We start from the raw sequence: 230686 nt of genomic DNA, 5'->3' as shown, positions 1-230686 counted from the left end.
GACCGGGCATTGGAGGTCCAGGGTCACCTTGCGGTCCGAGGTGCGCATCGCCTGCCGATTCCCGATTTGATCATTTCGGCGACCGCCGAGGTGCACGGGGCGACCGTCCTGCATGTGGACAGCGATTATCAGACGATTGCGGAGATAACCGGTCAGCCGCATCGGCGACTGGAAACGAGCTGATCCGACCAACCCGCTCGCCGTCCCGTGGTACTGGGAACTGCCGGTCCGCCGACCGAACTGATGGCGCTGCTCGGCGCACTAACAATCCTCGACGAAAGCCTTCACATAGCCCACTGATTGGTAGGCGTAGTCGTAGGCCCAGCGCGGGACGGGCAGGTGGGGGCGGGGGTCGGTGAAGAGAAGTCCTCCGTCCCAACACTTCTGCAGGATGTAGCGGGCTCGCGAGATGTGTGGAGTGAAGGTGACGACGATGACTCGGCGCCAATGGTGGCTTCGGGCGAGGCGGGCCAGTTCGCGGCCTTCGCCACGTGTGGTGCGCGGAGCCGGATCGAAGCAGAGGACCTCGAAGCTGTAGCCGCCATGGCAGATGCGATTCAGCATCGCGCTGTTGGTGTAAGGATTCGAGAACACGACTCGCGGCGCGTACCCCTCCCGCGCCAGGCGCAGGCCGAGTTGTTCGCGACCATCGTGCGCGCCACCCAGGACGAGAACGGCGTCCGCCCGGGCGGGCAGGTCGACGTGCGGGCGTACGTAGACCGGCCAGAGCGCGACCACGGCGACGACGAGCGCCGAGCCGGCGCCGAGCAGGGGCCAGGCCCACCGATGACGTCGCACCATGCCGATGTTAGCCCGGCGCCGGAACTATCCACCGAGGTCAACGATTCGGGGACACCGATGTCGCCGCATGTACATCTGCTGTTGCCCGGACCCTTGCCTCGGTGACGTGGCGCGGCCATCGGCGGGGCTTACCAATCGATCATGCGATGCACAGTCTTCGGAACCGGGTACCTCGGGGCTACGCACGCGGCGTGCATGGCTGAACTCGGGCACGATGTCATCGGGGTGGACGTGGACCCGGGCAAGGTCGCGAAGCTGTCCGACGGCGTGGTGCCGTTCTACGAGCCCGGACTAGGGGATGTGCTGCGCCGCAACCTCGACGCGGGCCGGTTGCGGTTCACCACCTCCTACGCCGAGGCCGCCGCGCACGCGCAGGTGCATTTCCTCGGCGTCGGCACCCCGCAGAAGAAGGGCGAGTACGCGGCCGACTTGAAATACGTCCACGCCGTGGTGGATACGCTGGCTCCGCTGCTGCAGCGCCCCTCGGTGATCGTCGGCAAGTCGACGGTTCCGGTCGGCACGGCCGCCGCGCTGGGCGAGCGCGCCCGCGCGCTGAGTTCCACCGATGTCGAGGTGGCGTGGAATCCGGAGTTCCTGCGGGAAGGCTTCGCGGTCAAGGACACCCTGCGCCCGGATCGGCTGGTGCTGGGCGTGGACCGGGACCGCGCTACCGCCGGGTGGGTCGAACAACTGGTGCGCGAGATCTACGCGGACCTGCTCGCCGCCGAGGTCCCCTTCCTGCTGACCGATCTGGCCACCGCGGAATTGGTCAAGGTTTCCGCGAACGCCTTTCTGGCGACGAAGATTTCGTTCATCAACGCGGTGTCGGAGGTGTGCGAGGCGACCGGAGCCGACGTGACCATGCTGGCCGACGCCCTGGGTTACGACGCACGCATCGGTCGCCGCTTCCTCAACGCGGGCTTGGGTTTCGGGGGCGGATGCCTGCCCAAGGATATCCGAGCGTTCATGGCCCGCTCGGGCGAACTCGGCGCCGACCATGCCGTGGCCTTCCTCCGCGAGGTGGACAACATCAACATGCGCCGCCGCACCAAAGTGGTCGACATGGCCGCTCGCGCCTGCGGCGGGTCCCTGCTCGGCGCCAATGTCGCGGTGCTCGGCGCGGCGTTCAAACCGGAATCCGACGATGTCCGCGATTCCCCCGCGTTGAATGTGGCGGGCATGATCCAGCTGCACGGCGCGGTCGTGACCGTGTACGACCCTAAGGCACTGGAGAACTCGCGCCGGGTGTTCCCGACGCTGAACTACGCGACCTCGATCGCCGAGGCGTGCGAACGCGCCGACGTCGTGTTGGTTCTCACCGAGTGGGACGAGTTCACCGCGCTGCGCCCCCAGGACCTCGGCCGGGTGGTACGCGCTCGCTCGATCATCGATGGCCGGAACTGTCTCGATCGTGCCGCCTGGAGAGACGCCGGATGGGTGTACGCGGGACTCGGCACACCGTAGAGTTGCGGTGCGAGACGGACCATTAGCAGACAGATGACCAGTCCGCCTCGAGCGCAGCTGATCGCCGGCGGTAGGGTCCGTCCAGCAGGCCTGCTCCGCCACGGATGGCGCGGGCTCGCATGTCGCGAAGAGTTAACAAGATGGGCAGCTGATGAGTTCGGTACTGGGAGTTTCGGTGGGCGCCGGCGCTGTCCGTATGGCGCGACCGCACGCCGGTAACCCCCAGGGGCATGTCTCCCCGCGTTCTTTCGACCTGCAGACCATTCCGGTTACCGGCCAGAGCGTGGAAGAACTGGCGGCCGAGGCGATCGGCGTCACCCTGGAAGCCACACCGGGAATCGGCGCCACCGCGATCACCTATCGCAGTGAGCAGCATGCCCGCGCCATCCACGCGGCCATGGCGCGTCAGCAGCTGACCAACTACGAACTCGTGCCGGAGGTCGTCGCCGCGCTGGAATTCGCGCAGGCTACCGGCGATATCCGCGGAATCTCCTCGCTGGTCGTCTACGACCTGGGCAGCTCGGGCCTGTCGGTGAGTGTGGTCGACACACAGACCCGCGAAATCCGGTACAGCGAACGCACCAGTGACATCAGCGGCGATTATCTCGATTCACTGATTCGCGAGCAGCAGCTCACGTCCGGCCGGATCGCGCACCCGCCGAATGCCGCGGGCCTGGCCGAGCTGGATGCGCTCTGCCGAGAAGCAAAGGAGCAGCTGAGCACCAACACGGCGGTCGCGCTGCCCAGCGAGCAGGGCCTGGTTCTGCTGGCGCAGGAGAACTTCGAGTCGCTGATCATGTTGGCGATCGAGTCGTCGGCGCGGATGGCGCGCGACGTGATCGTGCGCTCGGATCGCCCGGCGCACGGAGTGCTCGCGATCGGCGGCTGCGCCCGGATTCCCTTGGTCGCCAAGGTGCTCGACCGCTGGATGGGCGTGCCCGTCATCGTGCCGGACAGCCCGGAGACCGTGATGGCCCGGGGCGCCGCGCTCCTGGCTCGGCCGGTCCGCAACAATGCCGCCGCCGCGAGCCCGAGGCTGGATGACGAATTGTCGCCGGCCTGGTTATCCGCTCCGGCTCAGCGCGGCAGACGCGAGATCAGCGGCGCCGTGTTGACGGTCAGCGCGCTCGCCGTGGTCGCCGCGATCGGGCTCGGCCTCGGCTACGGGCCGCAGGTACTGGAACGCGATTCGCACACCAGCGAGGGTTCACCGTCGCTGTCACCGACCACCATGCCGCGCACGACGATTCTCGATCCGCAGATCGCGGTCGCGCCGGGCACGACCGAACCCGCCGCGCACGAATCCGTCGCCGCACCGCCGCCGAACCGGCGACAGACTACGAGCGAGGCGCCGCCGGCGCCCGGTCCGAACACCATTGTGGTGCCTGGCCTTCCGCCGATCGTGGTCCCCACTATCCCGCCGGAGGTCTTCCCCTTCCCGCCGCCGCCGCCGCGCTGAATCGGCATCGGCATCGGCATCGGCTGAATCGAAACCGGCCTGAATCGAAACCGGCCTGAATCGACACAGACGGGCACACCTCGACTGCTCCATCGCCCTCGTGGCGGTGCGCCCGATGTCCACGGCTGTGCACCGAGATTGCGGTCGCCCGGCAGCTCGACTCAAATCCGCGCGTGCCGGGCGTGGCGCGCCCGCGGCGGCGGGCTCGGCTCCTTCGCGCCGAACGGGCGGGCGAGCAGCACCGCGATGCCGGTGGTCAGTGGCACCGAGAGCGCCAGTGCGATGCCGCCCACCGCGGAGCGCGCGATCTCGATCGCGACCGCGTCACCGGTCAGCACATCGCGAATCGACCGCCCCGCCACGCTGAACAGCAGCAGCAGCGGCAGTGCCCCACCGGCGTAGGCGAGCACCAGCGTGTAGACGGTACTGGCGATATGGTCGCGTCCCACCCGCATGGCGGCGGTGAAAACTTGGCGCCGCGAGGCGGATTCGTCGATGGCGGCCAGCTCGAACGCGGCCGACGCCTGAGTGATGGTGACGTCGTTGAGCACACCGAGCGATCCGATGATGAACCCGGCCAGCAGCAACCCGGTGATGCTGACGTGCTCGAGGTAGGTGGCGACGTTGGTGTTCTGTTCTTCGGAAAGCCCGGTCAGCTTCGTCAACTCGATCGTCAGCCAGGACAGCGCCGCGGCGAGCAGCATCGCGGTCAGCGTGCCGAGCAACGCCGAACTGGTGCGCAGGTTCACCCCGTGCGCCAGATACAGCACGGCGTACAGGATCAAGGAGCCGGCGACCAGCGCGACCGGGATCGCGGGTTTGCCGTCCAGCAAGGCGGGCAGCAGGAACAGCACCAGCACCGCGAAGGCGAACACCAGGCCCAGCAGCGCGCGCACGCCGCGCCAGCGCGCCACGGCGATGATCACGACCACGAAGGCCACGACGATCAGCGTGAGCGGCAGCCCGCGGGAGTAGTCCTCGAACGAGTACAGCGGAGTTCCACTGGGATCGGTCTGGCGGACCACCCGGATCTCGTCGCCCGCGCGCAGATCGGGTTGTCCTGGGCCGGGTGCGATCTCGAACAGCGTGCGGTTGCCCTTGTGCGGCCCGGACTCGATCGCGATCACACTGCGCTGGCAGATGTAGGCGTCGTTGCGCGGCGGCTCGGGCTTCTCGGGGAACACCTTGCCCTGCGACAGGCTGCCGCACGGACCGATGTCCTGCATCACCACGGTGCCCGCTTCGGTCTGCACCGCACCGCCACCCGCGTTCTGCATCGGTAGCGGGATATCCACGTGCTGCTCGCTCGGCCACAGGGCGATCGCCCCGATGACGATGGCGACGCCGATCACAGTGAGTAACCCGATGACCACGCGCGCAGCCGTGGCGCCGATCGCGATCGGTCCCGAGTGATCGTGGTGATGGTGGTGGTCGCTCACCGCGCTCCTATGTCAGACGTGTTGGTACCCGGGGCGAGCCTAAAGGATTTCATTTTCAAGATCCGGTCGGCGGCCGACGATACGCAGACCAAGCGATCCGATCGGAAGGAACACGGGATTTTAGAAGGGGCGGCGGAGAGCAGGGGGATGTCTCCGCCGCCCGCAGGTCGGCGGCCTAGGGGGGTAGGCGGCCGAACCTGAGGCCGGATATGCCCAGGGGGGGTAGGCAATCCGGCCGGGCACTCTGTGGTGCCGGGGACCACTGTACACAAAAGTCCTTCTTTTGCGCTAGATGGTCGCCAAAACTGGCAAATATGCGTACCTACGGTTTGTTTACCAGGTCGAAGCAGGGCGGCCATCACGCCAGGCCCTACTGGCGGTAGCTGGCAAGGAAGTTGCCGAAGCGTTCGATCGCGACCGCGAGATCCCGCGCCCACGGCAGCGTCACGATCCGCAGATGGTCGTGGTCGGGCCAGTTGAACCCGGTCCCCTGCACCATCAGGATCTTTTCCTGGAGCAGCAGATCCAGGATCAGTTTCGAGTCGTCGTGGATCTCGTACACATTCGGATCCAATTTGGGGAACGCGTACAGCGCGCCCTTCGGCTTCACACAGGACACACCCGGGATCATGTTCAGCCGCTCCCAGGCCACATCGCGCTGCTCGAGCAGCCTGCCGCCCGGCAGGATCAGTTCCTCGATGCTCTGATGTCCGCCGAGGGCGACCTGAATCGCGTGTTGCGCAGGCACATTCGGACACAGCCGCGACGAGGCGAGCAGGTCGATACCCTCCAGGAAGCCGGCCGCGTGCTCCTTGGGGCCGGTGATCGCCAGCCAGCCCGACCGATAGCCCGCGACCCGATAGGCCTTGGACAGCCCGTTGAAGGTGAGGCACAGCAGATCGGGCGCCATGGTCGCCAACGAGATGTGCTTGGCGTCGTCATAAAGGATCTTGTCGTAGATCTCGTCGGCGAGCAGCAACAGCTGATGTTTGCGCGCCAGATCGGCCACCTGCTGCAGCACCTCGGCGGAGTACACCGCGCCGGTCGGGTTGTTCGGGTTGATCACCAGCAGCGCCTTGGTCTTGTCGGTGATCTTCGATTCGATATCGGCGATATCCGGCTGCCAGCCGTTGGCCTCGTCGCACAGATAGTGCACCGGGGTGCCGCCCGCCAGGCTGGTCATCGCGGTCCACAGCGGGTAGTCCGGCGCCGGGATCAGCACCTCGTCGCCGTTGTCCAGCAGCGCCTGCATGGTGATGGTGATCAGCTCGGAGACGCCGTTGCCGAGGTAGACGTAGTTCACGTCGAGTTCGGGGAAGCCGGGCACCAGTTCGTAGCGGGTCACGATCGCGCGCCGCGCCGACAGGATCCCCTTGGATTCGGAGTAGCCCTGGGCGTACGGGAGCGCGGCGATGATGTCGCGCATGATCACATCCGGAGCCTCGAACCCGAACGGAGCGGGGTTGCCGATATTGAGCTTGAGGATGCGATGGCCCTCGGCCTCCAGCCGTGCCGCATGCGCGTGTACCGGTCCACGGATCTCGTAGACGACGTTCTGCAGCTTCGTGGACTGCTCCAGAACACGCGGGGGGCGGTGCGGATGATGGCTAGGACTCACCCGTCCCATGGTGCCATCCGTCGCAACTGGATAAATCGCCTGTCCGAGTGCGCGTCGGGCGGCCCCGGCCGCGACGGCGGCTCCAGCCCGTTTCGGTGTGACGCGCCATACATCAACCCGGGTTGCCCGGCGGGATGCCCTTGGCCGCGGTGGAGCCGCAGAACTCCTCGATCCGCTCGTCCAAGCGCCGCGCTTCCATCGCGTCCTTGAAGGCCGGTGCCGCCATCCGTCTGCGCACACCGTTCAACCGTTCCTCGAGTTGCGCGATGCGCTTGTCCTCGTCGAGGCCGAGTACCGGATGCAGTGCCTCGGCCGCCCCGTCCAGACTGCCGTTGATCAGGTGAGCGGCCGCGCAGTCCACCCTCGCCAACGACTCCGCGCCATAGGAGCGCTGCTCGGCGGGCCCCTTCGCATACAGCTCGATGGCCCGCTGGGTGGCACTCAGCGCGGCCTGCGCCTGACCGAGGTGGATGTAGGTGGCCCCCGCGTAGTAATTGGCCTTCGCATCGTTGAAACCGAAGACGCCTCCCACCTCGTCGTGCAGCGCGTCGGTCGTGCCGATCTCGGCGGCATCGGCGGCGGCCCGGACGCATCGATCGGTGTCGGCGCCGCTGCCCAGCGAGGACCAGATCCGCGCCTCGATATTGAGTAGTCGCACCTGCGCGGTCGCCGACTCGGCGAACTCCTGCCCGCTGCGCGCGAGCTGGACCGCCCGGCGGGGGCGTTGCGACCAGTACTCGATCAGCGCGTGCATGCCGCGGGTCCAGGCACGAAGTCCGTTGTGTCCGCAGAGTTCCGCGTAGGCCCACGCCGCCCGCACCTGTTCGCCCGCGGCGTCGTAATGACCGAGATCGGTGCTCGCGTTGGCGAGCAGGCCCGAGAGGGTGCCCGCCAGCAGATAGAGATGGCTGGTATCGCGGGGCCGCTGATGGCCCTCCAGCAGCCGGTACACCCGGCGTCGCACCCGCAACATCTCCACCATCATCGGGACCGGCGGGATATGCACGTAATCGTTCGCGATGCGCGTGACATCCGCGTCGAGTTGTTCCAGCGTGGTCGCACCGACATTGGTGCTCTCGGCCTGGCCGGCGTGCTCGCTGGCCTCGTGGGCAGCCGCCATGATCAGATCCCTCTCCGAAATCGCTGCTAGCGCCGCACCTCTCAGCGCACCGGCGTCTATGAGAGCCAGCAGGTCCGCGTCGCTGCGGTACGGGCTCGGCGCCGAGGCGTCGCGCCGCGCATCGAAACCCGGCGAGCAGCTTCGACCTGTCACCAGCTGATCGATCACCGGCTGATCGATCAGGGCCGCGAACCGCGCCCGCACCACTTCGTCGGACCTGGCCAAAGACGTATCCAGAGCGGCCTGATTGATCGGTCGCGGATGGACCCGGACGCCCCCGGCCTCCCACTTGGACACCAGGCGTTCGTGTACTCCGAGATGGGCGGCGAATTCCCTGAGGCTCATCCGCTTGGCATCGCGAAGGGCTCGGGTCTCTCTACCTGACCAATGCCTGACCACGGTGTCATCCCTTCCGCACGGATTCACTCCAGAGTACGAGGGGTTTGTGAGCAGAGCCACAGTTGAAATGCGGCCTCTATCAAAGGCAGCGGAAAGGCAGCAGAAGGTGGGCGCGAAGGCGATGCCGAATCACCAGGCGGGACGGGACCATTGAGGGGAAGGCAAGGAGTTCGTCGTGAATGTCGAGAAGCTCAGGACCGTGGACGATTGGGTGGCGTTCTATCGGCACGAGCTCGGGCTACCGGTCACCGAGCGTGGTGGCTTCGTGATGCTGCCGGTCACCGGGCGGGTCTGCGTCGTTCACCTGCCGACCGCACGCGCCGAAAAGGTGCGCGCCGCACTGGAACAACAGGGTATGAGGGGTCCCATGTTGGCCAGACAGATCCGATGGAGCTTCCTCGCCGAACCGGACAGCCGACCGGGGCCGCAGCTGCTCGAGGTGCTCAATCGGCTGGATATCGGCCTGCCCGCCGTCGGCAGTGCCGTGATGTTACCGACCGGCCTAGGCCGCTGGACCCGGGAAGGGTGCTTCTGGGTCAGTGCGCCGAGCCGCGGTGACACGCTTCCGCCGCTGACCGTCATCCTCACTTCGGCGCTGGCGGCGGGAGCGGGCGGCGGGGACTGATCACCTCCGCGATCAGTTCCCGCTGCCGCCGCCGAAACAGGTTCCCGCGCAGTCGATGAGGCGCAGGCGGCCCTGGCTCAGCGTGTTTCGGCGGCGTCGACCGCCGCAGCCGGAATCGGGAAGTTGAGGTAGGACCGCGAGGGTGTCGGCCCGCGCTGGCCCTGATATTTCGAACCCGCGACGGCGCTGCCGTACGGATGCTCGGCCGGGCTGGTCAGCCGGAGCAGGCAGAGCTGGCCGATCTTCATGCCGGGCCACAGTGTGATCGGCAGATTGGCGACGTTGGACAGCTCCAGCGTGATGTGACCGCTGAAACCGGGGTCGATGAAACCGGCGGTTGAATGGGTCAGCAAGCCGAGCCTGCCCAGACTCGATTTGCCCTCCAACCGACCGGCCAGGTCGTCCGGCAGCGTGCACACCTCGAGCGTGGAGCCGAGCACGAACTCGCCGGGATGCAGCACGAACGGTTCCCCTTCGTCCGGCTCGACCAGGCTGGTCAGTTCGTCCTGCCGTTGCGCGGGGTCGATGTGGGTGTAGCGGGTGTTGTTGAACACCCGGAACATCCGGTCCAGGCGCACGTCGATACTCGACGGCTGGATCAGGTTCGCCAGCAGTGGCTCGACGCCGAGACGCCCAGCGGCGATCTCCGCACGGATGTCACGATCGGAAAGCAGCACGCCGACGAGCGTAGCGTCTGCTCGTCCTGGCACTTCAGCCCGGCGACATCGGCGCGATGGTCGAGGCTTCCGGCGGTGCGAGGCCCCCGTTAACCTCCAGCGTCCGCAGTGGCACCGTGGAGGGGTGACCTCCCGACGGATTTTCACCGCAACTGGGGTGCTCACTGTGTTACTGATGGTGTGCACCGCCGCTCTCACCGTGGTCGCGCTCGGCGACGATGGGCACGGCGGAATCGACCGAACCATCACCGCCTGGGCCATCGCACACCGCGACGGGGTGCTGACGCCGATCGCGGTAACGGTGAGCGTGCTGAGCGGCACCGTGGCCATGACGACACTGGCTACCCTGACCTGCCTCGGTCTCGGCCTGCGACGACGTTGGTCCGCGGCGGTGCTGGTCGCGGGTGCGGGCCTCGGGGCCGTACTCCTGGTCCGCATCGGCAAAAGCCTGGTCGGCCGGGCTCGCCCACCCGTCGAGGACCACCTCATGCCGGTGACCGGCCTGTCCTATCCATCCGGGCACAGCGTCGGCTCGTTCGTCGTGATCAGCGTCGTCGCGGCGGTCGCCCTGCCCAGCCTGCGCCGACCCGCGCTGCGCATCCTCACCGTGACCGCAGCCGCGGTCTTCATCGTCGCGGTGGGCTTGTCCCGCATCTACCTGGGCGTTCACTGGGCCACCGACATCCTGGGCGGATGGTGTGTCAGCGCCCTCTGGGTCATCGCCTGCCTGACCGTTTACCGCATCCGAGTTCCGATTACCGCCGCAGGCGCGACGAGCACCGATGACGTGCGGCATTCGGTTTCGACGCCCGGCGATCACTCCGCCGACATGGGGAGCGCTGCCTGATCCTCTGCCTGATGGTCTACCGCACGGACCGTCCCCGCGGGCGCGAGGAGCGCACCCAGTGCGCGGGCGATGGCCACGCGCCGCTGCTATGGTCCACGCGGGCGCGAGAAGCGCACTGGTCGCCGCTCATCCGATTCATGCTCGACAAATTTCGCCCGTCGGCGCGGGCAGCGCAGCCGGTATGTTCCCTCCACGATCAGCACGATGCCGGTCAGCGTCGGAGACTTGTCGGTACCACCGACGAGCCGGACGCTATCCGTTACTGATCTGCGCTGTCCCGGTTCCCTCGTCCGGCTGTTCAGCGAACATTTCCACAAGAGCCGAGGCTGTGAAGGCCACCGCCCGATCATCGTCGCGGGCCAATTGCTGCAGCATGTCCAGCGCGATGCTCCCTGGCAGCTCGCCGAGCGCCTGAGTCAGGCGTACCCGCACCGCCGAGTTCGCGCTGTGTGCGGTGAGCTCGTGGATGAGCGCATTCATGATCCGGTCTGTCCACCTCGTGTCCCGCGCCAATGTTCCCAAAAGCTCGGCTGCCTCGACATCGTTCGGGCCCTCGACCACCGTGCCGACAAGCGCCGGCACGGCCCGGGTCTCGCCCCGGGCAGCGAGTGCCAGAGCAGCGTGTCTGCGTACCGTCGGGTCCGCGTCTTCGAGCGCGTCGGTGAGCGCCGCGGTCGCCTCGTCGCCTGGTAGCTCGGCGAGCGCCGCGACCGCACGCCGCCGGACTTCGACGACGTCCGAGCTCATGCCGGATGCCACGCTCGCCACACCGTCGCCGCTGGCGCGCGCGAGGGCCCATCGCAGGGCCCCGGCAACGTTCGGATCGGATTCGGCGAGGACGGCCTGCGCCAACAGCTCGACGGGCGCCGGCACGTCCTCGGCCGGGGCCAGGATGGCCTGCTGCCGCCGGGCGGCATTCGGCGAACCGAGTCCGTGCAGGAGCTCGACGATGCGCAGGACGTCTTGCCAGCCGGAGGGCTCAGCCGCATCGACCGTGCGGAGCCGCTCGAGGAGTTCCCGCTCCCGGTTCAGTCGCTGTTCGGTCTTGCGAATGAGGTCGCCGACCAGGTTGGCCGGGGTGAATCCGGGATCTTCGAGAGCACGTCTGATTTGGCTGAGTGACAGTCCCAGGGAACGCAGCCCCTCCACGTGAAAAATTTGTCGGATATCCGCCAGGGAGTATTCCCGGTAGCCACCGACGGTGCGGCCGGTCGGCCGTACCAGCCCGAGGGCTTCGTAGTGCCTGAGCATCCGGGCACTCACCCCCGAGCGGCGCGCCACCTCGCCGATCAGCACGCAGCCGGCTCCTGGTCCGGACCGAGCGCGACGACCCGTCTCGCCGCATCGACGGCCAGGTCGAATCCGGCGTCGGGGTCGCGCAGGAGCCGCTGCGTGGCACCGGCATGCGCGCGCACCGCCGGATCGTGACTGGCCATCGCCGTCCGCAGGACGGGGTCGACGACATCGCCGAGCGCGACAAGGGCGCGGCTCAAACTCAGCTGTACCTCCCGGTCGCCGCGGCTGAATTGCCTGGCCAGTTCCGCGGCCAGCCCGTCCTTCTCGCCCTCCGGCACGAGAACCACGGCCGCACGCCAGGCACTGCGCGCGACCTCGTCGTCCGCGTCGTGCAGCAACGCCCGCGTGATCGCCGACCACGCGCTCTTATCCCCGATCTTGGACAGGGTGTGCAACGCTTGGCTGCGCGCCTGAGCGTGCTCGGAACGGAGTTCGGCGCGGAGTTTCGCAACCGTGATCCCCGACGGGAAACGGGTCAGCGCCCACGTGAGCATGTCGCGCACAAAGAAGTCCGGCTCGATCCCGCACCGTTCGATCAACGCATCGACGAAACCGGGCTCGGGACGCGTGCCGGCCTCCAGGGCCGCCGCGAGGCGCGTCGACGAGTTCGCCGCGGCCAACGCGGCGAGTAGTCGCGTGTGCTGTTCATTCCTGTGTGTCGAGTTGATGGGAACCACCTCCGACAGCCAGTGAAGACGTTGTCACAGTGACAATGTCAAGTGCGCGGGCGAAACGCCATGGACGGGGGCGTACCCCACGGATCGGCCGAGATCGGCGCTGTGCCACAGTCCTCGGTTGATCCACGCGCGTAGGGGACGGAGTACACAGTTGCTGATCGTGATACCGACACGAGTGTTGGGATTCATCGAAATCAGGGTCTGGGCCTTGTTTCTCGGAATCACCGCAGCCATCTTGCTGTTCGTCAACGTTCCGCATGTCCTCGACCCGGAGGGTGGCACCGCGGCCCCCACCTGTGACGGACAAACCATGTCCCAAGGCGATTTCTGTCGGGCAGCCGGGGGTCCGCGAGGTCTCAGTTACGACGAAATGCATTAGCGGGACAAGGACAACAACCACGACACAGCTGTTATATGGACCATCGCCGGCACGGGCGGGGTAGCTGTCGCGCTCCTGTTCCTCGTGCCGGTGCGGAGCCGGAAATCGGCGGCCCGCTCGGGCAAGAGGCGGACCTCTGCCCGGACGGGGCGCACAGCACGGCCGCCACGGAATCGGTGAGCATGCAGCGCTGCTGGTCGGACGAACCGCCCGATAGCCTCAATCTTTCGCGTGGCCGAGGTGCTGACCTAACCGGGCTTGCGGCCGTTTACGTCACAAGCTCAGACCTCCGACGGCTGATGGCCCCCGTTATCCGTGTACGCCTCTTCGCGGAAGAACCCGAGTGCGCGCATGACCGGGAAGTCGTTGAACGAGAACAGACAGGCGTCATCGGACCGGCTCGCGTTCGCGTGCTCATGCCAGGCCCAGGAGGGCACGCAGAAAATATCGCCCTCGGTCCACTCGAACCGCTGGCCATTGATGACAGAGGTGCCGCTGCCCTTGGCCACGGTGTAGATCTTCGAGCCGACCTGCCGATGCGCGAGAGTCGCCTCACCCGCGCGTAGCAACTGCATGTGCGCGCTCATCGTGGGCATGACCGATCCGCCGGTCAGCGGGTTGCTGTATTCCATGATGATGCCGTCGTACGGCGAGCCGTCGGTCACCTTCGCGGCGTTGAGCAGAGCTTCGTAGGTGGTTGCCCAGGGGTAGGCCAGCAGCGGCGAGTGGTTTTTGCTCCAGGTATCGCCGAAGGGCCGCAACTGCCCGGCACCGTAGATCGACAGGGACGAGTTCACCATCCCTTCCTGCTTCTGGTACACGTCCGGGTGGACTTCGTAGAACGGCGCGTCCAGGGCGTTGACCAAAGGGATGTCCAGGCCGTCTTGCCAGATGACCGGGCCGGACGACTCCTCGCCCCCGTTGCCGTGCTCGTGCCAGGTCCAGTTCGGTGTGATCGCGAAGTCCCGCGGGCCGACCTCGAGCTTCTGGCCGTCGACGATTGTCCACGCGCCGGTTCCCTCGAGGACGAACCGCAGTGCGGCGGCCTGGTGGCGGTGCGCGGTCATCGCCTCGCCCGGCGCCATGACCTGCAGACCGGTGTACAGGAACCCGACCGTCGCGGCGATATCGCGCCGCTGGGGATTGTAGAGAGCGACCACGCGCCGGCCGGCGTCATCGCCACTGACCAGTCCGAGCGCCTCCAGCACCAACGGGCGCAGATCCTGGTAGCGCCAGTGCATCGGGATCGACTGGGGCTGGGGATACCACGGCTCGATCTTGTTGGCGATCGTCCACAGCGCACCGGCCTCGAGCTCTTCGAGACGCTTGTAATAGGCACGCAGTTCAGCGGTATCGCGCACCCGCGCCCGGCCGAGGACATCATCACTCGGATTCATTTCTCGCTCCTTGCACATCGGAGATTCGATCGCCGGACGCCGGAGCCTGCGCTTCGGATGGCCGACGCATCAGATCACTGCTTCTCGAGCAGTTCGCGCAGGCGAGCAGCCGCCTCCGCATGGAAACCCTCGACGGTGCTCAACAGGTGAGCTTCGAGGGCTTGATAGGCCTCGACCGGGTCGCGGGCGAGGCACCGGTCGAGGATCAACTCGTGCTCGCGCCGGCGGTACTCGACCTGGACCGGGTCGGCCAGCGCCCCAGCCCGGTACCGCTCGCTGTTATGCCAGGTAGGTCCGATCGACCGGAACAGCCACGGCGAGCCTGCCGCTCGGTAGACGGTGAAGTGGAAGTCTTCGTGGGCCTTCCGAGCACCGGCTTGATCATCGAGGCGAAGGGCCAGCTGCTGGGCGTCGAGCGCCTCGCGAGCCGTGCGAGCGGTGTCCGTGTCGAAATTCTGGGCGGCCTGCTTGACCAAGGCGCCCTCGAGCACGATTCGGGTGAGGTAGGTATCGATGAGATCCTCGTCGGTCAACGACCGCACGCGCGCACCACGATGCGGTTCCACCTCGATGATTCCGGTGGCCTCCAGCTGGCGGATAGCCTCGCGGACGGGCATCATGCTCATCCCCAGGTCCTTCGCCAAGTGCTGGAGGGGCAGTGCGGCGCCGGCGGGAATCGAGCCGTCGAGGATGGCCGACAGGATCGCGTTGTACGCCTGGTCGGTCGTGGTGGTCCGGGCGGGTGCACGCAGTGGGCGCGTCTGCATCAGTAACTTCCGTTCAGCAACTCTCCGGCGTCGGGTACCACCGGCTTCAGATCGAGAGCCTTCAGGATCTCGTATGTGGTGGCGACGGCGGCGGAGACCACTGGTTTACCGATCCGATCCTGGACGGCCTGGATCGCGGCGAGTGAGGGCATCTGGACGCACGCCGACAGGATCACCACGTCGGCGGCACTGTGGTCGAGCCGGTCGACGACGGCGTCGAGAGCCATCGGATCCTGGCTGCCCACCTCGAGGTTGTCCGGGATCTCGAGCGCGATGTGGTCGGTGATCGTGTAGCCCTCGTTGCGGATGTAGCCGACGACCTGCTCGGTCAGCGGTTTCAGATAAGGCGCGATGAGCGCCGCGCTGCGGGCTCCGAGTGTGCCGAGCGCGTTGACCAGAGCGCCGGCGCTGGTGACCACGGGGGCCGACGAGCCGTTCTCCCGGGCCCGGCCGGCCAGCCGTTCCTGTGAGACGCAGTGGTAGCCGTGCCCGCGCGACATGATCGCGACCAGACACGCATACGCGAACACTCCCACATCGGCGTCGGCGAGCTCTGCCGCGCAGCGGTCGGACTCGTCGTCCATGGCCGCCAGCTCCTCGCTGGTCACCGACTTCATCCGCATCCGCGAAGAGTGGAACGTGAACCGATCCGGCTCGATGCGCTCGCGGGCGCGCAGCATCGCGGGAATCTCGGTCTCCATGGTGATGTTGGAGCTCGGGACGATCAGTCCGACGCGGTGAACCTGACCGGACATCGTCAGACCGCCTCGACCGGGTTGGACAGCGTGCCGATGCCCTGGATGCGTGCCTCGACGAGGTCACCCGGCTGCAGGAACTGTGGCGGATTCTGGGCCGCGCCCACACCTTGCGGTGAGCCGGTGGCGATGACATCGCCCGGCTCCAGGGTGACCCCCGAGGTGATGTCCTCGATCAGCTGCGGGATCGGGAACAGCATCTGCTTGCTGTTGCCGCTCTGCTTCTGCTCCCCGTTGACGAACAGGGCCAGGTCGAGCGTGTGCGGGTCGGGCAGCTCGTCGGTGGTGACGACGATCGGGCCCAAAGGCGCGTAGCTGTCCTGGCCTTTCGAGAAGAACCACTGCCCGGAGCGGCGCTGGTCGCGCGCGCTGATGTCGTTGAGAATGGTGTATCCGAAGACGTAGCGGTACGCGTCATCGCGGTCGACCGATCGCGCGGTCGAGCCGATCACCACAGCGAGCTCGCACTCCCAGTCCAGTTGCGCGGTCAACCGGGCGTTGTGCCGGATCGGCTCGCCGGGCCCCACGACGGCCGTGCCCGGCTTGCTGAACAGCACCGGACGCTCGGGGAGCTGCTCGTCGGTGTCCAGTGAGCGGCTCGATTCCTCGACATGCTCGACGTAGTTCAGCCCGACGCCGATCACCTTGCCGGGACGCAGGGGTGCGCGCAGTTCGATATCGGCCAGCGCGTAGGTGGTGCCCTCCGGCCACGACGTCCGGCCGCTGACGGACTCGCGTACGCGGTCGAGAACTTCGGGACCCGCCTCGATGAGCGCCCGCAGGTCGCCGGGCACGTCGAGTTCTCCGCTCAGCGCGGACCGAAGGTCGACCACGGCCGTGTCATCGTCGATGACCAGGCCGAGCCGGGAATCGGCGCCGGGGGCGGGTGTGAAGCTGGCAAAACGCATCGCTGCTCCTGAAGGATGGGTTGGTCGGGCCGAGTTCAGCTGAGGTCGAATTCGGCAGTGGGCGGCCGAGTCTCCGGTTCGTGGCCGGGGTCGGGCGTGAACACCAGGCCGGTTTTCGGCCGGCGGTCGAGGTGCAACTGGAGCACGTCGAAACGGTTGTAGTGGCCGATGATGTCGTGCATCTGCTTGGGTTGGATGCAGCGCCGGAGATCGATCTCCGCGTAGACGATGCCTTCCTCGTCGATCAGCGGCTCGCTGAGCAGCCGACCGTCCGGCCCGAAGATCCCACTGAAAGCACTGTGCTTGCGCTGCAATAGCTTTCGCGACTCGTCGTCGTGGGCCACGATGTCCACGATCTCCTCGCTGATCGCCGCACAGGACACGATCGAGAAGATTTTGCCCTCGAACGAGTGCGCGGCCGAGCGGACCTTGATCGCCTCGACCATGTCGTAATCGGCGGGCGCGACCGGCAATGCGATGTAGTTGGCTACGTGCACGGTCTCGCCCTGCGCGAGCAATGCGAAGCGGGCCAGCGTATTGGTGTTCTCGCCGCAGGCCAACGCCCCCAGCCGGCCGAGCTCGGTGTCGTACACGCGGAGGGACTGACCGTCACCGCCCGCCCAGGTGAGCTTCTCCGCCCAGGTCGGAACGAGCTTGCGGTGCACACCCAGCAGCGTGCCGTCGGAGCCGATGAACACCACGGAGTTGTAGAGCGTTCCCATCGAGTAAGGGTCACGCTCGTTGACGCCGATCACGACGGTGCACCCGGCGCGCCGCGCGGCCGCGCAGAGTTGGTCGATTTCCGGGCCCGGCACATCGATCGCGGCATCGAACAACCGCTCGAACCAGGGGCTTCCCTGGATCGGCGACATCGTCCAGTTCCAGTAGGGATAGCCCGGCACGAAGACTTCCGGAAAGGCCACCAGTTCGGCCCCCTCCGCGGCAGCCTCCGCGATCAGGGCACACGCTTTGGCCACGGTCGCAGCGGTTTCCAGGAACACCGGCGACGCCTGCACCGCGGCTGCGCGGAACCTCGGATAGTCCACGATGTTCGTCCTTTGCTCCGGCAGCATTGATCAAATCTCGTATGAAGATTACACTATCATTCGATTTGATCAAATTGCCATCTCAGGGGTGTTTCCGCAGCAGGTGGCCCCTGTTGGAAGGGAGGCGCGAGTGGAATCGAGCGTCGAGGCAGGGCGTTGCCCCGTGGAGCACAACTTCGACCCGATCAGTCCCGGGTATGTCGAAGACCCTTACCAGTACGTCGCGCAGTTCCGCGACCGCAACGACGTCTTCTTCGCACCACAGATCGGCTTCTATGTCGTGACCCGGTATGAGGACGTCGAGTCGGTCTTCCTGGACCCGGAGACTTTTTCCGCGAAGAATGTCCAGGACCCGCTGTCGCCGGTCGCGCCTCGGGCGGCGGAGATCATGAAGCGCCGATTCGGTTTGCAGCCCGCGACCTCGAACTGCGACCCACCCCGGCACACCTACATCCGTAAACACCTGACGCGAGCCTTCTCGCCGCGCCGGACCCGCGAGCTCGTACCCCGCATCCACGAGGTGGCCACCCAGCTGATCGACACCTTCGCCGCCGACGGGCAGGCGGACTTGGTCGGGCAGTACGCTTTCCCGCTACCGGCCTACACGATCTTCACGATGCTGGGCTTCCCGAACTCCGACGCCGAGATGCTCAAAAGCTGGTGCGGCGACAAGCTCGAGTTCGTCCACGGCCGGGCCAGCGAGGAGCATCAGGTCGCCGCCGCCGAGGCCATGTGCCTGTTCTGGGAGTACTGCGTCGATTTCGTCGCCCACCGCAAGCAGCACCCCGCCGATGACTTCACCAGCGATCTGATCGCGCAGCAGACCGGCGAGCCGGACCAGTTGACCGACGGTGAGATCGCCACGCTCCTGTTCCAGCTCGCGTTCGCAGGCCATGAGACCTCCACGAATCTCACCGTGAACCTGCTGCGCCGGGCTCTGGAAGACGGCGACGCCTGGCGTCGTCTGGTAGCCGACCACGCGATGATTCCCGCGGCGATCGAGGAGGCACTGCGCTTCGACTCCTCGGTAATAGCGTGGCGCCGGACCGCGACGCGGGACGTGGAACTCGGCGGCGTCACCGTGCCGGCGGGCTCGCGCCTGCTGCTGTCGTTGGCCTCGGCCAATCACGATCCGCGACGCTTCCCTGACCCCGAGCGCTTCGACATCACTCGGGAGGACGCGCACCGGCACTTGTCGATGGGACGCGGCATCCACTACTGCGTCGGCGCAACCCTGGGCAAGCTCGAGACCGCGATCATGGCCGAACATCTCGCCGAACGCCTGCCCGGGCTCCGCCTGCGGACGCACGAACCACTGCGGTTCCCGACCAATGCCAGCTTCCGAGGGCCGCGCGCACTTCCGGTCGAATGGGACCGATAACGCACGCAGCTAGAGGCCGGTGTTCCTGGCGAGCGCTGCTGCACCCTGAGCTGTATTTTCAGCGATTGCTCGGCCGGTCCGCCGAGGGGAGCCACCACCTCCGTGGTCGGTAGCGCGCCGATGTTCACCGCCGCTACGCGGAGCGGCGGGCGCCGGCGCGGCAGGACGCCGTGCTGGCGCTGAAGACCACGAACCATGATCTGCCCGGCACGTCCGAAGAAGTGAGCGAGCTTTCGGAGCTATGTGGCCCGATCCGGACTCCGGATCAACGGAGTTGACCGACAGAGCGCCTGGTCTGATAGAGTCGCGGACGCGCATAGCGCAGTGCCGATGTAGTTCAATGGTAGAACTTCTGCTTCCCAAGCAGACAGCGCGGGTTCGATTCCCGTCATCGGCTCTCCCACAGAAACAGGCCCTGACCAGCGCGGAGCTAGTTGGGGCCTGTTCTCGTTCTCGGCGTCAGCCAGCCTGAATGTCACGAGTTGTCACAACCTCACCCAAAGTCTTAGCCGCCTCTCCAAGCGCGTCGACCTGGGAATGGGTGTAGATCTTCGCCGTAATGCTCGCGTCGGCGTGACCCAGCCACGCGGCGATCACCGCAGCTGGATTCACGACGGTTGCCTGCTTTGGAAGGTGGCATATGGGCACAAACGGCACTGTGCGGGAGTGGGACCCCGAGCAGGGATGGGGAGTAATCGATTCCGTGGAGACTCCCGGGGGTTGCTGGACATCGTGGACAGTGCTTCCCGGCTCAGGCTGGCGGAATTTAGCTGCTGGGCAATCAGTGAAATTCGAGTGGCAGCGGGCCGACCAGGATGGATTCGGTTTCCGTGCCACCCGAGTGTGGGATGTCGAAGTCGGGACCGCCTCCAGCGCGGCGGCGACTCGACGGGGCTGTGCAACGTCCCAAGCTTGGGATATAGGTGCAGACGAGTCTGTCACTGAGGTCGGAGATGAACTGTAAGACAGTGCACCGGTCAGCGGCGCGTGGCTGCTGACACGACCTCTGTTGCCCCGGGAGACCAAAATGTTGCGGGTCTCCCCGGGCACAACAGGGGCCAGATCGGCTGCGCTGCTTTGGAGTAGGAGTCGGCGGGTGCGTGATCTCGTATCGCTGTCGGATCGTTCAGACGAGTTCGCCGGCAACGATCTCCGCGAGAGTGATGCGCCAAACCCGTTGCAGCGAATGGAAAACACCCGTCATGGACTCATGCGGCCGTTATATCCAACGCGACCGGCAACTGGCGCAGGCCAGCGGCCTCGGTGAGCTGCGCGGGCCGGGCTGCCCGGCCTCAGGCCGCGCCATTGCTTGGCTCCGTATGCAACCGGCGGAAGCGGCTGCCGTGGAAGACCAGCGGGTCCACGTCGGCGCGGGTGGCGATGCGGTGGACGCGGAGGATGACGACGGCGTGGTCGCCGGCGGGGACGTTGGCTTCCTGGACACCCTCGATCCAGGCGGAGGCGCCGTCGATGAATACGGCGTCACCGGAACCGCGGTGCAGTTGGATATCGCGGAAGCGGTCGCCCTCGCGGGCGCCGAGTGAGCGGGCGGCGGCCTGCTGGTCGGTGCCGAGCAGGCTCAGGCCGAGGTGGCTTGCGGCGGCGAGCTTGGGCCAGGTCGCCGAGGAATTCTGCACGCAGAACGAGACCAGCGGCGGGTCGAGCGATACCGGAACGAACGTGCTGACCGCCAGGCCCTGGGGGGTGCCGTCGATGTCGGCGCATACGGCGACGACGCCGCTGGGAAAGTTGGCGAACGCGCGGCGCAGGCTGGTGCCGTCGGCCGGAAGTTCGAAGAGGTCATGCATGGCTGGCAGCTTTCGAGCTATGAGTCAGTGCCTGGGCGACCGAACGCCACCGCCCACTGTACCGCCGATGAGGCCGTCCTCGGCGAATGTGCGGTCGGATCGATGGCGGCCTGGCAGCGCCGCAGTGGCGCTGCCAGCCCGTGCACCGGTGAAGTACCTTCGAACCGAAGCACTCGATCTCCTGCTGGAAGTGGAGGAAGCCGCCGAAGATCAGGGCGACGCCGAGCTGCTCCTTGGCGACGATCCGCTCATCGACCTGCGCGGGCGTGCCGATCAGCTGGGCGCGCAAGCCGTCGTTGTACTGCACCTGGTCGATGTCGCCGGTGACCGATCCCCCGCTGCCATTGGGCACCCAGTAGGCGAACTGGACCTGCTCGGCGGTCTTCTCCGTGGTCATTGCTGCTCCATGAGTTGCGGGCATAGCCGTTGGATCGGAGCCGGACGCCGCGCATGCGTCCAGCGCTCATTCACTCCAGCATCACGCCCTGGTCAGGACGAGGGTTTGAATCTCTGCGATCGGATCAGGCGTCACTGAGCGCGTTCGAACAGGCCGAACGAGCGGAACGGGATACGGATTGCTGCGATGTCACGCGGGGATGATGCGGTCGCTCGGAGAGTGTTTCGATCAACGAGAACCAATGGCGGTCGGTGAATCGGCCGGCACGTATTGTTCCACCCATGTCATTTGTCGTCGCCGACCTGACCGGAGACCGCACCGAGCAGTACCGCCAGCTCACCGCACAGGCCGCGGCGCTGGTGGCGGGCGAGACCGACCGCATCGCCAATGCGGCCAATCTTTCCGCATTGGTGTTCCATGCGCTGCCCGCGGTGAATTGGGTGGGTTTCTATTTCTACGACGGCGACGAACTGGTTGTCGGGCCCTTTCAGGGCAAACCCGCATGCGTGCGCATCGCACTGGGCAGAGGCGTGTGCGGCACCGCGGCACAAACGCGGAAAACTCAGCTCGTGCCGGACGTGCACGCTTTTGCCGGGCATATCGCCTGCGACGCCGACACGCGTTCGGAAATTGTCGTCCCGCTGGTCCGAGAAGGCGAACTCATCGGAGTATTCGACCTCGACAGCCCCCAACCGGGGCGGTTCGACGAAGTCGACCGTGCCGGACTGGAGTCGGTTGCCGAGATATTTCTTTCCGTCGCCGACGGTGGCGCGGTGTAGCTGAAGGCAGCTACCGAGACCATTGAGCGCTTGTGGCCGGGCCGTGAACTCAACGTGGTTGCGATGCTGACATGCACTCGCCGGCGATGCGGCCGCTGGCGGAGCGCGCCTTGTCCGCGTCTTCTTTGCTCATCCCCAGCGTTTCCTGATTGGGAGCCTTCGAGTCGTACTCGTCGCTGACCATGATCCGCAGCCCGGCCTGTGAAATACCCTGCTCGACAAAGACTTTCGCGGCACAGTCGGCCAGTTGCTTGTTCTTGAGGCCTTTGTCCTGCAGCGATTGAGCGAGTTCGGCTTGCGTTATCGTGGGCGCCGCCGTGTCCTTGTCGCTGCCGCATGCCGCGAGCATCGGCAGCGCGATCAGCGCCGCGGCGATCATGCAGATCCGCACCTGACTCCTCTTCCTCGACTGGCCGCCGTCCGCGGCGTGGCAACCATAATGCCCTGCGGCGCTCCGCGATAGTCGTACCCGAGAATCAGCGCCGGATAGCTTGCCGGACAACGACTTACACGAATATTTCAGTCACAGGTCCATAGCCGCCCGCAGCGCGGTGTCGAGCCGCTCCAAGGTATCGGCATCCACCATGTCGACCCGCTCGGCCAGCCATCCACGAAAGATGCGCCCGATGTTGCCCGCGTGCACCCAGCCGTGTTCCTGCACCGGAACCGCAAGGATGTCCTGCGGGTCCTGCTCGATCACCTCGGCGGCGATCAGCCACGGACGCGGCGATTCATTGATGCCGTCACTGCTGATCAGCACGACCGTTCGGCGGCGCGGCGAACCATGCGGGTTGTAGATCCACAGTTCACCCCGACGCACGCATCGCCTCCTCGGCGGCCGCCAACTCGGCCGCGTCCGCCGCGGCCTCGGCGGTCACATCCGACACGGGACCGACGCCGGCTCGCACGGCTTCGCGCCGCGCGGCCTTCGAGATCCACGCCGAGGGCGACATACCCGCGCGGGCCGCCGCCTGCTCGGCGTACGACCAAGCGGCTTCGTCCAGCGAAAGAGTCACCTTACGGGTTGCCATACCAATTATCGTACCGGCGGTGCCGCGACCGGCGCCACGTCCGTTTCCCGGCAGGCGCCATGCTTGCCGGGTCACGGTATGGCGCACGGCTCGCCCGATTCGAACTGACGGCAGCTGACCGTTGTTAGGGTTGGCGCACGGCCGACGACGAACCGAGGTGACGGGCATGGCGACGTGGCATCACCACCGGGTCGGCGCGGGGGAACCGCTCGTGCTGCTGCACGGAGTAGGCGCCCGGTGGCAGATGTGGGAGCCGGTCGTCGACATCCTCGCCGCGTCGTACGACGTGATCGCGGTCGATCTGCCGGGATTCGGTAGGTCGAACCCGCTCGCGCACACCACGGTCGACAGTCTCACCGAGGCCCTCGCCGAATTCCTCGCCGCGCAAGGAATCGATCGCCCGCATTTGGCCGGCAATTCGATGGGCGGCCTGATCGCGCTGAATTCGGGGGCGCGCGGTCTGGCGCGATCGGTCACCGCATTCTCGCCGATCGGCTTCTGGGGTACCGCGGGTCGCGTGTGGTGCCAGCAGTCGCTGGGCAAGTCACAGGCGCTGGCACGCCTGGCCCGGCCCACCCTGCCTTTCGTGCTCGGACACGCCGCGGGCCGAATCCTGTTCCTCTCGCTGATCTTCGGCAAGCCCCGGGCCTTGGACGCGCAGGTGGCGCTGGAGACGGCCATCGGCGCGGTCGAGGCGACCGCATTCGACGAAGCGCTCGCCTCGTTCTCGGACGCACGGCTGCACGAAATCGGAGCTCTCACCGAAATTCCAGTGACGATCGCCTGGGGCAGTCGCGACATCTTGCTCACCTACGCCACCCAGAGCCGCCGGGCGCGGCGCGCGCTGCCGCGTGCCGAGCACGTCACCTTGCGCGGCAGTGGGCACAGTCCGTTCTTCGATGACCCGGCCGCCTGCGCACAAGTCCTCGCCGAGACGATCGCCCGCGCGCGGTAAGCACTCAACGTGGAGCACAACAGCCGGACCGTCGATTTAGTTAGCTGAATGATTGCTACAGCAATAGCAACGGCTCGGCCATCCGGAAGTGCGCGCGATCATCCGATCAGGCAATGGGCCCAGATACGGCAACATTTGCAGCTTATAGCAATAAGCTAGCAATCAAAGCTTCGGCCGCCCGCTTACCGGCCCGGACGTCGCCGTCGCGGCCGCCGAGCGACATCTCCAGAAGGCTCGGAGCACCGAGGTGCAGCTTCACGACGGAAGGCCAGACCCAGCCTCACCGATTCAGCAAAGACAGTCAGCAATCTAACAGCTATGTCGCTGAAAGCTAACCAGTCAGAGACGGAAGCACCGCACCATCCGGTCCCGCTGCTACGATTTGCACGATTTGCCAGCCAGTCGAACTAGCGGTGCGAGGCACACTGCGAAGGAGTCTGTGCATCGCGGGACGTCTGTGTTTCGCACCGCTCCCGGCAAGAAACCGGAGGGCTCACAGACCTTGATCAAGACCGCATCCATGCTACTTTCCGCGCTGGCGGGTGTCTCGGCCCTGCTCGTCCCGGCGTCCGCCCCCGCCGTCGCCAACCCGAACGCCATCAATCCGATTCCGGTGCTCAACGGCACCACCGGACTGCCCAATCTGGCCGGCCGCACCAGGGCGGTCTTCCAAGTAACGGGCATGGCAAGTCCGAACAACACCCAGGACTACAACGTCCTCGGGACCGATCTCGGGATCATGTGGGACAACGGGCAGGGCGAAATGCTCACCGCATTCGGCGACACCGCCGGCCTCGGTTTGCCGAATCTGCTCGCGGGCAGCATGTGGGCCTGGCGCAGCAATATCCTCGTGCGCAGCCACACCAAGGATCCGGCCGAGGGAATCTATTTCGACAGCGTGGTTCGCGACGTATTCGGCCAAGCGCGTGATCTGATCCCGAGCCCGAAGATTCCCTTCCTGGAGATCAGCCGCATTCCCACGGCGGCCATCTCGGCGGCAGGCGCGCAGTACATGAGCTTGATGTCCGTGCGGAGCTGGGACGACGTCGGCCGGTGGAGCACCAATTTCTCGGGGTTGGCCGTCTCCGGCGACAACGGCGAGACCTGGGCGGAACTGCCGGAAACCCGGCGCCCGAACGAAGGCGGCAACGTCAACTTCCAGATGAACGCGTTCCTCGCCGATGGCGGATACGTCTACGAATACGGCACCCGGTCCGGGCGCAACAACACCGCTTATGTGGCTCGCGTCCGGGAGCGGGACGTCGCGAACCTCGGCGACTACGAATATTGGGACGGCGGCGGTTGGCGTAAGAATGACGTGAATGCCGCGGCCCCCATCATGTGGGGCGTCAGCGAACTGTCGGTGATGTACAACTCTTATCTCGGACAGTTCATTTCGCTCACCACCGACCCGTTCAATTCCGTGGTGATGCGCCGCGCGCCCTCGCCGGCCGGCCCGTGGAGCGAACCCGAAGTGCTGATCGACACGCGGGAGTTGCCCACCGCGTACGCGCCATCGATCTTTCCCTACCAGACCGGGCGCGATCTGTACTTCCTCACGACGGTGCACAGCCAATACAACGTCGTGCTGATGCGCACGACCCTGTAGCGCGCGGATTACCGATCCAACGCGGCTCGACCTCAACCGTGGTTGAGGCATGAGGCTGAACCGCGTTGGATCGTTCACGTTTCAGGGAGGCTCCATGAGCCTGATCCACATCCGTGAGACCACACCGGTGCACTGGTTCGGTGTTTGATTCATCGCGCCGGTGACGTTGTGTGTCGGCAACAGGAAGCCGCCGATCGCGGATCGATAGACTCGCACTATGGATGCGGCCGATTGGGACGAGCGCTATGCGCAAACGGAATTGGTCTGGGGCGCACCGCCGAACAACACCGTGGTGGAGCATGTCTACGGATTGGAGCGTCGAACACCGCTGCAATCGGTCACACCCGACGGCGAGCCTCCGGAGTTTCCCCGCGCGCTCGATCTGGCGTGCGGGGAGGGTCGCAACGCCCTCTGGTTGGCCACGCACGGTTGGCAGGTACACGCCGTCGACTACTCCCAGGTGGGCATCGATAAGGGCCGCACCGTGGCCTCGCGTCTGTCCCGCTCGGTCCGCGGTCGCATCACCTGGCAGTGCGCCGACGTCACCGATCTGGACGCGGCGGGTATCCCGGGGCCGTTCGAGCTGGTGCTGATGGTTTTCCTGCACCTGCCCGCCGAGCAACGGCGCGCAGTGGTTCGTCAAGCGGCCGGTTTGCTGGTGCCCGAAGGCACCCTGCTCGTCCTCGGCCATGACACCACCAACCTCACCAACGGCTGCGGCGGGCCGCAGGACCCCGGCATCCTCTTCACCCCGGACGATATCGTCGCCGACCTGGGCCCGGTCATCGCCGCCCACGGCATCCGGGTGCGCATCGCCGACCGCGTATATCGCCCAACCGAAACTCGCGACGCCATCGATGCGCTGGTCATCGCGACCCGACCGGCCGAATGAGATAGCCGGGCAGGATGAGGCTCAGGACCAGCGCTGCAACCACGGCGTTACGGTCTCGGCGATGAGATCGAATCCGGCGCGGAAAGCGTGGGGTTGACCAGGGATGACCCGCACTTCGGCGGCATCGGCGGGATCCGGGATGCCGAACGGGTCGTTGGCGCCGTTGACGACCACCACGTCGATGTTTCCCGGGGCGAGCAGCTCGTCCCTGCGGGAGTTCTCCGGCTTGCCCGGTGGGTGCAGCGGGAACGAGAGCGCGAGGACGCCGCGAGCCCGGGCCGCGACGGCGGTGCGGCAGGCGACCCGCGCCCCGTTGCTGCGGCCACCCTGGATCAGTGGAATGCGCTTGCGGCCGCGTAGTCGAGCGACAATCTCGAGCCACGCTTCGTCTTGCTTGACCACCGAACCCGGCGCGCGGCGCCCGGCGACCCGATAGGGCTGCACCACCCGCGCCACTGCGCCACCCAGCCGAAGCGCCGAATCACGTACCACGAGAAGGTCTTTCGCGTCCACGCCGCCACCCGCACCATGCGTGAGCAGCAGCAGGAACGCGGGCCGGCGCGGCTGTTCGAGTTCGACCTCAGCCGGTCCAGCACTCGTCTCGATACGCATCGTGCCTATTCTTCCGTGCCGGCGGTAACACCCGAATAACAAGCCTAGGGCGATGCGTATCCGGGTTTCGATCCAGCGCGACCGCATCGGCTCGACCACTGGTTTCGAGCGAAACGACACCTAGGTCGAACAAGCACGACACGCCGATCAAACACTGTAAAACACATCACACTGTCAGCCTTTGCGCCTTCTATTACCAGTCGGTAACATTGCAGTAAGTTACCTACCAGTAGCATGCGGCAAACCGGCACGACTACGCGGTGGAGCGAGCAACGGGGCAGGCACGGCACCAACCGGCCGCACCTCAACGGAGAGTGAGTTACCGACAATGGGTCACTACAAGAGCAACGTCCGCGACCTGGAGTTCAACCTCTTCGAGGTCCTTGGCCTCGGTTCCGTCCTGGACAGCGGCGCCTATGGCGATCTCGACGCGGACACCGTCAAAGAAATGCTCAACGAAGTACGTCGCCTCGCCGAGGGCCCGCTCGGTGCGTCGTTCGCCGACGCCGACCGCAACCCGCCGGTCTTCGACCCCGCGACGCACACGGTGACGCTGCCCGAATCCTTCAAGAAGAGCTACCGGACGCTGCAGGACGGCGGCTGGGACAAGCTGGGCGTCGCCGAGGAGCTCGGCGGCCTGCCCATCCCACGCGCGGCCTATTGGGCCATCGCGGAACTGATCCTGGGTGCCCAACCGGCCGCCTTCATGTACGCCGCCGGCCCCGGCTTCGCGAACATCTTCCACGACAACGCCACCGAAGAACAGCAGGGCTGGGCGAAGATCGCCGCCGAACAGGGTTGGGGCGCCACCATGGTGCTCACCGAACCCGACGCCGGTTCCGATGTCGGCGCCGGTCGCACCAAGGCGATCCGGCAAGAAGACGGCTCCTGGCACATCGAGGGCGTGAAGCGCTTCATCACCTCGGGTGACTCCGACGACCTGTTCCCGAACATCATGCACCTGGTGCTGGCCCGCCCCGAGGGCGCGGGACCGGGCACCAAGGGCCTGTCGCTGTTCTTCGTGCCGAAGTTCCACTTCGACCACGAGACCGGTGAACTCGGCGAACGCAACGGCGCCTTCGTCACCGGCGTCGAGCACAAGATGGGCCTGAAGGTCTCGGCCACCTGTGAGGTCACCTTCGGCGGCCACGGCATTCCGGCCAAGGGCTGGTTGGTCGGCGAGGTGCACAACGGCATCGCGCAGATGTTCGACATCATCGAGCACGCCCGCATGATGGTGGGCACCAAGGCCATCGCGACCCTGTCGACCGGATACCTGAACGCGCGTGACTACGCCAAGGAACGCGTGCAGGGCGCCGACCTGACCCGGATGACCGACAAGGCCGCGCCGCGCGTAACCATCACCCACCACCCGGACGTGCGGCGCTCGCTGGCCACCCAGAAGGCATATGCCGAGGGCCTGCGCGCGGTCTACCTCTACACCGCCGCGCACCAGAACGCCGACGTGGCACAGCATGTTTCCGGTGCGGATGCCGACCTGGCCGCCCGCGTCAACGATTTGCTGCTGCCGGTCGTCAAGGGCGTCGGCTCCGAGCGGGCCTACCAGTACCTGACCGAGTCTCTGCAAACACTGGGTGGCTCCGGCTTCCTGCAGGACTACCCGATCGAGCAGTACATCCGGGACGCGAAGATCGACTCGCTGTACGAGGGCACCACCGCCATCCAGGCGCAGGACTTCTTCTTCCGCAAGATCGCCCGCGACCGCGGCGTCGCGCTGGCCCACGTGGCCGGCCAGGTGCGCGAGTTCATCGACACCGAAGCCGGCAACGGCCGCCTCAAGCCGGAGCGCAAGCTGCTGGCCACCGCGCTGGAGGACGTGCAGGCCATGGCCGCCACGCTCACCGGCCACCTGATGGGTGCTCAGGAGCAGCCGAGCGAGCTGTACAAGATCGGCCTCGGTTCGGTGCGCTTCCTGCTCGCGGTGGGCGACCTGCTCATCGGCTGGCAACTGCTGCGCCAGGCGCAGATCGCCATCGCGGCGCTCGACAACGGCGCAACCGCGGCCGACCAGGCCTTCTACCAGGGCAAGATCGCCGTCGCGCAGTTCTTCGCACGCAACATCCTGCCGGAGCTGACCGCCACCCGCACGGTGCTGTCCAACCTGGACAACGACATCATGGAGCTGGACGAAGCAGCCTTCTGAGCGAAGGCGAGACGACACGACGGCTTGGAGATCATTTCCGGGCCGTCCATCGTCTAGGTTGTCGATTCGTGACATCCGATCACCGATCGACGCCGATAGTGTCCGGTAGATTTCGTGCTCCCGGGAGGCAGCAGGAACCCCCCGGTTCCCATAGTTCGGCGCGGAAGGTATCGGCAGAGGTGCCCGAGGTGATGCGCGACGCGACTGGCATCGGCGCCTACTTGCGCGAACGGCGGCTCGCCGCTGGATTGACGCCCACACACCTGGCCCGACGCGCCCAGCTCAGCGAGTCGGTGCTGGACCAAGTCGAGACGGGTGCGCTTGCGCCGAGTTACCCGCAGCTCGAGCAGCTCTTCGACGCGCTCGACGTGCCGATGGGGTACCGCCGGCACATCGTCGTGCTGACCTTGCCGAATTTCTTCCGGGCCGGCTACGGACCTGGCCCCGGAGTGCCGACTACCGACGACCTGGACGACCTGCACAGCCTTCCCGACCCCGCTTGCTATCGGCGGATGCCGACGCAGGATCTGGTGGCGGCGAACTCCGCCTATGAACGGACTTTTCCCGGAGCCGTCGCCCGGTCGAACATGCTGGAGTGGATGTTCCTGGACCCGGCCGCCAAGCGGGTGCTCGTGGAGTGGGCCGTCGAGGCGCATCTGCTGGTCGACGCATTCCGCATCCTGTCCCCACTCGCACCGCGTGAGCGCGTCGAGGAGATCGCCGAGCGATGCCGCCGCTCGCCCGATTGGGACCGCATGTGGACCACCGAGGTGTGCGCCACCGACATCTCGCGCGGCCGACTGCTGGTGCGCGACCTCGCCACCCGCCGGGTCCGCACGATGAGCATGCGCGTGTACAGTCCCGAGCTCCCCGAACGGCCCTGGTGGCTTTACCGGCTGGTGACGATCAGCCGAACGCACGGCGCGCATACGCCGCGGTAGGCGACATCGCGGCGGCGAACCGGCAGAATGACCGCAGACTGCGTCCCAGACGAAGGGAATTGCCCGGATGACTCGATCGCTGTCCGCACTCGCCGGTGCCGGTGCGCTAGCCGCGGTCCTGACGCTCGCCGCCGCCGCGCCCGTTGGGGCCGACCCCAACAACGTCATACCGATCCCGGCCCTCAACGGCATCCACGGACTGCCGAGCCTGCCCGGCCCGACCAAGGCCGTTTTCCAGGTGACCGGCATGGACAGCCCGAACCGCACCGACAATGCCAACGTGCTCGGCACCGATCTCGGCATCATGTGGGACGACGGCAACGGCCGGATGATCACCGCCTTCGGCGACAGCGCGGGCCTGGGCGTGCCCAACCTGCTTGCCGGCAGCATCTGGGCTTGGACCAGCAACGTGCTGTTCCGCAGTTCGAATCACGATCCGGCCAACGGCATCATCTTCGATGACGTAATACCGAATCCCCTGCCCAGCCCCAAGATTCCCGGCATCGAGATCAGTTTGATTCCCACGGCGGGCATCTCGGTGGGCGGCGTGCAGTACATGAGCATGATGTCGGTCCGCGAATGGGGCGACCACGGCAAATGGCGCACCAATTTCTCCACTCTGGCTGCCTCGCACGACGGCGGCACCACATGGACGCCGCTCACCACCACCCGCCGCGCCAATGTAGACGGCCACGAGAACTTCCAGCAGAACGCCTTCTTGAAGGCGGGCGGCTACGTCTACCGTTACGGCACCCCTGCTGGCCGCAACAATCCCGGATTCGTCTCGCGCGCAAAAGAATCCGATATCGCGAATATCGACGCGTATGAATACTGGGACGGCAAAGCGTGGAAGCCCGCCGACGCCAAGATCGCGGCGCCCATCGTCGGCGGCGTGGGCGAACTGTCGGTGATGTGGAACGACTACCTCGGTCAGTTCGTCATGCTCACCACCGATCCATCCAACAGCGTCGTGATGCGCACCGCGGCCGCCCCCGAAGGACCGTGGAGCGAACCCCGGGTCCTCATAGATGCCGGCGCCCTGCCCACCGCCTACGCACCGATGATCTTCCCCTACCAAACCGGCCGCGACCTCTACTTCCTGGTCACCCAGCACACCCAGTACAACGTATTGCTGATGCGAACCCCGTTGTGACGGTGCGCAATACAACAAGGTGAGCCCGGCCCTTTCGATATCGACAGCTTCACCCCGGATCTGATGCTTACGGTGCGGCGGCGTCCATCCGCAGGACGACGCGCCCCACGTTGCGTCGTTCCTCGATCGAGGCGATGGCCTCGTCGAGGTGATCGACCGCGAATACCGTGTGATGCGGCCGGATCACACCGTCTGCCAGCAACTTCCACAGCTGAGACCGATACGACTCGATCAACTCCGGCTGCGTTCGGGCCAGCAGCCCCATCGAGAAGCCGGTGACCGTCTTCAGGTCCACGAGCAGGCTGCCGACCTCGACCGAGCCGCCACCGGCGCTGTAGACCACCAGCCGGCCCCGCGGAGCCAATGCCTCGACCGCGCGCGGCACCAGCGAGCCGCCGACACCGTCCACGATGACGTCGAACCGCTCGTCCCACCGATCGTCGTACGCCACCACGGCATCCGCACCGCACTCCCGCACGAACTCGGCCTTGTCCACTGCGCCGACCGCACCGACAACACGCATGCCGCCCAGTGCTCGTGCGATCTGCACCCCCAGATGACCGGATCCGCTGGCGGCTGCTGTGATGAGCACCGAGCGCCCTGCGATGCTGCCACCTGAACGCACAGCCCCCATCGCCACCAGGCCACCGCGGACCAGTGCGAGACCGTCGGCGGCATCGACGTCGGCAGGCAGTTCGGTGACCAGGGCCGGTGCGGCTAGCACATACTCGGCGTAGACACCTTCGAACACGACACCGCCGACCCGCTTGCCCAGCCATGTGCCAGGGACGTCCGGGCCGATATCGACCACGGTGCCCACCATCTCGCCGCCTGGTTCGGATGCGTTGCCCGCCCGCAGCATCCGCACCAGACCGAGGTGGACTCCGACCAACTGTGTGCGCACCAACAGCTGCCCGGGCCCGGGCACCGGGCGCTGGACCTCGACTGGTTCCGGACGGCCGGAGAAACGAAACTTGCGCACTGAGCACGCCTTTCGGGGGTTGATGCCGGAATGCTTCCGGCGAGAACTGGTTATTCGTCGGGCGGAGATGCCGTCCGGCCTGGGACGACATCTCCGCCTGCTCTTGCTCGCGGCCCGCACCGAGGGGTCGCTCAACAGCTGTTTCGCGGCAGCATCTCACCCTCTCTTCAAAAATCTTATAACGGACGTAAGATTATTATCGGTGTAGTTTATATGTCAATTGGATATTTACAATGGTGGTACGTTCTGATAGTGAGTACCGAGCCCCTCGGCCTGCGAGAGAGCAAGAAGCGCGAGACCCGGCAGGCGATCTCCGATCACGCGACCAGATTGTTCATCGAGCGCGGATTCGAGGCGACGACCATCGCCGAGATCGCCGCGATAGCACGGGTCGCCAAGAAGACTGTGACGAACTACTTTCCGCGCAAAGACGATCTGGCGCTGGACATCCATCAGGACTTCGTCTCCTCGCTCGCCGACATTGTGACCGCCCGCATGCCCGGCGAGTCGGCACTGTCGGCCCTACGCAACGGATTCATCTCCGCAGCACAGCGGTTCGACGCACTGGCCGGATTCTCCGGACCTGGTTTCTGCCGCATGATCGCCGACAGCCCAACACTGGTAGCCCGGCTGCGGGAGCTCCACGAACTGCGTGAGCAGGCGCTCGCCGACGTGCTGCCCGGCGACGACATCACCCGCCGTGCCGCCGCTGCCCAACTCGGTGCCGCCCACCGTCTGCTGTTCCAGCGCATCCAGGAACTCACACTTCGGGGGCAGTCACGCAAGCGCATCGTAGCTACCGTGACCAACGAGGCAAACCAGGTTTTCGATCTGCTCGAGCCCGCCCTCGGCGACTACGCGATCGCCTGACGAATTACATTCCCCGTCTTGCGCTCCTGAACGAAGCCCGCGACATCATCGACAACGCGGCAGCCACGCACCTGCCCAGCTACGTCGGCGACCCGGCGCTGCTCCCGGCTCGGCCGCACTGCGCGAACTCGACGACACGATCGCCGGGCACGAGCTGGGCTGATCAGTCGTCCTCGCCGGATGCATCAGGGTCGCGCAGCGGCCGGTGGTCACGCGGTCGGCAGGAATGCGCACCGTGATATCAGCTGCTGGAAGTCGGAACGTGCCAGCCGAGGACCACTGATCGCACGGCCGCCGGGATCACCACGTCGATGTACGCCGAGGGTAGGGTCCCGTCGAGTTCGAACGTGACGAATCCGTGCAGGGTCGCCCAGACCGCGACCGCGATGCGGTTCACCTCTGCGGTCGAGTACCGGGAGACGTGTACGCGGCTGATCGTATCGACGAGTGGTGCCGCCGGGTCTTGGTCGCTCGGGGCACCGCTGGGAGTGTAGGTCGTGCCGCCGCCGAAGATCACCGCGTAAGAATGCCGCTCGTCGAGGGCCCACCGCCGATAGGCCGACGCCATCGCCAGCAGGTCGGCGAGCGGGTCGTCACCCGCGGGTACCGCGGCTAGAACCTCGAACAGCTGCGCCGCCACGCGCCGGCGCACGGCGGCGAGCAGACCGTCCCGGCTTCCGAACAACGTGTAGATCGAGGTGGTCGAAGCGGTTGCGGCAGCGGCGACTTCGCGCATCGACAAGCGATCCGGCGAGCGGTCGCGCAGCAGATTCGTCGCAGCGCTGATGAGGCGTTCGCGCGTGGCGTCGTCGTTGGTCGGCGGGCGTCCCATGGAGACACAGCCTACCCGGCATGTAACACTGTTTCAGAACAATGTTCTGAAACAGAGGGGATCCTGGTGACGTTCGTTCGACAGAGCTTGCGAGTGTTACGGACCACTGCCATCCACGTCACGGCCGTACTGGCATTGGTCGTGGCGTTTCTGGCTGTCGTGGTACTGACCGGCGGGGCTGGGCGTGGATGGGCGGCATGGACCGTCACTGCCATGATCGGCGCGGCCACTGCCGGACTGCTGGCGGCCCGTCACCGTCGGCGCTCCGCCGTGCACGTGCTGATTCAGACGAGTCTGGCCTGCGCACTCACCGCCAGCGCCTGCGTACCAACCGTTCCGACGAGCTGGCAGTATCCTCCAGACCTGACCGGAGTTTCGAGCGAGCGTTGGACGCTGGCGACGGGCAGCCGTGTCGCTGTATATCACTACGCACCGCCGGCGGGCGTCGCGCGTCACGGTCTACCGCTGCTGTATCTCAACGGCGGTCCCGTCCGCAGCATCGCCCTGATCGACCACACGTTTCTGCGGCGGCTGGCGGGCGATGGCTACGACGTCTACGCCTACGAGCAGGCAGGCGGCGGACGAAGCGATCCGCTGCCCATTCGCGACTACACCATCGACCGCTCGGTGCGCGACCTCACCGCGGTGCTGGAGCACATCCCCGGCAGGCGCGCCGACGTGATCGGGTTCTCCGCCGGGGCGGTGATCCTCACGCGGGCCCTGGCCGACGCCGCGAGCGCGGCATTCATCCATAAAGCAGTAATCGTGGAGCCGGGACCGATGGACGGACCCACAGCGCACCTGGCCGGCTGGACCGGAAGCGTTACGGCCGCCGGGATTGCTCCCCCACCCGGCGGCTTACGCTCGGTCTCCATGCCGCGCTATGCGGTTGCCTTCGGGCTGCTGCGGCTAAAGCTGCTGTCTCCCCAGGATCAGATGGTCGGCCAGGCCGAAGCGGTCAACGCCTTCCAGGCCGCCGATCTCGGCAGCGACACGGCAAACAGCTACTGCGCGAAGGATGCCCAGCGCATCCCGGTCGAGGACAGCGCCGCGAACTTCTCGTTCAACCCGGCTGCCAGCCTCCGCATCCAGGACACGATCATCCACTCACCGTCGATCGCTCCGCAACTGCGCGTATCCGAGGTACCAGCGATGCTGGTGATAGCCCAATGTTCGCACCAATTGCGCCAATGGGCGACAGCCATCCTGGCGTCCGATCCCGCGATTACCCGGACCCAATACATCACCGGCGTCGGCCATCACATCTGGAACGGCCTCGACGACAACAACGATCGCGCAGCATCGGTTATCACCGCGTTCCTCGACGACGAGCCGGCACCGCTTCCCAACTACCCCACGGCCGCAGACATTCCGGCCTTCCTCGGCGAACACCAGTAGAGCAGGTCCGGCGGCCAGGGAACACCGTGGGCGGCTGGTGTCGTCAGCCAGCTTGACGCCGGATCAGCGAGTCGACCGTCGGCACGCGGCTGGTGCCGGACCCGTGGTGTGTCTGCGGTCGGACTGCGTCGCGGGGGACGCGGGTGACCTTGGCGGCCTGGGTCTCGATGGCGACTTTTGATGGCTCGCAGCTCGAGGGTGGCCGACCGCCTATAAGCACCCTTGAAGGAATCAGCACGAAAAGTGATATCAGTAGAAAATTCCGCTATCGTTGATATCGAACGAAGGAGATGATATCGCATGAAGAACGTGGTGGTGCGTAATCTGAGCGACGAAGTACATCGAGCGATCCGCCAACGCGCGGCTATGCACGGCCGCAGCGCCGAGGCCGAGATACGAGCGATCCTCACAGACGCTGTGCAACCACCCGAACGAGTCAAACTCGGCTCGATGCTCACAGCCATCGGCCGCGAGATCGCGCTGACCGTCGAAGAACACGCCCTGCTCGACAACCGCGACCGTATCCCAGCCGAGCCCATGGAGTTCGATTAGTGATCGTCCTGGACACCAACGTCATCAGCGAACCTCTGCGCCCGGCCCCCGACGCGCGAGTAGCCGACTGGCTCGACGCCCAGAACATCGAAACCCTGTACCTGAGCGCCATCACCGTCGGCGAGCTGCGCTACGGCGCGGCCAGCATGCCCGCGGGCCGCCGCCGCACCGAACTCCTCGAGCAGCTGGAGGGCCGCATACTGCCGCTGTTCACCGGACGCATCCTGCCGTACGACCTGGACGCCACCACGCAGTACGCGCATCTCATGTCCACCGCACGCGCCGCCGGACTGGCCATCGCCACCGCCGACGGCATGATCGCCGCCACGGCCGCCGCCGCAGGCTTCATCGTCGCCACCCACGACACCACGCCGTTCGAGGCCGCCGCAGTGCCCATCATCGACCCATGGCAATGACTCCGACCGCAGCGGTTGTCACATGCACACAGAGGTGATTTCACCGACTTTCATTCGGTGCGGCGGTATTCGAAGTGGGTGAGGACGAGGGCGGCCTTGACGATGGTGCCGCTCTTCTCGGGGCTGCGGGTGAAATGTCGCCGGGCGGGCCAGCAGCCGGTGAGGATGGCGAAGCTGCGTTCGCAGAGGCAGCGTAGCCCGCGCAGCAGCGTGCTGTAGGTGCAGTAGTCCGCTTCGGTGGAAATTTCGCTACTGCTCGGCGTCAGCGAGACTGATCATCAGTCGCCCACCGGATCGACGTGCGCATCGGGTTCAGGGCGGTGCAGGGCGACGGCGTAGCAGATCGCGGCCATGGCGGCGAGGCCGGCGGCGACGATCAGGGCGGCGGCCATGATCACACCCACCCGTCGGTGTCCGGCCATTCGGCGCGCGCGACTGCCTGCTCCTCGAGCAGATCCGCGTACTCCTCAGCGGTGTACAGGAACCCGTCGTCCCCGACGACCGCCCCGAAGCCGTCGATGAAAGACTCCCAGTAGCCGATCATCCGCACACACTCGATGTGTACCGCAGGGCCGCCAGGAAAAGACGGCATCCTCCATGCCCGCCGTGCAGAGTCATGACGAACCGTGCGTGCTGGAGACCACTGATGTAGGTCTCGTCGCACTTCTGCAGCCGCCACCGATTCAGCTCGTAGGTTTGGGCTACCGCGTTCACCGGACGGCCCTCGCGGGAACGCAGCGCTTTGTGGCGATGAGTACATCCATGGCGGCGCACTTGGCCGCACAGCTGCCAGCGTCGCAGTCGATGAGATCCTGCATCACCTGATGCGCCTGCTGGACGCTGTAGCAGGTGATTGGTTCCGGATGGCAACCACCGAGATGGCCCATGAGAGCGGGCAACCAGACAAAGATCAGGACAAGCATGAAAGCAGTTGCTGCGACGGCGATCAGAATTCCGGGCATCTCCTCTACCCCCTGCGCGTGTGTTCCGTAGTGGTTTGATGCCACCCAGCGAGGAGGTTCGAGTCACTGCGCGAGGCGGCACTTGAAACGTAAAGCCGGTCCCTGAAGTCACGGGGGGACAAGGTGTCCCCCTTTTGAGGAATCTCGCTTACCCTTGTCAGAGCAGGGACGCAGCGAAGGGCCAACCATGGACGACGAAATCATCGGCGCGCGCATCCGCCGATTCCGCGGAAAACGACTGACACAGAAGCAACTCGCTGAGCATGCCGAAGTAAGCCACGACCTGATCAAGAAGCTCGAGCGGGGAGCCCGTCAAGGCGCGAGCATCGCCAGCCTGCAGAAGATCGCACGAGCTCTCGACATCGACATTGCCGATCTGGTCGGTAAGCGGTATGGAATCCCGTCCAGCGACCCGCATGCCGGAGTGGTTGCCATCAGGCGCGCACTAACAGCGGTCGATGACCTGACCGGCGACGAGCGGGACGACCTGCCGATTGCTATCAGCGAGGCCAGGCGCGCAGTGGACTATGCGTGGGGCGCTTACTGGAACGGCCGCTATGAAGTGCTCGCAGGTGTGCTCCCGTCCGGCATCTCTCAGTTACGGGCAACCGCGCACGTAGCTCAGGCCGCAGACGTAGCGCCGGCGCACGAGTTGCTGGCACGCATGTACTGGGTGACAGGGTGCACGCTCGTGCACATGGGGCAGGCCGATCCGGCGTTCACCGCGATCCGAAGCGCATTGTCGGCAGCGGAACACGGGAATGACCCACTGCTATTGGCGACTCTGCGGGGCTCCGTGGCGTGGCAGCTGCTCGTCCAGGGCCGCTACGAAGAGTCGCACAAAGTCGCGTTGAAGGCCGCGGCGAGCGTAGAGCCGGTCGGGGATGCGTCGACTTCGGAGCTGTCGGTGTACGGGTCCTTGATGTTGCAGACCGCAACGGCGGCCGGCCGGGGGCAGAAGACCAGAGAGGCACTGGATCTCGCTGGCGCTGCTGGTGAAGTGGCGGAGCGCTTGGGATCGGACACCAAGGATTACGAGTGCAACTTCGGCCCGTCGCAGGTGGTGATGCAAACAGTCGACATCAATGTCTCGTCGGAGCGGTATCCCGAAGCGCTGAAGGCGGCGCAGGCGATGCCGAACCGTGGGGCTGGTCTCACGCAGGTGAGCCAGGCCCGGCATTTGCTGGATCAGGCCGCGGCGCTGAACCGGATTGGGCAGCATCAGAAAGCACTGGACATGCTGCTTGCCGCGGAGCGGATCGGCGGCCCGGAGTGGACGATGTACCAGTCGCTGCTGAAGCAGGTCGTCGCCGAGCTGCTGGAAAAGGAGCGCCCCAACGCGTTGCGCGGACTCGCCCAGCGCGTCGGCGTCCGTTGATCCACGAGTTCCCACCCTTGATGCGGATAGTAGCGGCCGAGCCCGGCCCAACGAACACCGAAACGTGGTGGATACGCTCTAACCTGCGGAAACGAAGGAGGGTCACATGCACGACCCCCGGGGTGAAGCACCGGTAGGCATACGAATCAAGTGGCTGCGCGAGCGCGCGGGCATGTCGCGGCCCGTGCTGGCGGGATTGGTGGGCCGATCGGCGGAGTGGCTCAAAGCCGTTGAGTCCGGACGCCTTCAGACTCCGAAACTTCCGACGTTGTTGCGGATCGCGCAAGCGCTCGAGGTGAAGGATCTTGCTGAGCTGACCGGGAACGGTGCCGCTGTATCGGTGGCGGTGTTCGCCGGGCGGCAGCATGAGGCGCTGTCCGAGGTGCGTCAGGCGCTCACCGACTACCGGATCGCGGGAAATGCCCGCCCGACCAGAGTGGAACATCTGGCCATCCGCCTGGATCAGGCGTGGAAGATCCGGCATACCAGCCCCGACCACCGCACCCAACTCGGCGCCCTGCTGCCTGGCCTGATCCGGGACGCGCAGCAGGCCGCCCGGGTTACCGGCCCCGACCGCCGGGAGGCACGACGCATCCTCGCGGGGGTCTACCAACTGGCGGATTTCTTCGTCGCCTACCAGCCCGCTCCGGAACTGGTGTGGTTGGTCGCGGACCGGGCGATGCACGAAGGCTTCGAAGCCGACGACCCATACGTAATCGCATGCAGCACATGGGCGATGGTGCAGGCCCTTCGGGACTCCGGCCGCTGGGAGGAAGCGATCGCGCTGGTCCGGGATGCGCTGAAGCAACTCGAGCCTTACCTGGAGCGGGATGAAACCCCAGACGATTGGCGGGGCATCGCGGGCGCCCTGGAGGCGGAGGAGGCATACGTGCACGCTCGCCGCGGCCGCCACGGTGATGCGTGGCAGCACTGGGAGACCGCCGACGAGATGGCCCGCAACCTCGGCCCTGGATACCGGCATGTACAGACATCGTTCTCGATACCGGTGATGCAGGCGCACGCTACGACGCTGGGCGTGGAGTTGCGGCGGTCGGCGGAAGCCTTGCGGGCCGTACGGGATTTGGATGCGGAAACGATCGCGTCAGTGCCGCGCAGATCCCGCCACTACATCGAGGTCGCGCGCGCCTACACGCAGCATCGGGACCCTGGGGCGGCGCTCGCGATGCTGGAGAGGTCGGAGCAAACGGCGCCGGAGACGATCCGGTACAACGGGTTCGCCCGGGAGATGATCCACGACCTGGTGCGGCATCCGCCCACAGGTATGAGCCGAGATGTGCGGGATTTGTCCCGCCGCATCGGCGTCCCGGTGTAGCAGAGCCACAAAGGCCGCCCTGGACTCGCTCGCGGGCGGACCTTCAGCGGTGTGATGGATCTGGCCCCGCCATGAGCGCCTCTCCACGTACCGAGCGGAGCCGGAGCTGCCGGTCGTGTGGAGCGCCGTGTTGCGGCAGATCGTTTGACCTGAACTGGTGTTGAGGTTCTAGCTTTGGGGCCATGATCAACACGCAAGCGTCGGCGAAAACGATTCTGGTGACCGGCGCGACTGGCAACATCGGCAGAGCACTGCTGACACAGCTGGCTGAGCATCGCGAGGTCCGCGTTCGTGCGGCGACCCGGAACGCAACCTCAGCCCGGCTGCCCGAAGGGGTCGAGCCGTTCCAGGCCGACCTGCAGGATACGGACTCGCTGCGGCCCGCAATCGAAGGGGCCACCGCGTTGTTCCTGGTGTCGCGCGTCGGGGACGATGCCGCCATCCTGTCGTCAGCCCAGCGTGCGGGCGTCGAGCATGTCGTGCTGGTGTCCTCCATCACCGTGCAAACGCATCCCCATCTGGGGCCGGCGCAGGAGAACGCCGCTGTGGAACAACTGGTCGAGACCAGCGGCATGGACTGGACCATCTTGCGCCCCACCCAGTTCGCGTCCAACGCCTTGTGGTGGGCGGACTCGATTCGTGAACGCGGTGGTGTGGAGATCCCCTTCGCCGAGGTCGGTCTGCCCACCGTTCATCCTGGTGATATCGCGCGCGTAGCCCGTGCGGCATTGACCGAACCCGGGCATCGAGGCCGCGAATACGCCCTGACCGGACCTGAACTCATAACTGCTCGCCAGCAGGTCGAAACCATCGCTTCGGTCCTCGGACGTCCGCTCTCGGTGACCGAGATCAGCCGTGCGCAAGCGCGCGAACGGATGATTGCGGGTATGGGATCACAAGCAGCCGACGCGCTTCTCGATGTCACGGGCGGTGACATCAACGACGAGCTGCTGGCGGTTCGCGACACAGTCGCTCAGGTAACCCGGTTCCCGGCTCAGACGTTCCGCGACTGGGTTTCCCAGAACATTTCCGCGTTCCGATAGGTCGAAGAATGTCCCTGCTGCCGCTTCAGCTCACTCACACTTCACGACCGGGATCGGGTCGTATTTCACCGTCCGGGTTCTGCGAGTGACTTCGCGGCCGGTCTTGCGTTCGGTGATGACGCGGGTGTCGGAGATGGTGAACCCGGGGGCGCCTTCGGAGGCGATGCAGTCCTTGCCCTTTGGCAAAGTGATGGTGTTGGGTTCGGTCGGTTTGGTTTTTTCGCCGGTGATGGATTCGACGTCGACGGTCTTGGTGCCCCACAGGCGGACGGTGATCTCGGCATCGGTCGCGAAAGTTTCGATGTAGATACCGGTTTGGGTGTTGTTGCGGAATTTCAGGTCGATCGCACCGTCGAAAACGGTGGCTTCGCGGGCGGCGGGGTAGCGGGAGATGTAATAGCTGTGCTCGGTGTGGCCCGCATCCTCGAGACCGGCGAAATATGCCGCGTTGTAGAGCGTGGTGGCGAACTGGCTGATACCGCCGCCGACGGCGGTGCTGGGACGGCCGTGATCGATGATGCCGGACTCCACGTATCCTTCGGCGGTGCCGCGCGGACCGGTGAAATCGTTGAGCGAGAACGTTTCTCCGGGCTTAACGATCGCGCCGTTGACTTTTCCGGCTACGGTGCGGATGTTGATGCCGGAGGGGCCGCTGAAGCCACCGGTGGTGAATGACCCGACAGCCTCGGTTACGCCGAGCCCCTGCGCGGCCTCGGTGGTCAGCTTCGGGTCGACGCGTTCGTAGATCGCCTGGCCCGTCCGGTCGCCCGAAGCGACCAGCAGGGCGGTGAACTGCTCGAGCGTCTTCGGCCAGTTGATCTTGTCGCCGACCACGGCGGGAACAACGGACGGCTTGCCGCCGGACACCGCGAACGTCGCGTCCTTCGGTTCGACCTCCGAGGCAGCCAGTTGCGGTGCGAGCAGACCGATCGCGGCGTCCTGGTTCACCGACACGGCCAGACCGCCTCGTTCATCGGGGGCAAAGGTCAGAACGGAGGCGATCTGCTCGGGATCGAGCCTGGCCGCGGCGCCCTTGCCCGCGAACGAGATCGGAGCGCCTACGGCGGGTTGCGCGATCTCGCGGAAGGCTTTGTCGACGGCCTCCGGACGCACCTTCAGCGGCGCGGGAACGACGGGGAGATCCACTGTCGTGCCAGTCGCCCACCGGTCGACCAGTTCCGTACGCGCGGCGGCGACGTCCAGCTCCCGGCCCGGCACGGGCGCGACCGCGACGGGTCTCGCCTTGTCGAAGGTGATGGTGCCTTCGACCGAGGGGCGGTCGTGCACCCGCAGTTCGGACAGCTGGCGATCGAGGGACGGCGCATCGATCGCGCTGACGATCGGTACGTCGCGGGTGGTGAAGAACGAGGCGAGACGGGTGAACGGATTGATCGGCTGGGAGCCGATCCGCGACCAAGTGGCGTCCCAGTCGACGGCCAGCCCGGCGGCGCTCGGCACGATGCGGGTCTGCACGTCGCCGATGCGCAGCGGCAGTTCCCGGCTCGCTCGCGGCTCGAGTTCGGTCCGCAGGGCGGCATCGGCGGCGGACTTGTCCTTGCCTCCGATGTCGACGCCCGCGACGACGGTGCCGCGTGGCACCTCGCCCGAGGACAGCGCCAAGTCCAGCGCGTATCCCAGGCCCGCGATGGCGAGCACCGCGCCGACCGCGATGCCCACCCGGCGGGCCACGGCGACATCCGGACGCTTCGGCAACCGGATGGCAATCGGGCGGCGCCCGGGTACCCTACGCGGCGGCGGAGGCAACGGCCGCCTACGGTTGGTGTGGATCGGCGCGGTGGGCAGCGCATCGCCGCGCCAACCGGCCGATCGGTCTGATTCCTGGGGTCGATCCGCCCCGAGGAGCTGACGCCCTCCGACTTCGCCACCCGTGTGTGGGCCGCGGTCTCCGGCGCTCGGCTGGCTCGTCACGAACCGTCCTCCACGTTCGATTGAATTGTGGACTCGCACGACACGAGTCCACACCCACGATAGTGGCCCCTACCGACAGCGATCGGCACAGCGCGGAGAGCAGCACATCCCGCGCGTAGAGCCCGGTACAGCACACAAAGAGGCCCGCACAGTTGCCGGGTCGGGGGTCTGGCAACTGTGCGGAGCCGTCCTGTTTATCGACAGGCCGCGCGAGGCGTTACACGCGCCGGCGGACGTGATCGAACCCAGGCGGGAGAATCGCAGGAAACGACCCCGCCGCAAGACTTCGCATACGAGGAGATGGATGGCATGCAGCTGGGAATGATCGGCCTGGGCCGAATGGGCGCCAACATCGTGCGCCGGATCGTCGCGGACGGGCACACTGCCGTCGGGTACGAACGTCACCCCCAGCACGTCGACGAACTGCGCGCCGAGCTCGGGGACACCTTCCAGGGCAGCACCGACCTCGCGGAGTTCGTGCGCATACTCCAGCGCCCGCGCGTGGTCTGGGTGATGATCCCAGCGGGCGCGACCAGCGCGGTGATCGACCAGGTGGCCGAACTGCTCGAGCCCGGCGACATCGTCATCGACGGCGGCAACAGCCGCTACCACGAGGACCTCGAGCGCGCCGAGCGGCTGCGACCCAAAGGCATCCACTACCTGGATATCGGCACCTCAGGTGGGGTATTCGGCCGGTCCCGCGGCTACTGCCTGATGATCGGCGGCGAGGCGGAGCAGGTGAAGTACCTCGACCCACTGCTGAAATCCATCGCGCCAGGCCTGGCGGCCGCCGAGCGGACGCCGGGACGCACCGGGGAGCCCTCGACGGCCGAACTCGGCTATCTGCACTGTGGACCGGCGGGCGCGGGCCACTTCGTGAAAATGGTGCACAACGGCATCGAGTACGGGGCGATGGCGGCTTACGCCGAAGGGTTGAACGTCCTGGCCAAGGCCAACTACGGCGCCGAGCACGCGGGCGGGTTCTCCGCGGAGGAGACGCCGCTGGAACACCCCGAGTACTACCGCTACGACCTCGACGTGCCCGAGATCACAGAAGTATGGCGCCGGGGGTCGGTGGTCGCCTCCTGGTTGCTGGATCTCACGGCAGCCGCGCTGTACGCGGACCCGAACCTGGACTCCTACAGCGGTCGGGTATCCGATTCCGGCGAAGGCCGGTGGACGGTCGATGCCGCGATCGACACCGGCGTGCCCGTGCCCGTGCTGGCCTCGGCCCTGTTCGCGCGATTCTCCTCGCGAGGAGAATCGCTATACGCGGACAAGGTGCTCTCGGCGATGCGGAAAGCCTTCGGCGGGCATCTCGAACTGCCCGGTCAGTAGCCCACAAACCCCATCGGTGGCACGACACTAGCCGGGAGGGTCGGCCCATGCATCGATGCCTCATGATCAAGCGGCCACAATTCCGCCAGTTTCTCGTTCACCGGGGCCGCCATGCCCAGCCTCACGTGACGCGCCGCTGGATATCGTCGGCAACGAGGACTTTCTTCACCTACCGGACTCTGTCTTGTTGACACGCTTGGCGCTGGTGAGTTTTTTGCTCGACTTCTTGGTCGAGTAAATGCGACCCGATCCGGTCCGAGTCGGGCTGATCCGACCCGATCCGGCTGCCTTGATAGTGATGTGACTACCCGCCATGGCGACAATTTGCCTTTCCGAAGCGGGCACTGGGCGTATCTTGGCGAGCGGGGTCGCAGCTGCGGGCCCTTCGATGAAGCGCTCTGCGATGAGCGACGCCAGAACGGCGAGCGGATCGACATCGGTCCGACCCGACACTGCGCTTTCGATGACTTCTCGCAGCCATGCTCCGTAGAGACCGCTTCGCCGGCCAGGTCGATGAGAACGGCCGCCGGCTGGTGGTGCGTAAAGGGTTTCACGCCGAGCGGGAGGTGCTGACCGCCGCCGGTGCGGTCACGGTGAAAGCACCGCGGGTCAATGACAGGCGCACCGATATGGAAACGGGTGAGCGGCAACATTTTTCCTCGGCGATCCTGCCGGCATGGGCGCGCAAGTCCACGAAGATGACCGAGGTGCTGCAGGTGATCTTTCACGAACCGCAGGATCACCTCCGGGTCTGGCCGAGCTCCGACGCGAAATACGCACTCGCATAGTGCAATACCGCATTGAGCCGCTCTAGCTCGGCCACCCGCTTACTGCTTGTTCTCCTCGACCATGTCGGTCGTCGGCCGATCGCTCCGCTCGCCAGCGTCGGCCTCCGCCTGGCGAATTCAGTTCCACAACGTCTCATGATCACACCCAGCTACTGGGCCACCTTCCGAGTCGTCGGCTTGGGATCCGACTCCCGCTACAGCCTGACGGCCCGAGCCCTCAGCTTCTCGGGATACTTCTTCGGTGCAGGCACCGATGAACTCCTTCTGGTCCTATCGGACCACGGATTGGAGCTCTCCGTGAAAACGGAAGAACCTCACCGCGACCCATACACGCCACAGGATGTGTTGGCCGATAACCTCCGATATCGGGCAACCATCGCTAGGATCGGGCGACCTGCCGGACCCAGTTCCGGCGCGGAGCGTTCGATTCCTGGTTATCGGCAACTCAGGAGACGGTGGCGGGGATCGATTCGCTCCGAAGACGTCGCCGAAGAGGAGCGGTCCTGTGCTAGACAAGGAGCCACAGCGGCTTGAAATGGGAAAATTCCTGCGGAGTCGCCGTGAGCGGATTGATCCATCTACGGTAGGTCTACCTGCCGGTCGACGGCGCCGCACTGCCGGACTGCGTCGGGAGGACGTCGCTATTCTGGCTGGTCTGAGCCCGACCTGGTACACCTACATCGAGCAGGGGCGTGACATCAACCCATCGTCCGAGGTGCTCGACAGCCTCGCCCAAGTGCTACAACTCAGCGAGGGCGAACGCAGCTATCTGCACCTACTTTCCTGTGGGCGGCTACCGCCCCCGAGTCCGGTAGTGCGCCAACCATCTCACGAGAAGCTTCTGTGGGAGATTGTCTGGGCATTCGATTCTCGCTGTCCGGTCTATGCCGTGACCTGCAGTGCTGACGTATTGGCCTGGAACGATGCGGCCGAAAAATGCTACACCAACTTCGCGAAGCTTCCTGATCAGCAGCGCAACATCGCCTGGTGGATGTTCACAGAACCGGAAGCACGCGAGCGTTTCGTGGACTGGGAGGGAGCTGCCCGCAACCTGGTGGGGCGATTGCGTACCATGGCGGCGAAGGGTCTCGACAATGAACGGCTGACGTACCTGGTCAACGAATTGTCCGACCTCAGTCCCGAATTCAGGGCGTGGTGGTCTGAATATCCGGTCAGCAGTCACGATCCCGATATCGTGCGGTTCCGTCATTCAGTGTTGGGCGTGCAGGCCAGGCGGCTGGTCGCGGTTTCGCCGAATGTGATGGGTAACGAAGTTGTGGTTTTGCATTTACCCACTAGCGACGGTGCGGGCGCCCTGCGATTCCCCTCTTATCGTGGAAGCCGGACCATAGGGTAAGGGCCTGATGGCGGAGTAAGTTCGATCCGGAGTTCGGTGAGGGTGCGGTACGGGAGACCGGGCGGCCGATCGCGCAGGCCGCAGGACGCCATGATGGAAGGGGTCATCTTACCAGTCAGCGTGTTGAGATCTTGAAGCAAGTTTTTTTGCTGGCGTTTGGCACCCGTTGTGGGACAATCACGTTCGCCAGTCGCGGGACCACCGACAGCAGATGATCCACTGAGAGAACATGTTCCTGATCCGCTGCGCAAACCGATCATTGCGACGACTGTCGGCCGCCCGGTATTGTTGAATGCCGCGTGAAGGGGCAACGTGAAGCCATCACAGGGAAAGGTCTAGTAACTTGGTATAGACCGGTCAGAACGCCAGTTCCTGGTGAGTCGACGGCTCCACTTCCACTTCCTCTGCCTGCTCAGCAGACCCAGCCGAGGTGAGGACGAGCAGTGGGCTTCCTGCCCGACTATCCTCAGTACCACTACGAAAGCTGCCTGACTATACGGCAGTTTCGGCGCCTGTTGCCATGGCGGCGTAGAGGCCGCCGGGGGCTGCGATGAGCGTGTTGTGGTCCCCGATCTCGGCGATGCCGCCGTTGCTCAAGACGACGATGGTGTCCGCCCGTCGGATGGTGGACAGCCGATGCGTGACGGTGATGGTGGTGATGCCGGCGTGCACGAGATTGTTGGCGATGGTGGTTTCGGTGATGGTGTCCAGGGCGCTGGTGGCTTCATCGAGGATGAGGATGGCAGGCTGGCCAGCGAGGGCTCGGGCAAGGGCGAGGCGTTGGCGCTGACCGCCGGAAAGCGTCGAGCCGTTTTCGGAGATGATGGTCTCGTAGCCCATAGGCATCGTGGCGATGTCACGTTCGAGGTCGGCAAGCTGGGCGGCGCGACGGACCTCGGCGAATGACAGGTCGGGATTGCCGAAGGCGATGTTTCGGCGGATGGTGCCGTTGAAGACAACGACCTCCTGAGGAACGACGCCACACTGGCGGCGGACAGTTCCCAGGTCCAAGTCGCGCAGGTCGTGCCCGTCGAGCAGGACCCGGCCCTCGCTGGGTGGGTAGAAGCCGAGGATCATTTTGACCAGAGTGGATTTGCCGCTGCCAGAGGGGCCGACGAATGCGACCCGGGCTCCGGCGGGAATGGTGAGGGTGATGTGTCGCAGGGCCCACGAGCTTGCGCCGGGGTGACGTAGACCAACGTTGTGCAGGTCGATATGGCCGGTCAGGGTGGGGGCGGGTCGGCACGTTGCCGGAGCCTGTTCGACCGTGGTGGTCAAGATGGTGGCCAGCCGGCGCAGGTGGCCCTGTACGCCCTGAAGCTGTTGGACGGTGACCGCAAGCCGGGTCAGTGGCTGAGAGAGGTTCGCGGCGAGCGCGACGAGGCCGATCATGGCGCCGACGGAGTAAGTACCGGAGAGGGCCTGCCATCCGGCAAGTAGGGGCAGTACGAGGGTGGATGCGTCGGCGACGGCGGTGGCGGCGACCGATAGCACAGCGGTGAGCCGGGCCCGTCGCATGCCGGTGGTGAGCTGGCGTTCGTACAGGGAATGCCAGCGACTGAACGCCCACGCTTCGCTACCAGCGGCCTTGACTGAGTCGATGCCGCGCAGCGCCTCGGCCGCAAAGCCACTGGTCTTCCCGCCCTCGGCGAGCTCGGTAACGGTAAGCTGGGTGATCCGACGGGCAGGTATGACGACGAGCAGGATCTGCACAACCCCGAACCCGGCCGCGGCCAGCCCAAACGCCGGGGATGCTGCGAACAGCACCGCTGCGTAGACGACGACAAGGATGCCGTCGAGCGCCCCGCTCAACGTGTTCTGTGTGAGCACCATCCGCATCTGGCTGTTTGCCGCCAGCCTGCTCTGCAGGTCACCGACGGAGTGTCTCTCGAAAAAACTGTAGGGCAGCCGGAGCAGATGGTCGAAAAATGAGGTGGACAGGGTGCGGTCGACCTCATTTTGTATGTCGACCAGCAGCAGGCCACGCACCAGGCTCACTAGTGAGCGGCAGAGGAGGACCAGCCCCACGCCGACCGCGATGACCTGTAAGGTGACGCGCTGCCCGGTCGGCACGACTTGGTCGACAATAATCGTGATCACCCACGGCCCGATCACCCCGAGGCCGATAAGCAGCAGAGACGCCAGCACGACCTTGGTGATCAGGGGGCCGATACCGGGCGCGCGCAGCACCCGCTTTGCCATGATCCAACCGGGGCTAGCCGGGCGAGCCCCGCCGGGGCGGAATTCCGGCCCCGGGGCCATGGGCAGGGCCACACCGGTGAAGTTCTCGTCCAGCTCCTGCCTCTCGACGAAGATTCGGCCACGAGCCGGGTCCACGATCACTGCGTCTGCGCCGCGGAACCGTTCCAGCACGACGAAATGGTTGAATCCCCAGAACAGGATTGCCGGCCGGCCTATCTGGGCGAGGTCGTCAAGCTGCTCCACCCGGCACGGAGTGACCCGCAGGCCATAGCTGCGGGCAGCGGTCGCGACCGACAATGCGCTCGCCCCGTCCCGGCCAACGAAACATAGTTTCGCGCACTCCTCGACCGTGGCCCGGCGGCCGAAATAGCCCAACACCATGGCCAGGCAGGCCGCCCCGCACTCGGTCATCGTATCGGAGATCAACACCGGCACCTGACGCCGTGGCCGGATCCGCACCGACCGGTGCCGCGTACTCTCGTCGCTCACACCCTTCACCCATCGTTCGATTTCTCATTTGTGACGGCTGGTGCTGTCCACGCCACCACCGCCCACCGACAGCTACGAGCCGGCCATCCGACCGGCGGACTCGACAAGCTGCATCAGTGACCGTTCGCCCACATAGCCCTTGGCGGTCAGCACCACGGTCCCGCCACCGGCACCGGCACCGACGCCACGGCCGGCCGACATTGAAACACCGGCGCTCTGCGCAAACATGCCGCGCGCCGGTAGGTCCGCCGCCTCGGCTAGCGCCGGGTATACGGCCACCAGCTGCGACGCGGTCAGCACCGCCCCGTCACCTGACACTGTGACCCCAACCATGCCTGTGCGGCCAGCGGCGGGCACCTGCACTGTCGTCCCCCGGCGCACCGACTCTTTCGCGCTCTCCGGAAACACGGCCACGACCTCGTCCGGCCGTGCACCGTCAGCCAGATCAACCAGCAGTACCGGCACTCTGGCGATAACCGGCACCTTGACCAGTACGGAAAACACACCCAGCATCGCCAGGCAAACCAGACACGCCGCGACGATCACCGGCCACCACCGCTTCGGAAGCGCGCCGTCGGGCGCGCGTGCGGCGAGGGCAGGATCGCCGCCCCACGACTCGTAATACGCAAGCGCCGACTGCCGGAACAGCCAATGATTCAACTGCTCGAAAACCGATGAGCCGCCTGGCGCGGGCCCTAGCGCATCAGGACCGTCTGTCACCGCGAATCCCTTCTTTTGCACAAGTGCCTTGATTCCGTCAAATAGACCCGCGATTGTTGCATGCGATAGCTGGACGCGTTACCAGCGAAATTGTGATCGATGGATAAATGTCGAACCGAACAAGTAATCAGCCTCAACTGCGGCACGCGCCGGGCTTCATATCTGACGCAGTCTGCAACGACGAGACTACGGCTTCGCCCGGGCGGCTGTAAGAGGCGAGTATTCTCCTTTTACAGCCGCCCGGGCGCCACGGCCTCGGTGCTGTGGTCTACCGAGCGCCTCGAATTAACACCAGGGTCCCCCATGGGGTTTCCCGTCGCACCCGTCAATGGGCCCGCCGCCACCGCGGATTGCGGCCAGCTCGTTGTCGGTGAGAACTCGCACCGATGCGGGTGCCGCCGCCGAGGTGTCCACCTGGGTGTACTCCTGGATGCCCTCGTCACGCATTGCGTTTCTCCTTCGTTCTTGTCTCCGCCGACTAGCGAAGAACCAATACGCATTTGAATATGGCACGACGCACAAGTCCGCGGAAGACAGCACTTATGCGGCATTCCCGGAATCTGCATCCGCAATACCTTCAGTGGGGAATGCCGCAGTGTCCAACCTGGTACTACTGCTACCGGCATCGGCAGCGGCCGGTTGACCCGCCCTCGAGGTCTACAGTTCGCCGTCAACGACCATCAATTTGCCAATCGCAGCAAGAAAGGCCTCCGCGGGTCCGGAATTTGTAGTCCCCGCCGTATGCCTCCACCCAGGGAGGTTCGGGATCTACCATCGTGGCGGTAGGAAACCGGCAGGTAAGCGAAAGGCGTGGTGAACGCACGGTGAGCAAGAAACCGAATGGTAAGACGAATCCGCTCGCGGCGGCGGAGCGCGCCGACCGCAACCGCAAGATTCTCATCCAGGCGGGTGTGGCCGCCATGCTGATCGGGCTCATCGCGGCGATCGGCATCGGTATCGCGGTGAAAAACGCCGACAAGAACGATCTGGGCCCCACCCCGTCCATCGCCGCCACGGCGAGCGGGCTACCCAACGGCGCCACCGCGACCGTCACCGACAACGGTGCGGTCCGGATCGGCAAGCCCGATGCCAAGGTGACCGTCCGCGTCGTCGCCGACCTGCAGTGCCCGGCCTGCAAGGCGTTCGAGGCCGCCAATGCCCAGGCCATCAAGAATGCCGTCGACAACGGCACCGCCATCGTCGAGTACAATATCATCTCGTTCCTGAACGAGGCCTCCACCACGAAGTACTCCTCACGCGCGGCCAATGCGGCGTACTGCGTCGCCGAGGCGGATCCGTCGAAGTACGTGGGCTGGTTGGTCACCATGTACGAGCAGCAGCCCGGCGAGGGCAGTGCGGGTCTGACCGATGACCAGCTGATCGATATCGCGAAGAGCGCCGGCGTGCCGGATTCGGTCGGGCAGTGCATCAAGGACAACAACTACAACGAGTACATCGGGGCCAAGACCGAGGATGTGCAGAACAGCGGAGTCCAGACGACACCGACGATCTTCGTCAATGGCACCCAGGTGAAAAACCAGGACATCGGCTTGCCGAACGGTCAGTTCAAGTCCGACGCGATGGCAGCGGTCATCGCGGCCGCGGCGGCCAAGTGAACAACACCGTCGCTCGCCTGGGTGCTGCTGGTCGGTGGGCTCGCCTCGGTCACGCTGACCATCGAGCGGTTCAAGTTGTTCATCGATCCGAACTACCGGCCCTCGTGCAGCATCAACCCGATCCTGTCCTGTGGCAGTGTGATGACCACCGAACGGGCCGCCGTATTCGGCTTTCCCAATCCGATCATCGGCATCGTCGGCTTCTCGGTGGTGGTCAACCTCGCGGTGCTCGCTGTCGCCAACGTGCGTTTTCCGCGCAGGGTATTCCGCGCCAGTCTCGCGTTGGATGATGCTCCAGCGGTGAAGTTGAAGGCCAGGAGGCGTGGTGGGGTTGTCGGTCGTGCGGGATCTGCGCGAGATGCGTGCGCCAGCGGGCCCGGAGGAGATCGAGCGGTTCGAGACCGACCTGCTCGCAGGGTTTGTCCTCGCCCGTTGCGCGGCGGGCTTGTCCGACAACATGATTCGCTCGGACGTCAGCTACCGTCCACAGCAATGGAAGCTTCGACGGGTGAACACACCACGGCACGGATCGACTGTGTGACGATCGACTCGCAGGACCCGACTCGACTCGCCGACTTCTGGGGACGACTGCTCGGCTATGTTCGCTTGGAGAACTTCACCGCCTCGATACGCATTGGTCCACCCGATTGCCGTGGGCCGGTGTTGCTATTCGCCCACCACGAGCCGCTCCCGGTGTCGAAGAATCGACTGCACTTCGACCATGCCTGAGACTGCGTCACAAAACGCCGAACCGCCCGCCGACCGCCGGCATGCGCAAGATTTGCTGAAACCGCATGCACCATACGCGCCAGCGTGCCCCGCAAAACTCACCACCCAACAGCGGCTCAGGCAACAGGTTGTGGTCGCACGATGCAGCCGTACATGGACTACGGATTCATGGCCTTGCTGCGCGCGGATTGAGTGGGCTGCGTGATCGCGGCATCCAGCGACCAGCGGCCGGGTCCGGCCCACAGCAGGAAGATCAGTCCGAGCAGCATCGCGAAATCGGTGCGGGCGTCGTGGGCCATGCCCCAGAAACCCTGCACGCCTTGGAAACCGCCGGGGCGCAGCTCACGCAGCTTGGTCAGCGCGATCGCCAGACTGATATCGATCAGCAGCGGCACCGCCGCCAACCGGGTTAGCAGACCGACGATAATCAAGGCACCGCAGGCGATTTCGACAACGCCGTCGAGATTGGCGAAAAACGTCGCCGCCGGTATCCCGATCTTGTCGAAGCGGCCTGGCCCCAGCTTGTCCGGGTACAGGAACTTCTGGATCCCCTCGCTGAGGAACACCAGGCCCACCGCCACCCGGATGCAGATCACCGACGCCGGGCCGTCCGCGCCGAGCATCCGCGGCCACGACCACCGTCGCGTTTCCACCATCGGCACTCGTCTCCCAGATATCGTCGCCCGATACGGCAACCGAGCGTACCGGCGAGTGCGCCGGTAGGGGGTCGTCTCCGCACCGCTTCGCTCGGACATCCGACCGGTATACGTACGACAGCGCGATCAGCACACATGGCTGGGCGAATGGACGGATTTCGGTACAACGGCGAAGCCGCACTTCTCGTGGCCGCGGCTTCGAGCCGCTTGCGCAGGCCGCGGCACGCGCGCGCAACTGGTGGGACCTTGCGGACGCAGGGCCGGGTTCGCTGCGCTCAGCTCGAAAAGAGGGTAGCCGGAGCGGAATTCCGGTCCGGCTACCCTCGCGTGGGCGACCGCCGTCAGCGCTCCAGGATGGCGACCACGCCCTGGCCGCCCGCGGCGCAGATAGAGATCAGCGTGCGGCCGGAACCCTGTTGCGCCAACTGCTTCGCGGCGGCGGCGACGATGCGGCCGCCGGTGGCGGCGAACGGGTGACCCGCGGCGAGCGACGAGCCGTTGACGTTGAGTTTGCTGCGGTCGATCGAGCCGAGGGCACCGTCGAGGCCGAGGCGCTCCTTGCAGTAGGCGTCGGACTCCCAGGCGGCCAGGGTGGCCAGCACCACCGAGGCGAAGGCTTCGTGGATCTCGTAGTAGTCGAAGTCCTGCAGGGTCAGGCCGTTGCGGGCGAGTAGGCGCGGAACCGCGTAGGTGGGCGCCATCAGCAGGCCGTCGGGGCCGTGGATGTAGTCGACGGCGGCGACCTCGCTGTCGACCAGGTGCGCCAGCAGCGGCAGCTTGCGCTCGGCGGCCCATTCCTCGCTGGACAGCAGCACCGCGGAGGCGCCGTCGGTCAGCGGGGTGGAGTTGCCCGCGGTCATGGTCGCCCCGCCCGCCTTGACACCGAAGACCGGCTTCAGCGTGGCCAGCTTCTCGATCGAGGAGTTCGGCCGCAGATTGTCGTCCCGGGTCAGACCCAGGAACGGCGTGATCAGGTCGTCGAAGAAACCGCGGTCGTAGGCGGCCGCCATATTCTTGTGCGACAGGTAGGCCAGCTCGTCCTGCGCCTCGCGCGGGATGCCGAACTCCTTGGCGGTGATGGCGGCGTGCTCACCCATCGACAACCCGGTGCGCGGCTCTGCGTTGCGGGGGATCTCGATGCCGAGCATGCTCGGTCGCAGCTGGCTGACCAGCTTCACGCGGTCCATGGTGGTCTTGGCGCGGTTGGCGTCGAGCATCCACTCGCGCAGGCTTTCGCTGACGCCGATCGGGGCGTCGGAGGTGGTGTCGACGCCGCCGCCGACCCCTGCCTCGATGCGACCCGCGGCGATCGCGTCGCCGACGGTGACGATCGCCTGGAGGCCGGTGCCGCACGCCAACTGCAGATCGTGCGCGGGGGTGTAGGGGCTGAGTTTGCTGCCGAGCACGCTTTCCCGGATCAGGCTGTGCTCGCCGACGCGCTTGAGCACTGCGCCGCCGGCGACCATGCCCAGCCGTTCGCCCTGCAGGCCGAAACGGCTGACCAGTCCATCCAGCGCGGCGGTGAACATGTCCTGGTTGGATGCGTGTGCGTACGCCTTGTCCGAGCGGGCGAACGGAATCCGGTTGCCGCCCACGATCGCGACCGGGCGGGTGGCTCTGCCGGTCGGGGCGGTGCTCTTGGACGAACTGACTGTGCTGGTCACTCGAGTCTCCAAGGTCTCGTGGATGGGTGTCCCGGCGGCCCGGTTCAGCGTGGCGGCTTCCACGCGGATCGGCGCACGTCGCGGTTGTTTACAACAAACTTACTCTGGAGTAAGTTTGTTGTCGACACATACCCCGCAATAGTGCGCTAGCAGGCCACGCCGGGGCGACCTCCAATCCGAGAGAAAGAACTCAGAAAAGGTGGGAATAGTGGCAGCCAGCAAGAGCAGAGCCAGCAAGAGCAAGGGTGCTCCCAATCTCTACGGATCGTTCGTCCACTCCGCTCCCGGCGCGTTCCTGGCCGGCAAGCTCGGTCTGCCGCGGCCGGAGATCCTGCGCCGCTACGTCAAGGGGCAGTCGCCGCTGCCGGGTCCGGTGCTGATCGGCGGCAAGGGCCGCCTCGCCGAGCCGGTTCGCGCACTGCTGTCGGACTACACCTTCGCCGACGCGCTCAGCGCCGAAACCAAGTACGGCGCACTGGTTTTCGATGCCACCGGCATCGGCACCATCGAAGATCTCACTCAGCTGTTCGAGTTCTTCCAGCCCGCCATGCGCAGTATCGCTCCGTCCGGGCGCGTCGTGGTCATCGCGACCACGCCCGAGTTGGCCGCCGGCGTGGAAGAGCAGATCGCGCAGCGCGCGCTGGAGGGCTTCACCCGCTCGCTGGCCAAGGAATTGCGGCGCGGCGCGACTGCCCAGCTGGTGTACCTGCATCCGGAGGCTCCGGCGGCCGCGACCGGCCTCGAATCGACGCTGCGCTTCCTGCTCTCGGCCAAGTCGGCGTTCGTCGACGGCCAGGTCATTCGCGTCGGCAAGGACGACGCCACCGCCCCCGCCGACTGGGACCGCCCGCTGGCGGGCAAGGTCGCCGTGGTCACCGGCGCGGCGCGCGGGATCGGCGCGACCATCGCCGAGGTATTCGCCCGCGATGGCGCCCAGGTGATCGTGGCCGACATCCCGGCGGCGGGCGAGGCGCTGTCGCGGACCGCGAACAAGGTCGGCGGCACCGCACTCGCGCTCGACGTGACCGCTCCCGACGCCGCCGAGAAACTGGCCGAATTCGCCACCCAGCGCTTCGGCGGCATCGACATCATCGTGCACAATGCCGGCATCACCCGCGACAAGCTGCTGGCGAACATGGACGAGGGGCGCTGGAACGCGGTGCTCACCGTGAATCTCGCTGCACCGCACCGCATTACCGAAGGCCTGGTGGCCCGTGGCGCGCTGAAAGCGGGCGGTCGCGTGATCGACGTGTCCTCGATCGCGGGCATCGCGGGCAACCGCGGACAGACCAACTACGGCGCGTCCAAGGCGGGCGTCATCGGCATGGTCGCGGCCGAGGCGCCGAAGCTGGCCGAGCAGAACATCACCATCAACGCCGTCGCGCCCGGTTTCATCGAGACCGCGATGACCGCGGCCATCCCACTGGCCACGCGTGAGGCGGGCCGGCTGATGAGTTCGTTGCAGCAGGGCGGCCGGACCGTCGACGTCGCCGAGACCATCGCCTACTTCGCGAGCCCGGCCTCGAACGCGGTGACCGGCAACGTCGTTCGGGTCTGCGGGCAGAGCCTGATCGGCGCATGATGGCCCACGGCGCAGCGGCGGGGGAACAGACCCAGGTGATCGCGCTCACCGAACTGCCGAACAACAACCGCCTGTTCGCCGAAGCGGCGCTCGGCGCGGTGCCACTGCTGGCGGCGCGCAAGCCGACCCTGCCGGACCGGATCGTTCGACTCGACGGTCTGCGGGTCGACCCGGATCACCTGGCCGCCTATTGCCGGGCGACCGGTCTGCGATTCGGTGACGCGTTGCCGCTGACCTACCCGTTCATCCTCACCTTCCCGCTTGCCATGCAATTGGTCGTGGCACGGGACTTCCCATTCGTCGCGGTGGGCGCGGTGCACGCACAGAATGTCATCGAACGCACGCGCGACATCTCGGTGAGCGAGCCGCTGGACATCAGCACGCACATCGAGAATCTGCGCGAGCATCCGAAGGGTCTGCTCGTCGACGCGATCAGCGAGGTGCGGGTGGGGCGTGAGCTGGTGTGGCGCCAGGTCACCACGTTCCTGCACCTGCAGCGCACCTCGCTGTCGGGCGAGGCGAAGGAGGAGCCGAAGCCGGACGAGGTGCCGCCCCCGCCGCTGCGCACATTGCGGGCGGACCAGAAGACGATCACCCGGTACGCGGCCGCGTCCGGAGACCACAATCCGATTCACACGTCCGCCTTGGGCGCCAAGGTATTCGGATTCCCGAGGTCGATCGCGCACGGCATGTGGTCGGCGGCGACGATCCTCGGCTCGGTCGAGGGCCGCGTTCCGGAGCAGACCACGTATTCGGTCAAGTTCGGCAAGCCGATTCTGCTGCCCGCCACCGTGAACGTGTATGCCGACCAGGTCGTAGGCGGGTGGGATCTGGCGCTGCGCCACCCGACGAAGGGGTATCCGTACCTGACCGCGTCCCTTCGCTGAGCGATCCGCCAGCCGCATCCCGGTTTTCGCGAATCAGGATGCGGCATTGCGCATTTCAGCGGTTCCAGCGCGACGGTCTGCTATCGGGCAGCCCGTGCGGGCCGTGGAGTTAGGGCGGAACCGGGCGGACAGCAAGCAGTTGGCCGCCGCGATTGCGGTGACGGCGTCCCTGGTCAGCAGTCGCAGCCGCAGTCACAATCGCAGCAGCCGCAGTCACCGCAATCGCAGCAGCCACAATCGCAGTTGCCACAATCACAGCAATCATCACATTCGCAATTCTTGATCCAGGCGTCTTTACGTTCACCGGTGCAGGGCTGGGTGTGATCGGCGCAGCATGCGTACCCGGTGCAGTAGGCGCCCAGGATGAGCGCGAGGGATTCACCCAGGCCGGGGCGGCGGGTGGGCGGACGGTGACCGGTTCCGCGTACATGGGCGCGGACGTCGGCATGCGGCAGTCGGTCGGTTTCCCGCGATACCGCGCAGGTGTGTGCGACAAGAGCCCCGACGCCGGTGCCGAGCCCGCGCAGCACCGAGGTCAGTGGGTCCAGCAGCATCCAGCGCACGGTCGGCACCCGGCTCAGTTCGGCTGCGGCGACGGCCGCGCGCAGGCTCGAATTCGATTGCCGCAGTAGGTCGTAGGCCTCGGGCATCGTGGTTCCGGTAGCGGCTAGCGGGTTGAACCGGCCCCTGGCGGAGTCGTCCTCATAATCGGCCACCGCGTCGGCCAGGTGTGCGATTCTGCCGAATTGCCAACCCGCCTCGCGCAATGCCTCTATATTGTCCGGGCGGTCGGCCAGCACGGCCGTGTGGGCGAAGAATTCCGCCGCGCAGAGCTGGGTGGGCGCGGTCAGCCGGTCGAGTGGGTCGGCGGATGGCGCCATTGCCGAGCGCCAATACGGTGACGCGGCAAGCGAGTCGGGCACGAACCCGCTCGGGCGCGCCACGGGCATGGTCGAACTGCTCACGGCTACAAGCTCTTTCGCGTCGCGTTCCAGTCGCACCTGAGCCTCGAGGGCAGCGACGAGTGGTTCGACCTCGAAACCGATTCGCTCCGCGCTCGCGCGCGCCTGCGCCGCCCACTGCGTGGCGGCCTTCGCCAGCGGCCTGCGAGCGAACGGGCCGACCTCGCCGTCGTCCACGTGGTCCCGAATCTTGGCCGCCGCCAAGAGCAACGAGGCGGTGGTAGCCAGCTGCACGCCGGGTGAGTCCGCAGTGGCCACCGACGCACGCCGCATTCCACGCAGCGGGCACGGCGCCGCCGTGGTGCGCGCCGCGGAACCGGACTGCGCCTCGGTGAGCATGTTCAGCACCAGTGCGTCCTTGTTGGTGGTGGCGCGGGCGAGCTGTCCGTGCCCATCCCGCAGCCCGAGACACAACCCGCACAGGTGCGCGCGCCACGCGTCCGCATCGATTCCGTACTTCTGAGCGCCGTGCGCACACGGCCTGAGCAACCCGAACACTTCCGCCCCGTTTCTCCCGGCTCGATGGATGGAGCCGGTCCGCATTAGTCGAACTCAGGCACTTTGGCAGGAGGGCGGCGCGGAAGCAACCGGGCTGGGCGAAACCCGGGCTAATCGGTCTTCTTACGGCCTGCCAGACCGCGCCACGCGAGGTCGTCCAGGAGGTTGACGGCTTCGGCGACCTCGATCCGTCCGCTGGCCAACCGGTCGGCAATCGCCTCGCCCGCGCCGATCACGGCGACCGCGACGACATCGAAGTTCGTTCCCGGCTCGGCGTGCTTGGCGCTGGACTCCAGCAGCTTGGCGGTCAATTCGATGACGCGCTCGCGCGCGTTCTCGATCTCCGACGCGAACGTCTGCTGGCCGATGGCCTGCCGGTAGAGCACCTGCCAGGAGCGGCGATTGCGGTCGACGAAACCGAGGAACCCCTCCAGTGCGGTACGGACCTGCTCATGCGGTGACAACAACGGGTTGCCCGCCGGGGCCACGGATTCGATGAAGCGCAACCCCTCGCGCTGGATGCAGGCGCGGAACAGTTCGTCCTTGGAGCCGTAGTACAGGTACAGCATCGGCTTCGAGATCTTGGCCTCGGCGGCGATCGCGTCCATCGACGTGTCGTGGAAGCCTTTGCGCGAGAAGATCTCCACCGCGGCATCGAGCATTTGCTGCTCGCGTACTGCCCGCGGAAGCCTCTTCGTTCCGCCCGCCATCCACACTCCTACCACCGGTGAAACTCACATCTTACTCCAAGGTAAGTTCCGGCGGTCCGATTTGCTCGCGATGCGCCCGGCTCGCCCGCGCCTCAGCAGTGCGGCAACGCACCCTTGAAAGCGGCCAGCCGCAGCACCGACGCGTCCACCTGCGCCATCGGCAGGCGCCCGGCCGCGACCGCCTGCTCCAACCGGTCGAGCACCTGCCCCACCGCGTCGGTGGTGATCCACAGGGCGCTGTCGGCCCCGGCGACCAGCGCGGCCTCAACCGCGTCCTCAATCGACATCCGGCTGGTGATGGCTGCCATTCCACCCAGATCGTCGGTGAAGATCGGTCCCTGGAACGGCGCGGCGCCGTAGCCACGGCCCTCGCGCAGCAGCGCCATCGCCTCGGGACTGATGCTGGCCGGCACATTCGGGGTGGTCAGGCCGGGCACGTCCAGGTGGCCGACCATGACGCCGGCACCGGAATCGATCAGCTGCCGGAACGGCACCAGGTCCACGGTCTGCAGCTGCGCCAGCGGCGGGGTACGCACCGCGCCGGTGTGCGAGTCACCGGAGCCGGATCCGTGACCGGGGAAGTGCTTCATCACCGTTCCGACGCCGACTTCCCGCATGGCCCGGATGTAGGCGTCCGCGTACCGGGTGACCACAGCGGGGTCATCGGAGAAGGAGCGGTCACCGATGACCGAGTCGTCGGGTTGGGAGCTGACGTCGACATCAGGGGCGAAGTCCACCGTCACGCCGAGGTCCTTCAGTGCGCGTCCCCTGGTCAGCGTCGCGCTGTAGAACTGCTCAGGGGTCATGGTCTGCGCCGTCACCCGCGCGGACGGCGCCGCCCCGATCAGGTCGCGAACCCGCGAGACCCGGCCGCCCTCCTCATCGATGGTCACTATCAGTGGCACCTTGGCCGCCTGCTTGACCTCAGCGATCTCGCCTGACGCGAGCAGCGCCTGCTCGGTCCAGCCGCCCACGAAGATGCCGCCGATCTGTTCGTTGCGCACCACGTTCGTCGCGTCGGCCGCCCCGGTAACGCCAACCGTCAGCAACTGGGCCAGTTTCTGGCGGGTGCTGAACTGCGCGAGGTATCCGGCAGCGCAATCCGGTGGCGCCTGCGACGTGACCGGAACCGCGACACTCGTGGCATTCGGTGCGGTGGTGGTCGCGGTGCCCGGTGGCGCCGACTGGGAGGAACCGCTGCTGGAGCAGGCGGTCGCGATGGTGGCGAGAACGGCGAGGACGAGCAGAGGCGTCTTCCGCATAGGGATCAACCGTACTCGCCGCGGCGTGGACGACCACAACCGCTCGATCCGAATCTCGCCGGCAGCGCCTGCGACGATCGGCTCCAACCGCGGCGCTGGTGCGTTCGTACAGGTCAGAACGGTGTCCAGACGCGGATTACGGGAGGCCGAGCGGGGTAGTCTCGGGGTGTCACCGTGCGTGGCGTCTCAGGAGGTCACCGTGCCCTGCGATCTGATGCTCATCGCCTACGACGGCTCCGAGAACGCGAAGCGGGCCATCGAATACGCCGGGCGGTTCCTCAACGCGAATCGAGCCGTCGTGCTGACCGCGTGGGAGCCGATGGTGCGTCAGGCCGCCCGCCTGGCCGGACTGTCGGGTGTCATGCAACCGGAATGGCTGCCCGACGACGAGATCGAGGACATCGCCTACGCCGACGCCCGAGCCATCAATGCCGAGGGACTGCTGCTGGCCGAGCTGGCCGGCCTGAACGCCGAGGCGCGCACCGCCGAATGCGGCACGACCATCTGGAACGCCATCGTCGACTGTGCCGACGAGCTCGACGTAGACATCATCGTCGCGGGCACTCGCGGCGCCACCGGTATCCGCGCGCTGCTGCACAGCAGCGTCGCCGACGCCGTTCTCAAGCATTGCCACCGCCCCGTCCTGCTCGTCCCGCCCGGCAAGAATCCCTGACCCGCCACTGGTGAGATTTGGATCGCTCGACAGCGATCGGACCGAATGGCGGGGATTAGGTTGGGTGCCATGGATGGGTTCCTGCTTGCTCGGGCCGACGGGGTTGTTCGGGGGTACGGGAGCCGAGCCGTCTTCGATGACGCGCGGCAGGCGGCGGCGGCGCTACGTAATGGCAGCGCCGAACTGGTCGTGGGTGCGCTGCCCTTCGATCCGCGCAGGCCCGCCGCCTTGACCGTGCCCGAGCGGGCCGAGCACACGGCAGGACCGTGGCGGCCCGCTGCGCTGCCGGATCTGCCCGCGGTCCGGGTGGTGGCCGAAATACCCAGCTCAGCAGAACATGTTGCGCGCGTGACGAAACTGGTCGAGCAGCTCAACGATCCCGCGCAGTCGCTGCGCAAGGTCGTCGCGGCGCGGTCGGTGCTGGCGGAGGCGGAATACCCGCTCGACCCGGAACTGGTCGCGGGACATCTGCTGACCAGACATCCGCACGCGAACGTGTTCGCCGTCGACCTGACGCCCGCGGGGCGCGCCGGGGCGACGCTGGTCGGGGCCACACCGGAAGTGCTGATCGCCCGGGAGGGCGACACCGTGACGCTGCGGCCGCTGGCGGGCACCCTGCCGCGGCTGCCCGAGCCGCAGGCCGACGCCGCGCAGGCCCGAGAACTGCTGGCCAGCACCAAGAACCGCGCGGAGCACGCGTTCGTGATCGACTGGATCAGGGAGCGCCTCGCCCCGATCTGCGCCGAGCTGTCCATTCCGGACAGCCCGGAACTGATCAGCACGCATGAGGTGTGGCACCTGGCGACGCCGATCACCGGACGCCTGCGTGACACCACGATCACCGCGCTCGACCTGGCTTTGCTGCTGCACCCGACGCCCGCGGTCTGCGGCACGCCGACCGCGCTCGCCCTGGACACCATCACGCACCTCGAGGAAGACCGCGGGTTCTACGGCGGAGCCGTCGGCTGGTGCGACGCGCACGGCGACGGCAGCTGGCTGGTCGCGATCCGCAGCGCGGAGCTCTCCGCGGATGGTCGCACGCTGCACGCGTACGCGGGCGGCGGCATCGTCGCGGCGTCCGACCCGCAGGCGGAGCTGGCGGAGACCACCGCGAAGCTGCGCACCCTGCTCGGCGCGCTGCACTGCGCCCTACCCGCACACTGATCGCCGTGATCGCGGTCGGCTGTGCGCGGCGGTCACTGCTGGTCCAGCGTTCTCGGTGCCGATCCAGTGGACACGTCGTCGGGGATTGCGCGGCCTGAGCACAGAGGAACACCGGACGCCCTGCTAGGTTGGCCAGAACGTGCCCGCCTCGACGTATTGGAGTGCCGCGATGAAGTTTGCTGTCCCTGGTGTCGCGAGTGCGGTCGCGGGCGCTGTGCTGGGCGTCATCGGTGTGCTGCTCATCACCATGGCCGTGCAGCAGAACACGCGACCCGAGATCGATCGCAGCGGCGACAAAGACTCCTCGCTGCTGAACAACGTTGAGTACGGCAGCCGCTGACCCGCTGACCTCCCCCGCACCGGCCGACTCGCGTGGATCCTCCGCGGCGCCCGGGCAGCAGAGCACCGCGCCGCTCGGTAGAGGCTGGTTCGCCGCGACGGTCGTCGCGGCCTTCCTGCTGACTTTCACGCAGGCGCCCGGACGCACGGTCGCCGACACGAAATACGACCTGGCCCAGAATCCGCTCGGCTTCCTGGCACGCGCGAGCCATCTGTGGAGTAGCCAGGCACCCATGGGCCAGGTGCAGAACCAGGCCTACGGATACTTCTTTCCGCACGGCGCGTTCTTCTCGCTGGGCCAGGTGCTGGGCGTGCCCGCCTGGGCGACCCAGCGGATCTGGTGGGCGTTGCTGCTGCTGGCCGGATTCTGGGGAATCGTCCGGCTGTGCGAGACGCTCGGCATCGGCACGCGCGGGTCGCGCGTGGTCGCGGCGATCGCGTTCACGTTGGCACCGCGAGTGCTGACCACGCTCGGCTCGATCTCCTCGGAGACACTGCCGATGATGCTGGCCCCGTGGGTACTGCTCGCACCAGCCGCCCTCGGCATCGCACCGCGGGAAAGGCGGCGCAGCGCCGCCACATCGCCCGCCGGCAGCGCGTTTGCCCTGGCCCTGATGGGTTCGGTCAATGCGGTGGCGACCGTGGCCGCGTTCCTGCCCGCGCTGCTGTGGTGGGGCTGCTACCGACCGAACCGGCGCTGGTGGCGCTTCACCGTCGTGTGGATTCCCCTGCTCGTCCTCGCGACATTCTGGTGGGCGGTGCCGCTGCTGCTGCTCGGCAAGGTGAGTCCGCCGTTCCTGGACTACATCGAATCCTCGGGCGTGACCACGCAGTGGGCCTCGCTCGGCGAGGTGCTGCGCGGTACCGACAGCTGGACGCCGTTCGTCTCGCCGGAACGCATCGCGGGTGCGGTGCTGGTGACCCAGCCGGCGGCGGTACTGGCGACCGGCCTGGTCGCGGCGGCCGGCATGGCGGGCCTGGCCCTGCGGTCCATGCCGTATCGAGGCAGGCTCGCACTGATTCTGTGCGTCGGGCTGGTCGGCATCTGCGCGGGTTTCGTAGGCGAACTGAGCGGGCCGTTCGCCGAGTCGGTGCGCGTCTTCCTGGATTCCGGCGGCGCTGCGCTGCGCAACGTGCACAAGCTGGAGCCGCTGATCCGCCTGCCGCTCGCGCTCGGGCTGGCTCAGCTGCTGGCTCGGGTGCCACTGCCGGCGTCGGTGCCGATGCCGGTCTGGCGCGGCGCGTTCGCCCATCCGGAGCGCAATCGGGCGGTCGCGGTCGCGGCGCTGATTCTGACCGCGCTGGCCCTGTCCACGTCGCTGGCCTGGACCGGCAAACTCGCGCCGCGCGGCGCCTACGACCGAGTGCCCGCGTACTGGCAGCAGACCGCGGACTGGCTGCGGCACAATGCCGCCGACACCCGCGCCTTGGTGGTGCCCGGCGCCCCGTTCGGCAGCCAGATCTGGGGGCTGACCCGCGACGAACCACTCCAAGCGCTGGCCGAGACGCCCTGGGCCATTCGCGACGCGGTCCCGCTCAACCCGCCTGGCACCATCCGAGCGATGGATTCGGTGCAGCGGCTGATCGCGGACGGCAGGCCCTCGACCGGGCTGGCGCCGACACTCGCCGCACAGGGCATCGGCATCGTGGTGCTGCGCAACGACCTGGACCCGGAAACGTCGCGCTCGACCCGGCCGATGCTGGCCCACCAAGCACTCGACGGCTCGCCGGGGCTGCGTAAGGTCGCCGAGTTCGGCGCGCCGATCGAATCGCTCGTGATTGCCGACGGCCTGGTAGCCGACGGCGATCTGCGCCCGCCGTACCCCGCGATCGAGATATACCGGGTGGACACCCGGGGTACGGGAACGCCCGCCGAGGTGCGCGGCGGCACCGGCGCACCGGAAGCGTTCCCCGGCGCGTACACCGTCCCACTCGGCGACGTTCCGGTCGTGCAGGGCGGCCCGGAAGTACTCGAACGTTTGCACCGCGACAATGCGGCCGGGACGCCCACACTGCTGGCCGCCGACGCGATTCGAGCCGGTCTGCCGATCGTCCCGGTGACGGTCACCGACACCCCGATGGATCGCGAAGCCGATTTCGGCCGGGTGGACAACCATAATTCGGCGCTGCGCGCTCCCGACGACGCGCGCCGTACGCACAACCTGGTCTCCGACTACCCGGTGCCCGGCGCCGAGCTGGTGCGCGGCGAATGGTCGGGTGCGACGATCACCGCGTCCAGTTCGGCCGCGGACGCCACCCAGCTCGGCGGCGCGGCACCGGGAAGTTCGACCGCCGCCGCCGTCGACGGCGATCCCGCCACCGCGTGGATCAGCAACGGCACCGAACGCGCGCTCGGCCAGTGGCTTCGGCTCGACCTCGATCGGCCGGTCAAGGCCGGGCAGCTGAACCTGACCACCAGCTCGGCCGCGATCGGCGACCCGGTCAAGTGGATCGAGGTGCGCACCGCCAACGGCACCGTCTCGGTCCGGGTGACCGAACCCGGTGCGCCGGTTTCGGTTTCGCTGCCCGCGGGTACGACCGACTGGCTGACCATCACCGCCATTCGCACCGAAGGGGGTTCCAGCGGAGGGCAATTCGGCATCAGCGAGCTCGCCCTGACCGACTACTCCGAACGTGACGCGCCGGTCCGCGTCGACATCCGTCATCGGACGGTGTTGCCGCCACCCCCGGTGGGCACGCCGGTGCGCGGGTGGGATCTGGGCCAGGAATTCCCCGGTCGCAGCGCCTGTTTCGACGCGCCTGACCGGGTGCGGTGCAGCAAGGGCCTGGCGTTGGCGCCGGAGGAACCGGGAACGTTCCAGCGCACACTCGTCGCCCCGGAGGCGATGACGGTCCGTCCGGATCTGACCGTCCGGACCAGGCAGGGGCCCGCACTGGAAGCGCTGCTGACTGATCGCGACCGCCCGGTGGCCAGAGGCAAGGCCGACGTGGGCGACCTGCGCGGGGCCGCCTTCGCCGCGACCGATGGCGATCCGCGCACGAGCTGGACCGCGCCGGAGGACTCGGTCCGCGATCCGACCGCAGGCAGGCCGACACTGACGCTCGAGCTGCCCGAACCCGCGCTGGTGACCGGTTTGGCGCTGACCCCATCGCTCGGCGGCCTGCCCGCGGCGCCGACGTCCGTGACGGTGAATCTCGGCGATGGCCCGCAGGTGCGGGAGCTGGACGAAACCGAGCCGGGCCGGCCGGTGCGCATCGATGTGCATCCCACTGTGACCGACCGGATCGAGCTCAGTATGCGCACCTGGCGACCGGTGCTGGATCAGACCGCGCTCGGATTCGCGCAGACCCAACCGCCGGGTCTGGCGGAGGTGACGGTGCTCGGACCGGATTACCCCGAGCCGGCGCCGCTGGACCGCGAGCTCACCGTCCCGTGCGGCTCGGGTCCGACGATCGAGGTCGGCGGCCGGGTCCTGCCCACCACCGTCACCGCCACGGTCGGCGAATTGCGTTCCGGCGCACCGGTTTCCGCTCGTATCTGCACCGAATCAGACCAGTCGCCGGGCGAGTTCGCACTGCCACAGGGCCGGGTCGACGTATCGGCCGGGCCGACGGATCTGTTCGTCGTGGACCGTTTGCGCTTGGACCGCGTCGGGACAAACGCATCCACAGCACCCCGGTCGGATGCGGGAACACGGCTGCTGGTGCTGCCCCTGAGCACCAACGTCGGCTGGCAGGCAACCACCGCGGCGGGGCGGGTCCTCGAACCGGTCGTGGTCGACGGCTGGAAGCAAGCCTGGCTGCTGCCCGCTGACGCCACCGGCCCGATCACCATCTCGTTCCCGGTCGACCGCTGGTACCGCCTCGGCATCTTCGGCGGCCTGCTGTTGCTCGTGCCGCTCGCCGCGCTCGCCATCCCGCGTCGCGACCGCAAAACCGAGAACGGCGGCGCCCAGCAAGCCAGCTCTGATTCGAAAAATACTGCTGCACAACAGATTTCGCACGAAAAATCGGCGCCGAGCGCTTGGGGCAGGAGATGGATGGGCGCGGTCGGGTTGACCGGCGCGACCACGATCATCGCGGGCCCGCTAGGCGCCGCCGCTACCATCCTCGCCTTGGCCGCAACGCATTTCAGGCCGCGCGTGGCTCCCAAAGCACTCGTCGTGACCGCGGGAGTGGGCACCGTGCTGTCCGCCGCCGCGCTGTCCACCGGCCCGTGGCGCTCGCCCGACGGATATATGGGCGGGTCGCTGCTGGTGCAACTGCCGGCGCTGCTCGCGATCATCGCAGTCGGGGTCGCGGCACTGCCCACGCGCGGAGAAGATCAGCAACGCACGGGGCGGTCAACCGGCTCCGGGGACGACACCGCCCGCCGACCGACCTGCTGACGACTACCGCAACACACTGCGCCACCACCTGCTGGACATGCACCGGCAACTGGACGGCTGACCCCGCTTCCCGCCGCTCAGGGCTGTGCGTCGCGCCGCACCGCATCCCGCTTGCGGACCCAGCGCCGCACCGGCTCCTCGACCAGCGCGTAGCTGGCTGCGGCGACCGGAAGGGTGATGGCGATCGTGAGGACCAGGACGTAGCCGAAGTCCCCGGAGAACGGCAGGATGCCGAACACAGGGAACACGATCGTCAGCACCGCGAGGTGCCAGATGAAGATGCCGTAGGACCAGCGCCCTAGTGTCGCGGCGACCGGCGATTCCAGCCAGCGGTGCGCCCGTGCCGCCGGGTCTCGCAGCACCAATGGCGCGAGCAAGGTGAACCCGATGATCGCGCCCAAGCCCATCTTCACCACGTACTGCCAGGGCTCGGCTCGCGTCAGCCCCGCGGGACCGGCCAGATCGGTGGCGGCGAGCAGGAACGCGACCGTCGCCACCATCCACATCAGCGGCTGGTTCGCCGCGATCTTCCACCACCGCGACAGCCGCACGCTCTGTTCGGCGAGTTCGGCGAGCAGCATTCCCGCGGCGAACCACGGCACATAACCGGGCAGCCAGTTGTCGGCATGGATGGCGTCCGGCGTCGGGACCGGAAGGAAGTTCCAGCAGAGACTGATCAGTGCCACGGCGAGCAGTACCGGGGCCCGCAAACGTGCCACCCCGCCGCGCAATCGAACCAGTGCGAAGGCCAGCAACGGCAACACCAGATAGAAGGCGACCTCAACCGAAAGGCTCCACATCTGGGTCAGCCCATCGGTCAAGGTCAGCGGCACGAAAACCTGTAGCAGCGCGAGATTCGACACCCACACGCGCAGGCCCGCGGTCCCCGCCGCACCGGGCAGCAGCACCAAGACGGCGCAGACCACAACCCAGTAGGCGGGCAAGATGCGCGCTGCGCGGTGTCGCAGGTAGTAGCCGGTCGGCGGGGCACTGTCGAGCCCACGTGCCGCCGCGGCGTGTGGGCGCCAGAGCAGGAATCCGGACAGCGCGAAGAACACCGCGACCGCCATGTCGAACCGTCCCCACACCCGCCCGATAACCGGAGTGCCCGAGGCTCCGGTCTGGAAGGCGACGTGCGTCAGCAGGACGCCGAGCGCGGCCATTGCGCGCATACCTTCCAGCGCGGGAACGAACGCCCGCGGGCGGATGCGTTCGGTCGCGGGTGCGGTGGTAGGCAGCGTCGCGGTCATCGGGTTCCAGTCTGCCTTGCCGATACCCAGTTGGTAACCAGGCGTTTCGGATCCCGCGCTGGACTCGTGCGATTTCTCGGCCGTTTCGAGCCTCGACGCCGCATAGTACGACATCGGACTGTTAGTGTCGGGGCTCATGAGTGCCGCGGGCCGCCTGTGGGCTCGCCGGAACGACCCTGTGTTCGACGACGAGGAGAGTTTGCATGGCACTGAGTGCCGGTACCAGAAGGACGGTGGCCTGCCTGCTCGTGGGTCTCGGCGCGTTGCTGATCGTCGCCGCGCTGATGATACCGACCTACACCGTCGGCAAACTGGCGAAGACTCCCCTCGATCTCGAAATCACTACGATAGCGACGAATCAACCAGGTGAGGACAGTCTGGTACTCGACTCCAAGTCGCTGACGGCGCCGGAGGGTTCGGCCAAAGTCGACACCAACGTCCCGCTGGTCTCGCAACGGTTCCTCACCGTCGAGGAACCGGCCGACGCCGAGAAGATGACGGTGCAGGCGGGCCAGACGCTGCGGCGTATCGATAAGCAGGGCGACACCGGCCTGCTCACCGCCGCCATCGACCGGGTCACCATCGACCGGGTGACCGGCATGCCGATCGATACCGAACCCAACGGCTCCATCGCGGTCACCACCACCAAGCAAGGCGAGAGCATCGCCGACCCGGTGCAGCACACCGGCCTGCAATACCGGTTCCCGATCGGCACCGAGAAGAAGACCTACCCTTACTTCGATCTCAACGTGCGCAAGACCTTCGACGCCAACTTCATCGAAGAGACCGAGATCAACAGCATGAAGGTCTACCACTTCCAGATGTCGGTGCCCGCCACCAGCCTGTGGGACGTGGTGCAGGCGCCGACCAACCGGCTGAGCCTGCCCGCCGCCAAGTGGGGCGTCGAAGGCGGCGACTCGCCGGTGACCATGACCCGGTACTACACCAACACCCGTGACCTGTGGGTCGAGCCGCAAACCGGCACGGTGGTCAAGGGCGGCGAGCAACTGCACCTGTACTACTCGCGCACCGCGGACAAGCCCGAGGTCACCGCGCTGAAGTCGCACATCGTGTTCGATGAGAACACCGTCGAGTCGCAGATCGCGGTAGCCAAGAAGAACATCGACAAGCTGTCGCTGTACGGCCGGATCCTGCCGATCGTCCTCGGCGTCCTCGGCGTGATCGCGCTGATCGCCGGTGTATTCCTGGGTGTCCGCGGTGGGTCGGCCCCGGTGCCCGCGCGCTCCGGCGGCGCCCCGGGGCGGCGTCCGAGCGGCGGCGCCGCACCCCGGCGTGTGGGTGGTCACGGCGCCGACGACGCGCCCACCGAGCAGATCCGGATCCAGAAGCAGCCCTGATCCGGCTGAGCACAATTCGGCTCCTCCGCTCTGCGCGGGGGAGCCGAATTCATTCGTGGGACTCAGGCGCCGGCGTCGGCGAGCGGATACGCGATGGGGTGGCGCGGTTGGTACAGCAGTATCGTGCCCGCGCCCGGGACGCGCAGCCCCACGCAGCGACCGAAGCCCCGATCAGCGGGCTCGCCGTCGAAGTGCGCTCCGCGCGAGGTGATTATCTCAGAAGCCAGCCGGTGGTCACCGTAGACGACACGGGTGGGCATGACCGTGGGCGGTGGTCCATCAGCCGACCGGGCGCAGCGGCTCCGGCCGTGTCGTACTGTCGGCCGCGCGCAAGACGATGATGGCGACCAGCAGGGTGGTCGTGGCCGCAACGGACACGGCCGTGGTGATCAGCGCCGGGATCGAGCGCGCCAAAGCCAGCATCAGCGTGACTTCGACCGCCAGCCCGAGCCAGGTGAGCAGCGCGAGCGAGGTGCGGTCGACGGCGATGGCCGACAGCACAGCGCCTTGCAGCACCGCCAGCACTGCTCCGTGCAGCGCGAACAGCCACAGCAGGCCCTGGATCGGGGCATAGTCCTGGCCCGCGAGCAGGGGAGCCAGCGGGGCGGCGACCACGGCCCCGAGCACCGCGACGAAACCGATGCCGCTGAGCACGGCCAGAGCGGCGCGGATCGCGCCCGCCGAATGCGTCGGCTGCGCCATCCGCGGATACAGCACAACCCCCACCGCCTGCGGCAGCCAGAACGCGATCTTGGTGGCGATGGTGCCGAGCGCGTAGCGGCTGGCGGCCACGTCGTCGAGCACGATCCGGACCACGATCAGATCCGCCGACGACAACGCCATCAGCGCCGCTTGCACTTGGGCCGCCCGCAGCACCGGAAACACTCCCATACCCACGGCAACCTCGCCCGTCTCGATTCCGGGACGCGACGTCGTGGACGGTGAACCGGCCACCACCCGGCCCAATAGGGCCGCCACCGCGATACCGCAGGCAGCGGCCCACAGCGCGAGCGTGGCGCCGCCGCCCAGCGCCATGACCACGAGCGCCGGCGTGACCCGGGCGATCCCCGCGACCCCGAGTACCGTCCCCAGCGCCCGAAACCGCTTGCTGCCCTGCAGAACCCCTTGCTCACCGGCCAGCAGCACCAGCGCCGGCGCGGCGCCCAGCGCCGCCGCGGTGGCGACGACACCGACGTTCAGCGTGCGGGCTACCAGCGGCACCAATACCGCCGCCACCACCGCGACGATCAGCGCGCACCGCCACTGCAAGCCACGCAACGCCGCGACGCGCGCGCCGCGAACCAACTCCCGAGCCACCACGTTCTGCAGGGCCAGCGCGGGCACCGCGCACAGCAGTTGCGCCGCGAGCAGACTCGCGAACTCGCTGTACCCACTGACCCCCAGCCACCGTCCAGCCAGCAGTTGCAACAGATACCCGGCCACGTTGGCGGTCATCGCCCCGGCCGTGACCCAGGTCAGATCCGCCACCGCAAGGAACCGACGGACAGTAGGCACGTTCCCCCGCCTCTCCGGGTATTCAGGCCGTACCAGTCGGGTGACGGAAGTGTGCGCTCAGGTCCTGCGTTGGTTCCACCCACGTTTTGGCGTACCCGGCGAGTTACCCAGGCGCTCACGAAGTCGGTTGTCATGTTGTCGCAAGCCACTCGTCGGCGCGAGAGCGACTGCCGCTCGATAACGCCCGACACACGATACCGCGTGACCTCGGCGTCCTGGTAGTTCGGCGTCCTGGTAGTTCGGCGTCCTGGCAGTTCGGCTCGAGCCGATCGAGGTCTCACCGATCCGCCACGAGAAGCGTCCGACCAGCATGCGGCAGACGCCGATTCGGGCCCGATCCGCAGCCGAACCACCGTCCTGAGCACGGCGAGATCGGCACAAACCTGCCGTGTGAAGCGCAAACCAGGCGCGATCGTCGCCGCTCGGGTCCGCTGCGGCGGCGTTCGGGACGTACAGTGCTCAGGCGTGGGTGCGAGCCATCGGGATCGAGTGCTGGCCGCGGGATACAGCGCGGCTGGGGCGCTGCTCGTGGCCGGGCCGCTGCTGGGGCCGGGATACCTGCTGTTGCGGGATGCGGTCAGCACGCCGCGCAGCTATCGGACCGACTCGGCGCTCGGGTTGGGTGACGCGGCGCCGCGGGCGGTGCCGCAGGACGCGTTGCTGGCCGTGCTTTCGACGTTCGTCGACGGCGGGCTGCTGGTCAAGGCGATTCTGGTCGTCGCGCTGTGGGCCGCGGCCTACGGGGCGGCAACGCTCGCGCGGGAGCTGCTGCACGCCTCGCTGGGGCCGCAACTGGTCGCCGCGACCGTCGCGCTGTGGAACCCCTACGTGGCCGAGCGCCTACTCCAGGGGCACTGGAGCCTGCTGACAGGCTATGCCGCGCTCCCGTGGACAGCGCTGGCCGCCTATCACCTCCGAACGACGGCCACCGCGCGACGACATCGGCGAATGCGGTCGAACTTCCTGGTAGAGGCCTCGAGCGCCACGACGGGATCACCGGAGGCCGAGCCGTCCGAGACCGCCGCCCGAGTCCAACCACCGCTGGTTACGCTCGGCACCTCCGCTCGACTCGGCGCAGTCGTGCCGAGCGACACCACCAGGCCCCGCACGCCGGCCGGACCGACCGCCCGAGCGGAACCGCCGCTGGGCACACCCGCCTGCGATCGCCACAGCGAAGCCGCGCCGGTGGATATCGAGCAGCGACCCCGCAGCTGCGCATCGAACCGCAGGTCGGACAAAAGCCCGTGGCATCAGCGCATCGTCGCAGCGGCATCGAACGGGCAGGTCCCGACCCTGTCCGCCTGGGCGGCCCTGGCCGGATCACTCGCCGCCGCGGGCCTCACACCGACCGGAGCGCTGCTGGCGGGCGCGACCGCCTTCGCTCTGGTCCATCGACGTCAACTCACCGCGACGCTCGTGCTCTGGCTGGCCGCCTCCGCGCCATGGCTCGCCGCGACGGCGCTGTCCGGCGCCGCTACCGAGCCGTCCGATCCCGCGGGCATCGCGGCCTTCGCCGCGCGTGCGGAGCCCGGTCTCGGCACGCTGGGCAGCCTGGCCGGGCTCGGCGGAATCTGGAACGCCGAGGCGGTGCCGGATTCGCGCACCACACCGCTGGCCGCGCTCGGCACCCTGGCGCTGCTGGCGATCGTCGCGCTGGGTGTGCGTGCGGTGGCCACCAGCGGCTGTGATCTGGACAACCGCGATCTGGACAACCGCCACGTCCGCCGGGCTCTGCTGGTGCTCGCGGCGGTCGCGATCCTGTTCCCCGCCCTCGGCGCGACGGGCGGGGGTATGCACGCAATGGAATGGCTGGTCGCCCACGTGCCCGGCGCGGGTCTGCTGCGAGACACCCAGAAATACGCGGCCCTGGCCATGCCCGCCTATGCCCTCTGCGCGGCGGCGGGATGCACGGTGACGGCCCGGCTGCTTACTTCCGCACGCCGCAGCGCCTCCGCGGCCCGTCCCGCGACTGCGCCCGCAGCGGTGACGACCACGATCGCCACAGCATTCGTGGCGCTTCTCGTACTGCCGCTCTACGACCTCGCCTGGGGCGCCGGTGGAGCTGTCCGCCCGTCGCACTATCCCGCCGGTTGGCAGCAGGTCGCCGAACGGATCGACGGCCCGGGCGACATCGCGGTGCTGCCCGGCGGGATGTTCCGCAAGTTCCGCTACAGCGGTGCCGCCCCGGTTCTCGACCCGGCGCCGCGCATGCTGCCCAACGACGTTCTGCAGACCGGCGAGCTGCCCGTGCGTGGACGTACCGTGTCCGGCGAAGGCACCCGCGCACGGGAAGTGGAGACCCTGCTGCTCGCGGGCGGTTCCGCCGCAGACCTGGCCCGTCTCGGAGTGGGCTGGGTCCTCGTCGAACGAACCACTCCCGGGCCGCTCGGCGAATCCGCCTCGGCCCTCGCCCGAGTGGAACGGGTCTACGAGGACGCCGACCTCGCGCTGTATCGCGTGCCCGGTGTCATCGAGCGCGGCCGGCCGACGACCACGGATCGCTCCGTCGCCGCCGCGGCCCACGTGCTGTGGGGAACGCTCCTCGTCGCGGGCCCACTCACCGCCCTCGGCACACGAGCCCGATCCCAGCGCAGACCGCGGAACTGACGCACGTCGCCGGCGCTCGCTGTCACGCCGCCCTCAGCGCGTCCAGCCTGCGCCGCGTCGCCCCCAGCGCCATCTGCTGCGCGGCGATACGGTCGAGCTCGTTGCGGAGGGCGGGGGCACATGTCGACGCTGACGCCGTGCTCGCCGGTGCGCACACAGTCCAGGTACCGCCGGATGGCAGCGGCGTTCAGTCCCGCTCCGAGCATGACCCGGATCTGCGCGACCACGGCGACGGCGGACTCGTCGTAATGCCGGTACCCGTTCGCGTCACGCTCCGGCACCAGCAGCCCTTTGTCCTCGTAGTGCCGCAGGGCGCGCGCACTCACCCCGGTGCGGGCCACTTCCTCGCCGACAACGGCATCACCGAACTCTCCCTGGTCCTGGATGTACTCCGGGCAGAGCCCTACGCGAGACGGGCCGCTTCGGCATGAGGATGCCGGCTACCGCGCCGAGCCGGCGGGCGCCTCGGCCCGCGCGAGCGGCAACAGTTCACCCCACCGTCCGTGGCGCGATCAACCCGCTCGTATGCTCGGCTCCGGCAGCCGCGGCCAGCACTTCGTAGACCCCGTTTCCGGTCTGCTCCCAAGAGAATTCGCGGGCGCGGGCGCGGGCCTTCTCCCCCATGACCGTGCGGGCGCCCGGGTCGTCCAGCAGCTCGCCGACGGCATCGGACAATTGCGCGACATCGTCCACCAGGATGCCGGTGGCGCCGTCGACGATGGAATCGGTGAGCCCGCGCGAACTGCGATAGCCGACGGTCGGCACGCCGTGCTGGGCCGCCTCGATCACCGCCAGGCCCCAACCCTCCTTGCGCGAAGGCAGCACGTGCACCCATGCGCGGGAAAGCAGTTCGTGTTTGCGACGTTCGTCCACGTGGCCGTGGAAGGTGACGGCGTCGGCGATGCCGAGCGCGCTTGCGCTGTGCCGCAGGTTGTCCGCCCACCAACCGTCGCCGATCACGTCGAGCCGCAGCCCCGGAATGCGGGCGCGAAGCCGGGCGACGGCGGCGAGCGCGTCCTCGATTTGCTTGTGCGGCACCAGGCGGGAGAGCACCACGACGGTCGGCACATCATTGCGGGTTTGCGCGGCACCCGTCGGCGCGTCGGCTGGAACCGGTTCAGCTCCGTTGCGGACCACCGCGATTCGTGAACGGTCTACACCGAGCGTGGCCAATTCCTCGGCCGAAGGCAACGAGACGGTCAGATATTGATTGTCTCGGTGCACACGCGGCGACAGCCGGGACTCGATCCACCAGCCGATCCGGCCGACCAGCCGGCCGGCTACCGGCCACTGCTCACGGTGGCCGTGGTGCACCAGCACCACCGAGGGTGCCCGGGTGACGACCGCGGCGAAGAACGGGATGCCGTTCTGGGTATCGATCACCGCGTCCGGGCGCACGCCACGCAGTGGGCCGAGGCCGACCCGCGCGAGCAGGAGAGCGGCCAGCGCCCGCGGATACACGGTGTAGCGTCCGCCCGCCCGGCTGACGTCGATGCCGTTGACGCGTTCGCGCCGCGCCGCGCCCGGATAGCGGGCGGTGCGCAGGGTGACCTTGACCCCGCGTGCCGCGAGCTGCCCGCCGACCTGCTCGAGATACCGCTCGCTGCCGCCGCCCTGCGGGTGCCCGGTGTCACGCCAGCAGAGCAGGAGGACTTCGCGCACGGTGAAGCTTCTCTCGGTCAGTAGTAGTCCCGGCAGTAGTGGTCCCGGTGGGATCGTCGGATGTCGCGCTACACCCTAGCCGAGCACCCGCGCAATATGGCGACGATCAGGGTTGTGCGAAACTCGGCGCCGTGCTCAAAGCCGAAACAACGCCCGTGCGCAACGACTCGACCAGGTTCGCCCGGCGGGCCACGTTGCGCCGGTCGCTGCGACTGCTCGGCAGTTTCCGGTTCGAGCAGACCGATCCGGCGCTGTTCTACGGCGGCCTGGCCGCCGACAGCGCGGCCATGATCGCTGATTTCTACGCCGATCTTACCGGCCGATCGCTGGACGGCGCGACGATTCTCGATGTCGGCGGCGGACCGGGCTACTTCGCGGACGAGTTCGTCCGCACTGGAGCGCGCTACATCCCGGTGGAGCCGGATCCGTCGGAAATGCACGCGGCGGGACTTTCGGTGGCCGGCGCGGTTCGCGGGTCCGGGATGGCGTTGCCGTTGCGCGACAGCGCCGTCGACATCTGCTTCTCGTCGAACGTCGCCGAGCACGTGGCGAAGCCGTGGGTGATGGCCGACGAGATGGTGCGAGTGACCCGGCCCGGTGGACTGATCGTGCTGTCGTACACGGTGTGGCACGGCCCGTTCGGCGGACACGAGACCGGGCCGTGGCACTACCTCGGCGGTGCCTACGCCGCGCGCCGGTATCGGCGCAAGCACGGGCGGGAACCGAAGAACCGGTTCGGCACGTCGCTGTTCGCGGTGCGCGCCGCGGACGGACTGCGTTGGGCGGCAAGCACTCCAGCCGAGGTTCACACGGTGTTCCCGCGCTACCACCCGCGCTGGGCATGGTGGCTCGTGCGGATACCAGTGGTGCGGGAGTTACTCGTGAGCAATCTGGTCGTTGTGGCAACCAAAAGTTAGCTGACCTAAGACTCCAGCCATCCGCGACGCCAGTTCCGCTTGCCGCACGACGCGTGCACGGGCTCACCCCACGGGGACTCCCGGATCGCCAACCCGACCGTCTCGAGCGTGGTCAAACCGACCAGGTCGGCTAGCATTCCTACCGCGGCGACGGCCTCGGCGGCCTGGATAGCCGCGGTCGCCTGCTCGATCGTGAGGGTGCGGCCGGGTAGGAACGAGACCACCCAGCCGCCGCTGCCGACACTCTTCGCCTGATGCTCGGTTTGGTCACTGGTCATCAGCGACCGGCCGATCACTTGCACCGCCATGACTCGGACTCCCCAGTTTGCGGAATCGGTGGGTGAATAGAGCGAGCTGATCTGTCGCTCCAGCATGACCTTTCCAGCAACAGAACGCAATAGTGCGTTTTACGAAAAGCGAACCGAGAGGTACGAATTCACCTCGACCAGCGCGCCGGGCAGCGGGAAAATCAGGCCGGACGGCAGACAGGAATGGCATAAAACTGTAACGTGTTCTCATGCACTACGACAGCCTGTTCATCGGCGGCCATTGGACCGCGCCGGCCACCGCCGAGCGCGTCCAGGTCGTCTCGCCGGTCACGGTCGAACCGGTGGGCAGTGTCCCCGCGGTGAGCCGGGTCGACGTCGACGCCGCGGTCGCCGCGGCCAGGCATGCCTTCGACCACGGCCCGTGGCCCGCCACATCGCCGCAGGAGCGGGCCGCGGTGCTCACCAGAGCCGCACGACTGATCGAGCAGCATTCCGCCGATCTACTCGCCGCGTTGACCGCCGAGGTCGGCGCGCCGCAGCTGATCGCCATGACGTTGAACCAGATCCCCGCGGTCGCGGCTGTGGACGCTTGCGCGGCCCTGGCCGCGTCGTTCCCGTGGCGCGAGACGCGGGTCGGCGGATTCGGCACCACGCGGGTGACCCGTGAGCCACGCGGCGTCGTCGCGGCGGTGACCGCGTGGAACGTCCCGCTGTTCCTCGCGGCCAACAAGCTGGCTCCCGCCCTGCTGGCCGGTTGCACCGTGGTGCTGAAGCCCGCCCCGCTGACCCCGATCACAGCCAATCTGCTGGCGGACATCTTCACCGAGGCCGGAGTGCCCGAAGGCGTGCTGTCGGTGCTGCCTGCCGAGCCCGACGCGGCCGAGTACCTCGTCTCGCACCCGGGCGTGGACAAGGTGACCTTCACCGGAAGCACCGCGGTGGGCAAGCGGATCGGCGCGATCGCCGCCGGACAGCTCAAGAGCGTCTCGCTCGAACTGGGCGGCAAGTCCGCGGCAATTCTGTTGCCCGACATGGATATCGCGACCAGTATCCCGGTTCTCGCGTTCTCCGGCCTGATGAACAGCGGGCAGGGCTGCGTCGCGCAGACGCGTATTCTCGCCCCGCGCAGCCGGTACGACGAGATCCTGGAAGCGCTGGTCGAGCACGTGCGGACGATGAAGGTGGGCGACCCGATCGACCCGAGCGTGCAGTTGGGCCCGCTGATCTCCGAACGCCAGCGCGATCGGGTGGAGGGATACATCGCCAAGGGCAAGGCCGAAGGGGCACGGCTGGTGCTCGGCGGCGGCCGGCCCGAGGGTCTGGATCGCGGCTGGTTCGTCGAGCCCACGATCTTCGCCGACGTGGACAACAAGTCCACTATCGCTCAGGAAGAGATCTTCGGTCCGGTGCTGTCGGTCATCCCGTACGAGACCGAGGACGAGGCCGTCGCCATCGCCAACGACTCGATCTACGGCCTCGCGGGTTCGGTGTGGACCACCGACATCGAGCACGGCGCCGAGATCGCCGCACGGGTGCGCACCGGCACCTATGCGATCAATTGGTATGCGTTCGACCCGAGTTCGCCGTTCGGCGGCTACAAAGCTTCCGGGCTCGGACGGGAGAACGGCCCGGAGGGGCTCGATTCATTTTGCGAGCAGAAATCGCTGCTGATGCCGCTCGGCTGGACCGGATGATCAGTCGGGCGGCATGACCACCCGGAGTACGGGCGCGCGGTCGCCGTACAGCGAGTGTGGCGCGTCGACGATCTCTACCCGCCACCCTGGCGGCAGTACCGACCGCAGCCGTCCCGCGACCCGGCGCAGCGGGGTGCTGGCGGTCGCCAACTCGAATCCGGCACCCAACGGGGTGATGGACGCCGTTCTCTTCAGATCGGCCTTCAAATCGGCCATGCTCCAACCGCCTCTCTCGCGCCTCGATCCCGCCGTCCGCCGCGGGTATCGCGGGTCCGACGCCGATAGGGAAGTAGGTCAGTCGATCAGTTAACCGCTGGTTTTCAGGCTGGTGTGCGCAGCGGGAAGAATACGTCGAGCATAAGCGATGACACCGGGGATCTCTCCCGAAAAGGACTTACCCTTTTGCGCGAGTCGATAAACTTACTGTCGCGGGTTGATTCACAATCCTGGGTACGGCGCTCGCGGACCACGCTGACACGCTGCGCGCCAATGCCTTCCGGTACACATCCGATCCGACCGCACCGCAACATGATTCGCGCCCACCCGACGCAGAGCCGCAGTGACCGATTGAATGACCGACGATCTGCGAGCGGGACGGCACTTGTCGCATGCAGGTGGACCCGCGGGCCGGAGACGCTTCCGAATCCCGCCTTCACCGCGGCGACTTCAACGGGCAAACGAGTAGCTTCTAGTAGAAGAGCGCGTGCGGGCAAGGCATCTCTTGTGGACGCGTTCGCGGCCCCTCGGCCGAATCGTGACTCCGGCCTCCCGCAGTACCTTGGCCACCTGTTCCGCACGGGCACGTGCCCCGCACTGGGAGTCGAGCCTGCACCGCAGTTGTGGCGCCACCGCGAAGCCCCCTCGGGATGCGGAAAGTTCTTGGCGCACAAGCAAAACGCCCGCACCATCGGACAGATGGTGCGGGCGATGCCACTTTCGGTGCAGGGTCAGCTCAGACGCTGCTTCAGCGCCTCGAACTCGTCGCGCACGCCGGAAGGCAGCTTGTCGCCCACGAACTCGAACCACTCTTCGATCAGCGGAATCTCTTTGCGCCACTCCTCGACATTCACCGCGAGCGCCTCGTCGACGTCGTCGGTGTCGACGTCCAGACCATCCAGATCGAGCTGCGCGGCGGTCGGCACATTGCCGATCGCGGTTGCCTCCGCTTCGGCGGAACCCTCGATGCGGCCGATGATCCACTCCAGCACGCGAGAGTTCTCCCCGAAGCCCGGCCACAGGAAGCGGCCGTCGGCGCCGCGGCGGAACCAGTTGACGTAGAAGATCTTCGGCAGCTTGGCGGCGTCGGCGTTCTTGCCCACGTTGATCCAGTGGCCCAGGTAGTCACCGACGTGGTAGCCCATGAACGGAAGCATCGCCATCGGGTCGCGGCGCACCGTGCCGACCTTGCCTTCGGCCGCGGCGGTCTGCTCGGAGGACAGCGTCGCGCCCATGAACACGCCGTGCTGCCAGTCGAAGGATTCGGTGACCAGCGGAACCGTGGTCTTGCGGCGGCCGCCGAACAGGATCGCCGAAATCGGCACACCCTGCGGGTCGTCCCATTCGGGGGCCAGGATCGGGCATTGCGCCATCGGCGTGCAGTAGCGCGAGTTCGGATGGGCGGCCAGCGTCTCGGTCTCCCGCAGGTACCAGTCGTTGCCCTTCCAGTCGATCAAGTGATCGGGCTCGCCCTCCAGGCCCTCCCACCACACGTCGTTGTGGTCGGTCAGCGCGACATTGGTGTAGACGGTGTTGCCCGCATCCATGGTGGCCATCGCGTTGGGGTTCGAGCTGCGGTTGGTGCCCGGCGCGACGCCGAAGAAGCCGTACTCCGGGTTCACCGCGTAGAGGCGGCCATCCTCGCCGAAGCGCATCCAGGCGATGTCGTCACCCAGGGTCTCGGCGCGCCAGCCCGGCACGGTCGGCTGGATCATCGCGAGGTTGGTCTTGCCGCAGGCGCTCGGGAACGCGGCCGCGACGTAGTAGGCCTTGTTCTCCGGGGAGATCAGCTTGAGGATCAGCATGTGCTCGGCCAGCCAGCCCTCATCGTGGGCCATCGCCGAGGCGATCCGCAGCGAGTAGCACTTCTTGCCGAGCAACGCGTTGCCGCCGTAGCCGGAGCCGTAGCTCCAGATCTCGCGGTCCTCGGGGAAATGGGTGATGTACTTGGTGTCGTTGCACGGCCAGGGCACGTCGGCCTGGCCCTCGGCCAGCGGCGCGCCCACGGAGTGCAGCGCCTTCACGAACGGCCGGTCGGCACCCAGCTTGTCCAGCGCGGCGGCACCCATCCGGGTCATCACGCGCATCGACACGACGACGTATTCGGAGTCGGTGATCTCCACGCCCAGCTTCGGGTCGTCGGCGCCGAGCGGACCCATGCAGAACGGCACCACATACATGGTGCGTCCGCGCATCGATCCGCGGTACAGCTCGGTCATCGTGGCGCGCATCTCGGCGGGGTCGACCCAGTTGTTGGTCGGACCCGCGTCGGCCTCGGTCTTCGAACAGATGAACGTGCGGGACTCCACCCGGGCCACGTCGGAGGGGTCGGAGAGGGCGAGGAAGGAGTTCGGCTTCTTCTTCTCATCCAGCCGCTGGAACGTTCCCGCGGCGACGAGCTGCTCGGTCAGCCGGTCCCACTCCGCGTCCGAGCCGTCCGCCCACACCACGCGATCCGGCTGGGTGAGTTCGGCGACTTCTTGTACCCAGGCGAGCAGTTCGCTGTGCTCGGTCGGCGCCGTGCCGTCGGATCCACGAAGACCAGGAATGGTCGCTGACGTCATGAAAACTCTCCTGAGATGGGCGGCCGCTCGATGCTTCGCCGCCTGGCCCAAGGCCCATGACCAGCGCGAACGCACCCAGCGCCACCGTTGGCGGGAAGGCGCCCGCTCCGGCCGGTCGATAGCGCAACCCAGCCGGGCGGCAGATCAGGCCTCAGCGGACGCCCTAAGTTCCTGCATAGAGGTTAACGCCATGTGACCACTGGTACGGCATCGGGTTCATCACTGTGTACCCGATCGGCCGCTCGTTTCCACAGGTGAGATCCAGCGATCGAGGATCCGGATATCTCGCTCGCACGCGGCGAGCCGCCCCGGCTGTTCGGCCACCAGTCGGCGCAGCTTCACCTCCAGTTCGGCGACCCGACGATCGGTGTCGATCATTCGCGCAGTGCTTGCCTGCACCACGCGGTCGGCCAAGATGGTCTCGGTTTCCACGAGCGCGATCGCCACTCGCTGCTCGAGCTGGGCTTTCACATTGACCAGGGCGTCAGCCAGCCACTGCCGCAGGTGCGCCCGATCGGCCAACTGCCCGCGGGCACGCACCACCCAGGCGGCGGCGCCACCACCGAGGAGCAGGGCGACCGGGAAGCTCGCGACCTCGAGTGCGGGCACCAGCGACAGCGGAGCAACCAGCAGCCGACCGAGGCCGACACCCGCCGAAGCACCGAGCGCGATCATCAGGTGATCTTCGACACCCCGGTGTCTCGGCTCCGGATCCGGACCCACCCGCGGAGCCGGATCCCGCCGCCGCGGTGACCGGTCCGCGCCCTCGATTCGCCCACCGAGTTCGGCCACGCGATGGTCGATGGCGTGGTCGACAGCGCCGGTCAACTCGATCACGGCCTGCTGGAGCCGGTCGGGGTAGCCGCGCAGATCGGCGCGGCGCATTCGATCCAACTCGGCGCGAGCGCCGGTGTGCACTGCGCGAATCCGCGCGCCGAGATCGGTCATCAGGTCCACTCGGACCAGCTGCAACTGGCCGCGCAGGGTGGACATCGCGGCGGCCCGGCCGCCGTCGCGACCGGCGAGCAACACCGCGCGTTCCTCGCGGAGCCGGGTCGGTTCGACACCCGAGCGCAGCGCCGCCACCTGCTCGAACACTCGCCGACGCGAATCGACCATGACTCGCTCGGTGACCGCCGCCAACCGGTCACCGGCCCGCTCGGCGACGCCCGAGCCCGCCGCGGTCAGCTGTACGTGCAGCGCGCCGAGCCCGGAGCGATCCAGCAACCCCGTGTCCCCCGCCGTGCGGGCTGCCGCCGCCAGCCGAGCCGAGACCGGCAGGATGTCCAGATCGACGACGCCCTCCGCGGCCAGCAGGGCCAGATTCCGCGCCCGCACCGCACGCCAGTCCCGGTGGGCATGGATGCCGTTCAAAGCCAGCAGCACGCGCGTCCCGTCCGTGCGCATCCTGCCGATCGCCGCCAGCAGGTCCGCGCCGATGGTGGTGCCCGCGTCGAGCAGAACCAGCGCCAGCGCCGACGGCGCGGACGGGGAGGTCGTCTCCACGACCGCACTCGCGTCGGCGATCGGCTCGGACAGCATGACTCGCGGTTCGAACCGGGCCAGCTCGGTCCGCAGCAGGGTGGTGTTGACATCGTCGGGACCGATCACCGTGACCGCCGTCGCGGCGCTGGAGCCCTGCACCGCACGCAACAGCGCCGAACCCTGTGGATTCCATCGCGTCACCACCGCCTCGACCTCAGGCGACAGGGGGACCACGAGTGCGGAGGTCACTGCGGGTTCACCGTCGGCCGACGCGCCGGTGCCGGATGTTCGGCCGCCTGCGCTCGCGGCGCCCGACGCCGGACCTGCCGTGCCGGAAGTGGCCGTCAGCGCTCTCGCCGAGGACGAACCAGGCGTGCCGGCGCGGGTCGCGGGGCTGTTCGTCGGTGATCGCGAGGGCTCAGAGTCCGGCACTGCTCATCCGTTCCCATAGCCGGACGTATCCGTTGTGCACGCGCAGGGCAGCGCGGCGGGCCGCCGGGGGCATGTCGCTGGTGACGACGGCGCGCCACCGGGCGGCGCGGGTCATCGCGTCATCGGCGTCCGAGGGCGCCGCAGCGGGATACCCCGCGGCCAGGTGGGTGACCTCTGGTCGCGCCAAGCCCGCACAGAGCCCGAGCCACAGCGCATCGTCACCGTAGAGATATGCCTCCAAGAGGTCGCGGGCACGGCCGCCCTGCTCGGGGACCGCGCGGGCGGCGAGCCGGGCCAGTTCGTCCAGGAACTCGCCGCCGCGTAGCGCGGAAACCTGCTCGTAGCGGCGGTGCAGCAGCCGGTGCAGTGCGTCGATACCGCTCGCGGCATGCAGGATCTGCAGCAGCGCCTGCGGCGCGAGTTCCCGATCGTGGCGCAGCGCGGTGCAGGCGCAGACCACGCCGTAGAGGTCCCAGCGCTGCAACAACTGCTCGCGCGCGGCGACATCCGGGCCCGGCGCGACGAACAGATCCGGCGACAGCACCAGCGCGGGGTCCGCCTCGGTGGCGAGCTTGCGCAATACGGCCAGGTCCGCGTCGGTCATCGAGCCCGCCCTGGTGCGCGCCGCCAGCGACGCGACCACCGGAACAACCGGAACCCGCAGCTGCCTGCCGTATTGTTCGGCCGCCGTGACCGCGTCGCCCCAGCGGGAGCCGATCGCGTCGGCCTTGTTCAACGCCACGACCGTGTGCGCCGGCGGCAGTGTGGCCAAGACCCTGCGGTCGGCGGATGTCGGCGCGGCGGACAGCACGTAGACGACGATGTCGGCGTCGAGTTCCGGATCGGGCGCCCCCGGCTCGTCCACGGGATCGGTCTCCACCGCGGACATGAGCGCGAGCGCGTGCAGCACCGTGGTCCGTCCCGCGTGCGCACGTCCGGTCACCTGGATCCGCGGCGGTTTGCGCCAGGCGCTGACCGCCGCCGCGGCGGCGTAGCCGATCTGCGGGTCCCGCCCAGCGCCGAAACGCAGTTCGGCGAGCAGCTTGTCGAGCTGATCATGGTCGGGCGCGGGTACGCCCCGCCCACGCAGTGGCCCATCGGATTCGGCGGCTGTCGGCATACTGCACCCCCTTGCTCGGTGCGCAATTCTGTCAGAAGTCCGGTCACCGGACCGGCTCGACCGTTCAGCCGCCGCGCAAGGACATGGTCACGGTCCGCCCCCGCCCGGTTCGACGGTGTATTTCGCGACGACGGTCAGCACCTTCAACATTTCGGCCGGCGCGCCGATCTCGCAATGCGCCCCGGCAGGCGGCTTCGCCTGCGTTCGGCCGCCCCAGATCCCAGCGGGGACATCATCGGCGGTCAGGTAACGAACCCAGCTGACGAATGCGGATGAACGAACGCGGCTGACCAAAACTTCCGGTCCGCTCATGCCGGGAATTCCAGGAATCCGGTCTGTCATCCAGGGGTTTCCAGACTCGTCACCGCTCATATACCCTTCTATGGTTGGCGTCGTTATCAAAACGCGACTTTTGTATAACGCTTCGGATTCAGGCCTATCAACGCTGAGGAGGTGTCATGACCGCGGAAGTCTTCAGCGCCGCCGCCCCAGACCCCGACTGCTCCGGAGACCGCAAGCCCTTGCTGCCGAGCGCGGACCCGTTCCACCGGCCGCCGAAGGGATTCGCGGCCAAGGCACCCGGCACCATCCTGCGCAGCAGGAAGATCGAAGTGGCACTGTTCGGACTCGTCCCACAGCGAGTCTCGGCCTGGCAGCTGCTGTACCGCAGCTGTGACCTGCACGGCGCCCCGGAGGCGGCGATCACCACGGTCCTGCTTCCGGCCGGCGCGCAGCCGGATGAGCAGCGACCACTGCTGGCCTTCCAGACCGCGATGGACGCGGTGACCGAGAAATGTTCGCCGTCCTACGCGCTGCGCCACGGCGCCCGTGCGCTCGGCTCGATCACCCAGGTCGAATGGCTGCTGGTCGCGAATGCGCTGCGGCGCGGCTGGGCGGTCAGCATCGCCGACCACGAGGGCCCGCACGGAAACTTCGGCGCCCCGCGCGAACCCGGCTACCGCGCGCTCGACGGCATCCGCGCCGCGCTGCGATTCGCCCCGCTCGGCCTCGGCCCCGACACCCGGGTCGCGGTGTGGGGCTACTCCGGCGGCGGCATGGCCAGCTCGTGGGCGGTCGAGATGGCACCCACCTACGCCCCGGAACTCGATATCGTCGGTGCGGTGCTCGGCGCTCCGGTCGGCGACCCCCGCCAGATATTCGACCGGCTCAACGGCAGCGCCTACGCGGGCCTGCCCGCGATCGTGATAGCCGCCCTGCGCCGGCTGTATCCCGCGCTGAGCAAGCTGATCGACCATGAGCTCAGCCCCGAAGGCCACCGGTTCGTGGTGCACGCGGAGAACGCGACACCGGCCGGCGCGGTCATCGGGCTCGCCCACAAGAAAATGGACGACTTCCTCAGCCGCCCGCTCGCCGAGGTACTCGACACGCCGGAACTGACCGCGATGTTCGATGATCTGCGCCTCGGCAACGCGACCCCGGGCTGCCCACTGCTCGTGGTGCAGCCGGTGCACGATCAAATCATCCACGTCGCTGCCGTCGACGGCCAAGTGGAGCGGTACCGCCGCGGCGGAGCGGCCGTCACCTACGTGCGTGACCGGCTCAGCGAACACCTCTCGCTACTGCCGCTGTCGACTCCGATCAGCCTGGACTGGCTGGCCGACCGGTTCGCCGGGCAACCGGTGAGCGACGTCGGCGACACGACGGTGTGGTCGGTCGCGGCTTCGCCGTCGGGCGTGCGGGGCCTGCTGGAGATGGCGGTGACCGCCGCCAAGGTCGCGCTCGGCCGTCCGCTGCGCCAGCAGCAACCGATCGTGTCCCGGATCGCGCCCGCGCGCGCCGCTTGACCTCCCGCTCAGCGGCCCGTGCACAACCGCCTGCCGCGCGGATCGGCGGATGCTGGACAATGGACTCCGTGAACGACGCCGCCAACCATACTGCCGAGTCAGTTCCGGGCCCGCCGTCCACAGTTTCGGCGGCGGCCGAAAGCGGACCTCGGCCCAAGACCGGCTCCCGCCTCTACCCCAGAGTCACGAGCTTCCGGTCGCGCAGGGGCGCGCTGACCGCGACCCAGCAGCAATCCTGGGACCGGATGTGGCCGACGATCGGCCGCGAGGTCGCCGACGAGCGGCTGGACGCGACCGCCTGGTTCGGCCGTGACGCGCCGCTGGTCATCGAAATCGGCTGCGGCACCGGCACGGCGACCGCCGCCATGGCGCAAGCCGAACCGCAGCTGAACCTGATCGGCATCGAGGTCTATCAGCCCGGCCTCGCGCAGCTGGTGCAGCGCGTCGAGCGCGAAGGTATCGAGAACATCCGGCTGCTGCGCGGCGACGCGGTCGACGTCCTGGAGAGCATGATTGCTCCCGAGTCGCTGACCGGCGTCCGAGTGTTCTTTCCCGACCCGTGGCCCAAGGCGCGCCATCACAAGCGGCGGCTGCTGCAACCCGCGACGTTGGCACTGATCGCCAGCCGGCTCCAGCCGGGCGGTGTCTTGCACGTCGCCACCGACCACGCCGACTACGCCGAGCACATTCATCAGGTCGGCATGGCAGAGCCGCTGCTCAAAGGGTTGAACGAGACCACGGGCGGCGACAGCGCACAGCATCGGGCGACCGCGCCGATCGGGTTCGAACGGCCGGTCACGAAATTCGAAGGCAAGGCGCATCGCGCCGGTAGCGCCATCACGGAGCTCATATGGGGGAAGATCGACCGATGAGCGTCAGTGAGATGGCCCATGAGGTGGTCGATGTTGCCGCAGAGGTGCACGGCAGCGGAGTCGAAGGCCTGGGCGGTGCAGCGGCGGACGTGCGCCGGGTCTTGCTGGTCTGGGACGCCCCCAACCTCGACATGGGCCTCGGCGCCATCCTGGGCGGGCGGCCGACCGCTGCCTACCGCCCGCGTTTCGACGCCCTCGGCCGCTGGCTGCTGGCCAGAACCGCCGCGTTGTCGGTGGGCAGCGGGCGCCGCATCGAACCGGAGGCGACCGTCTTCACGAACATCGCGCCCGGTACCGCCGACGTGGTGCGGCCGTGGGTCGAGGCGCTGCGCAACGTCGGGTACGCGGTCTTCGCCAAACCCAAGATCGACGACGACTCCGATGTCGACGCCGACATGCTGGCGCATATCGCGCTACGCAGCCGTGGCGCGGGCTTGGCCGGCATCATGGTCGCGTCGGCCGACGGCCAGGCCTTCCGCGAACCGCTGGAAGAACTCGCCGCCAAGGGCATACCGGTGCAAGTGCTCGGCTTCCGCGAGCACGCGAGTTGGGCCGTCACATCGGATACCCTCGAATTCATCGACCTCGAGGACATCCCGGGCGTATTCCGTGAACCACTGCCCCGGGTCAGCCTCGAATCGCTGCCCGACGAGGGTGCCTGGCTGCAGCCGTTCCGGCCGCTGTCGGCACTGCTCACCTCTCGCCCCGCGCAAGGAGTCGCTTAGTGTTCACACGCTGGGGCGATCTGGTTTACCGTCTGCGCTTCGCCGTCGTCGGCGTCGTGGCCGCGGCCCTGTTGGCATTGGGCTATTACGGCCTCGGCGTGGAGGACCGTCTCAGCTCCGGTGGGTTCGACGATCCCACGTCCCAGTCCACTCAGGCGGCGCGGCTGGCCGACTCCTCCTTCGGACGCGACCACAGCAGCGATGTGCTGGTGCTGTACGCCGCGCCCGCGGGCAAGACCATCGATGACCCGGAGTTCAAGCAAAAGATCCTCGACAACCTCAACCGGCTGCCCGAGGAATATCCGAACGAGATCACCAAGGTCAACGGCGCCTACTGGCAGACCAAGACCGGACCGGCGCAGCCTTCGCTGTTCGGGTCGAAGGACAAGAAGTACACCTTCGCCGCGATAGCCATCCGAGGCGATAACGACACCGATATGGTGCGCAACTACCGGAAGGTGCGGGACTCCTTCAATATTCCGGGTATCGACGTCCAGGTCGCCGGATTGCAGGCCGTCGCGGGCACTCTCAACGACACCATCGCCCACGACGCCAAGCGCATGGAACTCATCGCTTTCCCGGCCGTCGCGGTTCTGCTGTTCTTCATCTTCGGCGGCCTTGTCGCAGCCGGAATGCCGCTGGTCGTCGGCGGCCTGACGGTCATCGGCGCCAACGGCATCATCATGTTGCTGACCAGATTCACCGAGGTGAGCTCGTTCGTCGGGAACATCGTCAGCATGATCGGCCTGGGCTTGGCCATCGACTACGGCCTGTTCATCGTCAGCCGCTTCCGGGAAGAAATCGCCGAAGGCTATGACACCGGGTCCGCCGTGCGCCGATCGGTGATGACCGCGGGGCGCACCGTCGTGTTCTCCGCGACCATGATCGTCGCCAGTCTGTCGGGCCTGCTGCTTTTCCCGCAGGCCTTCCTGAAATCGATCGCCTACGGCGCTATCGCGACAGTCACGCTCGCCGCGCTGACCTCCATCACCATTCTGCCCGCCATGCTGGGCATTCTCGGCAAGCGCGTGGACTGGTTGGGGCTCAAGCAATTCCGCAAAACGAAAACCGCCGAAGAGGTGGAGAACGGCTTGTGGGGCCGCTCCACTCGCTGGGTCATGCGGCATCCGCTCAAGATCGCCATCCCGATCGCGATCGGCCTGCTGCTGCTCATCATTCCGGTGAAAAATCTGACCTTCGGCGGTATCAACGAACGCTACCTGCCGCCGGATAACCCGACCCGGCTCGCGCAGCAGCACTTCGACGAAATCTTCCCGCTGCGCAAGACCGACCCGATCAATCTGGTATTCGTCTCGGCCAACAGCGACAACGTCGGCAAGGTGTGGAAAGAGGCCAACAGCGCGCCGGGAATCACCGGGCAGTTCGGTGTGCCATCTCGGTCCACCACCGACCCGAATGTCTACAAGACCAGCGCAACGCTGTCCGATTCGGAGAACTACAACCCGACCATCGACTATCTGCGGTCGCTGGAATTGCCCGATGACGTGCAGATGTACGTCGGCGGCACGCCCGCGATAACCAGGGACAGCATCGACGCACTGCTCGATCGCATGCCGATGATGATCGCGCTGGTGCTGTTCATCACCACGCTGCTGATGTTCCTCACCTTCGGCTCGCTGGTATTGCCCATCAAGGCCGCGCTGATGAGCGCCCTCGGCCTCGGCGCCACACTCGGCATCCTGACCTGGATCTTCATCGACGGTCACGGCGCGACACTGTTGAACTTCACCCCGCAACCGATTATGTCGCCGATCCTGGTGCTGATCATCGCGGTGGTGTACGGCCTGTCGATCGACTACGAGGTATTCCTGCTCTCGCGCATGGTGGAGGCGCGCGCTCAGGGCGCCTCCACCACCGAGTCCGTGCGGATCGGCACCGCGCAGACCGGCCGCATCATCACCGCCGCCGCACTCATCCTGCTGGTGGTGATCGGCGCGTTCGCGTTCTCCGATCTGGTGATGATGCAGTATCTGGCGTACGGCATGGTCGCCGCGCTGCTGATCGATGCGACCATCCTGCGGATGCTGCTGGTGCCCGCCACTATGAAGTTGCTGGGCGACGACTGCTGGTGGGCGCCGGCCTGGATGAAGCGCATCCAGCAGCGGGTCGGCCTCGGCGAGCCGATTCTCGATGACGAGCGCCCCGGCGGCGGCGATCTCGTCGACCTGGTCAAGGCCACGCCGATCACCGATCCGGTGACCATGCAGATCCCCGCGGTGGCCGCGGCCAACAAGGTGCCCCGCAGGCGCAAGCCGCGCACGGTCGCCGAAATCGAGGCCGAGGCGCCCACGCGGCGGCTGGACCGCACGCCGCCGCCATCCCCCGCACCGCGGACAGCCCCGGCGCCCGCACCGCACGATCCCACCAGGGGCCGTCATACCGCGGCGACGGAATCCGCGGCACGGCAGGGTGATCCGATCCCGCCACGGCGGATCTCGCAAGTCCCGCAGGCGACACACTTCGCGCCGCCTATGCCGGACCGGGCCGATCCGCAGCCGATGTCCGAGCGGACCTATGACGCCGCCGGTCCGCGACCGGCTTCCTCCGCTGACACGCCGCGGGAACCGAACAGGCCGGACGCCCGCACACCCTCGTTGTCCCTCCCGGAGCAAAACCCACGTCCCATCGTCCCATCGGTCACACCCCCGCCTCGCCCGGTCCCGTCGCCGCAAGCGCAGCCGTTGCCGGGAGTCACGCAGGACCCGGCCGTAGATTTTCCGCAGCACACCGCCACCCCGCCCGAAACTCGGCCGCCATCGTGGGAGACCGGTGGTCCCGCGCATCGCGCACCGGAGACCGGACCGGCTTCCGAACCGGATAACGGCCCGGACACCACCACCCGCAGCAGCATCGAGAACTGGATGGCCGAACTCCGCTCCTCCCGTCGTCAGAGCGCGTGGCCGGCCGAGGGCCGCCACCATGACAACGAGGGCCGCACGGTCAGCGTGAACGAACTGCTTCGTCGCCGCGAACGTGAGTGACCAGCGGTAATTCGGTCAGTCGCGCGGTCGAAGCAAGACTTCAGCGTCGTCCGGGGGCTGCCGCATCACCGGCGTCGCTGTTTGTTCCGGAGTCGGCGAAGGCGCGGGCGTAGCGGGTTCCGGCCAGCAGCAGCAGGATGCCGACGATCAGGAACGCGGCGACGCGGACGAGGCCGTCCAGGGTCGCCAGGTCGAAGAGGAACAGTTTGGCCAAAGCGGCCGCGGTGACCAGCAACCCGGATCCGAGGGCGAGTTTGGCTACCGCGGGTGCGCCGGCGAGCCTGCGCAATCCGAACAGGAGGGCGCCGGTGGCGCCCGCCATCCACAGGATGGTCGCGACGCTGTGGCCGATGAGGAATCCGTTCCTGGCACCGGTCTCGATGCCGATGGACACCGTGGCCGCGGTCACCGCGTAGAGTCCCGCGACGCTTGCGGCGACCCACTGCGCCTCGCCCGCTGCCGCCATGCCGGGCAGCCGGCGTGCGCACCACAGGGCCACCGCGACCACGCCGAGGGCGAGCACCGCGCCGAGCACGGTCGCCGAGCCCAAATTCGCCGCCGAACGATCCTGCGAGACAAGAACTGTCGGACCCGCTACCTGAAGTAGGGTGAATCCGCCGAGTACCGCGAAAGCCGCTCCGATGCCTGCCGCGATTCGGGACCGCTGGCCGCCGGCCACCCCCAGAGAAACCAGCGCCACCACGAGAAGAGCGATCGGCAGCGTCTTCGGATCGGACACGCCGACACACGCCTCGAGCAAGGCAATCGAGCCCGCCACCGCCGCGACCACCGCGGTGTGGCCCGGAATCCTCAGGTGCGCACCGAGTTTCGGCATGATCGGCAGCGCGGCGACGAGCAGGAGGACCGCGGCGGTGACCGACGCCACCAACGTGACAGTAATCCGTTGCTCGTACATTCCGGGCGCGATCAGCATCGGGACCAGTGCCGCCGCCATCGTCAGCGAGGCGGTGAGGTCCGTGGGTCGATGCCGGACGATGATGAGCGTCCCGGCGAGCCCGGCCAGCGCGACCGCGGCTGCGGCGACGAGCAACCAAGCCCGCTCCCCCATCGTCGGAGTACCGGCCAGCGCGCCCACGAGAAAGACGAAGGTCGCCAATCCCGCGGGCAGCGTCCGCGCCACGTGCAGATACGGCCAGTCGCGCGGCAATTGAACCGGTACACAGGCCACCTGCAACACGATCAAGAACGCCAACAGCACCAGCCGAGTGGTGAGCACCGGTGACAGCGCCGCCGCGGCGAGCACCACCAGCACGGCCAACGGCTGCGACCGCCACCGCATCGCAAGGCCGACGCCTGCGGCGGCGACCCCGAAGGCGACCGCGAGTCCCAGCACCGGATGCAGCCAGTGGTAGATCGTCGTCAGCGCGACCACGTCGAGGTAAGCGCCAGCGATGCCGGTGGCGGCCAACGCGATACCGCCGACCCGTCCACCGGTCCGTCCGAAGACGCGCACGCCCGCGCCTACCAGTGCCACCGAGAACACACCGCCCCCGACAACCCTCGGCACCGGCCCGAAGAATCCCGCCTGCGCGGCCAGCACCAGCAACATCGCGACGCCGATCAGCGTCACGGCGACCCCCGCCACTGCCAGAATCCGGCTGATCACCCCGTCACGCTGCCACCATGGCGTACGAGGCACTCGCGGCCCGGCCGCGCGCGGCGGAACTGGCGGACGTGGCGGCACCGGCCCCCGCACGGTCGGTGCCCACGGCGCGCCCGCACCCGGTGACGGGGCGAAGCGCGACACGTAGGCGGGCTGCGGCGAGGGGACCGGTGCACCGGTCATCGGCGAATGGCCGGGCCAGGGCGGTGTCGCTGGTGGTACCGACGGCATCGACGCACTCGGGGTCGCCGGAGCCACGCGGCCCGATTCCGCGGACCCACCAGCCACGAAAGCCGCGGGACTTGTCGCACCCGACACACCTTCGGCCGCACCGCTGATCGCGTCCGATACCGGCGCCCTGGTAGACCGATCCGACGCCGGATCGCCTGTCGCGCGCGGCGCCGAAACCCGCTGATTTGGTTCATCAGGCCCGCCGGAAGCCGGAGCGCCGAGCGCCGAACCTCTTTGCGCCGGGTCCCCAGGCCACCCGGGCGCCCACTCCTGGCCGGCGCGCGTCTTCGGAGCACCCGCCGAGCCGGGTGCCGCGCGTCCCGGCTCACCGGTAACCCCCTGACCTGCGGCATAGTCTGCCGCAACCTGCTCGCGCAACAGGTCCAGGTCGTGCCCGAGCACCCCCAGCCGCGTCCCCAGGGTGGTGAACTCGCGGGAGATCCGCGCGAGCAGCGCCGGATCGATAACGGTAGTCATGACTTCATGCTGGTTCCCGCCAACCGCGCGAGCATGAGTAGTAACCCCTGTAGACGGCGGAGATCTACCTGATCATCAGCCACCGCGCCGTTCGCGTCGGCTCAGCGCGCCATCAACCGGCGCCATTGCGCCAGAAAAGGATGCTTGGCGGTTACCGAACCCAACCTCATCCGGCCGCGCACCACCACATGCAGCGGGCCGAGCGGAGGTCCGGTGCGGACCTTGTTGTTCACGCTCGAACCGATCAGCTCCAGCGCGTTCAGATCGACGGTGGCCTCGGCGGGCACGATCAGCGTGACCGAACCGCAGTAGTCGTCGACGTTCACCTCGACCACCTGGGTCGACATGATCGCCTCGGTGAAGTCCAGGGTTACACCGGACATCCAGTTGTTCAGATACAGCCTCGGCACCACCTGCCACGGGCCACGCCGATTCACCGCCGACATGCGCGCGCGGATCACGTCGCCCGCCGTGTTCGAGCCAGGAACCGGAGGGGCGGGCTTGCCGAACGCCGGCGAGGAGTTCACGAAGCTCGCCCGCGCAGCGGTGGGCTGACCGGCCAGGCGGACGCCGGGCAGGTCGACGAGCACAGCGTTCAGTTCGCCGCGGGTCTTCGCGGCGAGCGCGGTGTCCATCCGCTCGGTGAACTCACCGAGCGACAGCATGCCCAGGCCGACCGCACGCTGTAGCAGTTGACCGACGTGTTCGCGCTCCGCGTCCGATACGCGCAGTTCCCGGTCACCCACCGCGCCGCCGGCGCCGACCACATTGGATACCGATTCGGGGCCGCCCATGTCGTCGAGGTTACCGAGCATCCGAACCCGGGCACATCAGGGCGATCCCCGATTCCGGCCCCTATTCCGGCTTCGCCACCACCGCGTTACTCGAGCCCCTGTTCGATGGCGTAGCGGGTCAATTCGACCCGGTTCGCCAGCTGCAGTTTGCGCAGCGTTGCCTGTACGTGATTCTCCACCGTGCGATGGCTCAGGCCAAGGCGCGCCGCGATCTGCTTGGCGGACAGTCCTTTCGCCACCATCCGCAGTACCTCGGTCTCTCGCTCGGTGAGCGCCGGGTGATGCGCCGCGTCAGGCTCCGCCGGCGCGGTCGCCATGCGGCGGTACTCGCCGAGTACCAGACCCGCCAGGCCGGGGGTGAAAACGGCCTGACCGGCGGCGGTGGCCCGAACAGCGTCGATCAGCTCCGCCACCGACGCGCTCTTGACCAGATATCCCGAGGCCCCGGCCTTGATCGCGTCCAGCACGTCGTCGCGCTCGGCCGACGCCGAGAGCACCAGCACCCGGGTCCGCGGGGAAACGCGCAGCACCTCGGCCGTGGCCTGCGCTCCGTTGCCATCGGGCAGCCGCATGTCCATCAGCGCCACGTCCGGTCGCACCGCCGCGGCTCGCCTGGTCGCCGCGCCGACACCGTCGGCCGTGGCCGTCACATCGAACCCGGCCTCGGTGAGATCACGGGAGACGCCGTCGCGCCACATCGGGTGATCGTCCACCACCATCACCGAAATGCTTTGGGCCGCCTGGTCGGTCATCCGCTCGTCTCCACTCATGCCTGTGCCGCACCGGCACTCGGCTCCGGCACGGGCGAATCCTCGGCTGCGACGATCATTCGCTCGCTCATCTCGGCACCCGGAATTCCCATTCGGTGCCGAACCCGACGCCACCGTCGATCTCGGTGAGCAGATCCGCGCTGCCGCCGAGCGCCGCGATCCGCCCGACGATCGACCGCGACACGCCCATCCGCCCTTCGGCTTCCGCCTCGGCCAACCGGCCCGGCGGGATGCCGACACCATCGTCGCGCACACTGACCACCAGCTCGTCGCCGGTGTCCTCCAGCAGGACATACGCTTTCGCATCCGGCCCGGCATGCAGCTGCGCGTTGGACAACGCGGTGGCCACGGCCGCCGCGATCTCGTTTGCCATCCAACGCCCGACCGGCACCGGATCACCCGGTGCCGACACCGAAACCTTCGGCGTGGACTGGGCAACCAGCAGTGGCCGCAGGTCCACCTCGGCTCCGCCTTCGTCCCCGTGATCGGCCTGGGCGGAGATCAGCACCCGTAGCGCCACCTCCTGCTCGCCGGCGCGCCGAGCCAGTTCCGCGGCGGGACCGCCGATCTCACTGCCCCGGCGGGTGATGTAGCTGAGCACCTGCAGCACGCCATCGTGCACCTCGCGGGAAAGCCGTTCGCGCTCTTCGGTGGCCGCGGTCAGGCGCACCGCGCGTTCGAGTTGATCTTGGGCGCGGCGCGCGGTATCGGCGGCCAGCCCCAAAGCCAGGCCCACCGAGACGAGCACCGGCACTGTCGCATCCGTCCATACGTCCTGGCCCCACTGGTCGCGCACGGTCAGCGACACCGCGGCGATCAGCGCGCCGGACAGCACGCCCGCGATCGGTCCGCGCAGGATCGCCGCCCCGATCACCGCATTGGTGGCCCACAGCGTGGTCGGCAGCGTCTGGTGTCCGTGATACCAGCCGTAGTCGGCGACCAACCTGGTGGCCGCCATCAACCCGATCACCACCAGGTGATCGCCGATCACCACCCACGTGCGCAACCGCGCGACGTCAGGCAACCGCCACTGCGACAGCATGATCGCCGAAGCCCCCGACCACACGGCCATCAGCGCGATGAGCACCCAGCTCAACCGCTGGTTGGTGTAGTACGGCACCGAGGCGATCTGCTGACCTACCGCGTACAGCAGCGTGACCAGCCGCAGCGCCTGGGCGGCTCGCCACAGCGGCGTGGTCGCCACATCGGCCGAGCGCAGCTCAGGAGTGTGCCGCGCCGTCATCGGAAGCCGCGCGCTGATCGGATGCCGCCCGCTCCTCGGAAGCCGCGCGCCCATCGGACGCCTCGGAAGCCGCGCGCTCCTCGGACGCTGCGATCCGCTGCGTCGCCGGCGGCTCGGTGCCGGTCGGTTCCGCGGTTTGCTGCTCCGCCGCGGTCGGCTCGACCGCGGGCTGCCCGGTGGCTTTGCGCTCCCCGAGCTGCCTGCGCGCCGCCTCGACCAGCGTCGCCGTCACGTCGAACCGGTTCGGATCGGGTCGATCCGGCTCGGCCGAATACAGCCGGCGATGGTCCTCGCCGGTGCGCAGTTCGTCGAACAGCTCCTCGGGACCTTCGAGCAGCGACCGGATCGCCGTGTTCATCACCGCGACGAACGGCACCGCGAGCAGACCGCCCGCGATCCCACCGATCACCACACCGGCGGTGATGGCCAGCACCACTGCGAGGGGATGGATGCTCACCGCCCGGCCGAGCAGCAGCGGTTGCAGCACATGGCCCTCGAGCTGCATCACCGCGATGATGATGCCGAGCACGATCAGGGCCGTGACGAGCCCCTTGGTCACCAGCGCGATGAAGACCGCGATGAATCCGGCGAGAAACGCGCCGATGATCGGGATGAACGCGCCGATGAACACCAGCGAGGCCAGCGGAAGCGCCAGCGGCACGCCGAGGATCGCCAATCCGGCGCCGATGCCGATGGCGTCCACCGCGGCGACCACCACTGTCGCACGCACGAAGCCGACCAGCGTGCCGAACCCGAGTCGCCCCGCGGTACGCACCCGCTCGCGATGCTGCGTCGGCACGATCCTGGTGACGAACTCCCAGATCTGGTCGCCGCCGTAGAGGAAGAAGATCAGGATGAACAGGGTCAGGAAAGTGCCGGTGAGCAACTCGCCGATCACGGTCGCGGTGGTGAGCGCCCCACTGGTCAAGCTGGTCTGATTGGACTGGATGGACTTGACGATGGCGTCGCCCGCGTTGCGGATCTGTTCGTTGCTCAGGTGCAGTCGCCCATTGATCAGCCAGTCCTGGATCTGATGGATGCTGTCGGTGAATTTGTCGGACAGCTGTGGCACACCGGCGACGAACTGTTCGACAACGAACGTCATGATGCCCGCGACCACGCCGAGCGACCCGACCAGTGCGACGAAGACGCCCACCGAGCGCGGCACACCCGATCGCTGCATCCAGTCGACCAGCGGTGCGAGCAGCGCTGCCGCGAGCAGCGCGATCGCGAGCGGAATGACCACCGTCGCCAATTTCTGCACGATGGCCGTGAGCGCGATCGCGACCGCGAACAGCACCAGCAGCCGCCACCCCCACTCCGCCGCGACTCGCACGATCGGGTGCACTGTCTCCGCAGCGGGCTGCGACAGGCTGATCTTCCGCTCTCGACTTGACTTCGCCTCGGTCACCTCCGTGAGCCTAACCGGCATGGCCGGACCCTGTCCGCGATCGGCGGCTGCGCGGCCGGGACCAGCGCCGCAGCAGTCGGCACCCGGACATGCCGCCGTATCGAAACGCTAGATTGGTCTCGTGTCGGCGCCCTTGGAAGCAAATCCAGTCACAGTACGTCCATGGCTGGACGCGCGCCCCCTGGGGAAAACATGACTGCTGGACGCGATCCCTTGGAAGCGGTCAAACAGACCATGCGAACGCGCTGGCCGCTGTACCTGACATCGATGCTGGCGGCGAACGCTTTCGGCGCGGTTCTGGTATGGGCGTTCATCCAGTACGGCCTGCCCGCCCCGGAGGGTGCGCCGTCCGGTATCCGGCGCACCGGCCTGCTGATCCCGGCCCTGGTCTTCCTGACCGGCGGCGTGCTCAGCGTGGTTGCTTCCGCTCTGATGTTGCGCCCGGTGATGCGCTGGCAGATGCGCGGCGGACCGCCCAGCCGGCAAGAGCAGATGGCCACGCTGCACGCCCCGCTGCGCCAGGCGATTGTGCATCTTGCGCTGTGGCTGATCGGCGGGGCCGTCCTCGCCGCGCAGATCATCGCCGACACCCCCGCGCTGGCCGGTGCGATCACCATTACCGAATGCATGGCCGCGACCATCGTCTTCGGCTTCACCTACATGCTGGGCGAACGCATCCTGCGTCCGGTCGCGGCGCAGGCCCTGGCCGAGGGGATCTTCGACCACACCCTGACCCCCGGCGTCGGCACCAGAATGGCCATGACCTGGGGCATGGGCACCTTCGCGCCCACCATCGCCATCGTGCTGCTGTGCGTCACCCAGATCTCCTCGGACGTGAAGTTCTCCGCTCAGTCCCTGGCCATTTCCATCCTGCTGTTGTGCGGCGTAGTGATCATGCAGGCGCTGGCGCTGTCCATGCTCGCCGGCGCCAGCATCTCCGACCCGGTGCGCCAGCTCAGTCAGGCGATCGATCAGGTGCAGGCCGGCGCGCGCGACGTGCAGGTCGAAGTTTTCGACGGCAGCGAGATCGGGCTGCTGCAGGTCGGCTTCAACCGGATGATGGAGGAGGCCGCCAAGCGCCGCCAGCTGCAAGAGCTGTTCGGCCAGCACGTCGGCGAGGACGTGGCCCAGCGGGCGCTGGACTACGGCACCGAACTCGGTGGCGAGACCCGGTTCGTCGCGGTGCTGTTCGTCGACATGGTCGGCTCGACGGCGACCGCGGCCGAGCGCCCGCCCACCGAGGTGGTGAGCCTGCTCAACGAGTTCTTCCGCATCGTGGTCGACGTGATCGACCGGCACCACGGTTTCGTCAACAAGTTCGTCGGCGATGAAGCGCTGGCCATCTTCGGCGCGCCGCTCGACCGCCCCGACGCGCCGACCGCGGCGCTGGCCGCCGCCCGAGAACTGCGCGAGACCCTGCGCGAAGTGCCCGGGCTCGATATCGGAATCGGTGTTTCGGCGGGCCTGGCCGTCGCGGGAAATATCGGGGCCGCGAACCGTTTCGAATACACCGTGATCGGAGACCCGGTCAACGAAGCCGCTCGGCTGACCGAACTGGCCAAAGAACGGCCCGGTCGGACACTCGCCTCGGGCAGCGCGCTGTATTTCGCCGAGGAAAGCGAGCAGGAGCAGTGGGAAACCGGCGACGAGGTGCAGCTGCGCGGCAGACGCAAGAAAACGCTCCTGGCCTGGCCACGGGCCGACGCGACCGCGGATATCGATGTCGCAACGGCGCGTTCGCTAGGCTGACCGCGTGACGGCCAACGGGGAACTCGCAGGAGAACCTGCGCCGCCGTCCACATCGGATTCCCGCCGCGGCAAATTCTGGTGGCTGAAATGGGTGCTCGGAGCCGCCCTGCTGGCCTTGCTGATCGCCGAGGGCGTGTATCTCTGGCCGCGCCTGCACGAGTCCTGGCGCAAACTCACCGACATTCACTGGGGGTGGCTCGCGGCCGCGATCTGGCTGCAGGCCGTTTCCATGAGCGGGTTCGCCAGGGTGCAGAAACAGCTGCTCAACGCCGGCGGCGTCGGCGTGAGCCAGCGGAAATCCGTCGCGGTCGTCTACGGCGCGACCGCGATGTCGGTCACCCTGCCCGCAGGCCAAGTGTTCTCCACCGCGTTCACCTATCGGCAGACCAGGCGCTGGGGCGCGAGTCCGATCGTCGCGTCCTGGCAGCTGGTGTTCTCCGGCGTGGTCGCCGCGGTGGGACTGGCGCTGCTCGGCGTCGGCGGCACGCTGCTGGTGGGCGGGAACATCGGCCCGCTGAAGCTGATCCTCTCGCTGGTCGCCGTCGTCGCGCTGGTGTGGGCGGGCAATCAGGTCTCGCGCAATCCCGGTTCGCTCGAAGCACTGCTGCGCAGACAGCTCGCGCTGGTCAACCGGCTGCGCAAACGCCCGCCGGACCAGGGCGCGAACAAGCTCGGCGACTTGATCGAGCAACTGGAGTCGGTGGATCTCGGCAAACGCGACGGCGCCCTGGTCGTGGTATGGGCGCTGGTCCACCGCTTCGCCGATGTGGCCTGTCTCGGTGCGGCCTGTTACGCGGTCGGCGCCGATCCGCGTACCGCGGGTCTGCTGCTCGCCTTCGCGGTCGGCAAGGCGGTCGGGTCCATCCCGTTCGCGCCCGGCGGCATCGTCTACGTCGACGCGACGCTGATCTATGGCCTCACTGTGGCCGCTGGCCTGCCCGCCGCGCAGGCGGTCGCCGCGGCGTTCGTCTACCGGGTGGTGAGCTTCCTGCTGGTCGCCATCGCCGGGTGGATCGTGTTCCTGTTCCTGTTCCGGACACCGCAGGCAGAAGACGCGCAGTTCGAGAAGGAATTCGAGCAGCGGCGGTTGTGAGCCGCTGTTGGTGGCCCCACTACGCTTGCCCGCGTGAGGAAACTGCTACCGCTGGTCACGGATGTGTTGCTCGTCATCGTCTTCTGCGCGATCGGCAGGCGCAGCCACGACGAAGCGGTGCTCGCCGGTCTCCTGCGGACCCTGTGGCCGTTCGCCACCGGACTCGCGGTGGGCTGGCTCGTCGTCGGGTTCAGTCGATGGTGGCGCCCGGCCGACGCCGGGGCGGGGTTGGACGGTGCCGGGGCGGGGTTCGATCGTGCCGGGGCGGGGTTCGACGGTGCCGGGGCGGGGTTCGACGGTACGGCCCTGTGGCCCTCCGGAGTCGTGGTGTGGGTCAGCACTCTCGTCGGCGGCATGCTGCTGCGCGTGGTCAGCGGTCAGGGGACCGCGGTCAGTTTCGTCCTGGTCGCCGGCGTGGTGCTCGCGCTGTTCCTGCTCGGCTGGCGCGCGGCGTTGCCGGCCGTGAGCCGATCACGGTTCCGGCGTCGCGAGCGCCTGTAGCATCCTGGCCGCCATCCGCGCGGTCGCATCCCCGCTGTCCACGTCTTTGATGTGGATGGCGAAGACCAGATCACCCATGGACCCGATCAACCAGCCGTCCCGGCCCGCGGTCGCGGCGAATGCGTTGACATCCCGGTAGCGGCGCACGCTCGCCAGGTCCGGTGCGTTCGTGGCGTCGCGCAGCATGCCACGCAGCCGATCGGTGGTCTCCGGCGACAGCGGTGTGAGGTGCGCATCGGTGGTGCTCGGCCGAGCGACCTCGATCATCGGCGGCGGCACCGAGCCGCGCGCGATCGTGGCCGCCGCGATCGCCATGCCGAATGGGCTGGCCAGCACCGCGTCCGAACCGCCGCCCTGGAGCACCTGCTCGGCGCTGCGGCCCGCGATGGCCAGCCGCCCGGTCACCTCGTCCAGACCGGGCACCTTGAAGTCGATGCCGACCCCGAGGGCAGTCGCCGCCTCGGCCGCGTCCTGCACCGAAACATCCTGCGGCGCTTTCTTTTTCGCTACCGCCGCGACCATGCGGAACAGGTCCATGGCGCCACCGACCGGATACAACCCGGTGAACGCCACCGGACCATGTTCACTGGCGTAGCTGTTGTCCGCGGCCGCGACCACGGCACCGCTGGACGGCTGGATCGCCACGATCGAGGCGGGTGTCCCCACGCTGACCACCGCGTCCTCGGCAGCGCGCTGCAAGCGCTGGTCCAGCGTGCCCGCGATATCCGGTCCCGGCGGACCCTGCTGGCCGGCGAGCTGCGTGATGAACCGCCCGTCCTGCTCGAAAAGCTGGACACCCCAGCCGGAGTGCGCCTCCTGGCTATCGTGCTGCACCTTGCGCAACGCATCCAGCATCGGCGACCAGACCCTGCGGTCGGCGGAGATCAACCGTGGCTGCTTCTCCATGACCACGCCGGGAATCGGCGCCATCCGCGGCTCCAGAATGGCGAAATCACCCTCGCGCAAGTTCACCGCGATGACCGGTTTGCCCTGCGAGGTGGCCAGCTGCTGCATCAGCGACGGTCCGGTGATCAGCGGCGCGACCGGCTCGATGGCCTTGGCCAAGGCGTCGGTCGAGGCGACTGGGTCGGGCATCTTCGCGGGGTCGAGCTTGATGACGTTGATGATCTGCTCGGTCATCAGCGGCTCACCGACGATGTCGTTGACCCGGGGGGCGGGCGACGGCAGGGTCTGCACCAACCGGACGCCGCGGTTGTGCGCCAGCTGCGGCATGACGATCGCGGGCTCCCAGGAGATCCGCCAACCGATGGCCAGCTTGCGCACGTTGCCCTGCAGGCTGTAGTTCCAGGTCTTCCGCTCGCCGAAGCTCCACTCGACGTCCATGCTGAAGATCGCCGACTGCGCGTCCAGACCGATGAACTGGGTCTTGCGGTAGTCGGCCTTACCGGGCTGGAGTCCAGCAAACATTTGCTTCAGCGTTGCTGAAGCCGCCGTGGGGTACGACGTCAGGTCCGCCGCTTTGGCGTAATCCTGGTCGTCGAGCAGATCGGTGAAGCGCTCTACGACTACCTCGGCTTCGCTCTGCTTCTCGTGTATCCCACACGACGCGATCGCGAGCGCGAGCGATGCCACCCCCATGAGTGCCATTGCGGCGCGAGCGCGAAAGCGGCGGGATCCCCACACGTCCATGTCGCCCACTCTTCACTCTTGTCACTCCAGTAACAAGACCACCGTACCCGAAAAAGACCAGACCGGGATGCCTCCGTAGCTCGGACGTTACCCATGCTCAGCATCCCAATTGTGCCCCGAGATATCGCATCTCGGGGGGCCTTCCATGATCATCGTCCAGCCGCACGGAGGCAACCGGCGCCGCTACCGTACCGACCCCCACGAAAACTTGCGCGGTTACTGCCGTACTGGACGTTTCGAATCAATAAATACCCCCTGGCGCCCCGGTCGAATCCGCCGACCCCCCTGTTCGCACAGAGCAAAACTCACCTGGTCATTTGCGGCGTAATCTTGTAATCAATGAAAGTGACGCACCACAGTAAGTAGGTGACCCACCATGAGAAACACCCACCGGGGCCGCGGTTTCGGACGGCCGGGCGGCTGGCAGCAGGCCGACCTGCCGGATCCGGCGGACGCGCCCGACTGGTTCGCCGGAAGATTGCCAAGCGACTGGTTCACCGGTGCGCCGGTGCTCGAGATCGACCGGGACGAGATCGTCGTCATCGGTGAGCTGCCGGTCCCGCAGCCGGCGAAGCCGCAGACCGACGATGCCGACGCGCAGACCGAGGAGGTGCCGCGCGCGACCAAAGAGGGCGCCGTGGCCCGGTTCCGTGAGTCCACCCGCCCGGCTCGCATGCAGATCGCGAACGAAGCGCAGCACCGCTACCAGCGCAGCGTCGCCTGGGGCGTGTCGGTGGACGGGGAGCGGATCATGTTCACCCACCTGGCCGTTCCCGTCATGACCCGGCTGCGCCAGCCGGAACGCAAGGTACTCGACACCCTGGTCGACGCGGGCGTGGCCCGTTCCCGCGCCGACGCGCTGGCCTGGACGGTGAAACTGGCGGGCAAGCACGCGGAAGCCTGGCTGGAGGAACTGCGCGGCGCGATGCGCAAGGTCGAGGATCTGCGTTCGGAAGGACCGCAGGGGCTGTAGCCTGCTCCGGCCGGGTCCGGCGGGCGCGGTATCTTGCCTGCATGGCTGCCACCGTCGGCGCGACGCCGGGCCCGATCCTCGTACTCAACGGCCCGAATCTGAACATGCTCGGCACCCGGCAACCGGAGGTGTATGGCTCGGCGACGTTGGCTGACGTCGTGGAATTGTGCAAGCGCACGGCGGCGCGGTTCGACCGGGAGATCGTGGCCTTCCAGTCCAATTCCGAGGGCGCGCTCATCGACCGTATCCATCAGTCGCGCGGCGCCGAGTCGGGCATCGTGATCAATCCCGGCGGACTCACCCATACGTCGGTGGCGCTGCGAGACGCGCTGGTGATCCCGGAACTCCCCATTGTCGAGGTGCACATCAGCAATGTGCACGCGCGTGAGGAGTTCCGGCATCATTCCTACATCTCCCCGATCGCCACCGCCGTCATCGCCGGAATGGGGATCCAGGGTTACGCCGCCGCTATCGAATTCCTGGCCCGCTCGGCCTGATTCGCGCATCCCGTCACTTGGCGAGCTGGAAGACCGGAAACCCGGGGGCGATGGCGGCGAGTTCCGCGTCCGTGGCGTCTTTGGTCACGCCTTCGAAGAATTTGCCTACCTCCCAGCCCCATTTCCGCAGGTAGAGCCGCAGCAGCGGCACCTTGTCGGCGTCGGCCACCTCGGTGGCGGTGAACGCCTCGACCTTGCGACCGAGCCGCAATTCGCCCCCGCCGGCTACCCGCAGATTGCGCACCCACTGCGTGTGACCGCGCGGCGCGACGAGAAAGCGCTCGCCGTCCTCGCGCACCAGCAGATTGACCATCGTGGTCCGCCACTCCCCGCTCTTACGTCCGCGCACCGCGAGCAGACGTGAACCCATCACACTGATCCCCAGCTTGGGCAGCAGGTTGAAGATCCGATTGAAGAACGCCTCCGGTCCGGCGGGGCCGATGTAGCGGGTGCTGTGGTCCATCTCAGATCCTCCATTGTGATCACTGCTCTCTATAGAGAGAAGTGTTCCACGCCGTGCATGGCCGAGTCAAGAGCACTGCTCTCTATTCTATTCGTGGTGGGCCGGGCCCGGCAGACAGCTCACCCAGCATCGCCGCCGACCAAGACTGTCGTCGCCTTCTCGGACCGGGCACAACCGTTCGATCGCGGCCACTGTGGCCATCGAGGCTCGGGTCGGCGAGTTAAATAAGCTGGTCGACCGCGATACGTGCGCCAACCCGTTCGAGCAGCGACGCCGCGTCGGCCATACAGCGTGCCGGGTCGGGTTCCAGCTCGGTCAGCGCATAACAGTCCGCGAAGCCTGCGGCACGAATCGCGGCGGGCTCGAGCAGCGTTCGCCCCACCACGGCGATCACCGGGACACCAGCTTCGCGCGCCGCCGCGCAGACACCAAGGGGAGCTTTGCCGTGCAAACTCTGTCGATCGAGCGAGCCTTCGCCGGTGACAACGAGGGTGGCGGTGGCCAGCAGGCCGGGGAATTCGAGGAGTTCGAGAACGACCTCGATGCCGCTGCGTACCCGCGCTCCCAGCACGGCGAGCGCGCCGAAACCGGTACCTCCCGCGGCGCCCGCGCCGGGCTGCTGCGCGGATTCGGGACCCGCGACGGACGCCCACGTGGCGAGCGCTGTTTCGAGCAGGTCCAACTCCGCCGGACCCGCGCCCTTCTGCGGCGCGTACACCGCGACCGCACCGGTCGGCCCGAGCAACGGATTGTCGACGTCGCAAGCCAGCGTGAACGTGGTGGCGGCGATCCTGGGGTGCATCGCGGAACGGTCCAGTTCGGCGGCGCGGGCCAAAACGGCTCCGCCCCTGGGCAATTCCTGCCCGTCGGCGTCCAGGATACGGGCGCCGAGAGCTTGCAGCATGCCCACGCCCGCGTCGGTGGAGGCGCTGCCGCCCAGACCGAGCACGATATCGGTCGCACCGTGGTCCATGGCATGGGCGAGGACGACGCCCAACCCGTACGTGCTCGCGCCGAGCGGATCGAGCCGCCCCTCGGGCAGCATCGCCAGACCCACCACGGCCGCCAGTTCGACGACAGCCCGCGTTTCGTGCCGGGCGTAGGCCACACGATGTGGTACGCCGGTCGGCCCCGGCGCTGTCAGCTCCACGCGCGTCCAGCCCGCGGCGACAAACGCCGCCACCGTGCCGTCACCGCCATCGGCGACCGGAACGAGGTGAGCGTCGGCATCCGGCGCTACTCGCGACAATCCCGTGGCCAGCGCCGACGCCACCTGCGGCGCCGAGAGCGATCCCTTGAACTTGTCCGGGGCGAGGATCACGCGAGGAGCGGATACCGGCGTCATTCCCACATTCTCCAGCGTCAGCAACAGGTAGCGCGATCCTGATCGAGGCCGTCCGACGAGGCCTGTTCACCCGCCGAATTTTTCGCGCCCGCTGCGCATTCCGATGAAGCGAGAACCAGCCCGGCAACCAACAGTATTCGGCGCAGACCGGCTGGGCAGCCGAGCCGACGGCCGGATTCGCCCGCTGAGCATAGGGTTTACCCCGATAGCAGTACACAGAGTAGCGTCGAGCCATGTCGACCGAGGTCAGCAACAACACCGCACTGGAACGCTTCGAGATCTATGTCGACGGCGCCATCGCCGGCTTTGCCGAATACCAGGACACGGCCTCCGAGCGCGCGTTCGTGCACACCGAGATCTATCCGCGGTACGAGGGGCAGGGCTACGCGCGGCTGTTGGTCGAGACCGCATTGAACAGCACCCGCGACGACAAGCTCGGCGCGTTGCCCATGTGCCGCACGGTTCACCACTTCATCGAGACCCGCCCCGAGTACCTCACGATGGTTCCGCATTGGGCACGCGACCGGCTGAACCTGCCACAGTGAGCGCGCGAACCAACGAGGCAGCCGAGCGCGCGAACGGCTCCTTGGCCGGCACCGGCGCACCCACCACACCCGCGAGAGACGCCGCGGCCGCCGACTTCCGGACGCCGAGAATCCAGCGACGACGACGGCCCGGCATCCGCGCAGACCGGTGACCGCGAGATACGCCGCAGCCGCCGACTTCCGGGCCGCCGAGAATCCAGCCACTACAGCCCGGCACCCGCGCAGACCTGCGACCGCGTCGCGCAGCGCACCTGGCCCGCGAACTCAGTAGGCCGCCACGGCTGCGTCGAGCGCGATCTGCAGGTCCTCGCGCACCAGTCGGGCGATATCACCGGGCCGGGCGGGCAGGTCGAGCACCGGGACACCGAAATAGAAGCGGGCCGACTTGGCCTGCTCCTTCGTCGGCGGCACAGCGGGGTCCTCGCGTGGTCCGTAGCTCAACCCCATGGACACCAGCACGGGCTCGGCGCCGAGCTTCATCGCGCGGAACGCGATGTGCCCGATGCCGCTGCCCACCGCCTGCACCCGCGTGGGGTCGACGTCGTTGCAGGTGCCCTCGGGGAACACCGCGATGCCGTCGCCGCGAGCCATCCGCTCCGCGCAGATGTCCATCATGCGCTGACCGGCCGCATTCACCGCGCGGATGCCGTGGTCCTTGCCGCGGAATACCGGGATGCCGCCCATCATGTCGATCTTGCGCCGCTGGTCGGGATCGACGAACAGTTCGTCCTTGGCCAGCACCCGCACTCGCCCGATCACCGGCCGCAGCCCGCTGCGCCACGCCGCCGCGGCGACGGTATAGGGATCGTTTTCCGACAGGTGATTGATCGCGATCAGCAGCGGCCGCCCCTGTTCGATCACCGCGCGCAGCGATTCGCGTGCCCCTTCGGCGTAGCTGACGCGGGGGTGGTAGCGGCGGCCGAGGATGGCGTAAGCCCCCCACGCCTTCAGCCGGTTCTGGCGATGATCTCGGTAGAAGTCGTACACGGTGTCGCAGTTCTCGAGGCGCACCTCGGGCGGTTCCATGACCTTGGACTCTACGACCTTGGACGCTACGAGGCCGCCGCGGCAGCGCAACGGGGCGCCCGCCCGCCCGCCGCGACCCATCCGGCAAATCCGGATGGCAGAAGTAGGCCGCAGCAGGCGCATTGCGAGCGAACAGCTGAGATGATGTCGGTGTGGCACGCGCAGAAGAACCGGATGATCGGAAGACTCGCGGCGAGCACGGCGACCGCAGGCGGCGCGATTTCCGGCCCGGCGAGCAGGTCGTCCGCGCCGGGACGCTGCTGGTCTCGGCCACGGAGTTGGTCGAGCCCACGTTCCGGCGCACCGTCATCTACATCATCGAACACAACGAGGCGGGCAGTCTCGGGGTCGTGCTCAACCGACCCAGCGATGCGGCGGTGCGTGACGTGCTGCCGAGCTGGGCGGATGCGGTCGCTGCCCCGCGCACGCTGTTCCTCGGCGGCCCGGTGAAACGGGACGCCGCGCTGTGCCTGGGCACGGTCCGGGTGGGCGCGCAGATCGATGAAGTGCCGGGGCTGCGCCGCATCGACGGCCGCGTCGTGCTGGTCGACCTGGACGCCGATCCCGAACGGATCGGCCCGTTGGTCGAGGGCATCCGGATCTTCGCGGGCTACGCCGGCTGGACCTTCGGCCAGCTGGAAGGGGAGCTGGCGAACAACGACTGGATCGTGCTGTCGGCGTTGCCGTCCGATCCGATCAGCACGGGCCGCCCGGACCTGTGGGCGCACGTGTTGCGCCGTCAGCCGCTGCCGCTGTCCCTGCTCGCGACACACCCGATTGAACTCGAACGCAACTGAGAACGTGTACTCCGCGAAAGGATCGAAGGAGACACGGGATGAGACACGACGATTGATCCGGCGAGCGCATGGGTGATTCATCGGGTGCGCCCACACACCGGCCCCGCAACACAAGCGGAGAGGTATCCAGTTGTGCGCAACGAAGCAGATCGGCCCGACGATCGGTCGGAGTTGATGCGGGCTCTCTATCGCGAACACGCCACTGCGCTGTGGCGGTACACGCTCGGCTTGGTCCGAGATCCAGGGCGAGCAGAGGACATCGTGCAGGAAACATTGCTGCGGGCATGGCAACGCCCGAATGTCTTGGATCAATCCACCATGTCGGCGCGGGCGTGGTTGTTCACGGTGGCGCGCAATATGGCCGTGGATGAGCATCGCAGCGCCCGCAGCAGGCGCGAGTTCCGCACCGACAGCCCGCCGGAACGGGCCGCCCCGGACCAGTCCGACCGCGCGCTGGACGGGTGGCTGGTCGCCGATGCCCTCGGCAGGCTCAGCGCTGACCATCGCGAGGTGATCGTGCGGGCCTTCTACCGCGGACTATCCACCCATCAGATCGCCGAGGAACTCGACGTCCCGGCGGGCACGGTGAAGTCCCGAATGCACTACGGCATGCGCGCGTTGCGACTGGCCTTACAGGAGATGGGGGTGACGAATCAATGACGGATATCACCGACGACTACACCACGTGGGACGCGCCGTACGTGCTCGGCTCCCTCACCCGCGGTGAGCGCCTGGAGTACGAGAACCACCTCGCGGGCTGCACCGAATGCCAGGCCGCGGTAGCCGAACTGGCGGGTCTGCCCGGCATGCTGGCCCTGGTCGAGACCGAGACCGCGCTCATGATGATCGCGCCCACCGCCGAGGACGTCACGGCCGAGCCGGTTGCGTCGATACCGCCACCTCCGCCGATGCCGCAACTGCCACCGACGCGCCTGGCCGACGCCGCCGAACGGCGCAACCGCCGCAGCCGGTGGACAACGGTCGGCGTGGCGGTGGCCGCCGCCGCGGCCGCGGTGGCGATCGCGGTGCCGGTCACCGTGCGGATGTCGGAATCGGTCGGGCCGAACGTGCCGGGGACCAGCGAGCATGCCTTCGTCGAACGCCCGATGGATCCGCTGGAGGCGACGCCGGTCTCCGCGAGTTTCAAGCTCTTTCCGGCAGGCGAACAGACCCGCCTCGTAATGACCTGCAGCTATCCGCCGGGTGAGCAGTTGCGCTACAACTGGGATCTCGCGCTGTACGTCACCCACACCAACGGTCAGCAGCAGAAACTCGATCAGTGGCCCGCCGGGCCCGGCACCGAGCTGACCATCGACCGGACCATCGACGGCCCACCCGACCAGGTCCGCTCGGTCGAGATCCGCGCCGCGAACACCGGAAAGGTACTGCTCCTCGGTACGGTCTGATGGATCGAAAGATTCCCGCCGGACACCGTCCGGCGGGAATCATTTGTGCCGCAACATGATCAACGCGTTTGACGCCGGAAGATCGACGACGACCACAGGTATCCGACCACTGTGATGCCTACGCACCACGCGATCGCGATGATCCCGTTGTTGCCGATCTCGGTGCCCATCAGCAGGCCGCGGATCGTCTCGGTGAAGGACGTGAACGGCTGGTACTCGGCGAACTGGCGCAACCCGGCGGGCATCGTGTCGGTAGCGACCAGCCCGCTGCCGAGAAATGGCAGCATGACCAGCGGAAACGGCGTGTTGCTCGCGCTTTCCGGGTTCGGTGCGAGCAGACCGAGCGCCACCGATAGCCAGGTGAGCGCGAATGTCACCAACGCGAGCAGCCCGAACACGGCGAGCCATTCGAGTGGGTTCGCGTGCGGGCGGAACCCGATCAGCAGCGCCACCACGACCATCGCGGCGATACCGAGCAGCGCCTGGATCAGCGTGCCGACCACATGACCGGTCAGCACGGCCGACTGGGCGATATCCATGGTGCGGAACCTGTTGACTATGCCTTTGGTCGTGTCGGTCGCGACCGACACCGCGACCGAGACCGTCATGTACGCCGGAATCAACAGCAGCATGCCGGGCGCGAGATAGTCGATGTAGTTTCCGCCGGACGACTTCTGCAGCGCACCGCCGAAGACGAAGTTGAACACCAGCAGCAGGATGGTCGGCATCACGATGACACCGAAGGTCATGCTCGGATAGCGTTTGGCCCGAGTGAGGTTGCGCCGCAGCATGGTCGTCGAATCAGCGAGCGCGTAAGGCATAGTGCTCATCGCACGGTTTCCTTTTCCGTGGTGGAGTGGCCGGTGAGGGTGAGGAACACGTCGTCGAGGTTGGGGGTGTGCACCGAGAGTCCCTCGACCTCGATCCGCTCGTAGTCGAGCCGATCGAGCACCGCGCGCAGCGATTTCACGCCGCCATCGCTCGGCACCGCGAGAGTGAGGTTCTCCTGCTCGTCCCCGGGTGCCGGTGCGGCGGCCCCGAGCGCGTCGGCCGCTGCGAGCAGGGCAGATCGATCAGCGAAGGTAAGGCGGATGTGCCCGCCCGGCACCAGCCGCTTCAATTCCGCGGCGGTGCCCTCGGCGACGATGCTGCCCCGGTCGAGTACCGCGATGCGGTCGGCGAGCTGGTCGGCCTCCTCCAGATACTGTGTGGTGAGGAATACCGTGACGCGGTAATCGTCGACCAGCCCCCGAATGATGCTCCACATCGACCGTCTGCTGCGCGGGTCGAGACCGGTCGTTGGCTCGTCCAGGAAGATGATGCGCGGATCGCCGACCAGGGTCATGGCCAGATCCAGCCGCCTGGTCATCCCGCCGGAATACGTGGACGCGGTCTTGTCGGCCGCCTCGACCAGGTCGAAGCGCTCCAGCAGATCCGCGGCCAGCCTGCGGGTTTCGCGGCGTGGCAGATGGCGCAGATCGCCCATCAGCAGCAGATTCTCTCGGCCGGTGAGCAGTTCGTCGACCGCGGAGAACTGGCCGGTCACCCCGATCCGCGCACGCACCTGTTTACGCTCGGTGGCGAGATCGTGCCCACCGACCCGGATTTCACCCGCGTCGGCGTTGATGAGCGTGGTGAGGATCTGCACGGTGGTGGTCTTGCCCGCGCCGTTCGGGCCGAGCAGCGAAAAGACCGTGCCCTCGGCGACCGTGAGATCGATGCCGTCGAGCACTACCTGCTCGCCGAATGTTTTGCGCAGGCCCTGTGCCGAGACAGCGGGCCCGCGATGGCCGTTGACCATGACTTTCCTTTCCGGATTATATGCTGTTATGCGAATGTTGACATGTTTCAGCCACACCGCGCCCGGTGGCCGGTGCGGCGATTGCCGGTGGGCTGTTCGCTTGTCGTGCCGGATTCGCCGGCTAGATGTCCAGATCCTCGATCTTCGGCCCCTCGGCCAGGTCGGACACCCGTTGATAGAGCTTGTCGGGGATCTTTCCCTTCAGCTCATCGAGGGACTCCACCACGACGAAGATGAACTCGCCCCAATCCTGCTGACCGAGGCCGAGCAGACGACGCCAGCTCTTGGGGTCCCGCCAGTCCTTGAGCCACTTGGCGCCCGCGTCGGTCGGGTAGTCGGCCCAGTCCGAATACTGGGCGTGCATCACGTATTTGCCCTTGCGACTGCGGTACACGCGGACATGCTCGATCCGCGTATCGTTGACGTCGTGCCACTCCCCGAGCAGGGTGCCGGAGAAGCGAACCTGTCGCACGCCGTCGCGCCCGACCTCGAGCACGATTTCGTCGTAGCCCTCCAGTCGGCCCTCCTCGAGTTCGATGAACCGGCGCAGCGCCGTGACCACCGCCCCCGAGAGGTTGCCGCCGACCAGCTCCTGCGCGCGCTGGAAGAGCGGGAGGTCGTCATCGGCAACATAGATCGTCTTGTTCGGCATGAACCAACTATACGTAGATGTATACGTACACGCAACCAAGGTGCGTTTATTTCCTGATCCGCCCTTTGAACCATCCCGGGCTCCCGCCCGTATCACTCGTGTACGCAGCCGAATGTTCGTCAGCGGAAGGGAGTGCCGATGCGGGTCGTGGACTATCTCGTGCAAACGGTTTCGGCGCTGGGCGTGCGACACATCTTCGGTGTGGACGGCGCCAATATCGAGGACCTGTACGACGCGATCTTCGATGCACCGGACGACATCACCGGTGTGATCGCCAAACACGAGTTCTCCGCCGCCACGATGGCCGACGGCTACGCCCGCAACACCGGCGGATTCGGCGTAGTCGCGGCGACCTCCGGCGGCGGGGCGATGAATCTCGTTGCCGGACTTGCCGAATCGTTCGCAGCACGCGTTCCGGTACTCGCGCTGGTCGGGCAGCCACCGATGTCGCTGGAAGGCAACGGCGCCTTCCAGGACACCAGCGGACGCGCGGGCGCCATCGATGCGGTCCGGCTCTTCGGAGCGGTCAGCACCTATTGCGCGCGCGTGGAGACCGGCGCCGAACTCCCTGATCAGCTGGCCAGGGCGGTCGGCGCCGCGCGGCGCGGCGGGCCCGCGGTCCTGCTACTGCCCAAGGACGTGCAGCAGGCCGACTCGGGCGACGTCGCGCCGTTCCGCTTGTCCCCCAGAACGCACCGACCCGACCTGGCCGCGATCGCTCGCGTGCGCTCCGCGCTCACCGGCGCCCGGCGCACCGGGAAAATCGTGATCATCGCCGGTGACCAGGTCGCGCGCGACGACGCCCGCGACGAGTTGGCACGCTTGGCCACCGCACTGGACGCGGCCGTCGGCGTCGCGCCGGACGCGAAGGACATCTACGACAACGCCGACCCCTCGTTCTGCGGCGTCGCGGGCACCATGGGCCATCCCGAACTGGCCGCGGCCCTGCGCTCCGCGGCCCTGTGTCTGCTGGTCGGCACTCGGCTGCCGGTCACCACACGCACGGGCCTCGAGCCGCTGCTCGCCGAATGCGCGGTGGCGAGTGTCGGCGTCGCCCCGCCGTATCTCCCGGCGATCCACGCGACCAGCACCGATCTGTCGCGCACCTTGGCGGACCTCGCCGATGACCTGTCCGGCGGTGCGGCGGAATCCGGACGCGCCGGTGCGGCCCAACCGCCGACGCCGCTGCGCGTGCCCGACTCCTCCGGTCCCGGCCTGCGCTACCGAGAGGTGGTCGAGACGATCGCCGCCGCGCTGCCGGAAGGCACCGACGTGCTCGCGGACGCGGGCAACACCGGCGCGGCGGTCGTGCATCATCTCCGGGTCCCGCGCGGCGGGCGGTTCGTCGTCGCGCTCGGCATGGGCGGGATGGGCTACGCGTTCGGCGCCGGGATCGGGTCCGCGTTCGCGCGCGGGGCGACGGCGGATGGCGTGCGGCGCACCGTGGTCATCGGCGGGGACGGTGCGTTCTTCATGCACGGATTGGAACTGCACACCGCGATCGAGCACGCCCTGCCCGTCACTTTCATCGTGCTGAACAACAACGCGCACGCCATGTGTGTGACCAGGGAGCAGCTGTACTACCGGGATCGCTACAGCTTCAACAGGTTCCGTCCCGCGTACTTGGGCGCGGGTGTCGCGGCCATGTTTCCCGACCTGCCCGCGTTCTCGGCGCACACCCTCGGCGAACTCGGCCACGCCTTGCGGTACTGCCTCGACACCGAAGGGCCGTCGTTCCTTTCGATCGAATGCGACCCGGACGAGGTACCCCCGTTCCTTCCGTTCCTGACAACTATCGAGCAATCCAGAAATTCCTGATGAACCAGGCTCGCCCAGTCCGCACTGGGGCGCGCCGAGAGGAGTAGTACGCCGTGATCACCAGCTCCCTGCCTGCGCTCGACGACATACCCGAGGGCCTGCCGACTGTGCTGCGCATCGAGAACTCCGACAAGGACGCGACCACCCCGATCATCATGGACATGCTGCGATCGGTGTACCCGCACAACCAGATCTACGGCGAATACTGCCCGGTGCAGGCGTACGTCGCCGCACCGCCGCGCGAGGTGTACGAATACCTCGCCGACACCAGGTCGCTGGAGGAGTGGAGCTACAGCCTGCGCGGGTTCGTCGAGACCGAGGAACCCGGACTGTGGGTGGCCTACGACCAGCTCGGCTCCGAGACGAAGATCTTCACCCGCACCGTCGCGCACCCCGACGCGATGACCGTCGACTACCACTGCGCGTGGGACCAGGGACAGCACCTGTGGATGATCTACCTGCTGCGCGTCGTCGACGCGCAGGTGGTGTTCAACAAACCGGGTTCGGTTGTGCTGTGGGTGAATTGCAAGCACCCGTTCTACGACGACAACCCCTACCCCGACGCCGCGCCGCCGAAGCGGCCGGTGTGGGTCGGCGACTTCTGGGACATGTTCTCGGCCGGTCATCAGCTGGAGATGGACAACCTCAAGGCGATCTGCGAGTACCGGGCGGCGCACGGCCTGCCCATCAAGCCCGACTGGATGAAGTGAGACGCACGTGACCACCCCCCTGCACCACGCCACCCACGACACCACGGGGCTGCCGCCCGTCAGCCTCGTCGACGTGTCCAGCTACCTGCCCGGCGATCCGGTCGGCACCGAATACTTCACCCAATTCGCGCGCTCGGACCGGATGGCGAAGAACGTCATGTTCCGCGCGCCGAAGGGCCGCCACCACGTGGCGCGCGACGAAACCGCGGTGGACATGATCGAGCGGGCCGTGGCGCCGCTGATCGAGCGCCATGGCGACGACGCCATCGCCGACATCGACGTGCTGATCACCCATACCCAGCTGCCGGACAACCCGGTGCTCGGTTGCGGTCCCGAAGTGGCGCGGCGGCTCGGCATCCGTCCGTCGTTCGTCTATGACGTGCACAACGGCGGTTGCGCGGCCTTCGTACACATGATGGCGATGGCCCGCATGGTGTTGCAGACCACTACCGCCCGCACCGCGCTGATCGCCGCGACCCAGAACTGCGCGGGGCCGGTGTTCACCCAGACCGAGATCCGAAAACTGGCCCAAGCGCCGGTGCCCGGCGACGGCTGCGGGGTGGGGCTGCTCCGGAAGGACGACAGCGCGCCGATTCTCGACATCGAATGCCGCACCTATCCCGAATTCGCTGGGGACATGGAGTTTTCCACCAATGGCGAGCGCAAGTACTGGGAGCCGGGCGAGGGGCAGGGCTGCGTCAGCTTCAGCGAGTCGAAAGTCACCAAGGTTTTCGCCCGTGGCAATCGGCTGGTCCCCGAGGTAGCGCTCGCGGTGTGCGACCGGATCGGTGTGAAGGGCAGCGAGGTCGACGCCTTCGTCACCAACCAGCCCAACCGGCTGTTCCTGCGCAACTGGCACGACGCGCTGGAACTTCCGCCCGAGCGCCATCCGGACACCTTCGACTCCTGCGGCAATCTGTTCGCCGCCGGTATCCCGGTGACGTTGGACGCGGAGAACCGGGCCGGACGGCTGCCCAACGGATCGCTGGTGCTGATGTCGGCGTTCGCACACGCGGGCGATTTCGCGGGCGCGGCTGCTATCCGCTGGGGCGCCGCGCGATGAGCATGCGTTTGGCTGACGGCACCCGGCCCTCGCGGCAGCATCTGACGACACGGGTGCCGCCACGGTTCGACCTGAGCCTGAGCGAGAACCCGTTCCCGCCACTGCCTTCGGTGCAACGGGCCGTGCAGATGACGCTGGACCAGGCGCATCGCTATCCGGAGTTCCTGCCGCGGCGGCTGCCGATGCTGATCGCTCAGCATGTGGGTGTGCGGGCGGACCAGGTGGTGGTCGGTTCGGGCGCGACCGGCGTGGCGCTGCAAATTATGCAATCGCTGACCACGCCGGGAGCCGGCATCGTCTACAGCGCACCGACTTTCGACGGCTACCCGATCATGGCCGAGATGACCGGCCTGCAGGCCGTGCCGGTGCCACTGGACGCGGCGGGGAATCAGGACCTGCGGGCGATGCTGCGGGTCATCGACAAGGGGACCGCACTGGTCGTGGTGTGCCGCCCGCACAATCCGACCGGGACGGTGCCCGCGGCAGGCGAACTGAAGGCATTCCTGTCCGCCGTGCCCACCCGGGTGCCGGTGATCCTGGACGAGGCATATGTCGAATTCCTCGGCGCCGCCGAATTCGCCGACCCGCTGGCGCTGATCGCGAAATATCCTAATCTCCTTGTGCTGCGGACTTTTTCGAAGGCCTACGGCCTGGCCGGGCTGCGCATCGGGTACGCCTTCGGCCGGACCGAGCTGATCGCGCGAGTGCGCAGGCTGCAACTGCCGTTCGGGGTGAGCGCGGCGGCGGTGGCCGCGGTCGCCGCGTCCTACGCCGCCGAACCCGAACTCGCCGCCCGCATCCTGCGCATCACCGAAGAGCGCGACGCTCTGCGCGCCGCGTTGGTGGCCCGCGGCATCGCGGTACCGGAAAGCCACGCCAACTTCCTGTACCTTCCCGGCCCCGGCATCGTCACCGCACTGCGCCGCGCGGGCATCGCCGCGAAGTCGTATCCCAACGGGAGTGCGCGCGTCGCGGTCGGCGATACAGCCGCCGGGCGCGCGATTTTGACAGCCCTCACCCCACACCGGCACCGATCCGCGCAGGACACCTGAGTTCTGCACGTCACCCTTTCGCAAGGCGCGCAAAGCGTGTACAGCCCACAGCGCGGACCCGCCCCACACATGTGGATTGGCGGGTCCAGCTGTATCCGGATCATCGATGTCAAGGATCGAGGTCGGCACCACGTGATCTGTACCTGCGGCGAGGGCGGATCGGATCGACAGGTCGATCGGGAAGGTGTGCAGCTTCTTGGGCCCGTAGTACACCTCTGCGCTCAACGGCGCCGAATCCAATAATTGCAGTGTTGCGCACGATAATTTCATTCTGTTGGCAACTATCGCGTGCCGCAGTGAACTATTCGGGCGCCCGATCCCGCAATTGCCGTACGTCATTGGTACTCAGGCCATCAGTTACCCAGGCCACAAAATGTCGTCCCCTACCTCTCCGCTGACCGCCGTTCCGACCCGGCAGCGCGAATCGCGCCGCCGATTCCCAGAGCTCACGATCAGACCTGCCTAGGTTGCGTCCGGAGCTGGCGGGCACGATCGGCGGGCGGCTGCTCGAGATCGCGCGCCACGATCCGAGCTATGCGGGTGAGGCCGCACAGCAGATCGGGCAGGCGATCGAACTGCGCAACCCGAACCGGCGACGATCGGCGGCCTTGGATCAGCTGAACATGACCGAGGCCCGCCTGATCGAGGGCGAACTCGAGGAGGCGTGCCGAATTGGGCATGCCGCGCTGGCGGTCGCCGGGCAGACCGCATCGGATCGGGTCGCGCAGAAGCTCACCCGGGTGTACAACCGCACCGGAGATTTCGTCGGGGAGCGTGCGGTGGTCGATCTGCGAGAGCGGATGCGGCCGCTGGTCGCCGCAACAGCGTAGGGAGCAAACGACATGGTGCGGATCGGCGTGACCGGGCACATGAACATCACCGAGGACACCGAGCCGCTGGTGTATGCCGCGATCCGGGAGCTGCTCGGCACGGACACGAACGGCGACGTCGTTGGGGTGAGCTGCATCGCTCGCGGCGCCGATTCGGTGTTCGCCCGAGCTGTCCTCGATGTCGGCGGACAGCTCGAGGTCGTGTTGCCGTCGCGGAACTACCGAGAAACAAAGGTGCAGCCCGACCACGCCGAACTATTCGACGACCTCATGCAGCGTGCGCTGCTGGTGCGGGTGATGGACTTCGAGGAAGCGGGCCGCGAGGCGTATGAAGCGGCGAACGCCGCGCTGGTCGGCTCAGTAGATCGGCTGGTCGCGGTGTGGGATGCGGAGGAAGGACAGCAGGGCGGGACCGGTTCCGTGGTGGCACTGGCCCGTGCGGCACGCTTGCCGGTGGATGTGGTGTGGCCCGCCGGCGCCGCGCGAGGCCGATAGGGTCAGCCCGCGGGCTGGCAGGCGTCGCGCAGGGAGCACGCGCCGCAGGAGCTGCCGCAGCCGCCGACGGGGGCGGGTGGGGCGATGGCCTCGGCTGCCTGGGCGGCGGCGGTAGCACCCGCGCCGAGGGTGAACAGCGCGACGACGGCGGCGCAGGCCGCGACGACGAGCGCGACGATCCCGCTGGCAGCCAGCGCGACGAGACCACCGGCGAACAGCAGGGCCCCGGCCGCGACCGAGGTGGGGGCGGCGACCCGGTTGGCGACGCGGAACGCCTCTTCGTTCGACAGCGCGGCCTCGGTGTGTACCCCGAAGAAACGATTGCGGGGCAACCGGCCGGTCAGCCCGAGTGCGCCGGTGGCGACGGCCACGAGCGCCAGCGCGAACAGGACCACAGCGACGAGGAACACCCATGCAGGCTAGCGCATCGGTGCCGGTCGGCCGCCGACGGGCCGTGCACCGGCGAACGCGCGGCGGAAGTCCAGGCCAGCCCGATTTCCGGTCCCGTCGACCGGACGTTCTACCCTGATAGACGAAGTTCGACGGGGATCGGCGACCACAAGAAGGCAGGACCGTGCAGGACACACGTGCAACCGAGAGCGATGTACCACAGCACCGGTACAACGCGGAGCTTGCCGGGCGCATCGAGCGCCGGTGGCAGCAGGCGTGGAACGAGCGCGGAACCTTCCATGCGCCGAATCCGGTCGGACCGCTGGCGGGTCCCACCCCGGCCGACAAACTGTTCATCCAGGACATGTTCCCGTACCCGTCGGGCGCGGGTCTGCATGTCGGGCATCCGCTCGGGTACATCGCCACGGACGTCTTCGCGCGCTATCACCGGATGCACGGCCGAAATGTGCTGCACGCCCTGGGCTACGACGCGTTCGGTCTGCCCGCCGAGCAGTACGCGGTGCAGACCGGCGCCCATCCCCGGGTGACCACCGAATCGAACATCGCCACCATGCAGCGCCAGCTCGACCGGCTGGGCCTCGGCCACGATCGGCGCCGCAGCTTCGCGACCACCGATCCCGAGTACTACCGCTGGACGCAGTGGATCTTCCTGCGGATCTACAACGCGTGGTACGACGTGGAGCACGACCGCGCCCGGCCGATCACCGAGCTGGAGGCCGAATTCGCTTCCGGCGCGCGGGCCGTCCCGGACGGCCGGTCATGGAACACGCTGTCGGCCGCCGATCGCGGTGCGTTGCTGGACTCGTATCGGCTGGTGTACCAGACCGATTCGGTGGTGAACTGGTGTCCCGGTCTCGGCACCGTGCTGGCCAACGAGGAAGTCACCGCCGACGGCCGCAGCGAACGCGGCAACTTCCCGGTGTTCCGTAAGCGGTTGCGGCAGTGGATGATGCGCATCACCGCTTATTCCGATCGACTGGTCGACGACCTGGACCGGTTGGAATGGCCCGAGAACGTGAAGACCATGCAGCGCAACTGGATCGGCCGATCCCGCGGCGCGCAGGTGAAGTTCGACGCCGACGGCGAACACATCGAGGTCTTCACTACGCGGCCGGACACCCTCTTCGGCGCCACGTATGTCGTGCTCGCGCCGGAACACGAACTGGTCGACAAGCTCACCGCGGCCGCATGGCCGCAGCCCACCGATCCCCGCTGGACCAACGAGGGCGCCGCCACGCCGGCCGACGCGGTCGCGGCCTACCGCAAGTCGATCGCCGCGAAGTCGGATCTGGAGCGCCAGGAGAACAAAGACAAGACCGGCGTCTTCCTGGGCAACTACGCGATCAACCCGGCCACCGGCAAAGCCGTACCGATCTTCATCGCCGACTATGTGCTGAGCAGCTACGGCACCGGCGCGATCATGGCGGTCCCCGGACACGACCACCGCGACTGGGAATTCGCCACCGTGCTGGGGCTGCCGATCGTCGAGGTCATCAGCGGCGGCGACCTGACCGCGGGCGCCCACGCGGGCGAGGGTGTGCTGGTGAACTCCGGCTACCTCGACGGCATGTCCGTCGAGCAGGCCAAAGCGGCGATGATCGCCCGGCTGGAGGCCGACGGCCACGGCGCGGGCACCGTCCAGTACAAGTTGCGCGACTGGCTGTTCGCCCGCCAACGCTACTGGGGCGAGCCGTTCCCGATCGTCTACGACGAGCAGGGCGCGCCGCATGCGCTGCCGGAATCCATGCTGCCGGTACGGCTGCCCGAGCTGGCCGATTTCGCGCCGGTGACCTTCGATCCGGATGACGCGGACTCCGAGCCGTCCCCGCCGCTGGCCAAGGCGAGCGACTGGGTGGAGGTCGAACTGGACCTCGGCGACGGGCCGAAGCGGTACCGCCGCGACACCAACGTCATGCCGCAGTGGGCGGGCAGCTCCTGGTACGAGCTGCGCTACGCCGACCCGACGAACGCGGAAACGTTCTGCGCCGAGGAGAACGAGCGGTACTGGCTCGGCCCGCGCCCCGCGGAGCACGGCGAGAACGACCCGGGCGGCGTCGATCTGTACGTCGGCGGCGTCGAGCACGCGGTGCTGCATCTGCTGTATGCCCGGTTCTGGCAGAAGGTGCTGTACGACCTGGGTCACGTGTCCGCGAGCGAACCGTACCGCCGGCTGTTCAACCAGGGCTACATCCAGGCGCACGCCTACACCGACGCGCGTGGCACCTACATACCCGCCGCCGAGGTCGTCGAGCGCGACGGCAGCTTCTTCTGGACCGACGCCACCGGAACCGAGATCGAGGTGTTCCAGGAGTACGGCAAGATCGGGAAGTCGTTGAAGAACGCCATCTCCCCCGACGAGATGTGCGACCTGTACGGCGCGGACACCTTCCGCTTCTACGAGATGGCGATGGGCCCGCTGGACACCTCGCGGCCCTGGGCGACCAAGGACGTCGTCGGCGCACACCGGTTCCTGCAGCGCGCGTGGCGCTTGGTGGTGGACGAGGAGACCGGCGCGCTGCGGGTCACCGACGCCGCGCCCGCCGAGCAGACACTGCGCCTGCTGCACAAGGCGATCGCGGGCGTGGACGAGGATTTCGCCGCACTGCGGGACAACACGGCGGGCGCCAAGCTGATCGAGCTCACCAACCACCTGACCAAGACCTACCCGGACGGCGCGCCGCGTTCGGTGGTGGAGCCGCTGGTCCTGATGCTGGCCCCGCTGGCCCCGCACATCGCCGAGGAGCTGTGGGATCGGCTGGGCCACACCACATCCCTGGCGCACGGCCCCTTCCCGGTCGCCGATCCCGCGCTGCTGGTGGATGAGTCGGTGGAGTACCCGATTCAGGTGAACGGCAAGGTGCGCAGCAGGATTCAGGTGGCCGCGGACGCCGACACCGCGACGATCGAGGCTGCCGCGCTGGCCGATGAGAAGATCGCCGCACTGCTCAATGGAGCGCCGCCGCGCAAGCTGATCGTGGTGCCGGGCCGTTTGGTGAACATCGTCGCCTGAGCGGCCGGTTGATCAGCACAGCCTGAGCGGCCAGTTGATCAGCGTGGCGGGAGCAGGACATCGTCGAGCGTGACCATGGACAGGTTGCGCTCCTTGATGATGTCCACCAACTGCCCGTAGCAGTGCGTGACCGCGGGCGCGTTGGCGTGCCCGATGACGATCGTCTGGGCGTGGAAGTATTGCCTCGCGCATTCGATCAGGTACTCCTCGGTGATCACACCGGAGTCGGACAGTGAGCCGTACCACATGGTCGGCACGGTGTAGCCGAGATCGGCGGCGACCCGGTCCACCGTCGCGTTGTGCCGGCCGAACGGCGGGCGGAAGTAAGGGGTGCCGTCCACGCCGAAGTTGTCACGCAGATAGGTCTTCGCCCGTTGTAGCTGAGCGGCGGCCGCCGACGCGGATATATTCGTCAGATCGGCGTGGTCCCAGGTGTGGTTGCCGAGTTGGACCTGCCCGGATTCGACCAAGGGGCGCAACGCATTACGGTGGATGGCCCAGGAGTCGTAGTAAGCGGTCACGAAGAAGGTGAACCGCGCGCCGGTGTCTTTGGCGAATTGAATGTAGGCGCCGACGACCTCCGGACTTGCCCCGTCGTCCACGGTGAGCGCCATGGTGTTACCAGGTCCGGGAAGTGCGGTGATCGTGGCCGCCGGGATCGGGGTCTTCGGACCACCGGGCGGTGGCGGTAGCAATGGCGGTGCGGGCTGCGGCAGCAGCGACGGCGCTGCGCCCGCGGACCCGCTGCCGATTGGTTCACCCTCAGCCACCGCGCATCCGGTCAGGGCGACCGCCGTACCCGCAGCTAGCAACGTCAGCATTCGACGTCTGTCCACAACCCGATCCTCTTGCTCGCGCACACCTCCCCGCACCACACCCGAGGACGCGGCTGGACGGTAACGAGCAAACTTGACGGGAAGCTGAACCGAGGTGATCGCTACGGCGAATCACAAGCAACGGCGGCGGCGGTTGAGCAGACGGCGCGGCAACGTTATCGGACCGCTGCGCCCGGCGAACTCGCCGTTGCCACGGCATACGCTGCCCGCACACCCGCGGCGGCGCCGACAGTATCGATCAGTACGGCCGCAGCACGATTTCGGTGGGGTGGCCGTCGCGCGGGGTATCGAGGGCGGCGCGGACCGTGTACGCCACGGTCTGCGGGCTGAGGAATTCCTCAGCCCGGTACTCGCGCCCCTCACCCGCAACGATCTCGCGCTGCATGTCGGTGTCGATCCGACCCGGATGGATCGAGGTCACCCGCAGGCCGGGCTCCTCCAGGCGCAGTGCGTCACCGAACGCGCGCAACCCGAATTTGCTCGCGGCGTAGGAAGCCCAGCCGGCGCTCGCCCGCAGGCCCGCCCCCGAGTTGATCAGCACGACGTGGCCATTACCCGCCCGCAGCGCGGGAAGCAGCAACCGAGTCAACTCGGCGACCGCGATGACGTTCGCTTCCAAGGTATTTCGCCACTGATCGACGGTGGAGTCGGCGATCGTGCCGAGATCGGCGATGCCGGCGTTGTGCACCAGCACATTCAGCTGCCGGATCGGCTCGACCGCCGCGGCGAGCGCGTGGTAGTCGGTCAACTCGACCGGCCACCCGCGCGCGTCGGGCAACTCCGCCAGAATGCCGCCCAGGGACTGCGCCGACCGGGCGCCGAGCAGCAGGTCGTGCGTCGAAGCGAGCTCGCGCGCGATGGCGGCGCCGAGCCCGCGGCCGGCACCGGTGATCAACGCGGTCGGTCTCGAGGTCGCGGCGGAAGTCATAGGCCCCACCGTAACCGGCAGTGGAAGTAAGGCATAAAACCCGACATGACAAGCCGGGCACACCGGCGGGCGTATCCGCGGGTCACATCGCAGAATAAGAGGATGGCACACCCGGGCTTCACCCCAACCCAGCTCGCGGCCCGCGCCGCCTATCTGCTGCGCGGGAACGACCTGGGCACGATGACCAGCGCGGCACCGCGACTATACCCACACATGTGGAGCTGGGACGCGGCGTTCGTCGCGGTGGGGCTGGCTCCGCTCAGCGTGGAACGGGCGGTGATCGAGTTGGACACGCTGCTGTCGGCGCAATGGAAGAACGGCATGATCCCGCACATCGTCTTCGCCAACGGCGTCGACGGCTACTTTCCCGGTCCGGCCCGCTGGGAGTGCCGCAAGCTGGCCGCCAACGCACCGGACGGCCCGGACACCTCGGGGATCACTCAGCCGCCGGTCCACGCCATCGCGGTGCAGCGGATTCTGGATCATTCCCGCAGGCACGGGCGCAGCACCAGGTCGGTGGCCGAGCAGTTCCTGCACCGGCGCTGGCCGGACCTGGTGCGCTGGCACCGCTGGTTGGCGCATGCCCGCGATCCGAAGGAGACCGGCCGGATCACGCTGTATCACGGCTGGGAGTCCGGGATGGACAACTCGCCGCGCTGGGACCGCGCCTACGAGCACGTGATCCCCGGCGACCTCCCGCCTTACCGCCGCGAAGACGTGCTGGTGGTCGCCGATCCGAGCCAGCGCCCGAGCGACCGCGAGTACGACCGCTACCTGTGGCTGGTGGAGCAGATGCGCCGCGCCGGCTACGACGACTACCAACTCGCCTCGACCATGAGCTTCGCCGTCGAGGACGTGTTCGTCACCGGGATCTTCGCGCTGGCCTGCGAGGTCTTGGCGAATATCGGCGAGGAGTACAAGCAGCCCAATGCCGATGTGCGAGAGCTGTATCTGTGGGCGGAACGTTTCCGCGGGGGCGTCATCGCGACCACCGACGCCCGCACCGGCACCGCCCGCGACTTCGACGTGCGGTTGGGGCGCTGGATCGACACCGAGACGCTGTCGATGTTCGCGCCACTGCTGTGCGGCGGGTTACCCCGTGACACCGAGCGCGGCCTGCTGCGCCTGTTCGAGGGACCGCGCTTCTGCGGGCACCCGGATCTGCGCTACGCGCTGCCGCCGTCGACCTCGCCGGTCTCCAAGGATTTCCGTTCCCGCGAATATTGGCGCGGCCCGGTGTGGCCGGTGATGAGCTGGCTGTTCTCCTGGGTCTTCGCCAGGCGAGGCTGGGCCGAGCGCGCGTTCATGCTGCGCGCCGAGGGGCTGCGCCAGGCCAGCGACGGAGCCTTCGCCGAGTACTACGAGCCGTTCACCGGCGAAGCGCTCGGCAGCATGCAGCAATCCTGGACGGCGGCGTCCGTGCTGGATTGGCTCGGATAGATCAGCTCGGACAGATCAGCTCGATAGTTATTTTCTAGCGACTTTCCCATACGTAACACTAGCCACAGCAGTAACGGATGGCTATCGTCAACCGGCATGAAAAGCCCTTTGTTGAGTTCAGCTGTCCGCTGCCTCGGCACTGCGCTATCGCTTGCCATAGCAATCGGCATCCATGCAGCTACCGCCCCCGCCGCAGTCGCGGCGCCGACCGGCCCGGACGTCTCGTCGTGGCAGCACCCCGATGGACGCATGATCGACTGGTTCGCCGTCAAGCAGGCGGGCCACGACTTCGCCATGGTGAAGGCCACCGAAGGGCTCAGCTACATCAACCCGTATTTCCTGCCCGACAGCGTGCTGATGCGGGCCGCCGGCATGGCCCGCGGGACCTACCACTACGCCCGGCCCGCCCTGCCACCCGAACCGCAGGCCGCGATGTACGCGGCGGTGGCGCTCGGCCAGAACGGCCCACTCGACCTGCCACCGGTGCTCGATCTGGAGGACTCCGGCGGCCTCCAGCCGGCGGCGCTGATCGACTGGACCCGCCGCTACTTGGCCACGGTGCAAGCCCTCACCCGCCGAGTCCCGATCGTCTACACCTATCCGAACTTCTGGCGCACCGCGATGGCGAACACCGCCGAGTTCGCCGGATATCCGCTGTGGATCGCCGACTACCGCGGCAACCCCCAGCCCGAAGTCCCCGGCGGGTGGTCGAACTGGACGTTTTGGCAGACCACCGACCGAGGCGCCATCCCCGGCATCGCAGGCCGTGTCGATTTCAACGTCTACAGCGGAGCGCAAGGCGATTTCGCCCGCTTCGCGAATATGCGCGGCCTGACCGGAAGCGGATAACGACGCCTCAGGGTGGATGCGCAGGGTGGGGCCGCTACCCGCCCAGTCGGGTAGCGGCCCCACCCATGGGAAAGCCGCAATGAGCACGGCTGTGGTCGCAGGGGCCGGTCGAGGCTGCGGAATCAGGCGGGAATCAGGCGCCGATTCGGCCGCCGTTCTTCTTCCACACCACCGCGACCGAGGGCCGCGGCTGGGCCGTGCCGCCGTCGGGCCAGTGCGAGAGGGGATTCTCCGGGGTCGCGTCGTCGGCTTCCCCGGGGTGCTGGACGCAGACCATGACCCGCGACTCGGTCACCACCGGGCCACAGGTCTCCGCACCACGCGGGACGGTGAGGAACTGTTTGGTCAGGCCGCGGTTCGGGCCCTCGAGCACCACCGCGAACAAGCCGTCATTCGACTTCAAGGCGTTGCCATCGGTGGAGATCCACAAATTGCCGTACGGGTCGAAAGCCAGGTTGTCCGGGCAGGAGATCGGGCTGACCTTGGATTTGTCATAACCGGCGAAGTAGGTGTCCGCCGCCGCGGGATCGCCGCAGACCAGCAGGAGCGACCAGGTGAACGTGGTGCCGGTGTGGTTGTCGTCGATCTCCAGGATCTGGCCGTTCTTGTTGAGCTTGCGCGGGTTCGCCTCGTCGGGGCCCTGTTTGCCGTCCGCGCCGCGGTTGTCGTTGTTGGTCAGCGCGACATACACCTTGCCGGTGTACGGGTTGGCCTCGAAATCCTCCGGGCGATCCATCTTGGTCGCGCCTACCTTGTCGGCGGCCAGCCGGGTGAAGACCGCGACCTCTTCGGCGCTCATGCCCTCGACCAGCGACTTGCCCTTGCCGTCGGCACCGGTCTCGAGCAGCGGAATCCACTGGCCGGTGCCGGTGAAACCCTGCTCCGACGGCTTGGCGCCGGTGCCGTCGATCTTGTCCGGGTGGTTTCCGGCCAGTTTCGCGACGTAGAGCGTGCCCGCGTCCAGAATGGTCAGATTGTTCCGCATGCTGGACGCGCCGGTGCCCGGCTGGATCTTTCGCGCGGACACGAATTTGTACATGTAGTCGAACTTTTCGTCGTCACCGGTGTAGGAGACGACGTCGCCGTTCTTCGTGACGTAGATCGTGGCGCCCTCGTGCTTGAGCCGTCCCATCGCGGTGTGCTTGATCGGCGTCGCGTTCGGATCCCACGGGTTGACCTCGACCACGTAGCCGAACCGGTTCGCCTCGTTCGGTTCCTGAGCGAGATCGAAACGCTTGTTCGTGCGCTCCCACTGGTTGGCGGTCTTGCCCGCGGCGAAACCGTAGCGCTTGAGCCTGGCGGTGGCGGCGGGGTCGGTCACCTTGTCCGCGTTGGCGAAATAGCCGTTGAAGTTCTCCTCGCCGGAAAGCACTGTGCCCCAGGGGGTCAGGCCGCCGGAACAGTTCGCGAACGTGCCGAGCACGGTGGTGCCGCTCGGGTCGGCCGAGGTCTTCACGAAATCGCTGCCCGCGGCGGGGCCGGTCAGCTTGAACTCGGTGGTCGCGGTGATCCTGCGGTTGTACTTGCCGAAGGCGGGCACCAGCTTGCCCGAACCGGATTCGCCCTTGACCTCGACCACGGTCAACCCGTGCGCCGCCATGGTGACCGCGATCTGCTCGTCGGTCGGAGCGTCCTTGTGGTACCCGCGAAACATGTGCGGGCCGGTGGTGTACTCGTGGTTGACCACGAGCAGGTAGCCGTTCGCCTGTCCCTCGATGGGCAGCAGGGCGGCGAAATCGTTGTTGTAGCCGAACTGCTTCGCCTGCGCGGCGGCGGATTGCTTGTCGAAGTCGAAGGCGGGCGCGTCCGCGAACAGCGGGTCACCCCAGCGGATCACGACCGACTGCTCGTAGCCCTCCGGGATCACCAGGGCGTCTTCCTTGTTCGGCGTGACGGCGGTGAAGTCGGTGCCGGTTCCGGGCGGGCCCGCGGGCTTGGTGGCTCCCGTGGCGGCCGGTTCGTCGTCGCCGCAGGCGGCGAGCACACTGCCCGCGCCGACCGCGAGCACCGCGGCCGCGCCACCCTTGATCAGACCGCGCCGGTTCAGCGAGCTGACGATGTCACCGAAATACGCACCGGCGGAGGTGTTCGGCGTCTCGTGGAAGCAGGCGTTCGCGCATTTGTATTCACACGTTACGGCGGCGCGCGACGACTGGCCGTCGTGCTTCACGAAAAGGGCGAGTGGCTGAAGACTCACGGGTCACTCCTGGGTTGGGCCGACGGGCGAACGGTAGATCATCCGGACAATCCAGAAAAAACGACCAAGTGAACAGACGACCAATTAGGTAACCCTCAGATTGCCTTGCCGGCACGCAACAAGAATGCCGCGCGATCCGGCTTTCCGAATCGACGCGGCATTCCCGGTGGCGGGCGAGCGGCTGGCTTTCGCGCGGTCCGGCGCGGCCGTTCGTCCGACTGCGCCCCCACTACGCATTCACCGCGAGGGCGATCACGACCTCGCTTTCGTTCTCGGGCAGATAGTGCGCTCGTACGATGCGCCCCACCTGGACCTGCCCCACGGTGCTCGGCGCGAGAAACTTCGTGACCCGGGTGGCGAAGGTCGATCCGTCCGGCCGAGTGACCACCAGACCGAGTTCGACCTCGGAGTAACCGTCACGAATCATGCCGGTGACCGACAGCGACTGCACCACCGCCTGGGTGGCGATACCGCGCTCGGCGATATCGAGCTTGTGCGCGGTGGTGATGCCCTTGCGGATCAGCGACTCGTTGATCGCGTGCTGTGCGGCGGACGCGTCGCCGGACAGGTCGACCTCGACCTTGTCGGTCCGGCCGGGCAGATAGCGCACCGGAAGCACCACGCCGGGGCGCAGTAAGGCGAGTTCGGTGAGCGGCACGATCAGCTTCGCCGCGGCGTGGAAGGACTTGCCGTCCACGCCCTCCACGCTGAACTCGACGCGGACCTGCGGCTGGTCGTTGACGGTCAGCCCGGTCTGCCGCACCGACTCGACCGTGCCGAGCCCGGTGAGCCCGGCGCGGAACTCGGAGCTGTTGTGTCCGGTGAACGCGGCGGCGATGCCTTCTCCCGTGAAGGCGAAGACGATCGGCACCAGCGTGAGCGCGATGATCGGCAGTGCCATCTCGAAACCGACCCAGCCCATTCCGGCGGACTCGTATTCGCTTGTGGGGACATAGGTTACCGCGTGATAGACGTAGTAGCCGATCGCCGCGGCGGCGAGAGCCAGGGCGACGAGGCGGATCTTCCGCATGACTTTCCTTCGGGGTGAGATATTTCGGGGGGTTCGCCGCAACCCGTCATCCCGAAAGCGGTGACCGGGATGACGGGTGCGGATCCAGGGGCAGGCGTCGATCAGGCGCCGACAATGGACGAGCAGGCGAAGGTGATATCGAACTTCGACGTCTTCGGCCCGGCCAGCGGGTTGGTCAGGTCGGGGGTGCCGACACCCTCGCCGGTGACCTTGTAGGTGTTGCCGTCCTTCACCACCGTCGCAGAGCCGCCCGGCATCCCGTTACCGAAGCCGACCGCGTAGGGCAGTCCGTTGTCGCCGCCCTTGCTGCCCGCGATCGCCACCGCCTGCACGGTGTCGGCGCTGGTGATGGTCGCGCTCACCGAGAGGTTGCCGTAGGCGGAGTTGTCGGTGTCGGTCAGTGCGAGCGCCAGCGTGCCGCCCTGCTTGGCGCAGGTGGTGGTGAACTTCGCGGTGAAAGCTTTGCCGTCGACCGACGCGGTCGACTTGCCCGCCGGAGCGGCCGGTCCCGGCTGTGCCGAGGAGGGCGTGGCCGTGGAACTGCCCGCGTTGTCGCTGCATCCGGTGACGAACAGCGAGACGGCGGCGGACGCGGCGAGAGCGGCGGAGGCGAAGCGGACCGAGCTGGAGTTCATGGCGTGTCCTTGTGGTTGGTGGGGCGGCGCCCCAACTTCGTTTCGTCCGGCCCGCGGTGTGGAGCCGATGAGAGAAAACTAGAAACGGTCCGCGCCCTACCGATCCCAGGTTTTGCTGGTTTTGGCAGCAAACATCAAGGTCCGGCGGTCACCCGCCGCACGAAACCGAGCGGCCGCACCCCGCCCGCGGCGAACATGCTCCGGGCCCGGCCCAGCTCGTGTCCGGGCACGCGCCACATCCGCGACGCAGCCGCCAGCGCGGTCACCCGCGCACAAGACCATGAGGGTGTACCTACCTCGGATCCCGCAGTGACAACGCAACAACCACATCGGACCAACTCGGCTTTTCGAGCGAAGCGAGCCCGAGCATGCCCCGTTCGCGGCCCGGCTCGCGTCCGAGCGGCCGCCGCGTCCGCGACGAAGTCGCCGGGGGTGATCGCTCGGACGCGAGCCACACAGGGGCCGCGAACCCGCCGCGCCGAAGGCGCGGTAAAGCAAACACAGCGTGCAAAATGAACCAATGCGACGACCGCGCGCCATGGTGCTCGACGAGGTGTGGCGCAGGCTCGACGGCGTCGAGCCGCTCAGTGGCCCACAGGGCGGACCGTTGCGCCGCACGGTGAAACTGCTGCTCGACCCGCTGGTGATCCGCCCGGTGCAGCATCCGTTGTGTGCCGGCCCGATCCTGACCGCCGACGGAGTGGTGCTGCTCGAAGCGCGCATCCAGGCCGCGGCCGACGTGTTGCGTGCGACGGCGGCCTGGTTCACGGTGCTCAAGCAGGTGCGGCGGACGCTGCGGATCACCGAGGGGCATCCGCAGGATCTGTACTTCCAACGGTGTTTCGAGCTGGCGACCACCGCGGGCATGCCGGACCCGGCGCGCGGGCCTGCCATCGCCGAGGCCACGCTGCGCGAGATCCACGAGTACACCGCGGGACGCACCACTGCGGCGCTGAAGGAGTACCTGAACGACCACGCCACGGGACAGGAGCTGACCGGGCTGCTCGACCTCGCCTGGCGGCGCCGCCCCCTGACCCACCGGGCTGCCGGTGACCACGTCGTCGAGGTGGACGCCCTGCTGGCGGCGTGCGCTGCCGCACGGCTCGGCCGGGACGCACCCGAAGCGCAGCCCGCGCTGGATCGACTCGTCGGCGCGCATGCCGGAACGCACACCGGAATCCAGCTGTGGCGCGATGATTCCGGGTCTTCGGCGCGAGACCTCGGACTTACCGAGCATCCGCTGCCACTGCAGCCGGCCATCGGAGCCTCCGCCTCGAAGGCGGCCTTGGGACTGCCCTTCGATCGCACGGTCTACGAGCGCGTGTTCACCGTCCTGCAGGCGTCGAGCGACCGTGCCGAGCTGGCGCCGATTCCGGAGCTGGTCGCCGCTGAGATCGCCCGGAGCTGCGCACCGTGGGCACTGTTGGACGAGTCGTTGCGCGTCACGGCGCTGGCGGGAGCGGCGCTGGCGCTCGGTTTGGCGCCGATCGGCCCGCGACCGGAGCGAGCCGCGGGTCGATCGCGTCTGCGTCTGGCCGAAACCGGCTCGGGTGTCGCGCGAGCCACCGCGCATCAGGTAATCAATAGCCGCTGGCAGCGGGAGGCGTACGTGCTCCAGGCTCGTCGACTCGTGGTGAACGCCGGTTCCGCCGAACCGCCCGCCGGACCACTGGCCGCCATCGCCGTCGAGCTCACCACGCCCTGGCGGCCGTACCTGCGACGACTGTGGGTTCGCCTGCACGGCAGGGATGTCCGGGAGTACCCGATCCACCACCCCGACGAGTTGTGGGATCTGCTCGACGGCGTGGCGCGTTCGGTCATTCTCGACCATCGCACGCGGGTCAAACGGGCGCTCAGTGTGCGGGCGCGCGCGGACGAGCCGGGCACGGCGGAACCGAAGGCGAGCTGATGAGCACGACCATACGGATCCGGTATGGCGACGGCCTGTGGATCATCGCGCCGGACGGCGCGCCGACCGTCGTGGACCACGCGGCGGGAATCGACGTGCTGGTGCTCGAAGTGGCGGGCGGGCATCTGACCTGGAGCCTGCTCGCCGGGCATACGACACCGGCGGCGGTAATCGATGATTCTTCGCTCGCCCAAGAATGGATCTGGGCGATCTACGGCGAAGAGGTATCCCTCGCGCTCGACGAATGGGACGGGAGCGTAAGGGAATACCTCGCCGAGCCCGCTTTGCCGGACCTTGCCGCACGCGTATGGCGGCTGGGCTATGCCCGCTGGGCCGCGCGCTGGTGGCCGGCCTCCACCCTGGATGGCATCGCCCCGCTGGACGAGCACCTGCTGGAGGACGAGATCGCCGCGTTGAACGAGGAATGCGAGCTGGTCGTCGACGGAGCAGACACAGACGGAGCAGACACACCGGAGCAGCGCCGCAGCCGCGCCGAAACACTCGGCCGCGCAGAGAATTACGCGCTGGCCGCCGGACCGGTCGCGACGATCGAACCCGGCGCCCTCGTCTTGGCCAGGGGCAGCGCGGGCTGGGATTGGCGTCGTTGCCCGCCGGGCCTACTCGACGCCTCCGAGCGCGCCGTGTCCTGGGCAGTGGTGCGCGCCGCGGGCACGACGATTGTGCGGGTCAGCGTGGTCGCCGCACCACTATCGACCATGGATGTCCCCGCGCACCTGCATCCACGTGCCCGGATTCAGGCCGCTGGCGGCGCTGTGGACCTGCTTTTGCTGCGCGACGGCGAACTCTGGCAGGCCGCGACGCCCGCGCTCACAGGATCGGAGTCGGGTGTGACCGTGGAAATCTATGTGCCGGGCGTCGGCATGGACGAGCCGGAACCGGACACCGTCGGCCGTCGAGCCCGGATCCGCACGCTGGTCATGGCGCGGCTGCGCCGCACGGCCGATGCGCCGGACGATCCCGTCGAGTCACCGTTGCTCGCCGAAATCGCCGCCGCGGCTTCGGATTCGGACTTCTGACATGACCGACGAAGTTCCCGGCGACGGCCGCGAATTGCTCGCCGCAGGCGCCGCCGCCTACGGCCGCGGCGAGACGGCGCAGGCCAAGCAGCTCTTCGAGGACGCCGCGAACCGGACCACCGGCGACATCCGGCTCGGCGCGATCATCAATGCGGCAAGCATGGCCGACGAACTCGGCGACCACACCGCCGCACTCGGGCTCTATCGCGCGGCACTGGCCGAAATGCCCGACCACGCACCGCGTTTGCGCCCGAACGCACTGGTCAACATGTCGCAGGCGCTGCAGCACCTGGGCGAACTCGACGAGGCGCAGGCGGCGCTGGAACAAGCGCGGGCGTTGCTCGCCGACAACACCGACACCGACCTCGGCGTGCTGCGCGTGGCCTGCCTGCTGTCTTTGACCGCGGTGGCGCTGCACCGCCAGAACTGGGCGTACGCCGCCGAGCTGGCTACCGAATCGCTCGATGCGGCAACGCGTTTCGCGCCGCATCTGGCCGGCCATCCGTTGCTGAATCTCGCCGCGACCTATTTCGAGACCGGACGACACGATCTGGCCATCGATTTCGCAAACCAGGCGCTGTCGGCGTTCGAGTCGGTGGGCGACCGCAACGCGGTCGCCGAGACCGAACAGAACCTCGCGACCATGCTGGTCCGGATCGAGCGATACGACCAGGCGCAGGCTCCGCTGTGGTCGAGCCAGGAGTATTTCGAACGCGCCGGTCTCGGCTATCGAGCGGGAATCGGGCTCAAGACGATGGGATTCCTGGCCGAGGGCCGCGGCGACTTCGCGAGCGCGCTGGACTGCTACAACCGGAGCCTGGCGTACTTCATCGAGTCCGGCGCCGTGCTGGACACCGCCGACCTGCGCATGCGCCTGTCGACGATCGCGTTCAAGACGGGGCGCCTCGCCGAGTGTGAGGACCTGCTCGCCACGGCGTTCGCGACCTACGCCGAGCGCGGCCTCGGACTGCACTGCGCCCAGCTCGATTTCTGGCACGCGACGCTGCTCGACGAGGCGATCGCCGCGACCGAGACGCCCACCGGGGAAATGCTCGCGCACGCGGTCGGCCTCGCTGTTCCGGCCGCCCTGGCGATCGATGCGGTGCGCTACACCTTGCCCAACGGCACCCAGCGTGAGCAGTGGAACCGGCAGATCGCCGATCCGGCCATGCGGTTGGCTTTCCGGTTCGCCTATCTATCCGGCAACGGGCCACTGCTCGCCGACCTCATTGAAACACAATGTGCGGGAACTACTTTGGCTATCGAACGCGCCGAGCGCCACCGGCCTACCCAACTCCCGCTCGACTTGCTCGAAGCGCCCCGGGAGTTCGACGACCACCCCGGCAGAGCCGCGCTGCAACTCGGCGCCGCCCTCGCCGAAGTCGCGGCCGGCGCCGGTCTGCCGGTCGCGCCACCGCCACGCCTGATGTCGGCCGCGGAAGGCCGGATCGCACTCGGGCCGTTCATCGCCGCCGCCGAACAACGCTATGGCCGGGTAGTCCGCGACGACCGGGTACTGACGATATGACACCGACAGTCGATATGACACCAACGGTGATCGCCCGAATGGCCGATGCGGGAGACGTGTACGTGTCCTGGCGGTGGGTCGACGACAGCGCGCCGCGCGGCGCGAGCATGCTGCCGGAAGAATCCGCCATGCGGGCGGTGCGGCTGCTCGCGAGCGCGCTGCCACAGCCAGGCGAGCCGGGCGGCCTGGAAAGCGCGCTGACCACCGGAGCATTCGCCGATTACGAGCGGGAATACACTGTCGCACAGGAACTTTCCCGAGCACTGTTGCCCCACGGCTTGGCCGCTCAACTGTACGAACTATGGCAGCAGGGTGTGCGCCCGCATATCCGGCTGCAACCGTCGCCGCGCCTCGCGCAGGTGCCGTGGGAGTTGATCGCGCCGGACCGCGATATCCGGCTGATCGACATCGCCGACGTCAGCCTGCTCGCCCCCGCGAGCGTCGTACAGGCGCCGGGTCGCGTCGCGCGCGACTGGACGCGAACGCAGGCGAGTCCGGTCGTCGCGGTGCTGGACCCACGGGTCCCCGGGTTCCGCGCCGATTCGACACTCGGCTCGGTGCTCGGCCGGATGACCGCCGACGCTCCACTCACCGAGCGCGTCGCGGACTATGCCCGGCGCGGCAGGCTTCGGCCCGCGGTCGAGGACCCGGTCGAGATTTTCCGCCGAACCGATGTGGATCGCACCTGGCTCGGTGCTACGTTGCGCGAGGGAGCCGGCCGCATGATCTACGTCGGTCACGTCACCGCGGCCGCGCCGGAATCCGGCCGCAGCGAGGACGCCGAACTGCATCTGTGCTGCACAGCCGAAACGATCGGTTTCGCCGAGCCCACCCGCACCCACCGGCCACTGTCGGCCAAGGATCTGCTGCTGGGCACGCATACGATCGATGCCGATCCGCGCACCGGGCCCCAACTGTGGCCGGTGCCGAGCCGGGTCGCGCTGATCGCCTGTGAGAGCGGCGGCGACCTGCGATTCAGCGAAGCGCTCGGCCTGACCTCCGCGATGATCAGCGGCGGCGCCGAGCTGGTCACCGCAAGCCGGTGGGCCCTGCCGACCGACCTCGCCTTCCAGCGCATCGCGGGCGCGCCGCCCGAAGCCCGCCCGCTCCAACAGGCCATCTGCGCCATCGACGGCGCGCACGAACAGCCCGACCCGGTGTCCGTGCTCGCCGATTGGCAGCGCACCCAGTTGGCCGCCTGGCGCGACACCGGCGCGATCGTGCACTCGCCGGTGCTCTGGGCGGCGTTCGCGACCGTGTGCGCCGCGTAGGGCGCGCCGGACCAACGGCATGCGGGCAAACCGCGGATCATGCCTCAATAGACCGCTCTACCTGCACCGCGGCTGCACAATCCGGGCGAAAACGGGTACTCGCTACGCGTGCGCACCCGAGGATGTGGGCGGCACCGTAAGGAGCTGGAACCAGCACACCGGAGTCACGGGAAGCCGCTATCCGGTAAATACGGCCCGGTGAATCCGGCACGTGGCACCGAACAGCTCGATAAGCTCGGACACCTTCGAGCACAGCGTGTTTCTGATCAGGAGTAGCTACACCATTCGGATGACCGTCTCGACCGGCCACTGAGGAGCCCGCTCATGCGTTACTACGCCGTCTACGACACCGACGGGAACATCGCGACCATTCTCGGACAACCCGACCACGCCCCACCCCTGAGTCCCACTGGCCACCAGCTCACCGAACTGGCAGTTCCCGACGGAGTCATCGAACCTGTGGACCCGGAAAACCTGGTGGCCCTGCTCGAAATCGCCGCGAACCGGCGCGGCGCACCGGTGCACCCGCACTGAACCGAGCACCGGACGCCGATCCGATCGGCATCGGAGTTTCGGCCGGCCACAGTTCTCCGGGCAGCGAGGTGGCGTCAGGCCGGAGTCAGCGCGACCACCGGAATCAGGCGAGCGGTCTGCATTTCGTGCTCCGCGAAGAACGGGTAGGTGTTCTTGAGCACGGCCCAGGTCACCGCGCGGTCGTCACCGGTGAGCGTGGCGGCCAGCGCCGGGTAGGTCTGCTCGCTCACCTCGACCGTCACATGCGGATTTTCGCGCAGGTTCAGGTACCAGTCCGGGTGCTTCGGCGCGCCGGCGTTGGAGCCGACGACCAGGAGGCGATCGCCGTCGCGGTGGTACATCATCGGGGTGGTGTGTGGAGCGCCGCGGCGGCGGCCGATCGTGGTCAGCAGGACCAAGCGGTCGCGTTGCAGACCCTCGATCTCGCCGCCCGCACGGAACTGAGCGATCGTTCGGCGATTGATTTCCTTGACGTCCATGGTTCACCTCCCTCGGATGTGGTGGACCATGCTCAGCTTTCCCTCTGCACACCGGCCACGTCCGCAAAATGCGCGGATTAGCATCTCGACCTGCGCAAGACCGCCACGCCACGCTATTGGCCTGCGCACCCGCGGCGGAACAATCGGAGGGCACCGGCCCGAGGACCCCGGGCCGGTGCGGAGTCAGTGCTCGTCGAAGTGGCCGTCGTGGGCGGCGTGGCGGTGGCCGTCGTGCAGGTAGTCGACGTGGTCACCGTGCTGCACGGCGTCATGGCCGCAGTTGGGTCCGTGCTGATGCGGATGATCGGTGCACTCGATGTGCTTCGACTGCTCGCACTCGTCGTAGTGACCCTCGTGTTCCCGGTGCAGGTGACCGTCATGGGCGTAGTCGATGTGATCGCCGTGCCGGACAGCCGTGTGGCCGCAGTCCGGGCCGTGTACGTGATCGTGGCCGGTGTGCTGGGCGTGTGCTGCGGTCATCGAAATCCCCTCTTTCCTACGTCGGATAGCTGGAATCGTGATACCCGATACATTAGCAGCTACGCATTAATTGAGATTGCTGTCTGTATGCCTGTGGGCGGGGGCCGACTCAGAGCACCTGAGCGAGAAATCTCTGCAACCGCGGCGTCTGCGGATTGTCGAACAGGGCGTCCGGGGAGCCGGTCTCCACCACCTGCCCCTGGTCCATGAACACCACACTGTCGGACACCGTGCGCGCGAAGCCCATTTCGTGCGTCACCACGACCATCGACATGCCACCGGAGGCGAGCTCGGTCATCAGCGTCAGCACCCCCTTGACCAGCTCGGGGTCCAGCGCCGAGGTGGCCTCGTCGAAGAACATGATCTCCGGCCGCATGGCCAGCGCCCGCGCGATCGCGACCCGCTGCTGTTGGCCGCCGGACAGGTTGGCGGGCCTGGTGTCGGCCTGCTGCGCCAGTCCGACGATTTCCAGCTGCTCGACGGCCAGCGCCCGAGCCTGGTCCTTGGACAATCCGCGCAGCTTGCGCGGCCCGAGCGCGACATTCTCCGCCACAGTCTTGTGCGGAAAGAGATTGAAGTGCTGGAAGACCAGGCCGATGCGCTGGCGCAGCCGGTCCGGATTCTCGGCGAGCACGGACTTGCCGTCCAGCAGCACATCGCCCTGATCCGGCTCGTACAGCCGATTCAGCACCCGCAGCAGCGTCGATTTGCCCGAGCCGGACGGCCCGATGACGGTGACGGTCTTACCCGCGTCGACCTGGATGTCGATGCCGCGCAGCACCGGGTTGCGCCCCAGCGTCAGGTGCAGTCCGGTACCGGTGAGGGAGGCACTCATCTATCCGCGCCCTTCCGTGATCGTGGCGGTCTCGATCGGGTCGATCGGCCGGTCGGGGCCGGTGCGCATCCGCCGGTCGAGGTAGTTCACCAGGTGGGTGAGCGGGATGGTCAGCAGTAGATAGACCAGCCCCGCGGCGACCAGCGGCGACAGGTTGCCGGTCTGCGCGTTGAGGTCGCGCCCGACCGCGAACAGTTCACGCTGGGTGGCGAGCAGACCGAGGAAATAGATCAGCGAGGAATCCTTGATCAGGGCGATGAACTGGTTCATCAAGGCCGGTAGCACCCGGCGCACGCCCTGCGGGATCACCACCAGCGTCATCGCCTGCCGGTAACCGAAACCGATGGCACGCGCCGCTTCCAGTTGCCCCGCCTCGACCGATTGGATACCGGAGCGGAAGATCTCGCCGATGTAGGCCGAGGCGAGCAACGCGAGTGCGACAGCGCCGAGCCAGTACGGGTTGTTGCCGGTGAGGCTGCGCACCACCGGGCCGACGCCGAGACCGATCAGCAGGATGATGACCACGGCGGGCAGTCCGCGGAAGATATCGGTGTACACCCGGGCGGGCCAACGCAGCCAGCGCGTCCGGGAAATTCCGGCGACCGCGAGCAGCATGCCCAACAGGGTGCCGAGCACACCGGAGACCACCGCGAGGATCAGGGTATTCGGCAGGCCGGTCTTGATCAGGTCGGGGAAAGCCTTGCGGTACAACGACCAATCGAAGAACGTGTCCCGCAACTGTTGCACCGTGGATTTCGGTGCGTTCTGCTCGGTCTGGCCCGGCTGTTTGCTCGCGGCGAGAGCGGCGAAGTCCGGCAGCTGCGGCGCCGGTGCGGCCTTGGAGCCCGGCTTCCAGCCACGCGGCAATTCCCTCGGCACCCAGTCGCTGTAGAGCCGGGCATACGTGCCGTCCGCGATCACCGCGTCCAAACCGCTGTTGAGCGCGTCGATCAGGGGCTGGTTGTGCTTGGCGACCGCGTAGCCGACGAAGTTGTCCAGGCTGAAGGTGTTCTGGGACACCGAGATTCCGTCACCGGGCTGGACCGTCCCCACCGCCTGGGCGGACGGCGCGACCCACGCGTCCACCTGGCCGGACTTCAGGTTGGCGTAGGCGGTGTTGTAGTCGGGGAACTTCACCGGGTCCAGATGCAGTTGGTTGACCACGAACTCGTCCTGCACCGTACCCTGCACCACGGCGATCCGCGTGCCGCGATTGAGATCGGAAAACCCCTTGATGGCACCGCCATTCGGTACGACCAGGGAGAAGTAGCCGAAGTCGTAGCCGTTGGTGAATCCGACCAGCTGGCGGCGCGCGTCGGTGGTGGTGATGTTCGACGAGCCGACATCGAACCGTCCGCCGGCCACCTGGGCGAGCAGCCCGGCGAACTCGGTGCCGGAGAACTCCACTTGGAGGCCGAGCTCGGCGCCGATCGCCTTCAGCAGCTCGTTGTCGAAGCCGGTGAACGTGCCCTGCCCGTTGACGCAGATGCTCGGCGGCGCGTCCGAGAGCGTGCCGACGCTGAGCTTGCCGGGCGTGATCAACCCGAGCTTCGAGACGTCGATCGATGCCGGCGGCGGGGTAGTCGCGGTGGTGTAGCGGTCGGCGCCCGCGGTGGCCGAGGAGGCCAGGTTGGTCGGCGCGGCGGACGCGGCGGCTCGGCCGGGCGGTGCGCAGAGGTTGCGTTCGGTGGACGCGTCGTCGGAGCCGGAACCGCACGCAGTTGCGCTCAGACCGACGGCGATCAATATCACGGCGATCAGCGCACGAGACCGCACAGCGGGCAGAACAGCCATGACGGACAACCCTAGCCGCGGGAAACCGCTACTCCACAGCTACCTCGAGCCGGGTACCGGGATATCCCTTGGCCGCGCGGCGGCAGCGACTTCCGATCACGCTGATCCGAACGGCACGCCGCCGGCTACCGGTTCGCCGGCAATCCGGCTCAGGCGATTCCGCTGACGGGTTCCGGGTTGACCTCGTCGCGCCACCGAACGGCTGCGGTGACCTCGCTGAGGTCGTAGTCCGGTCCGCCGACTCCGACGGTGAAGGTGGTCACGCCCGCCGCCACGAAGCTCGGCGCCTGCGCCGCGCCCGGCCACTGCACCGAGCGTTCGATACGCGCCTGATCGGCGCCGACGGCGGCGCAATGCTCGGCGAGCACCTGGTTCTTGTGCGCGAGCGCATCCAGGTCGGCGAAGGTGTGCCAGATGTCGGCGTACTCGGCGACCAGCCGCAACGTCTTCTTCTCGCCGCCACCGCCGATCAGGATCGGGATGTCGCGGGTCGGCTGCGGATTGAGCTCGGCCAGCCGGGCGGTGATCCGGGCCAGGTTCTCCTTCAGCAGCGCGAGCCTGCTGCCCGGCGTGCCGAAGTCGTAACCGTACTCGTCGTAATCCTTCTCGAACCAGCCCGCGCCGATGCCGAGAATGAGCCGGCCACCGCTGATGTGGTCGACCGTGCGCGCCATGTCGGCGAGCAGGTCCGGATTACGGTAGCCACCCCCGGTGACCAGCGCGCCGATCTCGACCCGCTCGGTCTGCTCGGCGAACGCGCCCAGCATCGTCCAGCACTCGAAGTGCGCGCCGTCCGGGTCGCCGCTGAGCGGGTAGAAATGGTCCCAGTTGAACACGATGTCGACGCCCGCGTCCTCGGACCGCAGCACCGCGTCGCGGATGAGCCCGTAGTCCGGCGCATGCTGCGGCTGCAGCTGAACTCCGATACGAACTGGACGACTCATGCGTACTCCTCGACGCTCGGGCGAATTCCCGGTCCGAGGCTACCGGCGCGGCCGGATCCGCGCATATGCGTGCTCAACGGCGGCGAACCCGGTCGGCAGCGCGGTAGGAGCCACGACAACCCAGTAGGATCGTCCCGCCCTTACTCGGATCGTCCGGCACGTTCCTGCCGGGATGGGATGTGCATTCGTCATGGCCACTGTGACCTTCGACCACGCGACGCGGCTCTACCCCGGAGCCGCCCAACCCGCGGTGGATCGGCTGAATCTGGAAATCGCGGACGGTGAGTTCCTCGTGCTGGTCGGTCCGTCCGGCTGCGGGAAATCGACGTCGCTGCGCATGCTCGCGGGACTGGAGGAGGTCAACGACGGCCGCATCATGATCGGCGCGAGCGACGTGACACACGCCGAGCCCAAAGAACGTGATATCGCCATGGTGTTCCAGAACTACGCGCTCTACCCGCACATGACCGTCGCGGAGAACATGGGTTTCGCGCTGAAGCTGGCCAAGGTCGCCAAGGCGGAGAAGGACAGGCGGGTGCTGGAAGCGGCGAAGCTGCTCGATCTGGAGCCCTACCTGAACCGCAAGCCGAAGGCGCTGTCCGGCGGGCAGCGTCAGCGGGTCGCGATGGGCCGCGCGATCGTCCGCCAGCCACAGGTGTTCCTGATGGACGAGCCGCTGTCCAACCTGGATGCGAAGCTGCGGGTGCAGACCCGCACCCAGATCGCGCAGTTGCAGCGCAGGCTCGCCACCACCACGGTGTACGTCACGCACGACCAGGTCGAGGCGATGACCATGGGCGATCGGGTCGCGGTGATGAAGGACGGGCTGCTGCAGCAGTGCGCCACGCCGCGGGACCTGTATCGCGATCCGGCCAACGTGTTCGTCGCGGGCTTCATGGGCTCGCCCGCGATGAACCTGTTCACGCTGCCGGTCACCGATGGCCGGATCGTGCTGGGCGGCCACGCGGTCACGCTGCCGCGCTCGGTCGCCGACGCGGCGGGGGCCACCGTGACGGTCGGCATCCGGCCCGAGCATTTCGAGCTGGGCGGCGGCTCCGGCATCGAGATGGAGGTCGATGTGGTGGAGGAACTCGGCTCCGACGCCTACATCTACGGCCGTACCGCCGCGGACGGGACCAGTGGCGCCCGGGAAACGATTGTGGCACGGGCGGATTGGCGCAATCCGCCGGCCAGGGGCACCACCCTCCGGCTGACCACCGACCCCGAGCACATCTACTTCTTCGCCACCGACGGCCGTCGGCTCGACTGAGCAGGACGCCGAAAGGCCCGCTCGCCCAACCGGTCCGGCGAGCGGGCGGTCGATGACATCCACTGCCGGGTACGTCTGTCCGACCGCGTCCGTCCACCGCAGTACGCCCTCCGATCCGCGGGCCTCAGCCGCGTCTGGACGGCGCCACCTCAGCCTCCCCGCCAGACCGGCGTTTCCGCAGCTCCCGGAGATATTCCTGGTTGAGCCGCACACCCAGCTCGTCGAGTTCGATCTCCCGGCCGCCATCCTCGAACGGTTGTGAACGAGCGCGCGGTGCCCGCCTCGGGCGCGTGCCGCGCTCATTTCGAGCCGAGCACGACCAGGAGCAGAAGCCGACCAGCGGCTTACCGCGCAACCACCGCATGGCGGAATAAGCTGATCGCCAATGAGCGATTTCGCAGCGCAGACCCTCGTCTACGCCATTCCGATGCGCACCCGATTCCGCGGCATCACGGTGCGGGAGGGGATGCTGATCCACGGCCCGCTCGGATGGGGCGAATTCTGTCCGTTCCCGGAATACGACGACCAGGAGGCCGCCGGGTGGCTGGCCACCGCCGTCGAGCAGGTCACGGTGGGCTGGCCCGAGCCGGTGCGCAACCGGATCCCGATCAACTGCACCGTGCCGGCCGTCGATCCGGACGAGGCGCACGCGATCGTCGCGCGGTCCGGTTGCCGCACGGTCAAGGTGAAGGTCGCCGACCATCCCGCATCGCTCGCCGAGGATCTGGCCCGGGTGGCGGCGGTGCGCGACGCGCTCGGCCGCAACGGCGCGATCCGGGTCGACGCCAACGCGGTCTGGGATGTGGACACCGCGGTGCGTCACATCACTCGGATCGATAAGGCCGCCGGTGGTCTGGAGTACGTCGAACAGCCGTGCCGGACCATCGAGGAACTCGCCGCGGTGCGCCGCCGCGTCGACGTCCGCATCGCCGCCGACGAATCCATCCGCCGCGCCGAGGACCCGTTGCGGGTGGCGGTCGCCGGCGCCGCCGATATCGCCGTGCTCAAGTGCACGCCGCTCGGGGGCGTCCGCCGCGCCCTCCAGGTGGCCGAGGCCGCGGGCCTGCCCTGCGTGGTGTCCTCCGCGCTGGAGACCAGCGTCGGGCTCGCCGCCCAGCTGGCTCTGGCCGGTGCGCTGCCGGAGCTCGACTTCGCCTGCGGCCTAGGCACTTTGAGCCTGCTCACCGGCGACGTGACACCGGGCTCGCTACGCCCGGTCGATGGCTATCTCCCGGTCCTGCGCACTGCGCCCCAGCCGGACCCCGACCTGCTGGAACGCCACCGCCACCGCGATCCCGACCGCACCGCATGGTGGCAGGAGCGGCTGGCCCGCGTCTCGGCCCTGCTCCCGTCGGCATCGCCGCAGCGATAGCGCAGCCGGAAAATCAGGCCACGAGTCGCACGCCGCAGCCGAGCATGGTGGTGCGCAGCAGCAGCGCCGCTTCCGGGCCGACGACACCGTCGACAAGTTCCACATATCGGTCGCAGAATTCCGGTCCGTGCGCCGCGACGGACGCGGGCGCCGATTCCAGATGATGCGCGAGTTCGTGCAGGATCACCAGTTCGCGCAGCGCCCACGCGGTGCCGCCGGTATGTAATGGAACCGCGAGGACGGCCTCGGCAGCCTCGTAGTGCGCGGCGGTCATACCCGAGCGGGCACGGACGCGCACCGGCGCGCCGGACCGCTCCCACCGCGCCCGAACCCAGTTGAGGGCCAGCACCTGGTCCGCGTAGCTCTGCACGGACGCCACCGAGGCGAAGCGGCGCTCGATAGGCAAGGTGAGCTGCGAGCCGTACAGCTCGACGGTGCGCACGCCATGCTCCTCGGCTCGATCGAACGCCCCGCGCACCAACTGTTCGGCGTCGTATACCTTGGCGCGCTGACTGTCGCGCACGGCCATCAACGCTGCTCCACGATCGCTTGCGTGGTCGAACCGCAGTGTTCTGCGGGCGAGTCGGCCGATTGAACGCGAACGGGTCCTCGGGCCGGACGCCCCGCATCCCTCATGCCGACCCGAGCCCCTCGGGAGAGGTCAATTGTCCACGGGCAGAGGGCAATTCGGGCGAGGTGCCGATCCGTGCGGCTCGGCCCGCGCGATCCCCGGCCGCCCGCGCCGCCGTCGAATGCCCCGTCGACTCCTGCGGCCCGCGCCAGGTGCCGCGCGCCTGCGATGTCCGCGCGTAGAAATCGGTGAGCTCGAGCTCTTTGTCGCGCAGCGCCACGGCGGTGCCGGCTGCGCCGGCGCCCTCGGGCAACACTTCCGCTTCGACTTCCGCCTTCACTTGCGCCAGCCGTCGTCCGATCCGCGCGGCGAAGGCCAGCTGGAAGTTCAGCCGTGCCGTCACGCCCGCGACCGGCACCTGCACCCGCCGCCGAACCTGGCGTCCCCAGCGCGTCTCCACGACAACCTTCGCCACGGTGGCCGACCGGTAGGCCCCCGACTTGATGTACTGATCGGACGCCCGCACCATCTGCACCAGCAGGCTGGCGTACAGCGCCTCGCACGTGTCGATGTCGGAGTCGAAACCATAGGCGTACACCTGCGTCGAGGTCCTGGCGACATCGCAGCGCACGTCGTTGGCCGCGGCGATCGCGACGAACAGCTGGACGTAGGTGCGCAATCCACGCTTGCCCGGCGCACCGATCGGAATGATCCGCTGCACCGGAGTCGGCCTGCGCTCACGTCCCGCGATGTGTGCGCGCGCCACCGCGAGATCGATGGAGGACTTCGTGGCCAGCCGCTGAGCCGCGGCGAGGAACGCTTCGGCCTCGTGCTCGTTGTCGGTGGACTCGGCCTTGCGCAGCAGTCCGCCGATGCGTGTGAGCATCCGATCGGGAACCGCGTTCGGCGAAATCATCACCGTCAGCGTAGCGATGACTTCCCGCCACTGTCCGGCGTGCCGCAGCGACACCATGTATCTTGCCTTGTGCACCGGCAGGGTGTGCTGCCGCTCACGTACGATCCTGGAGTGTTTGCGATGGATGCGAAGAAGGTGTCGACCCTACGTTCGTCGCTCGGGCCGCGGGCCGCGATGGCGGCCGCCGCGGTCGCGCTGCTGACCGCGACGTTCACCAGTGCCTGCTCCAGCGATAACAGCGGCAGCCCGATCAGCCAGAACCTCACCGGACGCGGCCCGATCACCTACGTCGAGGGCAAGGACACCACCGAGACCGGCGCGGTCAAACAGTTGATCGAGCGCTGGAACGCCGTCCACCCCGACGAGCAGGTGACGTTCAAAGAGCAGTCGAACGACGCCTCGCAGCAATACGACGATTTGGTCGAGCACATGCGCTCCAAGCAGTCCAACTACGACGTGGTCGCCCTGGACGTGCCGTGGACGGCCGAGTTCGCCGCCAAAGGGTGGATCCAGCCGCTGAAGGACTCCTTCGCCATCGACACCACCGCGCTGCTGTCTCCGCCGGTCACCAGCGCCACGTACAACAACACCCTGTACGCCGCGCCCCGCAACACCAATGGCGGCCTGCTGTTCTACCGCAAAGATCTGGTGCCCAACCCGCCCAAGACCTGGAACGAGATGCTCGGCCAGTGCCACATCGCGCGGGAGCAGAACATCGGCTGCTACGCGGGCCAGTTCGCGCCCTACGAGGGCCTGACCGTGAACGCGGCCGAGGTCATCAACGCCTACGGCGGCAGCTTCGTCGGCGCCGACGGCAAGACTCCCACGGTGAACAGCCCGCAGTCGCGCGCCGGACTGAAAGTCCTGGTCGACGCGTACAACAACGGCGACATCCCGAAGGAAGCCATCACGTTCAAGGAGCCGGAGTCCAGCAACGCCTTCGCCCAGGGCAAGCTGCTGTTCCTGCGGTCCTGGCCGTCCACCTTCGGTGATGTCGGCGGCGAGGCCTCCACGGTGAAAGACAAGTTCGCGGTCGCCCCGCTGCCGGGCGAGAACGGCGTCGGCGCCTCCACCCTCGGCGGCTACAACGCGGCGATCAGCGCGTTCTCCAAGAACAAGGCCACCGCGCTGGACTTCCTGCGCTTCCTGATCAGCGAGGAGGCACAGCACATCGTCGCCGCCGGCGCGCTGCCTTCGGTCCGCGCGTCGATGTACGACGATCCGGCGCTGATCGCGAAGATGCCGTATCTGCCCGCGCTCAAGGACTCCATCGCCAGCGCGGTGCCGCGCCCGGTGACTCCGTTCTATTCGGCGGTGTCCAAGGCCATCCAGGACAACGCCTATGCTGCGTTGAACGGAACCAAGTCCGTCGATGACGCGATCACCGGTATGCAGAAGGGCATCGAGACCGCCGGATCGTAAGCGATGAGCGCAACGGACCCGACGAGCCCGCAGGAGAGAGAGACGGTGTCGGATCCTTCGGGAACGGCGACTATCGCGCCGAAAGACGACAATTTTGTTCCGGCCGGACGCGGCATCGCCGCGACGATAGCGTTGGAGCTGCGGCGCTCCGGTAAAGCCTGGCTGTTCGTCACGCCGGTGCTGCTCGCGCTCGCGGTCGTCATCGGGTATCCGGTGGTCCGGGCGCTGTGGATGTCGTTCCAGAAGGACTCCGGGCTCGACCCGGCCACCGGCATGTTCGTCGAGGGCGGCAGTGCCGGGTTCTCGAACTACACCCACTGGCTGCTACAGCAGTGCCAGGTCCCGACCGGCGAGCTGGTGTCCTGCCCGACCGGCAACCTGGGCTCGCAATTCTGGCTGGCCATCGGGATCACGCTGTTCTTCACGGTCGTGACGGTCGGGCTCGAGCTGACCCTCGGCCTCGGCATGGCCATGGTGATGGGCAAGACCTTCCGCGGCAGGGCGCTGCTACGCGCCGCCGTGCTGATTCCATGGGCCATCCCGACCGCCGTCACGGCACGGCTGTGGGAGTTCATGTTCCAGTACGACGGCGTGGTGAACCGGGTCCTCGGCACGCACATCCTGTGGACCTCCGACACGTGGCCGGCACGGTTCGCGGTGATCGCGGCCGACGTCTGGAAGACCACGCCCTTCATGGCGCTGTTACTGCTCGCCGGCCTGCAGGTGATCCCGGCCGACGTGTACGAGGCGGCGCGGGTCGACGGCGCCTCGGCCTGGCAGCGGTTCACCCAGATCACGCTTCCGCTGCTGAAACCGGCCCTGCTGGTGGCGGTGCTGTTCCGCGCCATGGACGCGCTGCGCATGTACGATCTGCCCGCGATCATGACGCTGGGCAACCCGTCCACCCGCACGGTGTCGATCCTGGTGGTCGAGCAGGTTCGCCAAGGTCCCAACAGCGCGGCCGCGTTGTCCACGATCACCTTCCTTTTGATCTTCGCGGTGGCGTTCGTGCTGGTGAAGGTCCTGGGCGCGAACGCGGTTCGCACTCAGGAAGAGCAGCGGAGGGCCGGATGAGACGCCGTCGCGAAGCGCTCGCCCGGTCCGGCCGGGTGCGGGTGTCCCGCAATACCCCGGAGGCACACTGATGTCCGTGCAGACGACGAAAAAGCCCGCCGCGCAGCCGGCTGAGACCGCCGCGCGGCCGGTTGCGCGGACCAAACGGCTCAGGTCGGTGCGGCTGTACCTCGGTGCGGTGATCGTGCTGGTCTGGGGGCTCGCGCCGTTCTACTGGATGGCGGTCACCGCGTTCCGCGACCCCGACTACACCTTCGACAACACGCCCTGGCCGACCCACGTCACGTTGGAGAACTTCCGCAACGCGTTCGACACCAGTCGCGGCAACGACTTCGGCAAGGCGCTGGTGAACAGCGTCGTCATCGGCGCGGTGACCACGGCCGTCGCCTTGGTGATCGGCGTGTTCGCCGCGTACGCGCTGGCCCGGCTCACCTTCCGGGGCAAGTACGTGGTCTCCGGACTGATCCTGAGCGCCTCGATGTTCCCCGTGGTCGTCCTGGTGACCCCGCTGTTCCAGCTGTTCACCAACCTCGGCTGGATCGGCGAGTACCAGGCGATGATCATCCCGAACATCTCGTTCGTGCTGCCGATGACCGTCTACATCCTCGCCTCGTTCTTCGCCGAACTGCCCTGGGAACTCGAGGAAGCGGCACGGATCGACGGCGCGACCAAGATGCAGGCCTTCCGTCTGGTCATGCTACCGCTCGCCGCTCCCGCCGTGTTCACCACCGCGATCCTGGCGTTCATCGCGGCCGTCAACGAATACCTGCTGGCCCGTTTGCTTTCCAGCGACAAGACCGAACCCGTCACCGTCGCGATCGCCCGCTTCTCCGGCAACAACCCCCTGGTACAGCCGTACGCGGCGATCATGGCAGCAGGCACCATCGTCACCATCCCGCTGGTCGTCATGGTCCTGATCTTCCAGCGCCGAATCATCTCCGGCCTCACCGCGGGCGGCGTGAAGAGCTGAGTCTTTTGCCGCGCGGGCGCGGCGGGTTCGCGGCTCCCTTGGGGCTCCCGTCGCTCGAAAACGGTAGTTGAGCAATGTAGTCCCGTAACAGGGTCAGCGCGGCGTACGGATGTTCCGGTAGCCGCTGACCCGCTGATCAGGCACACGGTAGGCTCAGCTGTTCAATACTCTTTTCCGATCGGGTTCGTGCAGGTGGGTTCGTCCGACACTCCGGGAGGAGATGATCGTGAGCTCGTTCCGCAAGCGGCCGGGGCGCACACGCGGCGCCAAGAGGAATTCCCGGCCCGCACTGCATTCCTCGACCGCGGGCCGGAGCGGGCGGACGCAAGCGCTGAAGTGGAACCCGCAGACGCGACGTAAGCAGCACACGGCGCACGGAAAGCAGCAGCATCCCACGCCAGCTCCGCAGCGGCGGCCGCGCAGCAGGGCCGAGCGTGTCCGGCGCCTGCTGCTCGCCCTGTTCATCCTGTTCGGTGTGGTGCCCGCGCTGCTCTCGGTCCTGGCGTACTGGAGCGCCGAGATACCGGACCCGACGGCGATGCAGGGTAACCAGATCGCCACCGTCCTCGCCGCCGACGGCAGCACCGTGATCGCGAAGGTCGTTCCGCCGGAGGGCAATCGGACGCCGATCTCGCTGGCGCAGGTGCCGCAGCCGGTCCGCGACGCTGTGCTTTCCGCCGAGGATCGCGATTTCTACACCAATCCCGGCTACTCGACCTCGGGCTTCCTGCGCGCCGTCCGGGACAACCTGCTCGGGCGGGACAACGCGGGCGGCGGATCCACGATCACCCAGCAGTATGTGAAGAACGCGCTGCTCGGTTCCGAGCGCACGGTCACTCGCAAGCTACGTGAGCTGATCATCGCGGCGAAGATGGCCCAGCAGTGGAGCAAGGACGATATCCTCGCCGCCTATCTCAACACCATTTATTACGGCCGCGGGTCCTACGGAATCGCCTCGGCCGCCAAGGCGTACTTCGACAAACAGGTGAACCAGCTGACCCTCGCCGAGGGTGCGGTGCTGGCGGCGTTGATCAGGACGCCGTCGATCTTGGATCCGGAGACCCACCTCCCGGATCTGAAGGCGCGCTGGCGCTATGTGCTCGACGGCATGGTGGAGATGGGCGTGCTGGCGCCGGGTGATCGCGACGCGACCATGTTTCCGCCGATCATCCCAGCCGCCGAGATCCCGGACGACAACGTGACCCGCGGCCCGGAGGGTCTGATCCGCAACCAGGTGGTGCGTGAGTTGCGCGCCGCCGGCATCAGCGAACGCGAGCTGAACACCGGCGCATTGCAGATCACCACCACCATCGACGCCAGAGCCCAACGCGCCGTAGTGGGCGCGGTGCGTGATCGGCTCGCTGCTCAGCCGCCGGAGCTTCGCGCCGCGGTGGTGTCGATCGACCCACGCTCCGGCGCGGTTCGCGCCTACTTCGGCGGCCACGACGGCATCGGCTTCGACTTCGCTCAGGCGCCCTTGCAGACCGGATCGGCATTCAAGGTCTTCGCCGTGATCGCCGCGCAGCAGCAGAGCATTCCGCTGTCGCGTGTGCTGGACAGCGCCCCGTTGACCGACAACAACACCCGGATCACCAATGTGGACGGCGAGTCGTGCGGCAAATGCACCATGGCCGAAGCGCTGAAGCGCTCGCTGAACACCAGCTTCTACCGATTGACCATGTCGATGTCCGACGGCCCTCAGTCCATCGCCGACGCCGCGCACGCGGCGGGCATCCCCGAGGACCTGCCCGGCGTCGCGGGCAAGACCCTGACCGAAAACGGCGAAAAACCGCTGAACGGTATCGTTCTGGGCCAATATCTGGTCCGGCCCATCGATATGGCCTCGGCGTACGCCACGATCGGTGCGTCGGGCGTCTATCACCAGCCGTACTTCGTGCAACGGGTGGTGACCGGTGACGGGCGGGTGCTGCTCGACCGCGGCGGCGCCCCGGACCAGCGGGTCGGCGAGCAGCTGCCGGCGGGCCGACAGCGCATCGCGCCGACGATCGCGCAGAACACCGTTCGGGCGATGACGCCGATCGCGGCCTACTCCAACGGGCATGGGCTGCAGGGCAACCGTCCGTCGGCCGCGAAGACCGGCACCACCCAGCTCGGCGAGAGCACTGCGAACAAGGACGCCGCGAACAAGGACGCATGGATGATCGGCTTCACGCCGTCGCTGTCCACCGCGGTATGGATCGGCACCGAGCAGTCGCAGCCGATCCGTACCGCAGGTGGTGCCGACATCTATGGCTCCGGCCTGCCGTCCGACATCTGGAAACAGGCCATGGACGACGCGCTCGACGGCACCCCGATCGAACAGTTCCCCGGTACCCCCGCACCGCCGAACCAGGGCAAGCCCTCCGGCGGAACCTACGACATCCTGAATCCACCACAGCAGTCGCCGCAACGCGAACCCGCGGCGGTCATCCCGCCGACTACCCAGCCGCCTCGGGAAGTCGAGATTTTCCCGGGACTGAGCATTCCGGTGCCGGGATAGCGATGATGCTGTGACCTTCCGCGCCCCGGCGGAGCGCACGACATGGCAGCATCGTTTGCCAGAGTGAGAGCGCGCAGCGAGTGCGTCGGATGGGCCGACGCCGAAACCGTGCAAACGATGCGGAAGGATATGCGCTCGAGCGACGACAGCGACGCGAGCGACGGGCGCCCGGAGGCGGTAGCCTGCGTCATCATGGAGGGCACCGGGAGCGACGCCAATTGAAGACAGACGAGACATAGGGGCTACGCCGGTGGATTTCAATGTCGTTGACCAACCCGAGACGCTGGTGGCGGGAACGGTGCTTCGCAGCCCCGCGCTAGCGGTCGAGGGACCGCGCCGCGCGAAAGTCGAACAGGCCTGGAAGCGCAACCTGGCTCGCAAGCTGCCCGGGCCGCCGACCACGGCATACGTCGACCATGCGCCGGAGATCAATTCGTACCTGACCCATGTGGTCGGCTACCGCTGCCGCAGCCTGGCCGATCTGCTGCCCGGTGACGTGCTCGCCCGGGTGCCCGCCGGGCGGTTCGCCCGGTTCATCGCCAGCGGCGACAACCTCGGCGACACCGTCGTGAGCATTTGGCGCGCGGTATGGGACGCGGAGGCCGCAGGCCGCCTGGTGCGCGCCTATACCGGCGACTGGGAGCACTATCCCGACACGCGGACGGCGGAGGTCTTCGTGGCATTGGCGGACGATCAGGTCGACGAGTAGGAACAGACAGTGGATTTCGAGATCGTCACATTGGAGCAGAGCATGGTCGCGGGCCTCACCGTGCCACTCGCGGGCCGCGAGGTGGCCGCGCGCGACCTCGACCTGATCAACTTCACCTGGGACCGGTATCTGGCGCGGGACAAGAGCGTGCCACGGGTGGCCGCCTACATCGGCCAGAACGACCATGCCGTCGCCGTGCTCGGCTACGAACTCGCCGCGCTCGACGACCTGGATCAGGGCGACGTGCTCACCCTCATCCCGCCGGGCCGATACGCCAAATTCGTCGTCGCCGACAAGCCCTACGACCTGCTGCGCACCGCATGGGCCCACGTGGCGAAGGCGGAGAACGCGGGAACCATCACTCGCTCCCACACCGCCGAGGTCGAGCGCTACACCGGCCCGGCTTCTGTGGAGGTCTACGTCTCGCTGGACTGAGCCCCCCAGGCGTGTACACAAATGCGTGTACACTATTCCCATGTCCGAGATCAGCATCCGCGAGCTGCGCGCCAACCTCGCCGCCCACATCCGCGAAGCCGAATCCGGCGAGCAGGTGATCATCTTGCGGGACGGCGCCCCCGCCGCGGCGCTGGTGCCACTGTCCGTGGTGGAGGCGTTCGACGCGGCCGAGGATGAAATGCTCGCGCGCGAAGCCAAGGCCAGGCTCGCGGCCGATGAGCCGACCTTCACCATGGCAGAAGTGCTGGCCGACCTGTTCGAGGACGACTCGCAGTGAAGTACCGCTTCCAGTTCCTGGACTCCGCGCGCCGGGAATTGCGGGCGATCGAACGTCCGGACGCGATGCGAATTCTCACTGCGCTCACGGCGCTGGGCGAGGACCCTTACGCCCCTGGTTCAGACGTGAAGAAGCTGTCCGGCCACGACGATCTGTTCCGTCTGCGGGTCGGCAGATACCGGGTCGCCTACCGGGTGGACAACGGCGTGCTGGTGATCCTCGTGGTGAAACTCGGCTGGCGAAAGGATGTCTACCGGGGCCTGTAGATCCTCGGCAGGTCGGCCGAAGGTGTTTCGCCTTCGGCCGACCTCATGACACAGCGCGGTGATTACTCCGCGCCGATGATGAAGGCTTCGAGCTGGGCGCGGGCGATGTCATCGGCCAGCTGCTGGGGCGGGGACTTCATGAGGTAGGCCGAGGCCGGGATGACCGGTCCGCCGATGCCGCGATCCTTGGCGATCTTCGCCGCGCGCACCGCGTCGATGATGATGCCGGCCGAGTTCGGCGAGTCCCACACCTCGAGCTTGTACTCCAGGTTCAGCGGCACGTCACCGAAGGCACGGCCCTCCAGGCGGACGTAGGCCCACTTGCGGTCGTCGAGCCAGCCGACGTGGTCGGACGGGCCGATGTGCACGTCGTTTGCGCCGAGCTCCTTCTTGAGGTTGCTGGTGACGGCCTGCGTCTTGGAGATCTTCTTGGACTCCAGGCGCTCGCGCTCGAGCATGTTCTTGAAGTCCATGTTGCCGCCGACGTTGAGCTGCATGGTGCGGTCGAGCTGGACGCCGCGATCTTCGAACAGCTTGGCCATCACGCGGTGGGTGATGGTCGCGCCGACCTGGCTCTTGATGTCGTCGCCGACGATCGGCACACCGGCCTCGATGAACTTCTGCGCCCATACCGGGTCGGAGGCGATGAACACCGGCAGCGCGTTCACGAACGCCACACCCGCGTCGATCGCGCACTGCGCGTAGAACTTGTCGGCTTCCTCCGAGCCCACCGGCAGGTAGGACACCAGCACGTCGACGTTGTTGTCCTGCAGCACCCGCACCACGTCGACCGGGTCGGCCTCGGACAGCTCGATGGTCTCGGCGTAGTACTTGCCGATACCGTCCAGGGTGGGGCCGCGCTGGACGACGACGTCGCTCGGCGGCACGTCGGAGATCTTGATCGTGTTGTTCTCGCTGGCGAAGATCGCCTCGGCCAGGTCGAAGCCGACCTTCTTCGCGTCCACGTCGAATGCGGCGACGAACTTGACGTCGCGAACGTGGTACGGCCCGAACTTCACATGCATCAGCCCGGGAACGGTCGTGGACTCATCCGCGTCCTTGTAGTACTGCACGCCCTGGACCAGCGAGGAGGCGCAGTTGCCCACACCTACGATGGCAACGCGAACTTCTGTGGCGTGGTCAGCTTTCTTGACGTCACTCATGGCCGATATTTCCCTCTTTCTGTGGTGCCGCCTTCGTCGATTGCTCCGCCGCAATCAACTCGTTCAGCCAGCGCACTTCGCGCTCGCTTGATTCGAGTCCGAGTTGATGAAGCTGCCGGGTATAGCGATCCAAGGACCCACTGGCCTTCTTGACCGCCTCCCGGAGCCCCTCTCGGCGCTCCTCGACCTGACGCCGCCTGCCCTCCAGAATCCGCATCCGCGCCTCCGCGGGGGTGCGGCTGAAGAAGGCGAGATGAACGCCGAAGCCGTCGTCGGTGTAGTTCTGCGGACCGGTGTCGGCGAGCAATTCGTTGAACCGCTCCCGCCCAGCCGACGTCAGTTGGTAAACCCGTCGCGCACGGCGTGCCGTCGCGCCCGCAGGAATCTCCTCGGCGATCAACCCGTCCGCCTGCATGCGGCGCAGCGTCGGGTAGAGCGATCCGTAAGAGAAAGCGCGAAACGCCCCGAGCAGGCCGGTCAGCCGCTTGCGCAGCTCGTAGCCGTGCATGGGCGATTCGAGGAGCAGCCCGAGAATTGCCAGTTCGAGCACGGGCTTCACCCCCTGACTGTGTTCAGACCTAACCGATGGATGCGACCTTCCACTATATCGGAGCGATACATCTGTGCACAGCCGCGCCCCGAGGGTGGACGAAGCGAGTTCAGCGAGAGGGCGGATGGACTGCGAGTGGCTCGCCCGCGAAAGAGACCGTCATATCGCCGCAGGAGCTGCCTTTTGCCCTCGACGAAAATATCCAGCACCGGCCCGCGGTCAACGACGCTGCCCGGCACCACCGGGAACTCGAACGATCGTCGCCGCGTCGGCGAGCGCACGGCCGAGTGTCCGCGCCTGCGCGACGAGCTCGACGAGGATGTCGTGCTCTTCTTCGGACAGCTGACCCTCGGCGCGGGCGCGGTCGAGCAGCTCACCGGTAGCGGTGCGATCGACATCTCGCGCCTTGGTGTGACCGGGATAACTTCCACCGGATCCCGAGCCGCGCAAGACTTTTCGCGTCGATGACGAGCTATTCGCGGCGAATCCCCGCGCGGCGGCGGGAGTTTGCAGGTCCGCGGTGAGCGCGGTCAGTTCGCCGAGCGTTGTCGCCGCCGCCGCGTGCGCGATTCGGTCGTGGTACTCGTCGGCGCCGAGCTGTCACTCGGCGTACGCGGCGTCCAGCAGGCTCGACGCGTCGGCGCGGTCGAGGTCACGCGCTCGGATGCGGGAGTGAACACAGGCGGATCGCAGTCCGGCCCGGGACGCGACGCGCCGGTACGCACACAGGTGGCCGACCGGCCGATCCGCATAGCCCGGGGCAGCCCGACGGGAACACCGCTACTCTGGTTCTCGTGCGAATTCAGCGGCAAGTGGTCGACTACGCCCTCCGGCGGCGGTCGCTGCTGGCTGACGTCTATGCGGGCCGTGTCGATGTCGCCGAGGTGTGTGATGCGAATCCTTATCTCTTGCGTGCGGCGAAGTTCCACGGCCGGGGGAGCGAGGTCACATGCCCAATCTGCCGGAAAGAGCAGCTGACCCTCGTATCGTGGGTCTACGGCGACGGCCTCGGACCGGTCGCCGGATCGGCTCGCACACCCGAGGAGCTCACGCGCCTCGCCGAGACCCGCGAGGAGTTCTCGGTCCATGTCGTCGAGGTATGCCGGACCTGCAGCTGGAATCATCTGGTGCAGTCCTATGTGCTCGGTTCCGCGCCGGCACCGCCGCGCCGCCGAACCGGAACACGCACGAACCAGCGCACCGCTGCCGAATGAAAGGCCTGGTCATCTGCCCCGCGGGTGACTCGCGGCGCCGATCTGTGTCCACTGCGACGACCACCGCGATGAGCACCGCCGATAGCCACCCGGACCGCTACGAGTTATGGAGATCTTGTCAGTGAATTCGCCCTACGAGACTTCCCCCTACGGCGATGAACCACGTGGCAGCCGTCCGCAACGCAGTTCGCCCCCCGGTCCCAACCCATACCAGAATCCCCGTCCCGGGCCCCCGCCCGGCGCGCGTCCCGGCCCTCCGCCCGGCGCGCCGCTCCCCGGCCAGCCGCGCGGCCCGCAGCCGCCGCGCCGTCCCGGCCCCCCACCGCAGGGGCGCCCGATCCAGCAGGGCAGGCCGCCGCAGCCGAATCGTCGCCCGACCGATGCCGGCGCACCCGGGCCCCAGGCGACCCAGAAGATCCAGCGCGACGCGCTGCCCGGGGCGGCGGCCGAGCGCACCCGGCGTGGTCCCGCCACCGGTCCCCGACCGGTCACCGGCCAACGCCCGGTCGTCGATCGCAACGGCCGCCGGGCTCCCGGAGCCGGGCCGACCACCGGCGAACGCAGGCAGACCGCGGCCGGCCCGCCATCCGGCCCTCCGCCGCGCCGGGGTGGCGGTGGCGGTGGCGGCGACGGCTCCGATGGGCCGGGTCGGCGTCGGCCCACGCGGAAGAAGAAGTCGCCGTGGCGCATCGTCCGCCGGACCCTCTACGTTTTCGTCGCGCTCGTCATCTTGGTGCCCAGCGGCCTCTTCCTGGCCGCGTACACGACCGTGTCGGTGCCGCAGCCGGGCGACCTGAAGACCAACCAGGTCGCGACCATCCTGGCCGCCGACGGCACCACGGTGGTCAGCAAAGTCGTTCCGCCGGAAGGCAACCGGACCGACGTCACGATCGACCAGATCCCGCCGCACGTGCGCAACGCGGTGATGGCGGCCGAGGACCGGGATTTCTACACCAACCCCGGTTTCTCGATCTCCGGCTTCGCGCGGGCCGCCAGGGACAACGTCCTCGGTAAGGAAAGCGCTGGTGGTGGCTCGACGATCACCCAGCAGTACGTGAAGAACGCGCTGGTCGGTGACGAGCGCTCGCTGACCCGTAAGCTGCATGAGCTGGTCATCTCGGCCAAGATGGCGCGGCAGTGGAGCAAGGACGAGATCCTCGCCGCCTATCTGAACACCATCTACTTCGGTCGCGGCGCCTACGGCATCGACGCCGCCGCGAAGGCCTATTTCGGCAAGCCGGTACACGAGCTGACCGTCGCCGAGGGCGCGGTGCTCGCCGCGACCATCCAGCAGCCGTCCGGCCTGGACCCGGAGAAGAATCCGGAAGGCGCGAAGACCCGCTGGAATTACGTGCTCGACGGCATGGTCTCCGGCGGCAACCTGGCCGCGGCCGAGCGGCAGAGCCTGCAGTTCCCGAAGGTGGTCCCGCTGGCGTCCACCAAGGACAAGGACGGGGGCTCCGGGCCCGAGGGCTTGATCAAGACGCAGGTGCTCAAGGAACTCGCCGCGGCGGGCATCAGCGAGCAGCAGCTGAACACCGCCGGTCTGCAGATCACCACCACGATCGACCCGAAGGCCCAGCAGGCGGCGGTCGACGCGGCGACCAAGAAGATGGACGGCGAGCCGCAGCAGCTGCGCACCGCCGTGGTCTCGATCGATCCGCATACCGGCGCGGTGCGCGCCTATTACGGCGGTAACGACGGTCAGGGCTACGACTTCGCCAATGCCGGTCTGCAGCCGGGATCCTCATTCAAGGCCTTCGGTCTGGCGGCAAACCTGGAGTTGGGCAAACCGCTGTCGGAGTTGTATGACAGTTCGCCGATCACGGTGCACGGCATCTCGATCTCGAACGTCGGAAACGAACAGTGCGGAACGTGCACCATCGCCGAGGCGCTCAAGCGTTCGCTGAACACCAGCTTCTATCGAATGGAGCTGGATATGCCGAACGGTCCGCAGAAGATCGCCGATATGGCGCACAAGCTCGGCATTCCGGAGACCATTCCGGGCGTCGGCAAGAGTCTGGTCGAGCCGGACGGCTCCCCGCCGAACAACGGCATCGTGCTCGGTCAGTACCAGGCCCGGGTGCTCGATATGGCCTCGGCCTACGCGACGCTGGCCGCCTCCGGCGTCTACCACGCACCGCATTTCGTCACGAAGGTGGTTACCGCGGATGGGCAGGTCCTGCTCGACCGTGGCGATGTGGCCGGTGAACAGCGAGTCTCCGCGGCGGTGGCCGACAACGTGACCGACGCCATGAAGCCGATCGCGGCCTATTCGCGCAACCACAATCTGGCCGGCGGTCGCGACTCGGCGGCCAAGACCGGTACCGTCCAGCTCGGCGATACCAACAACAACAAGGACGCCTGGATGGTCGGGTACACCCCGTCGTTGTCGACGGCCGTGTGGGTCGGCTCCATCGACAACACAGCGCTGTTCAACTACAGCGGCGGCATGATCTACGGCTCCGGTCTGCCATCGGATATCTGGAAGGCCACCATGGACGGCGCCCTGGACGGTACGGCCAAGGAGACCTTCCCGAAGCCGGCTCCGATCAAGGGCCAAGCCGGTGTGCCCGCGTGGTCCGCACCGTACACACCGCCGTCGACCACGGAGGCGCCGCTGCTGCCGCCGGTCGTGATCGCGCCGACGCAGGTCGAGATCCTGCCCGGTATCACCATCCCGGTCCCCGGCGTCCAGCCTGCCCCGCAGCAACCGCGCCCACAGCAGCAGCGTGAGTCGGACTCGGGCCCGGGTCCGCTGCCCGGCCAGCCCGTAGCACCCAGCGACGGTTCGTCGCCGAGCGCCACCGGCGCGCCACGCGCGGGCAACAACGGCAACGGCAACGACGCGGGGACGAGCGGAGCACCCCCGACCCGGGGCCGGTAGCCTCGGGTTCCGTGACCGATCAGCAGTTGGTGCAGCCCCGGACGAACGGGAGGGCGCCGCTATCCGACCGGGCGGGATCCGGTGGGGCGTCGTGCTACGCCGCGCCGGGCCCGCTCGCGTCGGATCTGCGCTCCGCGGACGCGCGAGACCGGCCGAGCCGCAACGATTCGCTCACCGCCCAGCTGTCCACGGTCATCGGCGGGCCGGTCGGTGATCATGCCCTGATCGGCCGGGTCCGGTTCTGGACGCCGATGCGGGTGCTGCTGGCGTTCGCGGTCGTGTTCCTCGCCCTCGGCTGGTTCGGCAAGGCGGGCTGCGTCCAACAGACCACCGGCGCGGACGGCACTCTCACGCTCGACTGGAACAACGGCCGCCAATACGTGGCGATGTGCTACTCGGACACCGTGCCGCTCTACGGTGCGGAACGATTGAACGAGGGCGCCTTCCCGTACAAGAAATATTGGATCGAGCAGACCCCCGACGGCGGCCGGGAGATGCGGTACATGGAGTACCCGGTGCTGTCGGGCCTCTATCAGTATCTCGCGATGCGGATCGCCAAGAGTTGGGACGCCGCGCCGCTGCCCGGCGCGCTGCAAGTGGTGATCTACTTCAATGTCGTCGCGTTCGGCCTGGCGATGGCCTGGCTGGTCACCATCTGGGCTTCAGCGCTGCTGGCCGGTCGCCGGATCTGGGACGCGGCGCTGATCGCCTGCTCCCCCTTGGTGATCGTGCACGTATTCACCAATTTCGACGCTCTCGCAACGGCTTTCGCCGCGACCGGCCTGCTCGCCTGGGCCCGGCGCAAACCGGTGCTGGCCGGTGTCCTGCTCGGTCTCGGCGGCGCCGCCAAGCTGTATCCGCTGCTGCTGCTCGGACCCATCGTCGTGCTGTGCCTGCGCACCGAGACGATGCAGCGGACGCCGCGCAACCATCTCGGCATGCGGATCGGCGAGGTGGACGGCTGGTCGGCGCTTCTGACGTGGGTGCGTCAGACGCCCTACCGGGTCCGATTCCTCAGTGCCCGCCCGCTCGGCGCGGCGTCGGTCACGGTATCCGCGGCACTGGCCACATGGCTGGCGGTGAACCTGCCGATCGCCGCGCTGTACCCGAACGGATGGCGAGAGTTTTTCCGGCTCAACACCACGCGACACGCCGACCCGGACTCGATCTACAACGTGATCTCCTCGTTCACCGGCTGGCCCGGTTTCGACGGCGTGCTCGAGCACGGGAAACAGCCGGCGATCCTGAACACGGTCTCCCTGCTCGCATTCGTCGTAGCGTGCGCGGTGATCGGATATATCGGCCTCACCGCGCCCCGGCGCCCGCGGCTCGCACAGTTGTGCTTCCTGGTGGTCGCGGCCTTCCTGCTGACGAACAAGGTGTGGAGCCCGCAGTATTCGCTCTGGCTGGTACCGCTGGCCGTGCTCGCCTTGCCGCACCGGCGCATCCTGCTGGCCTGGATGACCATCGACGCGCTGGTCTGGGTGCCACGCATGTTCTACTACCTCGGCCTGGACCGCAAGGGTCTGCCCGAGCAATGGTTCACCGGCACGGTGGTGCTGCGCGATCTCGCGGTGGTGGGGCTGTGCGCTCTGATCGTGCGCCAGATCTACCGCCCGGAGGAAGACCTGGTCCGCCGCGACTACGTGGACGACCCGGCCGGTGGCATCGTCGACCGGACGCCCGATCCGCTTTTGCCCTGGCTGCCCGAAGCACTGCGGCCACGCGCGATGGTCGCGCGGAACTGACCACCGGGCGGTGCTGTCAGCCCTCGCCGCAAAGCCCTCACCGCGTGCGCAGGAAACGCGACTGCTGTCCCGGCTCCTGCGGAAGCATATCGAGATCCAGCTGCCACGCGCTGCCGGTCCACGGATCGAACAGTGGAGTACCGCCGACGGTGGGTAGATGCCTGCACGACTGCGACAGCATGGCCACGATGGTGTCGGGGGAATCGGATTCGTCGGCGCCGACGATCACCGTGGACAGGCCGATCAAGTCGCCGCGCGCGATCAGCGCGGCGATGCGCTGCGCGTCCGAGCTTTGGTAGCCATGCGGAAAGTCCGCCGCCAGCAAGACCCGATGCTCGGTCGGTGGCGTGAAAGCGCCACTCGCATAGGCTAATTCGGCGAGCTCTGCGGCATCGACCAGCGCCTGCAGCCGGGCCGAGATATCGGCGTGGTCGTTGATCGGCGGCCCGTTCAGCACCGGCGCGAGCAAGCCGGTGAAGCCGCTGAAGGCGCCGGTCAGGTCGATGATGTCGACCAGGGCTCGCCGCTGCGGTGCGGTGGCGATCAGTCGCGCGAGCAGCGCGCCCACCACGGGTGCGGCGGCGTGGGTCGATCCGGTGTCGATCCACAGCGGCCGATGCAACGGCACGGGAACGCAATACGGCACCCGCAGCGGGCCGCGATCGAGCGCGTAGAGCTCGCCGAGGCGGATGCCATCGCTCGGCGCCGGCGGCTTGTCCCAAGCCGGCGAATTCCAGGAAGCCAGCGCGGGCGGTAGCACCGCGTCGGCCTCGGCGAGTTCACGCATCAACTGTTCGGCGTCGCGCTGGTGGTTGTGCTCGGCGGTGGCGATCAGCTGGTCGTTGCGTTGCTGCGCGGTGTGACGCGCCTGCTCGGCCGCGGGAGTATTCCTGGTCGCGGGGTCGGAAACAGCGAGCGACAGCTCGTCATCCAATCGCTTGGCGGCGTATTCGCGCGCCGAGACGAGCGCGGCCGCCGACCGTGCGGCATCCTCGAAGACCATCCACAGCCGTTCCAGACCGTGCCCGACTTCCAGCGGCGCACCGGTACTGCGGCCATCGTCCGCCAAAGGGTTGGCCATCATGTGCGGGTCAGGGGGCTGGCTCTGCGGTACGGGCGCACCGCCGACGTCGACCCCGTGCGCGGTGAGCAGCACGGCGAGTCCGCCCGCATAGCCCTGGCCGACCGCGCGCAGCTTCCACGCCGAGCCGCGCCGGTACAGCTCGAGGCAGATCAGTGCCGTCTCGCCGGATGTCGGCGTGACCGCGAATTCGCCTGCGACACTGCCGTTCTCAGACAGCGTAGCCGTCACCGGACCCAGCCCGGCACCGTGCGAAGACGCGGCGGGGTCGGCGCTGACCACCAGCAAAATCGCCTTGGCGTCGGGACGCACTTCGGCGAGCGTGATCGTGACCCCATCGGGAGCCAAAGCGACACCGGCGGTGCCGGGCTGGTTGTAGAAGACGAAATCGTCGCTGGAGAACACCTTCAGGTTCTCGGCGACGACCAGCGCGGAAACATCGAGGGCAACCTCGGCTTTCGCACTGAAATGAACGATCGCACCGGTCAATGGAATGTTCTGACCGGCCTTCAGCTGAATCACTTATCCGCCCTGCTGTCAGCGCTGCCGATCAACCGTTGACGAGGAACGGGCCGAGCTGCGGCACCGCTTCACCCGGATGCTTGGCCTGGAAGCCCTCGCCGAGCGCCTGCAACTTCCAATCATTGCCCACCCGGTAGAGCTTCGACATCGCCATAGCCGTGAACGGCATGCCGCCGGCCAGCGTGTACCTGGCCAATTCGCCGTTGTTGGTGCCGTCGACCAAGCGGCAGAACGCATTCTGCACCTGCTCGAAAGTGTGTCCCTTGTAGGAGGTCACGATGAACACCAGCGTGGTCACGTGCGCGGGGACGCGGGTCAGGTCGACCAGGATCACCTCGTCGTCGCCTTCACCCTCGCCGGTGAGATTGTCGCCCTGGTGGCGGATCGAGCCGTCCTTGGAGGTCAGCTGACCGTAGTAGGCGACGTCCACCGGGTTCATATCGGCGAACATGATGACGGACGCGTCGAGGTCGATGTCGACCGTGCGGTTGCCGAACATGCCGCGGCTGCGCACCGGATCCCAGCCGAGACCCATCTTGACGAAGGTCAGCGCGGAACCTTCCTTGCGGAGCGTGACCCGCTGCCCCTTCACCAGGCTGACCGGCCGGTCCTTGCTCAAACTGACCTCGGCCGGAGGCTGCGGCGGCTGTGGCGGCGCGGGCTGCGCAGACTGTGGGTAACCGGGGCCGGGCGGCGGCGGGTAACCGGGGCCCTGTGGCGGGTAGCCCGGACCGCCCTGTGGCGGGTACCCCGGACCGGGCGGCGGCGGGTACGAACCGGGCGGCGCGTACTGCGGCGCCTGCTGCTGCGTCGGATAGGCCGGGGTGGTCGGCGGCGGGTAGCTGGCAGGCTGCTGCGCAGGCGGGGGCGGCGGGGGCGCCTGCGTCGGCTGCGCAGCCGGTGCGGGGGCGTCGTCGACGGTGACACCGTGGTCGGTGACCAGCGCGGCGAATCCCCCGGCGTAGCCCTGGCCGACCGCACGTACTTTCCACTGGTCCTGGCGCCGGTAGAGCTCGAGCGCGATCACGATCGACTCGCTGTTCAGGCCATCGATGCGGTACTCGTACAAGCGATTACCGGCCCCATCCGACACGATCGCGGTCGGAGCGGCGAACTGACCGAAGGTGCTGTTCGCGTCGTCCAGCGTGATCACCGCGCGGATCTGATCGATGTCCGCGGGCACCGCGTGCAACGACACCGCCAGCGAGGCTGGCTGTCCGGTGGGCGCGGGCTGCAGGTTCACGCCGGGGCCGGTCGGCTGGTTGAAGAAGACGAAGTCGGCGTCGGAACGGACCTTGCCCCGCTCGGTGACCAGTAGTGCCGACAGATCCGCCGGCGCCGTGAGCTGGACGGAAATCACCACGTCGTTGGTAGCCAGCGGACCGTTCTGACCCTTGGCGAGTGTTGCGGACAAGTTCGACCCTTCGCTTGTCGGTGCGTACGCCTGACACTCTACGAGAAACGCGCTCGGCGGCGCTCGTACTCCAACCGCCGCGCCAGCCCGACACGCATCGGCGAATCGGTTAGTGTGACGGCACGCAGATGGAGTGCGGCAAACACACCGTGTTCCCGATCGAGACAGCAGGCAAACATCCCATGGCGCAACTGTTCGAGCAATCGAAGAAGGTGATCGAGGCCCACCTCGCCGGCACCAGCCTGCGGGCGATTTCCGGCTCGATGATCGCCTACGAGGGAAATGTGCAGTTCAAGTCGGCCGGTTTCGGCGGCGGCGATGGCGTGATCGCCGGGCTCAAGCGGCGCGCGACCGGCGAGAAACTCGCGCTGATGGAGTGCTCCGGCAACGGCCGAGTGTTCTTCGCGGTCAACGGCCAGCATGTCACCGTGGTCAACCTGAACAACGAGACGCTGCAGGTGGAATCGCAACAGCTGCTCGCCTTTGCCGGGAATCTGCGCACCGACGTGCGTTTCGCCGGTGTGCGCGGCGCGTCCACCGGGCAGGGCCTGTTCACCACCACTGTCTCGGGCCAGGGGCAGGTCGCGTTGCTCTCGGCGGGCGGACCGCTCGTGCATCTGGAGGTGTCGCCGCAGTACCCGCTGGTGGTGGACCCGGATGCGTTCGTCGCCGCGCGCGGCAACCTCAACCAGTCGTTCGTCACCGACGTGTCCTGGCGCAGTTTCGTCGGTCAGGACGCGGGCGAGGCGTTCTCGCTGCGCTGGGACGGGCAAGGCGTGGTGTCGATCCAGCCGGCAGAACGGTAGAGGCAGCGTGTTCGAGAAAGTCAACGGCAAGGTCGTCAAGGTCAACGTCGGGATGGCCGGTGGGGTGGTCGCCCGCAGCGGCGCGATGCTGTTCTACACCGGCGACGTTTCTTTTGCGCCGCACCAGATTCCGGGTGGCCAGGGGATGGGCGGCATGGGCGGAGTGATGCGGCTGGCGGGGCGCGCGATGGCGGGGGAGCACGAGCGCACCATGCTGGCGCAGGGCCTCGGCGAGGTGCATTACGGGTTCGCCGGCCTGGACGTGCATGTGGTGCATGTGCAGCCGGGGGCGGCGCTGCGCGTCGAAGCTTCGCGACTGCTGGCCAACACCGCCGGGTTGCAGAGTTCGGTGGTGTCGGTGATGAGTTCGGGTGGCGGAGGAGGCGGCGGCCTGATGGGCGCGCTGCGCGGCGCCGCGTCGGGCGCGTTGACCGGCCAGGGCATGTTCACCACTCAGTTGTCCGGGCAGGGCGCGGCGGTGCTGCTCGGACACGGCGGGTTTCTGGAACTGCAAGTGGGCGGCCCGAATCCGATCGTGGTGGACCCGCAGGCGTTCGTCGCTGCCTATGGCAACGTGCAGACCGAGTTGAAGGCGGCGCTGAGCTGGCGTGACGCTGTCGGCCGCGGTTCGGGCGAGGCGATGCAGTTGCACTGCGTCGGCCAGGGCGTCGTTTACGTGCAGGCCTCCGAAGAGAAGTTGTGAGCATGTCCCAGATCCACAGCCCCTTGAATCTCGGTGCGAGCGACAACATCCCGGGAAACAACTACGCCTACTGCATCGACCTGAACAAGCCGTGGTTCATGCGCCAGGGCGCGATGATCGCCTACTACGGCGACATGCGCTTTCAGATGCTCACCCACGGCCTGCAGGGCGGTCTGCTGCACATGGTGTCGCAGCAATTCTCGGCGCCGCTGTTCACCGGCGACTACGTCGTCGCGGAGGGACACGGCAAGCTGATCATCGGCGACCGCGGCTACGACATCAATTCCTATGACCTCGAGGACAACGGCAACCTGACCATCCGGGCGGCGAACCTGCTGGCGTTCGAGCCGGGCCTGTCGCTGAACCAGTCCATCGTGCCCGGGTTCCTCACCCTCATCGGCACGGGCAAGTTCCTCGCCTCGTCCAACGGACCGGTCATGTTCGCCGAGCCGCCGCTGCGGGTGGACCCGGAATCGCTGGTCGGGTGGGCGGATTGCCCCGCGCCGAGCCACCACTACGACCAGCGCTGGGTCACCGACTTCCTGGCCGCGGGCGCGGCGCGCTTCGGCGTCAACTCCGGTGAAGAGCGTCAATTCGACTTCACCGGCGCGGGAACGGTGCTGATCCAGTCGAGCGAGAAGGTGCTCAGCGACTCGATGCTGGTGCGCACCATCGAGGGACAGATCCAAAGCGGCATCACCGTCGGCGGCCTGCAACGGCTACACGGCGTGATCGCACAGCAACTCGGGGCGCAGCAGCAGCACTGAGCGCAGGGGAACCTATGCGGCAGAGTGGTTGGGCGCCGCCCTGATGAACCAATTGATGATTTCCTCGCCCGCGAGAATGCCTGCGGCTCGGGTGATGGTGAGGTTGGGATGGGTCCAGTTGAGTTGTTCGAGTTCGCCGTGGCGGGGGCGGATCGCGGAGTCCGCGGCGCGCAGCATTTCCGCGTCGAGGGCGCCGTCACCCGCGGCAAGAGTTTTCGCCTCTTCGGTGAGTTCACCGCTTTCCCACAGGCGTTTGCGGACTTCGGCGACCGCGCGGCTCTTACAGACAGCCAGCGGCATGGTGTAGATCTTGCGGCCCTGCTGGGACGCCGACCAGCCGCGCGGACGGCACCAGGCGTCCCATTCGTCCAGGAATCCGCTGGGGACGGCCTTGGGTTTCACCACCAGATAGCAGAACAGGTGGTCGGCCACGCGGAACTTGGTCACCCAAGAATCGTCGATGCGGGTATGCAGTTCCCGGCTCACCTCCGACAGGGTGGCGCCACCCGCCCGCACCTGGGCATCGATGCCGATGCGCCAGCTCAGGTCGGGGACGCCGTCGACGAGGATGTTCCCCCCATTGCTGGTGATCGCGTAGCGCCAGGGCGCGCCGGGTAGTCGGATGCGCCCGAACTGCTTGATGGTGCGGGTGGTGGTGGGGATCACGGCGGCCGGCTCGGTCAACGACTGCATGCGCAGTGCCGCCGTGGTGGTCATGAACGACAGCGGCGCCCCTTCGAGATGCTCCACACAGACCGTTGGCACCTCGTCGGTGGTGCTGAAGGCGTTGCGCGAATAGATCATCGTCCGATCCAAGTCGGTCGCGATCAGCGCACGTCTTCGCCGCATTCTCCGAGACAAATTCACCGCTGCACGTCCTTGATCAATCCCATACACGAATATGCCAGGTCATCGACGACTTCTACAGGTACCCCGCGCGCATCGGCGAGCAGCCGGATATGCGCGTGCTCCGGCGCGTCCGCCGCACGTACCAGCACCCGCCACGGCACCCGCCGCAACAGCACCCGAGTGGTTTCGCCGACACCCGGCTTCACGAAGTTCACGCTGGCGATGCCGTACTGCTGCCTTACCCGCTCCACCGACGCCCAGCCGGTCCAGGTGGGCGTGCGGTCGCTCGCGCGGATCGCGGCCAGCTCGGCCGCGACGCGGTCGCGGACCGCGTCGAAAGCGCCGCTGACGGTATCGAGCAGGCGGGCGGACACATCGTCACCGGATAGGTCCCGATAGAACTTGGCGCCGTGGAAATCGCCGGGTCCGATCAGCGCCTCGTTCAGAACGGTGCGCGAGATCAGGCCGGACACCGTCGAATTCAGGCAGGCCGACGCGATCAGGAAGTCGTCTCGAGTGCCGTAGGTGCGCACGCAGTGTCCCGGATCGGCCAGCACCACCAACTCGTCGTCGAACCGCGCACCGCCGGCCGCGCGATAGGCCGCCAGCGCCTCGCTCAGCTCGCGTGTGATGGCACCTTTGCCGGTCCAGCCGTCCACGAACACGACGGAGTCCGGGTTGTGGTGCTCCGCCAGGTAGTCCAGCGCCACCGCGTCGATGCCGCGATCGCGCACGATGGACACCGCGTAGTGCGGCACCGCGCGACTCGGCCGACGCGCCCGCAGCCAACGGCGCATCAGGATGCCGACCGGTGTGCCCGCCCGCGCCAGCGACACCAGCACGATGTCCTCGCCGCGTTCGGCGACGACCAGCTCCGACACGGTCGCCACGGCGAGCGCGAGCCGCTCGGCACTGGCGGCGAGCACGTCATCGAACAGCGTCCGATACCGCGCGTCCGGTTGGTATTCGATCGGCAACGACTCCGCGTAATGCGCCTGCCCGGCTTGGATGCGCCGTTCCCGCTCGGCGACCTCGCGCTCCAAATCCACGTCGGACAGATCTTTGAGCAACCAGGAAACCTCCTCGGCCGCATAGGATCCGAATTCCGGGCCGTGCAGCGGAGCTGGCAAGGCGTCCACGCTCGCGATCGTCATGGTCGGCTCCCGTCCCCCGCGCCCGGCGCCTCGGCTCGTTCCGCGTGCAGCCGCCGCGGGTCGGCCTCCCGCAGCGCCACCAGCAGCACGTCGGCCCCTGAGGCGGTCAGCACGTCGATCAACCCGCCCTCGGCCCGCAGCTGTACGGTGTCGGCGGGCGAGTCGACCACGACGACGAGCACCGGATCGAACCCAGGACCGTCGCCCTCCGCACCGCTGTCGACACCGTCACCGGTGCTCGTGACGGCGGCAGCGTCACCACCTGACGCAGTGTCAACGAGCAGCGCTCCCAGGCCCGCCACATCCGCCTCGAACAGATCCAGCGAATCATCGGGCCAGTGCGCGTTGTACAGGTAGCGCGGCGCGGTGTCGCCTGGCTCCGGTGCGACGAACCGGAATCCGCGGCGTAACGGATAGCCCGGCTCGTCGAGCACATACGCGGGCGATCGCGTGGTGGTTTGAAAGCGCGTCGGCGTGCCGGTTTCGGCGAGCAGCGCCGCCAGGCGCAGCGGAAGATACATCAGTTCCTCGTGGCCGAGCACAATAGCGGGCCGACCAGCGAAATCCTGGTCGAGCCGGGCGATCAACGCCGCGGCCGCGGCAATCAGCGCCGCCTCGAACGCGCCGGTGTCGGAGGCGAGGATCCCGTGCCTGCCGCCCTCCGGCACCGAAGCGGGCCAAGGCAGCTCCATCCGGTGGAACGAGCCGGGATGCCCGGCGGCCGGATTGAGCACGGGCTCGGGCAGCGCGCCCACCGCGGCGACCAATCCGTCGGGCAGCGTCGCCCGGCCGCCCGCGAGGCAGACTGTGTCGATCCGCGCACCGAGTTCGGCTGCGGCTGCGTCGAATTCGGCACGGTCGGCCGCGCCGCGCAGGTCGACGAGCGATGCCAGCACGTACTGCGACCGCGGCGAAAAGGCGTGCAACGCGCGGACCGCGTCGATCGCGGTCGCGCCGGTGGAGATTTCGTCGTCGACCAGCACCAGCGGCAAGTCGTTGACGAAAATGTCGGCCGGCGCCGGTTGCAGCAGGTGCGAGGTGGCGTGCGAGTGTCCCTCCTCGAATCCGGCGAGGGTCTGCGCGTGCGGGACCTCGCGGCGGGTCGAATGGAGGTAGCAGCTCGCGCCGATCCGCGCTGCCACGCAGTGGCCGAGGCCCGTCGCGGTCTCGGCGAACCCGAGCACCACCGCTTCGCGCTCGCCGAGCACCTCGCGCACCAGATCGCCCAGGTGATTGCCCGCACCGAGCACCAACCGCGGATCCGTCGGGAGATGCTTGCCGAGCACGGTGGACACCAGCAGGTGCGCCCGGCGTGGATTGTTGTGGCGAATCCCCGGCCGGATCAGGGCGGTGATCGGCAGCCGCGCCGAGCGCAGCGGCGCGGCGTCACACTCGGCGTCATGATCCAGCTGTATACCGAGAGTTCTTGTTGCCCAAGGGATTTCGTTGTATCCGAACACGGTCGGCGGCTGGCTCATACGGTGACCAACGCCGTCAACAGATCCACGAACGACACTCCCTTGTTCGCGACGCCGAACACCCTGGCGCGCAGCAGCGTCTGCCGCGCCCAACTGCGATGCGGCCGCATCTCGTTCATCTTGTTCCGGTAACCCGAGGCCGCGACACCGCCGACGTCCGCCCGCAGAATATCCAGCGCGTCCGAGTACTCCTCATGGGTCACCACCGACAGCGCGTGCACGGCGGCCACATGCGACGGATGGATCACCGTCTTGCCCTGAATGCCGTTCGCGCGGTCCAAGGTGATCTCCCGCAGCAGTCCGTCCAGATCCCGGCTGACCAGGTACCGCCGGAACGGCACGGCATCGGATTCCTCGAACGGCGCGGTGCGCAGCAACGGCCGGAACATCCGCTCATGATCGGCGAAGTACTCCCACACCGGCCCGGTGATGACGAAACCCGTTCCGTCCGTGCGTCCCAGATAGTTCACGATGTCGGCGATGACGTCGGCGACCACGCGCACGTCGTAGATGGTGAGGTCGCGGTCGCGCCGGATGCCGAAGGTCGAGCACATATCGGTCGCGCCCACCCGTACCGCGAGCACCCGGTCCCGGTGCACCGCCAGCAATGCCGCGATCTGCGTGAGTTCGTAGTCGCGGGTCTCCCGGTGCACCAGGGACGCCGACTCCAGCACCGGCATCCCGTACAGCGGACGTGCCACCTGCTGGGCGGCCACGGTCAGGGCGTTGAGGTACTTCGGCCCGGAAACACTGTCGAACTTCGGGAACACGAACCCGGTCAGCGCCCGCGCGCCCGGACCGAGGTGCTCGATGAGTTCGGTGATCGTGTCCGCGTCGCGTACCCGCACGAACAGCAGCGGATTGGCGTCGTGGTCGGCCGCGAGCAGATCGAGCGTCTCGACGGCTTGCCGTTTGGCGTACTCCAGCTCATCGTCGGCGACCGCGTCCTCGAGATCGATCACCATCGAACACACACCGTGCTCGGCGCGCTTACAGATCGTCAGCGCGAGATCTGGCCTGGTCGCAGGCGCGTACAACGTCGCTCCGAGCCCGATCGCGAGCAGTTCCCGCTCCGCGCCGTCACCGGCGAACGGTTCGGGCTGCCGGTGAAAAAGACGCCTCGCCTCTGGGCCGTGCAATTGCCGGAAGTGGCGCAGCGGCATTCGCTTCCGCAGGGAGACCTCCTGCTGGACGGCGAAGCCTGCGGTCATCGTTGCCCCATTCTCATTCTCATTCTCGTCGTGGTCCTGCTTGTTTTCTCATTCGATCCACTACTCCGGCTATGAATTCGGTGACGGCATTCAATTCCGCCGCATAGGCCCAGTAGTCGGGGTGGCGCCCCGATAGTGTTTCGCTGACTCGGTCGATCCGTGCTGCCTGCGCGTCGAGCACCGATCCCCATTCGGCGACGAGCCCGCGGCTCACCGCGAACATTTGCGCATCCCGCAGCCGGAATCGTACGGCCTTGGCGTGTTCTTGCGGGTCGGACCGGATCGCACGCAGCAGGTCCAGCCGCTTGGCGACGGCATCGACCTGCTGCTCGGCCTCGGCGAGGAACCCGCGCGCGGACGTGGTCAGATCAAGTGCAAACTCCGGATTGTTCTCTGCTACCGCCGCACGCGCCTTGCCGAGAGCCGCGTCCGCGGCCTCGATGGCTCGCCGACTTTCCCGCTCATTGTCAGCCAGATCCGCCGAACTCGCAGCGTTGAACTCGCGCAGCAGCGCCGAGAAGGCCGGTGCGACCCCATCGGCCCTGGTACGGACGGCGGAAAGACGAGTGGTCACCGAGGAGATCGCGGTATGCGCCGCGGCGGCTCGAGATGGGGCCTGCGCCAACGCATCCGCCAAGGCTTTGGCGGCGGTCTCCAGCCGGGCCGTGGCCGCGCGCGCGGCGCCGGGCGCGTCGGAGCCGATGGCTTCCAGTGTGACCAGCGCCTCATCCACCGCGGCCGCGCGTTCACGCACCGAGGGGTAGTCCGCGAAGTCGGATTCGGCGGCCTGCCCGCGCACACCCGCCGCGACCACCTTCACCTGCCGCACCAGCTGCGGCACCGCGCCGAGGACAGCGAGCGCTTCTTCGAGCCCGCTCTGATTGCCGCGATAGAACTCGTCGATGGCTCGGGCCGCGTCGGTCAGCTGCCGCACCGCGGCATCGACTCGCTGCTGCCCATTCGGCATCGTCGTGCCGCTGCGCTGCGCGCCGTCCAATTCCTCACTCAGCGCCAGGTAGACCTCGGCCGCGCCATAACACCGGTCGCGCACCGGTTCCCAGCGCGCACCCATCCGCCGCTCCGGAAAAAGCTGGTCGGCGGCGTGCACCGCCGCGTCGGCCGCGCTCTGCCGTCGATCCATGTCGAGGAACGCCGAGGCCAGCGCGGTGCGGGCAGGCGCGACCCACTCGTCGTTTCCCGACGACCGAAACCAACCACGCCTTCGCTGTGCCACGCCCCGATGGTAGGAGATCTTCCTGTTCGCCGAGGGTTACGCGGGTTCCTACGCAACTGCGCCGAAACCTACTACTGTCGTATGACGTGCCCGGCGATTTGGACATGCTGGGAACCAATGACGGACTATTGAAAGGGAATCCCGCATGGGTGTCAGTTTGTCCAAGGGCGGCAATGTCTCGCTGACCAAGGCGGCGCCTAACCTGACCGCTGTTTCGGTCGGCCTCGGGTGGGATGTGCGGACTACCACCGGCACCGACTTCGACCTCGACGCGAGCGCCATCGCCACCGGCGCGGACAAGAAGGTCCTGTCCGACCAGCACTTCGTCTTCTTCAACAACCTGCGCTCCCCCGAAGGCTCGATCGAGCACGCCGGCGACAACCGCACCGGCGAGGGCGAAGGCGACGACGAGGTGATCAACGTCGACCTGGCCAACACCCCGCCCACCATCGAGAGCATCTTCTTCCCGGTCTCGATCTACGACGCCGACACTCGCTCGCAATCGTTCGGCCAGGTCCGCAACGCCTACATTCGGGTCGTGGACCGCAGCAACAACGAGGAACTCGCCCGCTACGACCTCACCGAGGACGCCTCGACCGAGACCGCTATGGTCTTCGGCGAGCTGTACCGCAACGGTGCGGAGTGGAAGTTCCGCGCGGTCGGCCAGGGCTACGCCTCCGGTCTGTCCGGCATCGCCCGTGACTACGGCGTGAACGTCTGAGCAATACTTCGCTGTTCGCAGGGGGCCTCGAGACGGGGCCCCCTGGTCATGCGACCCAGGCCTGCCGGAGCCCTGGGAACAGCGTTGGACAACCGGCGATCCAGCGGCCACGCTGGTAGCAGCCGTCGCCGACTCGTTCTTACTCCACGAAAGGTCCCAGCGTGGTCCTGCGCATATTCGGCATGTCCCTGATCGTCACGGTGCTATCGCTCGTAGTGGCGTTCGTGTACGGCGGACCGACCGCCCTCGCGCTCGCCGCGATCCTCGGCATCCTCGAAGTGTCGCTGTCGTTCGACAATGCCGTGATCAACGCCACCGTCCTGGAACGGATGAGCGCGTTCTGGCAGAAGATCTTCCTCACGGTCGGTGTCCTGATCGCCGTCTTCGGCATGCGCCTGGTGTTCCCGCTCGCCATCGTGTGGATCACGGCCGGGCTGGATCCGGTGCGGGCCTTCGACCTGGCGCTCAACCCGCCACCGAACGACGCGCTGACCTTCCCGGACGGCAGCCCCAGCTACGAGAAGCTGCTCACCGACGCGCACCCGCAGATCGCCGCGTTCGGCGGCATGTTCCTGGCGCTGCTGTTCCTCAACTTCATCTTCGAGGAGCGCGAGATCACCTGGCTGGGCTGGCTGGAACGGCCGCTGGCCAGGGCGGGCAAATTGGATATGCTCTCGGTGGTGGTCGCGGGCGTCGGCCTGCTCCTCACCGCGGAGTTCATCTCCGACGACGCGCACCGCTCGACCGTCCTGGCGGCCGGGCTGCTCGGCATGATCACCTACATCGCGGTCGACGGGCTCGGCTCGATGTTCCACACCGAGGATCAGGCCGAAGGTCCGTCCAACCTGGTCAAGGCCACCGGCAAGGCGGGCTTTTTCCTGTTCCTCTACCTCGAGGTGCTCGACGCGTCGTTCTCCTTCGACGGCGTGATCGGCGCGTTCGCGATCACCTCCGACCCGATCATCATCGCGCTCGGCCTCGGCCTGATCGGCGCCATGTTCGTCCGGTCGATCACGGTATTCCTGGTGCGCAAGGGCACCCTCTCGGAATACGTCTACCTGGAGCACGGCGCACACTGGGCGATCGGCGCGCTGGCGGTGATCCTGCTCGTCTCGATCGGGGTGCACATCAACGAGATCATCACCGGTCTGATCGGCGTCGCGTTCATCGGCGCGGCGTTCCTCAGCAGCATCATCCGCAACCGCGGCGCGGATGAGGAAGAACTGGACAGCGAACGAGAACCCACACCGGTAGGCTGATTTTCGGCATTTTCAGTTCCTGGCATTGCAGCCGAAAGACCCATTGCGGCAGCGAGCCCATCCCAGGGATGGCCGCTGCCGCTCTCGTTTCCACAGAGGGGGGATCACGCCATGGCGATCGGAAACAACCCCGGCGGCGTCAACCTGTCCAAGGTGACCCTGTCGAAGGCGACACCGAGCATCAACTTGACCAAGCCGGGCGAACAGCAGGGCATCATGCGGGTGAACCTGAACTGGTCGAGCGGTCCCACCAAGGGATTCTTCCGCCGCGCCAAGCCCATCGATCTGGACCTCGGCTGCCTGTACGAACTGTCCAACGGCGGCAAAGGTGTGGTGCAGGCGCTCGGTCGCAATTTCGGCTCTCTAGCGGCCGAGCCCTACATCGGACTGGACGGCGACGACCGCAGCGGTGCGGCCGTGGGCGGCGAGAACATGTCCATCAACCTCGCCCGGCCCGAGCTGTTCCGCCGCATCCTGATCTTCGCCTTCATCTACGAAGGCGTGCCCAACTGGGCCGCCGCCGACGGTGTGGTGACGCTCTACCCCACCGCGGGGCCGCAGATCGAGGTTCGGCTCGATTCCCCCGTGGACGGCGCCCGCATGTGCGCTGTCGCGTTGCTGCAAAACCAGGGCACCGGGATCACCGTGCACCGCGAAGTGCAGTACATCCACGGCGCCCAGCGCGAGATCGACCAGGCATACCGCTGGGGTATGCAGTGGCAAAACGCTCGCAAGTAGGTCAGCGCGCGACCCACACGGCTGGGCAGTTGCCCCTTCGCTTCGCACGTGCCGATCCCCCCGCGCCTCGAGCGCCTTGTCGGCGCGCACGCCCGCCGAGATCTCCAGCCGCGGTACAGCGTCGGCCAGGTCGTCGAGCTGTTGCTTGCCCCTGCCACGATCGCGCGCCGCGTCCGCCCCCGTGCCGCGAAGACCAGTACGAACCGACGTAGAGCCCGAAATCGTGAACGCGGCGCCGACCCACGGACCGAGCCGACGGCACGCCTGGTGACGCGGACACCTTCGCCGGAGTAGCTCGGTCCGAGATCGGACTGCTGGGCGGCACCGCACTGATCAAGGAGTGCGGCTGGACCGGCTGAAAGCGCGGCTCTGCGCTCCGGACGTAGCAGACCCGGAGAAACTAGAGAGCCGGAACAAGATCACGAGGGCCGGATCGCGATACCGACGGCGGCACCGATCGGTACCAGCGCGGCAGCGCCCGCAGGAATACGAAGAACAGCACGACCAGCAGACTCGCGCGACCCCACACGCCGAATTCGACGATGTGCTGCATCAGCTCGACCGAGGTGCCCGACCCCATCGAGTAGAAGTAGCGGAACACCCCGATCCCGATGGCCGCGTCGGCGACCAGATAACCGCCGATCAGCCACCACGGCACCTCGAGCAGTACCAGGAACGGCACCAGCCACAAGGTGTACTGCGGTGAATGCACCTTGTGAAACAACAGAAATCCACACAGCATCGCACCGCTCACACCGACCCACCCGAACACGCCGGTCGTCCGGTACCGCTTCCAGCCGAGCCAGATGGCCAGCGCGAAAGCCAGGAGCACCAGCACGGGCGAGGCGAGCGAAACCAGCTTCTGGAACGCCGCCTCGCTGGGCGCGTCCGGACCGAATGCCGGCCGAAGTCCCCAGTACCAGATGGAATTCGTGGTGATGTCGGCCTGCCGTAACTGCTGGAATGTGAACGACGCCCGCCAGCCCTCGTAACCGGTCAACGCGAACGGCAGGTTGACCGCGACGACGGTGCCGATCGCAGCGGCCGCGGTGAGCAGCGCACCGCGGACGTCCAACCGGCGATCCCCGTCGTCCGCGTCGCGCTCGATGCCGCCGGTCAGCACATATGCCATCAGCGGCAGCACGAAGATCCCCGGGTACAGCTTCAGGCAGAACCCGAGACCGAGTAACACCGCCGCGAGAATTCCCCTGGTGCGCAAGGAGAAGCGAGTCATCGCCGCCACCACGTAGACGGCCGCTACAGCCGTGCACACCACGGGGAGCTCCCAGTTGTGGAAGGCATAGAGCACCAACGGCGGGCCGACCGCCCACAGCAGAGCGGCCCCGCCGGCCAACCGGGCCAACATCCACGCGGTGAGCAGTGCGAAGGGCGCGAGCAGCAGGGCGGAGTAGCGCAGGAACTCGGCGTCGTTGTCCGCACCGACCGCTCCGACCCACATCAGCACCCCGCTGAGCACCGGATATTCCACCGCCCCGCCCACCAGCGCGCCGTCATCGGTGATGCCGCCGTGCACATAGGGAAAGACGTGCTCGTTGATATCCCTGCCGAGCCAGAGGAATTGGATATCCGAGTAGCAGACGTCCGAATCCTTGATGATGTCGAAGACCGTGCTGCGACCGTTCCCCTCGAACGGTTCCCCCGCACAGCGTGCCTTGTTCGCATACGCCAAGGCGAGGGTGAGGCCGCACAGCAGCACCACCACCACCGCGGCCAGCGCCGCGGAACGTCGCACGCGGCCTGCGGGCAGGTCGCGTGCGGCGAGTCCGGTCGGCATGACAACCACCCTAAGCGGCCCCGCCGACCCATGCCGGTGTACCCCGACCAATCCCGCTCAGGTAACCTTGCCGGGTTGCTGACGCAACGACCCTCCTGCCACGGACCGTCCGTGGCCGTTTCCTAGTCCACAGGAGGTGATTGGTCCGTGCGTCATTATGAAGTGATGGTCATCCTCGATCCGAGCCTGGACGAGCGCACTGTTGGTCCGTCGCTGGACAACCTGCTCAGTGTCGTTCGCACCGAGGGCGGCAAGATCGACAAGGTCGATATCTGGGGCCGCCGCCGGCTCGCCTACGAGATCGCCAAGCACGCCGAGGGCATCTACGCCGTGGTCGACCTGACCGCCGAGCCCGCCACCGTGAGCGAACTCGACCGCCAGCTCGGTCTCAACGAGTCGGTGCTGCGCACCAAGGTTCTGCGCCACGACAAGTAGTCCGGCAACCCTCGTTTGCGTCGGAGCCTGTGCCTAGGCTCTAGCGCAACAGCGAGACGCGGACTGCACACCGAGCAGGAGGAACCACAATGGCAGGCGACACGGTCATCACCGTCATCGGAAATCTGACGGCCGACCCGGAACTTCGATTCACACCGGCAGGACAGGCGGTGGCGAATTTCACTGTCGCGTCGACCCCCCGGGTGTTCGACCGTAATTCGAATGAATGGAAAGACGGCGAAGCGCTGTTCCTGCGCTGCAATATCTGGCGTGAGGCCGCGGAGAATGTCGCCGAAAGCCTGACCAGAGGTTCCCGTGTCATCGTGAGCGGACGGCTCAAGCAGCGCTCCTACGAAACCCGCGAGGGCGAGAAGCGCACGGTCGTCGAGCTCGAGGTCGATGAGGTCGGCCCCTCGCTGCGCTACGCCACCGCGAAGGTCAACAAGACCAGCCGCGGCGGCGGTGGCGGTGGCTTCGGGTCCGGCGGCGGGAGCGGCTACGCGGCCTCCTCCTCCGGCAGTGGTGGTGGTGGGCGTTCCGGCGGTGCCGAGGACGACCCTTGGGGCAGTGCGCCCGCGGCCGGCTCCTTCGCGAGCGGTGGCCGCATGGATGACGAACCGCCGTTCTGAGAACGGCCAGGGCGGCCCGCTCGATTCGGGCCATCGATGATTACGGAGTACAAGACCATGCCTAAAGCGCCCGCGCGCGAAAAGGTGCTCAAGAAGAAGGCTTGCTCGTTCTGCAAAGAGAGCAAGACCGGCACTGTCACGATCGATTACAAGGACACGGCGTTGCTGCGCAAGTACGTCAGCGACCGCGGAAAGATCCGCGCCCGCCGCGTCACCGGCAACTGCGTGCAACACCAGCGCGATATCGCGGTTGCAGTCAAGAACTCGCGTGAGGTCGCGCTGCTGCCTTACGTGTCGACGGCTCGCTGAGAAAGGGAGGCACGCAAATGAAGTTGATTCTGACTGCTGATGTGGACAACCTCGGCGCCCCCGGCGACACCGTGGAGGTCAAGGACGGCTACGGCCGCAACTACCTGCTGCCGCGCGGTCTGGCGATCTTGGCCAGCCGGGGCGCGCAGAAGCAGGTCGAGGGCATCCGCCGGGCGCAGGAAGCCCGCCGGGTCCGCGACCTGGGCCACGCCAATGAGCTGAAGCAGGCCATCGAGGGCCTCGAGTTGGTCTCGCTGACGGTGAAGACCGCGGGCACCGGCAAGCTGTTCGGCTCGGTGACCCAGTCGGATGTCGCGGCCGCGATCAAGGTGGCGGGTGGTCCCGTCATCGACAAGCGCAGCATCGAACTGCCGAAGGCGCACATCAAGACGACCGGCAAGCACGTCATCCTGGTGCACCTGCACCCGGATGTGGTGGCGAAGTTCGACCTGACGGTCGAAGCCGCCGCCTGATACGGGCATTCCGTCGAGGAACACTCCCGTGCTGACACGGGAGTGTTCCTTACTGCGCCGTGATTAATAAATAGCGAATTGTTTGCCAAATGACGAATAGTGTCATTCGGAGCAATTCGGGCTACGCATAGCCTCGTGCCGGAACATCGATTTTCCAGCCTGTGGATTACCAGCGGAACCAACTGTCCGCTCTGTGACCCGAGTCATATGCAGCTCACGTGCTGTTAACCCAACACGCCCGGCTGTTCAACTTGGTCGACACGCCGGTACTTCATTCATCCACACGGGGAAAATCATGGAAACCGCAATTTATCTGCGAGTTCGATGACGCCTACCTGGGTTTTCCCCAAGTTGTACACAGGGGGTACACATCGTTGGGTGAACTCTCCCCAGGTTATCCACAGATGTGCGCACAGCCCGGTTTGGCGGGTCACCGCCGGGTCGCCTAGGTTCGTCGCATCGTCATGTGCGCACCACCCCGAACAGCCTGGAGCGGCGGGTGCCGCGGCGGTAGCTGGACCCCTGGTCAGCGGCGGCGGCGAACGTGTCGGTGCCCGGGGGTAGAACGAGTCGACAGGGCGGGTAGAGAGGACGGTCGAGTCTGGTGACAACCACCGATGACCGCGGGCACACTGATTTCCCGCCCGAACCTCCCGGCGAAGACTTCGGCCGCCAGCCTCCGCACGATATGGCGGCCGAGCAGTCGGTGCTCGGCGGCATGCTGCTGAGCAAGGACGCCATCGCCGACGTGGTCGAGGTGATCCGGCCGGGGGATTTCTACCGTCCCGCCCATCAGGCCGTCTACGACACGATCCTCGATCTCTACGGTCGTGGGGAACCGGCCGACCCGGTCACCGTCGCCGCCGGACTGGACCGCCGCGGCGAACTGAAGCGCATCGGCGGTGCGCCGTATCTGGTCACGCTCACGCAGACCGTGCCCACCGCCGCGAACGCCGGCTACTACGCCGAAATCGTCGCGGAGAAAGCCATTTTGCGCCGCCTGGTCGAGGCGGGGACCCGTATCGTCCAGTACGGCTACGCCGGCGCCGACGGCCAGGATGTCGCCGAGGTCGTAGACCGCGCCCAAGCCGAGGTCTACGAGGTCACCGAGCGTCGCACCAGCGAGGACTTCCTCCCGCTCGAGGAGTTGCTCCAGCCGACGATGGACGAGATCGACTCCATCGCCAGCCGCGGCGGAATCTCCCTCGGCGTCCCCACCGGCTTCACCGAACTCGACGAAGTCACCAACGGGCTGCATCCGGGACAGATGATCATCGTCGCGGCCAGGCCTGGGGTGGGCAAATCGACTTTGGGAATGGATTTCATGCGCAGTTGCTCGATCAAGCATGGCTTGGCGAGCGTTATTTTCTCGTTGGAGATGAGCCGCACCGAGATCGTCATGCGGCTGCTGTCGGCCGAGGCAAAGATCAAACTCGGCGATATGCGGTCCGGGCGGATGAGTGACGACGACTGGACCAAGCTGGCGCGCCGGATGAGTGAAATCAGCGAAGCGCCGCTGTTCGTGGATGATTCGCCGAACCTGACCATGATGGAGATTCGTGCGAAGGCGCGACGGCTCAAGCAGCGCCACGATCTCAAACTCGTCGTCGTCGACTATCTCCAGCTGATGACCTCCGGGAAAAAAGTCGAATCCCGTCAGCAGGAAGTCTCGGATTTCTCCCGAAATCTGAAATTGCTGGCCAAGGAACTCGAAGTCCCCGTAGTCGCGATCAGCCAGCTCAATCGAGGCCCAGAACAGCGAACCGACAAGCGCCCAATGGTCTCTGACCTGCGAGAATCGGGATCTTTGGAACAAGATGCGGATATGGTCATCCTGCTGCACCGCCCCGATGCGTTCGAACGCGACGACCCCCGCGGCGGCGAAGCCGACTTGATTCTCGGCAAACACCGCAACGGGCCCACCGCGACGATTACCGTGGCGCACCAACTGCATCTGTCACGATTCGTGGACATGGCTCGCGGCTGACGCAGCCTGTGGCTTCTCAAGTTTTATGTCCAACATACGAACGGAGAATAAGGTTGCAGCACAAGATATTTCACTATTTGGAGAGCGCATCGCTAGTTCCGCAATCCTAATTGCCTGTCGTTTCCAGACTGGCCGGCATGGCGACGTGCGCGGCAACGGCGACAGCGGGGGATCGCCGCGGGCGAAGCGGACCGGCCCCGCGGGAAACGGGCCTGGATGCAAGCGGACTCCAGACCCGCCGCGACATTGGCGTGGTCGCCAAGTTGATTCTGGTGGTGGACTGACCGTCGTGCTGCTCCGCAGCGTGCGCGTTATGACCGCACCGCTACCGGACATCCCGCAGGACAGTGAGTTCGGTGCGCGAGCGCTGCGTCGAGACGTGTCGGAGCGAGAGCCCTCGGGGGCCGGATCTCCCACGACGCCGGTGAACCGTTCGGCCTACTCGGGATCCTCGCGGCGTTCTCGAGCCGCAGGGCGCGGGCACAGGCGCCGACTGGTTTCCGGGAACGAATTGCAGGGCGTCAACCCTTCCGTGGGCCAGGTCCATCAGGCCGGGTCGTTCCGTGCAACGAACCGACGGGGGCCGCTATCGGCATGTCCGAAGGTACGCTGACGACGCAAACGTGTGAAGATGGGAGTCGATATGAGCTCGACCGATTTTACCCCGACGATGCTGCGCGAGGCGTTCGGCCACTTCCCATCTGGAGTCATCGCCATCGCCGCCGAAGTCAACGGAGACCGCATCGGCATGGCGGCGAGCACATTCGTCCCGGTGTCGCTCGATCCGCCGCTGGTCTCGTTCTGCGTGCAGAACACCTCGGAGACCTGGCCGAAACTCAGGGCCCTGCCCCGGCTGGGCATCAGTGTGTTGGGCGAACTCCACGACCGGGCCGCGCGCACCCTGGCGGCGAAAACCGGCGACCGGTTCGCGGGGTTGTCTACGGTGTCCGCCGACAGCGGCGCAGTGTTCATCGAGGGCACCAGCGTCTGGATGGAAAGCGCGATCGAGCGATCAGTGCCGGCTGGCGATCACACAATTGTTATCCTGCGGGTCGCCGACATCACAGTGCATCCGGGCGTGCCGCCGATTGTGTTTCACCGCAGCACGTTTTGTCGGTTGGTCGCTTAGACTTCTGGTTTCCGTCGAAGTCTTCGGGCCGACTCATCAACGCGGCTCCTCCCTCGCCACTCGATCGTTTCTTCGCCTGGATTGGGAGCGCCAGCCGAGTTCTTGACGGTAAGCATCGATGCGACTGCCTGCTTCCCCATCCATGAGAATGCGACGATGTCCGGAAGGTTGTCGCCCTCGGTATTTCGCCTCCGATGTCAATCTGGGCACCCACAAAGTACATCTAATGGAGTCGGCCGTTTGATGCGACCATCGAACAGCTCGGAGTGCTCTAGCATGTCAGTGTGGCTAGGGTGTGGTGGCGATGGCAGTGAGTCGAAGCGAGCGCGCGTACGAGTTGCTGCGCGGTGATCTGCTGGACAACCGTTGGGTGGATGGCACGGTGCTGTCGGCGTATGCGCTTGCTGAGGAGCTGGCGATGAGCCGCACGCCGGTGAGTGTTGCGCTCAAGCGGCTCGAACGCGATGGGCTGGTGGAGATCGTGCCGCAGGTCGGTTGCCGTGTCGTGGGGCGCACGGCGGAAGCGGTGGTCGAGGCACTGCGGATCCGTGCGGCGCTGGAGGGGCTTGCCGCGGAGTCGGCTGCCGAATGCGTTACCGAGCAGCAGGTGCGGGGGTTGCGTGCGTTGCTGCTCGACTCCGAGCGGGCGGCGCGTGACTCCGATGAAGCTGGGTGCGAGGAGGCCGACCGCGCTTTTCACGAGGCGCTGGTGCGGATCGCCGGCCAGCCACAGCTCGAGCGGCTGATTCGCGATGTGTGGCTGCTCAACGACCATCACCTCGGCCAGCTGCGCAGGCGCTTCGTCGCTGCGCGGGTCTGCGCTTCGCTCGACGAGCACCGCCGGATCGTCGAGACGCTCGAGGCGCACGAGCCCGCGGCCGCGCGGCTGGCCGCCGAGGGACACCTGCGTGCCGCCGCCGCTGATTTCGAGCGTCTGTTCCGCTCAGAACAGGCGCAAGCGCAGGCGCAGGACCGGGCCGTCGCCGGCCTCTGAGGCGCCACTGCCGGCGTGTTGGTCGCGGTGAGCGCCGTCCTCCTGTTGTGCGACCCCGCCCACGTCGGGATCACCTCGTAGCGGCCACGCAGCCGGTGAAAACGCATTTCCGATAGACGCTACGCGAGCGCGTCAGGGTGGGTGACGAGGAAGCAGCAGTATGCGGCGCCTCCGGTGCGGCAGGTCAGTTCGCTGGCTGCGAGCGGCAACCGCATCGCCGTGCTCAGCCAGCCAGCCGCGTGTTCGATGAGCGCGCTCGTCACGAGTGGACGATCTGTCGAATGCGGCATACCCAGCTTCCCGAAGTGGTGCGCGCTTGCCACCCGGCCCGATACTGGTATGCTAGCATTCTTATGCGAGCTGCGATCATTGATACTTACGGCGCCACCCCGAGGGTCGGCGACTTCCCCGAACCTGAACCCGGTCCCGACGAGATGCTTGTAGAGGTATCGGCCGCCGGATTGAATCCATCCGACATCCGCACTGCCTCAGGAACCTTCTACGGTGAGGTACCGCCGCTCCCGTACGTTGCGGGCGGTGAAGGCATTGGGCGGCGTCCCGATGGGACGCGCATCTACTTCGACAATCCTGTCCGCCCGATGGGTTCGTTCGCTGAGCGCACGGTGCTACCCAAGGGTTCGGGCATCGCCATTCCCGACGCGGTCGACGACGCGATGGCGCTCGCTTGCGGCGTCGCCGGGGCGGCCGCCTGGCTGGCGCTGGAATGGACGGGCGGTCTGCAGCCGGGCGAGGACGTACTCGTGCTCGGCGCCGGCGGCGGGGTCGGTCAGATCGCCGTGCAGGCCGCGCGACTGCTCGGCGCACGACGAGTCGTCGCCGCCGCCCGCAGCGCAAGCGCACTCCAACGCGCCGCCCGACTCGGCGCCGACGCCACCGTCGCACTCAACAACGGCGACCTCGCCGCCGCACTGGCCGAAGCCCTACCCGACGGCGCCGACCTCGTGATCGACCCCCTGTGGGGCGCGCCCGCCGCGACAGCCCTCGGATGCCTCAAACCCCACGGCCGACTCGTCCAACTCGGCGAATCCGCCGGCGCCGACGCGACAATCCCCTCAGATCCGATACGCGGGCGCCTGCTACAAATCCGCGGACACACAAACTTCCACACACCGCCCGAAATTCGCCGCGTCGCCTACGAGCGGCTACTCGGCCACGTCGCCGCCGGCGAACTCACAGCCGATGTCGAACGCGTCCCACTATCAGACATCGCCAACGCATGGGACCGCCAACGCACCAGCCCCGGACACAAGTTCGTGCTCATACCCTGACACACCACAAGACCGCAAGGGCTATCCCCAGCCCGCGCCAGACCCCCAGCCACCAACACAGATACAGCCGCGAGCTCTGGAGCGATCGAAAGCGGCGGAACTCCGTCTTAACCAGCCCGCGTTCACCATGTCGCGTTCACGGCGAACTGCGCCGCGAAACGCATCGTGCCATCGGGGCTGCCTAGTTGTGATGTCCAGGGAGGTTGGTCAGTCGGGTAACCGGCGGCTGACCTCCGAGGGCGGAGTGGGCTCGGTGGTGGTTGTAGGAGTGCAGCTCGGCCGCTGCGGCGTAGGCCCAACCCTGCTCAACGACAAGCTGAGCAAACCTCAAACGAGCACGCGGGGTCAATGCAGCATCAGCGTGTGACAGGTGAAGGCCTCCTGGTTGATGAAGCGGTTCCTAGACAGCTCCACTTCACAACCGGAGGTTTTCACCTGTCACACAGGCTCACCGACACCGGGCGGTACAACCTCCCTGGACATCACACCTAATCGAGCGTATGTGAGCTCTTCCCGCGACTCAGCGACCACGCCAACTCCCGGGCGACGAACAGCAGATGCTCGCCATCGTGCTGCTGCGCAACCCCGATCCTGCTCCTCGAGGAGCCGACCAAGGCTCCGCGCCCGGCCGCCGTGCGAAAGATCGCGGAAACCATTTCCGCAGTTCACCGCAGCGGCGTCTCGGACCACCGACCACGCCGAGTCCGAGTCGGGCGACACCGCCTATCGGGTAGCGGCGACCGCTGAGCAAATAGCGCGCTCTACATCGTCGCCCATCGTGTGACTACGCCATCACGAACAGCCCCGAGCCCATGTCGAACGACGAATCAATGAAAGACTCACCAAACGCGAGGGCTGATTTCCGGCGGCATACCAGTGCCCCAGCGCGCAGCTGATCATAGCGACTTCGGCATTCGAATCCGGCGTGGCGATCCGCAGCCGGCGAGCCTGCGGCTCATGCCGAAAAACCAGGTTGTGGCGAATGATGGTGATAATCGCTTGGTGCGGAAATGCGGTCGTTCATCGGCCCATGGCCACCGCGTGTGCTGGGTGCGGATCGTCGAAGTCCGCCATGGGCCGCGCCGTCGACTCGACACCGTGGTCGCCCAGAATCGCCGCAGTCACCGCAGCGCTGTCCTTGGTGCCCTCGCGAACATATACCAGCACTCCGCGTCCGCGAGTGCAGATCGCCACGATCGATTCGCGCAGCCGCGCATTGCATTCGCACTCACAGGATCCGAACACGTCGCCTGTGAGACACTCGGCATGCACCCGCACCAACACCTCGATCCCGTCCTCGATATCGTCGAGGACAAGAGCGATATGTTCTCTCCCGTCGAAGTCCCGGTATCGTAGGCATCGAAATTGTTTGTCGCGCAACCAGATACTAATTTCATCCACACGCTGAACGGACTGCCTGCGTTGAAACCGCACCAGATCCTGGATGCGCAGCACACACAGACCGTGACGTGCGCCGAACTCAGCTAGTTCTGCGGCCTGGGCCATCGTAGCGGGAGCGGTCTCACTGACGATTGCGCCGAGAAGCGCTGCCGGGCGCAGACCGGCAAGCCGCGCCAAGTCCGTCGCAGCCTCGGCGCGGCCTGCTGAGTCGAGAACCCCACCCGGCTTCGCGCGTACGGGCACGACATGCCCGGGGCGCGACAGGTCAGAAGCCACGGTGGAGGGATCGGCGAGCCGCCGTGCGGTGCATGCACGGTCGCGCGCGGAGATGCCGGTTCCTGTCCCCTGCCGGGCATCCACAGTCACTGCGTACGGTTCGCCGGACACCATGGGCGGTAGCCCGAGGCGGTCGGCGTCAGATTCGGGCAGCGCCACACACAAGTAGCCAGACGTATATCGCACTAGAAACGAAACCAGTGCCGGGGTGACGGACTCGGCGGCGCACATAAGATCACCGCCGGTGCCGTCTGCAATCACGATCGGCTTGCCCGCGATCAAGGCGCAAAGCGCGTCTTTCACGCGATCACTCACCAGAATCTCCTTTACTCACGCCGCTTCGATGGAGCCGTCGCGCTGCGGACTGCTGTCATGTAACAACGGGAGTGCGACTTTTGCCACTTGGTAATCGCCAACTCGGTGAAGTAGGCGTAGCCCGCAGTTCAGAACTTTGAATGGCCCCCGCCGCTAGGCCGTTTCGCCCTATGCAACTTGCGTAGCGCGACATACCTAACGGCCACACGGCCAGGTGCAGACGCCTGCCCCTGACATCGGCGCGATGTCAGTAGAAAACGGCACCTACCGGCACGCCGAACCGGTTCGCTGAGTAGCCCTCGTAGACGGGTTCACTGATATTGCAGAAGTGATTCATCGCCGCATGTGCGTCGCGCCAATACCGTTGGAACGGCTGATCCGACCGCAGAGATCCGCCGCCGGCGTGGACGAACAGCGCGTCGACGGCGTCCACTGCCCGCCGCGTAGCGCGCACTTGATCGAGGCGACATTCGAGGCGCTCTTCGGCGGTCACTTTGCGACCCGAGTTGGTGATATCGAGTACCCGCCTGGCCTGGTCGAGCAGCACTGCGCGGCTGGCACGAATATCTGCCGTGCACGCACCGAGCATGGCCAGTTGGTGGGGGTTCCGGTTGACACGACTTCCGTCCATGCTGACTCGGCCCGACGTGTAGTTGACGAACGCAGCCAGGGCACCCTCGGTGATACCGATCGTCGCCGCGCCGAGGGCGTAAGAGAAGACGACACCGAACGGCAGTGCATACAACGGATTTTCAGGCCGGTTTTCGTCAGCGTATCCGCCCTCAAAGAGCTTAGCTGTCTCTACCACCCGATAGTCAGGGATGAAAGCATCCTGGACAACGATGTCCTTACTACCAGTTCCTTTGAGGCCGACCACATCCCACGTGTCCTCGATGATCTCGTAGTCGGTGCGCGGCAACACGAAGTGACAGATCAGCGGGGCACCACCCTCTCCAGAGCGGTCGGTGACGACTCCGCCGAGAATGGCCCACTGGCAATGATCTGTACCCGAGGAGAAACTCCACCGACCGCTCAGCCGAAATCCGCCGTCCACCGTGGTGGCTTTACCCATCGGCGCAATGGGAGAAGCAGTCCAGGTGTCGGGGTCGGCTCCCCACAGCTCGGCCTGCAGGCGCGGATCGGTCTGGGCGAACTCCCATGGATGCACGCCTATGACGCCGGCAATCCAGCCGACCGGCGGTGCGATGGACGCGGTCAGCATCACCGTTTCGAGAAACTCTTCCAAGGTCGCTTCATAGCCGCCATACTCGAGGGGCTGAAGGAGGCGCACCGTCCCTGACGATCGCAGCAATGTCACTGCATCGTCTGTCACCCTCCCGAGCTCGTCACTGGGCACGGCTTGCTCGGCCAGCTGAGCGGCGATGTCTTCGATCTGTTCGGTCACTTTGTGCATGGCGGGAGGTTCCTTCCGAGAATATCCGGCTGATGGGCTGTCTCGGCTATCGAGACGTGCCGTCGGCCCGGATGCTGTGCCGAGTATGTGTAGTACCCGCTCAATTGCCCGGCTCAATCGGCGATTTCAGGTATGGAGCCCGGCACCGACGACCGCGACGGAATCGTCTGTCCTGGCGCTGAACGCGAAGCGACGCAGAAGTATGTGTGATAGACGCCGACGTCCCGCTGCGCGGAGTCGACGGCGTCTACCGGGGCGAGGCGAGCCTCACTCATCATCGACACTGCCACGGTCCACCACGATCGATACTCTCACGCATTCAGCATCATGCCGCTGTTCTGGGTGACCGATATCGTGCTCGACCGAAATTTTCGCCGCAAACATCACTTTCCCAGTCCAGCCCTCTGGACCGATGGGTAGTCGGCGAGGGCCGGTCGATTTCTTTCTCTGTGTAGCAAGTAGATTTACAGTTGGACGCACACATTCGTTGGTTCGGCATAGAAATGCGCTGAGTGTTCGCCACCTTCGCGACCGATACCGGAAAGCCCGATCCCACCGAACGGCGACCGCAAATCCCGCAGAAACCAGGTATTCACCCATGCCATACCGACGCGCATGCGCTGCGCTACCCGGTGCCCGCGTTCCAGATTGCTTGTCCAGACCGCCGCCGCCAAGCCGTAGTCCGTGTCGTTCGCCAGTCTGATCGCTTCGTCTTCGATGTCGAACGGTATCAACGCGGCAGCCGGACCGAAGATCTCTTCTCGGACGGTTCGTGCCGTGTTGTCCAGACCCACCCATAGGGTCGGCTGTATCCACGCGCCACCGTCAAGAGGGGCGCCGAGGTCCGGGACGCCACCGCCCAGCAGTACCTCAGCTCCTTCTTGTACTGCCAGGTCGTAATAGGAGAGGACCTTGTCGCGGTGCTGACGCGAGATGAGGGGTCCCGTTGTGGTGGAGGGTTCGTCGGGTGCTCCCAAGCGAAGGGCACGCCCTCGCTGCACCAGCTCCGCCGTGAACTGGTCGAAAATACCTCGTTGGATATACACGCGCTCTGTGGACAGGCACACCTGACCGGTGTTGAGGAAGATCGACCGCGTAAGACCGTCCAGAGCGGCCTCGAGGTTGGCGTCATCGAAAATAATGGCGGCGTTCTTGCCGCCGAGTTCGAAGGAGACGGGCCGAACGGACGGCGCTACCGCTCGCATGATCGCAGAGCCGGTGGCCGACTCACCAGTGAATGTGACGCCATCGACGCCGCGATGTGTGGTGAGGAATTCACCAGTCGACCCGGTGCCGAACCCATTGATGACGTTGTACACGCCGGCGGGTACTCCGGCCTCCACCATGATCTCGGCTAAAAGTGTGGCCGAGGACGGTGTCTCCTCGGATGGCTTGACGACCACCGCGTTGCCGTAAGCCAGGGCCGGAGCGACCTTCCAGGTAAGGAGAAGCAGAGGGAGGTTCCACGGAACGATCACTGCCACCACGCCAAGCGGCTTATTGACCGCATAATTCAGCGCCTGTCGTCCGTGTGCCAGGTCGGTGAGATAGGCCGGAAGCGACGCCGAAGCGATGCAGTCGGCAAAGACGCGAAAGTTCATCGCGGCCCGCGGGACATCGAGATCGCGCACGACTTTTTCGGGTCTGCCGGTATCGCGGACTTCTGCGGTCACGAAGTCCTCACTTCGTGCCTCGATAACATCGGCGATACGCCGTAGCATCCGCACACGATCGGTGACCGAGAAGGCGGCCCAGGGGCCCTCGAGCGCCTTGCGAGCAGCCTGTACCGCCGTATCGACGGTATCTGCGCCGGCTTCGTGGACAGTGGCCACCACCGAACCATCGACGGGACTAATGTTTTCGAACGTGCGACCACCCGCGACGTGTTTACCGTCTATGAAGTTCGCAAGCGTTATGCGCTCGGAATGCGGGCGAGCAGACTGAGTACCGGTGGGTTCGCGGTGTGTCGACGGTGGCATGGCTGCAATAGTAAGGCGGCGAATGGATCTCGTGCGATTAGACGTTTCGTGCAGCGAAACGATGATCAACGGATGGACCCGCGAGTTCGTCGATGGGTTTTCACAACCAAGGCAACAGAACTAGAGCTCGCGTCCCGGATCGCCTTGACCCGAACCCATTGGTCCATAGGGTCATTCACGCGTGTCTCGAGCTGAAAAACCAACTCCGCGGCGCGGATCCGCAAATCAGACATGGGGCGGCGCCTGCGATTCTGCCAGCGTGGACGACATCGTCAGTCGCCCATCGGGAACGAATCGATCACGGTCGACGGTTTGCGCACGTAGTTTTCGCTATAGGTGTCCGTAGCACAACGGATGCCGCGACACAGGGGGTGTCGGCAAAGTGACCGACCTGAGACATATCACCGGCGGTGAAGCGTGAACGTCTGCGGATCGGGACAACAAACGGGGGCAACACAGTGACCAAATCTGCTGCACATAGCGGGGCGACCGGTCTGCGAAGGCATTTCCAGCAGGCACTCAATGTCGTCATCACTACGGGGACCAGTCCACCGGCACAAGTCCATTTCGGACCCGCTGCCACCGCGGCGATTCGAGCAGTGGCTCATGCCCATCCCGAGGCAACTCTCGATCACATTGTGGCGGCCTACGAAGCGTTCAGCCGCGAACACAGCTTTGAAGCACAACGCGAATTACTGTGCCACGTCAATCTTGCTGCGAGGGCATGGACCTCGCTTATTTCTGGTATCGAGCGCCCTCGACTGACGATCGGGTCGGGCGACCGGAGCCGAGCAGAGCGGCGGACGGCCGCCGCTCTAGTCACGGAACCCGCGGACCTCAGAGGAAAGCTTTGTGTTTGGGCTTCGCCTCAACGCAGTAGTAACTGCCGGCCGATATCGAAACCGGCTCCTGATCACTTTGATCTCAGGTCGGTGCCGATGTTGCAGAGCCGATGATGGCAACTTTGGATCTACCCATTGTTGTCCTCCGGGGAAAAGAGTGCCGACACGGTACCCAGCGGGCCGATCTCAGCATGGATGCGAGTACCCGGTAGCGCGGGCACCATCGGTCCGAGCGCGCCGGACAAAATAATCTGCCCGGCGACCAATGGATCACCATATTCGCGGGCCGTCCGAGCAAGCCAAGCCAGCGCCGCCAGGGGATCACCGAGGCAGGCAGCACCGGTACCTTCGGAGGCCAGGACGTCATCGACATACATGCGCATCTCGACATCCGCCGGGACGAACTCCTCGAGTGTGAGCTGCCTGCTGGCGAGGATGAACAGACCGCTTGACGCGTTGTCTGCCACAGTGTCGGTGATGGTGAGGTCCCAGTCTGCGATTCGGCTATCGACAATCTCCAGCGCCGCTACGGCGTAATCGACCGCGGATCGTATCTGGTCATCATCGAGATTTCCATCGCGAAGGTCCTCCTTGAGCACGAAAGCGATTTCAGCCTCGGCTCTCGGTTGCAACAGTTGGCGCGGCGGTACAACTGGTTTGCCGGAGACGTCCATATCCGCGAAAAGTACGCCGAAGTCGGGTTGGTTTACCCCGAGCTGCTGTTGGACCGCGGGTGAGGTCAGGCCGATCTTGCGTCCCACTACTACCGCGCCTGCCTCGATCCGGCGACGGACTTGCTCTTGTTGCACGGCGTAGGCCAACGCGATATCGCTGGTACCAATCAAGTCTCGCACCGGCTCCACAGGCCGTAGCGTGCGAGAAGCTCCGACAAGACGGTCGGCAGCCTGAGCCACGGTTCGCTCATCAATATCAGCGATACTCATGTGCCACCGATCCAGATCCCAGGCACGGGTCTGCGCCCGGTAACCTCCAGCCCTCCCAGTGGATTACAGACACATTGCTTCCTAACTTGTTGTCGTTGAAGCTTTTTACTCGTGCCGACGGGAGGCGTTACCGCGGGATTTCAGCTCCCACGTCGATCGCTGCGCGATCGTTGAGAATCACTTCAGGGCCCGCCCCTCGTGAATCGGCTGCTACTCATGCAACGCATTGGTTGTCCGAGGGTCAAGGAGGCGTTTCACGTTACGAAACGCAGAACCGTCCCAAGTCAGGTAATCGAATGAGCACAGCGATGTGAATGTCAGCCTGCAACAGTGATCGCGTGACAAGTACGAGCACGCATGCGCGTAAACAGTGCAACGCAGCCGCAGATCGACGATGTGACGGACTTGCACGGCCATCGTGAGCCAGCTCTTGACGCTTACAGGGAGGCGGGACGTATGACCCGGTGGCCGAGGAAGGCCTCGGCCGTCACCGATGTGCGGGTCGCTCTTCGTTGGGTGGACGACGCGATATAGCGCCTGCTTCTTGGTAAATTCGGGTGACCAGCTCACTGATCTCGTCGAACGAGGTGGCAGACCCCAGAAGTGTGCCATCGGACCGCAGCACTAAAGTGAGGCATCGATGATCGGCGAGGTGGGCCGAGTAGGCCATATCGAGATCACAATATCCCCGTTGCCCATCACCATCTGGCGGCACGATCCACACAAGGGCGGCACCAATCGTGCTCAAGGATGCTGCTTCCTCCGCACGAAGCATGCTTGCGAGGTCAATGTCAGCAGAGATCAACAGATATCTGAAGGGCTCCGCTAACGCGCTTAGAACCCCAATATCCCCATGGTGATACAGCGGATATTCATGGAGTCCGACAAAGCGTCCCGAGGGAGCGGCTAGCGAGTCTCGCACTGATACACCCCTTCCACCGCGGACGCAACGCGATCCTGAACCAACCGTGTTCACTTCGGCCTGTCGTTCATGACTGTCAGGCCGATGGTTCCAATCGTAGCGAACCGGGCCGTTACAGAGTCTCCGGCTGATAGTCGGATCGCCTCGGTCATGCCGCCGGTGAGCACGATGGACCCTGCTGGAACATTCAGCTGACGCAATGCGAGTCGGTTCACGGCCCAGGCTAGCGCTTCGGCGGGGTGCCCATATACGTCGGCGCCGGATGCGGTCCCTACGACCTCGCCGTTGTTTTCAAGCACGACCTGTTCGTCCCTCAGATCGAGGCCGGCCGGATCTACTCCTGGCGTGGCGAGCAGGAACCCACCCGACGATGAGTTGTCAGCGATCGTGTCCTCGATGCGGAACTTGAAGTCTCGGTACCTACTATCAATGATTTCGACGGCGGCATGGACTGATCCCACCGCTGAAAGTGCTTCCGAGGCGGTCATGCCCGGTCCCGCGAGGTCACGGTTCGTCACAAATGCGATCTCGGGCTCTGCTCTAGGGTGAATGAATCTGCCGATATCGATCGGTTTGTCGAGTGACAATGCCATGTCATCGGTTAGCCACGCTACGGTCGGGCTGTCGATACCTATACTGACTTGCTTTGCGACAGACGTCAGGCCGAGTTTGATTCCCACCATACGATGGCCGGCAGCAAGGCGCTGTTCAAGAACCGCGTCCTGGATTCGATATGCGGTCTCTGCATCCATGGCGGGCCACGCCGCAGTCAGCTGTGGTGTGGTGACGCACTGTCGTTCCGCGGCCCAGATCTGTTGTGCCGCATCTGCGATGTTTTGCATTTCGACCCTGCTCAATCCCTTACCTTTCGATTGCTACCCATGCTGGGTGAGCTTCGATGCTGTGCCAGCCGCTATTAATCGCTCCGGCCGCAGCCGTTTCGAGGATCGTGGGAACCTAGCTAGCCGCGACTGACACCAACCTGCTGTCTCGGCGGTGATCCGACGAGTCACCTGCCGCGTACCGTGGGTGCCGACCGAACCAACAGCGCTGAGGTCGGCTCGCAGGTAACTAACGCTGCGGTCATCACGGTGTGGAATCGGCGAGGTTCGAGGCCGTGGACGACCGATCGGCGGACGCGATCGCACCTCGCCGGGGGCCGTGTGGCGGCGTGCCGTAGATAAAGTAGGTTTCGGCCGGCAACTTGGCTCCGCCGATGGCCAGCCCTGTGTCGAAGTCGGCAAAGTCCCAGGTCACGGTTTCAAAATCGGGCTCGAGCTCCAGGATCCCGGAGTTGCCGAAAAGCTCGACTCGATTCCCGCCGGGCTCGAAGACATAAAGGAAGGCGCCTTGGGTGATTCCGTGGACGTCGGGTCCCGCCTCTATCTCCACTCCATACTCTCGGCACAACTCGGCGGCATCGGAGTTATGTTGCGGGACGCCGTACCAGAACGCGATGTGATGCAACCGGCCTTTATTTCCCGTCGAATCACGCATGATCGCCAACTCGTGGCCCAGGATATTGACACTCATCCACGCACCGATTTCGGTGTTCGTCGTATAGTCGAGGACGCGCTCTCGTGTGCCGAATCCGAGCGCCTTTTCGAAGACGTCCTTCTGTGCGGTGACGTCTGACGCCATGAGGTTCACGTGGTCGAGGCGCCGCGGCGGCAGACCCTGCAACGGCCGCTTCGACCGACGCGTCAATATCTTGCTCTTGAGGTCCTCGGGCGCACGATATTTTTCGATCTCCCAGACAAGTTCCATTCGGTGCCCGTCGGGACTCTCGAATGCAAACGTCGGCCCGACACCCAGGTCGCCCTTCGTCCAACCCAGTCCTACGCCCTCGCTGTCGAGAGCAGCTGCTCTGCGTTCCAACGCATCACGCGATGTGGTGCGCCAGGTGACACCGCCCAGACCGGGCTCGTCGGCGGCGGTGAGTTTCAGGCTGTGGTGATAGGGATCTTCATAGCAGCGAAGATAGACCGAATCGCCCTTACGATCGGTTTCTCGCATTCCAAGCAACTCTTTGAAGAACCAGAGGCTGCCCTCGAGATCTGCTGTCAGCAGCTCCACCGAAGCCAGGTGCGCCAGTTCAAAGCGTATCCCTTGGTCGAACATAAACCCTTCTCCTATGCCGTAATGTCCCATCGAGCAGCAAGATCAAGCCGGCGGCTCAGACTTAGCGGGACTCCGTGTGCTGCAGCGCATCGCCGCCCTGAATGACGCCACCGATACCCCACGCGGTATGCGGGAACTCGGTGATGTAGGTGCGAACCCTCCCGATGGGCACATCCGCTATTTCGGCGACGACTTCGGCAAGTCTGCGATGCAACTCGAGAATCTGCTCGGGGCTGCGGCCACGGCGCATATCAACCCTTACTAATGGCATGCAATCGACCCTTTCCGGGAATGACTTTCCGGCGTTGACCAAGAATTAGCCTAGGCGCGGCCCGTCCCAGATGTCCAAGACGGAAAGCCGCAACATTATGCGCCTTCGACACATAATGTTGTGGTTCTGGTTCGGCTCTCATCGTGCGTCCGCCGTGATAACTTCCCGTGCAATGGCCAGAAATCGTGTGACGGCCGGTTCGGTAATTCTCTCGTGGTGCACCAAGGCCAATTCAATCATCACGACGGGACCCACCAGGGGCCGAAACACTGCTCCGTCCAACTCGAGAGCACGCATGGAATCCGGTACCACCGCGATGCCGACGCCGCAGCTCACCATTCTCAGCATCGCCGCAGAATTAGAAACGTAGTGGCGCGCGCTCGGGAAAAAACCCGCATCGACGCATGCGCTCATTATTTTGGTGTGAATGGTGGACACCGGTTCCGGCGGATAGGTGACGAACACCTCGTCTCGTAGGTCCACCCAATTCACCTGCGCTACGCCTGTCAGGCGGTGGCCTTCGGGCACGGCGACAATCAATGGCTCGGAAGCCAGCACTTCGACCGAGAGCTCGTCTGCACGGATCGGCGGGCGCACGATCGCCGCAGATAAGCTGCCAGAACGCAACTGATCGATCACTGCTGGGGTGAACAGCTCCGTTCGAAGATCCAGCGATACTTCAGGTGCGTAGAGTTTGAAGTGCTCCATGATGCGAGGCAAGTATCTATACGTCGCCGAGGCCGTCAGTCCGACAGCAACCGCACCGAGGTCGCCCCGCCCCGCTTGAACCGCCGCGGTAATCGCCTTCTCTGTTGCCAATAACGACGGCCGCAGACGTTCGAGCAAGACCTGTCCAGCCGTCGTCAACGACACCGAACGAGTCGTACGAGTCAGCAATTGCACCCCCACCTCGCGCTCCAGCCGGCGTATCTGCTGCGACAGCGGCGATTGAGCAATATGCAGCTTCTCGGCTGCACGGGTGAAACTTCGTTCTTCGGCGATCACCACGAAGGCGCGCAGAACATCAAGATCCATCAGCGACACTCATCGTGTCCGGATAGAAGCAAGGTCCGCCGTGAGCGGGCCACGTCTCTCGAGCGCATAAAGACCGCCGCCAGACTAGAGGCTGACCATGGCACGCCGCGTAAGGCCGGCAGCAGCGGCGCGAACGGCCGACGTCACCTGCCCGAGCCATTTTTCTTTCGAGGGACCGACCACCGATAGAGCCCCCAGGACCTCACCGGTCGCCCCGAAAACCGGCGCAGCCACACAACCGATCTCAGGGGCCATCTCCCCGCGGTCATAGGCGACCCCGGCGCGCCTGACTTCGTCGAGTGTGCGCCGGAGATGAGCCTGCGACGCCACCGTATGTACCGTTCTTCGCTTCAAGCCTGCGGAGACAACGCGGTCTGTCGACTCTGCCGGCGAATAAGCGAGTAACACCTTGCCAAGTCCGGTGCAGTATGCGGGCACCCGCATGCCGGGACTCGACGCCACCGCCACCGAGTGCCTGCCCGTGATTTTCTCCACGATCACAGTGGAACGACCATCGAGAACAGCAAGATGGATGGTGGCGTGCGTCGCGGCGAATAGGTCTCCCATATAGGGGAGAGCCAGCCTGCTGAGGCGGTCGTGATGGCGCGCTAGCGACGACAGTTCGGACAGCCGTGGACCAAGGCTGTATCTGCCGTCGTCAACATGCTCTAACGCTCCGCACGCGACCAGCCCATTGGCAAGCCTCAGGACGGTCGGCTTTGGCAAACCCGAACGTGAGGTGAGGTCAGCCAGCGAGAGGTACGCGTCATCATCCTGCTCAAACGCACCGAGGACCCGGAATGCGCGGTCGATCGTCCGCACGCCCTGGCTGGATGGACAATCAACATCAGTCAATTCGGGCTCCCTTGTTCTGTGCTCGCTTCAGCGAAAGCGGCCTTCTTGACGATGGCACCGCACCAGCACCAAAAGCTTCGGTATAAATACTGAAGCGATACTGATCGCGGAGGCAGGTCCTCCGGACGACCGCGGCGCCGCGTCGCCCCCAGCGGTTCGTGACCACCTGAGCCTGCGCAGACGCTGGGACGCGTTTCGCCAAGCAAGCCGCGCCCGGCCAACCGGCAGCAAGAGGACCGCACGTGCTTCGAGCAAGTGCTACGCTGGACGCAAGGTCTGGTCCCAAGCTTTCAACCAACTCACGGGTTCCGGGCGCGTGGACACCGTGGTGGCCTACGCTATTTTCTGCACGGGCGACGTACAACACTGAGTTGTCCTCGACTCTTTATGATTTGGCCACCCTCGGTTTATCTGGTATGGCCACGATAATCTCACGAAGACTATGAAGTCCAAGATGGATATACGACCCATTATGTTGGATTGACACTTAGTCTGGAATGCCGAGCCATCGTCGATCACTAGTTTGCGCACCAGGTGCGAGAAGGCGTCTATTCGATGAGGTGAATGGGTAGCGCGTGCCGGACACCTCGACATGGTCGCTATTCGTCGTCAGGCGCGGCCTGGGATGCACTCGCTCTGCTGGAGACCCGGGTGGCCGACCTGTTTCGCGCCGCGAAACGCCCGCTTGACCATGGGACAGGCAACGCGTTGCATAAACCCCGACTGCATTCTTTTCGCCGTGCGCATTCGCACTAGCCCAGAAGGGATGAAAGGCGTGACCCAAGATCTGATCCGGGAAGACAGCGCTGAGTTCAGCGCCGATGCGCTACTCGATGTCTCACCCGAGCACACGCCCTACCGATGGTTCGCCGACCCCGCAGTGTATGAGCTGGAACAAGAACGCATATACAGGGGTCGGACGTGGAATTTCCTCGCTCTGGAGGCGGAGATTCCTAACCCGGGCGACTTCAAGTCCACATTCGTTGGCGACACGCCTGTGGTGGTGACACGCACGAAAAACGGGGATGTAGCTGCGTGGGTTAATCGCTGCGCACACCGAGGTGCGATGGTATGCCGTGAGCTACGCGGCAACACAATGAAATACACCTGCGTGTACCACCAGTGGTCCTACGACCCCGAGGGCTCCTTGCGGGGTGTGCCCTTTCAGCGCGGGATCAACGGCCTTGCAGGTATGCCAAAGTCGTTCGATGCGAAAAAAAATGGGCTGCAGACTCTCAGGGTGGACACCTATAACGGGCTGGTCTTCGGAACCCTGGACGACGCCACACCCACGCTCGTCGAATATCTCGGTCCTCAGATGACTCCATGGCTGGACCGCCTTCTCAGTGGACGCGAACTTGTCTATCTTGGTTGTTCTCGCCAGTTTTCGCGCTCGAACTGGAAGTTATACTTCGAGAACGTCAAAGACCCATATCACGCCAGCCTTCTGCACCTCTTTCACACCACATTCAACATTATGCGGGCCACAATGGATACCCGCGCGATAGCCGACGAGCGCCACGGTCTGCACTCCATCGTCACCACGACCCGGAAGGCTGATCAGGATGATGCATCGGCCTACACCGCTGAGAAGTTGCGGACCTATAACTCAGCGATGAGCCTGCGTGACCCCGAAGTCCTGCGTACGCTCGACGAATTCGAGGAGCCCATCACCAATCATATTCAAACCATCTTCCCGAGTCTCGTGGTGCAGCAGATCCACAACACCCTCGCTTGTCGGCAAGTGCTGCCCAAGGGACCGGACAGCTTCGAACTAATCTTCCACTTCTTCGGTTATGCCGATGATGACGAGGAGCTACGCAACATGCGAGTGCTGCAGGCCAATCTTGTCGGCCCGTCCGGCTTTATCTCTATGGAGGATACTGAGGCCACAGAGTTGGTCCAGCGGGCAGTGGCGGCAACACCTGAGGCGCGGTCATCGATTCTGATGGGCTTGGACAGTAGCGCCGAGGAGACTCGTAGGTCGAGCGTGAGCGAGGGGCTGATCAGGGATTTCTGGGCAGGATACCGGGAGTGGATGTGGCCGGCGAAGTGAGCACTTCCGTGACACCCGATACATTGCCTTCCCAGGAGCCTCTTATCCTCCGGTTGCGAGTTGAAGAGTTTCTGACTGCCTACGAGCGTTGTCTGGATGACGACGAGCTGGAACGCTGGCCTGAGTTGTTCACTGAGGACGCGGTTTACTCGATCCGCACTCGGGAGAACTGGGATGCGGGTCTGCCGATAGCTCTCATGCTTTGCAACGGACGAGGAATGCTGCACGACCGGGTGCGGGCCCACCGAGAGGCGAATATTTACGCTCCGCACGTGTATCGACATTTCCACGGCGGCTTGCAAGTCGAAGTAACTGAAGACGTGCTGGTCGCGACGTCGAATTATCTTGTTGTGCAGACACTTGATGATGGTGAGACACGTATCTATCAGACTGGGCGAAGCATCGATTACTTGATCGACACCGTTGACGGGCTGCTGCTGCAGGAGCGCCGTGTAATCGCCGACACCCACAGAGTTCAGACGCTCCTGGTCACGCCTATCTGAGTGTTACGCCTTCGGTCATCGACCACCGTGCAGGCACTTTTGCGGCGACTCGACTGATATGTAGGGAAGTTTGGCAAATGGCGAGGTGAGGCACCGCCGGAACGCTGGTTCCGGCGGTGCTTGCGTGCTTCGTCGTCAAGTCCGCTGTGGTGGGCGTTTCGTTGGCGACGCGCGGTCAGACTGATATTCGAGGTCATCCGCGTGGCCGCCAACCGCAATCGGGGCGCGGCGTCGGTGCGCGGCCGGCGATCATGGGTTACCGGTCCAGGCCTGCCCGCCGTAGTAGACGATGCCGTGGCGCAACAGCAGCTTGGACAATCGATGACGGGCCCCGATCACCGCGGCAGTCCGCAGTGGCCCGTACCAGATCCGGCACGTTTCCTGGCCCGCCGTCGGAATCGACACCGAGGTGACCTCACATCTAATCCCCACCCTGGTCGAGGGCCGATACAACCCGAACCCGGTCGGACCAGCCTCATAGTAGAGGGTGCGACCACACGACTGCCTTGGGCCGCAATTGACCTGCGGTTATGGTTTTGCATCGGCGTACTCACTTGCTGAGGCCACAACCCTGACCTACCATTGCCGAGTGAGACGGTGGTCACATCGGTGGAGTTATGTCGCCGGAACAACGTGAATGGGGAAACCTGCCTGCGGATGTGAGCACGTTTGTAGGACGGCGCAGGGAACTTACCGAGCTGCGCGAGCGCCTTTCCGCGTCGCGTTTGGTGACGTTGACCGGGCCTGGGGGTGTCGGCAAGACCCGGCTGGCGCTACGGGTCGCCAGCGAGAGCCGAAGGGCATTTCCGGCTGGTGCATGGTTTGTGGACTTGGCATCGCTGGCCGAGCCTGCCGATCTTGCTGAAACTGTCGCCACAGCCATCGGAGCCATCAAGCAGTCGAACCGCCCGGCACTGGCCCAGCTGCGGCACTTTCTGCGGGACCGATCGGCGTTGATCGTGCTGGATAATTGCGAGCATCTTGTCCAGGCTTGCGCTGTCTTGACTGACGACCTACTCCGCGCAGCGCCGCGACTTCGGGTGCTGGCAACGAGCCGGCAGACACTTCGGGTGCATGGGGAGCACGTGTTCGATGTCCTTCCGATGCCGGTACCGCAAGGTGAAGGGCTGGATCTCGACCGACTCGAAGACTACGACTCCGTGGCGCTTCTGCTCGCCAGAGCAACTGATACCAACCCGCGCTTCGCGATCACCGATGAGGACCGCTCCGCCGTAGCGCGCCTCTGCGCACGCCTTGATGGCATTCCCCTGGCGATTGAACTTGCCGCGGCGCGATTACGCGCGCTATCGGTCACCGATGTACTGGCTCGACTGGAGCACCGGTTCGAACTACTGGCCTGCGGTGGCCCCGCCGCCGTGCCACGCCAGCAGACATTGCGTGCGCTGATCGACTGGAGTCACGCGTTGTGCTCGCCTGAACAGCAGACCGCCTGGGCCCGTCTGTCAATATTCGTAGGCAGCTTCGACCTCGCCGCGGCAGAGGCTGTGGCCGGCGGCAGTGGATTGCTCCGCTCCGATATCGCCGACATCGTCGGCGAACTCGTAGATCGATCGATTCTGCTCGCCGAATCGTTCGGCGGCCGAGTTCGCTACCGGCTGCTGGAGACGTTGCGAGAGTACGGTCGGTACCATCTGACGCAGTCCGGAGAAATGACCAAACTAGCTGTCGCACATCGCGATTACTATCTGCGTCGGGTAGAAGTCAACGCAAACGCGTGGTATGGCCCTCGACAGGCAGAATGGCTTGCCGACGCTCGCTCTGATCACGCCAACGTCGCAGCGGCGTTCGAGCACTCTCTAGGAGATGACGGGCAAGCGGACAAAGCGCTTGCCATAGCTGCCGGCCTTCGATGGTTCTGGATTGCCGGTGGGTATCTCACCGAGGGGCGGCGCTGGATTGAGGCAGCGCTGAAGGCGACATCAGAGCCCACCTATGTGCGAACGATGGCGCTTTGCGTGGACGCCTTCCTGGCGCTGCTTCTGGGCGATCCCGGTGAGGCGAATGCGCGTCTGGAGGAGATTGAAGGGCTACCCGACACTGATGGTCCCGGAGAGGTTCGCGGCTATGTCGCTGAGATGCAGGGGATGGCGGCGTTTTTCAGCGGCGACTTGGCCGAAGCTATGGCGTATTTCGAGAACGCTTTGGCCGAATATCAGACTGCTGGGCCGGTATCGGGTGAGGTCTCGGTAAGGTTCCAGCTCGCGTTGACCTACTTGTTCTCCGGGCGAAGTGAGGAAGCCAGAAAACTGTGCGACTCTTCACTGCGCGTCAGCGAACGGACCGGTGCGCGCTGGGTAGCTGCCTACATTCTCTATGACCTCGCCGTCGATCGATGGCTGTGTGGCGACTATAGCTCCGCAATCGACCTCCTCCGTCGCAGCTTCGCGATCGCATACGAGTTTCATGACAACGTGGCGATCGTGCATGTCACCGAACTGCTTGCCTGGATTGCCGCTTCGGATCTGCGTCATCGAGAAGCCGCGGTGCTGCTCGGTGTCGCCCGCGCGATGTGGGAGGGGCTGGGAACAACGATGACTGCGTTCGGCCCTCACCTCGCCGAATGTCACGATCGCGCCGAGCAGAGCGCCCGTGAAGCTCTCGGCGACAGGCGCTTTACCGCCAGCCTCACAGCGGCCATGCACCAAGACACCCAACTGGCGATCACTCGTGCGCTTGGCATCAACGACAACCAGTCCGTTCCTGTGGCTGCCGCCACCTCATCCTTGACCAATCGGGAAGAACAGGTCGCCGAGCTTGTGGCGAAGGGGCTCAGTAACCAGCAGATCAGCGATGAGCTGGTGCTGTCCAGTCGGACGGTGGAAACGCACGTCCAACACATACTCACCAAGCTGGGGATGAACCGCCGCGCGCAGGTTGCGGCTTGGGTTGCCGAACGCCGATCCGCAGAACGCCTCTGACCAATCCATCGGATCCCGCACTGAGTTCGCAGCGATCTCAAGGAAGGCGTAGTTGTTCCGACAGCATCAACTACGCGGAATGTTGCTCGGCGGCCAGATCATTCGCCGTGAACCGGGTGCGTGTCTGAAACATCTGACGGGCCCGCGCCAAGACATCAGGGGCGTTGACGCCCAACGCTGCCGTTGGAGTCGAGTCCCGATAGTAGACGGCTACTATCTGCCAGCGGTCCGTGTCGACGACCAAATCCACGTCGTCATGACCTTCCAGCACCCCGAGGCACCAGATGTCCAGGTCGTATTGTTCAGACCACACATACGGGATGGGATCATGTATGACACTGCCACCCAAGATGTTTCGAGCAGCGATGACGGCCTGGTTCAAGGCATTCGATTCGTGTTCCAGCCGGATGTGTCGTTGCATCGACGGTGACCAGAAACGGGCCGCGTCACCCGCGGCGAAGATGTTCGCCGCCGACGCCTTGGCATACTGATCTACCACGATGCCGTCAGACAACTCCAGCCCGGATGATTCGAGCCATGACACTGTCGGCACCGCACCGATGCCGACCACCACAGCGTCGCATGCCAGCTCGACACCATTGGAGAGGACGACCGATTGGGCTCTTCCTTCTCCGTTGATCCTGGACACCTGCACTCCCAGGTGCAGGTTCACCCCCGCCTCGCGGTGACGTTCTGCCATCAACTGACCCACATCGCGTCCGAGGGCGCGGACCATAAGTCCATCGGTGGCTTCCACGAGATGGATCCGCCGGCCCGAAGCCCGCAGTGTCGAAGCGATCTCACACCCAACGAAGCCGCCGCCAATGATGACGACCTCACTGTCGATTGCAGAAGAGACCTGACCCTTCAACCGGTGGGCGTCGTCGAGAGTTCGGAAATAATGAACGCCGTCCAACTGGGCGCCGGGCACCGGAAGCTTGACGGGTTCTGCTCCAGGCGCCAGTAAGAGTTTCTCATAGGACAAGATTTTCCCTGACCCAAGTCTTACTCGCTGAGTAGCAACATCGAGGTGAACTCCGGGGTCGCCCAGGAGTAGCTTTATGTTCTTGTCCTGGTAGAAGTGCAAGCTGCGCAGGGCGATGTCACTGAGCGATTTCTCGCCCCGCAGCAGGCTTTTGGACAATGGCGGTCGCGAGTACGGCTGGACTGGCTCCGCACTTACGAGCGCGGTGGGATGTTTGCTTCGCGCCAGAAGTTCGACTGCTCGACCGCCGGCTACACCGCCGCCAAGTACGAGGTACTGGAAATGATCATCAACGTTCATCCGGGCGAGCTCCCACCAAGTAGACGTTCCATCTCGTCATAGAAGGCGTCCAGGCAACTCGACCATGACGTCGTCACCGGCGAGGTAGACGGTGTAACTCTTGACCGGAATGACGCATGGAGCTGCCGTGGCCGCACCGGTGCGCAGACAAAACCGCCCGTCGTGCAGCGGGCATTCGATTTCGCAACTCTCTGCGTGGTAGTCGCCCATGTCGAGGTACGCTTCCGCGTGCGTACATATGTTGTCGATGGCGTAGATTCCGTCAGCTCTGTTGACTATCAGAATCTCTTCCTCCTCCACCGTGAAAGCTGTCGGCTCGTCGAATGGGATCTCGCTAGCCGAGGCCACCTTTACGGCACGAGTCCCGACGCGATTACTGGCGGACGTCATACAAATCGCCTTTCATGAAAGAACTTTGGCCGAAGCGCTGGCCAGTGGCACATGCGGATCGGCCTTGACGCATCGGACTCATATCGCGAGAGCAATCGCGCTCATCCCAGTACTCCACTGCGGAATCGGCTCGTAGTACAGCACAGTGCCGCCGGCGTCGCCGGCTACAGCCGAGGTGAAGATCCAGTTTCGGATCTCCAGGCCACCGTTTCCCGCATTTTCCTCGATGAACTCGTTCGACCACTCAGCGGCACTCTTCGCCTGGCCGTTGCACAACAGCTCGAGGAAGTGATTATCGAATTCCTGGTTGATGCGACCCATTTCAGGTCCACCAACCCAGTGCGACAAGCCACCACATCCGATGACGGCGACCCGTTCACCTCGCGAGGCAATGTAATTCGCCAAGACCTGACCGAGTCGATGGCATCGCCGAGGACTTGCGGTTGCCTCGGCAACCATGGTGCCGATAATTATCGGCACGACTGGCACATCGATATCGGGAAGGGCCATTAATAGGGGTATCGACGTGCCATGATCGGCGCGAAAAATGTCCAGCGCCGCAATGTCGAATTCGTGGTCCGAGGCGTAACGAACGAACCCCTTTGCGAACTCTGGGGCCGCCGCTACCACCACTTTGGGTACATCCATGTCACCGAAAGTGGTGAAAGTCTCGCCCGTGCAGACAACGAAAGGAGGCTGCGGACCATGCGGAGGCAGCGTCGGCCCATGCTCGGACGAGACCAGCACGACGATGTCGGGCTTGGCAGCGCGGATGCGGCGGCCGATCTCGCGGAAGCCGTCAACAACCGCCCGCGCTTGGGACTCGACCCCGTTGCTGGGAAACATGACATGCGATGTGGCGAACGCTGCGACTAAGGTACCCATAACGTCACTGATCTTCCAAGTCCTGTGCATAGTCGGCGAAGTACTCGCCGGCGCTCATCGCCCGCGCCATGTCCGGATTTCGCATCACCGATCCCCACATCGCCAGCATTGGATGGACGCCATGCTCCGCCAGCTTGCTCGGAGTTGGCATCTCGAGAGCATTCCGCTCCTCCCCGGTCAGGTCGAAGGTCGCCACGAATGCGGGTTCCAGCCGGTGCACTGCCTCCCACGACTGGGGATTCCGCAGGCCCTCCTCGAACATTCGGTCCAATTCCTGCGAACTCAACTTGAAACCTGCTCTCTGATGAACCGTGTCGTAATTTCGGAGAATTCGATCGGATGCTCGATCATCGCCCAGTGCCCGCATTCAGGAATGGAGTACAGCGAGGAGTTCTTGATGAGCCGATGAAACTGTACCGACTGGTCCAAAGGGACCACCGCGTCTTCGCGGCCCGAGACGACTAGGGTCGGAACGCCAACGCCGGCAATCTCGCGTTCGTCGAAGTGCAGACCGCCGGCATCTCTGATCCAGTCCATCGCCGCGTTATACCCGCTCATCACCTTTTCGTTCAGAGTGAGGCGGTAGCGGTATTGGACCATCTCTGCAGAGGGAGCGAAGTTTTTGTTCGTCAGCACGTCGACGATCCGGCGCATCCCGTCTTGATCGGGTTCACGGTAGTTGAGGATTGTCTGCAACTCTGGCGAGAAGTGATAATTCAGGCCAGCCGAGCCCATTAAGGTCAATGTGTGCACGCGCTCGGGATGACGCATCGCCAGCCCCAACGCAGTGGCGCCCCCCATGGAATTACCGACCACGCTCGCCTTGGCAATTCCTTTGGCATCCAGAAATGCTCGGAGATGCTCGATACGCGCACTTTGGGAATAGACAAAGTCTTCCTGATCCACCACGGTCGTGCCGTAGCCGATCATGTCGTAGGCGATTACCCGGAAGTTGCCGCTGAAGGCCTTCCAGCAGTCCGCCCAGTTACCCCAGGCGTCAGCACCCGCGCCGCCGCCGTGAATCAGCACCACCGGATGACCGCCGCCACCGAATTCTTCCCAGTAGTGCGTCGGTACGCCATCCACGTCGATGAATTGCTCCGTTGCGGTAGCCATCGCTGTCACTGCAGTACTCCCCTCGCATGCTCATTCGCCAGTTGGCGCCATCGGACGATCGACACGTCTGGCGGGAACAGGCACTCTTCCTCCCAGCCTTTGCCGCTGCCATAGAACTCCTGCTGGCACTCGCGGGCCCACACATCGTCATCATTGAATCCGTGCAATGCCAGGTCTTTCCACGTTTCATCGAACTCTCGCCGGAATTCCTCGATGTCTTCCGGCGAATTGACGGTGCGCTGCAGCACTTGGAAGTACTCGTGCTCGGTCTCGTTAACTGCCACGTAGAATTCGTACTGGGTGAGCGTCGGGTCAGGGAACGGATAGACTTTCAGCACACCCGGGAGCCAAATACTGACCTTCGCGGCAACCAGTTTCGCATCCTCAGGAGGAACGTACTCGAGTACCTTCTCTCCGTCGAGTTCAGCGTGGAAAACCGGTACGTAATTCTGGTCGAAATGGTCGATCACACCTTTTGGCCAGTCGGCGGTATTGACGACCTCAACAGCTTCCCGGCCCGCCGGGACAAGACCATACGGGATCGCGAGCTTATTCTTCTCGATGAGCGGTGAATTTCGGTGCATGAAGATATGGGTGGAATCGAACCCGTTTTCCGCCCCCAGCCTCCAGTTCGATTGAACACGGCGACGTATACCAAGGGCATAGGTATCCGGGTCCAGAAAACCGGGAGGCAGATCGTTCTGCAGCGGGTGGGCCTCACCGTCGCCCACGAATACGAAAATTAACCCCTTGGCTTCCTCGGTTGCGAATACCGGAATATTCACTTGCCCGATCACGGGCGACCCGGGAGAGGTGAGAACATCGACGAGCTCACCATCCTGGAGGCTATAGGTCCATCCGTGATACCAGCAGCTGATCGTGCCCTTTTTGAAGCACAGCGGTTGAGCGGAAAACCGCACACCCCTGTGCGCGCACCGATCTGCGATCGCGCGGACGTGCCCGTCCGTACGTGTCAGCAAGATGCTCTTCCCGAGCAACGTCACCGGGACAAAACTGCCCTCGGTCACCTCGTCGGAAAATGCTGCCGGATGCCAGTGCTCGGGAAAACCTAGAGTAGCATCTACATACCTGGGCCACTTCGTGTTCGATTTGGTCGCCATACTGGGTTCGCTGACTGCGGCCAAGGTCGAATCGGGCGGTGTCATCGCACCCCTCCTATCAGTGGCTGAAAGGTTGGCCGAGCTGTTCAGGTCCGGATTCGGCCAGAGCTGACAACGTCGCCCGGCCGGTCCCGCGATCGGCCGGTGGTGCAACTATCACTGGTCGTGTTGTACGGATCAAGGCAGCATTTCGGTAAGCGAAACGGCCTACGTCGGCCTCGCGGGGGGAACGAGGCAGGGGTTTTCGGTCGGGAACAAATTATCGAAAGGCGGCGACTCAGCAATCGAGCTACTTCGACCTCATCGAGCCTGTAACTCAATTTCTCGACTGACGGTGTCTTTGGGTTCTAGTAGTCATTCGTAGCTGGACCGCGGGGTCGCGACGTCGATCTGCTCGGGTTCGAGCATCGGATGGTTTCGAACTCCGTGATCAGCCGGCGGTCATCGACCCTCTCGATAGTCACGTGCACGCTGAATGCGGCCGCTGCGGTCGGCGACCATCGCGATCAACGGGACCCGGCAGACCTTCCCACCCGAGATCGGCACCGACACCCAGGCCCTGCTCGACCGGACTTCAAGGTCCTGAACCCACGCACTAACGAAATGAGCCAACTCGGGGTTCACCTGCGCTCATCCAGCCATCACCGCGGCACCGGCCTTCTCCTGACGGCCCTGAACCGCCTACAACCAGGCTGACACCGGGAACCAATCCGAACCCGACCACGCCGGGACGAAGCCCCGGCGAAAGATCGAGACTAACGGTCATTTGCGGGAACCCGCGGCCGGGCAGACGGTGATCGGCAATGAGGCGAGAGCATGGATGGTGTTGTTCAGCGCGGGTTGGGCTTCGCCGGCTTCGAACCGTGTCACACGTTTGGCGAGCGACTCGAGTAACGCGTGGCCTTCCAGGCGCGCCAGTCCCTGGCCCGCACATCCGTGGACGCCGAATCCGAAGCCGAGCATCTCGGTGGCATCTCGTGTGACGTCGAAGTCGTTCGGGCGCTCCCATTTTCGTTCGTCGCGGTTGGCAGAGGCGAACATAACCAGTACCCGGGTCCCGGCTGACAGCGGAATTCCGCATAGCTCTGTATCGACGGTGACCTCGCGGGTGAAATGAGTGACCGGGCTTGTGAGCCGCACGATCTCGTTGAAAGCCGAGGGGATAAGCGACGTGTCGGCGCGCACCAGGTCCCACTGTTCTGGGTGTCGGGCGAACAGCTGGACCGCGCTACTCAGGGCGCTGATCGTAGTGTCGAGCGACGGTGTCATGTAATCGAGCAGAAACATGGGGCATTGCTCGATCGGCAGCTCGCCGCGGTGGGCGGCGGCCAACAGGTCGTCGACGATGCTGCCGGGAAGCACGTCGCCGGAGTCGACAATCTGGTGCGCAAATTCGTTGAGTGCGGCGAACAGCGGCATGGCCTCGGCGGAGCGGTCGTTGGGAGGTCCGAACAAGTTGAATGTCGCCGCAGCCCAAGGCAGCAGATTCTCCCGTTGTTTGCGCGGCCAGCCGATGAGATCGGGCACGATCGATGTGGGCAACGCGACCGCGAGGTCCTGAACGGCGTCGAACGATCCTCGTTCGACCAATTCGTCGACCAACGCGTCGGCGGCAACTTGCATTGCTTCGGCGAGCGGGCGCAGGTAGCGCGGGGTCAGCCGCTTCATCAGTACTGCCCGCAGTTGACGGTGTTGCTCACCGTCGGTCATGAGGACCGTCGAACCGGCGGCGAACTCGTTGAGCATCGGGTTGAGCGTGACGCCGCGTCCGGAGGCGAAGGTCTTCGGGTCTGCCAGTGCGGCGCGAACTTCCGCATAACGCGGCAGCGCCACGGCGTCTTCATGTTTGGCCAACCGAACTGCCGGACCAATGTCTCGCAATGCTCGGAAGGTGTCCCATGGATCGGCCAACACTTCATCGGAATACAGATCGTGTGGCCAAGAGGGCAGCTCGATATTGGAATTTGTCGTTTGTGTTGTCATGTCGGACTCCTGAGGTTCACATCGAACGGGGTGGTTGTGCGGCATGCGCCTGTTCGCGTTCTCATCGCGGTTGGCACGCGCGTTTTCCAGAGCAACTCAGTGCAACTAGTGGGTTGTCTGATCGAAACGATAGTGATCGACCCCCTCTCTGCCGAGTCTGTCGACGAGGGTGGACGACACTGTTGGCGGCGGTCATAGCGCGCGAGGCAACTGTAGTGCAGACACGGCTCTTGCGCACGCGACGCCGAACTTTTTGCGAGCGTCAACTGGGTTATCTCGTCAAGGAATTCGACCTCCCGCAGTTTTCTTGAAGGACAAACACGGTCGGCGGCTCATTGCGTCAACGCTTCGGTATCGACGGTACGGTCGGTGACGACGAACGTCATTGGGAATTCGCCTGCGGTGAGACGTGTGCTGCGTCCCCTGTGATCAGTACCCGGGTCGACCCGCCGACGCAGGGCGTGCAGTGCGCGGTACCCATAGATGTTGTGGTGCAGGGATTTCCACGTACTCAGTCGTAACACCGCACGACTCCGATCAAGCTAGAATGGTGTTGTGATGGAGACTACTGCGTAGAGGGGAAGTGTCAAGAGTCTCGATCTACTGACACTTCTCGTCGAAGGCCGGTGTGCTCAACGCGGTGAATGAACGTGGCGCAGTACAGTTCTTTGACCGACGGCACTGCCCGATAGCCCCGTCCGCTTCCCGGCTCGAGCGGTTCAATTGGGTCTTCGACAGAGCCGCATCGACAAGCATCCGCAGTTTCTCAGGTTGCTGATCCTGTTGGTGCTCAGCGCTCCCGACCGAGAAATAGACGACTCGATCATGCGGCTGCGCAACGACGGACGGGTGCGGCTGCGCGATCTAATTGCGTACGCCTACGCCGACCTCGGCAACAAGAAAACTTGGAGAAGAATTGTGTGGTTTTGCGCTCGCGGCGTTCGACGGCGCGTTTCTTGCGGCACAGACTAGTTCGGGAGATGTGTACAAGATCTTGCACCGACTTTCTATGGCGTTGCTTGATCAAGGCGATCGGATCGCCGCCGACCTAGCCCCCGAAGGTCCCAGTCGCGAACGAATCTATTCGGCGGCAGCCGACCCTGCGCGTACGGGCTGATCAAAGTGGGGAAGTCGCGCTCGGGAAGGCGATTACCGCACCATGACCTCCTCAGCGAGCCGTTTGGGTGGTGACTGCGGCACTGTGCGTCGAGAGCCTCTTCGAGGCGCGCGTGTACGGCATCCGCAACATTCCTGACGAGCAACGTGATTCGGTAAAGATGGACAGTGAACAATGTGCTCACCGCGTAGCTGCGTGCGACGGTCCGGGATTGTGATCTACCGACCTTCGACCCCGCTGCCCTGGACGAGCCCGGCGCTCTTGTCGCCCCGTTGCCGGAGCCCTCGCGCGGCGCAACATCAGAGGTGGTGGGCACCGCCGCGCACCGGGTTCGTCTCGGCCCGTTGGCGCGGCCGCCTGGAGACCGCGGCCGCAGATTACAGCGCGATGTCTTACCGGCACTACTGGGAGCTGAGTCATGCGTGCTCCTGGCCCTGTGCGGATGGGTTGGGCACCGAGGACATGCTCGTGCCGGGCTCACGGTGTTACCGCGAGCCGGCCGTGCACCAGGTCGATGACGGAGGCACGCAGTTCTGCGCTCTCCTGCTCGAACAGGTCGGGGTCGAAGCCGTTCAGCATGGGTGCGTCGTGCCATGCCGGACGGTTGCCGAAGAGGAAGGGCAGGTCGAAGCAATGACCACTACCCACCCCAGCGAGCGGGCTCGGTACTGTGAACTGCCGTAGTTGGGTGCGGATGCGCCGGGCCGACGCGGCCTCGGCCAGCCTTCTCGCATGGTTCCCGAACAACTCCGCACTCGTGGCCTCGACCAGTGCGAGATAAGGATCGGGGTTCGACGCCGTCCCGGTGGGCAGCTGCCGCAACTGTTCGGGTGTGACGTGTCGCTCCGGTGCGGCGAAAAAGAACGAGCCGGTCTCGTCGCGGGTCACGGTCACCAGTACGTCGGTGACGCGGAGTTCCGCGGCGACCGCGTGGGGGTCGGCCAGCCAGGAGGGAACCGCGCCGTCGATAGTGGGCATCAGGCCGACCGTAACTTCTCCAAACACCTTGCGGCGCAGGATCGCCTGCTGGTGACTCGCGAGCAGCTGCGCCATCGGGGCGGTCTCCGGCGACGCCCCATCCAGGCCGGCGATGACCTCGGCGCTCAGTTCCTCAGTGACGTCTCGTGGTGCTGGGGCAATGCCCGGGCTACTCATGAGCAGCAGTCGCTTGAACCCGTCTCGGGAGGTCGGCAGCACCCCGAGCAGTGTGCTGTAGAAGCCGCCCGCCGACTGTCCGCCCAAGGTGATCTCATCGGGGTCGCCGCCGAACGATTCGACGTTTGCCCGAATCCACCGCAACGCCTCTTGCAGGTCTCCTACTGCGCGGTTGGGGTTGTCATTGGAAGCGGAGACCAGATCCGCCTGCGGCCCGAGCCGGTAGTTGACGGTGATGACGATCATGTCGCCATCGCGGGCCAGTCGATGACCGTCGTACCAGCGGACTCCACTACCACCTGTGACGAAAGCACCCCCGTGCAGGAACACCAGCACCGGCAGCCCAGATCGTCCCACCGGTGCCCAGATCTGCAAGAGGAAAGCATCCTCGGACTGGGGGTGTTCCTCGAGTGCGCGACCCATCACTGCGCCCAGACGGCCCGGCAGCTGGGGAAACACCGCTGTCAATTGACGACGGTCTTGGACGGAGTCTCTAGTGGCCGGTGCGACGGGGTCGAACCGGCCACCCCCGGCCAACCTGCCATAGCGGACCCCACGAAACCGGGCCACGCCGTCGATAACCTCACCCTCGACGACACCGCTTGTGGTGCTCAGCTGCATGGTCTTGTCCTCCTATCGGATCCCAGCGATCTCACGGCGATCTGCCCCGGCCAGTGCTCACCGCACAGCGGTGCCAGCGGCGCCAGCGGTCCCGCTCGCGGCTCAGCCTTCCTCTTCCGGCCCGTCGTCGCGCCAGGCGCCCACGGCGGACGCTGACGCATGGGCGCGGCGGCCAGGCTCGGCAGCAGGCGCGCTTGGCGGAAGACGCGGGGAACCACGCAGGGACTCCATGAGATCTCACCTCCGCGATCGATGTGTCAGCGCCTCAAACGCTGTAACAATCTATCCGGAAAATGTGCAACATGCTAGCGTGCTAATGCATTGTTGGCACAACCTTGATCTCTTGAGGAGATAGAATGGCGAGCTTCGACGTGGCGGCGTCCCGGTTCAATGTGGTCGAGGAGGGGCTGATCAAAGCGGCCCGTGATCTGCGTCCGAAGCTGACCGAGCGCGCTCTGCTGGCAGAACGGGACCGTCGCTTGCCGCAGGAGACGATCGATGACCTTCATGAGTCCGGCCTGTTGCGGGGCGTGCGGCCACGGCGAGTCGGTGGCTACGGGATCAGTTGTGAGGCTCAGATCGAGATCGCCGCCGAGCTTGCCAAGGGATGCGGCTCCACGGCCTGGGTTTTCACGCTTTTGGGCGGTGTGAGCGCGTTCCCGTCGGTGCTGATCGGGGAAGAGGGGCAGGCCGAGGTTTACGAGGTGGCCGGTGATCGGACGCTTGTGTGCGGCGTCATCACGCCGGGCGGCACGGCGACGCCGTGTGAGGGGGGTTACGTCGTGAGCGGCGAGTGGGGCTTCGCGAGTGGATGCTTGCATGCCGACGTGATGGCGGCAACTGTGATGGTGCTCGACGCGGACGGCCAGCCCACGGAGCCTGCGACGGCGTTTTTTCCCCTGTCGGAGGCGTCGATCAAGGACACCTGGCATGTCGCCGGTATGCGCGGCACCGGCAGCAACACGGTCATCGCCAAGGACGTGTTCGTTCCGGCGCAGCGGCTCGGGCTGATGTCCACGCGTTTCGCGACAGAGCAGGAACTGCGGCCCGAGGCCGAGCCGATCGAGCGCTGGCCCCTCGCCCCGTTCCTCAGCCTCGGCCTGATCGGACCCAGCCTCGGCGCAGCCGAGGCGGTCCTGGAGCTGGTCTCGGGCGGCGTCCACAAGCGTGGGGTCACGTACTTCGATTTCGAGCGCCAGGCTGACTCGGCCGTGGTTCTCGAGCGCATCGGTGAGGCCTCGATGCGGATTGAGAGCGCCTGGCTGCATGTGCGCCGCGCGGCCCGCGAGCTGGATGAGCTGACCAAGGTGGAAGTGCTCGACTTCAAGACGCGCGCGAGGATTCGCGCCGATGCCGCTATCGCGGGCATCGACATGCGCTCGGCTGTGGACGCACTGGTGTCGGTCGCGGGCGCATCGGGTTTCGCGGAGGCGAATCCGATCCAGCGCCATTGGCGTGACCTCAATGCCGGGAGCAGGCACGCGTTCTCCAACACGAACGCGGTGCTCGAGATGTATGGGCGGGCCTTCTGCGGCGTCGAGCCGAACATCACGTCCTGGATCTAGGTGTGTGATCCGGACAGGTCGGTAACGTGGTCGACAAGTGCAACGCCGCGGATTCCGGTACGGGGCCGGTGGAAGTTGTACCCGTCGAGCCAGTCCCCGAACCCAGCCCAACCGTCGGAGTGTTCTAGCATTCCAGTGTGGTTAGAGTGTGGTGGCGATGGCGTTGAGTCGAAGCGAGCGCGCGTACGAGTTGCTGCGCGGTGATCTGCTGGACAACCGTTGGGTGGATGGCACGGTGCTGTCGGCGTATGCGCTTGCTGAGGAGTTGGCGATGAGCCGCACGCCGGTGAGTGTTGCGCTCAAGCGGCTCGAACGCGATGGGCTGGTGGAGATCGTCCCGCAGGTCGGTTGCCGTGTCGTGGGGCGCACGGCGGAGTCGGTGGTCGAGGCACTGCGGATCCGTGCGGCGCTGGAGGGGCTTGCCGCGGAGTCGGCTGCCGAATGCGTTACCGAGCAGCAGGTGCGGGGGTTGCGTGCGTTGCTGCTCGACTCCGAGCGGGCGGCGCGTGACTCCGATGAAGCTGGGTGCGAGGAGGCCGACCGCGCTTTTCACGAGGCGCTGGTGCGGATCGCCGGCCAGCCACAGCTCGAGCGGCTGATTCGCGATGTGTGGCTGCTCAACGACCATCACCTCGGCCAGCTGCGCAGGCGCTTCGTCGCTGCGCGGGTCTGCGCTTCGCTCGACGAGCACCGCCGGATCGTCGAAACACTCGAGGCGCACGAGCCCGCGGCCGCGCGGCTGGCCGCCGAGGGACACCTGCGTGCCGCCGCCGCTGATTTCGAGCGTCTGTTCCGCTCAGAACAGGCGCAAGCGCAGGCGCAGGACCGGGCCGTCGCCGGCCTCTGAGGCGCCGCTGCCCGGATGTTTCTCGTAGAATCGTTGCGCCTGAACGTTGCCGTGCTAGACGCCCAGCAGGATGTGTGAGCGTCCTTGGGGCCCGCGCGTCGGTGAGCGCGCGTTCCATCAGCACGAGACCCCGCCCGTCCCGTGGGTTGCGCCGTCGGCGGGTGCGAACCGGTCGGAAACGACGCTGTAGTTGGGCTCAGCGATGCCGAACCTGCGTGCATCTCGAACTCCCACCCTTGCGGCCCGCCGGTTGCCGGCCGGCCGCAGGGTGGAACTCCACGCTGAACCGCTTACGTGTCCTCGATGGTCAGCCTCGGTCGCTGTTGGTGTGCCTCGAAGAGGGCCCGTGCTGCCGCGTAAGGCACCGTGGCGGCCGTCTCACGACCCCACTTCAAAGCCCTCCGGCGGCCTTTGACCCCAGGCGCTGAAGCCCTGAGCCATTAGCGCTTCCCAGGCTCCTGGCTCCGCCTCGGGGTTTGCCAGCCGCGGCATCTCTGCGGAGAACTCGTGGCGGTTGCCGCCCGGCGCTTTGAAGTACGCGAAGAGGTTCGAGCCGACGCTATGGCGGCCGGGCCCCACCTCGATCATGTGGCCGTTGATCGCCAGCAGGTCGAGCCCGCGCTTGATGTGGTCCATCGACTCCAACGTCCAGGCGATGTGGTGGAGAGTCAGGTCAGGTGTTTTCGAGGCGACGATCGCGATGTCGTGATGATACTGGCCACAACGGGTCCATGCTGCTGCCCAGAAGCCGGGGGTAGGTTCGACGAAGTCGGAAACCCTGAAGTCGAGCGCCTCACGCAAGAATGTGGCAAGCGCGCGTACATCCGGCGTGACGAGCGAGATGTGGTCGAGATCGACCGGGTCGACCCCTCCACCGCGCCGGGCGTCACGCCTCCAATTCTTCACGTAGCCGCGGCCCTGCTCGAGCACCACGAGTTCGAACACGTGCCCGCTCGGCGCCGCGAAGGCGATCGACCGGTCGACGCCGGCGACGCTACCAGTGCGTCGCTGGACTGCGACGCCGAGCTCGTTGAGGCGCCGCTCAACGCGTTCGAGGTCCTCCGGGGAGGTGACATCGAGGGCGATCGTGTCGACGCCGGTGCCTCCGGGCGTCAACACGAGGTCGACGCCATCATCCAAGCCGCAGCCGAGGTGGACCGCGTCTCCATCGCGGGCTAGTTCAACGAGCCCGAGCACCTCGGTATGAAACGCGAGCGCTTCCTCCATGTTGTTGACACGCAATTTCGCATACGCCAATTGCTGAATCGCCATAAAAAATTCTTTCCTCTCACTTGAACGGAGCTACCCACGGGTCCATGACGCCCCGCCCACAGCACCGCCGGATTATCGTCACCTGCTACTTGACCGTGATCCCGCCGTCAGGCTCACCGGAACGCTCGCTCACCCACGCCTCTGCCTGTGTCGCTCGACATCAGTCCGGCTGCCCAGGCGTTGATGCCACAGCGGGAAGCAGGCCACGCGCTCGCAGCCACGCGACCACCCGCGCGGCGACCTGGTCGCGCACGTACCCCTCATAGGTACGCTCAAAGAAATGGCCGACACCTGGCAACACATCGACTTCCACGTCGGGGTGTCGAGCGCTCTCGAGCGCCTGCTGCATCCACAGCGTGTGATCGTGCGGAACGACGAGGTCGAGCGTGCCATGCACAAGCAACACCGGCGCAGTAAGCCCAGCAACATGTGTGAGCGGAGATGTCCGCCGGTAGAGCCCCGGATCCTGCTCAGGACTGGCACCACGCGACTCCACCATCAGCTGATAGCGCGTGGGTGCGAACGCGGCGAGTCCGCCGACCAGCCGGGCCTGGTCGCTTGTGGCCGCCAGCGCCGCGACAGCCTTCCAATCCGGTTGCGTGGCAGCTGCGAGCAGTGCAACCGTCCCGCCGCGTGAGTGACCAGCGACGACATACGGGACGCTCTCCGCCAGCTCCTCACGCAGCGCTGCTCGTCCCGCCTCGGCAGCGAGCGGGTCGTCCTCGCGATAGCGTGGACCGTCGCGATAGACCGCAGTTGTAACCGCAGCACCGGCGGCGGCGAGCGGTTCGGCCAGCCATTGCAAGGCACGTGGGTCTGCGTCACGACCGGGGCACAGCACGACGCCCAGACACGGGGCTTCCGGTGGCATCCAGCGAAGCGAGTCAATCGCCATCCGTAGTCCTTCCTCTCCTCTGCACGAGGACGCGAGACTAACATGCTAGAGCGTCAGCCGCCGAATGGGAATATGGTGTCCGTTGACCGCGTCCGGCCGCAGATGGTCCAGATACAACTGATCCCATAGCCACCGACTCGCCGTGGCCGCACGCCCCGCAACAGGCCGGACTCATGAAGGTCATCGATCGTCTCCTGCGGCAAGCGACGGTCCCGTTCTGCCTGCAGAGCGCGCTCGGTCAGCTTCGGACGCAGATCACGGGCCGCTTTGATCAGACCCTCCTCGACCGCATTGAACCGGGGCCGCCACGTCGAAGCTCGCCATTTTCTTCTTCTCGAGGGATCTAGGTCGTGTCAACACCGGTGCGCATTAGCACGCTAGCATGTCGAATACCCGGACAATTCGATACGACAAGGAGACCGCACATGACCTTTTACTTCTTCGGCTCGGCCGACCCGCTGCCCGGCGCGAATGTGACCTACCTGCTCCGAGCCGGTGAAGGCCACAACATCGCCACATCAGAGTTGGGCGACCGCGCGTCCATCAAAGCCAGCGGAGCCGAGTCCGAGGGCCGGCTCGCAATGCTGGAGTACACCGCGGCCGCTGGGGGCCGAGGCCCGGACCCACACACCCACGATCACCATGAGGAACTGTTCTACATCGTGTCCGGCGAGCTCAAGATGCTGGTGGGCGACGAGGTGGTCACCTGCGGGCCCGGCGACTTCGCCTATGTGCCCCGCAACGTCGTGCACACCTTCTGGAACGAAGGGGCAGACCCCTGCACGTTCGTCGGGGCGTTCTCCCCAGCGGGATTCGAACGGATATTCGAGTACGCGCAGGAAGCCGCCAAAGCCGGCCGCCGGCGGACTCCAGAGGAGATGAACGAAATAGCCCAAAAGTACGACATGAAGCTCGTAGCCTGGCCCCCCGGGACGGCACCGAACTTCGTCGACTGACGACGCGCTACTTGTGCCGAATGATACTGATGAAGTGACGAGCCACGCTTGTAAGTTCGCGGGCCCGCGGCGTGCCGACTGGCGACCGGGCTGCGCGCCGATCGATGAGCGACCCGGCCGCGCGCCCCGGACCGCGGGCGCTTCCTCACCGTGGTGGCGGGTCGGACACGCCTCAACGGTCTCGCTCGCGGGACTGCTTCGAGATCGATGTTTCCGGCCCGACCCGGCAGGCTGAGTTCCGGCGGCATGGGCACTGCGAGTGGGATTTCGCGCCACAGCACTTCGCCTCGAGGACACCGGCGAACCGTTGGGCATGCCCCCACCGCGCAGCAACAAGACAAGAACTGATCCGCATTCTTCAATCTAGTGAATTCTGTTGCTAGACCAGCTCTTTCCCTTTTGTTCATCGTAAAGCAGACCGTCGCACAGCGGTGAACCGAAGGGGCAGAGTTGCCTTCCGAAGAATGTCGATATCGTCATCTCGAACGTACCGGAAACACGCGAACCCATGTACTGGATCGGTGCGCGCCTCGATGCCGGTTACTCGCTGTCGATCCCGTTCGATGAGCAGGCGATGAACATTACGCCGACCTCCAACGCCGGCAACCTCGACTTCGGCTTGGCCGCCGCCACCGCAGCGTGCCGCAACTGCCCCGGCTGCTCAATCACCTGGCGGACTCCTGGCCGAATTGGAGCGGGCCGTGGCCCGACATCGACTCGGGTACTCCCCGTTACCTTTTTCGTGGGCCCGGAACCGGGCCCACGGTCGCCAGGCCCGGTATGACTTCTTGCCCCTGTCGTTCGCATGATCCGGGGGGTGGTGTCGCCGGGTCCTGGTGGCGTCGACGGACCGCTGATGGGGACAGGGCCGCTGGTAGGTCTCTTCGTAACGTGGGTGCCGGGCGTTGACGCCAGATCCGGCGACCGTCCGACTGGGCGTTTCGAGGCAATTGAGGACCGAGCAAGGTGACACAACCCTATGCCGTGTTCTGCGGCGTTGACGTGGGAAAAGGCGAACATCACGCGGTCGGGCTCGACCCGGCCGGGAAACGATTGTTCGACAAAGCATTGCCCAACGATGAGTCCCGGCTGCGGGCGGTGTTCGACAAACTCGCCGTTCATGGACGGCTGCTGATCGTGGTCGATCAACCCAACACGATCGGCGCCCTGCCGGTGACTGTGGCCCGCGCCTGCGGCCACGATGTCGCCTATCTGCCAGGGTTGTCGATGCGCCGCATCGCCGACCTCTACCCGGGCCAGGCCAAGACCGATGCCCGCGACGCTCACATCATCGCCGATGCCGCCCGCACGATGCCGCACACGCTGCGCCGCGTCGACATCGGCGACGAAACGCTCACCGAACTCGCTGTCCTGGCCGGGTTCGACGACGACCTGGCCGGCGAGGCGACCCGCACCAGCAACCGCATCCGCGGCCTGCTCACCGGCATCCACCCCGCCCTCGAACGAGTCCTCGGCCCGAGGATCGCGCACCCAGCAGTGCTGGAAATTCTGTCGCGATGCGGCGGCCCGAAAGGAATCCGGGCCGCCGGGCGGCGCAAACTCACCACCATCGCGACCAAACACGAGCCCCGCATGGGCGCCCGGCTGGTCGAGGAGATCCTGACCGCGCTGCCCGCGCAAACCGTCACCGTTCCCGGCACGAAAGCCGCGGAAACCGTGCTGCCGAAACTGGCCGATTCGTTGAAAGCGGTCCTGCTGCAACGCAAGCAGATCACCGCCGATATCGAGGAGATGTTCGCCGATCACCCTCTTGCCGAGGTCCTGACCTCGATGCCCGGCATCGGAGTCAGGACCGGCACCCGCATCCTGCTCGAAGTCGGAGACGCCACGGCGTTCGCCTCGGCCGGCCACCTCGCCTCCTACGCCGGCATCGCCCCGATCACCCACCGTTCCGGCAGCTCCATCCGCGGTGAACACCCAGCTCGCTCCGGCAACCACAAACTGAAACGCGCGTTGTTTCTATCCGCGTTCGCCGCCCTGCACGACCCGGCCAGCCGCGCCTACTACGACCGAAAGAGAGCCGAGGGCAAGAAACACAACGCAGCCCTGATCTGCCTGGCCCGAAGACGCTGCGACGTCCTGTTCGCAATGCTCAGAACCAAACAGCCCTACCGGACGCCGCAAGCAGCCGCGTGATGATCCAGCCCGCCCGATAGTCTGCGACGATGACCAGCCCAGCCCCGTTCGAGGAATCCGAATCGCTGAAGCTGGCGCGGCCGTTCCTCGGCCGAACCGTCGGCCTCATTATCGACCGACCCTACGGAAGCCGCCACCCGACCTGCGGATTTCTCTACCTGGCCAACTATGGCTACGTCCCCGGCACACTCGCGCCCGACGGCGAGGAACTCGACGCCTACTACCTGGGCCCTTCCGAACCGATGACCTCAGCACACGGCACCTGCATCGCGATCGTCCACCGGCTCCACGACGATGACGACAAACTCATCGTCGTTCCCACCCCCGCCCCGACGCTCGACGACGCGGCTATCGCCGCGGCCGTCGAGTTCCAGGAGACCGCCGGGCACTACATCGTCATCAGGCACTGACCCTGCCGTTGCCCTTGACGAAAACGATAGCCCCCCCCCCCCGAAAAATTAGAACATGTTACTGTCAAACCATGGTGAGGACCGGGTCGATGACGCGGCCGCCCGATTCATGGCGATATATGCGGATCGCGGCGTCATCGACGGACCGGCCGCCTACCCGACGCGCGACAATTATGTAACTCGTTCTATGCAATCTTCGCCGCGCCGCCAGCGGCGGAGCAGTGAGGGAGACCAACACCCCATGCGTACCGGAATCTGCGAACGGCTCGAGATCGAATTCCCCATCTTCGCCTTCACGCACTGCCGCGACGTGGCGGCCGCGGTCAGCAACGCAGGCGGGCTCGGCGTGCTCGGAGCGGTCGGCTTCACCGCCGAGCAGTTGGAGATCGAGCTGGCTTGGCTCGACGAGCACGTGCGCGGCGGCTACGGCGTCGATCTCGTGATCCCAGCGAAGTACGAGGGCAAGGGGATCGACGGCCTCACTCCCGAGCAGCTGGAAGCAAAACTGGCGGAACTGGTCCCGCAGGGTCATCGGGACTTCGCCGAGAAGATCCTCGCCGACCACGGCGTGCCCCAGCTGCCCGCGGGCGAGCACCACAACCAACTGCTCGGCTGGACTGCCACCACCGCGGATCCTCAGGTGGAGGTGATTCTGCGGCATCCGAAGGCCAGGCTGGTCGCGAACGCGCTCGGCACTCCGCCTGAGGACGTGATCGCGCAGGTACAAGCTTCCGGCAGGCTGATCGGCGCGCTGTGCGGTTCGGTCAAGCACGCGCTCGACCACCGGAGGGCGGGCCTGGATTTCGTGGTCTGCCAGGGCACCGAGGGCGGCGGCCACTGCGGTGAGGTTTCCTCGCTGGTGCTGTGGCCACAGGTGATCGACGCGGTCGGCGACCTTCCGGTGCTGGCCGCAGGCGGCATCGGGAACGGCCGTCAAGTCGCCGCGGCGATGGCGATGGGCGCCGCGGGCGCCTGGACCGGCTCGCTGTGGCTGACCGTCGAGGAGGCCAACGTGCCGCCCGCACAGATGCGGACCTACCTCGAGGCCACCAGCCACGACACCGTACGGTCGCGGGCCTGGACCGGCAAACCCGCCCGCATGCTGCGCAACGACTGGACCGATGCCTGGGAGCGGGCCGACACACCGGACCCGCTGCCGATGCCACTGCAGATGATGGTCGCACTGGACGGCGTGAAGCGCGGCCACCGCTACCCGGAGGCCGCGAAGGACGTCAACTTCAACCCGGTCGGTCAGATCGTCGGCATGATGAACCGGGTCGAGCGCTCCGCCGACGTGGTGAACCGGCTGATCGAGGAGTACGTGCGGGCGTGTGAACGTCTCGACAAGATCAACGGCGAACTCTGAGTCGTCCGAACGACAACGGCTATACGTAGGTCCGCAACCCCCTGACGGGCAATCGTTTCCAACTCATCAATGGCGGCCCGCCACTGCGCTGTTTCGATCTCCCGCTCCCCGCTGGCGCAGGCGGACCCTTCGGCGCACATCGGGTGCGGGCAATATGATCGCGGAGGGTCGGATCGGGAGGGAGAGATTGTGACAAGCGAGTCGGCGCTCGCGACACCCGCAGTTGCGCAGTGGTTCGCGGAGTTGTTCGCCCATCGGCGCTGGGTGCGCCGTAGCCAACCGTTTCCCCACGTGTACGCCCGCGACGTCTTCGTTCCGGAGTTCTATCAGCGAATGACCGACGAACTGCACCGTGTTCGCCGTGAGCGTCCCGAACTGTTCGTTTCGATCGCCGACGGTTACAGCGCGGACGGCGTCCGCCTGTCCGACCTGCGCGACGGACCGCTCGCGATCTTCAGTTCCCGGGAGTGGCACGACTTGGTCGCCCGGCTCGGCGGGGTCGAGGCGACCGGTGATATCGAGGGATCGCTGCACCACCACCCACCGGGCAGTCCGTTCGGCTGGCCGCACAACGACCTCAACCCGGCCTGGTTTCCCGGGCCGGCCCCTGGTCCCGACGAGGTGCGACTGCCCGACCGCACGGTCGACACCAAAACCGGGTCACGCGAGTCCGGCGTTGCCGCACGGGAGACCGTGCGTGCCGTCGCGGTGCTGTTCTATCTGGGTAATCCGGGGTGGCAGCCGGGCGACGGCGGGGAGACCGCGCTGTACGATCACGTCGCCGACGACGCCGCGCTGCCGTCGGTGACCCTCGTTCCGCCGCTGGACAATTCGCTGGTGCTGTTCGAGGTCACGCCGCGCAGCTGGCACACCTTCGCGGGAAACAACGCCAAAGACCGCAACAGTGTGGTGATGTGGGTGCATCGTCCCAGGGCGGAGGCCGAACGGCGTTGGGGAGGGGACACGATTGTCCACTGGTGAACGCCGCGTCTGCCTACTCACCGGCGCGAGCGGTACGCTCGGCGACGCCTTCTGCCGCACCTACTATCGCGACTACGACATCGTCGCCGTGTGCCACACGCGCACTCCCGCCGTGCCGTCGCAACTGGAGTGGTACGTCGATCCGCTGGACCCGGATGCCGCTGTGCCGGAGAATGATTCGCGCCTTTTCGTGGTTCGATCCGATTTGACCCAGCCGGGCGAGGTGGAGCGGGTCGTCGACCTGACGCTGGCCCGGTTCGACCACGTCGACCTGCTGGTGAACAACGCGGCGCAGCTGCGGCTACACCCGCGCGGCATCATCGACGGCGACGCGGCACTGGACGATTTCGACCGGCAATTCACGCTGAATGTGGCTGTTCCACTGCGCCTTTCGGCACGTCTGGCACAGCGATGCTGGTTGCACGCCGGTGCGGAAAACCGTGCCCGAAACCGCAACATCGTCAATGTCTCGAGCATCTCCGGATCGGAGGTGTATCCGGGACAGACTTTGTACTCCGCGTCGAAGGCCGCGCTGAATCAGCTGACCCGCAATATCGCTGCGGAATTCGCCGAGTTCGGCGTGCGCGCGAACGCCATCGCGCCCAACAGTTTTCCCGCACTCGTGCCTACCGAGCAGGTTGCTCGGGCGATTGTCGAGCTCGATGCGAGCGACCGGTCGGGTGCGGTGTACGGGGTTGGCGTCGAGGTGGACGACCCGGTGGGCAGACACTCCCTCCGACGCGCCGACGCCGAGCCGTGACACCGCTGGCCATTGTGCGATGGCGATGCCGGTGGCCTGCTCGGACAGTGTTCACAATCGCTGTGCGAGATCAGCGTAGACCGCCCGCTTGTTGCTCGGCGGCTCCAGCTCGACGCGGTGGAAGTACTGATCGTTGATCGCGTCGTCGTCGGCAGGCGTGGCCAAGCGCACCCGCGGTTCGGCGCCCTTTTCCGGGCGGATGAAGAACAGGCGCGACAGTGGGACCGGACGAACCAGCCGAGGCTGAGCGGAACGTTGCCGTAGACGCGGGTGGCGACCGCACCGAGATGGAAGGCCGCGGTGGTCAGGCCGGTAGCCGACTCTGTGAGCCGATCGTCTTCGGATCACCCGGATTCGGCAAGTGCAGACGCGCCCGCGTAGTGCTCGGCGATTGTCGAACTCGACACCCGATGTGAAGATCGAGATCAGGCATTAGTGATGTAGGACACATTAGGTCGCGGGACCTCACCGACCAGCCGATATCGAGAACGTCGCACAGTGCGGTGGGCAGTATCGTGCAGCGAACGCAACACCAATAACTCGTGGGGCACGCCCAGAACACGAGCGGCACCCAACGCAGGACCTGACCGCGAGTCCTGCGCCACCCGACCAGTACAGCCTGAAGACTCGGAGAGGCGGAAGAGCGGAGAGCGGAGGAGCACATGGGTAACTCGTCGGGTACGCCCAGTACACGAGCGGCACCCGATGCTGCGCCTGAACGTGGATTCCGGGTCACCCGGCTGGTACGGCCCGGAAATTCGGACCGGCGCAGGGGCGGGCGGGAAATCCCGGTCACGGGCAATCTGCTCCAGCCGCTGATCCGGCGGACCAGCGACATCGTCCGGGTTGTTCTCGCGATGCTGGGGGTGGCGATCGTCGTCGCGGCCTCGCTGATCACCCGACCGGAATGGCTGGCACTGGAACGTTCGGTCTCCAACATCGTGGGCTTCCTGAATCCCGCCCAGTCGAATCTGGTCTACCTGCTCTACGGCATGGCGATCCTGGCGTTGCCGTTCGCGATCCTGCTCGAGCTGATCATCGGCAGGCAGTGGAAGCTGTTGGCCGGTTATGCCGCCGCCGCGGTGGTCGCCGGACTGCTGCTCTCCATTACCGGCACCGGATTGTCCGCGCCGAAATGGCACCTCCAGGTGCCGGACCGGTTGGACACGTTCCTGTCCCAGTTCCTGGACGATCCCCGCTGGATCGCGATGATCGCCGCGACGCTCACCGTCTCCAGCCCGTGGCTACCCAACCGGCCGCGTCGCTGGCTGTGGTTGCTGCTGCTCGCATTCGCGCCGATCCATCTGGTGGTCAGCACCGTGGTACCGGCGCGGGCGATGTTCGGGCTCGCGGTCGGCTGGCTGGTCGGCGCGGTGATCGTGCTGGTGGTCGGCACACCCGCGCTCGAGGTTCCGCTCGATGCCGCGGCGCGGGTGCTGGCCAAGCGCGGCCACGCCGTCACCGGGTTCACGGTGGTGCGTCCGGCCGGTCGAGGGCCGCTGGTGCTCGCCGCCGCCGTCGAGGGGCCCGAGCGAGAACTGATCGTCGAGATGTACGGCAAGAACCAGCGCAGCTTCGGCGCCCTGCGGCAGCTGTGGCGCTGGCTCACCTTCCGCACCAGCGAAACCGCCGCCATCCACGGCTCCCTGCATCGCGCGGTGGAGCACCGCGCGCTGATGGCGATAGCCATCGGGGACCTCGGCCTGGCCAGCTGCACTCCGGTCGCGGTCGCCACACTCTCTCGCGGCTGGGTCCTGTTCGCGCACACCCGCCCACGGGGCACGCCGATCACCGAATTGGCCGACGAGGTGCTGCCCGGTCCGTGGCAGGCGCTCGACCGCCTGCACCGCAAGCAGATCTCGCACGGGGATCTGCGACCTGCCGACATTCGCGTCGACGCCGGGACGACAGTGTTCGGCGCCTTCGGCAGCGCCGAGTTCGGGGCGTCGGACACACAGTTGCAGTCCGATATCGCCCAATTGCTCGTGACCACCACCGCGGTCTTCGGCAAGGAGCCCGCGGTTGGCGCGGCCATCGGCACACTCGGCGAATCCCGGGTGCTCGCCGCGGCGAGCCGATTGACCAAGTCAGCGATACCCGCCGGGATTCGCAACTCCGTCCCGGACTGGAAACGGGCGCTGTCCGACGCACGCGATGAGGTGCGCAAGCAGACCGGGCAGGACCGGATCGAAGCCGAGCAGATCACCCGGTTCTCGCGCAACCAGATCATCCAGCTGGTGCTGCTGATCGCGCTGGTGTACGTCGCCTACCCGTTCATCAGCGCGGTACCGACCTTCTTCACCCAGCTGAGGACAGCGAACTGGTGGTGGGCGCTGCTCGGACTCGCGGTCTCGGCACTGACCTACGTCGGTACGGCGGCGGCGCTGTGGGCCTGCGCGTCCGGCGCGGTGAGTTTCCGCAATCTGGTGATCATGCAGATCGCCAACACCTTCGCCGCGACGACGACCCCCGCGCGCGTGGGCGGGCTCGCGCTGAGTGTGCGCTTTCTGCAGAAGGCGGGCGTCGGCGCGGTCCGTGCCACCGCTGCGGTGGCGTTGCAGCAGGCCGTGCAAGTGATCACGCACGTCAGCCTGCTGCTCGCGTTCAGCATTCTGGCGGGCACTTCGGCGAATCTCTCGCACTTCGTCCCCGACGCGACGGTGCTGTATCTGCTCGCCGGGGTCGGCGTGGGTATCGTCGGCACGTTCATGTTCGTGCCGACGCTGCGCCGCTGGCTGAACAACGCGGTCCGGCCGCAATTGCAGGAAGTCCTCGGCGAACTCGCCGATCTGGCCCGCGATCCCAAGCGGTCCGCGGTGATCATTCTCGGTTGCGCGGCGCTCACCCTCGGTTTCGCGGGTGCACTGTGGGCCAGCGTGGAGGCGTTCGGTGGCGGCACCACCTTCATCGCCGTCACCATCGTCACCATGATCGGCGGCACGCTGGCCTCGGCCGCGCCGACTCCGGGCGGCGTCGGCGCGGTCGAGGCCGCGCTGATCGGCGGCCTGGCTGCCTTCGGGCTGCCCGCGAATGTCGCGGTGCCCGCGGTGCTGCTGTATCGCGTGCTGACCTGCTGGCTGCCGGTGTTCTGCGGCTGGGCCACCATGCGGTGGATGACCGCGAAGGACCTGATCTGAGCGGCTGCCGCGGCTTCGCGTAACCAGATTTGCGAACATCGGGCAGCGAAAGCGATTGCGCTGTCCCGAGTTCGAATCCGCAGTTGATCGGGTCGCGGAGCGGGGTCGCCATCTGCGCCGGATCCTGGCGTAACCGGTGCGGCATCGCGAGCGCGGCATACGAGCGAAAACTCCTGGATCCCAACAGATACCGACCACATGGCGGTTGGGTACCGAGCGCGCCTGCTGGGCGCGATGTAGGTTCGAGTGGCTCCCGCGACAGAGCGGTCGGCCGCCCCCGGCGCCCGGTAGCGGTGTGGCTGGGGCAGCAGAACGCCGATGCCGTCGCCACGCCGGCGAATGGCAGACTTGGGTCCGTTTCCGGTCAAATGTTCAGAATCGCCGGACGCCGCGCCATCCACAGGCAAAGCGGCGGAAGCCATCCGCGACCGGACACGTAAGAAAGATTTGCCCAGGAGGAATCGTGCCGGACGGACAGGACACCGCGGACAACAACGATCGCCGGGTCCGGCGCACGAGGAACATGCTGCACCAGGCCCTGATCGAGCTCATGCTCGAAGGCGGCTACGACCGGATCACCGTCCGCGACATCTTGGACCGCGCCGACGTCGGCCGCTCGACCTTCTACGCGCACTACCGGGACAAAGACGATCTACTCCTGCACAGCAGTACCGATTACCTGCACGCGGCCATGGCAGCGGCGAATACCGATACCGACGCCGACGAACCGCTCGCGCCGGTGCGCGCCCTGTTCCGGCTGGCCGCCGACAACCCCGAGGTATATCGGGCCCTGCTCGGCCGCAAGAGCGGCACGGTGCTGCTGCGGACGACCAGAGTGATGGTCGCGCAGATCCTCAACGAGCGACTGGGCGACCAGCTCGCGATGCTGGAGGACGAATTCACCACCACCGTGACCTTTCTGTCCTGGGGCGTGGTCGGCATGCTCGGTGCCATCGCGGAACCCAACCCACCGCTTTCGGCCGAGGAGGCCTACCAGCACCTGCTCCAGCTGGTCGGGCCCGGCCTGACCAGCCGCGCCCGCGGCGTCCGCCGGCCTGTTCAGATGCGATAAGGCTATGGTCGCGGGCGCCTGAGGTGTCCGTGATCAGGCTCGGGGTGTCTTCGGGGGATATCCAGCGAGACATGCGGTTCGCCCTCGATTGCGGAGATGAATCATGGTTATCTACGGGATTGCGCATCCGACCCCGGATCGGCGTTGAACTGGCATTTCTACCCGGTATTTCGAGCAGAATGCGGCCGCATCTGAGCGCGGAGATGCTCCGGATGTCATCGCAAACTGCGAGAATTTCCACTCACTTATGAGTTGAACCGAACAGATCCTCGTGTCACTATCGACCCCAATGGGCGGACCGGCACGCCCGCATGAGATCGAGGAGAAGCCCCATGCTGCGGACCAGGTTCACCGAGACATTCGGGGTGGCGCATCCCATCGTGCAGGGCGGCATGATGTGGGTCGGGCGTGCCGAACTCGTCGCGGCCGTCGCCAACGCGGGCGGGCTGGGGTTCATCACGGCCCTGACCCAGCCGACCCCGGACGACTTGCGCCGCGAGATCGCCCGCACCAGAGACCTGACCGACAAGCCGTTCGGCGTGAACCTCACCATCCTGCCGTCGATCAACCCGCCGCCATACGCGGAATACGTCCAGGCGATCATCGACAGCGGCGTGCGGATCGTCGAAACGGCAGGCAGCAACCCAGAGCCGTACCTGCCCTACTACCAGGACGCGGGCATCAAAGTGCTGCACAAGTGCACCAGCGTCCGGCATGCGCTGAAGGCGGAGCGGATCGGCGTGGACGGCGTGAGCATCGATGGCTTCGAATGCGCGGGCCATCCCGGTGAGGACGACATCCCCGGTTTGGTGCTCATCCCCGCCGCAGCCCGCGAACTGAGCATTCCGATGATCGCCTCCGGCGGCATCGCCGACGCACGCGGCCTGGTCGCGGCGCTCGCTCTCGGCGCGGACGGCGTCAATATGGGCACCCGATTCCTCTGCACGCAGGAGTCCTCGATCGATCCGAAGGTCAAGGAGCGGATCGTCGCGAACTCCGAACGCGACACGCAGCTCATCTTTCGCACCATGAGCAATACCGCGCGCGTCGCGGACAACGAGATCAGTCGCAAGGTCGTCGAGATCGAAAAATCGGGAGGCACTTTCGACGACGTCCGGGACCTCGTCGCGGGCGCCCGTGGCCGGCGGGTGTTCGAGGAGGGCGATCTGGACGCGGGCATCTGGTCGGTCGGCCTGTGCCAGGGCCTCATCCACGACATCCCGACCTGCGCTGATTTGATCGGCCGAATGGTCACCGAGGCCGAAGAGCTGATCACCGCACGACTCGCCGACACCGTTGTCGGCTGACCTACGTACCCGAAAACGAGCGGCGAATTACTGAAAGCCATCTGTAGCGAAGATGTTTCAGGCGAACATCACTTCGGATAGCGCCGCCACATGCCCAGTGCGGGTGCGGCGGCGTTTTGTCGGTAGCCCCTGGGTAGATCTCGGCCATGTCTGTCGAAATCTGGATCGCGCGGCTGGCGCTGGACCAGGTAGCCGCCGAACTGGACGGCACAGCGCTGCGCAACCGGTTACCAGTGCCTGCGATTCCCTGCCACCAAGATCCGCGACGCGGGCCAGGCGTATGACACGACACTCGAAACCTCGCCAGAGTGACAGCGCCACTCGGGTGTTGGGCGCGTCGATTTCGTCTGGACGCTGGTCCTGGCCGGTACGGTTACCGTATAACCAGTGTTGAGGAGGGGTCATGTTCGCGCTCGTTGTGAGATTCGATCTCCAGGACGCCGAGAAGGCGGCCGAATTCGACAAGTTGGTGGCCGAAACCGTCCAGGCCATCGCGGAACTGGAACCCGGAACCCTGGTCTACGCCACCCACACTGTCCAGGACGAGCCGCTGTCTCGGGTGTTCTATGAGGTGTACCGCGACCGCGAAGCGTTCGAGGAGCATGAGCGGCAGCCCCACACAAGGCACTTCCTGAGCCAGCGTGAGAAGTACATAGCTTCATCCCGGGTGGAATTCCTTTCCCCCGCCGATGCGAAGGGCCTGTTTGCGGCAGGCTGATCGGCGGTCACAGCCGCGTAGCTACTGGCTGCCGGTCGGCCTATTTCGCCGCGCGGGCGGTGACGGCCTCGTAATCGTGGCTGGCGATGAGTTCGATGTCGTCGGGTAGCGCGTGCAGACGGTGGATCGTGGTGAAGGCGGCGTCCCGGTCGGAGTCGAAGAGTTTGCCCGGCATCGGTGCCTTCTCCCGCAGCAGGTCGACCTGCAGCTTGCTCCAGACGGCATCGCCCGCGAACAACACGCGGCTGCCGTCGTCCACCGCGAGCAGCACGCCGATGCTGCCGGGCGTGTGGCCCGCGAGATCCACCAGCAGCACCGAGCCGTCGCCGAAAAGGTCTTTGGTGCGCGGGAAGGTGAGGACCGGCGGCCCGTCCAACTCGAATCGGTCGAAGGTGCGGCCGCGCAGTGGCCCCCGCGCCACACCGGCCGGTGCGTGCGAACCGCCCATCGCCCATTCGTATTCGACCGCGGGCAACCGAACCTCGACCGAGCGCGGCAATTCCAGCAAGCCCGAGACATGATCCCAGTGCAGGTGCGTGGGCAGCACGAAATCGATATCGCCGCAGGCGATGTCGTGCGCGGCGAGCGCGTCGGACAGACCGAGCACCGGCTTGTCCGGCGCGACGAGCAGCGGGACCGGGAACGGCAACTCGGGCAGCACCCGGTGGTGCACGTCGGCGCACAGGGCCGGATCGACAAGGAAACGCGCCTTCGGATGCTCGACCAGGAACGCCGCCATCGACAGCGTCATCTCCCGCAGGCTGCGCACCCCCTCGGCCACGATGGTGGTCGGCGCCGACATGGTGGCCTGGGTCAGCACGGTGAGCCGGACCGTGGCGCGCACCGCGGGCAGCGGCCGCACCGCGAGATTCGCCAGCAAAGTGGTGTCGGGGCGGCGCGGGCGCAGTAACCGGACCGGGGTCGCGGCAAGCGCAGCGCAACAGCGCAGCAGCGTGGGCACAATCGGAGTGCGCTCAGCACGGGTGGCGGCACCGCTGTCCGGTTCGGTCACCATGCCACCGTAGGCGATTTGCCGTACTTCGGGAAAGGCTGAGCAGGCAGCGGAAATGCACCTTGCTCGCGGCGATTTCTCCGGCATAATCGCGTGGGTACCGTTCTTTAGTGGGTAACAGCAGCCGGGAGACGGGGAGGGAGGACGCGATGCCACCCAGTCTTCCGGAGGGGCACAGTGGTGCGCAGGGGAACAACGGTTCGCTCGGCTATCGCCGACGCGCTGTGTTGACCTGCGCCGCCGTCACGGCTGTTGCGGATCTACTCGGGGTCGACGCCGCCACTGTGTCGACCAGCTCGCCCTTTACCGATCTCGGCCTCAGTTCCACCCAGCTTGCGAGGCTGACCGCCCAGCTCGAAGACGCTATGGGAGTCGAGGTTCCGCTGACCGCGATCTACGACCATCCAGATATCGAACAGCTTATCGAGTATCTCGCGATGCGATGAGCAGCGCGCCTACTGACTCGGTCGGCACGCATCCACCCGTCTCCGTCATCGGCCTCGGCTGCCGACTGCCCGGGGCGGCGAGCGGCGCCGAATTCTGGCGGCTGCTACTCGACGGCCGGGACGCCACGTCCACACCACCCGCCGGACGGTTGGGCAGTCGACGCGGCGGATACCTCGACGATGTCGAGGCGTTCGACAACGACTGGTTCGCCATCTCCGAGCGAGAGGCCGCCGTCATGGACCCGCAACAGCGGCTGGCGCTGGAGGTCGCGGTGGAGGCGATCGATGACGCCGGTATCGGTTATCGCGCACGCGGATCCGGCGCCGCCGTGGTGTTCGGCGCGTCCGGGTACGACCATGGCATCGCGGTGCTCGGCCGGGCCGGCCACGACGCCCCCTACGCGGTGACCGGGTCGGCGCTCAGCATCATCGCCAACAGGTTGTCCTACGTGCTCGACCTGCACGGGCCGAGCCTGGTGCTCGACAGCGCGTGCTCGTCCTCGCTCGCCGCGGTCGATTTCGCGGTCCGGTTGCTCGCCGATGGCACGGTTCCGTTCGCGATCGTCGGCGGGGTCAATCTGGTACTGCTGGAACACACCTCGAACTACCTCGCCGAGAGCGGGTTCCTGTCGCCGGGCGGGCGAACGTCGCCGTTCGACGTCACCGCCGACGGCTATTCCCGCGGCGACGGCTGCGCAATGGTCATCCTGCAGCGGACCGCGGACGCGTTGCGCGAGGGCAACCGGGTGTATGCGGAGATCATCGGAACGGCCGTCGGATCGGACGGACGTTCCAACGGTCTGTACGCACCGAACGGCCGCGCGCAGCAGCAGACGCTGCGCACCGCCTGGTCGCGCGCCGGTGGTACGCCGCGTAGCGCTGGTTACATCGAATGTCACGGCACGGGAACGCCTTTGGGTGACGCCGTGGAGATCGGCGCACTCGCCGCCACGCTCGGCGAGGGCACTCGACGATCGAGCGAGCGAGCGGGTATCCACACCGACGATCCGATCTGGATCGGCTCGGTGAAGTCCAATATCGGACATCTGGAAGCCGCCGCCGGAGTCACGGGGCTGGTCAAGACCGCTTTGTCCGTCCATCACGGCGTGATCGCGCCGACGATCAACCTCCGCACCGAACACCCGCTGCTGCATCTGGCCGAGCGCGGTTTGCGTGTGCCGACCGAGCCGGTGGATTGGAGCCACGTGCCCGCGCCGCAGCGCATGGCGGGCGTCAGCTCGTTCGGATTCGGAGGCACGAACGCGCATATCGTGGTGCGTGGGGTTGCCCCGCCAAAGCACGTTTGGAGTGAGCAATCTCCGGTACTCATTCCGTTGACCGCCCGCGACGAGGGGGAGCTGCGCGAGCACGCACTGCGGCTGGCCGACGAGTTGGAGTGCGCGCGAACGCCGCTGCCCGGGTTCGCCGCGGCCTCGGCCCGGCTGCTTTCCGAGACGACCCGGGCCGCGGTCATCGCGCACGACCACCGCGACGCAGTGCACCGGCTGCGTGCCCTCGGCCGCGGCGACGCCGACGCGGCGCTCGGCCCGGTACGCCACCGACGTCCAGGCGGCCTGCTGCTGCTGTTCTCCGGACAAGGTGGGCAGCACCCGAGAATGGGTCGCGCGCTGGCCGCACGGTATCCGGTCTTCGCCGCCGCGCTGGCCGAGGCGACGGACGCGATCGTGGCGGCCGGAGGACCGCGAATCTGGTCACCGCGGCACGGTTTCGCCTTCGCCGGAAACGGTGCCGCGCAGGCGACTGAATTGGTGCAGCCGGCGCTGTTCGCATTCCAAGTGGCGGCGGTGCATCTGCTGGCGGCGTTCGGGATTCGGCCCGATGCTGTGGCCGGGCACAGTCTCGGCGAGATCGCCGCCGCCACCGTCAGCGGAGCGCTGTCGCTGGCCGACGCGGCGCGCCTGGTGGTGCTGCGCAGCGCGACCCTGTCCCACCTGGACGGTCACGGCGCGATGGCGGTGCTGGAGGCGGACCCGGACGAAGCGGCGAAGCTGGTCGAGCCGCTGCGCAGGGAAGTGAGCATCGCTGCGGTCAACGGTCCCAGATCGGTTGTCGTGTCCGGCACGCCGCGCTATATCGACACACTGGTGCGTCGAGCCACCCGCCGTAACATGTTCGCGCGTCGGCTCGCCGTGGACTTCGCCGCG

The 230686-nt window shown here is 66.6% G+C and carries 203 protein-coding genes, 1 tRNA gene and 8 pseudogenes (2 of these 212 only partly in view); 112 read left to right on the top strand and 100 right to left on the bottom strand.

Annotation, left to right across the window (positions count from 1 at the left end):
• Positions 1-183: the 3' end of a PIN domain nuclease gene (locus tag ACT86A_RS09365; RefSeq protein ID WP_445091606.1), read on the top strand. Its footprint begins 216 nt before the window's first position; the window shows 183 of its 399 coding nt (coding positions 217-399); its start codon lies off the left edge, out of view; the stop codon is at positions 181-183.
• 78 nt (positions 184-261) lie between these two features.
• Here the strand turns inward: ACT86A_RS09365 and ACT86A_RS09360 are convergent, their stop codons facing one another.
• The gene (locus ACT86A_RS09360) at positions 262-801 is read right to left on the bottom strand and encodes a YdcF family protein (RefSeq protein ID WP_445091605.1); all 540 of its coding nucleotides are present in this window, start codon (positions 799-801) and stop codon (positions 262-264) included.
• A 141-nt stretch (positions 802-942) separates the two neighbouring features.
• Here ACT86A_RS09360 and ACT86A_RS09355 point away from each other — a divergent pair, with 141 nt between their 5' ends.
• Both ACT86A_RS09355 and ACT86A_RS09350 read left to right on the top strand, forming a co-directional pair.
• Positions 943-2265 (top strand): UDP-glucose dehydrogenase family protein, encoded by a 1323-nt coding sequence (locus ACT86A_RS09355; RefSeq protein WP_445091604.1) that lies wholly within the window; start codon positions 943-945, stop codon positions 2263-2265.
• A gap of 151 nt (positions 2266-2416) precedes the next feature.
• A complete protein-coding gene (locus ACT86A_RS09350) occupies positions 2417-3724 on the top strand; it encodes a DUF7159 family protein (protein WP_445091603.1) in 1308 nt (435 codons plus the stop codon).
• Between the two features lie 161 nt (positions 3725-3885).
• Here ACT86A_RS09350 and ACT86A_RS09345 read toward each other — a convergent pair whose 3' ends face one another.
• The 3 genes from ACT86A_RS09345 to ACT86A_RS09335 all read right to left on the bottom strand — a co-directional run bounded on the left by ACT86A_RS09345 (position 3886) and on the right by ACT86A_RS09335 (position 8300).
• On the bottom strand, positions 3886-5163 hold the full coding sequence (locus tag ACT86A_RS09345) for a YibE/F family protein (RefSeq protein WP_445091602.1): 1278 nt from the start codon (positions 5161-5163) through the stop codon (positions 3886-3888).
• Positions 5164-5533: 370 nt separating this feature from the next.
• Entirely contained in the window at positions 5534-6790 is a 1257-nt protein-coding gene (locus ACT86A_RS09340; RefSeq protein WP_445091601.1) for a pyridoxal phosphate-dependent aminotransferase, read from the bottom strand.
• 103 nt (positions 6791-6893) lie between these two features.
• Entirely contained in the window at positions 6894-8300 is a 1407-nt protein-coding gene (locus ACT86A_RS09335) for a helix-turn-helix domain-containing protein (RefSeq protein ID WP_508104361.1), read from the bottom strand.
• Positions 8301-8475: 175 nt separating this feature from the next.
• Here ACT86A_RS09335 and ACT86A_RS09330 point away from each other — a divergent pair, with 175 nt between their 5' ends.
• Positions 8476-8925, top strand: a complete 450-nt coding sequence (locus ACT86A_RS09330; RefSeq protein WP_445091599.1) for a hypothetical protein — start codon at positions 8476-8478, stop codon at positions 8923-8925.
• A gap of 77 nt (positions 8926-9002) precedes the next feature.
• Here the strand turns inward: ACT86A_RS09330 and dcd are convergent, their stop codons facing one another.
• The gene (gene dcd, locus ACT86A_RS09325) at positions 9003-9602 is read right to left on the bottom strand and encodes a dCTP deaminase (protein ID WP_445091598.1); all 600 of its coding nucleotides are present in this window, start codon (positions 9600-9602) and stop codon (positions 9003-9005) included.
• 175 nt (positions 9603-9777) lie between these two features.
• On the opposite strand from dcd, the gene ACT86A_RS09320 reads away from it, so the two are divergent.
• Complete coding sequence (locus ACT86A_RS09320) at positions 9778-10449, top strand: phosphatase PAP2 family protein (RefSeq protein ID WP_445091640.1); 672 nt, start codon at positions 9778-9780, stop codon at positions 10447-10449.
• A gap of 252 nt (positions 10450-10701) precedes the next feature.
• Here ACT86A_RS09320 and ACT86A_RS09315 read toward each other — a convergent pair whose 3' ends face one another.
• The 7 genes from ACT86A_RS09315 to ACT86A_RS09285 all read right to left on the bottom strand — a co-directional run bounded on the left by ACT86A_RS09315 (position 10702) and on the right by ACT86A_RS09285 (position 17674).
• A complete protein-coding gene (locus tag ACT86A_RS09315) occupies positions 10702-11745 on the bottom strand; it encodes a HEAT repeat domain-containing protein (RefSeq protein ID WP_445091597.1) in 1044 nt (347 codons plus the stop codon).
• Positions 11739-12422, bottom strand: a complete 684-nt coding sequence (locus ACT86A_RS09310) for a HEAT repeat domain-containing protein (RefSeq protein WP_445091596.1) — start codon at positions 12420-12422, stop codon at positions 11739-11741. Before ACT86A_RS09310 ends, ACT86A_RS09315 begins: the two co-directional genes overlap by 7 nt.
• A 660-nt stretch (positions 12423-13082) precedes the next feature.
• Positions 13083-14198: a cupin domain-containing protein gene (locus ACT86A_RS09305; RefSeq protein WP_445091595.1), complete on the bottom strand. Its 1116-nt coding sequence runs from the start codon at positions 14196-14198 to the stop codon at positions 13083-13085.
• 74 nt (positions 14199-14272) lie between these two features.
• Positions 14273-14965, bottom strand: coding sequence for a GntR family transcriptional regulator (locus ACT86A_RS09300; RefSeq protein WP_445091594.1), 693 nt, complete (start codon positions 14963-14965; stop codon positions 14273-14275).
• On the bottom strand, positions 14965-15720 hold the full coding sequence (locus ACT86A_RS09295) for a maleate cis-trans isomerase family protein (RefSeq protein ID WP_445091593.1): 756 nt from the start codon (positions 15718-15720) through the stop codon (positions 14965-14967). The genes ACT86A_RS09300 and ACT86A_RS09295 overlap by 1 nt, the downstream gene beginning before the upstream one ends.
• A gap of 2 nt (positions 15721-15722) precedes the next feature.
• Positions 15723-16628, bottom strand: coding sequence for a fumarylacetoacetate hydrolase family protein (locus tag ACT86A_RS09290; protein WP_445091592.1), 906 nt, complete (start codon positions 16626-16628; stop codon positions 15723-15725).
• 35 nt (positions 16629-16663) lie between these two features.
• Positions 16664-17674 carry a carbon-nitrogen hydrolase family protein gene (locus ACT86A_RS09285; protein ID WP_445091591.1) on the bottom strand — a complete coding sequence of 337 codons (1011 nt, stop codon included), beginning with the start codon at positions 17672-17674 and terminating at the stop codon, positions 16664-16666.
• A gap of 130 nt (positions 17675-17804) precedes the next feature.
• Here ACT86A_RS09285 and ACT86A_RS09280 point away from each other — a divergent pair, with 130 nt between their 5' ends.
• The gene (locus ACT86A_RS09280; RefSeq protein ID WP_445091590.1) at positions 17805-19055 is read left to right on the top strand and encodes a cytochrome P450; all 1251 of its coding nucleotides are present in this window, start codon (positions 17805-17807) and stop codon (positions 19053-19055) included.
• A gap of 326 nt (positions 19056-19381) precedes the next feature.
• Positions 19382-19452: transfer RNA gene (locus ACT86A_RS09275), tRNA-Gly, on the top strand.
• Between the two features lie 895 nt (positions 19453-20347).
• On the opposite strand, the gene ACT86A_RS09270 is transcribed toward ACT86A_RS09275, so the two are convergent.
• Together ACT86A_RS09270 and ACT86A_RS09265 are read right to left on the bottom strand one after the other, a co-directional pair.
• Entirely contained in the window at positions 20348-20863 is a 516-nt protein-coding gene (locus tag ACT86A_RS09270) for a flavin reductase family protein (RefSeq protein WP_445091589.1), read from the bottom strand.
• Positions 20864-21014: 151 nt separating this feature from the next.
• Positions 21015-21176 (bottom strand): annotated as a pseudogene (locus ACT86A_RS09265) (dimethylsulfone monooxygenase SfnG); the annotation flags it as partial.
• Between the two features lie 365 nt (positions 21177-21541).
• Here ACT86A_RS09265 and msrC point away from each other — a divergent pair.
• Positions 21542-22039: a free L-methionine (R)-S-oxide reductase MsrC gene (gene msrC / locus ACT86A_RS09260; protein WP_445091588.1), complete on the top strand. Its 498-nt coding sequence runs from the start codon at positions 21542-21544 to the stop codon at positions 22037-22039.
• Between the two features lie 49 nt (positions 22040-22088).
• On the opposite strand, the gene ACT86A_RS09255 is transcribed toward msrC, so the two are convergent.
• From ACT86A_RS09255 to ACT86A_RS09245, 3 genes are all read right to left on the bottom strand, one after another.
• Positions 22089-22430, bottom strand: a complete 342-nt coding sequence (locus tag ACT86A_RS09255) for a hypothetical protein (protein ID WP_445091587.1) — start codon at positions 22428-22430, stop codon at positions 22089-22091.
• Between the two features lie 132 nt (positions 22431-22562).
• Complete coding sequence (locus tag ACT86A_RS09250; protein WP_445091586.1) at positions 22563-22859, bottom strand: hypothetical protein; 297 nt, start codon at positions 22857-22859, stop codon at positions 22563-22565.
• Entirely contained in the window at positions 22846-23070 is a 225-nt protein-coding gene (locus ACT86A_RS09245) for a hypothetical protein (RefSeq protein WP_445091585.1), read from the bottom strand. The genes ACT86A_RS09250 and ACT86A_RS09245 overlap by 14 nt, the downstream gene beginning before the upstream one ends.
• A 166-nt stretch (positions 23071-23236) precedes the next feature.
• Here ACT86A_RS09245 and ACT86A_RS09240 point away from each other — a divergent pair, with 166 nt between their 5' ends.
• From ACT86A_RS09240 to ACT86A_RS09230, 3 genes are all read left to right on the top strand, one after another.
• Positions 23237-24025: an alpha/beta fold hydrolase gene (locus tag ACT86A_RS09240; RefSeq protein ID WP_445091584.1), complete on the top strand. Its 789-nt coding sequence runs from the start codon at positions 23237-23239 to the stop codon at positions 24023-24025.
• Positions 24026-24545: 520 nt separating this feature from the next.
• Positions 24546-25634 (top strand): glycoside hydrolase family 183 protein, encoded by a 1089-nt coding sequence (locus ACT86A_RS09235; protein ID WP_445091639.1) that lies wholly within the window; start codon positions 24546-24548, stop codon positions 25632-25634.
• Positions 25635-25851: 217 nt separating this feature from the next.
• Entirely contained in the window at positions 25852-26526 is a 675-nt protein-coding gene (locus ACT86A_RS09230) for a class I SAM-dependent methyltransferase (protein ID WP_445091583.1), read from the top strand.
• A gap of 21 nt (positions 26527-26547) precedes the next feature.
• Here ACT86A_RS09230 and ACT86A_RS09225 read toward each other — a convergent pair whose 3' ends face one another.
• Positions 26548-27138, bottom strand: a complete 591-nt coding sequence (locus ACT86A_RS09225) for an alpha/beta hydrolase family protein (RefSeq protein ID WP_445091582.1) — start codon at positions 27136-27138, stop codon at positions 26548-26550.
• A gap of 328 nt (positions 27139-27466) precedes the next feature.
• On the opposite strand from ACT86A_RS09225, the gene ACT86A_RS09220 reads away from it, so the two are divergent.
• The 3 genes from ACT86A_RS09220 to ACT86A_RS09210 all read left to right on the top strand — a co-directional run bounded on the left by ACT86A_RS09220 (position 27467) and on the right by ACT86A_RS09210 (position 31396).
• Complete coding sequence (locus tag ACT86A_RS09220; protein WP_445091581.1) at positions 27467-29302, top strand: acyl-CoA dehydrogenase; 1836 nt, start codon at positions 27467-27469, stop codon at positions 29300-29302.
• Between the two features lie 191 nt (positions 29303-29493).
• Positions 29494-30243 carry a helix-turn-helix domain-containing protein gene (locus ACT86A_RS09215; protein WP_445091580.1) on the top strand — a complete coding sequence of 250 codons (750 nt, stop codon included), beginning with the start codon at positions 29494-29496 and terminating at the stop codon, positions 30241-30243.
• Between the two features lie 67 nt (positions 30244-30310).
• Complete coding sequence (locus ACT86A_RS09210) at positions 30311-31396, top strand: glycoside hydrolase family 183 protein (RefSeq protein WP_445091579.1); 1086 nt, start codon at positions 30311-30313, stop codon at positions 31394-31396.
• Between the two features lie 67 nt (positions 31397-31463).
• On the opposite strand, the gene ACT86A_RS09205 is transcribed toward ACT86A_RS09210, so the two are convergent.
• Positions 31464-32378, bottom strand: coding sequence for a quinone oxidoreductase family protein (locus ACT86A_RS09205; protein WP_445091578.1), 915 nt, complete (start codon positions 32376-32378; stop codon positions 31464-31466).
• Between the two features lie 252 nt (positions 32379-32630).
• Between ACT86A_RS09205 and ACT86A_RS09200 the strand changes: the two genes are divergently transcribed.
• Entirely contained in the window at positions 32631-33248 is a 618-nt protein-coding gene (locus ACT86A_RS09200) for a TetR/AcrR family transcriptional regulator (protein ID WP_445091577.1), read from the top strand.
• Positions 33249-33489: 241 nt separating this feature from the next.
• Here ACT86A_RS09200 and ACT86A_RS09195 read toward each other — a convergent pair whose 3' ends face one another.
• On the bottom strand, positions 33490-34080 hold the full coding sequence (locus ACT86A_RS09195) for a TetR/AcrR family transcriptional regulator (RefSeq protein WP_445091576.1): 591 nt from the start codon (positions 34078-34080) through the stop codon (positions 33490-33492).
• Positions 34081-34293: 213 nt separating this feature from the next.
• Here ACT86A_RS09195 and ACT86A_RS09190 point away from each other — a divergent pair, with 213 nt between their 5' ends.
• From ACT86A_RS09190 to ACT86A_RS09180, 3 genes are all read left to right on the top strand, one after another.
• Entirely contained in the window at positions 34294-35478 is a 1185-nt protein-coding gene (locus ACT86A_RS09190) for an alpha/beta hydrolase (RefSeq protein ID WP_445091575.1), read from the top strand.
• Positions 35479-35778: 300 nt separating this feature from the next.
• On the top strand, positions 35779-36030 hold the full coding sequence (locus tag ACT86A_RS09185) for a FitA-like ribbon-helix-helix domain-containing protein (protein ID WP_445091574.1): 252 nt from the start codon (positions 35779-35781) through the stop codon (positions 36028-36030).
• Complete coding sequence (locus tag ACT86A_RS09180; RefSeq protein WP_445091573.1) at positions 36030-36446, top strand: type II toxin-antitoxin system VapC family toxin; 417 nt, start codon at positions 36030-36032, stop codon at positions 36444-36446. The genes ACT86A_RS09185 and ACT86A_RS09180 overlap by 1 nt, the downstream gene beginning before the upstream one ends.
• A gap of 394 nt (positions 36447-36840) precedes the next feature.
• Here ACT86A_RS09180 and ACT86A_RS09175 read toward each other — a convergent pair whose 3' ends face one another.
• Positions 36841-36990, bottom strand: a complete 150-nt coding sequence (locus tag ACT86A_RS09175; protein ID WP_445091572.1) for a hypothetical protein — start codon at positions 36988-36990, stop codon at positions 36841-36843.
• A 166-nt stretch (positions 36991-37156) separates the two neighbouring features.
• Positions 37157-37408 carry a hypothetical protein gene (locus ACT86A_RS09170; RefSeq protein ID WP_445091571.1) on the bottom strand — a complete coding sequence of 84 codons (252 nt, stop codon included), beginning with the start codon at positions 37406-37408 and terminating at the stop codon, positions 37157-37159.
• A gap of 187 nt (positions 37409-37595) precedes the next feature.
• Here ACT86A_RS09170 and ACT86A_RS09165 point away from each other — a divergent pair, with 187 nt between their 5' ends.
• From ACT86A_RS09165 to ACT86A_RS09155, 3 genes are all read left to right on the top strand, one after another.
• Positions 37596-38786: a helix-turn-helix domain-containing protein gene (locus ACT86A_RS09165; protein ID WP_445091570.1), complete on the top strand. Its 1191-nt coding sequence runs from the start codon at positions 37596-37598 to the stop codon at positions 38784-38786.
• A 106-nt stretch (positions 38787-38892) separates the two neighbouring features.
• Positions 38893-40119 carry a helix-turn-helix domain-containing protein gene (locus ACT86A_RS09160; RefSeq protein WP_445091569.1) on the top strand — a complete coding sequence of 409 codons (1227 nt, stop codon included), beginning with the start codon at positions 38893-38895 and terminating at the stop codon, positions 40117-40119.
• Between the two features lie 182 nt (positions 40120-40301).
• Positions 40302-41162, top strand: coding sequence for an SDR family oxidoreductase (locus tag ACT86A_RS09155; protein WP_445091568.1), 861 nt, complete (start codon positions 40302-40304; stop codon positions 41160-41162).
• 30 nt (positions 41163-41192) lie between these two features.
• On the opposite strand, the gene ACT86A_RS09150 is transcribed toward ACT86A_RS09155, so the two are convergent.
• The gene (locus ACT86A_RS09150; protein WP_445091567.1) at positions 41193-42851 is read right to left on the bottom strand and encodes a VanW family protein; all 1659 of its coding nucleotides are present in this window, start codon (positions 42849-42851) and stop codon (positions 41193-41195) included.
• A gap of 549 nt (positions 42852-43400) precedes the next feature.
• On the opposite strand from ACT86A_RS09150, the gene gnd reads away from it, so the two are divergent.
• The 3 genes and pseudogenes from gnd to ACT86A_RS09135 all read left to right on the top strand — a co-directional run bounded on the left by gnd (position 43401) and on the right by ACT86A_RS09135 (position 46574).
• Entirely contained in the window at positions 43401-44429 is a 1029-nt protein-coding gene (gene gnd, locus ACT86A_RS09145; RefSeq protein ID WP_508104360.1) for a phosphogluconate dehydrogenase (NAD(+)-dependent, decarboxylating), read from the top strand.
• Positions 44430-44920: 491 nt separating this feature from the next.
• Positions 44921-45154, top strand: a pseudogene (locus tag ACT86A_RS09140) (IS256 family transposase); the annotation flags it as partial.
• Between the two features lie 568 nt (positions 45155-45722).
• The gene (locus tag ACT86A_RS09135; RefSeq protein WP_445091565.1) at positions 45723-46574 is read left to right on the top strand and encodes a helix-turn-helix transcriptional regulator; all 852 of its coding nucleotides are present in this window, start codon (positions 45723-45725) and stop codon (positions 46572-46574) included.
• Positions 46575-47066: 492 nt separating this feature from the next.
• On the opposite strand, the gene ACT86A_RS09130 is transcribed toward ACT86A_RS09135, so the two are convergent.
• The 3 genes from ACT86A_RS09130 to ACT86A_RS09120 all read right to left on the bottom strand — a co-directional run bounded on the left by ACT86A_RS09130 (position 47067) and on the right by ACT86A_RS09120 (position 50432).
• A complete protein-coding gene (locus ACT86A_RS09130) occupies positions 47067-49265 on the bottom strand; it encodes a peptidase domain-containing ABC transporter (RefSeq protein WP_445091564.1) in 2199 nt (732 codons plus the stop codon).
• Positions 49266-49337: 72 nt separating this feature from the next.
• Complete coding sequence (locus tag ACT86A_RS09125; protein WP_445091563.1) at positions 49338-49811, bottom strand: hypothetical protein; 474 nt, start codon at positions 49809-49811, stop codon at positions 49338-49340.
• A 459-nt stretch (positions 49812-50270) separates the two neighbouring features.
• Positions 50271-50432: a hypothetical protein gene (locus tag ACT86A_RS09120; RefSeq protein ID WP_445091562.1), complete on the bottom strand. Its 162-nt coding sequence runs from the start codon at positions 50430-50432 to the stop codon at positions 50271-50273.
• 377 nt (positions 50433-50809) lie between these two features.
• Here ACT86A_RS09120 and ACT86A_RS09115 point away from each other — a divergent pair, with 377 nt between their 5' ends.
• The 4 genes and pseudogenes from ACT86A_RS09115 to ACT86A_RS09100 all read left to right on the top strand — a co-directional run bounded on the left by ACT86A_RS09115 (position 50810) and on the right by ACT86A_RS09100 (position 52330).
• Entirely contained in the window at positions 50810-51601 is a 792-nt protein-coding gene (locus ACT86A_RS09115; RefSeq protein WP_445091561.1) for a DsbA family protein, read from the top strand.
• Between the two features lie 21 nt (positions 51602-51622).
• Positions 51623-51868: pseudogene (locus ACT86A_RS09110) on the top strand (vitamin K epoxide reductase family protein); the annotation flags it as partial.
• A gap of 58 nt (positions 51869-51926) precedes the next feature.
• Positions 51927-52142 carry a hypothetical protein gene (locus ACT86A_RS09105; RefSeq protein ID WP_445091641.1) on the top strand — a complete coding sequence of 72 codons (216 nt, stop codon included), beginning with the start codon at positions 51927-51929 and terminating at the stop codon, positions 52140-52142.
• A complete protein-coding gene (locus ACT86A_RS09100) occupies positions 52139-52330 on the top strand; it encodes a VOC family protein (RefSeq protein WP_445091638.1) in 192 nt (63 codons plus the stop codon). The genes ACT86A_RS09105 and ACT86A_RS09100 overlap by 4 nt, the downstream gene beginning before the upstream one ends.
• A 158-nt stretch (positions 52331-52488) precedes the next feature.
• Here the strand turns inward: ACT86A_RS09100 and ACT86A_RS09095 are convergent, their stop codons facing one another.
• Positions 52489-52953 carry a DoxX family protein gene (locus ACT86A_RS09095; protein WP_445091560.1) on the bottom strand — a complete coding sequence of 155 codons (465 nt, stop codon included), beginning with the start codon at positions 52951-52953 and terminating at the stop codon, positions 52489-52491.
• A 374-nt stretch (positions 52954-53327) separates the two neighbouring features.
• On the bottom strand, positions 53328-54650 hold the full coding sequence (locus ACT86A_RS09090) for an acetyl-CoA C-acetyltransferase (RefSeq protein WP_445091559.1): 1323 nt from the start codon (positions 54648-54650) through the stop codon (positions 53328-53330).
• A gap of 208 nt (positions 54651-54858) precedes the next feature.
• Between ACT86A_RS09090 and ACT86A_RS09085 the strand changes: the two genes are divergently transcribed.
• Together ACT86A_RS09085 and ACT86A_RS09080 are read left to right on the top strand one after the other, a co-directional pair.
• The gene (locus tag ACT86A_RS09085) at positions 54859-56232 is read left to right on the top strand and encodes a 3-oxoacyl-ACP reductase (protein ID WP_445091558.1); all 1374 of its coding nucleotides are present in this window, start codon (positions 54859-54861) and stop codon (positions 56230-56232) included.
• Positions 56232-57119 carry a MaoC/PaaZ C-terminal domain-containing protein gene (locus ACT86A_RS09080; protein WP_445091557.1) on the top strand — a complete coding sequence of 296 codons (888 nt, stop codon included), beginning with the start codon at positions 56232-56234 and terminating at the stop codon, positions 57117-57119. Before ACT86A_RS09085 ends, ACT86A_RS09080 begins: the two co-directional genes overlap by 1 nt.
• Before the next feature lie 173 nt (positions 57120-57292).
• On the opposite strand, the gene ACT86A_RS09075 is transcribed toward ACT86A_RS09080, so the two are convergent.
• The 3 genes from ACT86A_RS09075 to ACT86A_RS09065 form a co-directional block, all read right to left on the bottom strand.
• Entirely contained in the window at positions 57293-58579 is a 1287-nt protein-coding gene (locus tag ACT86A_RS09075; protein WP_445091556.1) for a DUF5685 family protein, read from the bottom strand.
• Between the two features lie 110 nt (positions 58580-58689).
• Positions 58690-59289, bottom strand: coding sequence for a TetR/AcrR family transcriptional regulator (locus tag ACT86A_RS09070; protein WP_445091555.1), 600 nt, complete (start codon positions 59287-59289; stop codon positions 58690-58692).
• Positions 59290-59381: 92 nt separating this feature from the next.
• Positions 59382-60551, bottom strand: coding sequence for a glycoside hydrolase family 3 N-terminal domain-containing protein (locus ACT86A_RS09065; RefSeq protein ID WP_445091554.1), 1170 nt, complete (start codon positions 60549-60551; stop codon positions 59382-59384).
• A gap of 199 nt (positions 60552-60750) precedes the next feature.
• On the opposite strand from ACT86A_RS09065, the gene ACT86A_RS09060 reads away from it, so the two are divergent.
• The 4 genes from ACT86A_RS09060 (at position 60751) to ACT86A_RS09045 (ending at position 67076) form a co-directional block, all read left to right on the top strand.
• Complete coding sequence (locus ACT86A_RS09060; RefSeq protein WP_445091553.1) at positions 60751-61224, top strand: universal stress protein; 474 nt, start codon at positions 60751-60753, stop codon at positions 61222-61224.
• A 69-nt stretch (positions 61225-61293) separates the two neighbouring features.
• The gene (locus ACT86A_RS09055) at positions 61294-62388 is read left to right on the top strand and encodes an isochorismate synthase (protein ID WP_445091552.1); all 1095 of its coding nucleotides are present in this window, start codon (positions 61294-61296) and stop codon (positions 62386-62388) included.
• Positions 62389-62557: 169 nt separating this feature from the next.
• Positions 62558-62728 (top strand): DUF2613 domain-containing protein, encoded by a 171-nt coding sequence (locus ACT86A_RS09050; protein ID WP_084496880.1) that lies wholly within the window; start codon positions 62558-62560, stop codon positions 62726-62728.
• The gene (locus ACT86A_RS09045) at positions 62709-67076 is read left to right on the top strand and encodes an alpha-(1->3)-arabinofuranosyltransferase (protein ID WP_445091551.1); all 4368 of its coding nucleotides are present in this window, start codon (positions 62709-62711) and stop codon (positions 67074-67076) included. The genes ACT86A_RS09050 and ACT86A_RS09045 overlap by 20 nt, the downstream gene beginning before the upstream one ends.
• A gap of 77 nt (positions 67077-67153) precedes the next feature.
• On the opposite strand, the gene ACT86A_RS09040 is transcribed toward ACT86A_RS09045, so the two are convergent.
• Positions 67154-68326 (bottom strand): acyltransferase family protein, encoded by a 1173-nt coding sequence (locus ACT86A_RS09040; RefSeq protein ID WP_445091637.1) that lies wholly within the window; start codon positions 68324-68326, stop codon positions 67154-67156.
• 203 nt (positions 68327-68529) lie between these two features.
• Here ACT86A_RS09040 and pgfA point away from each other — a divergent pair, with 203 nt between their 5' ends.
• Positions 68530-69684, top strand: coding sequence for a cell envelope lipid trafficking protein PgfA (pgfA, locus tag ACT86A_RS09035; protein WP_445091550.1), 1155 nt, complete (start codon positions 68530-68532; stop codon positions 69682-69684).
• Positions 69685-69963: 279 nt separating this feature from the next.
• On the opposite strand, the gene ACT86A_RS09030 is transcribed toward pgfA, so the two are convergent.
• The gene (locus tag ACT86A_RS09030; protein WP_445091636.1) at positions 69964-71139 is read right to left on the bottom strand and encodes a polysaccharide biosynthesis protein; all 1176 of its coding nucleotides are present in this window, start codon (positions 71137-71139) and stop codon (positions 69964-69966) included.
• A 525-nt stretch (positions 71140-71664) separates the two neighbouring features.
• On the opposite strand from ACT86A_RS09030, the gene ACT86A_RS09025 reads away from it, so the two are divergent.
• Positions 71665-73806, top strand: coding sequence for an MmpA family trehalose lipid delivery protein (locus tag ACT86A_RS09025; protein ID WP_445091549.1), 2142 nt, complete (start codon positions 71665-71667; stop codon positions 73804-73806).
• A gap of 218 nt (positions 73807-74024) precedes the next feature.
• Here ACT86A_RS09025 and ACT86A_RS09020 read toward each other — a convergent pair.
• Together ACT86A_RS09020 and ACT86A_RS09015 are read right to left on the bottom strand one after the other, a co-directional pair.
• Positions 74025-74132 (bottom strand): annotated as a pseudogene (locus ACT86A_RS09020) (MerR family DNA-binding transcriptional regulator); the annotation flags it as partial.
• Positions 74133-74295: 163 nt separating this feature from the next.
• Positions 74296-75468 (bottom strand): glycosyltransferase family 4 protein, encoded by a 1173-nt coding sequence (locus ACT86A_RS09015; RefSeq protein WP_445091548.1) that lies wholly within the window; start codon positions 75466-75468, stop codon positions 74296-74298.
• Positions 75469-75599: 131 nt separating this feature from the next.
• On the opposite strand from ACT86A_RS09015, the gene ACT86A_RS09010 reads away from it, so the two are divergent.
• Positions 75600-76385, top strand: a complete 786-nt coding sequence (locus tag ACT86A_RS09010) for a class I SAM-dependent methyltransferase (RefSeq protein WP_445091547.1) — start codon at positions 75600-75602, stop codon at positions 76383-76385.
• Between the two features lie 5 nt (positions 76386-76390).
• On the opposite strand, the gene ACT86A_RS09005 is transcribed toward ACT86A_RS09010, so the two are convergent.
• Positions 76391-76693, bottom strand: a complete 303-nt coding sequence (locus ACT86A_RS09005) for a hypothetical protein (RefSeq protein ID WP_445091546.1) — start codon at positions 76691-76693, stop codon at positions 76391-76393.
• A 209-nt stretch (positions 76694-76902) separates the two neighbouring features.
• Here ACT86A_RS09005 and ACT86A_RS09000 point away from each other — a divergent pair, with 209 nt between their 5' ends.
• The gene (locus ACT86A_RS09000) at positions 76903-78348 is read left to right on the top strand and encodes an aldehyde dehydrogenase (RefSeq protein ID WP_445091545.1); all 1446 of its coding nucleotides are present in this window, start codon (positions 76903-76905) and stop codon (positions 78346-78348) included.
• Here ACT86A_RS09000 and ACT86A_RS08995 read toward each other — a convergent pair whose 3' ends face one another.
• The 5 genes from ACT86A_RS08995 to ACT86A_RS08975 form a co-directional block, all read right to left on the bottom strand.
• Positions 78349-78564, bottom strand: coding sequence for a hypothetical protein (locus ACT86A_RS08995; RefSeq protein ID WP_445091544.1), 216 nt, complete (start codon positions 78562-78564; stop codon positions 78349-78351).
• 731 nt (positions 78565-79295) lie between these two features.
• The gene (locus ACT86A_RS08990; RefSeq protein WP_445091543.1) at positions 79296-81128 is read right to left on the bottom strand and encodes a phosphoenolpyruvate carboxykinase (GTP); all 1833 of its coding nucleotides are present in this window, start codon (positions 81126-81128) and stop codon (positions 79296-79298) included.
• Between the two features lie 219 nt (positions 81129-81347).
• Positions 81348-82862: a hypothetical protein gene (locus ACT86A_RS08985; RefSeq protein WP_445091542.1), complete on the bottom strand. Its 1515-nt coding sequence runs from the start codon at positions 82860-82862 to the stop codon at positions 81348-81350.
• Positions 82863-83031: 169 nt separating this feature from the next.
• Positions 83032-84165 (bottom strand): hypothetical protein, encoded by a 1134-nt coding sequence (locus tag ACT86A_RS08980; protein WP_445091541.1) that lies wholly within the window; start codon positions 84163-84165, stop codon positions 83032-83034.
• Positions 84166-84252: 87 nt separating this feature from the next.
• Positions 84253-84477, bottom strand: a complete 225-nt coding sequence (locus ACT86A_RS08975) for a hypothetical protein (RefSeq protein WP_445091540.1) — start codon at positions 84475-84477, stop codon at positions 84253-84255.
• Between the two features lie 146 nt (positions 84478-84623).
• Here ACT86A_RS08975 and ACT86A_RS08970 point away from each other — a divergent pair, with 146 nt between their 5' ends.
• From ACT86A_RS08970 to ACT86A_RS08955, 4 genes are read left to right on the top strand one after another with little or no spacing between them, the layout of a single operon-like run.
• On the top strand, positions 84624-85970 hold the full coding sequence (locus ACT86A_RS08970; protein WP_445091539.1) for a lipase family protein: 1347 nt from the start codon (positions 84624-84626) through the stop codon (positions 85968-85970).
• A gap of 59 nt (positions 85971-86029) precedes the next feature.
• Positions 86030-86842: a tRNA (guanosine(46)-N7)-methyltransferase TrmB gene (gene trmB / locus ACT86A_RS08965; RefSeq protein WP_445091538.1), complete on the top strand. Its 813-nt coding sequence runs from the start codon at positions 86030-86032 to the stop codon at positions 86840-86842.
• On the top strand, positions 86839-87567 hold the full coding sequence (locus tag ACT86A_RS08960; RefSeq protein ID WP_445091537.1) for an NYN domain-containing protein: 729 nt from the start codon (positions 86839-86841) through the stop codon (positions 87565-87567). Before trmB ends, ACT86A_RS08960 begins: the two co-directional genes overlap by 4 nt.
• On the top strand, positions 87567-90569 hold the full coding sequence (locus ACT86A_RS08955) for an MMPL family transporter (RefSeq protein WP_445091536.1): 3003 nt from the start codon (positions 87567-87569) through the stop codon (positions 90567-90569). The genes ACT86A_RS08960 and ACT86A_RS08955 overlap by 1 nt, the downstream gene beginning before the upstream one ends.
• Before the next feature lie 40 nt (positions 90570-90609).
• Here ACT86A_RS08955 and ACT86A_RS08950 read toward each other — a convergent pair whose 3' ends face one another.
• The 5 genes from ACT86A_RS08950 to ACT86A_RS08930 form a co-directional block, all read right to left on the bottom strand.
• Positions 90610-92901 carry a DUF2339 domain-containing protein gene (locus ACT86A_RS08950; protein WP_445091535.1) on the bottom strand — a complete coding sequence of 764 codons (2292 nt, stop codon included), beginning with the start codon at positions 92899-92901 and terminating at the stop codon, positions 90610-90612.
• A gap of 101 nt (positions 92902-93002) precedes the next feature.
• The gene (locus ACT86A_RS08945) at positions 93003-93647 is read right to left on the bottom strand and encodes a DUF1707 SHOCT-like domain-containing protein (protein WP_445091635.1); all 645 of its coding nucleotides are present in this window, start codon (positions 93645-93647) and stop codon (positions 93003-93005) included.
• Positions 93648-93781: 134 nt separating this feature from the next.
• The gene (locus tag ACT86A_RS08940) at positions 93782-94447 is read right to left on the bottom strand and encodes a response regulator (protein ID WP_445091634.1); all 666 of its coding nucleotides are present in this window, start codon (positions 94445-94447) and stop codon (positions 93782-93784) included.
• Positions 94448-94532: 85 nt separating this feature from the next.
• Complete coding sequence (macS, locus tag ACT86A_RS08935; protein ID WP_445091534.1) at positions 94533-95708, bottom strand: MacS family sensor histidine kinase; 1176 nt, start codon at positions 95706-95708, stop codon at positions 94533-94535.
• A complete protein-coding gene (locus tag ACT86A_RS08930) occupies positions 95686-97119 on the bottom strand; it encodes an AI-2E family transporter (RefSeq protein WP_445091533.1) in 1434 nt (477 codons plus the stop codon). The genes macS and ACT86A_RS08930 overlap by 23 nt, the downstream gene beginning before the upstream one ends.
• A gap of 192 nt (positions 97120-97311) precedes the next feature.
• Between ACT86A_RS08930 and ACT86A_RS08925 the strand changes: the two genes are divergently transcribed.
• From ACT86A_RS08925 to ACT86A_RS08915, 3 genes are read left to right on the top strand one after another with little or no spacing between them, the layout of a single operon-like run.
• On the top strand, positions 97312-98868 hold the full coding sequence (locus ACT86A_RS08925; protein ID WP_445091532.1) for an adenylate/guanylate cyclase domain-containing protein: 1557 nt from the start codon (positions 97312-97314) through the stop codon (positions 98866-98868).
• Between the two features lie 4 nt (positions 98869-98872).
• Positions 98873-99961 carry a lysylphosphatidylglycerol synthase transmembrane domain-containing protein gene (locus tag ACT86A_RS08920; protein ID WP_445091531.1) on the top strand — a complete coding sequence of 363 codons (1089 nt, stop codon included), beginning with the start codon at positions 98873-98875 and terminating at the stop codon, positions 99959-99961.
• Between the two features lie 33 nt (positions 99962-99994).
• The gene (locus tag ACT86A_RS08915) at positions 99995-100462 is read left to right on the top strand and encodes a DUF3054 domain-containing protein (protein WP_445091530.1); all 468 of its coding nucleotides are present in this window, start codon (positions 99995-99997) and stop codon (positions 100460-100462) included.
• Here ACT86A_RS08915 and ACT86A_RS08910 read toward each other — a convergent pair.
• Positions 100433-102112 (bottom strand): NTF2-like N-terminal transpeptidase domain-containing protein, encoded by a 1680-nt coding sequence (locus ACT86A_RS08910; RefSeq protein ID WP_445091529.1) that lies wholly within the window; start codon positions 102110-102112, stop codon positions 100433-100435. The two genes, ACT86A_RS08915 and ACT86A_RS08910, sit on opposite strands and share 30 nt — an antisense overlap.
• Positions 102113-102488: 376 nt before the next feature.
• On the opposite strand from ACT86A_RS08910, the gene abmR reads away from it, so the two are divergent.
• Both abmR and aroQ read left to right on the top strand, forming a co-directional pair.
• Positions 102489-103085: an ATP-binding transcription factor AbmR gene (gene abmR / locus ACT86A_RS08905; RefSeq protein ID WP_445091528.1), complete on the top strand. Its 597-nt coding sequence runs from the start codon at positions 102489-102491 to the stop codon at positions 103083-103085.
• 41 nt (positions 103086-103126) lie between these two features.
• A complete protein-coding gene (aroQ, locus tag ACT86A_RS08900; RefSeq protein ID WP_445091527.1) occupies positions 103127-103582 on the top strand; it encodes a type II 3-dehydroquinate dehydratase in 456 nt (151 codons plus the stop codon).
• Positions 103583-103595: 13 nt separating this feature from the next.
• Here the strand turns inward: aroQ and ACT86A_RS08895 are convergent, their stop codons facing one another.
• Positions 103596-104045, bottom strand: coding sequence for a nitroreductase family deazaflavin-dependent oxidoreductase (locus ACT86A_RS08895; RefSeq protein WP_445091526.1), 450 nt, complete (start codon positions 104043-104045; stop codon positions 103596-103598).
• 220 nt (positions 104046-104265) lie between these two features.
• The gene (locus ACT86A_RS08890) at positions 104266-105390 is read right to left on the bottom strand and encodes a glycerate kinase (RefSeq protein ID WP_445091525.1); all 1125 of its coding nucleotides are present in this window, start codon (positions 105388-105390) and stop codon (positions 104266-104268) included.
• 233 nt (positions 105391-105623) lie between these two features.
• Between ACT86A_RS08890 and ACT86A_RS08885 the strand changes: the two genes are divergently transcribed.
• The gene (locus ACT86A_RS08885; protein ID WP_445091524.1) at positions 105624-105935 is read left to right on the top strand and encodes a GNAT family N-acetyltransferase; all 312 of its coding nucleotides are present in this window, start codon (positions 105624-105626) and stop codon (positions 105933-105935) included.
• Between the two features lie 264 nt (positions 105936-106199).
• On the opposite strand, the gene ACT86A_RS08880 is transcribed toward ACT86A_RS08885, so the two are convergent.
• Positions 106200-106961, bottom strand: coding sequence for a lysophospholipid acyltransferase family protein (locus tag ACT86A_RS08880; RefSeq protein ID WP_445091523.1), 762 nt, complete (start codon positions 106959-106961; stop codon positions 106200-106202).
• A gap of 152 nt (positions 106962-107113) precedes the next feature.
• Here ACT86A_RS08880 and ACT86A_RS08875 point away from each other — a divergent pair, with 152 nt between their 5' ends.
• The 3 genes from ACT86A_RS08875 (at position 107114) to ACT86A_RS08865 (ending at position 109164) form a co-directional block, all read left to right on the top strand.
• The gene (locus ACT86A_RS08875) at positions 107114-107758 is read left to right on the top strand and encodes a YqgE/AlgH family protein (RefSeq protein ID WP_445091522.1); all 645 of its coding nucleotides are present in this window, start codon (positions 107114-107116) and stop codon (positions 107756-107758) included.
• Positions 107759-107890: 132 nt separating this feature from the next.
• Complete coding sequence (locus ACT86A_RS08870) at positions 107891-108418, top strand: sigma-70 family RNA polymerase sigma factor (RefSeq protein ID WP_445091521.1); 528 nt, start codon at positions 107891-107893, stop codon at positions 108416-108418.
• On the top strand, positions 108415-109164 hold the full coding sequence (locus ACT86A_RS08865; protein ID WP_445091520.1) for an anti-sigma factor family protein: 750 nt from the start codon (positions 108415-108417) through the stop codon (positions 109162-109164). The genes ACT86A_RS08870 and ACT86A_RS08865 overlap by 4 nt, the downstream gene beginning before the upstream one ends.
• Positions 109165-109223: 59 nt before the next feature.
• Here the strand turns inward: ACT86A_RS08865 and ACT86A_RS08860 are convergent, their stop codons facing one another.
• The 3 genes from ACT86A_RS08860 to ACT86A_RS08850 all read right to left on the bottom strand — a co-directional run bounded on the left by ACT86A_RS08860 (position 109224) and on the right by ACT86A_RS08850 (position 111617).
• Positions 109224-109994, bottom strand: coding sequence for an ABC transporter permease (locus tag ACT86A_RS08860; RefSeq protein ID WP_445091519.1), 771 nt, complete (start codon positions 109992-109994; stop codon positions 109224-109226).
• Entirely contained in the window at positions 109991-110965 is a 975-nt protein-coding gene (locus ACT86A_RS08855; RefSeq protein WP_445091518.1) for an ATP-binding cassette domain-containing protein, read from the bottom strand. The genes ACT86A_RS08860 and ACT86A_RS08855 overlap by 4 nt, the downstream gene beginning before the upstream one ends.
• 121 nt (positions 110966-111086) lie before the next feature.
• Positions 111087-111617 carry an EXLDI protein gene (locus tag ACT86A_RS08850; RefSeq protein WP_445091517.1) on the bottom strand — a complete coding sequence of 177 codons (531 nt, stop codon included), beginning with the start codon at positions 111615-111617 and terminating at the stop codon, positions 111087-111089.
• A gap of 138 nt (positions 111618-111755) precedes the next feature.
• Between ACT86A_RS08850 and ACT86A_RS08845 the strand changes: the two genes are divergently transcribed.
• The 6 genes from ACT86A_RS08845 to ACT86A_RS08820 all read left to right on the top strand — a co-directional run bounded on the left by ACT86A_RS08845 (position 111756) and on the right by ACT86A_RS08820 (position 117585).
• Complete coding sequence (locus tag ACT86A_RS08845) at positions 111756-113435, top strand: thiamine pyrophosphate-binding protein (RefSeq protein ID WP_445091516.1); 1680 nt, start codon at positions 111756-111758, stop codon at positions 113433-113435.
• A 53-nt stretch (positions 113436-113488) separates the two neighbouring features.
• On the top strand, positions 113489-114145 hold the full coding sequence (locus tag ACT86A_RS08840; RefSeq protein ID WP_445091515.1) for an SRPBCC family protein: 657 nt from the start codon (positions 113489-113491) through the stop codon (positions 114143-114145).
• 49 nt (positions 114146-114194) lie between these two features.
• Complete coding sequence (locus ACT86A_RS08835) at positions 114195-115208, top strand: 3-oxoacyl-ACP synthase III family protein (protein ID WP_445091633.1); 1014 nt, start codon at positions 114195-114197, stop codon at positions 115206-115208.
• 2 nt (positions 115209-115210) lie between these two features.
• Complete coding sequence (locus ACT86A_RS08830; protein WP_445091632.1) at positions 115211-116260, top strand: aminotransferase class I/II-fold pyridoxal phosphate-dependent enzyme; 1050 nt, start codon at positions 115211-115213, stop codon at positions 116258-116260.
• Positions 116261-116727: 467 nt separating this feature from the next.
• Positions 116728-117090 carry a hypothetical protein gene (locus ACT86A_RS08825; RefSeq protein ID WP_445091514.1) on the top strand — a complete coding sequence of 121 codons (363 nt, stop codon included), beginning with the start codon at positions 116728-116730 and terminating at the stop codon, positions 117088-117090.
• A 12-nt stretch (positions 117091-117102) separates the two neighbouring features.
• Positions 117103-117585: a hypothetical protein gene (locus ACT86A_RS08820; protein ID WP_445091513.1), complete on the top strand. Its 483-nt coding sequence runs from the start codon at positions 117103-117105 to the stop codon at positions 117583-117585.
• A gap of 2 nt (positions 117586-117587) precedes the next feature.
• On the opposite strand, the gene ACT86A_RS08815 is transcribed toward ACT86A_RS08820, so the two are convergent.
• Positions 117588-117995, bottom strand: coding sequence for an SdpI family protein (locus tag ACT86A_RS08815; RefSeq protein ID WP_445091512.1), 408 nt, complete (start codon positions 117993-117995; stop codon positions 117588-117590).
• 164 nt (positions 117996-118159) lie between these two features.
• Between ACT86A_RS08815 and leuS the strand changes: the two genes are divergently transcribed.
• The gene (gene leuS, locus ACT86A_RS08810) at positions 118160-121006 is read left to right on the top strand and encodes a leucine--tRNA ligase (RefSeq protein WP_445091511.1); all 2847 of its coding nucleotides are present in this window, start codon (positions 118160-118162) and stop codon (positions 121004-121006) included.
• 38 nt (positions 121007-121044) lie between these two features.
• On the opposite strand, the gene ACT86A_RS08805 is transcribed toward leuS, so the two are convergent.
• Together ACT86A_RS08805 and ACT86A_RS08800 are read right to left on the bottom strand one after the other, a co-directional pair.
• A complete protein-coding gene (locus ACT86A_RS08805; protein ID WP_445091631.1) occupies positions 121045-121827 on the bottom strand; it encodes a polysaccharide deacetylase family protein in 783 nt (260 codons plus the stop codon).
• 253 nt (positions 121828-122080) lie between these two features.
• Positions 122081-122770, bottom strand: a complete 690-nt coding sequence (locus ACT86A_RS08800; protein ID WP_445091510.1) for an SDR family oxidoreductase — start codon at positions 122768-122770, stop codon at positions 122081-122083.
• 102 nt (positions 122771-122872) lie between these two features.
• Here ACT86A_RS08800 and ggh point away from each other — a divergent pair, with 102 nt between their 5' ends.
• The gene (gene ggh, locus ACT86A_RS08795) at positions 122873-124210 is read left to right on the top strand and encodes a glucosylglycerate hydrolase (protein WP_445091509.1); all 1338 of its coding nucleotides are present in this window, start codon (positions 122873-122875) and stop codon (positions 124208-124210) included.
• Positions 124211-124306: 96 nt separating this feature from the next.
• Positions 124307-125059: a glycoside hydrolase family 25 protein gene (locus ACT86A_RS08790; RefSeq protein WP_445091508.1), complete on the top strand. Its 753-nt coding sequence runs from the start codon at positions 124307-124309 to the stop codon at positions 125057-125059.
• A 133-nt stretch (positions 125060-125192) separates the two neighbouring features.
• Here the strand turns inward: ACT86A_RS08790 and ACT86A_RS08785 are convergent, their stop codons facing one another.
• From ACT86A_RS08785 to ACT86A_RS08775, 3 genes are all read right to left on the bottom strand, one after another.
• Positions 125193-127256 carry a PhoX family protein gene (locus ACT86A_RS08785; protein ID WP_445091507.1) on the bottom strand — a complete coding sequence of 688 codons (2064 nt, stop codon included), beginning with the start codon at positions 127254-127256 and terminating at the stop codon, positions 125193-125195.
• Positions 127257-127485: 229 nt separating this feature from the next.
• The gene (locus ACT86A_RS08780) at positions 127486-128286 is read right to left on the bottom strand and encodes a hypothetical protein (RefSeq protein ID WP_445091506.1); all 801 of its coding nucleotides are present in this window, start codon (positions 128284-128286) and stop codon (positions 127486-127488) included.
• A 101-nt stretch (positions 128287-128387) separates the two neighbouring features.
• The gene (locus tag ACT86A_RS08775; RefSeq protein WP_445091505.1) at positions 128388-128921 is read right to left on the bottom strand and encodes a lipoprotein LpqH; all 534 of its coding nucleotides are present in this window, start codon (positions 128919-128921) and stop codon (positions 128388-128390) included.
• Between the two features lie 538 nt (positions 128922-129459).
• Here ACT86A_RS08775 and ACT86A_RS08770 point away from each other — a divergent pair.
• The 5 genes from ACT86A_RS08770 (at position 129460) to ACT86A_RS08750 (ending at position 135200) form a co-directional block, all read left to right on the top strand.
• On the top strand, positions 129460-130830 hold the full coding sequence (locus ACT86A_RS08770) for a hypothetical protein (RefSeq protein WP_445091630.1): 1371 nt from the start codon (positions 129460-129462) through the stop codon (positions 130828-130830).
• Positions 130830-131867, top strand: a complete 1038-nt coding sequence (locus tag ACT86A_RS08765; RefSeq protein ID WP_445091504.1) for a hypothetical protein — start codon at positions 130830-130832, stop codon at positions 131865-131867. The genes ACT86A_RS08770 and ACT86A_RS08765 overlap by 1 nt, the downstream gene beginning before the upstream one ends.
• Before the next feature lies 1 nt (position 131868).
• Positions 131869-133395, top strand: coding sequence for a tetratricopeptide repeat protein (locus ACT86A_RS08760; protein ID WP_445091503.1), 1527 nt, complete (start codon positions 131869-131871; stop codon positions 133393-133395).
• 38 nt (positions 133396-133433) lie between these two features.
• Positions 133434-134666, top strand: a complete 1233-nt coding sequence (locus tag ACT86A_RS08755; RefSeq protein WP_445091502.1) for a CHAT domain-containing protein — start codon at positions 133434-133436, stop codon at positions 134664-134666.
• 324 nt (positions 134667-134990) lie between these two features.
• Positions 134991-135200 (top strand): hypothetical protein, encoded by a 210-nt coding sequence (locus ACT86A_RS08750; RefSeq protein ID WP_445091501.1) that lies wholly within the window; start codon positions 134991-134993, stop codon positions 135198-135200.
• A gap of 74 nt (positions 135201-135274) precedes the next feature.
• Here ACT86A_RS08750 and ACT86A_RS08745 read toward each other — a convergent pair whose 3' ends face one another.
• From ACT86A_RS08745 to ACT86A_RS08725, 5 genes are all read right to left on the bottom strand, one after another.
• Positions 135275-135679: a nitroreductase/quinone reductase family protein gene (locus ACT86A_RS08745; protein ID WP_445091500.1), complete on the bottom strand. Its 405-nt coding sequence runs from the start codon at positions 135677-135679 to the stop codon at positions 135275-135277.
• Between the two features lie 183 nt (positions 135680-135862).
• Positions 135863-136159 (bottom strand): hypothetical protein, encoded by a 297-nt coding sequence (locus tag ACT86A_RS08740; RefSeq protein WP_445091499.1) that lies wholly within the window; start codon positions 136157-136159, stop codon positions 135863-135865.
• 109 nt (positions 136160-136268) lie between these two features.
• The gene (locus ACT86A_RS08735; RefSeq protein WP_445091498.1) at positions 136269-136994 is read right to left on the bottom strand and encodes an amino acid ABC transporter ATP-binding protein; all 726 of its coding nucleotides are present in this window, start codon (positions 136992-136994) and stop codon (positions 136269-136271) included.
• A complete protein-coding gene (locus ACT86A_RS08730) occupies positions 136995-138788 on the bottom strand; it encodes an ABC transporter substrate-binding protein/permease (protein WP_445091497.1) in 1794 nt (597 codons plus the stop codon). It lies immediately after the preceding gene.
• Between the two features lie 149 nt (positions 138789-138937).
• Positions 138938-139732 carry an LLM class F420-dependent oxidoreductase gene (locus ACT86A_RS08725; RefSeq protein WP_445091496.1) on the bottom strand — a complete coding sequence of 265 codons (795 nt, stop codon included), beginning with the start codon at positions 139730-139732 and terminating at the stop codon, positions 138938-138940.
• Between the two features lie 190 nt (positions 139733-139922).
• Here ACT86A_RS08725 and ACT86A_RS08720 point away from each other — a divergent pair, with 190 nt between their 5' ends.
• Together ACT86A_RS08720 and ACT86A_RS08715 are read left to right on the top strand one after the other, a co-directional pair.
• Positions 139923-141002 carry an ABC transporter ATP-binding protein gene (locus ACT86A_RS08720; RefSeq protein WP_445091495.1) on the top strand — a complete coding sequence of 360 codons (1080 nt, stop codon included), beginning with the start codon at positions 139923-139925 and terminating at the stop codon, positions 141000-141002.
• A 385-nt stretch (positions 141003-141387) separates the two neighbouring features.
• The gene (locus tag ACT86A_RS08715; RefSeq protein WP_445091494.1) at positions 141388-142374 is read left to right on the top strand and encodes an o-succinylbenzoate synthase; all 987 of its coding nucleotides are present in this window, start codon (positions 141388-141390) and stop codon (positions 142372-142374) included.
• A 13-nt stretch (positions 142375-142387) separates the two neighbouring features.
• Here the strand turns inward: ACT86A_RS08715 and ACT86A_RS08710 are convergent, their stop codons facing one another.
• Both ACT86A_RS08710 and ACT86A_RS08705 read right to left on the bottom strand, forming a co-directional pair.
• Complete coding sequence (locus ACT86A_RS08710) at positions 142388-142903, bottom strand: TIGR04338 family metallohydrolase (RefSeq protein WP_445091493.1); 516 nt, start codon at positions 142901-142903, stop codon at positions 142388-142390.
• Positions 142904-143006: 103 nt separating this feature from the next.
• Positions 143007-143831 carry a DUF2786 domain-containing protein gene (locus tag ACT86A_RS08705; RefSeq protein ID WP_445091629.1) on the bottom strand — a complete coding sequence of 275 codons (825 nt, stop codon included), beginning with the start codon at positions 143829-143831 and terminating at the stop codon, positions 143007-143009.
• Positions 143832-143981: 150 nt separating this feature from the next.
• On the opposite strand from ACT86A_RS08705, the gene ACT86A_RS08700 reads away from it, so the two are divergent.
• The 8 genes from ACT86A_RS08700 to ACT86A_RS08665 all read left to right on the top strand — a co-directional run bounded on the left by ACT86A_RS08700 (position 143982) and on the right by ACT86A_RS08665 (position 151535).
• Positions 143982-145283: an ABC transporter substrate-binding protein gene (locus tag ACT86A_RS08700; protein ID WP_445091628.1), complete on the top strand. Its 1302-nt coding sequence runs from the start codon at positions 143982-143984 to the stop codon at positions 145281-145283.
• A 114-nt stretch (positions 145284-145397) separates the two neighbouring features.
• Positions 145398-146357 carry a carbohydrate ABC transporter permease gene (locus ACT86A_RS08695; RefSeq protein WP_445091627.1) on the top strand — a complete coding sequence of 320 codons (960 nt, stop codon included), beginning with the start codon at positions 145398-145400 and terminating at the stop codon, positions 146355-146357.
• Positions 146358-146427: 70 nt separating this feature from the next.
• Positions 146428-147327 carry a carbohydrate ABC transporter permease gene (locus tag ACT86A_RS08690; protein WP_445091492.1) on the top strand — a complete coding sequence of 300 codons (900 nt, stop codon included), beginning with the start codon at positions 146428-146430 and terminating at the stop codon, positions 147325-147327.
• A gap of 220 nt (positions 147328-147547) precedes the next feature.
• The gene (locus ACT86A_RS08685) at positions 147548-149827 is read left to right on the top strand and encodes a transglycosylase domain-containing protein (protein WP_445091491.1); all 2280 of its coding nucleotides are present in this window, start codon (positions 147548-147550) and stop codon (positions 149825-149827) included.
• Positions 149828-150077: 250 nt separating this feature from the next.
• Positions 150078-150536 carry a GyrI-like domain-containing protein gene (locus ACT86A_RS08680; RefSeq protein ID WP_445091490.1) on the top strand — a complete coding sequence of 153 codons (459 nt, stop codon included), beginning with the start codon at positions 150078-150080 and terminating at the stop codon, positions 150534-150536.
• 9 nt (positions 150537-150545) lie between these two features.
• Entirely contained in the window at positions 150546-150971 is a 426-nt protein-coding gene (locus ACT86A_RS08675; protein WP_445091489.1) for a GyrI-like domain-containing protein, read from the top strand.
• 40 nt (positions 150972-151011) lie between these two features.
• The gene (locus tag ACT86A_RS08670) at positions 151012-151269 is read left to right on the top strand and encodes a type II toxin-antitoxin system Phd/YefM family antitoxin (RefSeq protein ID WP_445091488.1); all 258 of its coding nucleotides are present in this window, start codon (positions 151012-151014) and stop codon (positions 151267-151269) included.
• Positions 151266-151535: a type II toxin-antitoxin system RelE family toxin gene (locus ACT86A_RS08665; protein WP_445091487.1), complete on the top strand. Its 270-nt coding sequence runs from the start codon at positions 151266-151268 to the stop codon at positions 151533-151535. The genes ACT86A_RS08670 and ACT86A_RS08665 overlap by 4 nt, the downstream gene beginning before the upstream one ends.
• Before the next feature lie 62 nt (positions 151536-151597).
• Here ACT86A_RS08665 and ACT86A_RS08660 read toward each other — a convergent pair whose 3' ends face one another.
• The 4 genes and pseudogenes from ACT86A_RS08660 to ACT86A_RS08645 form a co-directional block, all read right to left on the bottom strand.
• The gene (locus ACT86A_RS08660) at positions 151598-152698 is read right to left on the bottom strand and encodes an inositol-3-phosphate synthase (RefSeq protein WP_445091486.1); all 1101 of its coding nucleotides are present in this window, start codon (positions 152696-152698) and stop codon (positions 151598-151600) included.
• Complete coding sequence (locus tag ACT86A_RS08655) at positions 152691-153248, bottom strand: PadR family transcriptional regulator (RefSeq protein ID WP_445091626.1); 558 nt, start codon at positions 153246-153248, stop codon at positions 152691-152693. The genes ACT86A_RS08660 and ACT86A_RS08655 overlap by 8 nt, the downstream gene beginning before the upstream one ends.
• A 219-nt stretch (positions 153249-153467) precedes the next feature.
• Positions 153468-153761: a DUF1707 domain-containing protein gene (locus ACT86A_RS08650; protein WP_508104362.1), complete on the bottom strand. Its 294-nt coding sequence runs from the start codon at positions 153759-153761 to the stop codon at positions 153468-153470.
• A 6-nt stretch (positions 153762-153767) separates the two neighbouring features.
• Positions 153768-153836, bottom strand: a pseudogene (locus ACT86A_RS08645) (hypothetical protein); the annotation flags it as partial.
• 206 nt (positions 153837-154042) lie between these two features.
• Between ACT86A_RS08645 and ACT86A_RS08640 the strand changes: the two are divergent.
• From ACT86A_RS08640 to ACT86A_RS08630, 3 genes are all read left to right on the top strand, one after another.
• Positions 154043-154462 carry a DUF5318 domain-containing protein gene (locus tag ACT86A_RS08640; RefSeq protein ID WP_445091484.1) on the top strand — a complete coding sequence of 140 codons (420 nt, stop codon included), beginning with the start codon at positions 154043-154045 and terminating at the stop codon, positions 154460-154462.
• A gap of 121 nt (positions 154463-154583) precedes the next feature.
• Positions 154584-157349: a transglycosylase domain-containing protein gene (locus tag ACT86A_RS08635; RefSeq protein ID WP_445091483.1), complete on the top strand. Its 2766-nt coding sequence runs from the start codon at positions 154584-154586 to the stop codon at positions 157347-157349.
• Positions 157350-157375: 26 nt separating this feature from the next.
• Complete coding sequence (locus ACT86A_RS08630; protein WP_445091625.1) at positions 157376-159097, top strand: glycosyltransferase family 87 protein; 1722 nt, start codon at positions 157376-157378, stop codon at positions 159095-159097.
• Between the two features lie 37 nt (positions 159098-159134).
• Here ACT86A_RS08630 and ACT86A_RS08625 read toward each other — a convergent pair whose 3' ends face one another.
• Complete coding sequence (locus ACT86A_RS08625; RefSeq protein WP_445091482.1) at positions 159135-160700, bottom strand: TerD family protein; 1566 nt, start codon at positions 160698-160700, stop codon at positions 159135-159137.
• A 28-nt stretch (positions 160701-160728) separates the two neighbouring features.
• Entirely contained in the window at positions 160729-162114 is a 1386-nt protein-coding gene (locus tag ACT86A_RS08620; protein ID WP_445091481.1) for a TerD family protein, read from the bottom strand.
• Between the two features lie 182 nt (positions 162115-162296).
• Between ACT86A_RS08620 and ACT86A_RS08615 the strand changes: the two genes are divergently transcribed.
• The 3 genes from ACT86A_RS08615 to ACT86A_RS08605 are packed head-to-tail and all read left to right on the top strand — an operon-like array spanning position 162297 to position 164390.
• Positions 162297-162920: an AIM24 family protein gene (locus ACT86A_RS08615; protein WP_445091480.1), complete on the top strand. Its 624-nt coding sequence runs from the start codon at positions 162297-162299 to the stop codon at positions 162918-162920.
• 7 nt (positions 162921-162927) lie between these two features.
• Positions 162928-163623 carry an AIM24 family protein gene (locus ACT86A_RS08610; protein ID WP_445091479.1) on the top strand — a complete coding sequence of 232 codons (696 nt, stop codon included), beginning with the start codon at positions 162928-162930 and terminating at the stop codon, positions 163621-163623.
• A 2-nt stretch (positions 163624-163625) separates the two neighbouring features.
• Positions 163626-164390, top strand: coding sequence for an AIM24 family protein (locus ACT86A_RS08605; RefSeq protein ID WP_445091478.1), 765 nt, complete (start codon positions 163626-163628; stop codon positions 164388-164390).
• Positions 164391-164402: 12 nt separating this feature from the next.
• On the opposite strand, the gene ACT86A_RS08600 is transcribed toward ACT86A_RS08605, so the two are convergent.
• The 5 genes from ACT86A_RS08600 to ACT86A_RS08580 are packed head-to-tail and all read right to left on the bottom strand — an operon-like array spanning position 164403 to position 170316.
• Entirely contained in the window at positions 164403-165194 is a 792-nt protein-coding gene (locus ACT86A_RS08600) for an HAD family hydrolase (protein WP_445091477.1), read from the bottom strand.
• A 59-nt stretch (positions 165195-165253) separates the two neighbouring features.
• Positions 165254-166369: a cysteine protease StiP family protein gene (locus ACT86A_RS08595; protein ID WP_445091624.1), complete on the bottom strand. Its 1116-nt coding sequence runs from the start codon at positions 166367-166369 to the stop codon at positions 165254-165256.
• A gap of 20 nt (positions 166370-166389) precedes the next feature.
• Positions 166390-167871: a phosphoribosyltransferase domain-containing protein gene (locus ACT86A_RS08590; protein WP_445091476.1), complete on the bottom strand. Its 1482-nt coding sequence runs from the start codon at positions 167869-167871 to the stop codon at positions 166390-166392.
• Positions 167868-169082: an HpcH/HpaI aldolase/citrate lyase family protein gene (locus ACT86A_RS08585; RefSeq protein ID WP_445091475.1), complete on the bottom strand. Its 1215-nt coding sequence runs from the start codon at positions 169080-169082 to the stop codon at positions 167868-167870. Before ACT86A_RS08585 ends, ACT86A_RS08590 begins: the two co-directional genes overlap by 4 nt.
• Positions 169083-169101: 19 nt before the next feature.
• Positions 169102-170316, bottom strand: a complete 1215-nt coding sequence (locus tag ACT86A_RS08580; RefSeq protein ID WP_445091474.1) for a hypothetical protein — start codon at positions 170314-170316, stop codon at positions 169102-169104.
• 145 nt (positions 170317-170461) lie between these two features.
• On the opposite strand from ACT86A_RS08580, the gene ACT86A_RS08575 reads away from it, so the two are divergent.
• The 3 genes from ACT86A_RS08575 to ACT86A_RS08565 all read left to right on the top strand — a co-directional run bounded on the left by ACT86A_RS08575 (position 170462) and on the right by ACT86A_RS08565 (position 173034).
• Positions 170462-171037 carry a TerD family protein gene (locus tag ACT86A_RS08575; RefSeq protein ID WP_445091473.1) on the top strand — a complete coding sequence of 192 codons (576 nt, stop codon included), beginning with the start codon at positions 170462-170464 and terminating at the stop codon, positions 171035-171037.
• A 161-nt stretch (positions 171038-171198) separates the two neighbouring features.
• Entirely contained in the window at positions 171199-172296 is a 1098-nt protein-coding gene (locus tag ACT86A_RS08570) for a DUF475 domain-containing protein (RefSeq protein WP_445091472.1), read from the top strand.
• A 111-nt stretch (positions 172297-172407) separates the two neighbouring features.
• Entirely contained in the window at positions 172408-173034 is a 627-nt protein-coding gene (locus tag ACT86A_RS08565; protein ID WP_445091471.1) for a TerD family protein, read from the top strand.
• A 400-nt stretch (positions 173035-173434) separates the two neighbouring features.
• On the opposite strand, the gene ACT86A_RS08560 is transcribed toward ACT86A_RS08565, so the two are convergent.
• The gene (locus tag ACT86A_RS08560; protein WP_445091470.1) at positions 173435-174829 is read right to left on the bottom strand and encodes a glycosyltransferase family 87 protein; all 1395 of its coding nucleotides are present in this window, start codon (positions 174827-174829) and stop codon (positions 173435-173437) included.
• A 147-nt stretch (positions 174830-174976) separates the two neighbouring features.
• Between ACT86A_RS08560 and rpsF the strand changes: the two genes are divergently transcribed.
• From rpsF to ACT86A_RS08515, 9 genes and pseudogenes are all read left to right on the top strand, one after another.
• Positions 174977-175264, top strand: coding sequence for a 30S ribosomal protein S6 (gene rpsF, locus ACT86A_RS08555; RefSeq protein WP_039803204.1), 288 nt, complete (start codon positions 174977-174979; stop codon positions 175262-175264).
• 89 nt (positions 175265-175353) lie between these two features.
• Positions 175354-175893: a single-stranded DNA-binding protein gene (locus tag ACT86A_RS08550; RefSeq protein WP_445091469.1), complete on the top strand. Its 540-nt coding sequence runs from the start codon at positions 175354-175356 to the stop codon at positions 175891-175893.
• 57 nt (positions 175894-175950) lie between these two features.
• Positions 175951-176202 carry a 30S ribosomal protein S18 gene (gene rpsR / locus ACT86A_RS08545; RefSeq protein ID WP_039803271.1) on the top strand — a complete coding sequence of 84 codons (252 nt, stop codon included), beginning with the start codon at positions 175951-175953 and terminating at the stop codon, positions 176200-176202.
• A 17-nt stretch (positions 176203-176219) separates the two neighbouring features.
• Complete coding sequence (rplI, locus tag ACT86A_RS08540) at positions 176220-176675, top strand: 50S ribosomal protein L9 (protein WP_445091468.1); 456 nt, start codon at positions 176220-176222, stop codon at positions 176673-176675.
• Positions 176676-177279: 604 nt separating this feature from the next.
• On the top strand, positions 177280-178662 hold the full coding sequence (gene dnaB, locus ACT86A_RS08535) for a replicative DNA helicase (protein ID WP_445091467.1): 1383 nt from the start codon (positions 177280-177282) through the stop codon (positions 178660-178662).
• Positions 178663-179305: 643 nt separating this feature from the next.
• Positions 179306-179791, top strand: coding sequence for a flavin reductase family protein (locus ACT86A_RS08530; protein WP_445091466.1), 486 nt, complete (start codon positions 179306-179308; stop codon positions 179789-179791).
• A 304-nt stretch (positions 179792-180095) separates the two neighbouring features.
• Positions 180096-180785 carry a GntR family transcriptional regulator gene (locus ACT86A_RS08525; protein ID WP_445091465.1) on the top strand — a complete coding sequence of 230 codons (690 nt, stop codon included), beginning with the start codon at positions 180096-180098 and terminating at the stop codon, positions 180783-180785.
• 281 nt (positions 180786-181066) lie between these two features.
• A pseudogene (locus ACT86A_RS08520) lies at positions 181067-181324 on the top strand (hypothetical protein); the annotation flags it as partial.
• 60 nt (positions 181325-181384) lie between these two features.
• The gene (locus tag ACT86A_RS08515) at positions 181385-182074 is read left to right on the top strand and encodes a zinc-binding dehydrogenase (protein ID WP_445091623.1); all 690 of its coding nucleotides are present in this window, start codon (positions 181385-181387) and stop codon (positions 182072-182074) included.
• 1020 nt (positions 182075-183094) lie between these two features.
• Here ACT86A_RS08515 and ACT86A_RS08510 read toward each other — a convergent pair.
• The 9 genes from ACT86A_RS08510 to ACT86A_RS08470 form a co-directional block, all read right to left on the bottom strand.
• Positions 183095-184066 (bottom strand): 3,4-dihydroxy-2-butanone-4-phosphate synthase, encoded by a 972-nt coding sequence (locus ACT86A_RS08510; protein ID WP_445091464.1) that lies wholly within the window; start codon positions 184064-184066, stop codon positions 183095-183097.
• Positions 184067-184313: 247 nt separating this feature from the next.
• Positions 184314-185480: an acyl-CoA dehydrogenase family protein gene (locus ACT86A_RS08505; protein ID WP_445091463.1), complete on the bottom strand. Its 1167-nt coding sequence runs from the start codon at positions 185478-185480 to the stop codon at positions 184314-184316.
• Between the two features lie 464 nt (positions 185481-185944).
• The gene (locus tag ACT86A_RS08500; protein WP_445091622.1) at positions 185945-187459 is read right to left on the bottom strand and encodes a 2-hydroxymuconic semialdehyde dehydrogenase; all 1515 of its coding nucleotides are present in this window, start codon (positions 187457-187459) and stop codon (positions 185945-185947) included.
• Positions 187460-188429: 970 nt separating this feature from the next.
• Positions 188430-189245 (bottom strand): 2-keto-4-pentenoate hydratase, encoded by an 816-nt coding sequence (locus ACT86A_RS08495; protein ID WP_445091462.1) that lies wholly within the window; start codon positions 189243-189245, stop codon positions 188430-188432.
• Between the two features lie 972 nt (positions 189246-190217).
• Entirely contained in the window at positions 190218-191009 is a 792-nt protein-coding gene (locus tag ACT86A_RS08490; RefSeq protein ID WP_445091461.1) for a 2-keto-4-pentenoate hydratase, read from the bottom strand.
• Between the two features lie 244 nt (positions 191010-191253).
• Entirely contained in the window at positions 191254-192288 is a 1035-nt protein-coding gene (locus tag ACT86A_RS08485; protein WP_445091460.1) for a VOC family protein, read from the bottom strand.
• 61 nt (positions 192289-192349) lie between these two features.
• The gene (locus ACT86A_RS08480) at positions 192350-192559 is read right to left on the bottom strand and encodes a tautomerase family protein (protein WP_445091459.1); all 210 of its coding nucleotides are present in this window, start codon (positions 192557-192559) and stop codon (positions 192350-192352) included.
• Positions 192560-192697: 138 nt separating this feature from the next.
• A complete protein-coding gene (locus tag ACT86A_RS08475) occupies positions 192698-193594 on the bottom strand; it encodes a LysR family transcriptional regulator (protein ID WP_445091458.1) in 897 nt (298 codons plus the stop codon).
• A gap of 84 nt (positions 193595-193678) precedes the next feature.
• A complete protein-coding gene (locus ACT86A_RS08470) occupies positions 193679-194449 on the bottom strand; it encodes an IclR family transcriptional regulator (RefSeq protein WP_445091457.1) in 771 nt (256 codons plus the stop codon).
• Between the two features lie 775 nt (positions 194450-195224).
• Here ACT86A_RS08470 and ACT86A_RS08465 point away from each other — a divergent pair.
• Both ACT86A_RS08465 and ACT86A_RS08460 read left to right on the top strand, forming a co-directional pair.
• On the top strand, positions 195225-196505 hold the full coding sequence (locus ACT86A_RS08465) for a Rieske 2Fe-2S domain-containing protein (RefSeq protein ID WP_445091456.1): 1281 nt from the start codon (positions 195225-195227) through the stop codon (positions 196503-196505).
• Positions 196484-197008, top strand: a complete 525-nt coding sequence (locus ACT86A_RS08460) for an aromatic-ring-hydroxylating dioxygenase subunit beta (RefSeq protein ID WP_445091455.1) — start codon at positions 196484-196486, stop codon at positions 197006-197008. Before ACT86A_RS08465 ends, ACT86A_RS08460 begins: the two co-directional genes overlap by 22 nt.
• Before the next feature lie 158 nt (positions 197009-197166).
• On the opposite strand, the pseudogene ACT86A_RS08455 reads toward ACT86A_RS08460, so the two are convergent.
• Positions 197167-197488: pseudogene (locus tag ACT86A_RS08455) on the bottom strand (IS110 family RNA-guided transposase); the annotation flags it as partial.
• Positions 197489-197625: 137 nt separating this feature from the next.
• On the opposite strand from ACT86A_RS08455, the gene ACT86A_RS08450 reads away from it, so the two are divergent.
• Entirely contained in the window at positions 197626-199947 is a 2322-nt protein-coding gene (locus ACT86A_RS08450) for an ATP-binding protein (RefSeq protein ID WP_445091454.1), read from the top strand.
• Between the two features lie 70 nt (positions 199948-200017).
• Here ACT86A_RS08450 and ACT86A_RS08445 read toward each other — a convergent pair whose 3' ends face one another.
• The 9 genes and pseudogenes from ACT86A_RS08445 to ACT86A_RS08405 form a co-directional block, all read right to left on the bottom strand.
• On the bottom strand, positions 200018-201232 hold the full coding sequence (locus ACT86A_RS08445) for an NAD(P)/FAD-dependent oxidoreductase (protein WP_445091453.1): 1215 nt from the start codon (positions 201230-201232) through the stop codon (positions 200018-200020).
• 36 nt (positions 201233-201268) lie between these two features.
• Entirely contained in the window at positions 201269-201622 is a 354-nt protein-coding gene (locus ACT86A_RS08440; RefSeq protein WP_445091452.1) for a non-heme iron oxygenase ferredoxin subunit, read from the bottom strand.
• Between the two features lie 78 nt (positions 201623-201700).
• Positions 201701-202507: a DODA-type extradiol aromatic ring-opening family dioxygenase gene (locus ACT86A_RS08435; RefSeq protein WP_445091451.1), complete on the bottom strand. Its 807-nt coding sequence runs from the start codon at positions 202505-202507 to the stop codon at positions 201701-201703.
• A gap of 4 nt (positions 202508-202511) precedes the next feature.
• Entirely contained in the window at positions 202512-202793 is a 282-nt protein-coding gene (locus ACT86A_RS08430; RefSeq protein WP_445091450.1) for a hypothetical protein, read from the bottom strand.
• Positions 202790-203623, bottom strand: a complete 834-nt coding sequence (locus ACT86A_RS08425; protein WP_445091621.1) for an alpha/beta fold hydrolase — start codon at positions 203621-203623, stop codon at positions 202790-202792. The genes ACT86A_RS08430 and ACT86A_RS08425 overlap by 4 nt, the downstream gene beginning before the upstream one ends.
• Positions 203624-203628: 5 nt before the next feature.
• On the bottom strand, positions 203629-204789 hold the full coding sequence (locus ACT86A_RS08420; RefSeq protein ID WP_445091449.1) for a Rieske 2Fe-2S domain-containing protein: 1161 nt from the start codon (positions 204787-204789) through the stop codon (positions 203629-203631).
• A 717-nt stretch (positions 204790-205506) separates the two neighbouring features.
• On the bottom strand, positions 205507-206727 hold the full coding sequence (locus ACT86A_RS08415; protein WP_445091448.1) for a cytochrome P450: 1221 nt from the start codon (positions 206725-206727) through the stop codon (positions 205507-205509).
• Positions 206728-207794: 1067 nt separating this feature from the next.
• Positions 207795-207905, bottom strand: a pseudogene (locus tag ACT86A_RS08410) (S-(hydroxymethyl)mycothiol dehydrogenase); the annotation flags it as partial.
• 416 nt (positions 207906-208321) lie between these two features.
• Positions 208322-209620, bottom strand: coding sequence for a carboxylesterase family protein (locus ACT86A_RS08405; RefSeq protein ID WP_445091447.1), 1299 nt, complete (start codon positions 209618-209620; stop codon positions 208322-208324).
• Between the two features lie 392 nt (positions 209621-210012).
• Here ACT86A_RS08405 and ACT86A_RS08400 point away from each other — a divergent pair, with 392 nt between their 5' ends.
• Together ACT86A_RS08400 and ACT86A_RS08395 are read left to right on the top strand one after the other, a co-directional pair.
• Positions 210013-211185, top strand: coding sequence for an acyl-CoA dehydrogenase family protein (locus tag ACT86A_RS08400; protein ID WP_445091446.1), 1173 nt, complete (start codon positions 210013-210015; stop codon positions 211183-211185).
• A 157-nt stretch (positions 211186-211342) separates the two neighbouring features.
• Positions 211343-212032: a GntR family transcriptional regulator gene (locus ACT86A_RS08395; protein ID WP_445091445.1), complete on the top strand. Its 690-nt coding sequence runs from the start codon at positions 211343-211345 to the stop codon at positions 212030-212032.
• 378 nt (positions 212033-212410) lie between these two features.
• Here the strand turns inward: ACT86A_RS08395 and ACT86A_RS08390 are convergent, their stop codons facing one another.
• Positions 212411-213304 (bottom strand): VOC family protein, encoded by an 894-nt coding sequence (locus ACT86A_RS08390; RefSeq protein ID WP_445091444.1) that lies wholly within the window; start codon positions 213302-213304, stop codon positions 212411-212413.
• A gap of 160 nt (positions 213305-213464) precedes the next feature.
• The gene (locus ACT86A_RS08385; RefSeq protein WP_445091443.1) at positions 213465-214199 is read right to left on the bottom strand and encodes an alpha/beta hydrolase family protein; all 735 of its coding nucleotides are present in this window, start codon (positions 214197-214199) and stop codon (positions 213465-213467) included.
• Between the two features lie 425 nt (positions 214200-214624).
• Between ACT86A_RS08385 and ACT86A_RS08380 the strand changes: the two genes are divergently transcribed.
• The 12 genes from ACT86A_RS08380 (at position 214625) to ACT86A_RS08325 (ending at position 227063) form a co-directional block, all read left to right on the top strand.
• Positions 214625-215155, top strand: coding sequence for a cupin domain-containing protein (locus tag ACT86A_RS08380; protein ID WP_445091442.1), 531 nt, complete (start codon positions 214625-214627; stop codon positions 215153-215155).
• Positions 215156-215663: 508 nt separating this feature from the next.
• Positions 215664-215939 (top strand): WS/DGAT domain-containing protein, encoded by a 276-nt coding sequence (locus ACT86A_RS08375; protein WP_445091441.1) that lies wholly within the window; start codon positions 215664-215666, stop codon positions 215937-215939.
• Between the two features lie 182 nt (positions 215940-216121).
• Positions 216122-217312, top strand: a complete 1191-nt coding sequence (locus ACT86A_RS08370; RefSeq protein ID WP_445091440.1) for an IS110 family RNA-guided transposase — start codon at positions 216122-216124, stop codon at positions 217310-217312.
• 29 nt (positions 217313-217341) lie between these two features.
• Entirely contained in the window at positions 217342-217722 is a 381-nt protein-coding gene (locus ACT86A_RS08365) for an inorganic diphosphatase (RefSeq protein WP_445091439.1), read from the top strand.
• A 241-nt stretch (positions 217723-217963) separates the two neighbouring features.
• Positions 217964-219088 carry an NAD(P)H-dependent flavin oxidoreductase gene (locus ACT86A_RS08360; protein ID WP_445091438.1) on the top strand — a complete coding sequence of 375 codons (1125 nt, stop codon included), beginning with the start codon at positions 217964-217966 and terminating at the stop codon, positions 219086-219088.
• A 189-nt stretch (positions 219089-219277) separates the two neighbouring features.
• Entirely contained in the window at positions 219278-220069 is a 792-nt protein-coding gene (locus ACT86A_RS08355) for a 2OG-Fe(II) oxygenase family protein (protein WP_445091437.1), read from the top strand.
• Complete coding sequence (locus ACT86A_RS08350) at positions 220056-220829, top strand: SDR family oxidoreductase (protein ID WP_445091436.1); 774 nt, start codon at positions 220056-220058, stop codon at positions 220827-220829. Before ACT86A_RS08355 ends, ACT86A_RS08350 begins: the two co-directional genes overlap by 14 nt.
• 662 nt (positions 220830-221491) lie before the next feature.
• Positions 221492-223966 carry a lysylphosphatidylglycerol synthase domain-containing protein gene (locus ACT86A_RS08345; protein WP_445091435.1) on the top strand — a complete coding sequence of 825 codons (2475 nt, stop codon included), beginning with the start codon at positions 221492-221494 and terminating at the stop codon, positions 223964-223966.
• Between the two features lie 463 nt (positions 223967-224429).
• On the top strand, positions 224430-225038 hold the full coding sequence (locus ACT86A_RS08340) for a TetR/AcrR family transcriptional regulator (protein ID WP_445091434.1): 609 nt from the start codon (positions 224430-224432) through the stop codon (positions 225036-225038).
• 332 nt (positions 225039-225370) lie between these two features.
• The gene (locus tag ACT86A_RS08335; protein ID WP_445091433.1) at positions 225371-226345 is read left to right on the top strand and encodes an NAD(P)H-dependent flavin oxidoreductase; all 975 of its coding nucleotides are present in this window, start codon (positions 225371-225373) and stop codon (positions 226343-226345) included.
• A gap of 146 nt (positions 226346-226491) precedes the next feature.
• Positions 226492-226629: a hypothetical protein gene (locus ACT86A_RS08330; protein WP_445091432.1), complete on the top strand. Its 138-nt coding sequence runs from the start codon at positions 226492-226494 to the stop codon at positions 226627-226629.
• A 119-nt stretch (positions 226630-226748) separates the two neighbouring features.
• Positions 226749-227063 carry a putative quinol monooxygenase gene (locus tag ACT86A_RS08325; RefSeq protein ID WP_445091431.1) on the top strand — a complete coding sequence of 105 codons (315 nt, stop codon included), beginning with the start codon at positions 226749-226751 and terminating at the stop codon, positions 227061-227063.
• 40 nt (positions 227064-227103) lie between these two features.
• Here the strand turns inward: ACT86A_RS08325 and ACT86A_RS08320 are convergent, their stop codons facing one another.
• Positions 227104-228075: an MBL fold metallo-hydrolase gene (locus ACT86A_RS08320; protein WP_445091430.1), complete on the bottom strand. Its 972-nt coding sequence runs from the start codon at positions 228073-228075 to the stop codon at positions 227104-227106.
• A gap of 149 nt (positions 228076-228224) precedes the next feature.
• Between ACT86A_RS08320 and ACT86A_RS08315 the strand changes: the two genes are divergently transcribed.
• Together ACT86A_RS08315 and ACT86A_RS08310 are read left to right on the top strand one after the other, a co-directional pair.
• Positions 228225-228521 (top strand): acyl carrier protein, encoded by a 297-nt coding sequence (locus ACT86A_RS08315; RefSeq protein WP_445091429.1) that lies wholly within the window; start codon positions 228225-228227, stop codon positions 228519-228521.
• On the top strand, positions 228518-230686 hold the beginning of the coding sequence (locus ACT86A_RS08310; RefSeq protein ID WP_445091428.1) for an SDR family NAD(P)-dependent oxidoreductase. It continues 2925 nt past the right edge of the window; 2169 of the gene's 5094 nt are visible here — the first part of the coding sequence; it begins with the start codon at positions 228518-228520; its stop codon lies beyond the right edge, outside the window. The genes ACT86A_RS08315 and ACT86A_RS08310 overlap by 4 nt, the downstream gene beginning before the upstream one ends.

The organism is Nocardia glycosmidis, from assembly GCF_052545115.1.
This window is presented reverse-complemented; position numbering and strand designations above follow the sequence as displayed.

Coding starts and splice junctions, on each gene's coding strand:
- ACT86A_RS08420 (WP_445091449.1), bottom strand. CDS start 204,789: ATGACACCGCCCGATTCGACCTTGGCCGCAGTCAGCGAACCCAGTATG.
- ACT86A_RS09120 (WP_445091562.1), bottom strand. CDS start 50,432: ATGCGTGACGAGGGCATCCAGGAGTACACCCAGGTGGACACCTCGGCG.
- aroQ (WP_445091527.1), top strand. CDS start 103,127: ATGGCTGCCACCGTCGGCGCGACGCCGGGCCCGATCCTCGTACTCAAC.
- ACT86A_RS08745 (WP_445091500.1), bottom strand. CDS start 135,679: ATGGACGTCAAGGAAATCAATCGCCGAACGATCGCTCAGTTCCGTGCG.
- ACT86A_RS08890 (WP_445091525.1), bottom strand. CDS start 105,390: ATGACGCCGGTATCCGCTCCTCGCGTGATCCTCGCCCCGGACAAGTTC.
- ACT86A_RS08895 (WP_445091526.1), bottom strand. CDS start 104,045: ATGGACCACAGCACCCGCTACATCGGCCCCGCCGGACCGGAGGCGTTC.
- ACT86A_RS08325 (WP_445091431.1), top strand. CDS start 226,749: ATGTTCGCGCTCGTTGTGAGATTCGATCTCCAGGACGCCGAGAAGGCG.
- ACT86A_RS09095 (WP_445091560.1), bottom strand. CDS start 52,953: ATGCTCGGCGCGGACGGCCCGGCGTCGGTGATCTGCATCCGGGTGGCG.
- ACT86A_RS08480 (WP_445091459.1), bottom strand. CDS start 192,559: ATGCCATTAGTAAGGGTTGATATGCGCCGTGGCCGCAGCCCCGAGCAG.
- ACT86A_RS09225 (WP_445091582.1), bottom strand. CDS start 27,138: ATGCGTATCGAGACGAGTGCTGGACCGGCTGAGGTCGAACTCGAACAG.
- ACT86A_RS08700 (WP_445091628.1), top strand. CDS start 143,982: ATGGATGCGAAGAAGGTGTCGACCCTACGTTCGTCGCTCGGGCCGCGG.
- ACT86A_RS08345 (WP_445091435.1), top strand. CDS start 221,492: ATGGGTAACTCGTCGGGTACGCCCAGTACACGAGCGGCACCCGATGCT.
- ACT86A_RS08515 (WP_445091623.1), top strand. CDS start 181,385: ATGGGTTCGTTCGCTGAGCGCACGGTGCTACCCAAGGGTTCGGGCATC.
- ACT86A_RS09320 (WP_445091640.1), top strand. CDS start 9,778: ATGGTGTGCACCGCCGCTCTCACCGTGGTCGCGCTCGGCGACGATGGG.
- ACT86A_RS08490 (WP_445091461.1), bottom strand. CDS start 191,009: ATGCAAAACATCGCAGATGCGGCACAACAGATCTGGGCCGCGGAACGA.
- ACT86A_RS08750 (WP_445091501.1), top strand. CDS start 134,991: ATGCGTTACTACGCCGTCTACGACACCGACGGGAACATCGCGACCATT.
- ACT86A_RS08800 (WP_445091510.1), bottom strand. CDS start 122,770: ATGACTTCCGCCGCGACCTCGAGACCGACCGCGTTGATCACCGGTGCC.
- ACT86A_RS08495 (WP_445091462.1), bottom strand. CDS start 189,245: ATGAGTATCGCTGATATTGATGAGCGAACCGTGGCTCAGGCTGCCGAC.
- ACT86A_RS09030 (WP_445091636.1), bottom strand. CDS start 71,139: ATGACCGCCAACGTGGCCGGGTATCTGTTGCAACTGCTGGCTGGACGG.
- ACT86A_RS09195 (WP_445091576.1), bottom strand. CDS start 34,080: ATGGGACGCCCGCCGACCAACGACGACGCCACGCGCGAACGCCTCATC.
- ACT86A_RS08910 (WP_445091529.1), bottom strand. CDS start 102,112: ATGGACGTGTGGGGATCCCGCCGCTTTCGCGCTCGCGCCGCAATGGCA.
- ACT86A_RS08475 (WP_445091458.1), bottom strand. CDS start 193,594: ATGGATCTTGATGTTCTGCGCGCCTTCGTGGTGATCGCCGAAGAACGA.
- ACT86A_RS08500 (WP_445091622.1), bottom strand. CDS start 187,459: ATGCCACCGTCGACACACCGCGAACCCACCGGTACTCAGTCTGCTCGC.
- ACT86A_RS08560 (WP_445091470.1), bottom strand. CDS start 174,829: ATGCCGACCGGACTCGCCGCACGCGACCTGCCCGCAGGCCGCGTGCGA.
- ACT86A_RS08820 (WP_445091513.1), top strand. CDS start 117,103: ATGGTGCGGATCGGCGTGACCGGGCACATGAACATCACCGAGGACACC.
- ACT86A_RS09305 (WP_445091595.1), bottom strand. CDS start 14,198: ATGAATCCGAGTGATGATGTCCTCGGCCGGGCGCGGGTGCGCGATACC.
- ACT86A_RS09360 (WP_445091605.1), bottom strand. CDS start 801: ATGGTGCGACGTCATCGGTGGGCCTGGCCCCTGCTCGGCGCCGGCTCG.
- ACT86A_RS09350 (WP_445091603.1), top strand. CDS start 2,417: ATGAGTTCGGTACTGGGAGTTTCGGTGGGCGCCGGCGCTGTCCGTATG.
- ACT86A_RS08565 (WP_445091471.1), top strand. CDS start 172,408: ATGGCGATCGGAAACAACCCCGGCGGCGTCAACCTGTCCAAGGTGACC.
- ACT86A_RS08805 (WP_445091631.1), bottom strand. CDS start 121,827: ATGCTGACGTTGCTAGCTGCGGGTACGGCGGTCGCCCTGACCGGATGC.
- ACT86A_RS08735 (WP_445091498.1), bottom strand. CDS start 136,994: ATGAGTGCCTCCCTCACCGGTACCGGACTGCACCTGACGCTGGGGCGC.
- ACT86A_RS08975 (WP_445091540.1), bottom strand. CDS start 84,477: ATGAGCGGACCGGAAGTTTTGGTCAGCCGCGTTCGTTCATCCGCATTC.
- ACT86A_RS09170 (WP_445091571.1), bottom strand. CDS start 37,408: ATGCCCGGAATTCTGATCGCCGTCGCAGCAACTGCTTTCATGCTTGTC.
- ggh (WP_445091509.1), top strand. CDS start 122,873: ATGGCACACCCGGGCTTCACCCCAACCCAGCTCGCGGCCCGCGCCGCC.
- ACT86A_RS08415 (WP_445091448.1), bottom strand. CDS start 206,727: ATGACAACACAAACGACAAATTCCAATATCGAGCTGCCCTCTTGGCCA.
- msrC (WP_445091588.1), top strand. CDS start 21,542: ATGTCATTTGTCGTCGCCGACCTGACCGGAGACCGCACCGAGCAGTAC.
- ACT86A_RS09070 (WP_445091555.1), bottom strand. CDS start 59,289: ATGGCGGGCGGAACGAAGAGGCTTCCGCGGGCAGTACGCGAGCAGCAA.
- ACT86A_RS08725 (WP_445091496.1), bottom strand. CDS start 139,732: ATGAGTCGTCCAGTTCGTATCGGAGTTCAGCTGCAGCCGCAGCATGCG.
- ACT86A_RS08670 (WP_445091488.1), top strand. CDS start 151,012: ATGTCCGAGATCAGCATCCGCGAGCTGCGCGCCAACCTCGCCGCCCAC.
- ACT86A_RS09230 (WP_445091583.1), top strand. CDS start 25,852: ATGGATGCGGCCGATTGGGACGAGCGCTATGCGCAAACGGAATTGGTC.
- ACT86A_RS08770 (WP_445091630.1), top strand. CDS start 129,460: ATGGTGCTCGACGAGGTGTGGCGCAGGCTCGACGGCGTCGAGCCGCTC.
- ACT86A_RS09185 (WP_445091574.1), top strand. CDS start 35,779: ATGAAGAACGTGGTGGTGCGTAATCTGAGCGACGAAGTACATCGAGCG.
- ACT86A_RS08855 (WP_445091518.1), bottom strand. CDS start 110,965: ATGGTCAACGGCCATCGCGGGCCCGCTGTCTCGGCACAGGGCCTGCGC.
- ACT86A_RS08940 (WP_445091634.1), bottom strand. CDS start 94,447: ATGACCGACCAGGCGGCCCAAAGCATTTCGGTGATGGTGGTGGACGAT.
- ACT86A_RS08390 (WP_445091444.1), bottom strand. CDS start 213,304: ATGGCGATTCAGCAATTGGCGTATGCGAAATTGCGTGTCAACAACATG.
- ACT86A_RS08505 (WP_445091463.1), bottom strand. CDS start 185,480: ATGCACAAAGTGACCGAACAGATCGAAGACATCGCCGCTCAGCTGGCC.
- ACT86A_RS08435 (WP_445091451.1), bottom strand. CDS start 202,507: ATGGGTACCTTAGTCGCAGCGTTCGCCACATCGCATGTCATGTTTCCC.
- gnd (WP_508104360.1), top strand. CDS start 43,401: ATGCAGCTGGGAATGATCGGCCTGGGCCGAATGGGCGCCAACATCGTG.
- ACT86A_RS08585 (WP_445091475.1), bottom strand. CDS start 169,082: ATGACCGCAGGCTTCGCCGTCCAGCAGGAGGTCTCCCTGCGGAAGCGA.
- ACT86A_RS08485 (WP_445091460.1), bottom strand. CDS start 192,288: ATGTTCGACCAAGGGATACGCTTTGAACTGGCGCACCTGGCTTCGGTG.
- macS (WP_445091534.1), bottom strand. CDS start 95,708: ATGACGGCGCGGCACACTCCTGAGCTGCGCTCGGCCGATGTGGCGACC.
- ACT86A_RS09160 (WP_445091569.1), top strand. CDS start 38,893: ATGCACGACCCCCGGGGTGAAGCACCGGTAGGCATACGAATCAAGTGG.
- ACT86A_RS08405 (WP_445091447.1), bottom strand. CDS start 209,620: ATGCAGCTGAGCACCACAAGCGGTGTCGTCGAGGGTGAGGTTATCGAC.
- ACT86A_RS08925 (WP_445091532.1), top strand. CDS start 97,312: ATGACTGCTGGACGCGATCCCTTGGAAGCGGTCAAACAGACCATGCGA.
- ACT86A_RS08600 (WP_445091477.1), bottom strand. CDS start 165,194: ATGATCTATTCGCGCAACGCCTTCAGCACCACCGACGAGGTGCCAACG.
- ACT86A_RS08315 (WP_445091429.1), top strand. CDS start 228,225: ATGCCACCCAGTCTTCCGGAGGGGCACAGTGGTGCGCAGGGGAACAAC.
- ACT86A_RS08660 (WP_445091486.1), bottom strand. CDS start 152,698: ATGAGTGACGTCAAGAAAGCTGACCACGCCACAGAAGTTCGCGTTGCC.
- ACT86A_RS09295 (WP_445091593.1), bottom strand. CDS start 15,720: ATGTCCGGTCAGGTTCACCGCGTCGGACTGATCGTCCCGAGCTCCAAC.
- ACT86A_RS09240 (WP_445091584.1), top strand. CDS start 23,237: ATGGCGACGTGGCATCACCACCGGGTCGGCGCGGGGGAACCGCTCGTG.
- ACT86A_RS08360 (WP_445091438.1), top strand. CDS start 217,964: ATGCGTACCGGAATCTGCGAACGGCTCGAGATCGAATTCCCCATCTTC.
- ACT86A_RS09155 (WP_445091568.1), top strand. CDS start 40,302: ATGATCAACACGCAAGCGTCGGCGAAAACGATTCTGGTGACCGGCGCG.
- ACT86A_RS08445 (WP_445091453.1), bottom strand. CDS start 201,232: ATGAACGTTGATGATCATTTCCAGTACCTCGTACTTGGCGGCGGTGTA.
- rplI (WP_445091468.1), top strand. CDS start 176,220: ATGAAGTTGATTCTGACTGCTGATGTGGACAACCTCGGCGCCCCCGGC.
- ACT86A_RS08830 (WP_445091632.1), top strand. CDS start 115,211: ATGCGTTTGGCTGACGGCACCCGGCCCTCGCGGCAGCATCTGACGACA.
- ACT86A_RS09065 (WP_445091554.1), bottom strand. CDS start 60,551: ATGCGGAAGACGCCTCTGCTCGTCCTCGCCGTTCTCGCCACCATCGCG.
- ACT86A_RS09235 (WP_445091639.1), top strand. CDS start 24,546: ATGCTACTTTCCGCGCTGGCGGGTGTCTCGGCCCTGCTCGTCCCGGCG.
- ACT86A_RS09270 (WP_445091589.1), bottom strand. CDS start 20,863: ATGCATGACCTCTTCGAACTTCCGGCCGACGGCACCAGCCTGCGCCGC.
- ACT86A_RS08615 (WP_445091480.1), top strand. CDS start 162,297: ATGGCGCAACTGTTCGAGCAATCGAAGAAGGTGATCGAGGCCCACCTC.
- ACT86A_RS08685 (WP_445091491.1), top strand. CDS start 147,548: ATGATCGTGAGCTCGTTCCGCAAGCGGCCGGGGCGCACACGCGGCGCC.
- ACT86A_RS08525 (WP_445091465.1), top strand. CDS start 180,096: ATGGCAGTGAGTCGAAGCGAGCGCGCGTACGAGTTGCTGCGCGGTGAT.
- ACT86A_RS08950 (WP_445091535.1), bottom strand. CDS start 92,901: ATGACTACCGTTATCGATCCGGCGCTGCTCGCGCGGATCTCCCGCGAG.
- ACT86A_RS09300 (WP_445091594.1), bottom strand. CDS start 14,965: ATGCAGACGCGCCCACTGCGTGCACCCGCCCGGACCACCACGACCGAC.
- ACT86A_RS08845 (WP_445091516.1), top strand. CDS start 111,756: ATGCGGGTCGTGGACTATCTCGTGCAAACGGTTTCGGCGCTGGGCGTG.
- ACT86A_RS08690 (WP_445091492.1), top strand. CDS start 146,428: ATGTCCGTGCAGACGACGAAAAAGCCCGCCGCGCAGCCGGCTGAGACC.
- ACT86A_RS08740 (WP_445091499.1), bottom strand. CDS start 136,159: ATGACCGCAGCACACGCCCAGCACACCGGCCACGATCACGTACACGGC.
- ACT86A_RS09190 (WP_445091575.1), top strand. CDS start 34,294: ATGATCGGCGCGGCCACTGCCGGACTGCTGGCGGCCCGTCACCGTCGG.
- ACT86A_RS08995 (WP_445091544.1), bottom strand. CDS start 78,564: ATGGCCGATTTGAAGGCCGATCTGAAGAGAACGGCGTCCATCACCCCG.
- ACT86A_RS08575 (WP_445091473.1), top strand. CDS start 170,462: ATGGGTGTCAGTTTGTCCAAGGGCGGCAATGTCTCGCTGACCAAGGCG.
- ACT86A_RS08720 (WP_445091495.1), top strand. CDS start 139,923: ATGGCCACTGTGACCTTCGACCACGCGACGCGGCTCTACCCCGGAGCC.
- ACT86A_RS08450 (WP_445091454.1), top strand. CDS start 197,626: ATGTCGCCGGAACAACGTGAATGGGGAAACCTGCCTGCGGATGTGAGC.
- ACT86A_RS08760 (WP_445091503.1), top strand. CDS start 131,869: ATGACCGACGAAGTTCCCGGCGACGGCCGCGAATTGCTCGCCGCAGGC.
- ACT86A_RS08765 (WP_445091504.1), top strand. CDS start 130,830: ATGAGCACGACCATACGGATCCGGTATGGCGACGGCCTGTGGATCATC.
- ACT86A_RS08365 (WP_445091439.1), top strand. CDS start 217,342: ATGACCAGCCCAGCCCCGTTCGAGGAATCCGAATCGCTGAAGCTGGCG.
- ACT86A_RS09005 (WP_445091546.1), bottom strand. CDS start 76,693: ATGGCGGTGCAAGTGATCGGCCGGTCGCTGATGACCAGTGACCAAACC.
- ACT86A_RS08440 (WP_445091452.1), bottom strand. CDS start 201,622: ATGACGTCCGCCAGTAATCGCGTCGGGACTCGTGCCGTAAAGGTGGCC.
- ACT86A_RS09340 (WP_445091601.1), bottom strand. CDS start 6,790: ATGGGACGGGTGAGTCCTAGCCATCATCCGCACCGCCCCCCGCGTGTT.
- ACT86A_RS08375 (WP_445091441.1), top strand. CDS start 215,664: ATGTACTGGATCGGTGCGCGCCTCGATGCCGGTTACTCGCTGTCGATC.
- ACT86A_RS08550 (WP_445091469.1), top strand. CDS start 175,354: ATGGCAGGCGACACGGTCATCACCGTCATCGGAAATCTGACGGCCGAC.
- ACT86A_RS09055 (WP_445091552.1), top strand. CDS start 61,294: ATGGATGGGTTCCTGCTTGCTCGGGCCGACGGGGTTGTTCGGGGGTAC.
- ACT86A_RS09290 (WP_445091592.1), bottom strand. CDS start 16,628: ATGCGTTTTGCCAGCTTCACACCCGCCCCCGGCGCCGATTCCCGGCTC.
- ACT86A_RS08790 (WP_445091508.1), top strand. CDS start 124,307: ATGAAAAGCCCTTTGTTGAGTTCAGCTGTCCGCTGCCTCGGCACTGCG.
- ACT86A_RS08395 (WP_445091445.1), top strand. CDS start 211,343: ATGGCGTTGAGTCGAAGCGAGCGCGCGTACGAGTTGCTGCGCGGTGAT.
- ACT86A_RS08705 (WP_445091629.1), bottom strand. CDS start 143,831: ATGCTCACACGCATCGGCGGACTGCTGCGCAAGGCCGAGTCCACCGAC.
- ACT86A_RS08880 (WP_445091523.1), bottom strand. CDS start 106,961: ATGGAACCGCCCGAGGTGCGCCTCGAGAACTGCGACACCGTGTACGAC.
- ACT86A_RS09215 (WP_445091580.1), top strand. CDS start 29,494: ATGCGCGACGCGACTGGCATCGGCGCCTACTTGCGCGAACGGCGGCTC.
- ACT86A_RS09050 (WP_084496880.1), top strand. CDS start 62,558: ATGAAGTTTGCTGTCCCTGGTGTCGCGAGTGCGGTCGCGGGCGCTGTG.
- ACT86A_RS09220 (WP_445091581.1), top strand. CDS start 27,467: ATGGGTCACTACAAGAGCAACGTCCGCGACCTGGAGTTCAACCTCTTC.
- ACT86A_RS08990 (WP_445091543.1), bottom strand. CDS start 81,128: ATGACGTCAGCGACCATTCCTGGTCTTCGTGGATCCGACGGCACGGCG.
- ACT86A_RS08530 (WP_445091466.1), top strand. CDS start 179,306: ATGAGCTCGACCGATTTTACCCCGACGATGCTGCGCGAGGCGTTCGGC.
- ACT86A_RS09355 (WP_445091604.1), top strand. CDS start 943: ATGCGATGCACAGTCTTCGGAACCGGGTACCTCGGGGCTACGCACGCG.
- rpsR (WP_039803271.1), top strand. CDS start 175,951: ATGCCTAAAGCGCCCGCGCGCGAAAAGGTGCTCAAGAAGAAGGCTTGC.
- ACT86A_RS08715 (WP_445091494.1), top strand. CDS start 141,388: ATGAGCGATTTCGCAGCGCAGACCCTCGTCTACGCCATTCCGATGCGC.
- ACT86A_RS09210 (WP_445091579.1), top strand. CDS start 30,311: ATGACTCGATCGCTGTCCGCACTCGCCGGTGCCGGTGCGCTAGCCGCG.
- ACT86A_RS08885 (WP_445091524.1), top strand. CDS start 105,624: ATGTCGACCGAGGTCAGCAACAACACCGCACTGGAACGCTTCGAGATC.
- ACT86A_RS08710 (WP_445091493.1), bottom strand. CDS start 142,903: ATGGCCGTGCGCGACAGTCAGCGCGCCAAGGTATACGACGCCGAACAG.
- ACT86A_RS08730 (WP_445091497.1), bottom strand. CDS start 138,788: ATGGCTGTTCTGCCCGCTGTGCGGTCTCGTGCGCTGATCGCCGTGATA.
- ACT86A_RS09245 (WP_445091585.1), bottom strand. CDS start 23,070: ATGGCAACCCGTAAGGTGACTCTTTCGCTGGACGAAGCCGCTTGGTCG.
- ACT86A_RS09040 (WP_445091637.1), bottom strand. CDS start 68,326: ATGACCGCGACGCTGCCTACCACCGCACCCGCGACCGAACGCATCCGC.
- trmB (WP_445091538.1), top strand. CDS start 86,030: ATGGACTCCGTGAACGACGCCGCCAACCATACTGCCGAGTCAGTTCCG.
- ACT86A_RS08865 (WP_445091520.1), top strand. CDS start 108,415: ATGACGGATATCACCGACGACTACACCACGTGGGACGCGCCGTACGTG.
- ACT86A_RS08425 (WP_445091621.1), bottom strand. CDS start 203,623: ATGGCTACCGCAACGGAGCAATTCATCGACGTGGATGGCGTACCGACG.
- ACT86A_RS08980 (WP_445091541.1), bottom strand. CDS start 84,165: ATGCCGACAGCCGCCGAATCCGATGGGCCACTGCGTGGGCGGGGCGTA.
- ACT86A_RS08780 (WP_445091506.1), bottom strand. CDS start 128,286: ATGCGGAAGATCCGCCTCGTCGCCCTGGCTCTCGCCGCCGCGGCGATC.
- abmR (WP_445091528.1), top strand. CDS start 102,489: ATGAGAAACACCCACCGGGGCCGCGGTTTCGGACGGCCGGGCGGCTGG.
- ACT86A_RS09000 (WP_445091545.1), top strand. CDS start 76,903: ATGCACTACGACAGCCTGTTCATCGGCGGCCATTGGACCGCGCCGGCC.
- ACT86A_RS08970 (WP_445091539.1), top strand. CDS start 84,624: ATGACCGCGGAAGTCTTCAGCGCCGCCGCCCCAGACCCCGACTGCTCC.
- ACT86A_RS09165 (WP_445091570.1), top strand. CDS start 37,596: ATGGACGACGAAATCATCGGCGCGCGCATCCGCCGATTCCGCGGAAAA.
- ACT86A_RS08590 (WP_445091476.1), bottom strand. CDS start 167,871: ATGAGCCAGCCGCCGACCGTGTTCGGATACAACGAAATCCCTTGGGCA.
- ACT86A_RS08775 (WP_445091505.1), bottom strand. CDS start 128,921: ATGAACTCCAGCTCGGTCCGCTTCGCCTCCGCCGCTCTCGCCGCGTCC.
- ACT86A_RS08755 (WP_445091502.1), top strand. CDS start 133,434: ATGGCCGATGCGGGAGACGTGTACGTGTCCTGGCGGTGGGTCGACGAC.
- ACT86A_RS08605 (WP_445091478.1), top strand. CDS start 163,626: ATGTCCCAGATCCACAGCCCCTTGAATCTCGGTGCGAGCGACAACATC.
- ACT86A_RS08380 (WP_445091442.1), top strand. CDS start 214,625: ATGACCTTTTACTTCTTCGGCTCGGCCGACCCGCTGCCCGGCGCGAAT.
- ACT86A_RS09175 (WP_445091572.1), bottom strand. CDS start 36,990: ATGATCGGCTACTGGGAGTCTTTCATCGACGGCTTCGGGGCGGTCGTC.
- pgfA (WP_445091550.1), top strand. CDS start 68,530: ATGGCACTGAGTGCCGGTACCAGAAGGACGGTGGCCTGCCTGCTCGTG.
- ACT86A_RS08850 (WP_445091517.1), bottom strand. CDS start 111,617: ATGCCGAACAAGACGATCTATGTTGCCGATGACGACCTCCCGCTCTTC.
- ACT86A_RS08960 (WP_445091537.1), top strand. CDS start 86,839: ATGAGCGTCAGTGAGATGGCCCATGAGGTGGTCGATGTTGCCGCAGAG.
- ACT86A_RS08860 (WP_445091519.1), bottom strand. CDS start 109,994: ATGAGCACTATGCCTTACGCGCTCGCTGATTCGACGACCATGCTGCGG.
- ACT86A_RS08335 (WP_445091433.1), top strand. CDS start 225,371: ATGCTGCGGACCAGGTTCACCGAGACATTCGGGGTGGCGCATCCCATC.
- ACT86A_RS08330 (WP_445091432.1), top strand. CDS start 226,492: ATGTCTGTCGAAATCTGGATCGCGCGGCTGGCGCTGGACCAGGTAGCC.
- ACT86A_RS08385 (WP_445091443.1), bottom strand. CDS start 214,199: ATGGCGATTGACTCGCTTCGCTGGATGCCACCGGAAGCCCCGTGTCTG.
- ACT86A_RS09080 (WP_445091557.1), top strand. CDS start 56,232: ATGGCCCACGGCGCAGCGGCGGGGGAACAGACCCAGGTGATCGCGCTC.